A 230,686-nucleotide genomic window follows, 5' to 3' on the forward strand; every position below is an offset into this window, starting at 1 on the left:
AATCTTTTACATCCTGTAATGTAGCATTTTGAAGATCTTCTAAAGATCCTATCACCTGCCAATTGTATGGATGATTTTTTGGAAACATATTTTTATCTATTACATAAGATACGTGTCCGTATGGTCGGTTATCTACACTTTGACGTTTTTCATTTTTTACAACTTGTTTTTCTTTTGCTAAAACAGGATCGGTAACCGTATTTATGAAGAATCCTAGTTTGTCTGCTTCTGCCCAGATCATTTTTTCTAAGGCATCTTTAGGTACAGTCTGAAAATAATTTGTACGATCTCTACTTGTAGAACCATTTGCTCCAGACCCTCCTATACGGGCACTCATTTTATCAAGTCCTCCTTTACCTAGGTTTTCTGACTCAAGGAACAATAAATGCTCGAATAAGTGTGCAAAACCAGTTCTTCCTTCAATTTCTCTAGCAGAACCCACATGAGCAGTTAGCGCAACTGCAACTACAGGATCAGAGCGATCTATATGTAAAATAACTTGTAAACCATTATCTAAGGTAAATTTTTCAAAATCAACTTTGAATTCTTTTGTTTCTGATGATGTCTCCGTATCTGTGATAGTTACAGGAGTATCTTTTTTACAGGATATTAGGCATCCAATAAATAAAAGCGATAGTGCTAAAATTTTGATTGTTTTCATAATTGATGAGTTTACGTTTGTTTGTTATTTTTAGGGTTTGATTCGTTTAAAATTATAAGTTTTTGCCAGATCTTTCTGCTAAGTCCAGTGGTAAGTACTTCGATTTCATTTGCTGCCTGTACCACATTTTCGTCTGGCAAACTCTGAGAGTATAGTGCAGCTACTTTTCCTACTAGTGCCATAGCCTCAGAACAATAATCTAGATATCGCTGGAGTTCGAATCTTGTAAAAGTTCTTTTTGGTGAATTTTCTGTTGCAGATTCTGGTAAATCAGTTAGATTAGGGTCTTTAGTTAGTTGATGCATATCAATTACGTGTGCAATTCCCCTAAGTTCATTAAGAGCTTTTAAGGCTCGTTTTGTTTTTAATCTTGATTCTAAGGTTATCAAGAAGAAAATTGCAGCACCAATAAGTACAATATCATTAAAGATAGCTTCTGATAATGCAACAATATTACTGAGAGTAGTGTTTTTTATTTCTAAATCTACATATGTTATACTATATATTAAACCTCCTAATCCAATAAGAATTACCAAATAAGCAAAGATTCTTAATGATAGATTGGGTTTCGAAATCCAATCTATATTTTGTTTACTATCTAGTGTAATTTGTAGAAAATTATGACATACTTTTTTTAAGCCTGAATTAGGAAATCTATCTTCGATACGTTTTTCTAGTAGAGAAATTGTATCTATTATTTTTTCAGGTTGTAGCTGTACGTTTTTATCCATTTATTTAATTAAGCAGGAAGCCTTTTTATAATAAACTTTATTTGTCCTCGATGATTAGATTCGTGCTCACAAACATGAAACCATTTTGCATAATTATTTGTGGGTTGATTACTAAAAAAGGGTTCAGATTTCATGATCCAAGTATCATCTCTTTTTGCAAATTCTTTTTTAGTTACTTCTCTTACTTCTTCAAGTGTTTTTAGATAATAATCAATTGAATTTCCTTTAATTATTTCTCTTCCTTTTTTACCTAAACCACTCGCAATATTCCATTCTTTTTTAATGTCATCGTCCCATTTACCCCAAGAAATTTCATCAAAAGTATTAAGCTGATAGTATCTTTCTGTGGCTGCTAAATGTAATAACATAGCACCAATAGAATTAGATTGCTCATCAATTTGAAAATCCAATTGTTCTATCGTAAGATCTTTTACTGTTCTGATTACCCAAGCTCTCATCATAGTCATAGTAGATAATAAAGTGCCTATCTGAGGTGAATACCCTTTTTGAGGACCTACCAGATAGATGTTGTCAGCAGTGTTTAGAGAAAGATCCTCATTTGTAAAACTCATCAATGGGGTAGCCGCAATACCAGCCGCCAGTATTGATGATCCTTTAATGAATTTCCTCCTAGTAGTAGTCGATTCTTTTTTCATCTTTGAGTTTTTTGTTTTCTATGTCTGAATATATTGAATCATGCGTCCAGAAATGTTTAGTTCTTTTACTAGCTAAAGTCTAAACTTGTTATTATTAGTAAGGAAAATTGCGTTGACAAAAAACAATTTTCCATTTTCCCAGAAAGATCTAAACAATGGATTGTCTACCATGTATATGATACTTCCACTACCCATTCTCGCTTCACCAAAAACTAAAGAGTTCTTAAGTCCTTTAAAGGCATCTTTTCCGGAAAAACCAGATACACTCGTTGGCTCTTTCATATAAGCAACATTATATCCGTCTTTTAAAAATTGGTAAGAACTGCTACCTAATTTTAAACTAAAATAAGTGTCTTCGTACCCAAAAGCTAAAGGGTGAGAAGTGTCTACTTGAGTTTTGTAAATACTTCCAGTAATGAAATCTTTAACTCGCTCACGTTCGCGTTTATCATAAGGTACTAGATTACCCAAAGAATCTTTTTTTTCTTCTTTACTTTTATTGCTTTTTAAATCAAAACCATCTTTGTTTGCAAATGCATTTACTGCATTGGCAATAGCAATAACTTTTCCTCCACTACGGATCCATCCTTTTAATTTATCTAAAGAACTTTTGTCTAAATATCCTCCATAATATCCATTCGGAAGAATTAAAACATCATATTTGTCTAGGTCTACTCTCTTAAAATAATCGGTATCAATAGATGTAATAGGATATTGAAGCTGTTGTTCAAAGAAATGCCAGATTTCTCCATAGCTTAATGAAGAGGTGTAATTGCCTTTTAAAACAGCAATTTTTTGATTATTGATAAGCTTTACATCAGGAGAACCAAAGTCTACTCCACTTGATGCAAAACTAGAAGCTGTAGTATATAGTTTGCGATTATGTTTGTTAGCGATATCTATTACTTTTTTATCATAATCTATTGTTTTTCTATTATCACTTTTAGTAATAATTAAACTTCCTTTCTTAAATTTCTCACCATTATTTGCAAAATCTTTTTCGCTAAATCGGACTCTGATTTTATTTTTGAGTAAATCAGCTAAGAAACTGGCATCATTTAAACTATTCCATTTTGCAATATATCCTGCTCCAGAAGGATTTGCAGTATTATTGATTTGTTTGTTCTTTTTAGTTCCATTAGCAGGTATTAATGAGGTAGATGCAATTGCCTCTAAACCATATGCGTGCGGAATGCTCCAAGCTGTTATATCATAGGTAAGAGGTTCACTTAGTTTAGCATCAGGTTCGAATAATACTTTTACCATTTTACCTTTTGGTTGATCGGTGCTTACTACCAATGCTCCATTTGCATTAATACTACCTTGTTTATTTTCTCTAAAATTAAAACCAGATATTTTTGTACTATTAGTATATCCATATTTTATTTCATGCTTATCTAAAAGTTTTGTCAGTGCATTAATTTTATCAATCTCTCCATTTAGGATATAACTTTTATATTTTAATCCCGCATTATTAAAGAATTTCTTGAATTCTGTATTTAGTTTTTCTGCATTTTTTGAAGAAATTTCTACTGTAGATAATCCAGTAGTTGTGTGATGTAATGCTCGATCTTTTAGTGTCAAAACATATCCTTCGTCCGTTTGGATACCTAATCCAGCACGTCCATGTCCAGCTTGTTCGTAAGTCATACCAATAGCTCCCATAAAAGTTGGGTAAGTATCTCCATAACTAGGGTATAAAAGGTCAAAACGTTCTTTAGTAAAGAATAACCAACCTTCTGCATCAAAATATCTTGCATGATTTTTACCAATTTGTGTCTGAAAATCTCGTTGCCAAGGTGTTATGATTTCATGAAATGGTTCTGCAGCAGGAGCAAAATAATAAGGTTCGTTAATGCCTTGTTCATGGAAATCTACATGTACATGTGGCATCCATTTGTTATATGCTGTCAGTCGACGATAAGATTCTACCTGCGTAGCCCAAGCCCAATCTCTATTAAGGTCAAAAAGATAATGATTTGGTCTACCACCAGGCCAAGGTTCGTTATGTTCAGTAGCATTCTGATCTGTGTTATAAGGAGTTGCCTTGGTTTGGTTGTACCAGTTTGCATATCGATCTCTACCGTCAGGATTTACGCAAGGATCCATAATAACCACAGTGTTATTTAACCAGTCTTTTTTAGTGGTAATCAATTCATATATGGTTTTCATTGCTGCTTCTGTACTAGAAGCTTCATTACCATGAACGTTATAACTAAGCCAGACGATAGCCATTTTTGGATTACTAGTTCCTGTTACGATTCCAGTATTTTTTAGATGATCTATTCGTATATTTTCAATGTTTTTTTGATTTTCTGAACTTGTTATAATCGCATAAGTAAGAGGTCTTCTTTCGTTGGTTTTTCCATAAGTATGATATGTTACTAATCCTGAGTTAGCAGCTACGTGATTAAAGTAGTTAACTACATCTGCATGTCTTGTAAATTGGCTGCCTATTTCATATCCTAAGAATTCTGCAGGAGTTTGAACATTGTTTTGTGCGAATACCCAGGTTGTAGAAATTATAAATAGGGTTAAGAATAATTTTTTCATTGATGATTTTTTAATTTTGGTAAAATACCGCCTTAAATTTAGGATATTAATTGTATTAACTAAAATTTAGGATTTGGGATAACCCATATTTATAAATTTATGTTATCGATATGTAACTAATGTCAATAATGGAAGTTGATCGACTATTAAAAAAAATATAAAATAATAGATACAAACACAATCTAATGTATATTTATCGATCAAAAAAGACGACCCTATGCCAAGTGACTGTATTCCGTTTAGATCAACAAATTACTTCTCATCTTTTATTTGTGATTATTTAGACGAAAAACCTGAGCTTAAAGAATTTTATCATAGATATCCGAAGCTTGATAATTTTGAAGATCAGATTGTAGAGAAACAGCAGTCTTTTTCATCAGAAAATCGAAAAGTACTTAAAGCTGCATTACTTACTCAATATACCAAAGTAAATATTTCCGAAACTACTCAAAATAATATTGATCTTTTAGATAAGGATATTACCTTTACAGTAACTACAGGTCATCAATTAAACCTTTTTACGGGTCCTTTATATTTTTTGTATAAAATAGTCTCAACAATAAATCTAACTTCTATATTAAAAGAGAAGTATCCAACATATAATTTTGTTCCTATATATTGGATGGCAACGGAAGATCATGATTTTGAGGAAATCAATTATTTTAATTTTAAAGGAAAGAAAATACAGTGGAATCGCAAAGATGGAGGTGCTGTTGGAGTTTTTGATACTAAAGGTTTAGATGCAGTTTTTGAAATATTTTCTTCTGAAATAGGATTCGGAAGAAACGCAGAACGTTTAAAAGCTCTTTTTGAAGAAGCTTATTTACATCATAATAGTCTCACGGATGCTACTAGGTATTTAGCAAATGAATTATTTGCAGAATACGGGCTGGTTATTGTTGATGGAGATGATAAAGATTTAAAACGTCTCTTTATTCCATATGTAGAAAAAGAACTCGAGGGACAGGTTTCGTATAATAATGTAATGCCTAAAGCAGAAAAATTAGCTTCTAAGGGGTATAAAATACAAGTTAATCCCAGAGAAATTAATCTGTTTTATCTTTCAGAAGGTTTAAGAGAACGTATCATAGAAAAGGATGATAGTTATTTTGTAAATGATACAGATATTGTTTGGGAAAAGAATGAGTTGTTACAAGAATTATCTGAGTTCCCGGAGCGATTTAGTCCTAATGTTATGATGAGGCCACTATATCAAGAAGTGATTTTACCTAATCTTTGTTATATAGGAGGCGGCGGTGAGCTTGCTTATTGGTTGGAATTAAAAGACTATTTTGATGCAGTGAAAATTCCATTTCCGATGCTCTTGTTGCGTAATTCTGTATTAATGCAAACAACAAAACAAGAACAGAAAATTAAAAAATTAGAAGTCTCTGATGAAGAGCTATTTTTGAAACAACATGAGTTGATCAATCGTAAAGTCAGACAGATATCTAATATTGATATTAATTTTGATCCACAACGAATACAATTAAAAGAGCAGTTTAAAGGATTGTACGAACTAGCAAATCAAACAGATGTGACTTTTTTAAAAGCAGTAAAGGCTCAAGAAGTTAAGCAGCTTAAAGGGCTAGATATGCTAGAAAAGAGATTGCTCAAAGCACAACGTTTAAAACTTAGTGATCAAGTTAAGCGATTAACGAGTATACAAAATGAGCTATTCCCTAATCAAAGTTTACAAGAGAGAAATACTAATTTTTCTGAAATGTATCTTGAATATGGAGAAAACTTAATTCCGGAGCTTATCAAAAACTTAAATCCTTTGTTAGGCGAGTTTATTATTTTGAAACAGTAGATTTTAAGATAACAATTGTATAATTTTTCCGATGCATCGTATTGAAACCATTTTTATTATATCCCTTAATAAAATTGATTACATAAAATGTGGTAAAACATCTTTACCTAGTTCTTCAATAACGGTTTCGGCTGGTCTGTTACCATACTTTAGATTAATAATTACATGATTTACCCCTACAGATTCTAATGCTTGTAAATGTTTTGTCATATATGCTGTACCTGATTTAAACCCAAGGTGAATTCCATGTGGAGATGCATTCTTGTCTTCTAATAAATCAATATACAATGATTGCAAGTAAGGTTTCCAGGATTGTTCAGCCTTTTCTAAAGCGTTAGACCAATTAGATAATGTTTGCTTTAGAAAATTAAAATCTCTAGGATAATATAACCAACCATCCGCGTGTGTTGCAATCCATTCTAATGATTGTCCAGAATGGCCGGTTACTAACATGGGAGTATGATATTGTGATTTTGGGAGTATATCAATTCTACCATCTGTTTTACCATAATATTTTGATTGATATATAGGAAAGTCTTTTTGCAGTGCTTTAATGTAAAAAAAACTATCTCTAAATAACTCACTTTTATTTTCTAGGTTATAATTAAATGGAGGATATTCAATTGGTCGATCACCAGATGCTGTACCAACGACCATCCTACCTTTTGATAATTGTTGCAAACTTTGTATTGATTTAGCAGTATGAACAGGATGGCGTAACGGTAGAATAATACTTCCTGTTGCTAACGCAATTTCTTTGGTATGATTCATTATATGAGTCATGTAAATCCAAGGGTCATATAATTGTCCGGCATCTCCAAAAGAAGGATCATTAAAAGGTACGTCTCTAAACCAAAGAGCCTTGAAACCACAATCCTCTGCTATTTTGGCTAGTTTTTCTTGGTTTTCCATTTTTGCAATGGAACCGCTGTAAGATTCCAGCGGAAAAACAAGTCCCAAACTTAGCCTATTTTTTTTGGCTATCGTTTTTAGCATAATTTACTTGACTAACATTGAATTAGTAATTGAAATTAACTGATTTATTTTATTTTGATCATACGCATCTCGGTGTGCTTTAGAAAAAAAACCTTTATCATTATCAAAATATTTACCAGAATCATTGGAGTATTTATCAGAAGTGGCTAAGTCAAATAATATATCGACACCTTTTTCTGCTGGAGACCAATGGTTTCCATATGCTTCTTTAACCATTTTAGTATTTAGCAATGAGCCTGGATTTACGGCTATTATGTTTATATAGTTGAATTCTTTTGCTAGTTTAGTATTCCACATGGTTAAAGCTAATTTACTTTGTGCATATGCTTCTTGTTCTGATAGTGAACTTTTTCCTGATAGAGCATCAAGGGAGACAGTGGATTGCGCCGCAGAACTCAAGTTAATTATTCTAGGAGTAGTGCTTTTTTGGAGTAAGGAGATTAATTCTTTTGTTAATAAAAATGGAGCGAGATAGTTTACTACAAACCTAATATCTATTCCGTCTTTATTATGTGTTGCAGGACTTTTAAATATTCCTGCATTATTTATAAGAACATCTATTTTAGAAATATCTTGTTTGATTTTGGACGTCATTTCTCTTACGCTATTCAAATCAGAGAAGTCTCCAACAAAACCTATTATGTTTTCATTATTTGTGGTTTCTTTTATTTCTGTAATAGTACGTAATAGTTTCTCTGAATTTCTTCCGTGTACACAAATAGAATGCCCAAACTTAGCAAGTTTTATAGCAGTTAATTTTCCTATTCCGTCAGTGCTTCCTGTGATAAAAATAGTTTTCATAGCGTTATATTAAAATTCTATGTTTTTATTAGTATGTGATTGTATGTTAATGTTGTTTTGTTTCTTCGATCTTAACATCTCCATTGGTTCTCATATATAGAAGAACTTCTTTATTAGTATTGTTAGAAACTTTATGAATTGTATTATCTATCGAACCAAAATAACTTCCCGTGTCTAAATCTTTTACTTCATCAGTTTGTGGCATAGTGTAGTTTAATAAACCCTTTATTATTACCGCGTGTACAATATTTCCGTTAGTCTTTAGTGCTCCATTAAAACCATTAGGTAATTTTATAAAAAGTCCTTTGTGTTGGTTAATAGATTTGCTTTTCCAAAGAAAACTGATTTCTGCATCACTATTGGGAGTTATCCAATTGGTTTCAGAATTATCCAGCCATATAATATTAGATACATCTATGTTGATTGGTTTCTCACCATTATCAAAAGCTTTGTCTATAGGTTTTACTAGATATGGACCTTTGTCTATTTCTACCAATGCTATGTTTTCTACTCCTTTTGCAGAAGTGATATGCGATTCTCCTGCAGGTTGTGTCCAAAAACTACCAGGTTTCATCCACATATTTTTAGCTTTTGGATCATCGTTATGAATGGAGCCACTAATAACAATAGCTCTGTAAGTAACATTATGGATGTGTGGAGGAGAAGAAAATCCATCTATAAATTTAGCTAAAAATCCAGTTGGGACTTCTTTGTTTCGGTCTCCCCAAATAGTTCCCGCTTGGGGGCTTTGATCACCACGAGCAGGATTTAGTTTTTCCCACTGAATTTGGGAGCTCAGCAAAACTTTATTAGTTGGTTCTTTAATGCTTTCTGAAGTTTTGTTTTCAGAATTATTACAAGAAATTGTTATAGCAGTAGTTAAGAAGATGAAAATTATAATGATCTTTCTCACGATATTTTTTTTGAAATAATTGAAGATTTCTGAATCATAATTATGCAATTTGGTTCATTTCATTTAAGACAAATTCCTCAACAGCCCCATCAGTAGCTTTCATATAAGCTGCTAAGTGATCATTATTCATATGTTCTTGCCATAAGGCTCTACTTTCCCAATTTTCATGAAATAGGAACAAATTTGGGTTTTCATTATCTTGATGTAAATCATAATTAATACATCCTTTTTCTGCTCTAGTAATATCAATAAGTTTTAATAATTCGGATTTTACCAGTTCTCTTTTTTCTTCTTTAGCAAGTATTCTTGCAACTATAGTAAGTTTTGTCATTGTATTAAATTTTTAAATAGTTTCTACAACTTGATTTATGTTTCTTCTAGACTTAGGTCTTTTACTTGGTTGATTATTATCTTCTGGATCTCTATATCCAATGGCAACTGCTACCAGTGTATGATAATTTTCTAATTCTAATATAGTATTGTAATTGTCAGGTTCAATTCCTTCCATTGGTGTTGCGTCAATTCCCATTTCAGCACAAGCGCTTAAGAATACACCTAATGAAAGGTATAATTGATGTCCAAACCAAGATTTAATTTGTTCCTCTGATTGTGGTTTGATAAATTCTTTAAAATAACTAACAGCTCCAGCAGGTAATTCTTCTTCTATTTGTTTTTCGAAAAGTGAAATATTGTCAATTCTACTAAAAACTACAACAGTGTCGCAGTCTATTACTTTACCTGCATTTAACCATGATACTTTAGAGAGTTGCTCTTTAGTTTTTTGATTGGACACAAGTGTAAATTTCCAAGGTTGACTATTAATAGAAGATGGACTTAAGTTTAAAATCTCTTTTAGCTCATTAATTGTTTCCGAGTTTATTTTTTTATTTGGGTTATACTTTTTTGTTGTATAACGATTTTGCATTGAATTTAGGAAGCTCATAGGTTTTAATTTATTACTATAAAAATTATAGTAGCAAAATTAACTATAGTTCAATACCTTTGCAATAACGGTCAAAAAGGATAGTTTAAAATAATGAAGGAGTCAGAGCATAAAATGTTAAAATTTAAAGGGAAAGAATACCCTTGTTGTGCAAGTTTAACCATGGGTATGATTGGTGGCAAATGGAAGACAGTAATTTTATTTCATTTGCTAAAAGAAACACTACGATATAGTGAGTTAAGAAAGGAGATGCCAACGGTTACGGAGAGAACATTAAGTCTACAATTAAAAGCGTTAGAAGAAGATGGGTTAATCAATAGAAAAGTGTATACCTCTAAACCTCCTTTAAAAGTAGAATATTCGTTAACAGATTTTGGAAAAACTTTAACACCATTAATAGAGTCTATTGCAAGTTGGGGAGATTTTGTTCTGGAAAATTACTCGGATTAGAAATGTGTTTATTCATCTATTCTTTTTGAAAAATAAATGCGTCGATGCCCTTCAGGGAAGTTATTAAGTTCTCCTAGGATTTGATATCCATTTTTTACATAAAAATCTTCTGCCTGAAAATCAAATGTATCAAGCATTACTGTTTTAACTCCCTTTTCTTTAGCAATCTTTTCAACGTGTTTAATTAATATAGTCCCAACACCTTGTCTTCTATGTGTTTCTTTTACCCATAAAATTTTAATTTCTAACCCATTCCAATACCCAATACCTCCTAAAAGACCTCCGATTTCTTCCCCATTATGGTCTTTGGCAATAAATTCTAATGGAGTCCATATATCTGCAATTGCTGGCACCTTACTCAGGTTATACGAGTTAATTCCATCTACTATGGTTTTAATATTTTCCTTTTTGCAGGATTCAATAGTAACTTTGGTTGTTATTGTCATTATAATAAATAAACGGGTAAAAGCGATAAATTTTTAGTGAATAAAACAAATTTATAATTTTATTCATTAAAAATTTAGAATAATATCTACGAGAATGTTATTACTGGGGATTTCTAGCTTTTTACGTAATCGATATTGCGCTTTTCTGACTCCTTCTTGCGTAATATTTAAGATGTTTGCAATTTCTTTAGAAGTAAGGTTCATTTTTAGTAGCGCCATTAAACGTAATTCGTTGGTAGTAACATTAGGGTATTTGTTTTTGATATTTGTATAAAAATTTTTGTGAACTTGTTCAAAATGTCTTTTGAAGTTTTCCCAATTTTGATCATCATTTAAATCAAAGTTTATAATCTGTATTATTTTTTGATAGTTATACTGGGTATTTTGATCTTCGGAATATTTTATTAATTCTACCTTTTCTTTTACGTTTTTTAATGTTTTGGTCTTGTTTACGAGATGCAAGGAATTAGTGGTGAGTTCTTTTTTCTTTGTATCCAATTCTCTAGTTAATATTAATTTTTCAAGACAGCTGAGTTTAATTTTTTTTCTAAAAATAGATATGAAAACCATTAGTATGATAATACCAATTATCAATCCAAAAATTAATAAGGTATACTGGTGTTTAACTTGTTTGTTTTGCTTTAGTAATTCATTGATTTTTGATTCTTTCTTACCAGTTTCGAATTTAGCTTGAAGTTCTCTGACTTGTTTGTTTTTTTCGATAACTTCTAAGGAGTCTTTTAACTTGGATAGTTCTTTGTAATACATATACGCAGCAACACTATTCCCTTCTTTTTCTGCAATTAAAGCAAGTGTTTGATTTGCTTCTTTTTCTATAACTAGGTCCAATATTTTTTTTGAAGCTATAAGAGATTTTTCTGCATGAAATTTTGCTGAATCTAATAAATTTAATTTCAAAAATGATTTTGCAATAGCGTTGTTTGTTATAGCTTTTTGGATGTTATTCCCTTTAGGGCTATAATTTTTTAGAGCTTTTTTTTGATAATCTAATCCTTTCGAGAATAACTGCATTTCATAATATGTGGTTCCAATTTCGGATTGTACAGCAGCAATTGTTTTAGGGTTTCCTCTTTCTTTTCTTAATAATAGTGATTTTTGAAAATAATCCAATGCTTGGTTATACTTGTGTAGACCTCTTTTGCTGATTCCTATATTTTGCAAAATAGCACTCAGATATCTTTTATTTCCTTTACTCATTATTATTGGTAATGATCTATCAAGATATTTTAATGCTTCGTAATATTCTCCTTGTTTTATTAGAATATTACTTATATGTATGTATGTTCGACTTATTCCTGGGGTATCATTAAGGTTTTCATATAGTTTGTTTGCAATAATAAAATGCTCTAATGCTATTTTTTTAGATTTCATCAGACTATAAGATACACCTATGTTTTCGATGGATTTTATATATGATATGGAGTCTTGTAAGGATTTAAAAACTTCTCCAGCTTTTTTAAAACTTTCAATAGCTTTAGTGTAATTGTTTAAGTGATTATGTACAGCACCGATTTGATGAAAAGCTGAAGCTTTACCCCAGAGATGATTAATTTTTTGGTTCATTTTTAAAGCTTTTTTGAAGTGCACCAATGCAGAATCATACTCTTTCTGATAATAATAGACAACACCAAGGCAGTTGTTTGCACCTGCAATACCTCTTGGTTTATTTATGTTTTTGGCGATACCAAGTGCATAGCGAATATGTTTTTTAGCTAAAAAAGTATTAGAAGTAGCATATTGAATTCCTAAATCATTATATGCTTTAATCAATGTGGTATCGGCTGTGTTTTTATTTTTTGTTAAACGTAATAAACTATCTACGATTTGTTTGTTTTGAGCTTGTAGATTAGAATTAAATAAAATGATTATATAAAGAATACTGCTTACTTGAAGAGTTTTCATCTTTAAGGGGTATAGGTTAGTTGAGGTGTTAAAAATAATTTTTTGTTTTAAAAATCAAGAACCCTTAACGGATAGTTAATGAAATCTTAAAGTCTACTTATGTATGTCATTATAAGAGATTGATTTTTAGTGTTAAATGACATTGTTTATGGGGAAATAAAAGTTGATCCTTTAGATAATTAGCTTGGATTTAAGAACATATCTTTTGTGGTACGCTCTAGAGCCGGTAATTCTTTGGAAATAAAATTTTTAAGTTGGTTTTTTATTTAGAAATGTAATTGGTTTTTATAGGATTGTATAATTTAAAATAGACCTGAGCGTTATGAAAATAAACTCCAATCGTCATGAAATCACAAATTCTCCTAGTAACTTTATTTTTATCTATAACTTTTAATCTTTCATCACAAGAAAAAGTATTGGTTTTTACTAAAACTAATGGTTTTACACATCCATCAATAGGTGCCGGTGTTACTATGATTCGAAATCTCGGGAATTCCAATGGACTTTGGGAAACTGATGATACTGATAATGCGAATGCATTTACGACATCAAATTTAGCTCAGTATAGTGCGGTTATATGGTGTAATACCAGTGGTAATAATTTATTAAATGCATCGCAACGTGAAGCTTTTGAAGGTTTTATTGCAGCGGGAGGAGGCTTTTTAGGAATTCATGCGGCCACAGATACCTATAGAGACGGGAGTTGGACTTTTTATAATGAACTTGTTGGTGGGATAGTGCAATCTGGCCCTAATCATACGAGTAATAACTTTAATGCAGATATGACAGTGGTTACTTCACATCCTTCCGTAGATTTTTTAGGAAATGTGGGAGCTGTTTGGAACAAGTCAGAAGAATATTATTACTGGCGGAACAATGGAGGACAATTATTTGACGGCAATATAGATTTATTGATGGTAGAGTCGACAGGATCCAATGATTATGATGAAGCTAGACCAATTTCTTGGTTTAAGGAATATGGTGGAGGACGTTCATTTTATACGGCATTAGGACATAATTCTAGCGACTATACTAATAATCCGGATTTTATTAAACACATAGAAGAAGGTATAAAATATGTGATAGGTAATACATTAAGTATTGGAAGTCCAGAAGCAGAAATTCCGTTTCAGATTTCTCCAAATCCAGTAAGTAATATCATTAGATTTTCCACTTCTGATGTGGCTAAAGAAAAATCATTAATGATTTACACTATTAATGGACAGTTAGTATATAAAGGAAAAATACCTTCAGATGTTGCTACTACTAATATTAATGTAGAAAATTTATCTAATGGATTGTATATAGGTAATGTTGTGTCTAATGGATTGCAAAGTAATTTTAAATTTATTAAAAGAAATTAAGGGATTACGTAGTGACCTTTCCAATTAGTGTTTTCTTTTTTGAATACAACTTTAATATGATTTGGTCTTGTTAATCTTAAGTACTCTATTCGTAATGGAATAAGTTTTATTGCAGCAAAATAATGTTTTCCTTCTAGGTAATTTATATCATCAGGATTTTTGATTTCTACTCCTGGAGACAGTTCAGTTGTGTAATCTTTTTTGGATTTTGAAGGGATTTGGTTCCAGATAGTGTCTAAAGTCGTTTGATTACTTATAATTTCTGCTTTTGCCTTTATTGTAATCTGTAACAAACGATTTTGATCGTAAAATAAAAGACTGACTCTATCATTTGCTTGGATATTTGCAATTTTTTTAGATCTTTCATCAGTGTATATGATCATGTTTAAGTTATCATCTATATCTCTTAAAACTACAGTCCGTAGTCTAGGTGTATTATTAAAATCAGAGGTGGCTAAGGTAAAATATCTAAAAGAGTGTTTGTTGTTTGCAATAGCTGTTTTTAAATCAACTACTATAGAAGAGAATATAATGTCGGTCATTAGTTGTTAGGTTTTACGAATGTTTTAAAGTTAATCAATTTGTTAGCATAAGCTGTAAAAACATTCGACTAAAATTTACTTTAATTCATCTAGTTTGCCATACTTCCTTTTCCATCCAAGGAACACTTGTTTTTAGTATTTCTATATATTCACATGCTTTGATATGTGTATTTCCTTCGGCTTCCACGAAAGTAATGTTACATCCCAATGCTTTTGCTTCTGCGATTCGTTTTCTTACTCTTTTGATAGGAAAGAATTTGTCCTTTGTACCTTGTATTACATAAATCGGTATGTTAAGTTTTTCTTTTACTTTACAACTGGACCCCATTAATATCATACCAGAAAAAATAGTTGAGTAATCTTTGGCGTATTCCCATCCAGCTATAGCTCCATTACTATAACCTACCAATATAATTTTGTCAGGGTCAATAGGCCAATTTTCTTTTGCGAGATCAATAAAGTCTAAAATTCTTTTTTCTAAATAATCTAATGTCCAGGTTCGCCATGCACCAGAAGGACTAAAAATAAACCCTCCAGCATCCTGTAACCCAGGAGTTACTAGGCAGCTATTAAATTTAGTGTAATTTTTACTTCCAACACCACCGTGTAAAACAATGAATAACGGAACTTTTTGGTCTTTAGTAAGTGTTGGTATTGTAAGATCATATTTCCACTCCGATTCTTTATCATTTACCTTAAGAACGCTAATTCGATTCCCAGGAGTTAATGGAATTTCTTTAAATGATTCAGTATCAATACTGCTAACATATCTGGTGTTTCCTCTGGTGTCTAATCCACTTTTACAAGAAATAACTAAAATAAAGAAGAGAATATAAAAAAGACAGTATAAAATTGAAGATTTCATAGTTTTTCTATAAATATACTAAGTATGTATCTATTTTTTTTAAGAATTGATAGGGTGTTTATAAAATAACCGTGTAAGTTGAAAATTATCTCAGTTAGGATTTCGGGGGTTGTAATTTAATTTTATTTTTGCCTATGCAAAATAACAAGGTACTTATTTTAGACTTCGGGTCACAAGTAACTCAACTTATAGGACGCCGAGTAAGAGAACTCAATATTTATTCAGAAATACATCCGTATAATAAACCTCCAAAAAATATCAGTGATTATCATGCTGTAATTTTATCGGGTAGCCCACTTTCGGTAAGAGGTGAGGATGTTGCGCATCCAGATTTATCGGAGATACAAGGAAAAAAACCATTATTGGGTATTTGTTATGGTGCTCAATATTTAGCACATTTTGGCGGTGGTCGTGTAGCAGAATCTAATACGAGAGAGTATGGTAGAGCTAATTTATCATATATAGGTAAAAATGAATTGTTTCAAAATATTTCTGAAGGTTCTCAGGTTTGGATGAGTCATAGTGATACTATTAAAGAATTGCCAACTAAAGCAACTCTTCTAGCTAGTACTGAAGATGTAGAAAATGCAGCATTTAAAATTGAAGGAGAAGAAACTTATGCAATTCAATTTCATCCGGAAGTGTACCATTCTAAGGATGGAACCCAACTTTTAGAAAACTTTTTAGTAAACATAGCTGGAATTGCACAGGATTGGACTCCGGATTCTTTTGTAGAAGAGACGGTAAAAAACCTAAAAGAACAATTAGGAAATGATAAGGTTGTTCTTGGGTTGAGTGGTGGAGTAGATTCTACTGTTGCTGCAGTATTGCTTCATAAGGCTATTGGTAGTAATCTTCATTGTATTTTTGTTAATAATGGATTGCTTCGTAAGAACGAATTTACATCTGTACTACAACAATACGAAGGCATGGGGCTCAATGTGAAAGGAGTAGATGCTTCGGCACGCTTTTTGGGTGCTCTAGCAGGAGAAAGTGATCCAGAAGGGAAAAGAAAAATAATTGGTAGAGTATTTATCGAAGTTTTTGATGATGAAGCTAACCAAATAGAAGATGCTAAGTGGTTAGCACAAGGAACAATATATCCAGATGTAATTGAATCTGTTTCTGTAAGTGGAGGCCCATCAGCTACGATTAAATCACATCATAACGTAGGAGGTTTACCTGATTTTATGAAGTTGAAAGTAGTGGAACCTTTAAAAATGTTATTTAAAGATGAGGTGCGAAGAGTTGGAGCTTCTATGGATCTTGATTCAGAATTGCTCGGACGACACCCATTTCCCGGACCTGGATTAGCAATTCGAATTTTAGGAGACATTACTCCAGAAAAAGTTAGTATTTTGCAGGAGGTTGATGCCATCTTTATAAATGGACTAAAGGATAATGGCCTGTATAATAAAGTATGGCAAGCTGGAGCAATTTTGTTACCAGTACAAAGTGTAGGTGTTATGGGAGATGAGAGAACTTATGAAAAATGTGTAGCATTAAGAGCTGTAGAGAGTACAGATGGAATGACTGCTGATTGGGTAAATTTACCGTATGAGTTTTTGCAAAAAACATCAAATGAAATAATAAATAAGGTAAAAGGCGTTAATAGAGTAGTATATGATATTAGTTCAAAACCGCCTGCAACTATAGAGTGGGAGTAATATATTTTATATATTGACACTTTGATTCGTGAAGAATCAGATCCATTAAAATTAAATCGAATGAAAAAAGTATTGTTGTTCTTTTTTGTGCTTTTTATTACCAGTGTTGGTTTTGCTCAGCAGTATAAAAGTCATAAAGTTGTTCAAGGGGAAAATGTATATAGAATTGCAAAACGATATAATACAACTCCTGAAGCAATTTATAAAATCAACCCTAATTCAAAAGAAGGGATTAAGGAAGGTCAAATTCTAGCTATACCTGTCACTAATGATGAAGAATACCAAATCCATGTAGTAGGAGAAGGAGATACTGTATTTAATCTTTCTCAAAAATATAACACTACACAAGAGGCAATTTTGAATTTAAACCCAGATGCGGTAAATGGGATTAATCTCGGACAGATTCTAAGAGTTGCGGTAATCGAAAAACCTAAAGAAGAAAATACACCTACGGAAAATGTAAGCGATCCTGTTTTAGATAGTATTAAACCGTTAGAAGAAATACGTCAGATAGTTCGTTTTAAAACCCATAAGGTTAGAAGGAAAGAGACTTTATATGGAATTGCCAAGAAATATAATATCACGATGGATGATATTAAGAAACATAATAAGAGACTATATTCAGAACAAGTTCGAAAAAGGGATAAAATTAGAATACCTGTATATGCGGAAAAAGCAGTTGTAGAAACAGATGTGCCTAAAGATTCTTTGAGTAGTAGAGTTTCTACCACTACTAAGTATATAGTGAAACCAAAGGATACGAGATATAGAATTGCTAGAAGGCATGGTATTACTGTTGGAGAATTGGGCCAATTAAATCCAGAGATGGATCCTAATTTTCCTATTGGAATGGAGATTTTGGTACCAACAACTATTTTCGTTCCCTTAAAAGAAATTATTGATGCAGACAAGTTTGAATTGTATGAAGTTCAACCAAAAGAAACAGTATATAGTATACTAAAGAGAACTGAAATTTCTTCAGACTCTTTATTTAATATGAATCCGTATTTAAGAGATGGTCTTAAAGCTGGTATGGTGATTACTCTTCCTAAAATGGGTGAAGTAGATTCTCTAGCGATTGATTTTCCAGAAAAGAAAATAGTTCCTTTGGAGAATATGCTTTCAAACTTTAAAATGAAAAAACTTGCTGTAATGTTGCCATTTGGATTAGATACACTAGATCCCAATGAAAGACAAAAAACGGAAGATTTTTTGAAGAGTAGAAAAGCAAGAGGGACAAGAGTAGCTTTAGATTTTTATAAAGGAGTTCAGATTGCGGTGGATTCTGCTAAAAGTAGAGGATTGAGTATTGATTTAACTGTTTTTGATACACAAAAGAATAATAATACAGGTCATATCAAACAGTTAATTGATCAAAATAATTTTGATGAAATGGATGTTGTGATTGGACCTCTATATCAGGCTAATGTAGAGACTGTTGCTTCAGAATTAAAGAAGTATGATACTCCGGTGATTTCTCCAATTTCTAATAGAGAATCAAAATTATATAGTAATTTTTTCCAAACGATACCGACAGACATAATGCTTCAGGATAAGCTGATAAATTATGTAGCTCAAGATTCTACGGATAAGAATATTGTTATTATCGTACAACAAGGAAAAAAGAAGCATGAGGAAGTAAAAAATAAATTGATTGCTAAATTTCCTGAAGCTAAGATAGCAAGAATAGAAGAAGGGAATTATGTATACGAAGTTCATCTTAATAAAGTATTAGCAAAGAATAAACCAAATTGGGTTTTTCTTGAGTCTGATGATGTAGCTATGATAAGTAATGTTACTCCTTTGCTTAATGCAAAGGCAGAGAGTCATCAAATCACTTTATTTACTACGGATAAACATAATGCTTTTGATGATGATAATATTAAAAATGAACATTTGTCTAAGCTACATTTACATTATCCTTCTATCGATAAGGAATTTGATAATTATGATGAAACGAGAATGACTCCTTTTGTAGCGAGATATAAAAAAGAATATGGAACTATTCCTAGTAAATATGCGGTGAGAGGTTTTGATATTACATATGATATTTTAATGCGATTAGGTTCTGCAGATGATTTGTATCATGCAGCAACTTTTGAAGGTACAACAGAGTATGTTGAGAATAAATTTAATTATGCTAAAAAGCTGTTGGGAGGCTATTATAACAAAGCTTCCTATATAATTAAATTTGATGATGAATTGAAGCTTACGGTAATAGAATAAAAATTATTTTGCCAATAATTAATTTAAAAGCTGATTTTAAAATCATTTTTTTTATTTTTAAATTCTGAATTATATTGTTTTACAGATAAAATAGTTTCGGAAAGAGATTTTTTAGTTTAGATTTTTAGGATATTTAAAGTCGTGGTATGGAAATTGATATACTCGTAGTATACAGTTTTTATAAACTACAATAAATTCGAAATTTTGGAAAAATTGTTTCGATTGGGATAGATATAAAATGTATATCTGAAGATAAATAAAATTATTTAAGCAAAAATTGTCAATACTTAGCCCCGTATTGTATATTTTAGATACTTGAATAAAAAAACAACAACTATTAGCCGGGCATAATTATTGCAATTATGGGTAAATTTTTTACTATTCTCTTAGTTTTAGTTTTTGCTAATCATGGATATGTAGAGCGTTTTTCTTATGCAGAAAAAAGTAAGTTAGATTGGTCAGATTTTAGAGGAGAACCTAAAGTCGATAGCAATTTTGATGCTAGTGTCAATACAGGAATAACTTATCAATGGTCTATAAGTAAGGATTATGGGAAAATTGAATTAAAATATGAAGTGGACAGCTTTTGTTATCCATCACTGTCGTGGGTGAAAAAAGGTCAGTCTACTAAATACCTTTTGTTACACGAACAACTCCATTTTGATATATCTGAATTGCATGCTAGGATTATGCGTAAAAAGTTAAAAGAGTATAGGCCTGGTAAAAATGTTCGTAAGGATCTTAATAAGATGTATAAGAGAGTGGAACGTATGAGGATCAATATGCAAGAGCAATATGATTTAGAAACGGATCATTCAAAAAATAAAGTAAATCAGAAGAAGTGGGAAGAAAAAGTAAAGAATTTGATGTGGTATTATAGAGCTTATTCAAAATAAATTTACACTTACTTAGCTTTTAATGGATATTGAACAATCCCAGAAAGACTTTTTAGTTAAACTAGCCAATACCAAAATGCCTTTTGGTAAATATAAAGACCGATATCTTATTGACTTACCCGAGCATTATATTGTTTGGTATCATAATAAGGGTTTTCCCAAAGGTACTCTTGGTATGCAGATGCAAACGGTTTACGAACTTAAGCTAAATGGTCTTGAATACTTGATAAGAAATATCAGAAAACTTTAGAAAATTGTTTATTATAAAACCTCTAATTATAAGTACAGTAAACTATAAAAGATTAGATAAAAAAATGCAGCAAATACATTATACTTGCTGCATTTTTTTATAATATAGAATATGCTATGAAGCAGTTGCTTCAGCCTTATTAAATATATTTACATCTACCTGATTTTTGGTAAGATCTTCAAAAGTTTCGTGTTTACGAATCAAATGTGCTTTGTTATTATGCCAAAGAACTTCTGCTGGGCGGAAACGAGAATTATAGTTACTGGCCATTGAGAAACAATAAGCACCTGCATTTTTAAAAGCAATAATGTCACCTTCTGTAATTTCAGAAATTCGTCTATTGGTAGCAAATGTATCCGTTTCACATATATAGCCTACTATGGAATAAAAACGTTCTCTACCAGTTTGATTTGACACGTTAACAATTTCGTGATGAGAATTGTAAAACATAGGTCTTATTAAATGGTTAAAACCACTATCGATTCCTGCAAAAACAGTAGAAGTAGTTTGTTTTACTACATTAACTTTTGCAAGAAAATATCCAGCTTCACTAACCAAAAATTTTCCTGGTTCAAAACCAAGAGTTAATTCTTTTCCATATTCCTTACAAAAGGTATTAAAGCGCTTTGTTAGTTTTTTTCCAAATTCTTCTATATTAGTTTCAATATCTCCTTCTTTATAAGGAACTTTAAAACCACTACCAAAATCTATAAAATCTAAATTTGTGAAGTTTTTAGCGGTTTCAAAAAGGATTTCACTAGCATATAAGAATACATCAACATCAAGAATATCACTACCAGTATGCATATGGATACCATTGATATTCATACCTGTGTTTTCTACAATTCTTAGAATATGTGGAATTTGATGGATAGATATTCCAAATTTACTATCAATATGACCGACTGAGATTTTGCTATTTCCTCCTGCCATAACATGCGGATTAATTCTAATACAAACAGGTACGTCTGGATGTTTTGTTCCGAATTGCTCCAGTATAGATAAGTTGTCAATATTTATCTGTACACCCATTTCAGAAACTTTCTCAATCTCTTCTAAGGACACACCATTAGGAGTAAATATAATATTGGCTGGTTCTACACCTGCTAATAAACCTAATTTAACCTCTTGTATGGATACAGTGTCTAATCCAGCACCTAATGAATTCATTAGTTTTAAAATCGCAAGATTAGACAATGCCTTGACAGCATAGTTAAGTTTAACGTGTTTCACCTGTTTAAAAGCGTTTGTTAGGCGTTCATATTGTGAAACAATTTTTTCGGAGTCATAAACATATATAGGACTCCCAAACTCTTCTGCGATTGCTAATAAATTTGCGTTTTCCATGGTAATTAAATTAAGCTTACGAAATTACTATTTTTGCTATAAATTTCCTCTAAGCGCCGCGTAATTAGTATAAAATTATGTAATCCTAAAAAAAATAAGCTTCAAATAACGAATTTTTACTTTTTGAACAGATATCATACATATTGTAGTAGTTTATTTAGTATTTTTAAATAAAAAAATGTTAGCACTCTTTCCTTTACAAATGGTTGTATATCCAGGCGAACGATTGCCTCTCCATATCTTTGAAAAGAGATATCAACAGTTGATTGCTGATTGTGAAGAAGAAGGTATCTCTTTTGGAGTGCCAACTTTTATTGATAAAAAGCTTGAATATGGCACAGAAGTTACTCTGCAAAAAGTAGAGAAAAGATATCCTGATGGAGGTAGCGATGTGGTATGTTTAGGTACTAGAGTATTTAAAATTGATAGTTTTCTTCCCAAACTTCCTGGTAAACTATATGCAGGTGGAGAAGTACAATATTTGGAAGATAATGAAAATGGTATAGAGGAGTTACAAGAAGAATTATTAAAAAACATAGCAATTTTATACGTAGAGTTAACTATAGAAAAACCTCCAGTATTCAATATACCATTTATAAGTTACCAAGTAGCACATAAGGTAGGCTTAGCATTACATCAAGAATATCATTTGTTAAAATTGAGAAGTGAATTAGAACGACTTAATTATCTTATTGGACATTTAAAAATTACAATTCCGGTAGTTAGGGAAATGAATAGGGCTAAAGAAGTAATTAAAATGAATGGACATTTTAAGAATTTTGACCCTTTAGATTTTGAAGATTTTAAATTATAAGTTATTCATAATTCGAATTCAACTAAATTTTTATGTTATTTTTTGGGATAATATAAGAGCTCCTATTATATAACTTTTTTTACCAGAAAAGATTGGCACAGTAACTTCACTTTTCCTATTTTTGAAACTCCTATTCAAAAGGCAAAAAATAAGACTATGAACTTACACGAATATCAGGGTAAAGAGATATTAAGTAGCTTTGGTGTGCGCATCCAGCGAGGTATTGTTGCACAGAATGCTAAAGAAGCAGTTGCTGCTGCAAAACAATTAACGGCAGAAACAGGTACTGGGTGGCATGTGATTAAGGCACAAGTACACGCCGGTGGTAGAGGAAAAGGTGGAGGTGTGAAACTTGCTAAAAATCTTCAAGAAGTTGAGGATATAGCAGGGCAGATCATTGGGATGAATTTGATAACTCCTCAAACATCTGCAGAAGGAAAAAAAGTACACCAAGTATTAGTTGCAGAAGATGTATATTATCCTGGAGATAGTGAACCGGACGAATTTTATATTTCTGTATTATTAAATCGTACTACGGGTCGTAATATGGTGATGTATTCTACAGAAGGTGGAATGGATATTGAAACGGTTGCAGAGGAAACTCCACATTTAATATTTACAGAAGAAATTGATCCTGCAGTAGGATTATTACCTTTTCAAGCAAGACGTGTAGCATTTAACTTAGGGTTAAGTGGTGCTGCGTTTAAAGAAATGACCAAGTTTGTAATGGCCTTGTATACTGCATATGTAAAATCTGATTCTTCAATGTTTGAGATCAATCCTGTTTTAAAAACAAGTGATGATAAGATCATGGCAGTGGATGCTAAGGTTACTATTGATGATAATGCATTATATCGTCATAAGAACTATGTGGATATGAGAGATATTAGAGAAGAAAATCCAATCGAAGTTGAAGCGAATGAAGTAGGACTTAACTATGTAGATCTAGATGGTAATGTTGGGTGTATGGTAAATGGTGCTGGTCTTGCAATGGCAACAATGGATTTAATTAAGCAAGCTGGTGGAGAACCTGCAAATTTCCTTGATGTTGGAGGTACAGCAGATGCTAAACGTGTAGAAGAAGCTTTTAGAATTATTCTTAAAGATGAGAACGTGAAAGCAATTTTGATCAATATCTTTGGAGGAATTGTTCGTTGTGACCGAGTAGCACAAGGAGTAGTTGATGCCTATAAAAATATGGGTGATGCTATCAATGTTCCTATTATAGTTCGTTTGCAAGGTACCAACGCAGATATTGCTAAAGAATTAATAGATAATAGTGGATTAGATGTACAGAGTGCAGTACAGTTTCAAGAAGCTGCTGATAAAGTACAAGCAGTACTTGCATAATTTATATAAATAAATTTATACAATATTTTGAAGCGATCCATTATTTGGATCGCTTCTTTTTTTTAGATAAAAACATACTGTTATGAATAAGGAAGTAGGAAAAATAGTTGAAAAATTAGAAATGAAATCACATCCTGAAGGAGGATTTTATAAAGAGACATATAGAAGTGAAGGAGTTATTCCTAAAGATGTTTTAGCAGGAGATTTCTCTGGAGACAGGAACTATTGTACAGGTATTTATTTTTTATTGACATCAGATAATTTTTCTGCCTTTCATAAAATAAAGCAAGATGAGATGTGGCATTACTATGCTGGGAGTTCATTGTATGTTCATGTAATAACTCCAGAAGGAAAATATATTAAGTATGTCGTAGGAATGAATTTAGATCAAGGAGAATCACCACAATTAGTTGTTCCTGCTAACAGTTGGTTTGCCTCTAGTGTAAAAGATAATCAAGGGTATTCTTTTGTCGGATGTACCGTATCACCAGGATTTGATTTTGATGATTTTGTGTTAGCAGAAAGAAACTTTTTAATAAAACAGTATCCGGATCACTCAGAGATAATTTCAAAATATACACGTCAGTAATTTTATTAAGTTAATAAAGTAGTCTTTTTAAGGTTTTGATTGTTAAATAGTCTGATTTTAAATTAGAAGAAAACACTAGCTAAAACTATTGAAAGGAGTATAAATTATGTACTTTTATTTAATAGTCATAAAATTGCTTATAACAAGTTTTTATAGATGTATTAGATAGTTACTTGATATACTTTTTTATAACCATTATTAGAATATTATAAATACAAGAAATAAGAATATGATACCTGAAATAGAGAAATCATTAAATGACCAAGTACAATATGAAGCTACAGCATCTGCTCAATATCTTTCAATGGCTTGTTGGGCTGATGTAAATGGTTACAATGGTATAGCAGATTTTTTTTATACCCAATCAGAAGAAGAACGCGTACATATGACTAAATTAGTCAAATTCATTAATGAAAGAAATGGAGAAGCCGTAATTCCTGCTATCGAAAAACCTAGAAATGATTTTAAATCACTAAGGGAGTTGTTCGAAATCTTCCTAGAAAGTGAAGAGTTTGTAACTGCACAAATTAATAATGTTATTTTTCAATGTTTAGAACATAAGGATTATAATGTACATAATTTTATGCAGTGGTATGTAGCAGAACAATTAGAAGAAGAAGCTGTAGCAAGAACATTATTAGATAAATTAAAGATTATTGGTGATGATAAATCAGGGCATTATTTGTTCGATAGAGATATCAATACTTTTCAGATAAGTAATTCGCAAGAAGAATAGATAACTGTTTGTTAATAAGTCACTAAATAAAAATTAAAGATTCTTTTTTTGAGAGTCTTTTTTTTATATTTTTGCGCTTTATTTAGATTCAATAAAAATTAAATAATAGTGCAAAGTTCCGGTATTCCATCTTTATATTCACCTTGTGCTTCATTAAATTGTGAAGTTAGTTGTGGAGGCAAAAAGAAAAAGTGTTGTAAAAAATACAAGAAGAAAGGTAAATCTAATTGTAAAAGATGTCCAAAACTTTAGATGGACTTTAAAATATATAAATTCTATATAAGCACGCAATAGCGTGCTTTTTTGTTTTAATAAGAAAGAAGATGTTTATCTGTACTTTTTTAATATAGTTTATCTAAATGTTGCTAAATAGAGTTTAGTGAGTTAGTTCTTTTTGAGGATTGAAAAATAAATGAAAATTTATGAACTAAAAGATTGATAGATCCTTGGGGTTTTGCCAATCTTTTTTAGATTTGTATATCTCCCAGATTGTTAGTTTTACCAGCCTACATATAACTAGTTTTTTTATGATAAGATATGTAGTATTATTCTGTGCATTTATTACAAGTGTAGTAACCGCACAAGAAAGTGAGTTTAATAAATTACTTGAGGTGTTTAATGAACAGAATAAAGAAATTCCAGTCGATCTGGCTTTAAAGTATTTTGATTTTAAATCTACAGAAAGAGCAAATGCTTTATTGACAGGAAAAGTAATTGTTAAGACGGATAATTATGTTATCCTGTCAACTATAATGAGCTGTAATGTAGGAGTAAGTTGCGAGCAATCTTCTATTACTTCATTTACTCCTCTTGGTGATAGAGTTAATACTATTTCATTCGAGAGGAAAATAGCTGATTGCTCTTTTGATGATTCAAGAATGTCAGTTTTCGTATCTAATAATTTGTTGGTTTTTAAGGAGGTTAGAGAAAAATTGGATTGTATTGGAGATGGTAAACAAATTGGAATAAAAATGTGGTTAGAATTTCAACCAATAAAAGAAGATGGGACTTTTTCTAAACCTTATACAGATTTAAAAGCAGTAGAGAGGGAGAATTATATATTTTCTCATCGAGTTTTTACTGTAGAGGAGTTAAATGGTAAAACAGAAGAAGAATTAGCAATTATTAAAAATGAGATTTTTGCTTCGCACGGATATATGTTTACTAAAAAGAAGTGGCAGGATTATTTCGAATCTAAATCTTGGTATTTACCGTCAGGTACTGATGCAGCTGATAAGTTAACTGCTATAGAAAGAAAGAATGTGGAATTAATTTTGAGTCTTATACAATGAGATCACTCTTATTAATGATTTTTTTGTTATGTTCTGCGTTATCTTTTGGTAAGGTAAGAACGATTCATGTTTTTGTAGCTCTTTGTGATAACCTTAATCAAGGTATTGTTCCCGTACCAAAAGCAATTGGAAATGGTCAGGACCCTAAAAATAACCTCTATTGGGGAGCTGGGTATGGTGTAAAAACATTTTTTAAACGCAAAACAAAAGATTGGCAACTAGTTAGAGCTATTCCATCTAAGGATCCCCATATTTTAGAAAGGTTATTGTTTAAACATATTAGTAAGGATGTTTATATGTTAGCGGACGCTTATGACGGTGCTAGAATCAAACAGAGTATAGAACACTTTTTGAAATCATCTAATGAACAGATGCTTTTACAAATTGCTGAAAAAAATATGACTTTAGATTTTGGAGGAGGAGCTGATTTATTGGCGTATGTTGGTCATGATGGTTTGATGGATTTTAGCGTGGATGTTAATTATAAAGAATCTGTTGCTAATCCTAAGGATGTTATCATTCTGGCCTGCTATAGCAAAAGTTATTTCTCTCCAGAAATAAGAAAAGCAAAAGCTATTCCCGTATTATGGACCACCCATTTGATGGCACCAGAAGCATATACATTAAAAGCAGCAATAGACGGATGGATTAGGAATGAATCTGGTAAACAGATTGATGAAAGAGCTGCACAATCATATCATAAATATCAAAAATGTGGTATTAGAGGAGCCAGAAATCTATTTACAACAGGTTTTTAGGTTTAAAGTATACCTTTACAGTACTTATACAAGTATACCATAAACCACTAAAAACATTTCCCTTTTTTCAGGGGATTGGTTCTTTTCTATTAGTTATATCTTTGAGTATAATAGGCTAGAAGATGTTTTGTTTTTTAACAAGACTCTTTTTTTGCCTATATTTCTAATATGAATGTAACTACGTTATTTTCATTTTATAACTAAACAACCATGGCTGACAATCAAAAGTATATTAATGATTTGCTTGAAAAAATAGCAATTTTATCTAATAAACAAGAGGTCTTTCGGAGAGAAATTTTGAATCTTAAAAATGAGGTTCTTCGTTTTAAAAATGAAGAAGAACAAAAGAAAACTCAAGTAACCGAAGATACGATAACTGCTCCTGTTATTAAACCAGTGTTAAAAGAGGTAGAAGATAAAGTTGAAATAAAAGAGCCTTTGTCACAAAAACAACCGGAGGTGTCATTTTCTCAGCCTAAGGTTAAGCGAGATGTAAAGCCAAAAGGGAAGTCTAATTTAGAAAAGTTTATTGGAGAGAATCTTATAAGTAAGGTAGGAGTTATTATTCTGATTATAGGAGTTGCTATTGGTGCAAAATATTCTATAGATAATGAACTGATTAGCCCATTGACACGAATTATATTGGGATATCTTACCGGAATCGGTTTGATTGGTGTAGGGATGAAGCTAAAAAAGAAGTATGAGAATTTTAGTGCTGTTTTGGTAAGTGGAGCAATGGCTATATTATATTTTATTACTTTTCTTGCTTATAGCTTATATGGTCTTATCCCGCAAATGTTTACGTTTGGATTAATGGTGATATTTACAATTTTCACTGTATTTGCGGCCATACAATATAATAAACAGGTCATAGCACATATTGGACTAGTTGGTGCTTATGCAGTTCCATTTTTATTAAGTGATGGATCAGGAAAAGTAGCCGTTTTATTTAGTTATATGGCGATTATTAATGTAGGGATCTTAATCATATCTTTTAAAAAATACTGGAAACTTTTATATTATTCTTCCTTCATACTTACGTGGTTAATTTATTTTAGTTGGTATGCAATGGATTATGCAACGGAGGTTCATTTTGGATTAGCTTTTACCTTTTTGTTAGTGTTTTTTATCACATTTTATTTCATGTTCCTTGTATATAAATTAAATAGAAAAGAAAAATTTGGTACAGGAGATGTTATACTTCAGTTGATTAATGCATTTGTTTTTTATGGAATTGGTTTTTCTATGTTGAGTTACCATGAAATTGGATCACAGTTATTAGGCGTATTTACATTAGCAAATGCCATAATACATTTTGTTGTCAGTGTGATAATCTATAGATTAAAATTAGCGGATCGAAATTTATTTTACTTTAGTTCTGGAATGGTATTGGTCTTTATCAGTATTGCATTTCCAGTTCAGTTAGACGGAAATTGGGTAACCTTGCTTTGGGCTGCTGAAGCAGCATTGTTATTTTGGATAGGAAGGACTAAAAAAGTACCTATTTATGAAAAACTAGCATATCCAGTTATTGCCTTAACATTTTTTAGCTTAATTCAGGATTGGTGGATGTATTATGCAGAATATGCCTATATGCCTGGTACTGATGAAATTTCAGTAATTCCGTTTTTTAATATTTCAGTACTTACCTCACTACTGTGTGCGGCCTCTTTTGGATATATTCTCTTTTTACATCGTAGTGAGAATCATCCTTTTCCTTGGTTAAAATATAAGACTTGGTATCAGTTAATCTCCCTTTGGATATCAGCGATGTTTCTGTTTGTCTTGTATATGACTTTTTTCTTAGAGATTATTGATTATTGGGGTAGTTTAGATAGTAATCAAGAAGATTTTATGGGAATTTGGTTAATTAATTACACCTTAGCTTTCTTATCAATTTTATCTTTTGTAAATATTAAAAAGATTAAGAATGTAGTTTTTGGTTATATTAATATTGCGCTCAATATGTTTGCATTATTGATGTTTTTAACCTCTGGATTGTATTTACTGAGTGAATTGCGAGAAAGTTATTTGGATCCTACCTTGTTAGCATCAGGTGAAGCAGGATTGTATCATATAGGTATTCGATATATTTCATTAGTATTTTGTGTTTTATTATTAATAGCTAGTTATAAATATGTTAGACAAGGTTTTCTAAAAGGTGTTTTTACAATAGCTTTTGATGTTATTTTGCAGATTGCTATAATCTGGTTGTTGAGTAGTGAATTAATCCATTGGTTAGATATGGCTGGTTATACCTCTTCAGATAAATTAGGACTAAGTATTCTTTGGGGAATATATTCTTTATTGTTAATCGTTTTAGGATTTTGGAAAAAAATAAAGCATATACGAATAATAGCTTTTATACTTTTTGGAGTCACACTCATAAAATTGTTTTTATATGATATAGCACATTTAAATACGATCTCTAAAACAATTGTATTTGTATCACTTGGTCTATTATTGCTTATTATTTCTTTCTTATACAATAAATACAAACATATTATTACAGATGAGGTTAAAGATTAATATTGTACAGTGGGTATTGTTCTTAATTTGTTTACAAACTTATGCCCAAATTGATAAGTATACCTACAAAAAAGAATTATTGAACGTGTCTGATGATTGGCACACTATTGTATTGCCAGATGAGATTTTTAAAAATGTATCTTCTGATCTTTCAGATATAAGAATTTATGGTATTACTAAGGAAAATGATACTGTAGAGGCGCCATATCTTTTAGAACAAAAGAAGCCTAAAATATCAAGTAAAAATGTCGGATTTAAATATGTTAATAAATCTACTACAGATAAAGGTTCATTTATCACTTTTAAAGTTACGTTAGATGCTATAATTAATCAAGTTCAGTTATCTTTTGAACAAGACAATTTTGATAGGTTAATAAAAGTAGAAGGGAGTCAAAACCTAAAAGATTGGTATACTATTATAGATGATTATCGTGTGTTGTCTGTTAACAATGAATTGACGAAGTATTCATTTACAACCCTAAAGTTCCCTGATTCTAAGTATACATATTATAGAGTTTTTGTTAAAGGTAAAGATGCACCTGATGTAAAAAAGGCTGAGATTACCTTAAAAGAAAAACAAGAAGGTAGTTACAAGAAATTTACTGTTAAGACAACGGAAATTATAGAACAAAATAAAAATACAATAATTACTATTGATTTAGGAATGCCTGTTCCTGTAAGTCATATAAAAATTAAGACTAAGAATACTTTCGATTATTACAGGCCTTTTCGAGTGAAATATCTTAGAGATAGTATCCAGAGAGAAAGCGGATGGAAATATGATTATCAAAATATTACCTCAGGAGTTCTAAATTCTATCGAAGAAAATGAATTTAACTTTTATAGTACAATTACTAATAAGATAAGAATAATTGTCAATAATCAGGATAATGAACCATTAGATATTGATGAGGTTGTAGTTAAAGGATTTGATTATGAGTTGATTACTAGATTTAGTGCCTCTGCTAATTATTTTCTGACTTATGGTAATGAAGATGTGAATAAACCATCCTATGATCTTCAGTACATGAAAGAAAGAGTTCCAGAAAAATTAGTAAAAATTCAATTAGGGCCAGAACAAATAATTCCTAAAAACCAAGAGAGAACCGTGGAACCACTCTTTAAAAATAAAGTTTGGTTGTGGGCTATAATGTTTGTTGTTATTGCGTTGTTGGGAGGGTTTACATTGATGATGATGAAAAAAAAGTAATTTTTTTCAAAAAGGCTGTCCAAATATTCTTAATCACTTCGTCATAGAATCATATAAACCATAAATAAATAATAGTATGAAACAATTTATGTTCCTTTTTAAAGGTGGAGACGACGTTTGGGATGCAAAATCCGAAGAAGAACAAAATGCACACATGGAAAAGTGGATGCAATGGATTGGAAAAATGGCAGAAGAAGAAAAATATGTTGGAGGAGAACGCCTTTATCCGGCTGTAAAAACAATTCATCCTGGAGGCACAAAAGTAACTGACAGGTCTTTTGCTGAGGCTAAAGAATTAGTCGGAGGTTACATTACCGTATTAGCTGAAACATTAGATGAAGCTACAGAAATGGCAAAAGGTTGTCCGGGACTGCAGTGGGAGTCATCTGTAGAAGTTAGAGAAGTTTGGCCAGAAGATGTTTAATTTAAATGATAAAAGATGAAAGAGTTTTTGATGCTAATTAGAGGAGGGCAAGAAAAATATAGTACAGCATCTCCTAATGAAATGCAAAAGCACTTGGAACACTGGCAAGAATGGATGGGTGGATTAACTAAAGAAGAAAGATTGTTAGGAGGGCAGCCTTTAATAAAGGAAGGTAATACATTGTTAGAAAGAGGTAAGAAAGTCATAGATAGACCATTTGCAGAAGGAAAAGAGTTAGTTGGAGGATATCTTCTGATTAAAGCGGATTCTTTAGATCAGGCAACTACGATAGCTAAAGGTTGTCCAAGCTTTGAATATGATTGCAGTGTAGAAATTCGCGAAATCGCTCCATTAGCGCAATAATATATATTGGAGTCAGAAGATCACATAGATAATACGTTAAACCATCTTTTTAGACAAGAATCTGGGAAGATGGTTGCTGTTTTAATCAAAATTTTCGGGACTGAGAATATTGAAATGGCAGAGGATGTAGTGCAAGATGCATTAGTAAGCGCTCTAGAAACTTGGAAATATAGAGGAGTACCTGATAATCCCAAAGCTTGGTTGTATAGGACTGCAAGAAATAAAGCAATTGATATTTTAAGAAAGAAAAAACATAGCAAAACTATAGACTTTTCGGATCCCGAACGTAAGTTGTTGACTTCAGAATATACATTAACAAGTACGATGGATAATTTTTGGAAAGAACAGTATATACAAGACGATTTTTTAGCAATGATGTATGCTTGTTGTCATCCAGAGATCTCTCCAGAAAATCAAATAACCTTTATTTTAAAATCTCTTTGTGGGTTCAGTACTAAGGAAGTTGCAAGATCTTTTCTAACATCAGAAGATACTATTTCTAAAAGATTATATAGAACTAAAGAATACTTTAGAAAACAAAAAATAAGACCCGAAATACCATTGCCTGACGAGATTGCTGATAAGACTAAAACTGTTTTAAGTGCGATATATTTAATGTTTAATGAAGGATATAATGCTACTCACGATGATAATTTGGTCAGAAAAGATGTTATTTCTCAAGCGATGTGGTTATGTAAGTGTTTATTAGATAATGAGCGAACACAATTATCAGAAGTATATGCGTTGATGGCGTTAATGTTATTTCATACTGCTCGTGTGGATAGTCGTATTAGTGATTACGGAGAATTGATCCTTTTATCGGATCAAGATAGAAATTTATGGAATAAAGAATTAATTTCTCAAGGAAATAAGTATTTAAATCAATCAGCCTTTGGAGAATCTTTATCTACCTATCATCTCGAAGCTGCTATTGCTTATCAACATTGTATTTCTGAAAGCTATTCAAAAACCGATTGGAAGGAAATATTAATATATTACGATTTACTTTTAAAAATAGATAACGACCCAATTGTTTTTTTAAATAGATGTTTAGTTGTTTTGGAGCTTTTTGGGGCTGAAGAAGCACTAAAAACCATTAATAAAATAAAAAACGATAAAGTGATAAGTGGTTATTATCTATATTACGCAATTTTGGGTGAAATTCATGAGCGACTAATAAAACCGAATAGGGCTGTGGATTATTATCAAAAAGCAATACAACTTACACAGTCGCAACCGGAACAACATTTGCTTAAACGAAAAATATCAAGGATCCTTAACTAGTAAATGGTATTTTATATTTATCGTATTACTGACAGTTCTTCATAGATTCATAATAAGCGCGATATTCCTCATAACTAATCTTTTTTCTACCTTTCTCTAGTACAATTGTGTTTTGATTAGAGAATTCTGCATAGAGAATGGTTTTTTTAGGAAACCCGTCTATCACTATTTCCATATAACTATTGGCGGTAATTTTGCTAGTGTCAATTTCTATTTTGAATTTGCCATCATAATCAGAAAATGCATATGCACAAGATTCATCTGATAATTGTAGCTTCACAACTGCAATAGGAACAACAGAACCATCGGGTTTTTTTATATTGCCTTCAATAGTTTTAATACCGTTAGTATTAGTTGATGTTTCAGAAATTTGTTGTGTAATATTAGGGTCGACTTCTGTAGTGGTATTGCCAGAAAGATCTTCAATTGTCCAATTATCCAGTTTTTTTCCTTTTTTGTAAGTACCTTTTACAATTACACCTGATGCATCTTGTCTCCAATAATCACCATGCTTCTTTCCGTTTTTATAGTTGATTTTTTCTTTAGAACCACTTTTTGTAACATTCCATAGGCCTACTTTTTCACCTTTTTCGTAATATCCTTCTTCTGTAAAAGTAAAACCATTATCAGAGTTATAGTAGTAACCATTTCTTTCGTTGTCTTCATAGTTTTCTACTGTAGATAAATCTAGAGAACCTTTTTTTCTGAAAATCAAAAAATGCACCCATTCTCCATGTTTTTTCCCTTTTTTATATTCAATTTTATGAATACCTGTAACTTTTTTGTCCTTTAACTCTCTTACGTAGTATTTGCCATCAAGTTCATTTTCTTTATTAACCTCCAACAGTTCGTTATATTCTTCTTTACTGAGTTCTATGTATCCCCCTTCTATAGGAGTTTGCCCCTTGACTATAAATGAAAATAATAATATGAAAGTGAAGACAATGTGTGATTTTTTCATCCTAATTATCGATTGTATTTGTTTAATTTAATTTTCCCAAACTGTACAACTAAAGTTAAGTTATTTTTGTTGTTTTTCAAATAACATATAGTATTCAGAGGTCGTTTGTTATTATAGATCAAAGACAATACCAATTTGTTACCTTGTTTAAATAATTTTAAAAACACAAAATATCTAGTAGTTATCTTATAACAAAGATGCTTTTTTGTAACTAAATTAATAGCTTATAAAGAATCGAAGGTATTACCGTAAATGAGATATGATTATTATTTGTAGCTTTACCAGTAATGAAGACATGCCAATTTGTTATAATTTTATCTGGCATCATCTTTGTAAACCATTAAATAATTAATATAAATTTTTACAATGAACAAAGGAACAGTAAAATTCTTTAATGATGCCAAAGGTTTTGGTTTCATCACTGAAGAAGGTTCGAACAAAGAACATTTTGTACACATTTCAGGATTAGTAGATGAAATTCGTGAAGGTGATGTCGTAGAGTTTGATCTACAAGAAGGAAAAAAGGGGTTAAACGCAGTAAATGTAAAAGTAATTTAATACATACTACATAACTTTTTTAATCAATAAGCCTATCAGTTTTGATAGGCTTATTTGTTTTTAGAAGTTTAAACAATTGGTAAACGTAATCTCTTAATTATTCTAGTTTAACTAGAAAATACTAATAGATCGTTTTTATATCTTCACTTTCTTATCTCCTTATAGCGTATCCACAAGAAGACGGTAAGTCTTTTATAAAATTCATCATAAGCTTAAAATTCAATCTAAAGTGTGTTTGTAAAAATCTCATAGTCTTTTCCCTTTTTATAATATAACGCTCATTAGAAGAAGATACCCTACCACTGTTATATTCTTTTTATATAATATTTTGAATGAAGTATAAAAAAGAATAAAAGCCTATGTTGTACTCTATAAGATGTAAATCACGCTAAAAAAACAAAGTTTTTTAATTAGGTGTAACAATTAATGATCAAGTGCATCAAAGAAGAAATCAAAAAATAAAACTTTATGAAAAATTTGAAAATTACATTTGCTTTCTTCTTGTTAATTAATCTTGCATTTAGTCAAGCTCCAGCAGTTACAATAAACGTATCAGGAAATGGAACCCCAGTTATATTTTTGCCTGGTTTTACTACACCAGGATCAGTTTGGGATGAAACAATAACTCATTTAAAAGGTAATTATCAAAATCATGTAGTATCCTATGCGGGATTTGATGGTAATACACCTATCGCTATGCCTTGGTACGATACTATAAAAAAAGAATTGATTACGTATGTTAAAGAAAATAAGTTGACAGATGTAATTATTATTGGTCATAGTATGGGAGGTAATTTAGCAATTGATATTGCGGCCTCTTTACCTAATTACATAAAAGATTTAATTCTGGTGGATTCAATACCTTGTATGCGCGAATTAATGATGCCTGGAGTATCAGAAACCCAAATCCAATACGATAGTCCTTATAATAAACAAATGTTATCTATGGATGAAGAACAGTTTACTCAAACAGCTCTGATGATGGCACAAAAGATGACTAATAAAAAGGAGAAAGTGAATACCTTGCTAAATTGGATACAAATAGCAGATCGAGAGACATATGTATATGGTTATACAGATTTATTAAAATTAGACCTGAGAAAAGTATTGGGTAAAATAACTGCAAAAACTCTAATTATTGGAGCTGCTTTTCCAACGATCGAAACAGCAAAAGCAAATTACGAGAAACAATACGCAAGCTTATCTAATAAACATATAGAGATGATACCCGACAGTAAGCATTTTATTATGTTTGATCAACCAGAATTGCTTTATGAAGAGATAAATAATTTCTTAACTAATGAGTAAAGAGAAGCTACAACTTTTTGAGACAATATATGATGATTGTTACCCAATGGTATTGCAGATGTGCTTGGGATATATGAAAGGAGACGAGAGTTTAGCTTATGATTTAACCCAAGAAGTATTTATTAATATTTGGAATGCAATGGATAAGTTTAAAGGTAAATCTACTCATAAAACTTGGGTGTATAGAATTACCGTTAATTCTTGTCTTCAACACATTAGAAAAGAAAAAAATAAAAAACAAGTGCCTATTGATTCGGTAGTGCATATGATTGAAGATGATAATCAAGAGGTTAACGTAGGAGAAAATAAGAATTTATATATCGCAATAGGTAAGCTAGAAGAGATAGATCGTTTGCTAATCATGATGGTTTTAGAAGGTCAGGATTATGATGATATTTCTGAAATAATGGGAATAAAACCAACCAATGTAAGAGTTAAGATCCATAGGATAAAGAAGAGACTAAAAAAAATATTAGATCATGAATAATGAATTTGAAGCATTGCAGAGTCAATGGAAAGAAAATAAGAATAGTATTAAACGTAATTCACCGGATTCAGATGAGATGTTTTCTGTGATAAAGAAAAAGAAAAGTTGGAGTACTCGTTTTCATTATGGAAATATTGTTGTACTATCATTGGTTTTGATAGGTATAGCTTCTTTCTTCTATTTTGTAGCTCCAGTTCAAGAACTGTTGAGTAGAATAGGTGTAGGGTGTATGATTGGCGGTTTGTTCTTAAGAATATTGATAGAAATTATAAGTGTATCTAAAGCAAAAAAGATCAAGATGACGGATAATGCTTTACAAACTACTAACGATACGATTGCATTTTATAACTTTAGAAAAAAGATTCACGGACCTATAACTATCGGAATTATAGTGTTATATACAGTTGGTTTCTATGTGATTACTCCAGAGTTTAGTTTGTATTTTAAAACATGGCAGATGATCTTGATTGATGTATCTTATATTGTTGGTGCGATCATACCTTATTTGGCTGTTAGAAAAAATATCAAAAAAGAGATACGTATTTTATTAGAAATTATTGAGTTAAAGAGAACAATAACAACTGAAGTTAAATAATATATTAGAGAAATTAATTTATAATATAGATAAGTCGACCATCCATATGGTCGGCTACTTTCCCGTAGGCGATTAAAGATGCACCTATGGTCCAGCGCTTTGATTTTCCCATGCTATACCAAAAAGAATATCGTTGATATAACCAATTTGGCTGAATGTTTCTAGGGCGAGTTATATAAAATCCAAACTGCTGTAAGAAATAAAAATCTCCTATGGAGAATTGGTGTCCAGCTGTTATTGACGATGAAAATGCAGAATCATTAATGCCTTGTTGTTGTGCAATCTCTAGATCAGAAAAATCATACCATAACTCTATGCCAGCATTTAACCCATTAATTCCAGATATTGGTTGTAGAATTCCTCCCATGATCCCAATTAAAAGATGATTCGAAGCCTCTGCTTCTCTATCAGAAGATCTTAAACTCACAAATGAACCTAAGTAATAATCGATAGATGTTTCATAAGATTTTAAGGATTTTGGTTTTTTCTTTAATTGGGTGTTATTAATGATTTTATCAACACCTATGGAAAAAGTTGGAAAATTCATTCCTTTATTTGGCTGCTTTTGACCTCCATTAGAGATGTGATTATAATTTGCAGATAGATTGATTGCATAATTATCGTTAATATGATAATTGAGATTTAGAGATAATGCTAGGTAAAAACTAAAATGAGTACTAAATAATAGGTTTTCGGGGTTTGTTTCTTGATCAAATATTTGATCAAGATATGTTACCCCAACAGATCCTCTTAGCGAAAATTTTAAAGGTCCTTTATAGGTAAAATAAGGTTCTACAAAGTATATTAGATTGTATGAGTTACCCAGAATATTTGGATTGGCATAGTTAAAATAGGCAAATGAAAAACCACTTCTTCCGTAACAGAAACAGGTTTTCCAGGCTTTATCACTGGTTTTTAACCAACTATATTCTAATTGTAATCCATAAGGATTTGTTTGCGAAATCGGTTTTAATTCTGGCGAATGTGCGATGATAAAACCGTAATGAGATTTTGCCCCAATAAAAGTAGGATTCACTTGGGCTCCTATCGAGGTATAGATCAATGTACTGAATAAGATTAATGTAATCTTTTTCATTGTTAATCAGTGTGTTATTAAATTTACTGAAAATTATTAACGGTTTAAATTCAATTTGATACTTTATTTTAGTCTTCATAAAGAAAACCCTAGTATACTAGAAATATTATTTGCAATTATTTAGTACATTAGTAAAGAACTATAGCATACATAACAACAACTTGAAGCCAATAACGACCATCAATGATGTCATCGATTCTTTAGATGATATTATTAAAACATCACAATCTGATAATAGTCCTTTAGGATATTTTGCTGCGTTATATAAACGTGTAACTATTAAGGTAAAAGAAGGAATTGAAAATGATTTTTTTGATAACGGTCCTAGGATGGAAAAACTTGATATTATTTTTGCTAGTAGATACTTAGATGCCTATTTTTCTTATAGAAATGATAAAGTAGTGACGACTTCTTGGAAAATAGCATTTGACTTGTCAAAAAATTATTGGCCTATAGTATTACAACATTTATTAATAGGAATGAATGCCCATATTAACTTGGATCTAGGAATAGCAGCTGCAGAAGTTTCCAAAGGCACAAATATTGAAAATCTTAAAGAAGATTTTGATAAAATAAATCAAATTCTTTCATCATTAGTAATTGAAATAGAAAATGATCTAGCAAATATTTGGCCGACCCTTAAAAAAATACTCAAATTAACTCGAAACGTTGATGATTTTTTAGTTGATTTTAGTATGGAATTAGCAAGAGATGGAGCATGGGAGTTTGCTAAACAAATTGCAATCACACCAAGTGATCAATTTATAGAAGTAATTAATCAAAGAGACCTTAAAGTAGCTGATAAAGCTTCAATAATTACAAACCCAGGTTTCGTGGCTAATATTATCTTGGGTATTATTAGAATAGGCGAACGAGGATCTGTTTCCAATAAAATTCTATATTTAATATCCTAAAACGCAGTTTTTTTGTTTTTCAAAGTCAATTTTGACTTTTTTAACATAATATGTAAGGAAAATTACTTTTTTATTTAATTTTTTCGCGATAAACATCTTAAATTTTTCTTATGTTTTAATATTTTAGTTAAAAAAATGTGATAAAAACAACGCAAACGTTTGCGTGATTGTAATTTCTGTGATCCCTTGTTAAATCTTCATTTCTAGGGTTTTTATTTTTTATTATTGTTAAATAAATAGTGTTAAAAAAGAATATTCAATATAGTTTACCTTGTTTGTTTAATGATTTGGTAATTCGGTTCTTAATTTAGTAACATAATCATTAACTAAATTTAACACTATGAGAATGTTTGTCAAGTTTTTTGGAATTCTGTTATTAATTTTGTCATCATCTGCCTGCGAAACAGAAGAGTTAATTGTAGAAGATGCCGCTGATATACAAAATACAACAGATATAGATGCAAAGGCAGGACCTTGGGTTCGACAGTTTACTGATAACTTTAATTCTAATGGAAATTTAAATCAATGGGAGAGGACGCATAATAGAGCGGATTATAATTCTAGTGTATGTAATTATAAAAATTGGAATTCAGAAATAGCTAATCTTGATGGCAGTAGTTGTTTACGTCTTCAAGCATATAAAAAGAGCAATAATAATTATGAATCAGGTCATGTAAAATCTTACTTTAATTTTCATCCTGGAAATAACGAGGAATATAGAGTAAGAGCAAGAATTAAATTGTTAGCTAAGAACGGTACAAATAGTTATAAAGGATTTTCGGAAACTTATGGTGCTTGGCCAGCTTTTTGGACGGTTAATGAAACGAATTGGCCTACGCGTGGAGAAAGTGATATTATGGAAGGTTATTCTTTTGGTAATAGCGCAAGATTCGCTAGTAACTTATTTTATGGAGCAAATACCTCTCAAAATCAATTGGGAACTAGTGCTGAAAGAAGATATAATTTAGGAGAAGGATGGCATACTTACGAGCAAAGATGGATCAACAGAAATGGATGGGTTACTATTCAGGTCTATGTTGATGGGAATAGAGTTGCTAGTTATAATAATAATGTGGATAATGATCTAAGACTTCAGAATTTCAAAAACCATAATATTATTTTAAATTTAAATATAGGTTCGGACACAGGTATTTTTAATAATTCTAGCATTAATATTTACTGGAATACTTATATGTATGTGGATTATGTTCGTGTAGATAAACGGACTATTTAGAAATATAGATACTTTATACTAAACCATTACATCTTAATTAAAAATAAAAAGCTGTCTCATATTAACCTAGAGGCAGCTTTTTTAAAAATGATAGTGTTTTGATTTCGTCTCAAAAAAGCCTAAAAAATATACACCACTTAGTTTTAAGTACTTCCACTGTTGTCAGAAATGTATACAATTACATTTATCTAGTTTTTTCTTACTCTCAGTTCTGACTGGCCCATACTTAAATAGAGAGTTTTTGGTTTTTGAATTTTTAGGCTTTTTGTTTTCTATTGAATTTGGCTAACTCAAATAAATTAAGAACTTCAATATTGTTTTCTCAAAAGTACATTATATGACGACTCTAATAAAGAGTTAAAGAACTGGTTTTGATAGGGGTATGTTACCCTTTGTTTTGTGATGATATCATAGATATATATCTTTACTTTGATAATCCTAAAAAAAAATAAAAACTTAGTTCATGAATCATCAATTAATAATAAAAAGCTTGTTAAGAAATCAAAAGGTTTTCGAAGAACTATTAAGCGGTATTACAAAAGAAGAATATTTATGGAAAGACAGGCCAAATCGTTGGTGTTTACTTGAGATAGTTTGTCATTTATATGATGAAGAAATTGAAGATTTTAGAAAAAGAACAAAACATATATTAGGTACTCCAGATAAAAAGTTTAGCCCAATTGATCCCGAAGGTTGGGTGGTTAACAGAGCGTATATAAAACAAGATTATAATGTTGTTTTTAATAATTTTATCAAGGAACGAAAAGTATCGGTTAATTGGTTGAATTCTTTAGAAAATACTAATTGGAATAATGTTTCAATACATCCCGACCTTGGAGAAATGACAGCAAAACAATTTCTTACTAATTGGTTAGCACATGATTATTTGCACTTTAAGCAAATCACAAATCTAAAATTGGATTATATTAAATACACATCTAAAGAAGATTTCTCTTATGCAGAAGGATATTAGATATATAGTCTAAAAAGATTTCGAAAAGTACAGTCCAACACTATCGCCCGTAAATTGCGGTGCGAATGCGATATCGTCTAGATTTTTAAAAGGGTTCCAAGAAATAAGATGTTCATAATGGTATACTAATCGCGTTGTTAAGATTCCTATTCCAGCTCCTACAAGTACATCAGAGAGATAATGTTTGTTGTTCATCATTCTTAAGCTACCAGTGGTAATTGCAAAAATATATCCACTATACGCTAATAAAGGACTACTATCGATGAATTCTTCATATAAAACAGCAGCAGAAACAAAAGCCATAGAAGAATGTCCTGATGGAAATGAGTTTAATTGGGTAGGATCTCCTGGTCGTGCCTTATCAACCTCTTTTTTTAAGACTGTAGTAGCTGCACTGGTTACTAAAGAAGAGATTAAAAGGTTTTTAGTTTGATCGAACCAATTATTTCTTGATGCTACTCCAAAAATATCAGCAGCATACATTTGCACTATAGGGGCGTACCTTGTGTAATCATCAATGTTTAAATAAAAATTATTACCTGTGTAACCTCTAATGTCTTTTTGTAATGATTTTTCAAAATCACTAGTTGATAAAAGAATTCCAGAAGCAATTAAAGTAAAGGGTATTACTCTTTTTGTAAATAGATTTCTTTTTTGTTTTTTACGTTCAGTTTGTTTAGAAGTCTTGAAATCAACTTTAGTAGCTGGTGCTTCTGTAAATTGGGCATTGGTGGTGTTTATATATAGACATACCAATAGTAGTAGGTTAATACTAATCTTCATAGAATATTTTTTTAGGGCTCTTTTTGATTTGGGATCAAAAGCATTGAAATATACTATTTTAATATTAAAAAAATGTTAAATTAGATGAAGCTATTATTAATTTTTGGCAACTAATACTATTAACAGGTTAGTTTGTAATGTCCTTAAAAACAGTGTTTAAAGGTAGTTTCGTGTTTTTTGAAGAGTCATGAGTATTGTTGTAAGGTATTAAATTTCATTTCAAATAAACAAAACCGATATTAGCTATTGACTTTTATAGGATTCCTTTAAAAAAGGCTTATATTTGCACGCAATTAAATCTTAATTGCGATGACAGCACACGAATCCAAAATCGTTGGAGAAGGACTTACATATGATGATGTACTTTTAGTCCCTGCATTTTCCGAAGTACTACCACGAGAAGTAAGTATCCAAACAAAATTTACAAGAAATATAACGATTAACGTTCCTATAGTTTCTGCGGCTATGGATACCGTTACAGAAAGCCGTATGGCAATTGCTATGGCGCAAGAAGGTGGAATTGGTGTATTGCACAAAAATATGACCATTCAGGAACAGGCTATGAAAGTTCGAAAGGTAAAAAGGGCAGAAAGTGGGATGATTATAGACCCTGTTACATTACCATTAGATGCAAAAGTTATTGATGCTAAAAATAATATGCGAGAGCATAGTATTGGAGGAATTCCTATAGTAGATGATAATAATAAGTTGTTAGGAATAGTTACTAATAGAGATTTACGTTTCGAGAAAAATAATGAACGACCTATTTCAGAAGTGATGACTAGCGAAAATCTAGTTACTGTTGGAGAAGGAACATCATTACAGGAAGCAGAAGTTATATTACAAGATAATAAAATTGAAAAATTACCAGTAGTAAATGATGATAATACCTTAGTGGGATTAATAACTTTCAGAGATATTACAAAACTAACGCTAAAACCAAGTGCTAATAAAGATAGTTTAGGACGTCTTCGTGTAGCTGCTGCTATTGGAGTAACGGGTGATGCGGTGGATCGTGCAGAGGCTTTAGTTGGTGCTGGAGTAGATGCGGTGGTAATTGATACAGCTCATGGACATACTAAAGGAGTAGTTTCTGTTCTAAAAGAAGTGAAAAAGAAGTTTCCTGAATTAGATGTAATTGTGGGTAATATTGCAACAGGAGAGGCTGCAAAATATTTGGTAGAAGCTGGAGCTGATGCGGTAAAAGTTGGAATTGGACCAGGCTCTATCTGTACGACTAGAGTTGTTGCTGGAGTAGGTTTTCCACAGTTTTCAGCAGTTTTAGAAGTTGCTTCTGCAATTAAAGGATCAGGTGTTCCTGTAATAGCGGATGGAGGAATTAGATATACTGGAGATATTCCTAAAGCAATTGCAGCTGGGGCAGATACAGTTATGTTAGGCTCTCTATTAGCAGGAACAAAAGAATCTCCTGGGGAAACAATTATTTACGAAGGAAGAAAATTTAAATCCTATCGCGGAATGGGGTCAGTAGAAGCAATGAAAAAAGGATCAAAAGATCGTTATTTTCAGGATGTAGAGGATGATATCAAAAAACTAGTTCCAGAAGGAATTGTTGGTCGTGTAGCGTATAAAGGAGAATTATATGAGAGTATTCATCAATTCGTTGGTGGATTGCGTGCTGGTATGGGATATTGTGGTTCTAAAAATATTAAAACGCTACAGGATACAGGCCGTTTTGTGAAAATAACTGCTAGTGGTATCCATGAGAGTCATCCTCATGATGTTACTATTACTAAAGAAGCTCCTAATTATAGTAGGTAATAAAGTTTTAAATAAAGATATAAAAAAACGCTTCAAAATTATTTGAAGCGTTTTTTTATAATGTATTTTAATAGGTAAGATTACTGTACTGGAATTCCCAGTTTTGTCATTACCGTTTTAGTAAGATCAAATTTTGGATCTACATACGCTAATCCACTGCTTGTAATTGTTAGTACTTGTGTATATCCTTCTGCTTTGGCTACTTCTTCTAGCGCCTTTCCTATTTTAGTATATAATGGTTGTAATAATTTATTTTGCTCTAGTTGTACTAGTTGTGAACCGTTTTGGCGAAATTTAGCAATGTCATTTTCTACAGCAATGATTTCTTCTTGCTTAGTTTTTTTCATAGGTTCAGTCATCGTTGCTTCACCATCCTGATAAGCCTTTACTTTTGCTTGGTAATCATCAACTTTTACTTTTAAGTCAGCTTCTAATTTAGTATTATATGCTTTTAAGTCTTCTTGAACCTTAGTAAGTTCAGGCATTTTAGATAAGATAAAATCACTATCGATTGTTCCTACTTTAGACTGAGCTATTGCTTGTAAACTAATAAATAATACTAGTATTGGAAATAATATATTTTTCATTATAACTTCTTTTCTTTAATTTTTGATTTAGAATTTTTGCAAATATATAAGGTCTAAGGCAATATACGTGCCAAGACAAAAAAAAATAAAAATCTATTCTTGAAACAATTGACCACGGTGTGGTTTTAAGGCGTCTCTAACTTTTTTCATTTCGGAATCTGTTACTACCATATAGGCAATACAGTGAAACTCGTTAACATCTTGATGTCCAGTGTTTTTTATAGACAATCCTTCAGAGGTAATGTATTCATTAAGGTGAATCACATGGTGTTGTGCCGTTTTATTTGCTACAGGACCTCTAAAATCCCAAATAAGCTTTAATTTTCTTTCCAAATTTTATAGTTAAGGTTGTTGTAAAATATATATTTTTAGATTTCGAAAGTGTTTTTTTTCTTTCTTATATATCTCTACTGGTTAAATAATGTGGCAATATATACAGAACACTAAAATTTTAAAAGCTATTTAATACTATATTATGGTAATGATTCGTTAGAACAAAGAGCTTGTAAAACGCTTTAATATTGTTATTTTTGTCCGATTTGGGACTTTATTTAGAGAGAACTATGCACAAAAAATCTATCGTACTGTTTTTAGCAGTCATCTTTTGCACCTTAATATATGGTCAAGAAAAAGACCCTGTATTACTTACCATTAATAATTCGCCAGTATACAGATCAGAGTTTAAGAGAGTATATCTTAAAAATATTGATTTGGTAAAGGATGAATCCCAAAAAGATATTGATGAATATCTAGAGCTATTTATAAATTATAAATTAAAGTTAGAAGAAGCTAAAGAACAAGGTCTAGATAAAAAAGAATCTTACATTAAAGAACTAGAAGGGTATAAGAAACAACTTTCTTCTGGATATCTTACAGATACAGATGCATCTGATGCTTTGGTAAAAGAAGCCTACGATCGTTTACAAGAAAGAGTAAATGCAAGTCATATACTGGTACAGGTTAAACCTAATGCATCTCCAAAAGATACATTGCAAGCTTATCAGAAAATAATAGAGGCAAGGAATAAAATAATTAATGGAGCTGATTTTAAAGAAACCGCTTTTGAGTATAGTGAAGATCCTTCTGCCAAAAAAAATGGGGGTGATTTAGGTTGGTTTTCTGCGTTTAGAATGGTGTATCCGTTCGAACAAGCTGCTTTTACAACTAAGGTAGGGAATGTTTCAGAACCTTTTAAAACTCGTTTTGGGTATCACATCGTAAAAGTTAATAACAAAGAAAAAACTTTAGGAGAGGTTACAGTTGCTCATATTATGGTAGCCTTTAATAAGGACAGAACGGAAAATGAAGCAGAAAAAAGAATCAATGAGATCAAGACGCAATTGCAAGCTGGTACTTCTTTTGAATCACTTGCAAAACAGTATAGTGATGATCGCAATACTGCTGTAAACGGTGGTAAGATTAATCGTTTTGGTAGAGGAGCTCTAAATTCAGAAGATTTCGAGAAAGTAGCTTTTGCTTTAAAATCTGAAGGAGAATTATCAAAGCCTGTAAAAACTAAGTACGGCTGGCATCTCATAAAATTATTAGAAAAGCATTCACCCAAAACTTTTGATGAGCTGAAAGGAGAACTTACTCAGAGAATTAAAAAGGATAGTAGATCTCAACTTATTACAAAATCATTTATAAATTCTTTAAAGGAGAAATATGGTTTAAAAAGAAATGAAGAAGCAATATCTTATTTCAAAAAGAACGTACCATCGACTATTTTTAGTGAAAAATGGGATATCCCAACTGATGATAAGAATTTAACTAATTCTGTTTTTTCTATAGGTAAAGAAAGTTTTACTTATTTAGATTTTGCAAAATTTATACAACAAAAAGGAACTCGTAAAACGAAAACAAAAGATATCTCTTTGTTTATAGAAAATGTGTATTATGATTATGAATCAGCTAAGTTACTCCAGTACTATGAAGAGCATTTAGAAGAAGATAATCAAGATTTTGCAAATGTAGTTTCGGAATATAGAGATGGATTATTACTATTTGACCTTATGGAATCTAAGATTTGGAATGCTGCTAAGGTTGATTCTGTAGGGCTTCAAGAATTTTATGCATCTAGAAAAGAAACCTATATAAAAGAAGAAAGTTATAAAGTGATAAAAGCCTCTTCGTCTAATAAAGAGCTAATAGATAATGTGAAAGCGAAAATTGAAAAAGCCAATAGTATTGAGGAAATTAAAAAGGAGGTGAATATTTCAGACTCCAATACGGTACTTTTTACAGAAGAAGAGTTAACTAAGGATATAGATGAGTTAGCAGATAAATTTTCAGGTAAAAATGGAGAAGTGGTTGTTGTTAATGAGGATGATTATATAACCCTGATTAAAGTAGTAGAAGTACTACCTTCAAGGGTGAAAACCTTTGATGAAACAAAAGGTAAGGTTATTAATGACTTTCAGGAAGACCTAGAAAAGCAATGGCTTAGTGAACTTAGAAAGAAATATTCTATAGAATTAAATAAAAAGACGTTAAAACAAATCAAAAAAGAATTATCTATCTAAATGAGATATATCTCTAACATACTATTGTTTTTTGTTTTAGTTTCTTGCGGAAATATAAATCGAAACGCAAACAGAGAAGTGGTAGCAAGAGTTAATGAGACATATCTCTATAAAGATGCTATAAAAGACCTGGTTCCTAGTGGTACAGCAGCAGAAGACAGTTTAAATATAGTAAATAACTATATTAATATATGGGCAACTAAACAATTGTTTATAGACCAATCAAAAAGGAATCTTACGGAAATAGAACTTCAGGAATTTGATAATTTAGTAGAGGATTATAAAAGTACTTTATATATCAATGCTTATAAAGATGCCGTAATCAATAAATCCATTAATATGGAGGTTACCAAAGATGATATGACGTCTTATTATTCAGAAAATTTAGAAAATTTTATTCTTAATGAAGAGTTGGTAAAGCTACGTTACTTACATTTGCCACCTGATTATAAAAATATTGTTGCAACGCAAACACGTTTTAATCGTTTTAATGAAGAGGATCATGAAGAACTACTTGGTAAAAAAATAGAGTTTGCTACATTTTCCTTTAATGATTCAGTTTGGGTTCAGTTTGATCAGGTATTAAATAAAATCCCTGTTCTTAAGAATCAAGACAGGAACAAGATCTTAAAAGATGGTAAGTATGTTCAGTTGCGAGACTCTTTGGGAGTGTATATGATTAAAATAAAAAAAGTGCTTAAGAAAAAAGAAACAGCACCTTTAGATTATATAAAGCCAACAATACGACAAATCATATTGAATAAAAGAAAGCGAGAGCTGATAAAAAAATTAGAAAAGGATATCACGAAAGATGCAATTAAAAACAAACAATTTGAAATATATAATTAAGAATACTATTTGTATTGCTGTATTGCTATTATGTAGCACTGGTGCTCAGATCTATGCTCAGGAAATTATAGAAGATGTTAAAAAAGAGGTTGAGAAGAAAGAAGATTCTGTAAAATCATTTCAAAAGATTAAAATCGATGGAGTTGCAGCTGTTATAGGAGAATATGTAATATTAGAGAGTGATATTACAATTGCTTATCAGCAATTGATAAGTGAAGGAGTTTCTGCTGCAGATGTTAGTCGTTGCGAATTAGCAGGAAGCTTATTTGAAAACAAATTATATGCTCATCATGCGGTTCAAGATAGTGTTATTGTATCTGATGCTGAGGTGAATTCTATGGTAGATCAGCAGCTGAGTTATATGACTAGAGAATTGGGAACAATAGATAAAGTTTTAAAATTCTATAGAAAAGAAAGTGAAGCAGATTTTAGAAAAGAGCTTTTTGAAATCAATAAAGGAAATAGACTAGCAGAACAAATGCGTTCTAAAATAGTAGAGGATGTAGAAATCACACCGGAAGAAGTTAGAGAATTTTTTGATGAAATTCCTGAGGATGAAAGACCTCTTTTTGGTACAGAGTTAGAACTTGCTCAGATAGTAATAGACCCTAAAATCCCGGATGAAGAAGAACAAAAAGTAGTTGATAGGTTAAAACAATTTAGAACTGATATCGTAGAAAATGGAAGTAGTTTTGCTACTAAGGCAGTTTTATATTCTCAAGATCCCGGGTCAAAATCAAAAGGAGGGAAATACACACTAAATAGACAAACTCCTTTTGCTAAAGAGTTTAAGGACGTTGCCTTTAGTTTACAGGTTGGTGAGGTTAGTGAGCCTTTTAAGACAGATTTTGGTTGGCATATTATACAATTAGATAAAATTAGAGGAGAAGAAATAGATGTTAGACATATTTTATTGATTCCAGATGTTACAAGAGAAAGTGTTGAGGTAGCACAGAAACTTGTGGATTCTGTTCGTACAGCAGTGGTTTCTGGAACTATTGGTTTTAAAGAAGCTGCTAGAAAATTTAGTAATGAAAAAGAGACCAAAGAAGATGGAGGACAATTATTAAATCCTACAACAGGTGATACACGTTTTGAACTTACCAAAATTGATCCTATATTGTACGATCAAGTATCAAAATTAAAAACGAATGAAGTTTCGTTAGTAATACCAGATCAAGATCGTCAAGGTCGTAAAAAATTTAAATTAATCACTGTACTAAATCGTTTTGATGAGCATATAGCGGATTATTCTAAGGATTATTTAAAAATACAAGAACTCGCTCTCAGGAAAAAACAAATAGAAGCAATACGAGCTTGGCAGGAAGAAAAAATTAATGATACTTATATAAAAATTAATGGAGAGTACAGAGACTGTGAGTTTAGCGGTAACTGGTTAAAAAAAGAAAAATAATATGTCTGACGTTGCAGCAGTAGAAAAACTGGTAAGCAAACATACCGAACTCAAAAAAGAAATAGCAAAAATAATCATAGGTCAGGAAGAAGTAATCGATCAGATACTGATTGCTGTGTTTTCTGGAGGTCATGCTTTATTGATAGGTGTTCCAGGATTAGCAAAAACACTAATGGTTAATACCATTTCCAAAGCTTTAGGATTGGATTTTAAAAGAATTCAATTTACTCCAGATTTGATGCCAAGTGATATATTAGGAAGTGAAATCTTAGACGAGTCCAGACATTTTAAATTTATAAAAGGCCCAGTGTTTTCTAATATTATTTTGGCTGATGAGATTAATAGAACTCCACCAAAAACACAGGCAGCCTTATTAGAGGCAATGCAAGAAAGAGCCGTAACAGTAGCTGGTCACCATTATAAACTGGATTTACCATATTTCGTATTAGCTACACAAAATCCTATTGAACAAGAAGGGACTTATCCATTACCAGAGGCTCAATTGGATAGATTTATGTTCGCTATAGAATTAAAATATCCTAGTTTTCAAGAAGAAGTAGAAGTTGTAAAAAGTACTACAGGAGATACTTCTGCAACAATTAATGCCTTGTTTACTGCTCAGGAAATTATCGATTTTCAGCAATTAATTCGTCGTATACCTGTAGCGGATAATGTAGTGGAATATGCAGTATCAATGGTTTCTAAAACCAGGCCTAATGGAGAATCTGCAACAGATTTGGTTAAGAGTTATATAGATTGGGGTGCGGGTCCAAGAGCATCACAAAACCTAATTTTAGCAGCAAAAGCAAATGCAGCGGTAAAAGGTAAGTTTTCTCCAGATATTGAGGATGTGCAAGCTGTGGCTATGGGGATATTACGTCACCGTATGATTAAAAACTATAAAGCCGAAGCAGAAGGAGTAAGTATTGAGGATATTATTCAAAGCTTATTCTAATCATTAAACCAATTTCTTAGTTTAAGAAGAATCAATTTTTATTTAATAAAAAAAGAAAAGCCCATTCAAGTAGGAAATGGGCTTTTTGCAATTATGAACAATTGAATTTTTGGGTAATGAATACTTGGGGAAAATCATCACCAGATATCTTCAATTTCAGTGCGCGAAAATAATAAAATAAGGGGAAATAACCCCGTTTTTTAACATTTCTTTAATCCACTTTTAAGGGTTTGTAAAGAAATCATAAAGCCTGATTTAAAATCTTTTAACCTCAATAGAGTAATTGAGGTTGTTGATTAATGTTTTCATTAACTTATAGAGGTAGAATTCTAAATAACTTTGTTTTTTTTTATCTAAATAATTAAACCTTTTTTATTTCTGCGAGTCTTACTATTGAACGTTCATTAAAATAAAGTTGAATAATTAAGAAAAATAGATAGATGAAAAATAGTATAACCTACATAATAATTATGTTTTTGGGAGCATTTACAATGTTTGCTCAGTCGGAAGATGTAACTGATAGACGTGAGAAACATAAAGAGCGAAGAGAGTTAAGAAAAGAATTTAATGAAAGCCTGTCAGAAGATCAAAAAGCTCAATTAGAGTATCAAAGAGAGTTGCATAAAGAACACAGAAAGGCTTTTAAAGATACTTATACAGAAGAACAATTACAGATTGTAAAGAATGAAGACCTTTCTAGAAAAGGAAAACGTAAAGCCTTAAATCCTACGTTAAGTGATGAGCAAAAAAGCCTTAAAAATAAACAAAAAGAGGAAATGAAAGCTGCTAAAAGCAAGTTTGAATCATCTCTTAATGATGAACAATTAGAGAAATATAAAAAGGTAAAAAAGAAAGGTCACAGAAAAGGGAAGAAAGGACGTAAAGGTCATAACAGAAAAAAAAGCGATAAAGAAGAAAATTAAATTTAGTTTATTTTGTGTAGAAAGAGTGAAGTTGCTAAAACTTCACTCTTTTTTTGTTTTTATGTTAAAATTGATGGTTTTTAAATCAATAACTTAACAATTTACTACAACGTTTTCGTAATTCTTAAAGAAGTCAATTAAAATATTAGATATTTTTTTATGTGATTACCATTTTAATAGTTCTAAAATTGATGATTTAATCAAATAAAAGCGGTATTTTTTTTAAAAATGTAAAAAAGGGTTATTAACGCCATTCATTTAATAAAATCCCTTAAAATTCGTATTTTCGTCGGACTTTTCAATACACATTATATAGCAAAATTGTTCTCAATATCGATATGATAAAAAAAGATGTGAGTCTAAGTTATAGAAACACAAAATACTGTTTCTTAATCAAGAGTATATCTTTACTATTATTTTAGAAAATTATCACGATATTTTTTTTGAGAAACTTGAGATAAATAAGAATATTGAAAAGATGTAAGGACTACCATAATTTCACTACCTAATGTATAGCTTGTCATTATGTAACAATATATAATAGGATTTTTCTATTATTGGCGGGTAGGAGAAATTTATCGTTTTCCAAACATTTGTATTAAACCAGGAAAGAATTCTATTACGTACTATGAACATTTACAATAATTACATTAGGGAAATCGAAGAAAGGAAATCCCTTGGGTTACACCCTAAGCCAATCGATGGAGCAGAGTTATTAAGTGAAATTATTTCACAAATAAAGGATAATGATAATGCACATCGTGATGACTCCCTTAACTTTTTTATCTACAATGTTTTGCCAGGAACCACAAGTGCTGCTGGTGTAAAAGCTCAGTTTTTAAAAGAAATTATTTTAGGTAAAGAAGTCGTTAAAGAAATTACTCCTGCTTTTGCTTTTGAGCAATTATCTCATATGAAAGGTGGACCTTCTGTAGAGGTATTGTTAGATTTAGCTTTAGGTGATGATATTGCTATAGCTAATGAAGCTGCTAAAGTATTAAAAACGCAAGTTTTCTTATATGAGGCAGATACGGAACAATTAGAAAAAGCTTTTAAAGCTGGCAATACTATTGCTAAAGAATTAATAGAGAGCTATGCTCAAGCAGAGTTTTTTACAAAGTTACCAGACGTAGAAGAAGAAATAGAGATTGTAACTTTTGTTGCAGGTATAGGTGATATTTCTACAGATTTATTATCTCCTGGTGCGGATGCACATTCTAGATCAGATCGTGAATTGCACGGTCAGTGTATGTTTGAGCACAATAAAGATATGCAAAATGAATTATTGGCGTTAAAAGAACAACATCCTGATAAACGAGTGATGTTAATTGCTGATAAAGGAACCATGGGAGTAGGTTCTTCTAGAATGTCTGGTGTAAATAATGTTGCGTTATGGACCGGTATATCATCTAGCCCATATGTACCATTTATTAATATTGCTCCAGTAATTGCTGGTACAAATGGTATTGCACCAATATTCTTAACAACTGTGGGAGTAACTGGTGGTATTGGTATTGATTTAAAAAACTGGGTAAAGCAAAAAGATGCTGAAGGAAATACGATTGTAGATGAAGAAGGAGAAGCAATCTTAAAAGAAGAGTATTCTGTAGCTACAGGTACAGTTCTTACCATAAATACAAAAACGAAGAAATTATATAAAGGAGACAAAGAGTTAAAAGATATCTCAACTGCGTTAACACCACCAAAAATGGAGTTTATTAAAGCAGGAGGTTCTTATGCTGTTGTTTTCGGTAAGAAATTACAAACATTTGCTTGTAAAGTTTTAGGAATAGATGTTCCTCAAGTGTATGCAGCTTCCAAAGAAGTTTCTGTGGAAGGACAAGGTTTAACTGCTGTTGAGAAAATTTTCAATAGAAATGCAGTAGGAACCACGCCAGGTAAAACATTACACGCAGGTTCGAATGTTAGAGTTGAAGTTAACATTGTAGGTTCTCAAGATACTACAGGTTTAATGACTTCTCAAGAATTAGAGATGATGGCTGCTACAGTAATTTCTCCAATTGTTGATGCTGGTTACCAATCAGGATGTCATACAGCCTCAGTTTGGGATGACAAGTCCAAAGCTAATATTCCAAGATTAATGAAGTTTATGAATGACTTCGGATTAGTTACTGCACGTCATCCAGAAGGGAAATATCATGCAATGACCGATGTAATTCATAAGGTATTAAATGATATAGCAGTTGATGATTGGGATGTAATCATAGGTGGAGATTCACACACACGTATGGCAAAAGGAGTTGCTTTTGGAGCGGATTCAGGAACAGTTGCCTTAGCGTTAGCTACAGGAGAGGCTACGATGCCAATTCCAGAGTCCGTAAAGGTTACTTTTAAAGGAGAAATGAAATCTTATATGGATTTCCGTGATGTTGTTCACGCGACTCAAGAGCAGATGTTAAATCAGTTTGAAGGTGAAAATGTTTTCCAAGGAAAAATTATAGAAGTACATATTGGTACATTAACTTCTGATCAGGCATTTACATTTACAGATTGGACTGCTGAAATGAAAGCAAAAGCATCTATCTGTATTTCTGAAGATGATACTTTAATCGAGTCCTTAGAAATCTCTAGAGATCGTATTCAAATTATGATTGATAAAGGGATGGATAATCCGAAACAGGATCTTAAAGGGTTAGTTGATAAAGCTAATAATCGTATTACGGAAATTAAGACAGGAACTAAATCAGCATTAAAGCCAGATGCAGATGCTAAGTATTATGCTGAAGTTGTTATTGATCTAGATAAGATTGTAGAACCAATGATAGCTGATCCAGATGTAAATAATGAAGATGTATCTAAGCGTTATACGCACGATAATATTCAACCATTATCCTTTTACGGAGGAACAAAGAAGGTAGATTTAGGTTTCATAGGATCTTGTATGATCCATAAAGGAGATATGAAAATTTTAGCTCAAATGTTAAAGAACATTGAAGCTCAGCAGGGTGAAGTTAAGTTTAATGCACCTTTGGTTGTAGCGCCTCCTACATATAATATAGTAGATGAGCTAAAAGCAGAAGGTGATTGGGATGTTTTAGTTAAATATTCTGGCTTTGAGTTTGATGATAGTGCGCCAAAAGGTTTAGCACGTACTAAGTATGAGAATATGCTATACTTAGAACGTCCTGGATGTAACTTATGTATGGGTAACCAAGAAAAAGCAGAACCAGGAGATACAGTGATGGCTACTTCTACACGTTTATTCCAAGGAAGAGTTGTTAGAGACGCCGATGGCAAAAAAGGAGAATCTTTGTTGTCTTCTACACCAGTAGTGGTTTTATCTACTATTTTAGGTAGAACACCAACTCTGGAAGAATATGAAGCTGCTGTTGAAGGTATTGTATTAACTAAGTTTAAACCATCTCAGAAACAGTTGGTTATGTAATTAAAGATATATAATAGTTTAAAAGCCTTAATACGATTTGTTGTATTAAGGCTTTTTTAGTTTTAGCTAAAGATGTTTTTTGATATATGAGATAAACTTTTTAATGAAAATAGACAGTTTAGGGAATCAAGTTTAAAATTGATTGTTTGCAATCGATATTATGTGCAGGTTATTCTTAGTTTGTATAATACTTGTTTTTAGTGCAATAGAATATTTTTTATAATCATTCTATATTCTTGATACTCTTTTCGTAGTCATTCGATATTTCGTATCTTGGAATACTTAAAAAAGAATAACGAAAACACATAAAACACAACTATATGGCATTCGATATCGATATGATAAAAAAGGTGTATGCTCAAGTTGCCGAAAGAGTAGATGCTGCTCGCGAAGTAACAGGAAAACCTTTAACATTAGCAGAGAAAATTTTGTACTCACATCTTTGGGATGGTAAAAGTAAAACAGCATTTACTAGAGGTAAGGATTATGTTGATTTTGCTCCAGACCGTATTGCTTGTCAAGATGCAACTGCTCAGATGGCTTTATTGCAATTTATGCAAGCTGGAAAAAAGAAAGTTGCAGTTCCAACGACGGTACATTGTGATCATTTAATTCAGGCTAAAGTTGGTGCTGATAAAGATTTACAATCAGCGATGAATACTAGTAGTGAAGTATTTAATTTCTTAGAATCGGTATCTGATAAGTATGGTATTGGTTTTTGGAAACCTGGAGCTGGAATTATACATCAAGTAGTTTTAGAGAATTATGCATTCCCTGGAGGTATGATGATTGGTACGGATTCTCATACGGTAAATGCAGGAGGATTAGGAATGGTAGCAATTGGTGTAGGTGGAGCTGATGCTGTAGATGTAATGGCAGGAATGCCCTGGGAATTAAAATTTCCTAAATTAATTGGTGTTAAACTGACCGGTAAATTATCTGGTTGGACAGCACCAAAAGATGTGATTCTAAAAGTAGCCGAAATTCTTACTGTAAAAGGTGGAACTGATGCTATTGTAGAATATTTTGGTCCAGGAGCAACTTCAATGTCATGTACAGGAAAAGGAACTATTTGTAATATGGGAGCCGAAATTGGTGCTACAACATCTACATTTGGGTATGATGAATCAATGGAGCGTTATTTACGAGCTACAGAAAGAGCTGAAGTAGCAGATGCCGCTAATAAAGTAAAAGAACATTTAACTGCAGATCCAGAAGTATATGCAAATCCTGAGCAATATTTTGATCAGGTTATAGAAATTAATCTGTCAGAATTAGGACCATTATTAAATGGGCCATTTACACCAGATTTATCAACTGAGGTTGGTACGAGTATGACAGAGAAAGCAAAAGCGAGTGATTGGCCATTACAGGTTGAATGGGGGTTAATAGGTTCTTGTACAAATTCATCATATGAAGATTTATCACGTGCTTCTTCTATTGCGCAACAAGCATTGGATAAAGGTCTAAAAATGAAGTCAGAATTAGGAATCAATCCAGGTTCTGAACAAGTACGGTATACGGCAGAGAGAGATGGCATTCTTGGAATATTCGAAAAACTGGATGCTAAGATATTTACCAATGCTTGTGGACCTTGTATCGGGCAGTGGGCAAGATATAGTGATCCTAAAAATGCTCCGAAGAATAGTATCGTTCATTCTTTTAATAGAAACTTTGCGAAACGTGCAGATGGAAATCCGAATACACATGCTTTTGTAGCATCTCCAGAATTAACCGCTGCCATTGCAGTTTCTGGGCGACTAGATTTTAATCCACTTACGGATAAATTGATTAATGAAGATGGGCAAGAGGTAATGTTTGATGAGCCAACTGGATGGGAATTGCCTCCTAAAGGTTTCGAAGTAGAAGATGCAGGATATTTAGCACCTGTAGAAGATGGTAGTGGAGTACAAGTTAATGTGAGCCCGACATCAGAAAGGCTTCAGTTATTAACTCCTTTTGAGCCAATTGGTGATGAAATAAAAGGAGCAAAGCTATTAATCAAAGCGTTCGGAAAATGTACTACAGATCATATTTCTATGGCAGGGCCTTGGTTACGTTACAGAGGGCACTTAGATAATATATCCAATAATTGTTTAATAGGAGCAGTGAATGCCTTTGGGAAAAAGACAAACTTTGTTAAAAATCAATTAGATGGAGAGTTTGGTGGTGTGCCAGATACTGCAAGAGCTTATAAAGCTGCTGGTGTTCCTACAATAGTAGTAGGAGATCACAATTACGGAGAAGGTTCTTCTAGAGAACACGCGGCAATGGAGCCAAGACATTTGGGTGTTGTTGCGGTAATTGTAAAATCCTTTGCTCGTATCCATGAAACTAACCTTAAAAAACAAGGTATGTTAGGATTAACGTTTGCGAATGAAGCGGATTATGATAAAATTCAAGAAGATGATACTATCAATTTCCTGGATTTAAACGCCTTTGCACCTGGAAAAACATTGAATATCGAATTTGTTCATGCTGATGGTTCTAAAGATGTGATCGAAGTAAATCATACGTATAACGATTCTCAGATCGAGTGGTTTAAAGAAGGCTCTGCTTTGAATCTAATTAAAAAGCAAAACGCTTAATCTTAGACTATATATATTATAAAACTCTCGAAGACGATTCTTCGGGAGTTTTTGTTTTATAAAGATTGGTAATTTTGTAATTTTGCGTATATGATACGCCAAAATATTAAAGTAGCGGTAGATGCGGTAGTCTTTGGATATAAAGATAAAACACTGCATGTGCTTTTAATCAAAAGAGATATAGAACCTTTTAAGGATTCGTGGGCCTTACCTGGAGGTTTGGTGCTAGAAAATGAAAGTTTGGAAGATGCTGTAGAACGAGAACTTAAAGAAGAGACTAATGTTACCGTTGATTACCTAGAACAATTATATTCTTTTGGAAAACCAGGAAGAGATCCAAGAAATAGAGTGGTAAGTATTACTTATTTTGGTTTAGTAAAACCAGAGCATCATAGTATAAAAGCAGATACCGATGCTAATGATGTAGCTTGGTTTGATATTAATGAACTTCCAGAGTTGGCATTTGATCACGCTACAATTCTTGATTCAGCCAAAAAACGTTTACGAAATAAATTGACTTATGAACCTATAGGTTTTGATTTGTTGGCAGATAAGTTTCTTTTTTCTGATCTAGAGAAATTATATATGACGATTCTTGATAAACAGATCGATCGAAGAAACTTTAGAAAGAAAATATTAAGTTTTGGTATTTTGGAAGAATTAAAAGAAAAAATTTCTGAAGGAAGAGGAAGACCGGCAAATCTTTTCAAATTCAATCAAAAACAATACTTCAAGCTTAAAGAAGAAGGTTTCCTTTTCGATATTAAATAAAGACTCTGTAGTACTTAGAGCGCAGTCGAGAAGTAGTAGAACTCATTTTTCATTATTCTAAGATATCATATTGATCCCTCCTGAAGGATGAGAGCATCCACGGTTTGAGTGCAAAGTGGAATCCAAATTATAGTTATTAATACCCGTAAAACATCTTTTATTGTATTTTTTACGCAAAATATTTTGTCAATATATTGATCTGTTTTATATTTGCGTAAAAATAACACAATTATGCAGTATTTACATTTAGATCAGTCATTTACTCCATTCGATAAATCAATTGAGTTTACTTCGTTTGTTTTTAATGGTGGTGAGCCACATATCAAAATCTCTGAAAAATCCATAGGTAATGAAGTAACAATTACACATAGATTGAATTCATTTAATGATGTTGGTTTATTGTTAGTAGCCACAGATGCGTTGCGTAGAATGGGTGTGAAATTAATTAATGTTTTGATTCCGTATTTTCCTGCTGCAAGACAGGATAGAGTTATGGTTAGTGGAGAATCACTAAGTGTAAAAGTATATGCGGATATTATAAATACTCAAAACTATAACCAGGTGATGGTTTTTGACCCGCATTCTGAAGTAACTCCGGCGTTGTTGAATAATGTAAAAGTGATTGAGAACTATGAGTATGTAAAACAATGTTTGAATGAAATTAAGGAGGATGTGGTATTGATATCTCCAGATGGAGGAGCATTAAAAAAGATTTATAAAGTATCTGAGTATTTAGGAGGAATAGAAGTTGTAGAATGTTCTAAGAAAAGAGATGTAAAAACAGGGAAGCTATCTGGATTTAGAGTATACGAAGATGATCTTAAAGGAAAACACTGTGTAATTGTTGATGATATCTGTGATGGAGGAGGAACATTTTTAGGGTTGGCAACTGCATTAAAAGAAAAAAATGCAAGAAAGTTAAGTCTTATAGTAAGTCATGGAATTTTCAGTAAGGGATTTGAGGAATTAAACAAGTCATTTGATACTGTTTTTACTACCAATTCTTTTAGAGATATAGAAGAGGAGAACGTTGTACAATTTTCGGTCATAAAATAAAATTAATTAAAATGAGGATAATTTTATCAGCAATATCAGATGATTTAATAGAGGCTTGGAAACTTTATTTTTTAGAGGAAAAGGATGTCATTATTAAAAAAGAAGATATAACTAAATTAAAATGTGATGCGGTAATTAGCCCTGCTAATTCATTTGGATTTATGGATGGAGGATTGGATTATGCTTTGTCTGAGAGATTTGGTTGGGATTTAGAAAAGAAGCTCCAAAAAAGAATAAAAGAATTACCTGAAGGAGAATTGTTAGTTGGGAAATCTTTGCTTTTGGAGACTGATGATGATGATATTCCATTTTTGATTTCTGCACCAACAATGAGAGTGCCAACGAATTTTAATATTGATACCTCGATCAATGCATATTTAGCAATGAAAGCGATATTAATTTTAGCTAAAAGCGAAGTTAAAATAAAATCTGTAGCTATTCCTGGTTTGTGCACTGGAGTTGGTAAAATGAAACCGAAAATATGCGCAAAGCAAATGTTTATAGCATATCAAGAAATAATTTTAGGAAAGAAAATGGATTTTAAGGAGTTTGGTGATGCTCAGCGATACCATTGGGATATTAATCAAAAGGGTATGATATGGACAAATTAGTAGGTGTTTAAAACGTCCTACTGAAATTTCAACGTGAAAAATGAAGTGAACGAAACGTAAAATTAAATTTGTGAACAGTAGAAAGGATTGTCTCAAGTAGTATTTTTCTTTGAAAACAAATACTTCAACAATACAAAGGCGTTTTAATTTAATTTAGAGAAGTGAACGATATTTTTAGTTGAAATATCATAAGACTAGACTTTTTTGTTTCTTTTTTCGGCAATGGAAAAAAGAAACGCAATAACACTAGATAATCATGAAAGTAATAACAGCACCAACAAAAATAGAACTAGATAAAAATCTAAGTGTTTTTCTAGCAGGTAGTATCGAAGTAGGTGTTGCAGAAAGATGGCAGGATATAGTTATAAATGAGTTATTAGAATACAATGTAACCTTGTTAAATCCCAGAAGAGCAAGTTGGGATGCTAGTTGGAAACAAACAATAGACAATCCTATTTTTAAGGAACAAGTAAACTGGGAACTACAAGCCTTAGAACAGTCTGATATAATAATGATGTACTTTGATAAAAATACTAAGTCTCCAATTACATTATTAGAATTAGGGTTATTTGCTAGAAGCGGAAAACTAATCGTTTGTTGTCCAGATGAATTTTGGAGAAAAGGAAATGTAGCTATTGTTTGTGAGAGATATGAAGTAAAACAAGTAGATAGTTTAGAAGAATTGATTAATGAAGTAAAGAAGAGAGTGAAATGAAATACACATTACAAAACATACAAGAGCAGTTTAATAAAGGAAAGAGTTTGAAATATCTGTTCTTCTGGGGGCATACGCCTAATAAAGATGGAAGTATTGGTAAAAGTTGTTTTAGTCAATGGTGGAATCAGTCTTTCGAAGTAGAAGGAGTTGTCTATAAAACTGCAGAACATTGGATGATGGCTGAAAAAGCCAGATTGTTTGAAGACATTGAAATTTTAAAAGAGATTATTGATTGCAATCAACCAATGGAAGCAAAACAACTAGGTAGAAAAGTAAAGAATTTTGATCCTAAAGTATGGGATGCTCATAAGTACGAAATTGTAAAACAAGGAAACTATCATAAGTTTTCACAGCACCAAGAGTTGAAGGAGTTTTTATTGAATACCAAGAAAAGAATTATTGTAGAAGCAAGTCCAAGAGATCGCATATGGGGAATCGGAATGGGACAAGCTAACGAAAAAGCACAGAATCCAAATTTATGGAGAGGACAAAATCTATTAGGTTTTGCCTTGATGGAAGTGAGGGATGAATTAGATCCATAGGATCTTTAAAAATTAAGAAAATGAAAAAGACATTAAGAAAAATAACAGCAAAGGAAACGCTTGACATAACTGAACAAGGTTTCTATATTAATACTAAACAAGAAAAAATAGTTATTTCTGAAATTCAGAAGAACGCAATTTATGGAACAAAATTTTATGATACTAAAGAATTAGATGAGTTACTTATAGAGTCAGATACAATTGATAATTATAAAACATCTTTTGAAGTTGTAGAAGAAACAACGATAGGTAGTATACAAAGATTAGTTTCTTTAGGATTCTCCAACCCGATGTGCTTAAACTTTGCTTCTGCTAAAAATCCTGGAGGAGGTTTTTTTAATGGAGCACAAGCTCAGGAAGAAAGTATTGCGAGATCTTCAGGTTTATATCCATGTCAACTATCTGCTATAGAATTTTATGAAACGCATAGAGGAATGAAATCTTGTATGTATACAGATGGAATGATTTATAGTCCTAAAGTTCCGGTTCTACGAAACGATAAAGGAGAGTTATTCGATACTCCAATAGTAAGTTCGATAATTACAGCAGCGGCTGTTAATGCGGGAGTAGTTAAAAGGTTTGAGGCTGATAAGGTATCCAAGATTGAAGATATAATGAGAGTAAGGATTGATAAGTTATTAGCACTTTCGATAGCCAACAATCATAACGCTTTGATTTTAGGAGCTTGGGGATGTGGAGTATTTCAGAATGATCCTAAAATGATAGCGAAACTGTTTTCGGAATTATTAAAAGAAAAATATAAAGGAGTATTCGAAAAAGTGGTATTTGCTATTTATTCAAAAAACAAAAAGTTTATCGAAGCTTTTCAGAATGAATTTGAGAAATGAAATTAGAGTTAACGAATTATAAAGAACAAGAAGAAAACTGGCCGGAGCAAGGATATCATATTATGGCACAATATGATGATCAAAAAATAGTAGTATATCAATCGTATAGACCAGCTATTGGAAACTTTGCGGTGGAAAATCAATTTTTTGGTGGTCCATTTAGTTTAGAAAGAATGACTTGGATTAAGCCTAATTTTCTTTGGATGATGTATCGTAATGGATGGGGAACGAAAGAAGGACAAGAAGTTGTGTTAGCTATACATCTAAAGCGAGAGGCTTTCGAAAGTTACTTAAGTAACGCTGTGTACTCTTCATTTAAACCTGAATTATATTCATCTTATGAAGCTTGGCAAGAGGATGTTACTAATTCTGATGTTAGACTACAATGGGATCCTGATCACGATAAGTATGGGGTTAAATTAGAAAGAAGAGCAATTCAGATTGGATTAAGAAAAGAGTTTATAAAGTCGTATGCATCCGAAGATATTTTAGAGATAGAGGATATTTCACAATTTGTAAAAGAACAATATGAACTAGTACAATCTAATAATTTGGAAGAATTAACAACTCCTCTGGAAAAACCATTGATTTTTGAAAATGAGAAGTTGAATACATATTTGAAGTTAAAAGAATAGTAAAAAGATAAAAATGATTCAAGAAATACGAGCAGATTATGATAGAGATACGATTACGGTATATCAGGCCTATGGTAAATCTATTGCAGTGTCTGCTATCAAGAATAATAAGTTCGAATCACCTTTTTCTTTTAACCGAATGACTTGGATTAAACCTTCCTATTTGTGGTTAATGGAACGGAGTAATTGGGGAACAAAATCGAATCAGGAATATATCCTTGGAATAAAAATAAAGAGAGCTAGTTGGGAAAAAGCGCTGTCAATAGGAGTGTTAACAGATCCTGATAAAACTATTTATAAAAGTGGTGCTTTATGGGATAAGGAATTCCGAAATGCAAAAGTTCATATACAATGGGATCCAGAAAGAACATTAAAAGGAGCGAAGATGCAAGTAAGGTCTATTCAGGTGGGTATTGGTAGAGATTTAATAAAAGAATATAATGAAGAATGGATACAGGAAATAAACGATTTAACTCCGTTAACCAGGAAAATTCGATTATTACTAAAAGATGGCAAGTATAAGGAAGCTAAAAGATTAGTGCCCGGAGAAAAAACATATGAAGTTCCTGATGATACAAAACGAAGAATAGGAATTAGGTGAGCTAAGTAAAAAAGTGATGTATGAAACTAAAAGTACTCCAATCTGATATTACTACAATAAAAGTAGATGCTATTGTTAATGCCGCGAATACCTCTTTATTAGGTGGAGGAGGAGTTGATGGCGCGATTCATCGAAAAGGTGGTTCTGAAATTTTAGAAGCTTGTAGAAAGATTAGAGCTACCCAAGGTAAATGTAATCCAGGTGAAGCGGTGATTACTATTGCAGGAAATCTTTCTGCTAAATATGTAATTCACACCGTTGGACCTGTATGGAATACTGGAGGAAAAATAAAAGAAGAGCTATTGAGAAGTTGTTATGTCAATTCATTGCAATTAGCGGTGGATAATGGAGCGAGAAGAATTGCTTTTCCCAACATCAGTACAGGGATTTATAAGTTCCCTAAAGAGCTAGCAGCCAAAATTGCTATTGAAACAGTGAAGGATTTTAAATCAGATGAAATAGAAGAGGTGATTTTTGTTTGCTTTGATGAAGAGAATTATAAGTTATATGATAAATTGTTAAGGATATGAAAGAGATAAAATATGCAACATTATTCGGAGGATCTGGTAAGAATCGAGAAAGTAAAGAATATAAAGAGACCTTATTAATAGGTTCCTTATTAGCCGGAAAAGGATATGTAGTTAAAAATGGAGGATATGGTGGAATGATGGAAGCAGTTTCTAAAGGGATTACCGATGCAGGAGGAAAAGCAGTAGGAGTTACTTGTAAACAAGTAGGCTCAGTAAAAGGGAATGATTTTCTAACGGAAACTGTTGTAACCGAAACGTTATATCAAAGACTTGAAATACTAATTGATAAAACAGATCTTTTTATTGTTCAAAAAGGAGGCATAGGAACACTATCAGAAGTATTTTTGGCATTAGATATTATTCGAAAAGATTCATCCGAGAATAGGCCTAAATTATTCTTTATAGGTGATTTTTGGAATGAAATCATTGAATCCTTAAAAATAAATATCATACCAGAATATGAACATGATTTATTTATAGTGCTTTCGGATTATGAAGAACTAAAAATAATAATAAATAAAACTCTATAATAGAGTTAAAATGTCATGTTGAGTCTGTCGAAGGGCTCAGACTGACATAGAAGAAATATAAAATGAAAACAAATACGAAACAAATAAGTAAATTTTTAAGCCTTATTCTAAGGCACAATCCAGGTAAAATAGGATTAAAATTAGATGAAAACGGTTGGGCAGATGTAAGTGAATTAATAAACAAGGCAAATAAACAGCGTAATCAATTAAATATGGAAACGCTAAAAGAAGTTGTTGCTACGAATGATAAAAAGCGTTTTGCATTTAATGAAGATGAAACCAAAATCAGAGCGAATCAAGGGCATTCTATACAAGTGGATTTGGAGTATACACCCGTACAGCCTCCAGAGTTTTTGTATCACGGAACGGTAGGGAAATTTAGAGAAGATATACGAAGAAAGGGTTTGCTAAAAATGAGTAGACATCATGTACATCTTAGCGAAGAACTAGAAACAGCAATGAAGGTAGGTTCCAGAAGAGGAGTACCGATTATACTAACGGTTCGATCGGGAGATATGCATCTTAACGGTATTGAATTTTATCAATCCGATAATGGAGTCTGGTTAACCGATACAGTTGCTCCAGAGTATATCGAGTTTAAAAAGTAAAAGTAATGACCAAGAAAGTACTACATCCAGAAATTTTTTTATTAGAAAATTTTCTTTCAAAAGAAATGTGTGATCATTTCATAGAGAAAGGAGAACAGGTTTCATTTGAAGAGGCTAAAGTTTCTATTGATGGTAGACAAGTGATGGTAAAGGGCGTTCGTAATAATCAATGGATTATGTTTAAAGATCAATTGCTAGCAGACAAGATATGGAAGCAATTAGAACCTCACGTGGTACAGAATTTTGGGATTTATAAGGCGAATGGCCTTAATGAAATGTTTCGCATTTATAAGTATGAAGACGGGCAACGTTTTAAAATGCATCGAGATGGTAGTTATAAACGGAATGAGAAGGAATGTAGTTTCTTCTCATTTCTTATATATTTAAATAATGACTTTGAAGGAGGAGAGACCTATTTTGAGAATGGAATTACTGTAATTCCAGAAATAGGAGAAGCATTATTATTTCATCATCCATTGCGTCACGAAGGAAAACCTATCTTATCAGGAACGAAATATGTATTAAGAACAGATATAATGTATAAACTGGTAGAATGAGAACACTAGTAATTGGAGATATTCACGGAGGTTACAAGGCATTACTACAGGTGCTAGAAAGAGCTAAAGTAATACCATCAGATACATTAATCTTTTTAGGGGATTATGTAGACGGATGGAGCGAATCTGCAGAAACGATACAGAAATTAATAGATCTTTCGGTATCCAATGAATGTGTTTTTATTAGAGGAAATCACGATTTGTGGTGTGGCTTATGGCTGGATAAAGGAGCTACTAATCCTGTTTGGTTAGCTCATGGAGGAAAAGAAACAATAAATAGTTATATCCAATCAGGTTTATTAGCCAATAATTCGCATAAACAATTTTTCAATAATTTACAGAATTACTATATCGATTCACAAAACAGATTATTCATTCACGCAGGGTTTACTTCGATGCATGGAGTTGGAAGAGAAGAGTATGATTCCAACTATTATTGGGATAGAACATTGTGGGAAGCAGCTTTACTTGCCGATAAGGTAGAAGAAAAAACTTTAGAAGATATGCTTACTTCTCCTAAAAGATTTAATCATTATAAAGAAATTTATATAGGACATACACCTACGACAGATTATAAAATTAATGTACCAATAAAAGCATATAATCTATGGAACATAGATACAGGAGCAGCTTTTAAAGGAAAACTAACTATACTAGATATTGATACCAAAGAATTTTGGCAAAGCGATTCATTACCTTCCTTATATCCTAATGAAAAAGGACGAAACTAAGTCTTTCCTATTTTAGCTGAAAACGGGGTAGTTTCTACATGAAATTCTACCGATTTTTGTCATTCAAAATATTTATAATGATGATTATCAAATTTTCACTAGAACATACAATCAATTATAAGATCAAAATGACTTTTCTTTTGGTATTCAGTATGCTTTTATCCAACATTATTAATTCTCAAAATATGGAAAATACTATTGAGCACAATTCCTTTTTAATTGTAGAAAAACCCCAGAAAACATATATAGGAATTTATAAAAATGGTATCCCCTTTAATGGATATTTCCCCAAAGGAGATCAAGATTTCCCTAGAGTAGATTATTATGAAAATGGAGAGGCTAAGTTTCAATATTCATTAGATGTTTTTCAAATGGCTATGGGAGCCGAAATGGTAGAAACAGATGAAGAACTGTTTAAGGGAGAACAAGATGAAACGAGTGAAGAATACCAAATGAGTGAAGAAGAATACAAGGAATATGAGCGAAATTTATACAAGGCAAAACTCAATATAAAATCGGTATATAAAGATGGTCAAATTGTTCAGGGATATGAATATATCGAAGCACCTTCTGCTTTGTTTTCCAAAAAGATAATGGATGGTAAGGTTGTAGCATTGTATTTTGACATATTTGCTATGCACTACTATCAGAGAACTTCTATGATTCTAAAGAGTGATTCTATAGTTATAGAGTCTCCTACATTGGCTGTTGAAGGAGATAAATTTCAGACAAACTTATTAAAGAAAGATGAGTATTGGGAAATAAAATATGTCATGAATAATGAAAATGTAGGTTCTAAATATTTTGTAATAGGAGAAACTAATAATTTGCCCAAGAACAGTATCCTTTTTATGTATGATAAGAATGATAGTACTTATAGCTATGGTACGAGAGGTTTTCAAGATTATTTACCCACTCTTGATCTAATAAATATTTCAAATATCTTTTTTGATAAACCAGAAATTTTTAAGTCTACAGATATGAATACTTTTTTTAGTGATTTAATAGAAGCTACTATAGTAGAAACTAAGAGAGAAGAAGGGACGTACCCAAAAGAACCTGAAAAATATAGAGGGTATTTAGAAACTGGAGATAATGGGAATATCGTAACTGGAATACGATTTTTTAATAAAGGAGTAGACTCCTATTATGAAGAGTATATAGAAGGAAATAGTGCCAAAAAAGAAAAGATCGATATTGTTAATTTTCAAAAAGAGTTTAAAAACTACTTAAATAAGGTTAGAAACAAGTAGAATATAAAGTCGTTTTAGAAGAAATGTCTTTAAAAATTTTATTAATTTTAAAATAAAAACTATATTTGCGTATAATTAACGCAAAATAATTGATATATGAATCCACTATTATTAACAGACGGTTACAAATTAGGTCATAAAGAACAATATCCAGATGGAACTACTTTAGTGTATTCTAACTGGACTCCTAGAAAAAGTAGAATAGAAGGAATTGATCATGTTGTCTTTTTTGGATTACAGTATTTTATCAAAGAGTATTTAATCAAGAGATTTAATGAAGACTTTTTTAATCAACCAAAAGAAGAAGTTGTTGCAGATTATAAAAAATATGTAGATAATTATTTAGGTGTAGATTATGATACCGAACATATTGCAGCATTACATGATTTAGGATACTTACCAATTGAGATTAAAGCATTAGCAGAAGGGACAGAAGTTCCTATAAGAGTACCGATGTTTACCTTAGTAAATACAAAATCAGAATTCTTTTGGTTAACAAACTATTTAGAAACTCTGCTTTCTAGCATTATCTGGCAGCCTTGTACTTCTGCTACAATTGCTAAGCAATATCAGAAGATTCTTAGTAAGTATGCTATCGAAACGGACAAAGAAAATCTAGAGTTTATTACTTGGCAAGGGCATGATTTTTCGATGAGAGGAATGTCTGGTACAGAATCGGCTATTCTTAGTGGAATGGGACATGCACTATCTTTTTCTGGTAGTGATACTTTACCAGTAGCGAAAGCCTATGAAATGTATTACAATGCTGATGTTACAAAAGAATTGGTAATAGGTAGTGTAAATGCAACCGAACATAGTGTTATGTGTGCTGGTAGTAAAGATGATGAGATTGGAACTTTTAAAAGATTGTTGGAAACATATCCAGCAGGAATTTTATCTGTAGTATCAGATACTTGGGATCTATGGAAAGTATTAACAGAATATCTTCCAAAATTAAAAGAAGAAATTTTAAAGCGAGACGGAAAATTGGTTATTAGACCAGATTCTGGAGATCCTGTTGATATTATTTGCGGTTGTACTAATGAAGATCCTATAGTAGCTAAAGGTGTTATCGAATTGCTTTGGGATGAATTTGGAGGAACGATTAATGAGCAAGGATATAAGGTGTTAAATCCTAAAATTGGAGCTATTTATGGAGATAGTATTACTATAGACAGAGCAACTCAAATTTGTGAACGACTTAAAGAAAAAGGATTTGCATCTACTAACGTGGTACTAGGAATAGGTAGTTTTACATATCAATATAATACCAGAGATACTTTTGGATTTGCTATGAAAGCTACATACGTTGAGGTAAATGGAGAAGGAAGAGAGATTTTTAAAGATCCAATTACAGATGATGGAACTAAAAAATCAGCAAAAGGATTAATGCAATTAAATAAGTCTAATGGAGAAATCATCTTAAAAGATCAGTGTACAAAAGAAGAAGAAACCAAAGGATTGTTTGAGACTGTTTTTAAAGATGGTAGATTGATTCTTGATGAAAGTCTATCTGAGATAAGAAAACGGATGTTAGCATAAGATAAACACATATTGATTAAAACTCCCAAAGAGCCCTCTTTGGGAGTTTTTTTGTTTTTAAGACTATTATAGGGTTTATTATGAATAGCTTGTTGTTATATAGTACGATCCTATTTTGATTAACAGAAAAATAATTTGGTTGTTTTTTGTAAGGATCATTTTAAGATTACGACCTTCATTAAGGTACCAATCACTTGGTAACTAACTAACTTATAAAACACAAACATCATGAGTGCAATTTGGTTTTTTGAGGATGCCAATCTCTTCAAGGTATTATGTCCTCATAAATTTAGAAATTACAAAAAAGATCACGACTTCGACGCTTATAAAAAGAGCGATTACATTTATTTCGAAGAAGATTCAGCTAATAAAGTATACCTAATTGAAAAAGGAAAGGTGAAAATTGGCTATTATTCTGAAAATGGTAATGAAGTTGTAAAAGCAATCTTAACTCGAGGAGAGCTTTTTGGAGAAAAAGCAATTTTGGGAGAAGATCGAAGAACAGAGTTTGCTCAATCTGTTGACAATGCGACGTCCATTTGTCCTATTGGAGTGCAAACTATGCATGATCTTATGAGGGATAATCAAACATTTAGTCTAAAGGTTTATAAATTTATCGGTCTTCGTTTTAAACGTTTAGAAAGAAGGTTACAATTACTTTTATTTAAAGACACCAAAACTAGATTACTTGAGTTTTTGGATGAACTTAAAGAGGACTTTGGATATTGCTGTCCTAATACTGGGGATACAGTGATACAGCATCCATATACCCAAAGAGATATTGCTAATCTTATAGGTACATCACGTCCAACATTAAATATTATTATGAACGAATTAAAGGAATCTAATAGAATTGATTTCAATAGGAGAGAGATTCGTTTAAAAATTGTTGCCTAGTGTTAGCTACCTAACATTTTAAAAAGTTTTATGAAATTATTTTTACAGTAATAATAATCATAAAACAAAAGGCAATGTTTAAAAAATTAATAATAGGAATGCTTGCGGTAGGATTGATCGCAGTTTCCTGTAATGACGATGATGATACTGTACTTGTCGCTAATGCTGGTGAAATAGCTGGTGGTCCCTTCGAATTTGATGTGGATGGCGAAGCTGATATGGTATCAGGAATTACCTTAGATGACACCAATGCATTTGGTACAAGTAGTACATGGATAGTAACCGATGATCAAGGGAATATTCTTGGATTGCCACCTACATTAACTGCTGTAGAAGGAGTTAATTTTGATGAGGCTGGTGCAGGAACTTGTTTGATCTGGTATGCTAGATATAATGGTACTATTACCGGTTTAGAAATGGGTATGAATGCCAATGATGTGACAGGTGATTTTGATCTTTCCAATTCTATTACTGTTATAAGAAATCAAGTAGCTAACGCAGGAGTCATAGCTGGAGGACCATTTGAATTTGATGTAGATGGAGAAGCAGATATGGTTTCAGGCATTACATTAGATGATACTAATGTATTTGGTTCTGGTAGTACTTGGATAGTTACTGATGATCTTGGAAATATTTTGGGATTGCCACCAACAATAACTGCTTTAGAAGGGGTTAATTTTGATGGTGCAGGTGCAGGAACCTGTTTGATTTGGTATGCTCGTTACGAAGGAACAATTTCAGGTTTAGAAATGGGTATGAATGCCAATGATGTAACAGGTGATTTTGACCTTTCTAATTCAATTACAGTAGTTCGTAATCAAGTTGTAAATGCAGGAACTATTTCTGGAGGACCATTTGAGTTTGATGTAGATGGTGATGCTGATATGGTATCTGGAATCACATTAGATGATGCAAATGCTTTTGGGACCAATAGTACTTGGATTATTACAGATGATCTAGGAAATATTTTAGGGTTGCCACCAACATTAACAGCTGTAGAAGGAGTTAATTTTGACGACGCTGGAGTAGGTACTTGTTTAATATGGTACGCAAGATATGATGGAACTGTAACTGGTTTAGAAATGGGAATGAATGCTAATGATGTAACAGGTGATTTTGATCTTTCTAATTCTATAACTGTTATTCGTAATCAAGTGGCTAATGCAGGAGTAATTTCTGGTGGACCGTTTGAGTTTGATGTAGATGGAACTGCTGATATGGTATCAGGAATTACATTAGATGATACTAATGTGTTTGGTGATAGTAGTACTTGGGTTATTACGGATGATCAAGGTAATATTTTAGGATTACCACCAACATTGATGGCTGTAGAAGGTGTTGATTTTGACGCTGCAGGTCCAGGTGTATGTTTAATATGGTATGCAAGATACACAGGAACTGTAACAGGATTAGAAATGGGAATGAATGCGAATGATGTAACAGGTGATTTTGATCTTTCTAATGCTATCACAGTGACTAGAAACTGTAATACAAGCCCAGGAGTAATATCTGGAGGTCCTTATACTTTTACAGTAGATGGAACGCCAGATATGGTAAGTGGATTATCAATTGATAATACAAATGCCGCAGGGCCAAACAGTACTTGGATTATTACAGATGATCAAGGTGAAATTTTAGGATTACCAGGAACTTTATTTGATGTACAAGGTGTTGATTTTGATGCCGCAGGCCCTGGAGTATGTTTAATCTGGTATCTAAGATATGAGGACGGATTAGAAGGATTAGCAATGGGTATGAACGCCAACGATCTTAAAGGATGTTTCAGCCTATCGAACTCTATACAAGTAACAAGAAACTAAAAGAGATATTGAAAAAGAAATAAAAATCATTAAAGATAATGATAATGTGAACTTAACGTAGTAGCTTCTCTTCTCTTAGGAAGCATATCACAATAGTTCATTGTTGTTTTTTTGTTAGTTTTAAAGCGCAACCCCAAGTTGCGCTTTATTAATTTATATACTTTTGTAAGGAAACCTGTTTATACAGACAAATTTTAAAAGTAATACTATACTAGATCACTTATGAAATTCAATAAAAAAAACATATCTAATTTAATTTTTGTTATTTTTTTGTTGCTCTTTTTTATTCCCAGTACTAGGGGGATGATGCAAATTTTCTTAACACGAGTATTTTCTTTTAGCCCTAGTTTAGTGGATGTAGAAGAAAGAGCACAAGTAGCTTCATATGATTGGAAATTACATGGAGTGAACACAGAATCAATGAATTTCAATGTTGCAGAAGGTAAAGTGGTTTTATTGAATTATTGGGCAACTTGGTGTCCTCCTTGTATAGCAGAAATGCCATCTTTGCAAAAGTTGTATAATGATTATCAGGACAAAGTAGTGTTTGTTTTTCTCACCGAAGACGATGATCCTGAATTAAATAAGTTTATGAGTGATAAAAGTTATAATTACCCTATTTATCGTTCACTATCAAAACAGCATCCTAAACCTTTCGTTCATAAACCTATTCCAGGTACTTATCTTATTGATAAGAAAGGAAATATAGTAATTCATAAAGTTGGTGCTGCAGATTGGAATACAGAGAAGGTAAGGGCTACAATTGATCAATTAATTTCGGAATAGCCTTAACTCTTAAAGTACTTGAAAGGAACAAATAGCATTCCGAAACATTCTCCTTTATTTTTACCCAAATGTTTATGATGTATTTTATGAGCTCTTCGTACACCTTTGGCATACCAATGATTTGCATTTCTAAATAATTTAAAACGTTGATGAATAAAAATATCATGAACAAGAAAGTAGGCAATACCATATGCTAAAATTCCAAAACCAATAGATTCTCCAAACCAAAAAGTAACAGGATCATGAAGCATAATACACGACATACTTATTACAGCGTAGAAAACAAAAAATAAATCATTACGCTCCCACCAACTGCTATGATCTTTATGGTGATGATCTTTATGTAAAGACCATAAAAATCCATGCATGACGTATTTGTGAGTAAACCATGCCATAAATTCCATAAAACAAAATGTAGCTATAAAAATTGATATCCAAACAAGAGTATTCATTTTAGATAATTTTTTTAATATACTATTAGATTAAGTTCAATCTATAATCAAAATATGATTTAGCTAATAGACCAAATTTTTGATAATTAGGAACACGTATTCTGGTATTCTTTATTTCAACAGAAGGAGTCGACTTTAGTTTGTTCAATAACTTTTTGTAATAAATGTAAGCCGTATAAACTCCAAATTTAGCTTCTGCTGGTAGTTTCATAATACCTTCGAAACCTTTGTCAAAATCTTCTTGAATTTCTTCTATAATTCTTAATTTAGACATTTCATCGAGTTGTGTAAGATCAGTATCAGGAAAATAAGTACGACTTAATTCTTCGAAATCAGCTTTTAGATCTCTTAAGAAATTTACTTTCTGAAAAGCTGAACCTAAATGCATAGCACTTTCTTTAAGTTCGTTATATTTCTTATCATCTCCTTTCACAAATACTTTAAGACACATTAGCCCAACCACATCAGCAGAACCATATATATATTCTTTATACTCGGCATTAGTTAAGTAATCTGTTTTATGAAGATCTAATCGCATACTCTTCATAAATGCTTCATATAATTCTGGTTCAATGTTGTAATCGTGAACCGTTTGCTGAAAAGAGTTTAAAATTGGATTTAAGCTTATTTTTTGCTCAATCGCTTTATACATTTCAGTTTCAAAGTCATTAAACAATGTTTCTTTATCGTAATCGTGAAAACTATCAACTATTTCATCTGCAAACCTTACAAATCCATAAATATTATAAATATCCTGTCTAATAGAATCAGATAACATTTTAGACGCTAGAGAAAAAGAAGTACTATACGAATTAGTAACAAGTTTACTACAACTATAAGAAACGGAATCAAATAAAGCTTTCATGGATATGGTTTTAGTTAGGTTTAAGTCTCGATGTGTTGTGAGAATTAATAATTAGATCTTTAATAATAGTGTTGAATAATCAATTGTGTTTTACATAAATTAAACAGTTTGAAGTTTCGGTTTTCTTGATACATTTAACTGTGATTCTATTAATCCTGCTACTAATTTACCAGATATTAAAGAAGGTGGAACTCCAGGTCCAGGGACAGTTAATTGACCGGTGAAAAATAAATGCTTTACTTTTTTACTTTTCAACTTAGGTCTTAGGAATGCTGTTTGCAACAGTGTATTAGCCATTCCGTATGCATTTCCTTTATATGAATTATACTCTTTTACAAAGTCCTTAACACAAAAGGATTCTTTAAAGATAATATTATTTTGAACAGTTTGCTCAGTTAAATCTTCAAAACGCGTTATAATTTTATCAAAATAAGTTTCTCTTAAATCCGGAGTATCTTCTATTCCAGGTGCTAAAGGAATCAAGAAAAAGCCATTTTCTTTTCCTTCAGGAGCTGAACCAGAATCCGTAACAGACGTAAAATTAGCATAAAAAAGAGGTTCTTCTGGCCATTTTGGGTCATCGTAAATGTCCTTTGCATGTATATCAAAATCTGTATCAAAAAATAAATTATGATGATGAATGTTTTTTAGTTTTTTGTCAAAACCTACATAAAACAATAATGAAGAGGGAGCAAATGTTTTGCGTTCCCAATATTTTTCTGAATACTGTCGATATTTAGGTTCTAATAACGTTTCACTATGATGGTAATCAGCACCGGATAATACTATATCTGCATTTATTTTAACGCCATTAACGACAATACCATTTGCAACTCCATTGTCCACTTCAATTTTTTCTACAGGAGAATTAGTAAAAAAATCAACACCTAACGATTCTGCTAACTTTTTCATTCCTAGTATTACCTGATACATTCCTCCTTTTGGGTGCCAGGTCCCTAATCCAAAATCTGCATAGTTCATAAAACTATAAAAAGCAGGAGTGTCACTTGGTTTTGCTCCTAAAAATAGTACCGGGAATTCAAGGATTTGAATCAGTTTATCGTTTTTAAATTCTTTTCTAACTTCTTTTGAGATAGTACTAAAAAATTGTCCAATTTTTTTGATGGTTTCTTTAGTAACCAATTCTATAGGCGAAACACCTGGGCGATATACTAGTTCATTAATCGCAATATCATAGTTGTTTTTGGCAGCATCAATAAATTTTTTAAGTTTTATGGAACTTCCTTTCTCCTCTTTTTCAAAAGCAGTATATATCTTTTCTAAAGTATCTTCAATTGTAATGCTTTCTTTGTTTTCAAAAAAGACTTTGTATGCTGGGTTTAATTTATCTAATGTGTAAAAATCAGAAGGGGAAGTGCCAAAATCATTAAAAAATTTTTCAAATACGTCTGGCATCCAATACCAAGAAGGTCCGATATCAAATGTAAATCCATCTTTTTTAAGTTGTCTCGCTCGACCACCAACGGTATCATTTTTTTCGTAGATAGATACATCATATCCTGATTGCGCCAAATAACACGAGGCAGAAAGAGACGAAAAGCCAGAACCAATGATTACTACTTTCTTTGACATAGTGGTTTGTTTATAAATAATATGTTATAATTCTTTAATTAGATCTGTGATAGATGAGAAATAACGGTGGTTGGGAGCGCTATTTTCAGATATATGCATGGTTTGCTTTCCTAGCATCCAAAACTCACTTTCACGTTTCGTACATATTATATCATTAAATTTTGCAACATAGTCTTTTATTTTGTCTTTTTCAGGTCTAACAGTGAAATAAGATAAAAATGTAGTGTTTTCATGAAAAGTAAGCATATTGGGTAAACTATCTAGTGGAATACTAGGACCTAAATAGATAGCTTTATATCCTTGTAGTAATATTTCATAGTTAATATATAATAAACCTAATTCATGAATCTCATTTTCTGGAAGGAAGAGTATAAAAGCCCTATCGGTTTTTGTAGATTTAGAATACTGTAGTTTCTCAATATTAATAAGTAGTTTTTGCTTAATTAAGTTAGTTATAAAATGTTCGTGAGATGGACTTATAGTATTTGTTTGCCATAACAAACCAATCTCCGTTAACAAAGGGATGAAAACATCAGTAAATATTTGTCTAAAGGTTCTTTTCTCAGCTAATTGCTCATAAGTTCCTAAAAACAATTGAAGATCATAATTAAGCATGGATATTTTAAGAGAATTGATTGCTTGATTTTTTGTGCTATTGTCAGAAACAATTCTTCTCACATACTCATCTATTTCTTCATTATTAAGTTTTGAAACTCTAGATATTTTATATCCGCTATTTACTAAATAAGTTACATTAAGTAATTTCTGAAGACTTTTTAAACTGTAAGTTCTTATATTGGTTTCTGTACGATCTGGTGACAATAAATTATATCTTTTTTCCCATATCCTGATCGTATGCGCTTTAACTCCGCATAAATTCTCCAGATCTTTAATACTAAAATTTTGTTTTATATTGTTCACCTTTTGTATAAAATAGTTAAACAAATTTAAACAAAAAGTAGATAATCTATAGATAGTTCTTGTTAAATTATTAACGATAACTGTTAAAAAGATATTTAGAAACTGAATTTGAAATTTAAAAGGCTTATGTATTTTACAGTAAAAAGCTACTTCTATAGAAATACTTAAAAGAAAAAACCAGAGACATTTGTTTTTAAAAACCGCAATGCTTTCGTGATATGAACTTCTACAGTTTTTGTAGAAATACCTAGAATTTCAGCAATTTCCTTATGCTTTTTCTGTTCCAATCTGCTTAATTTAAAAACCTCTTGGCATTTTTTTGGAAGCTTTTCGATTGCGTTTTCTATTTTTAACCAATCTGCTTCTTGTTGCGTTTTTTCATTTTCTTGGTATAATCTAAAAAGCGCTTCCCATTTTAATTCATCTAATAAATCGATCTCTTTTTTTTGTTTACGCAAATGCATCAGGTATTCGTTATGACAAGATCGAAAAAGATAATTTCTAAGTGAAGAGGTAATGTGCAACGTAGATTTTTTTTCCCAAAGCCTTAAAAAGACATTTTGTACAAGATCTTCTGATAATGTACTATCCTTAGATAACTTATGGACATAATTACATAACCAGTCATAATATTGATCAAATAAAATTTTATAACTTTTTTGATTACCCTCTATTAGCCCGTTAATAAGTGATTTTTCTATGTTATTGTGTTGATTCTTCATGATAACAATCACTTGCTAAATTATAAAAATTAAAATAAAGTAGGGGATTGATGTGATTTTTGCATCATGTATGTAGAAATGTAGAAGAATGGATAATTATTTAACAATAATTGAGAAGTATTTAGAAGGAAGTATTTCTTCTTTGGAGAAAGAAACTTTGAAACAATGGTTACAACAAAAACAGGAGCATCGAGATATTTTTGAGAAAAAAATTGCTCAGTGGCATGCTTCCAGTAAAGATATTTCTGTAAACTCTGATAAAGCTTTTAACCGTTTTTTAGATTCGATAAAAGAAAAGAAATTAAAAGAGAGTAAAGTGATTACCTTAAAGACTTTAAAAAGAGTATTTCAATATGCAGCTATATTTATAGGGGTTCTGGTATTAGGGTATTACTTAACTAGATTAAACCCGTCTAATGTAGAAAATGTGGAAAATTTAGTATCTACTGAAGCGGTAAAAGATGATAAGATCAAAATTGTACAAGAAGATGGAACTATTACTTATATAGATGTAAACAGTCTATCGGATGTCATAACTGCTAATGGTAGTATGATTGGTAAAAAAGATAGAGATAAGTTGGTTATTGCCGATAATGTTGAAAATTCGGAGGAAGTAGAGTATTTGGAGATTTCTATTCCTAAAGGTGAAATTTTTCAATTGAGTTTGTCTGATGGAACGAAGGTTTGGATGAATGCTGATAGTAAACTAAAATTTCCTAAAAATTTTATAGCTAAAGAAGCAAATAGATTGGTATATCTGGAAGGAGAAGCGTTTTTTGATGTTACTACGAATAAAACACAACCATTTATAGTAAAAACTAAAGAGATGGATGTAAAAGTTTTAGGGACACAGTTTAATGTATCCTCTTATGCCGAGGATTCAACTATTAAAACAACGTTGGTTGAAGGTGAGGTTGCTATAAATGCTAATGATAAATTAAAGGAATTGAAGCTGAAACCAAATGATCAAGCGGTATATTCTAAGGATGACAAAGTAATAGCAAAAAAGAAAGTGAATACAATGCTATTTACATCTTGGATGCAGAAAAAGATGATAATACATAATGAACCTTTTGCTGAGGTAATTAAGAGGTTAGAGAGGACTTACAATGTAGAAATTATAAGCACAAATCAAAGATTAAATAATACTAGATTTACTGGAGAATTTGATACGGAAAATGTAAAACAGATTCTTAATGTATTTTCCAAGACTATAAAATTTAATTATGAAATAGAAAATAAAAGAATTGTCATCGCCCCGTAACTAAGAGGCAATAATCATTCGGGACTTATCAAAAGATTTATTAATACAGAGAATTTGATAAGTTCTGTATGATGTAAGAAGATTAAAATCAATCCATAAAAAAAAGGAAGTGCTGCAACACTTCCCTTATGGTCTGATTATTATTTAACTGAGTACTAACAACCAAACTTTTCAAAATTATGAAAAAAAAGGGTAACCGTACGCTATTTTCACACCTAGCGCACAAATCAATCGTTTTAAGAATGAGGCTTACATTAGTTTTATTTTGTTTTTCCATCTTTCAGCTGATGGCAACTTCCGGCTTTTCGCAGGGCGAAATAGAACTTAATTTAGAGCAAACAAGTATTGCTAATGTAATAGAAGAGATTAAAAGTCAGACTTCGTATAAATTCTTCTATATTAATGATGAAGTCAATCTAAATCAAAAAACTTCTATTAAAGTAAAAAAGGGGACTATAGAAGAAGTATTATCTATACTTTTTGAAAATACAGATATCTCTTATTCTATTATAGAGGAACAAATTGTATTGAAGAAAGTTTCAGATGTAAAAGAAAAACTTAAAATTATTAGAGAGATAAAAGGTAACGTAAAAGATTCTAATGGGAGTCCGCTTCCTGGGGCTAATGTATTAGTAAAAGGGACTACCATAGGAGCGCAGACAGATTTTGAAGGGAATTTTATAATCAATATACCAGATGATAATAGTATACTGGTCATTTCTTATATAGGTTTTGAAACTGTGGAAGTTGATGTTACAGGAAAAGATTTTATTTCAGTGGCTTTAAAAGATGCTTCGGCTCAATTAGATGATGTTGTGATTGTAGGATCTAGAAATCCTAGTCGTACTGCTACAGAAACAGCAGTGCCTATTGATGTAATTGATATTACACAAATAGCAACACAAGGACCTCAAACATCGGTAAATGAAATATTAAATTATGTAGCACCATCTTTTACTTCCCAAACACAAACAGTATCTGACGGAACAGATCATATTGATCCTGCATCTTTACGTGGTTTAGGGCCTGATCAGGTATTGGTTTTAGTAAATGGAAAAAGAAGACATAACACCGCATTGGTAAATGTAAATGGAACTGTAGGAGCAGGTAGTGTAGGGACCGATTTAAATGCAATTCCTACAGCAGCTATTCAGCGTATCGAAGTATTACGAGATGGTGCAGCCGCTCAATATGGTTCTGACGCAATTGCCGGAGTAATAAACATTGTATTAAAAAAAGGAACTAATAAATTGGATGTTACATTGACTACTGGAGCAAATTTTAGTAAGAATTCCAACCAATTCGATGGAGGTAGTGATGGAGAAAAAGTAAAGCTTGATGTTAATTATGGACTGCCAATAGGAGATAATGGAGGGTTTATTAATTTTACAGGTTCATTGTCAACAAGAGAACCGGCGTTACGTAACAAAGATTATCAAGGAGATATTTTTAGAGGCTTCCACGGAGCAGAACGTATTTTTGCTGCTAGCGGAGGAAATGTTGCAGAAATGACATTAGTTGATTATCAAGCAGCTTCACAGGATATTTCGTACTTAGATCAGGTAACGAAGGATCAGATCGCGGCATTGGATGTTAGTGATCCAGCTGATATCGATACATTTAGGACGCTATTAGATTTTGATGCCGATGAGGATGAATTATCAGCCAGAGGATTAACACGTACTGATTTTAGATTTAAAGTAGGAACAGCTAAATTACGAGAAGGGAAGTTCTTTGCTAATATGTCTATTCCCCTTGGAGAAGATTCAGAATTCTACAGTTTCGGAGGGATCAGCTATCGAGAGGGTCTAGCATCTGGATTTTATAGAAGACCAGCGCAAGCAGATGGTAGAGCAAATACTCCAGCGTTTCCGAATGGATTCTTGCCAACTATCGGAACTGATATCGTAGATAAATCAATAGCAGTTGGTATCAAAGGAAAAGTAAATGAATGGAATGTGGATTTTTCCAATACTTATGGGATTAACAATTTCGATATTACTGTTGGAAACTCAAGTAATGGAACTTTAGGAGTGGCTACGCCGCGGAGTTTTGATGCAGGAGCCTTGAGTTTTATGCAGAATACTACAAATCTTGATATTGGTAGATTCTATGATGATATTTTTAAAGGATTAAATATAGCGATGGGAGCAGAGTATAAGGTAGAGAATTATACCATTAGTGCTGGAGAAGAAGCGTCTTATACAAGTTATGATATTAATGGTAATATTGTAACAAGTACTACTCCAGAAACAGATTTGGTGCGTAATAATTTTACAGGAGCGGTTCTTGGAGGAGGTTCGCAAGTATTTAGAGGTTATGATCCTAATAATGAAACTGATGAATATAGAAATAGTATCGCTGGTTATATTGATTTGGAAGCAGATTTTACAGAACAATGGTTGGTAAGTCTTGCAGGTAGATATGAGAATTTTTCAGATTTTGGAGATACATTTAATTACAAATTAGCAACTCGTTATAAAATAACTGAAAACTTCTCAGTTCGAGGTGCAAATAGTACAGGATTTAGAGCACCATCTTTACATCAACAATTTTTTAGTCGTACTAGCACGGTTTTCGTAGATAATCAGCCATTTGAACAAGGAACTTTTACTAATAATAGTAGGGCAGCTTCATTGATAGGGATAGCACAATTGAAAGAAGAAACATCCAGTAGTTTTAGTCTTGGGCTCACTGCTAAAGTTCAAAATTTCACTATTACGGCAGATGCATATTTAATTAATATAGACGATAGGATTGTGTATAGCGGTAGTTTTGGAAATGGAGGAGATCCTGAATTAACGCAGATTTTTGAAGATGCAGGAGCAACTAGTGCTCGATTCTTTGTTAATGCAATAGATACAAAATCACAAGGAATAGATGTGGTGGTGGCACATAAAATGAATATTGGAGAGAATATGATACTTAAAAATGATCTTTCCGCCACATTTGCTAAGACTGAAGTAGAAGATATAAGAGTTCCGGAAAGAATTGCTGCGGCAGGAGAAAGTGGAAGTTTTTTCGATGGGCAAGAAGAAGCTTTTTTAACATTAGCGCAACCAAGAACCAAGCTGAGTCTAACCAATGCTCTATCTTTTGGGCGGTATGATATTTTACTTAGAAACGTATTCTTTGGAGAAGTTACAGATCCAGATGATTTTAATGGAGATCCAAGAGTAGATGGAACTGTAGTTAGTGATGATGCGGTGTATGGAGGAAAAGTGGTTACAGATCTTTCATTTTCTGCAAAAGTTTTAGAAAATCTAAATATTACGATTGGAGCTAATAATTTGTTAGATGTGTATCCTGATGAAAATAGAGCAGGAGGAACAGCGGGTGACCAATTTGTGTACTCCAGAAGAACTTCTCAGTTTGGATATTCAGGTAGGTTTTTATTTGCAAGAATTAATTTTAGTCTTTAGATAAGAATATTTTAGAAAAGTATAGGCAAGGATATTCTAATCCTTGCCTATTTTTTTATTTTAAGTAATCCATTGGATCCATGTTTTTTCCATTAAGTTTTACCTCATAATGAAGATGAGGACCAGTAGAAAGGCCTGTGTTTCCGCTTTTTCCAATAACTTGCCCTTTGCTTACTTTTTGATTTTCTGTTACTCCGAAACTGTCTAAGTGAGCGTACCAAGTTTCATAACCGTTAGCATGGGTAATAACAATTAAATTTCCCCAATTTCCTTTATCCTTTGCTACAGAAACTGTTCCATCTTCAGTAGCTAATACTGAAGTTCCAATTTTAGCTCGGATATCTATTCCTTTATGAATTACTTTCTTTTTTAAAAGAGGGTGTTTACGGGTTTTTCCATAAACCGCAGTGATGTTATCTTTTGAGCCATTTTCGATTGGAAATATCGAAGGCGGAATTTCGACCTTGATTTCTTCCTCTATAATATCATCCACAATATTCTTGTCATCAAATTTAGGTTTTATAAATGCTGTTAAGAGTATTATGAAAATTGGTAATAGTAAGATGTATCTAAAAATACTTTTTTGATTAGAATGGGTTTTTGTGATCATGTCTATTCGTTTTTTGATTAATGAATGATTAAAATAACTATGTAATTTTTTTGTTTGTTTGGTTTGTAACGTATTGATAAGGAGTTCTAAATAATAGGATTTTTTTATTTGAGTATTTAGAACAAAGCTATCTGCTTGGAATTCGTGAACAGATCGTATTGATTTTCTGAAAAAATAAGAGAATGGATTAAACCAAAATATAACAATATATATTTCCGTAAGTATTAAATCTGCAGTATGCCATAGCTTAATATGTGCTTTTTCGTGTTCTATAACAGCTGAGGCAATTTCATTTGTTTTATTATTTGGAATAAAAATCCAGCCGAAACTTGAGAATATATGAGGAGTATCTGTTGTAACAAAACGATATCCATCTTTCGAAAATATAGTGGACTTTTTCTTTATTCTATAAAGCTGTATTACAGATAGAGATAATCGAAATATTGCTATAAAGAAGCCCAAGATATATATTGATGAAAGAAGATTAGTTAGATAATTCTTTTCTTCGGAGTGTGGCTTTTTTGGTAAAACAACTTCTGTTGCTGGTTGATCTATTGGCAAAAGTTCCTTAAAAAGAGGGATTGTAATAGTTTCGGGGGTTACAGTAAATTCTATTTGATTTAGTAGTGGAATACCTAAAGAGCAAGGTATCAATAAGAGTAATACTACTCTATTAATCTTATGAAAAGTTAATCTTCTAAAGAATAAATAATAAGAACAGTATAATATGGCTAAACAAAGACTAGCTTGAAACAGGTATGTTAAAATATTACTCATTTTCTTTTTTCAATTTTTCAATTTTTTCTTCTATAAATTGTTTCATGTTCTCTAGTTCTTTAACATTCAAATCTTCATCATTTGTAAAAAACATGGCAAATTTGCTTATAGAACCGCTAAAGAAATTTTTCACAACACCTTTAAAATGATTTTTGAAATAAACTTCTTTAGATATGAGTGGGTAATATTCTTTTATTCTTCCATAGGTATTAAAACTTATGAATTTTTTGGTAACTAAGGTTCTAATTACTGTAGAGATGGTAGTATATGCAGGACGAGGTTCTGGAAATTGCTCTACGATATCTTTTAGAAACGCTTTTTCAAGCTTCCACAAGTATCGCATAATCTGTTCCTCTGCTTTCGTTAAGTCTTTCATATCGCTAATGTAACTATAATTTTAGTAATATTACTATAAATATAGTAAATAAACTATTTTTATAGTAATTAATGCTTTTTATTGTTTTCTTGTTTGTTATGAATAATCAATAATAAAGCTTTGAGGCTATAATGAATTTTAACAGCTAATTATTTGTATTTAGTCTAAATAAATTTTTTTTATTGATTCTTGTGTATATATTTGCTTTCTATTTAAATTTAGTCTAAATAATATTAAGTAATGAAAAACTCACTAACTAAACTATTTTTATCAACGACAATTTTAGCAAGTATGTTTTCTTGTTCTAGCGATGATGATGGAGGGACAACAGTAGTTCAAGTAACAAAAGCAGCGGTAATCGAAAACTATAGTAGCGTAGTATATCAATCCTATTTGGATAGTTATAATGGAGCAGTAACAATGCAAACTGCTATCAATGCATTTATAGACACACCTTCAGAAGTAAATTTTGAGGCAGCAAAAACGGCTTGGTTAAATGTTCGAGAAGCATATGGACAGACAGAAGCATATAGAGAATCTAATGGACCCATTGATACCGATGAAACGACAGCTACACCTTGGGGTATTGGTAATGAAGGACAGTTAAACGCATGGCCTATTGATGAAGGTTATGTAGATTACATTGAGGCTGGAACAGAGCCTTATGCGGGTGATTATACAAGTATTATTAGTAATACAACTATAACTATTGATGAAGCTACTCTTGTTTCTTTAAATGAAGAAGATAGTGATAAGTCTATTAGTACAGGTTGGCATGCTATAGAATTTTTATTATGGGGACAGGATAATACAATCCCTAGCGAAAATCAGGCTGGTTTAAGAATGTTTACAGATTACACTACAGCGGATAATGCTGATAGAAGAGGAGAGTATCTTTCGGCAGTAACAAGTTTATTGGTAAAAGATCTTAAAAAATTAGTAGATACTTGGAATACAGGAGGAACTTACAATACAGTTTTCTTAGCATTAGATGAAGATACTGCTTTAAAGCAATTAATAAACGGAGCATTCTTTATTGCAGGAGATGAGTTAAGCTCAGAAAGAATTATTGCTCCTTTGGATAGTACTGACGGTATCGACAACTCTGGTCAGGAGGATGAACATTCGTGTTTTTCGGATAATACCGACAGAGATATTTTTGCCAATGCTCAAGGAGTTTACAATGTGGTTTTTGGTCAGTATGGTACTGTTTCTGGAGCTTCATTTTACGATTTAGTAAAACAAGTTGATGAAAATCAGGCACAAATATTAAAAGAAGCATCAGATAATGCTATGGAAAAAGTAAATGCTGTAGCTAATAATGCGCAACCATTCGATTTTTTAATCACACAAGAAAACACTACTGATGCAACACCTGGTGTTGTACTGCAGAGTGTTATAGCTTTACAAGAATGGGCTGATGTAATAAGTGAATCTGCATCAATTATTGGGATTAGTCTTTAATTTTATAGAGAAATAACTATAACTAATAAGTCCTAAATGTAATATTTAGGACTTGTTGGTTTTTATATTTTAAGAATGAAAAAGTTTTTTTTGCTGTTAAGTGTTTTGTTGACTGTAAGCTGTTCTAGTGATGATGATTATGTTGATATTGTAGATATCTTGTATGAGGAAGGAGAAGAGTTTTTAACCGGATCACTTGGAGTAAATTCTACGAGTAGTAATGCTTTCGGTTTTGAAATTGAAGGGTTGTCTTTTCAAGATCAAGCTAGATTTGCAACAGGGAATTCACTTTTTAATCAATCTTGGGTTTCTTCTCCAGCATCAACAACAGCACGAGATGGATTAGGACCTACATTTAATGCTCGTGCTTGCGCTACATGTCATTTTAAAGATGGTAGAGGTCATCCAATAGAAAATGGAGCTACTTCCAGAGGGTTTTTAATGCGTGTTAGTCTGCCAGGACAGGATGCTTTTGGTTTTGCAAATCCGGTTCCAGAATATGGAACTCAAATTCAAGATAGAGCAAACAATGGTATTCCTTTTGAAGCAAAAATTACAGTTAGTTATGAAATAATCACAGGAAATTACGCTGATGGTACTTCATATGAACTGCAGAAACCAATATACACGATTGTAGAAGAACAATTTGGAGTGTTGAATAATGTATCAATGTCTCCTAGAGTAGCTCAACAGACTATTGGTTTAGGGTTTATAAGTGCATTACCGGATACTGAGATTACTAAGTTTGCTGACGAATTTGATGCTAATAATGATGGGATATCGGGTAAGGCTAATTATGTCTGGGATTTTGATGCCAATAGCCTGCAACTGGGAAAATATGGTTGGAAAGCAAATTCTCCAACATTAAAACAGCAGATAACTTCTGCTTTTCATGGCGATATGGGATTGACTACATCAATGTTTCCAGAAAATAATTGCCCATCTCCACAATTAGATTGTATAGAGGCTCCAAATGGTGGTGTGCCTGAGGTAACGGATACTCAATTAGAACGCGTACAATTCTACCAAGCAAATCTAGCTGTACCTAATAGAAGAAATTTTAAAGATGAATCGGTGCTTAAAGGAAAAAAAATCTTTGAAGAGTTAAATTGTGTAGGGTGTCATGCGATTAATCAAAAAACTGCAAATTTTCCTTTTAGCCCATTATTAGGAGGCATAACAATCAAGCCTTATTCTGACTTCTTGTTACACGATATGGGAGAAGCGTTAGCTGATAATAGATCAGATTTTATGGCTAATGGACAAGAATGGCGAACTCAACCACTTTGGGGAATTGGTTTAATTAGTACAGTCAATGATCATACATTTTTATTACACGATGGAAGGGCCAGAAATATAGAAGAAGCTATACTTTGGCATGGAGGAGAAGGGGAAGAGAGTAAACAAGGTTTTACAAACCTGGAAGAAGAAGAAAGAGCGCAGTTAATTGACTTTATAAATTCATTGTAATCAGATTAAGATAATTATTATGAAATTAAAAAAACTAAAAATTACAATTTTACTATTTGTTATAAGTGTAGTTTCTTGTAATGAAGATGAATCTTCGGAAAACACCAATAATTTCGATGTTAGAGCTCTTTTAGAAGAGGTTACTATAAATAATGTTATTGTTTCAGTTAATGAATTTCAAGACCAATCAGAGTCTCTTAGCGATGCTGTTGAAGCATATCTGGGGGAAATGAATGAAGATAATTTGTTAGATGTCAGAAATCAATGGAAATCTACAGCATTAACTTATGCTTCTATTTATGCATTTAATATTGGAGATGTAAGAGATCAATTCTTTCACCAATCACTTTATAATTGGCCAACTTTGCCTAATACAATAGAAAGTTTTATTGCTAATAATGATGAGATTAATGAAAGTTTTATAATGTCCATTAGCCCTCAAGCAAAAACACTTTCAGGGCTAGAGTATTTAATTTATAAAGACTCTTTGAGTACTACGAATCAAGAGTTTTTGGTTTCTGTAAATAGACAGAATTATTTAAGATTAATTGCTTTAGAGTTAAAAACTCAGGCAAATCGATTGCTAAATGTATGGCAAGAATCTGGAGACAATTATGCGAATGTATTTGCAAATAGTCAGGCAACTGGTATAGAAGGCTCCTTTAACAAACTTTATAATGGTTTGTTTAATGTTATCGATACCGGAAAGGTTACAAAAATTGGAAAACCCGCGGGCTTAGAGAATTCAGAAAACACAAATCCAGAATTAACACAAGCGTATTTTAGTAATTCTTCTCTAGATATATTAAAAGCTAATATATTAAGTATAGAAGAAATTTATTTTAATCCGAATGGGATAGGTATTTCCGATTATGTTTTTTCTGTAATTAGAAATGATGAGCTTAATAATGCAATTAAAAATAAGATAGATGAAGTTTATAATTCAATTAATGCTATTCCAGGGCCGTTGTTTCAGTCGATAACAGAGAATCCAAATGAAGTTGCAGATCTACATAAAAAACTAGAAGAACTAGGGATTTTATTTAGTGTTGATGTAAGAAGTGTTCTATCTATAATCATTACTTCTACAGATAATGATGGAGATTAGTTTTTGTAAGCTTACCGGAATCTAATACGATAAAGAAGAAAAAGTGCCCAGAGCGGGAGTCGAACCCGCACGCCCTAATGGACACATGGCCCTCAACCATGCCTGTCTACCAATTCCAGCACCTGGGCAATACAATTTATTTTACAATATAGCGTAAAACTAAAAAAGTATCACAGGGGAATTGCGATACTTTTTAGTGACCGGGCTGGGGCTCGAACCCAGGACCCTCTCCTTAAAAGGGAGATGCTCTACCAACTGAGCTACCCGGTCATTGATAAATTAAATTATCATATATTTTAAAGAACTGCAGAATAAATAATCAATAATACTTCAAAATTATTCAGTATTTGTGACCGGGCTGGGGCTCGAACCCAGGACCCTCTCCTTAAAAGGGAGATGCTCTACCAACTGAGCTACCCGGTCATACATTCTTTTTTCCTTGAATGCGGGTGCAAATATACTATCAATAATTTATTTTTCAAGAAGAATTTAATATAAATTTACGTTTTATTTTAAATGCCCTTTTTTTTAGGCATAAATTACCTAATTTTTACTTTATGAATATTATTTTATTAGGATATATGGGTTGCGGTAAGTCCTCTATTGGCAGGGATTTAGCTTCTGAATTAAAAATGGAATGCATCGATCTTGATGATTTTATAGAAAATCAAGAAAAAAAATCAATAGGTCAAATTTTTGAGGATAACGGTGAAATATATTTTAGAAAAAAAGAAAATGAGTACCTAAAACAAGTCTTAAAAACGAAAAATAATCATATTATTTCTTTAGGAGGAGGAACTCCTTGTTTTGCGGGAAACCTTGAGATCATTAAAGGAGATGAAAACGCTAAAAGTGTGTACCTGAAAACTTCTTTAGAAGAATTAGTGGATAGATTATATCTAGAGAAAGAAAAACGTCCTTTAATAGCTCATATATCATCTAGGGATGATCTTAAAGACTTTGTTCGTAAACATCTCTTCGAGCGTTCTTTTTATTATAATCAAGCGGAGTATGTTATTTCTACTGATAACAAGACTATTCAAGAAGTTGTCAAGGAAATGCAAAATGTTTTATTCTAGTATAGCTAGATCATTTTCTCCAAAAGTTACATTCACATGCTCATGTAGTGATGTAGAAAGTGAAATTCCTTTGAAATCTGCTTTTATCGGGTATTTTTTATGATTTCGGTTAACAAGAACAGCTGTCTTAAACCGTATTAATGGCACGTCTAAAAAATGTTTTACACCATATACCAAAGCAGTACCAGAATTAAGTACATCATCTGCAAGGACAAGTGATTTGTTTTTATAATCTGAAGCAGAAATGGAGGTTTTAACAGTGTCTTGCGGAGAAGATTTATCCATAGTTACTTCACATAATGTAATATTAATATCAGAAACCTCTTCTAATATTGCTTTTAGGCGTTGAGCAAAAATATAACCATTACTTGCAATACCAGCAATAACAATTTCTTTTTCATTTACATTAGTTTCATAGATTTGATACGCTATACGCTTAATCTTATGTTGTATTTGTTCGTGAGTAAGGATGATATTGTCTTCGGTTTGCATTCGTAACTGTAGTTATATTTTTTCAATTGACCTCAAAGATAAAAAAGAGTTCGTTATCCTTGCGTGGTAGAATGGAATTATAACACTTTTCTAATGTGTTAATTCTGAAATATTGTGAAAATAACTCCAAATACTGATTTTTAGTACCTCCAAATGGAGGGCCGGATTTTTCAAATTCGATATTGAAGAAAAGACCAACTAATTTTCCATTTGGTTTTAAAATTGATTTCATCTTAGCAAGATATTGCTTTCTTTGGTCTGGATGAATTGCGCAGAAGAATGTTTGTTCTACGACAATATCGAATTGATCTTCTAGTTCAAAAAAATCTTTATATAGTATTTGCGATACAGGAAAATCCGGAAATTTTATTTTAAAATTATCAAGAGTATCTTTTACAAAATCTAATATGTAGATGTTTTTAAAACCATTTCGAAATAAATAAATAGCCTCATATGCATTTCCACATCCAGGAATTAATATTTTTAAGCTTTTATCTTCTAACTGATCAAAGTATGAAATAATTGGAGGAGATGCATATCCTATGTCCCATCCGGTTTGATTTGAACTATATTTGTTATTCCAAAATTTTGAATCTAATTTCATTCCTCACTATCGTTATTAGAAGGTTCTTCAAACCAATCATCAATATCTCTTCGATCTTTCTTGGTAGGTCTACCAGCACCTTTTTTTCTGTAATATTCTTTAGAATATTTTAAAAGATCTAGTTTTTGCAACGTTTCTGTAGGAGTAACGTCTTTACGATATATGTCGACTAGCTTAGCGCCAAGTCGACTTTTTGGTGTGTCCAGAACAACAAGTTCATAGTTAACCTGGTTTTTTCGAACTGTAATTTTATCAGTTGGGTAGATTTCTCGTGATGGTTTTATAATATCGCCATTCACTCTTACTTTACCTTCTTTACAAGCTTTGGTAGCAATGCTACGCGTCTTGAAATATCTGATACACCATAAATATTTATCAACTCGCATAAAAAATGATTAAAAAATGCGTTTTATCTATAATAATAGTTGAGCAAAAGTACAAGAAAATTGTATCTTGCGCCTTCAAAAAAGCAATCAGATGAATGTAAGAAGATATATTTTTGCCGCAGGTGTTGTTGTGGCAGCCTTATATGCCTGTAATAACGATGACGATGATGGTATTATTAGTGTTCCGCCAAGAGATGAAGCAGAACAACAGGCTGATGAAGATCCAATAATACAAGATTATCTAAAAACGCATTTTTTTACGTTGGTAGATAATGATGCAAACCCTGATTTCCAAACTGTACAATTTGATACTATAGCAGGAGTTAATAGTGGCCAAACTTCTATTTGGGATTCTGGACTTTTGGAAACTAAGACAGTTACCAATATGGATACAGAGGTTTCGTATACATTATACATGCTTAAATATAATAATGGAGTAGCTACTGAACGCCAAACGCAGTTCGCGGATTCTACATTTGTAACTTATACAGGAGAGGTTTTTTATGATTATGAAGATGATGATGGAGATGGTATTCCTAATGATGGTGATGTAGACGCAGATGGAGATGGAGAACCTGATACGGTAGATGATTCTGTTACTAAAACAGATAGTGACGGTGATGGTATTGCTGATGATAGTGATATTGATAATAATCCAACTTCTTCAGATTCTGATGGTGATGGTGTTATAGATGAAAATGATCCTGTAGATAATAATAACCCTAGGAGAAGAGTGTTTGATAGCGCAGTAACTCCAGTATGGTTTGATTTAGTAAACGTTGTAGAAGGTTTTAGAGAAGCAGTAGTAGATTTCAAAGGGGCATCAGGTTTTATAGAGAATGGCGATGGTACTGTTAGTTACAATATGGATTTTGGTAATTTTACAGTTTTTATGCCATCTGGTTTAGGGTATTTTGCAGAACCGCAAAATGGAATCCCGCAATATGCACCTTTAATATTTAGTGTTCAATTGTATGGAAGTGTAGAAGCAGATCACGACAATGATGGAGTTCCTTCATATTTAGAAGATATTGATGGAGATAGGTTGGTTTTTGATACAGATGATGATACAGATGGTAATGGTTTTCCTGATTATTTAGATCCAGATGATGATGGTGATGGAACATTAACAATAGATGAAGATTTAGAGCCAGATACAGATTTAACTGTAGATAGAGATGGAGATGGAGATCCAACAAATGACATTGGAGATGGAGATCCAACAAATGATGATACTGATGGAGATGGAATTCCAAACTATCTCGATACAGATGATACAGCATCTAGAGATGATTAATTTATAAAAAAACTCCGGTAATTTTACCGGAGTTTTTTTATACTTTTTTTAATAAAATTATAAGTCCAATGCTAAACTTAGAATAAATTGATTAGGTCTAGAATCAACTCTAATTGTTTGTCCTGTATTTGCATCAATAGTTTGAGCCTGGTTTTCGGTAATTCCTCTTTCATATCTAAGATCTATATTCAGTCGTCTTATCTGTAATCCAACTCCAAATTGAACTCCTACAGTGAATTCATTTTTAACTTCACTTAGTCGAACATCTTCTAGATCATTATCTACAATATATTGTAAAGAAGGTCCTCCAAATACGTGTAAAGGGCCTAATAAATAGATCCCTGCTAAAATAGGTAGATCTAGTTTCTTTACATTGTAATTTAATTTTCGATTATCAAATGAATAAGAACTACTGTTTTGTGTATACTGTAATTCTGGTTTAAGATAAAAGTTGTCAGTGATATCTCCTCTTAAAAATACTCCGATATGATATCCTACACGATCATCAGCATTCTCAGAAAGTAAATTGTCACCAGCATTGGTTACATCACTAAACTCTATTTTGCCATTGTCCCCATAATTCAGACCAGCTTTTACACCAAAGTTTATTCCTTTTTCTTGTGATATGATTGCACAAGAGCTAAAAAGAATTAAAAACACTACTACGTTTTTCATTTTAAATGAGTTTTAAAAGATGAATAAATAATTAATTGTAATTTTTGGTTGTGGTCAGTGTTTCTTTTATAACGAAAATAGGGTGGGATTATTCTAATAGTTAATAAAAAAGTCCTCTGTAAAAACAGAAGACTTTTAAAATATACTTTGATAAATAATATAATACTGATGTTATTTTCTTTTGATAACTTTTTCCGCCGCATTTATGATAGCATCAGCATTTAATCCATATTTTTCCATAAGTTGATCAGGAGTTCCACTTTCTCCAAATGTGTCATTAGTAGCAATGAATTCTTGTGGTACAGGGTGATTTTGAGTTAATACTCTAGATACACTTTCTCCCAAACCTCCTAAGAAGTTATGCTCTTCTGCCGTAACAATACAACCAGTCTTTTTAACGGAGTTTAAGATAGCTTCATTATCAAGTGGTTTTATGGTATGTATATTAATCACTTCTGCACTAATTCCTTTTTCTTGTAATGCTGCAGTAGCTTGTAATGCTTCCCATACTAGGTGACCTGTAGCTACAATAGTAACATCAGTACCATCCTGTAAGTGAAGAGCTTTTCCTATTTCGAATTTTTGATCTTCTGGAGTAAAGTTTGCAACCTTTGGTCTTCCAAAACGCAAGTAAACTGGACCTTCATAATCAGCAATTGCAATTGTAGCAGCTTTGGTTTGATTATAATCACAAGGGTTAATTACTACCATACCTGGTAACATTTTCATTAACCCAATATCTTCTAAAATTTGATGTGTTGCACCATCTTCTCCAAGTGTCAAACCTGCATGAGAAGCACAGATTTTTACATTTTTACCACTGTAGGCAATGGATTGACGAATTTGATCATAAACTCGACCAGTAGAAAAATTAGCAAAAGTTCCAGTAAAAGGTATTTTACCACCAATAGTTAACCCAGCTGCGATTCCCATCATATTAGCTTCGGCAATTCCTATTTGAAAAAAACGATCTGGATTGTTCGCAATAAATGCATCCATTTTTAGAGAACCGATAAGATCAGCACAAAGTGCTACAACATTCTCATTTGTTTTTCCAAGTACTTCAAGACCTGCTCCAAAACCAGAACGAGTATCTTTTTTTCCTGTATCTATATATTTTTTCATGAATATTTTTTTTAAGTCATTTCTGTTTTCACAGAAACCTCTTTTATGTATGCCTTAATAGTCTCCTAAAGTCTCAGGATTTTGTGCTAAACCTATTTCTAATTGCTCATCATTTGGAGCTTTACCGTGCCAAGCATGAGTGTGCATCATAAAATCTACTCCATTACCCATTATAGTATGCATTAATACACAAACTGGTTTACCTTTTCCAGTTCTGCTTTTAGCTTCCTGTAATCCTTCTATTACAGCTGTAATATTATTTCCTTCTTTGATTTCCATAACATCCCAACCAAAAGCTTCGAATTTAGCTCTAAGACTACCTAATGATAATACATCATCAGTGGATCCATCGATTTGTTGACCATTAAGATCTATTGTAGAAATAAGATTATCTACTTTTTTTCCGGATGCATACATAGCTGCTTCCCAAATCTGACCTTCTTGTAATTCTCCGTCTCCATGAAGACTGTATACAATATGGTTATCATTATTCAGTTTTTTTGCTTGCGCAGCACCAATAGCTACAGACATTCCTTGACCAAGAGATCCAGAAGCAATTCTAATACCAGGAAGACCTTCGTGAGTCGTTGGGTGTCCTTGAAGTCTACTGTTAATTAGTCTAAATGTATTTAATTCTTCTACAGGAAAATATCCGCTTCTTGCTAATACACTGTAAAAAACCGGAGAAATATGTCCGTTAGATAAGAAGAAAAGGTCTTCTTCTTTTCCGTCCATATCGAAACCATCTTTTCTTTCCAAAATTTCTTGATAAAGAGCTACAAAAAATTCCGTGCACCCTAGAGAACCACCTGGATGCCCTGAGTTTACTTTGTGAACCTGTCGTAGAATATCTCTACGAACTTGAGTTACAAAATCTTCTAATTGTTGTGTTTTTGGCATTGCTATGCTAATTGGCTTAATGATTAAGGCGCAAAAATACAGGTTTTGATTACCGTGGCAAAATGTCTTTACACCTTTTAATTAAGATACCATTGTTAATAACGAAAAGTTTTCGGAAACTAGACTTTATTAAAGTAGTTTTAGTTAGTTATCTTTGCGCTCTACGAAATAAAAATTATGCAATTCGACCTATTATCTACGGACCCTCAGAGTAAGGCCAGAGCCGGAAAAGTAACAACTGATCATGGAGTTATTGAAACTCCAATTTTTATGCCTGTTGGTACTGTAGCAACTGTAAAAGGTGTACATCAAAGAGAGTTGAAAAATGATATTAATCCTGATATTATATTAGGAAACACTTATCATTTATATCTAAGACCGCAAACACCAATTTTAGAAAAAGCAGGTGGGTTACATAAATTTATGAATTGGGATAGAAATATTCTTACAGATAGTGGAGGTTATCAAGTATATTCTCTATCCGCAAATCGTAAGATTAAGGAAGAAGGTGTGAAGTTTAAGTCTCATATTGATGGATCATATCACGTGTTTACACCAGAAAATGTAATGGAGATTCAACGTACAATTGGTGCAGATATCATCATGGCTTTTGATGAATGTACTCCATACCCTTGTGATTACGGATATGCAAAGAGAAGTATGCATATGACTCACAGGTGGTTAGATAGATGTATGCAACATCTCGAAAAAGTTCCAGTTAAATATGGATATGATCAGACTTTTTTTCCAATAGTACAAGGAAGTACTTATAAAGATCTAAGAAGACAGTCTGCAGAATATATTGCTAATGCGGGAGCAGAAGGAAATGCAATCGGAGGTTTGTCAGTAGGAGAACCAGCAGAAGAGATGTATGCAATGACTGAAGTAGTGACAGAAATATTGCCAGAGGATAAACCTAGATATTTGATGGGTGTGGGTACACCAATTAATATTTTAGAAAATATTGCATTAGGTATTGATATGTTTGATTGTGTAATGCCAACTAGAAATGGAAGAAATGGAATGTTATTTACAGCACATGGAACTATAAATATTAAGAATAAAAAATGGGAAGATGACTTTTCTCCTATTGATGAAATGGCTATTACTTATGTGGATACAGAATATTCTAAAGCATATCTAAAGCACCTTTTTTCGGTAAATGAAATGCTAGGAAGACAGATAGCGACGATCCATAATTTAGGTTTTTATTTATGGTTGGTTCGTGAAGCGAGAAAACATATCTTAGCCGGAGATTTTTATTCTTGGAAAAATATGATGGTAAAACAAATGGATAAAAGATTGTAATTTGAAAATATTAGACTGGTATATACTTAAACGTTATTTAGGAACTTTTTTCGCAATGATTCTCATGTTTATTCCAATAGGAATTATCGTTGATCTTTCTGAGAAAATAGATAATATATTAGAGCATGAAGCGCCCTTTGGAGCCGTTGTTTCTTATTATTTGGATTTTACCATCTACTTTGCAAATTTACTATTTCCATTATTTGTATTTCTTTCTGTGATTTGGTTTACTTCTAAATTAGCTAATAAGACAGAAATTATAGCCTTTTTAAGCTCAGGTGTTTCATTTTGGAGATTTCTTAGACCGTATATGATTGGAGCGATTTTAATTTGTGTAGGAGCTCTTGCAATGGGGTTATTTTTAGCACCTAAAGCAAGTCAGGGATTTAATGAGTTTAAATATACCTACTTAAAAAAGGGGAAGAAAGTTCAAGAAACCAGAAATGTATACCGTCAATTAAATGATAGTATCTTTTTATATGCGAGTGATTTTAAACCACTTAAGAAAAAGGCGACAAATTTCACATTGGAATATTTCGATGGAAATAAATTAGTTACAAAAATTTCAGCTAGAACGATAACCTTTATAGAGAAAGATAGTATTTATGAATTAAGAGACTTTGTGAAACGTACAGTTTTAGAAGACAGAGATATCATAGAGAAAGCAAGGAAAAAAGACACGATTTTACCTTTTGATATAGATGAGTTTACTCCTGTGACTTATGTAGCAGAGACACTAAATTATATGGAATTAAGTAAGTTTATAGAAAAGGAAAGTAAAAGAGGTTCTTCAGATATAAACAGATATAAAGTGGTAGCTTATAAGAGATGGAGTATTCCTGTTTCAGCATTTATACTTACCGTTATAGGTGTAGCAGTTTCTTCTATGAAAAGAAGAGGAGGAATGGGTATAAATCTAGCTGTCGGTATCTCTTTAGCCTTCGTTTTTATCTTTTTTGATAAAGTTTTAGGTACGTTGGCCAATCAATCTGATTTTCCACCTTTAGTGGCAGTGTGGTTTCCTAATTTTTCTTTTGGGATATTAGCAATTTATCTTCTTTACAATGCCAAACGTTAAACTCCAGAATTATCTTCATTTTCATTTTATAGTATTTATATGGGGGTTTACTGCAATACTTGGAGAGCTAATCTCTATTGAAGCACTACCTTTAGTATGGTATAGGATGTTGATGGCTTCAGGATTTATTTACCTTTATATTCTCGTTAGAAAAATTTCTTTAAAGGTATCTAAGAAGCTTTTGTTTACATTATGTATTGCTGGTGGGATTATTGCATTACATTGGATTACTTTTTTTGCGGCAATAAAAGTTTCTAACGTTTCTATAACGCTTGCTATTTTGTCTACAGGTGCATTTTTCACTTCGATTTTAGAACCTATTTTTTATAAGCGAAAACTTATTTGGTATGAGGTTGTATTTGGTTTGATGGTAATTGTAGGTCTTTATATTATTTTTAATGTAGAAGGTGATTATTTTTTAGGAATTGTATATGCACTATGTTCAGCTTTTTTATCATCTGTTTTTTCATTAATTAATGGTAAGATCGCTCAACAATATTCTCCTTCAATGATTTCTTTTTATGAATTATTAACTGGAGTGGGTTTTGTGACAATTTACTTGATAGGAATGTCTTTTTTAGGAGCAGAAAATGAAGGTTTTACAATTGGTTTCTTTCAGTTATCAACCTCGGATTGGATATTTTTAATAATACTTGCTTCATTTTGCACGGCTTATGCTTTTATAGGTTCAGTTCAGGTTATGAAATACTTAAGTCCTTATACAGTAATGTTAACGATAAATTTAGAGCCTGTTTATGGAATTGTATTAGCATTTTTAATTTTTGGAGATTCAGAAAAAATGAACCCAGGATTTTATTACGGAGCCCTTATTATACTTAGCACAGTAGTGTTGAATGGTATATTTAAAAATATTAAAAAAATAAAAAGACAAAGGTCTTAATACTAGTTTAACAAGTATTGTTTTATATTTGTCTGCTAACCCTAGTTAAAAAAACAAAATATATTCTTGATATGGAATATTTAGAATTTGAACTCCCCATAAAAGAACTCGAAGAACAATTTGAAAAAGCTTGCGCTATAGGAGCAGAAAGTGATGTTGATGTCACGGATACCTGTAAGCAAATTGAAAAAAAGTTAAATGAGACTAAAAAGGAGATTTATAAGAACTTGACTGCTTGGCAGCGAGTACAATTATCTAGACATCCATCTAGGCCATATACATTAGATTATATAAATGCTATATGTGGAGATTCTTTCTTAGAATTACATGGAGATCGTAATGTTAAAGATGACAAAGCGATGATTGGAGGTTTAGGTAAAATTGGTGATCAAAGTTTTATGTTCATTGGTCAACAAAAAGGATACAATACAAAGACAAGACAATATAGAAATTTTGGGATGGCTAATCCTGAGGGATATAGAAAAGCGCTTCGTTTGATGAAAAGCGCTGAGAAATTCAATATTCCTGTAGTTTGTTTTGTTGATACTCCAGGAGCATATCCCGGTTTAGAAGCTGAGGAAAGAGGACAAGGAGAAGCTATTGCTAGAAATATCCTAGAAATGACACGCCTTAAAGTTCCTATTACTGTTATAATTATCGGTGAAGGTGCAAGTGGAGGTGCATTAGGAATAGGAGTAGGAGATAAAGTATTGATGCTAGAAAATTCTTGGTACTCCGTAATTTCTCCTGAGAACTGTTCTTCTATATTATGGAGAAGTTGGGAGCAAAAGGAAATTGCTGCCGAAGCATTGAAATTAACTGCAAAAGATAGTGCTAAACTTAAAGTTGTGGATGAAATCGTAAGAGAACCACTTGGTGGGGCTCATAGTGATCGTGAAAAAACATTTAAAGCTGTTCGAGACAAAATTTTGTCATCTTTTGAAGAGATGAAAAACTTATCACCAGAAGAATTGGTAGAAAAGCGTATGGATAAATATGCAAATATGGGGGTCTTCAAAGGCTAACCCCTAATAAATCACTTGACACAAAAATCTGAAGTTTTTGACTTCGGATTTTTTTATGCTTATTAACAATATAATTAAGTTATCAACAGTTCATTTGTTGAAGACTGGTGGACATTGATTACCTTTGTATAAGGTCCATCTCTTTACAATTTTTTTACATTCGTGGTTATGGAAAAAGTACAGCAAGCTCAGCAATCTAATTATGGTCGGGGGAACGTAATTTCGCTGGAAAAAGGAAAAATACCTCCTCAAGCAACTGATTTAGAAGAAGTTGTGCTTGGAGCGATGATGATAGATAAAAAAGGAGTCGATGAAATTATCGATATCCTTAATCCCGATGTTTTCTACAAAGAATCTCATAAATATATTTTTGACGCTATATATAAGTTGTTCGAAAACTCAGAGCCGATTGACTTATTAACGGTTTCGAGTCAACTTAAGAAAGATGCAAAACTAGAATTAGCAGGTGGGGAATTTTATCTAATTCAACTTACCCAAAAGGTAGCATCTTCAGCACATATCGAGTTTCATGCTCGTATAATTTTGCAGAAATATATACAACGTAGTCTGATAAAAATATCGAATGAGATTATAGAAGAATCATACGATGAGACCGCAGATGTCTTTGATCTTTTGGACATGGCAGAATCTAGATTATATGAGGTAACTCAAGGAAATATAAAAAGATCCACAGAGACGGCTCAAAGTTTAGTAATTCAAGCAAAGAAAAAAATTCAGGAAATATCGAATAAAGAAGGAATGAGTGGAGTTCCTTCTGGTTTTGATAAATTAGATAAGCTGACCTCTGGTTGGCAACCAAGTGACTTGATTATTGTTGCAGCACGTCCTGGTATGGGTAAAACTGCTTTGACATTATCTATGGCTAGAAATATGGCAGTTGGAGCTAATATTCCTGTTGCATTCTTCTCATTAGAGATGTCATCAGTACAGCTGATTACACGTTTAATATCTTCAGAAACGGGTCTTTCTTCGGAGAAATTACGTACTGGTAAGTTAGAAAAACACGAATGGGAACAACTTAATGTAAAAGTAAAAGACTTAGAGAAAGCTCCTCTTTTTATAGATGATACTCCTTCTCTTTCCATTTTTGATTTACGAGCAAAAGCAAGACGTCTTTCTTCTCAGCATGGTATAAGAATGATTGTTATAGATTATTTACAATTAATGACAGCAGGTGGTAGTGGTAAGAATGGAAACCGTGAACAAGAGATTTCGACAATTTCTCGTAACCTTAAGGCATTAGCAAAAGAATTGAATATTCCTGTTATTGCATTATCACAGTTATCACGTGCTGTAGAAACTCGTGGAGGTAGTAAGAGACCACTATTGAGTGATTTGAGGGAATCTGGAGCGATTGAGCAGGATGCCGATATTGTAGCATTTATATTTAGACCAGAATATTATAAGATAGATGAGTGGGATGATGAAGAAAGATCACCTACTCAGGGACAAGGAGAGTTTATTGTTGCCAAACACCGTAATGGTGGTTTAGAAAATATTAGGTTAAAATTTATTGGTCACTTAGGTAAATTTGATAACTTAGATGACTTTAGTACTCCTTTTGAGTTTCATTCTAAGATGAATGATGGTAAAGAAGAAGATGATCCTTTTAGTACAAGTCATCTTCCTAGTGCCGATGAAGCCTTTGGGAGTAGCATAAATGACTCTAATGATGATGATGACGTTCCTTTCTAAAATGAAGTGTAAATTTTTAATTTATGCATTATTATTTTTCTTTACTTTTCAATCATACGCTTCGTATGTGTTAATTCCTATGGATGCCGAAGGTCAGCAAAACCATTTAAAAGCCTATGGAATTACGTATTGGACACTTAGCAAAGATTTAAAAGTTAAATGGCTACTTAATTATAGAGGTGGTTCTTTTTTATTACCTGATACGGATGATATTAAAAAGGAATGTACGATTCGTGGGGTTTCTTATGAAGTTCTGAGCAATGCTAAAACAGAAGAAATTTTAGAGGATATAAGTAGTCCTTCTAAAAATATGGAAGCTGTTATTTTAGAAAAAGCACCTAAAATAGCGGTATATTCTCCGAAAGGAAATCAACCTTGGGATGATGCGGTAACGATGGTTTTAACGTTTGCCGAAATTCCGTACGAGACTGTATATGATAAAGAAGTTTTAGAAGATAATCTAATTTTATACGATTGGTTGCACTTACATCACGAAGATTTTACTGGGCAATATGGTAAGTTTTATGCATCTTATCGAGCTGCACCTTGGTATATACAAGAAAAGGCGAATGCAGAGAAATTAGCATTTGAATTAGGGTATGAAAAGGTTTCTCAAGAAAAACTTGGCGTAGCACTTAAAATAAGAGATTATGTAGTAGGAGGAGGATTTATGTTCGCTATGTGCAGTGCTACGGATAGTTTCGAAATAGCGCTGGCTGCAGAAGGAGTGGATATTTGTGAACCAATGTTTGATGGAGATCCAAGTGAGCCTGGTTATCAGTCTAAAATTGATTATAATAAAACATTTGCGTTTAAAGATTTTACGCTCGAACGTAGTCCAAATGTATATGAGTTTTCTTCTATAGATATGACTAGAAAACGTCGTATTTCTAAAACTACAGATTACTTTACGCTAATGGATTTTTCTGCGAAATGGGATCCGATTCCAACAATGCTTTGTCAAAACCATACCGCATTGGTAAAAGGATTTATGGGGCAGACCACGGCATATGACCCTACTGAAATTAAATCTAATGTATTAGTTCTTGGAGAAAATAGAACTAATAACGAAGCTAGATATATTCATGGAATTAAAGGAAAAGGTTTCTTTACCTTTTATGGAGGTCATGATCCAGAAGATTATCAGCATAGAGTAGGAGATCCAAAAACTGAGCTAGAATTGCATCCTAACTCTCCTGGATATCGTTTGATTCTTAACAATGTTCTCTTTCCTGCTGCCAAAAAGAAAAAACAGAAAACTTGATTGTTTTGATTTTGTTTCTATGAGTTAAATCACTGTTTATAGGGTGATTTGAGTATTGAACATTTTGTAGTTTTGATCCTATGGTAAAAAAAATCATAATGATAGTTGTTATTTTATTTATATCAATAGGTGCCTTGTGTATTTATGGATTGTATCGTTTTTTTAACCCTTTTGGAAAAGAAGTAAATAAAGAGTTATCCGATTCTTATTATTATACAAGAGATAAAGAAGGCATTATTTATAGTCCAATGGGTAATTGGTTTGAATTAGGAAAAGATGAAATGGAAGTTGATATGCAAACATTTCAGGTGCTAGCAAGGGATTATGCTAAAGATAAAGATCAAGCTTATTTTAAATCAAGAGCAATTAATAATGAAATAGATCTTGCATCATTCGAAGTGCTGTTAGGGTATACACCTATAGATAAAAATCACGTATATGAATTAAACGATAATTATTATCATATAGGTACAAAAGATATAAAAGCACTAAAAATTCTAGAAGGAGCAGATGCAAAAACTTTTACTCAGATAAGTTTCGATTTTGCTAAAGACAAGAATTTTGTATATCAAAATTATAAAAGAAATGATTCCCTAGATGTTGCATCTTTTGATGAGATCAATAGTCACTTTTGTAAAGATCAAAAAGGAGTGTATTATTATTCTTATGGAAACCCTCCGCGTAAGATTGAAGAAGCTAATATCGCTGAAATTGTTTCTTTAACGAACTACTATATTCGTGATAATACGAATGTATATTTTTATGTAGGATATAAAAATTCGGAAAGATTTGATAAAGTAGTAGCAATACCTTTCAAAAATAGTAATGAAATCGGTTTTTTTGAAGATAAGGGTCTTATTAAAATAGATGACCAGATATATTATCAAAGTAGCATCATAGAAAATGTAGATATAGCAACTTTTAAAGAAATAGAGGCTGGATATACCAAGGATAAGAATGCTGTTTATTTTCTTGGTAAGGTGATTGAAGGCGCAGATACCAATACCTTTAAATATAATACGAGTTCCTATACTTTTTCTGATAAGAATCATAGATATGAAATAGGAAAAATTGTAAAAAGCAAAAAGTAATTTTTGATTTTTGTAAGGTTGTTATAAAAAGACGACTATTGAATTCTTAAATAATAACCTTACACTCAAAAAATGAAAAAAATAACTCTATTCACACTAATACTTAGTGTTTTATTTTCTTGTAAAGAAGCACCTAAGGAAGAAAAAGAAGAAAAAGAAGTTGTAGTCGAAGAAAAAGTAGAAGAAGTTATTCCTGATAGATCAGAAAACTTTCCAAAAGATATTGCAGCAGTTTTTAAAGCTCATGGCGGTATCCAAGCGTTTGATACCCAGAATACATTGATTTTTGAACTTTCGAAACCAGAAGGTAATGAGAAGCACACTACAGATCTTAAAACTAGACATGCACGTATAGAAACGGATAAGTTTCGATTAGGTTTTGATGGAGAAGAGGCATGGATTGAACAAGATTCGACTTATTTTAAAGGGAATCCACGTTTTTATCATAACTTGATGTTCTATTTTTATGCAATGCCTTTCGTATTAGGAGATGATGGTATTTCTTATGAAAAAGTAGAAGATTTGAAAGTAGGAGAGGCTTCGTATCCTGGTTATAAAATATCTTATGGAGAAGCTATAGGTGATTCACCGAAGGATAATTACTTTGTGTATTATGATTCAGAATCATATCAAATGAAATTCTTAGGATATACAGTTACATTTTTTAGTAAAGAAAGTAGTCAGAAAATTAGTCTTATTGAATACTCAGATTGGAATGATATTGATGGTTTATTGTTGCCAAAAACCTTAAAATGGAGATCTTATGAAGATGGAATTGTGGGAGAAGTTAAAAGTGAAAGAAACTTTGTAAATGCCTCTGCAAGTAAAGAAAAAATGGATGCTTCTATATTTAGTAAGCCGAAAGAGGTAGAATAGATCTACTTGTAAATTATAGTATATTAAAAATAGCTCTGTTAGTTGGAAACTAACAGAGCTATTTGTTTTTTGAGAAAGCGAATTTTTTTTTGATAAAAATACAAGCATAATTTTTAATATTTGATAATCTCATAAGAGAATACTTTTTGTTTATTGCGAAAAATCACAAGTAGTACACTTTTTAATAAGAATACCTTAAAGTCTATTGAAGTGCATTTTTAGAATTAATTAATTTTATATCCTTTATCTAATTCTATTTACGAAAACGATATAGTAACACACAAAATTAATTTTATGTATAAAGAATTAACAACGAGTAATAGGGTTTTGATGGGACCAGGACCATCAGATGCGCATCCTAGAGTACTTAAAGCAATGTCCACACCATTAATTGGACATTTAGATCCAGAATTTGTAACCATTATGGATGAGGTTAAAACGATGGTACAAGATACTTTTATGACTAAAAATCATATGACTTTTGTAGTTTCTGCTCCCGGTAGTGCTGGTATGGAAACTTGTTTGGTTAATTTATTAGAACCTGGAGATGAAGCCATTATTTGTATCAATGGAGTTTTTGGTGGCAGAATGGCAGATATTGCCGAAAGATGTGGTGCCAAAGTTCATAAAGTAGCGGTAGCTTGGGGAACAGTGATCACTCCAGAAGATATAAAAAAGGCCTTGGGTGTTTGCAAAAAACCAAAATTAGTGGCACTTGTACATGCAGAAACTTCTACTGGAGCGTTACAACCTTTAAAAGAAATTAGTGACCTGGTTCATAACGCTGGTGGATTATTGATGGTAGATGCTGTAACTTCTTATTGTGGCATGGAACTAAAAGTGGATGATTGGAATATAGATGCAATATATACTGGTACGCAAAAGAATTTAAGTGCTCCTCCAGGTTTATCACCTGTAAGTTTTTCTGATAATGCACTAAAAGCACTAGAGAATAGAAAAACAAAGGTGCAAAGTTGGTTTTTAGATTTAAGTTTGGTTAAAAACTACTGGGGTGGAGCTAAACGTGCATATCATCACACTGCTCCAGTCTCTTCGGTGTATGCTTTAAGAGAATCCCTAAGAATCGTATTAGAGGAAGGTTTAGAAAATAGATGGAAAAGACATCAACAAGTACACGAGGTTTTAAAAACAAAACTGGAATCCTTAGGGTTTAGTTATTTAGTCGAAGAGCAATATCGATTACCTAATCTAAATGCCGTTTTTTTACCAGAAGGAAATGATGAGGCAATATTACGTAAAAAGTTATTGACTAAATATAATATCGAAGTAGGGGGAGGATTAGGTGATTTTGCAGGAAAGATATGGAGAATAGGTATTATGGGAGAGAGTTGTACACTCAATCATGTAAATATGTTGATTAGTGCATTAGAGGATATTGAAGAATTTAAAAGTTAATATACTAGAATATAAGGCATTGAATTTCACTGAAAACAGGGTTTGATTTAAGATTGAAATTTTTGACTTTTGTGTAAATAAATTAATCAACAAGTTTTTTAATCTCTTAAAACCTTATTCAATGAGTGATATTAGCAATGACCAAATGGTCGTGGAAATCTTAAACTTTTTTTATCCTAGAAATACAATCTCAGAACACAATGTTACAGATCAATTAGGAGATTTGGCGGCGGAAATGTACGCGGAAGCATTAGAGGCCTCTGCGGCAATGCATTTAGTTCCAAGACCTACGTATACTCCATCAATGTCTTGGTTAGTAAAAGAAGGTGTAAAAGCGTTCTGGAGATCAAGAGGAGAGGACGAAATATATGAATCTGTCAGGGTTACAGTCGCACTTAAATATAAAAGTAAACATCAAATGAGTAAATTAGGAATTTAAAAAAAAGAGGCACTTTAAAAAGTGCCTCTTTTTTTACAAAGAAATAAATAAGTTTTATTTCTCATATTTACTACTATATCGTTTCCATAGTTTTGTTTGGTGACTTTCTAGGCTGATATCTCTTCCTTGGATAAAGGCTTTTTCTAACTGATTGGTTCGCATATCTAAAGCATCTCCAATACTTATAAATAAAGTAGCATCTTTACCGACTTCTAAGGTGCCTACCATATCATCAATGCCTAAAATTTTAGCACTATTACCTGTAATTAGCTGTACAGCCTTTTCTTTATCTAGACCATGAGCAGCAACTGTTCCCGCTTGGAAAGGCAGGTTACGGGCATTAGCTCGTTCCATTTGACCACTGTTTTGTAACCCAACCAATATCCCAGCATCTATCAACAACTTTGCATTTTTATATGGCAAATCATAATCATCATCTTCATAATTTGGTGTAGAGTGTGTTCTTGTAAGAAGTACAGGAATGTTTTGTTGTTTAAGCTGTTCGGCTACTTTGTAAGCTTCATCAGCTCCTACTAATACTACTTTTTTAAGTTGTTGTTCTTTAGCAAAACGCAATACATCCAAAATAGCTTTTTCTGCTCCTACATGAACAAATAGGGTCTGCGTACCATCAAAAACTTTTTGCATTGCTAAATGAGGTAAATTTTCTCTACTGGTGTTCGATTGCGCAGTAGCTTTAGCTTGATTCATATAATCTGCTAGAGCAGTTATTTGTTCTTGGTATTTTTTATTAGGCTTAAATCCGGGATCTTCTCCTAACCACCATCTACCTCTGGTAAAAGGGTTAGGCCAATTTAGATGAATTCCATCATCAGTTTTGATGGCTGCATCTTCCCAATTCCAAGCGTCTAATTGTACAATTGAAGAAGTCCCAGAAATCCATCCGCCACGAGGTGTAGTTTGAGCAATCAAGACACCATTAGGGCGCATACTTTCTACAATCTTACTCTCTGCGTTGTATGCTATAATACTTCGGATGTGTGGATTAAAACCTCCAATCTCACTATCATCATCAGTAGCTCTTACTGCACCTATTTCTACCAATCCTAAGGTAGAATTTGGTGCTATAAATCCTGGGTATACATGTTTTCCAGTGGCATCAATTACTTTTCCTTTGCTAGCAACACTGCCTTTGGTTCCTACATTAGTGATCTTTCCATTTTCAAAAATGATAATACTATTAGGAATCACTTCTCCATTACCTATATGTGCGATTGCTCCTGTAATAGTAATCGCTTCCGTTTGGGGTTTTGCTGGGGTTTGTTGTGCTGTTGCATTTCCAAATGCAATTATTAGCAACAACATTATATATGATAAATTTTTCATTTTTTAATTAGTGTTTAGTGAATGTGTTCTACAGTATCGCAGTGAAAATGTTGTTTTTCCTTTTTCTTAGGTGGTTGCGTTTTTAAACCACTGTTTTTAGCCTTTAGTAGCATTGTAGACAATTCATTACGCTCATCGGCAATTGATTTTCGCATAGCTTTGTCTTTTTCTAAATCAAAATAAGTAGCTCCATCAATCAATGTTTTTTCTGCTTTAGCGTAGATAGAAAGAGGGTGATCTGTCCATAAAACAACATCTGCATCTTTTCCTATTTTAATACTCCCTACGCGATCATCAATGTGTAACATTTTTGCTGGGTTTAGAGTAACAAATTTCCAAGCTTCTTCTTCACTAACTCCTCCATATTTTACAGACTTTGCAGCCTCTTGATTTAATCTTCTAGACATCTCACCATCATCACTATTAATAGCAACAAGTACTCCTTGATTATACATAATGGTAGCGTTATAAGGAATGGCATCATTTACTTCATATTTATAAGCCCACCAGTCTGAAAAAGTAGATCCAGCTACGCCATGTTTAGCCATTTTATCTGCAACCTTATATCCTTCAAGAATGTGAGTAAAGGTGTTGATTCTAAAATTGAATTTTTCTGCCACTTTCATTAACATGTTAATTTCACTTTGTACATAGGAGTGACAACTTATAAAACGCTTACCATTAAGAATCTCGACTAATGTTTCCATTTCTATATCCTTTCGATATGATTTCCCACTATTTTTTAGCTTTTCATATCGCTTAGCACGTGTAAAATAATCCACATATAATTGTTCTACACCCATACGGGTCTGAGGAAAACGTATTCTTTCTGCATCCCCCCAATTACTTTGTTTTACATTTTCACCCAAGGCAAATTTGATAAACTTAGGAGCGTTTTTGTAAATAAGGTTTTCTGCACTTTCTCCCCATTTTAATTTTAGGATTGCTGATCTACCACCAATAGGGTTAGCCGATCCGTGTAATATTTGGATAGAAGTTACTCCACCAGCAAGATTTCTATACATATTAATGTCATCCGGTGAAACCACATCTTCTATCGTTACTTCTGCGGTTGAATTATGACCAGCTTCATTAATTGCTGCTGCTGCTATATGAGAATGTTCATCAATAATACCACTGGTTAAATGTTTTCCGGTAGCGTCTACAATTTTAGCATTTCCTGCATTTAGATTTTTTCCGATCCCGGCAATTTTTCCATTTTTAATTAAGACATCGGTTTCGGTCAGAATTCCATCAACTTCATTTGTCCATACAGTAGCATTTTTGAACAATATGTTTTCAGATTTAGGAAGTGTACTATTTCCGTAGGCGATATTTGGATAGGTTACAGGCAGTACCTTTGGGGTCTCCTTTTTGTCTTCAGATTTTTTTCCATCTTTTTTAGCAGCATTTTTTGACTTTTGTTTTGCCGTAAAAGTTGTCTCTGATCCGTTTGGCAAAATCGCCTTTCCGCTCCAAAATTTAGGATTTTTATTAATTGCAGTTACTATTCTAGTATATTGAGTTTTTGTAGTATCAGCGTCTGTAAAAGTAAGGGATACCCAATCATTAGTGTATGTGATTTTACTTCCTAATTTAGTTTCTCCAAGTTTCACTTCTGCCTTTGGTTTAGCAGGTTTTCCTGAAATGGATACATCATACGTTTTTCCGGCAAGTGTTAGTTCATATGCACCGTTGATATCTGTGGTATTCATATCATTAACAATGTTCTTATGTCCCTGTACCCAATTTTCATAGATAATATTATCCTTGGAAAATAACTCTTGACTAGTAATTAAAAAATTAGCATATGCCCCTTTTTTAAGAGTTCCTAGTACATCACTTTTTCCTAAGATCTGAGCAGGAACTGTGGTCAATGCTTCTAATGCCGTTTCTTTATCTAGTCCATGCTTGATTGCTTTTTCAATTCTTGTATTGAGATCCGAAATCTTTTTTAATTTATGAGTGGTTAGTGAAAATCTCACTCCATTTTTAGCTAAAACAGATGGGTTGGTAGGTGCTTGGTTCCAATGACGCATATCACCAAGACTTACTAGGTTAGCCATATATGGATCCGAAACATCATAAGCTTCAGGAAAATCAAGCGGGATAATATATTGGGCATTAGTAGCTTTTACCTTATCAATTCTAGCATATTCATCTCCACCGCCAACAATGATGTATTGAATATTAAATTCGTCACCTACTTTATCAGCTCTAAAACCATTAATTCTACTTCCTGCTTCAAAAATTTGAGGTAAGCTTTTGTTTTTATTTAAAGCTTCAATAGATAGATCCTTATAATCAGTATTATTAGTTGTATACCACTTAGCATCTAGATATACCTGTCTCAAGAGCGCCATGGATCCCATTAATGATGTTGGATACATTTGTTTGCTTTTATTACTTTTAGAAAAAGAAAGCAATTGAGAAGATGCATCACTTAATAATCGATCACCCTTGGTGCCATCGTTATTAAGAGCCACTAGTAAACCAGTTCCCCTTATAATTCCATCAGGCATATGGGTGTTTAAAGTTCCAAATCCTGCCTTTATAAATTCATCAGCTTTTTTCTTGTCATAAGTAAAATCGTCTAAAGAGTTTGTTTCTGGGCGGATATGATCATTCCAATAATATCCTTCTCTAGATGCATCATATTGAGGATTACTTCTAAAAGAACCTCCTTGTCTTTTAGGTTTTTTAATTCCAAAGCTAGTAAAAGGATCAATGAAGGAAGCATATACGTGTTTCCCTTGCAGATCAATTACAATACTATTTTTGGGAATTGATAATCCAGTACCTACTTGTTGAATTTTACCTTTTTGTATAATTAATGTGCCATTATTAATTTCTGTTCCTGGAGATGTGTGAATGACAGCATTCGTAAAAACTGTATAATTAGAATTAGACGTCTTAACACCGTCATTTTTTGGGAAATATTCTTGAGCATAAAAATTAAATCCCATAAATATCACAGCAAGTGATAAAAATAGTTTTTTCATAAGAGTTAGTGTAAAAAATGAATTGGTTTTAAAGATAACTTTTGCTACAGAAAGACCTTACAAATTAGTAATTTTTTAACAGGGGACAAGAAATTTAGAATTACAGGATTACAGATAGATTATAACTTATCCTTATAATAGTTTACTAGTAAAGCAACTACGTAGCTATACGTCTCCATACCTTTTGGTTGATTGTTAGCCTTAAGATACGTATCATATGTACTTTTAAAAATGGGTTCTAGTGGATTTTGATAACTCATCCAAAAGTCATTCACTTCTTTATAGTTTTTTAGTATTCCAGGTCTTAGTTTTTCGATCAAGCAAAATGCTTTTTGCTCATCTCTAAGGTAGAGGTCATTAAGACAGAATTTAAGAGCAAAAGTGGTTCCACTATAGTTGAAATAGGGATCATCAAAATTCATAGTGGTTAAAGCCGCAATAAAATTAGCTTCATTTTCTTTTGCAAATCCTAATTGGTGTGCTTCTTCATGGCAACTAGTGGTCGGAGCTTTATAATTAAGAATTAATCCATTTACCTGGGCTTCATTGGTAATAGGATTTAAATATCCACTAAACCCCATATATGTTAAGGGGATACTTAGTAAAGATTTTTTAATACTTTTTGGAGAATATCGAAGGTTAGGAATTACTTCATTAATTTGCTCGTAGGCGGGAATTGTTTTTTCGAATATTTCCTCTTTGTCATAAGGCATCACTATTGATAGAGAGTCATCGGGTTCTAAACTTTTATGTATAGAATTAGCACGTTTAATAAGTTTTTCAGAGACCATTAAAAGTTCAGCTTCACTGTATTGATCTTCAATTTCTAATATTTCGTGCATTGGCAATCTATAATAGTTCATTCCCCATAACAAATGAAAAGCGGCATATACTATAGATATGGTAGCACCTACATCTAACAATATTTTTTTCCATTGAACTTTTTTTCGGAATACTTCCCTAAATAAAAAACGAATCAAAAGAATAATTAAAATACTATACCCTATATCACCAAAAGAAAAAGGAATCCAACCAAATACATATCGCAGGGCTTTAGAGGTGTAAACAAAAACTCCATTACTATAAAAACGATCTATAAATTCTGGAAAGAAAGAAAGAATTTTGATAATTATAAACTGAACTGGTAAAAGAAAAGTAAGGTATAGTTTTGTTTTAGATTGCATGTAATGAAATATATCAGATTGTAAATCTACAACATTTAATATATGATTTGAATTAAGATTATCATAATGTACATTTGTCAAAAACACAATACATATATGAATTCAGAAATAAGAAACCTAGAGCCTAAGGAACTTTGGAATAAATTTGCGGATTTGAACGCAGTACCAAGGCCTTCTAAAAAAGAAGAGCGAGTAATTGCTTTTATGAAAGATTTTGGTACGTCTCTTGGGTTACCGGTAGAAGTAGATGAAGTAGGGAACGTTTTGATAAGAAAACCTGCTACTTCTGGTATGGAGAATAGAAAGACTGTAGTGATGCAATCTCATCTAGATATGGTACATCAAAAAAATGCTGATACGGTTTTTGATTTTGATACACAAGGAATAGAAATGTATGTAGATGGTGATTGGGTACGTGCTAAAGGAACTACTTTAGGAGCTGATAATGGATTAGGTGTAGCTACTATTATGGCTATTCTAGAATCTAGTGAATTATCACATCCTGCAATCGAAGCATTGTTTACCATTGATGAAGAAACTGGAATGACCGGAGCAATGGGATTGAAACCAAATTGGTTACAAGGAGATATTCTACTTAACTTAGATACAGAAGAAGATGATGAAATTGGAGTTGGATGTGCAGGTGGTGTAGATGTAACTGCAGAGAGGACTTATAATCAAGAAGATATGCCAGAAGGTAAAACAGCATATCAAATTTCTGTGACTGGTCTTAATGGAGGACATTCTGGAATGGATATTCATAAAGGTTTAGGTAATGCTAATAAAATAATGAATAGATTGTTATTTGATGGTTTTGAGAATTTTGGACTTAGAATTCATGAGATTAAAGGTGGGAGTTTACGAAATGCTATTCCTAGAGAGAGTTTTGCAACAGTTGTTGTTGATATGATACAATCTGAAGCTTTTGAATTTGAAACTTCGGAATTGATCTCTACAGTAAAAAAAGAACTTTCTTTGGTAGATCCAAGCCTATCAATAGAATTGAAGCAGGTTGAACTACCGAATAAAGTAATGGAATTGGGTGTTCAAGAGGGTGTTTTAAAATCTTTATATGCCGCTCACAATGGTGTATACGTTATGAGTTTATCGATCTCTGATTTAGTGGAAACATCTAATAATATAGCAAAAGTAACGATTGGCAACGGAAATATTAAGATTGAATGCTTAACTAGAAGTAGTGTAGATTCTACCAAATTAGATTTAGTTAATAAGTTACGAGCTACTTTTGAATTGATAGGATGCGAAGTAACAACGGATGGCGATTATCCAGGTTGGGCACCAAATATGGATTCTGCAATATTAAAAGTGTTAGATAGTTTGTATCAAAAAATAAATGGAGAAAAAGCTCATATTGCCGCTTGCCACGCCGGTTTAGAATGCGGTATTCTGGGACAGAATTATCCAGATATGGATATGATATCTTTTGGTCCTACGATTTTAGGAGCGCATTCTCCAGATGAGAGAGCTAGTATTTCTTCTGCTCAGAAGTATTGGGGATTTGTCAAAGAAATATTAGAAAATATTCCTAATAAATAGTTTTTTAATTTATACTAAAAGAAAAGGCATCTCAAATAAAACTTGAGATGCCTTTTTTATATTATTAATAGATAGGTTTATTGTTTTCCTAAGATCCCAACTAATTCTAGTTCGAAAACCATTTCTGTATTTGGTGGAATTGGAGCTCTACCTCTTTCTCCATACCCTAAATGAGGAGGGACAAAGATAATCGCTTTATCTCCTACTTTCATTTGTTGAACTCCTTCTTTAAAACCAGGAATCATTTTAGCTTCTGGAGAATAAGGAATTTCTAAAGGAACATATCCTTTTGGATGGTCAGCACGACGCTGATCAAAAAGTCCCATTTCTCTTGCTTTTTCTACAAGGTTTGTGTCAAACATTTTTCCATCAGTAAAGGATCCTTGATAGTTTACTTGTACCATATCACTTTGCTTAGGTTGTTCTCCATTTCCTTGTTCTAAAAATAGAATCTCTAACCCACTTTCTAACTTAGTCGCCTTTTTTCTTAATTCAGCGAATTCTGCAGCAATAGCAGGAAACTTTTTAGCTATCTCAGCTTGTCTTTCCTTTTCAATACGTTCCTTCTCTAATTTCTCTTCTTCTAGCGCTTTTAGTTTATCTTCAAAAGCCGCTTTAGAATCAAATGCTTTAGCATCTTTTCCTTTACGAATGATATTAACTTGTTCCATTCTTATTTCAGATACAGGTTTGTCTCCAGGTCTAGTTTCAGCGACACCAATACTATCCACGATATCTTGACCAGAAACGATTTCTCCAAAAACAGTATGTTTACCGTTTAACCAAGGAGTTTCTTTCAGTGTAATAAAGAATTGACTTCCGTTGGTAGCTGGACCAGAGTTAGCCATAGATAAAATACCTTTAGACTTATGCGTTAATGAGTCTACGATTTCATCCGGAAATTTGTAACCAGGGTCACCTGTTCCTGTTCCTAGAGGATCACCAGTTTGGATCATAAAATCTTTGATAACTCTATGGAAAATAATTCCGTTGTAATACTTCTTTCCTTTATATAAACTATCTACCATAGTGTTCGTTCCTTCTGCTAGAGAAACAAAATTTGCCACTGTCATTGGAGTTTCTTTGTAATGTAATTCAGCTATAGCAGTTCCTTTGTTGGTAATGATTTCTGCATAGATTCCATCTCCAAGTTCTGGGTACTTTTCCTCGCAATTAGTAAATGTAAGGGTGATAAGTGCTAAAAATAAAAGACTTAATTTTTTCATTTTTTTAGTTAAGATTTAATTTTCTTTTGTTGATTGTTTTGTGATTTTATTGAGTTTTACTCTAGATATTAACGGAATATTTGTTCCAATCTTATGATTGTCTCCATAATATCCGTATGCTTGATAGGAAGGAAATAGAAATGTTACTATTTCTCCTTCTTTCATTATTTTTAATCCTTCTCTTAAACCAAAAAATAGATCTTCTTGGTCAATAGCGTAGTTTACAGTGTCTAACTCTTTTTCGCTATATATAGTATCTCCGTTAAGATCTTTGATATCATAATTGAAATTAACAATATCACCAAATTTAGCAGTACCAGAAGTTAAAGTGTCTTTTTTTTCATAAAAATACCAAAACCCACCTTCAGAAGTGATGTAATTATTAGAAGAATCTTGCTGTATTATTTTTTGTATCCTAGCCTCTTCCCGTGCGCTAAGTTCTTTATTTCGATTAATAGATTCATTAATAAATGATCCAGACGAAATACTTACGGGTTTTCTTGCTTCTGGTGCTTTACAAGAGAAAAATAGCATTAGGAAACTTATTGATAGGAGAAAATATCTCATGAATTCAGGGCATTTTTATAAGACGGTAAGATACTAATAAATTTCTCAACAGTTTCGCCTAGAGAAAGATTACTTTTTCCTCCAGCAGCATTATGATGTCCTCCTCCTTCAAAGTGGTTTCTAGAAAATTCATTCACCGAAAATTCACCTTTAGAGCGTAGTGATATTTTTATAATATTTTCGCCTTTGTTTTCTATAAAAATAAGTGCAAAAATAATTCCTTCTACAGATAATCCCATATTAACAAATCCTTCGGTATCACCTTTTTTGAAATTATGATCATCCAATTCTTTTTGAGACAATGTGATGTAAGCAGTATTGTATTCTGGAAGTACTTTTAAGTTTTTAAGTGCTACACCTTGTAATTGTAATCTAGAATAGGTGTTGTTGTCATAAATATTTTCGTGAATAGCAGTGTTGTTAGCTCCACGTTCAATTAGGTCAGCGATCACTTTATGCGTAATATTTGTCGTGGATCGAAATCTAAACGAACCTGTATCTGTCATAATACCAACATATATACAAGTAGCTATATCTGCTGTGATTTTATCCAAATCATCTAGATTTTCAATAAAATGATAAATCATCTGACAAGTTGAACTCATGCCGACATCACTATAGGTATAGGTAGCATAATTATCAGGTTGTTGATGATGATCAATCATAATGAAAGTGGTGTTTGTATGCTCTAACACGCTTTCCATATTTCCAGTTCTGGAAAAATGATTAAAATCTAATGTGAAAATTATATCTGCTTCTCTAATTTTTTTAACTGCTAATTCGGTATCACTATCATATTTAATGATAGAAGATTCACCTGGAATCCATTTTAGAAAACTTGGATAATCATTAGGCGTTATAACTGTAGATGTATGTCCTAAACTTGATAAATAATGATGTAGGGCTAGAGTAGATCCTATAGCATCACCATCCGGATTTTTATGAGGAATAATTACAATGTTTTTTGGAGTGCTTAAAAGCACTTTTATTTCTTTAAACTCACTTGTATTCATAGGTCAGCGAAGATACTATTAATTAATAATATGGTAATACTGGAATGATTACTTTTACCAATATCTAATTGTTTCGAAAAATGAAAACCCCAGTATCTATTTCCTTTTTTATACTATGTATCTTAAATTTTGTCTCTGCTCAAGAAATTTCTCAAAAAGGAAATACTGATTTTACAATAGCTTTTGGAAGTTGTAATAAACAAAATAGTCCTCAACCATTTTGGAAAGAAATTCTAAAGAACGAACCGGATGTTTTTATTTGGGGAGGAGATAATATTTATGGTGATTCTGATGATATGTCTAAAATTGCTGATGATTATAAAATTCAGAATAATAATTTGGGATATCAAAAATTAAAAAGTAAAGTTCTCGTAATGGCCACTTGGGATGATCACGATTATGGCAAAAATGATGTAGGAGCAGAATGGCATAAGAAAAAAGAAAGTCAACAATTATTTCTTGATTTTATGGGCGTTGATAAAGATGATCAAAGAAGACAGCAGGAAGGAATATATGCATCTCATTTTTTTGACACTTCTAAAGGTAGCATTAAGGTGATGATATTAGATACTCGATATTTTAGAGATTCACTTCGTAAAGATATTACAGGAAAAAAACGTTATGTACCTAATGATGACCTGAAGAGAACAATACTGGGTAAAAAACAATGGATATGGTTAGAGAAAGAATTAAAATCTAGTCAAGCAGATTTTAATGTCCTTGTTAGTAGTATTCAGTTTTTATCCGGAGAACACGGATGGGAAAGTTGGGCTAATTTTCCGAATGAAGTATTAAAATTAGAACAATTAATATCAAAAACAGAGGCTAAGAATTGCGTGATCTTAAGTGGTGATCGTCATATTTCAGAATTTTCAAAAAAGAATATATCTACTATTCCTTACCCTTTAATTGATTTTACTTCTAGCGGGTTAACGCATGCATATACTAAATATAGTGGAGAACCTAATCAATATAGAACTGGAAAAGTAATTGCTATTCCAAGTTTTGGTATCTTAAAATTTGATTTTGACAGGAAATTAGTAACCATGCAAATGCGAGGAACTAATAACGTCTTACTACAAGAAATAAAACAAGAGTATTTAAAAAAATAGAATAATTAAATTCGATTTTATAAAAGACAGTACTTTCTTAGGATTTTTATTGTTTTTGATGCTTTTATATATACTTTTGCACAAAATTTTGCATTTGACATTAATAGTCAAAAAGATAATTAAAAATCAATTTCCTTAACTAGGAGATAGGATAAAAACCAAACTTTAAAAATGGCAACAAATAGAACTTTTACAATGCTTAAGCCGGATGCGGTAAGAAAAGGATACATCGGTGCAATCCTTGAACAGATAACTGCTTCAGGTTTTAGAATTGTAGCAATGAAATTAACACAGTTAACTACTGATGATGCTAAAGCTTTTTATGCGGTGCATAGTGAGCGTCCTTTTTATGGAGAATTAGTAGAGTATATGACTAGTGGTCCAATAGTAGCAGCAATTCTTGAAAAAGAGAATGCTGTTGAAGATTTTAGAACTTTAATTGGAGCTACTAATCCAGAAGAAGCTGCTGAAGGAACTATCCGTAAGAAATTTGCTACTTCTATTAGCGAAAATGCTGTGCACGGAAGTGATAGTGATGATAATGCTGCTATTGAAGGAGCTTTCCATTTTTCAGGAAGAGAGCAATTCTAAGAAAATTACATTATATAATGTTTAAAAAAGAGGTGTTGAATTCAACACCTCTTTTTTTGTGAAATAAACTTATTTATATTCTTTTTTCAGGAATAAGAGGTTACCAAAAAATCCTAAAACTAATATTAGGAGTAATGCCCAATGCTATAATATCAGAGTTTATAAATCGGTTGTCTAAAGAATTAGTTGTTCTAAATTCTCGATTTAGAAGGTTTTCTCTATCATATAGATTTAATACAGAAAGTCCTAATCGATATTTAGTATTAGGATTAGCACCAATTTTAAAATCATATATTGCAGAAAAATCAAGACGATGGTATATTGGCAAGTTATTTCCATTGATTTCTCCAAAATCCAGTACTACTAAGTTTCCATTTTCGTCTACACCATCTACGTTAGTAAACGCTTTACCGGTATGCCATAACCAGCCTAATGAAAATTGAAAGTTATTAATTTTATAAAAATGAGACCATTTAACAGTATGTTCTATGTTCCAATTACCAGGAAAAGATTGATTGTTATTGATGTTTTCAAATTTGTTTTTAGTGTTAATATATGAATAACTTACCCAGGTTTTATAATTGTTAAATCGTTTCTTTAGAAAAAGATCAATTCCATAAACTCTACTTTCACCGGTGTGATAGGTATTATCAATTGGGTTTATAAATCCTGCGGTTAGCGAAGTAATATCATCTATCTGCTTGTAATAAGTATCTATGTCAAAATACCATTTGTGTTTTTTAAAGCTGCTACCTAAAGTAAATTGGTAGCTGGTTATTACAGGAAATTGCTCTTTGTTGGATAAGGTCCAAACCTGATTCTCTAGAGATAGATCACTTACCACGGATTCTCTTATTTGGCTAACAGCTTGACTTCTGTATTCTCCTGTGGCATTAATTTCCCAAGATTTAGAGAGGTTTTTTTGTATAAAGATTCTAGGCTCTATAAATGATTGATTTAATTCTGCATAATTATTAAATCTTACCCCCATAGAAAGGTATAAGTTTTTTGGTATTTCATATTTATACTCACCGTATATAGAGTGTGTATTAAGAAGGCGATTGTCTTGATCCAGAATCAATTCATATGTTGGTGTTGTTGTAACAAATGCATATTTAATAGTGTTATTAGAGAATTGATACCCGCCTAAAATTGTATGATATTGAGATAGAGAATATTTAACATCAAGAGCAGCTCCTAAGTCTTTGACACTATTCTTCTTACTTTCTGTTTCTATAATGTTTCCAGATTCACCTGTAATAAATTGATAATTTAATAGATACCTCGTATAATATCCACTGGTTTTAAGGTTAAAGCCATTATTCGATTGATGTTTCCAGCTAAGGTTATATCCTTCATTCTCCGTAATTAAATTATCATTAAAAGACATTAGGTCATCACTTCGTTTAAAATCAAGATCATTTTTACTATAAAGTGCATTGGCCTCTATTTTATCAACATCAGAAATTTTAGCGATTAAGTTTGCATTATAGTCTTCATAGAAAAAATCATTTTTTGCATCATTAAGTTCAATAGTTTCTGCAATTGTAGTATTCTGAAAAACTCGATCAGCAAACTGTTTATATGTAAAGGTTTCCAGTATATCAGTGTATGATCTTCTACCAGATATTTGTAATGAAACCTTGTCTTTGATAATTGGAGTATGAATAACAGCGTCTGCATTAATCATATTAAAACCAGCTCCTCCAGAAAACCGGTCAGCAATTTTATCTTCAGTTTTGATATCGATTATTCCAGAAATTCGATCTCCATACTGAGCGCTTACACCACTTTTAGAAAAATCTACTTCTTTTACAACATAAGGGTTAAACGCTGATATCATGCCAAAAAGATGTCCCTGATGATATGTTTTAATACCATTCCAGAGCACTAAGTTTTGATTAGGAGCACTACCTCGAACATACAATCCTGATGCTGTTTCGAAGGGACTATTGACACCAGGAGTTAATTGAATACTTTGCAAAATATCAGGTTCTGTAAGACCAGGAAGTATTTCGATATTTTTTAGATTTATATTAACTATGCGCTTATTTTGAGTGATTCCCTTGGTAAGATATTCTTGTATAACAACTTCATCAAGGGTTTCAATAGAATTAATTAAGTATATATTGGCGCATTTGGTATTGGTAAATTCAGATGAGTTTAAAACTTTTTGTCTAAATCCTGGCGCACTTATTAGGATAGGAGTGTTAAAGGGAACTTCTTGGTTTTCAAAAAAACCTTGATCATTAGTAGTAGTATTTGTTCTAGACCCTTTAAAGAATACTCCTATGCTCTCTATAGGTTCATTACTTTCGTTATAAATAAAACCGCAAATTGAAATAGTATCTGTTTTAGAATATTTTCTAATGGTGATGAAATTTTTTCCAGTAATTTCAAATTTTAGTTGTGTTTGTTTTTGTAATAAATCAATTACTTCTTCTAAAGTAGTTTTTACATTTGTTTGTAGAGAAATTGGTTTATTTATAATCGTAGCATCTATGTAAGAAAATTTGATTTTAAATTGTTTTTCGATAGAAGGAATTATTTGAGATAGCGCTTCATTTTTGGCACTGATAAGAGTTGTTTCTTCTTGCGAAAAAACAGACATTCCCCAGAAAAGTATGCAAACACATAAAAATCTTGTCATTCCCTTATTTTTCTAATACCACTGTTTTTTGGTCTTGCAATAATTTGTATTGTAAACCTAAGGTACTAAAAACTGTTTTAAGAGCAACTTCTATATCGTTATTAGGAAAAGTTCCCGTATAGATTGTTTTGGTATCAATTCCATTTGTATCAATAGAGATGTTATACTGATCTTCTAATTCTATAAATACATATTTTAAAGGTACACTTTTAAAAGAACTGGTATTACTAATCCAAGAAGGTTCTAAAGCTTCGAACACCCAATTCTCAGAAGCGATTTTAGAAATTTTTCTATAACCTTTTCCTGCCGTAAGTATGGTGTTTTCTTTTCCTCGAGTAACATTAACTTTACCTTCATAGCATACTGCTTCGAAATATGAAGGCAGAGATTGTACGTTAAATTCTGTGCCAAGTACGGTAACATCCCCATTCGTGGTTGTAACCGTAAATTTACTTCCTTTTTTTACTTTAAAATACGCTTCTCCTTCTAAGGATATTACTCTATTGTTTTCCCAATCATTTTTGTTAAAACTAGCTTCTGATTTTGCATTCAATATCATTTCTGAACCATCTGGTAATGTAACCGCTAATTGTTCTCCATATGAGGTGGTAAAAGAGTTATTTGATTTAAAAAAGAAAAAACCAAATAGTATAGCAATCGAGGCCGCAACGGCTATAGCTGGCCATAGTTTAATAACAGGTTTCTTATGCTGATTTAAAGAAGTTTGCTTGTTAGATTTGATATTATTTAATGCAGTATCTACATCATACGGTACTAATTCCAGAGTGTCCGCACCAGCCATAATCTTAGCGTAATGATTATATTCTGGATGGGATTGGAACTCACGGAGTTCCTCTGGAGAAAGCTCTCCATTAATCCATCTGGATAGGAATATATCATCTTTTTTATCGTCTAACATAACTCTTCTGTATATAATAGAAACGTTTTATTATCTAATAACCCTACCCCTATATTTATTTTTTTTATTTTCATAATGATCTAATCGTTTACAATTAGAAAATAATTACAATTAAATATTTCCAATTTTTTTTCTTAATGTTACCAATGCCTTATGCATTAATTTTTCAATTGCCTTTACCGATACGTTAGATAACTCAGCAATTTCTTTATATGTTTTTTTGTCGATTCGACTAAGCAAGAAAACTTCCCGTTGTCTATCCGGTAAATCGGCTATGGCACTTTTTAATTTCTCCATATATTCTTTTTCAAGCATAACAAATTCTGGAGACTCATTAGTCACATCACTTTTTCTTTGTGTAATATAATTTTGATGTTTAAACTTTACCTGTTGATGTCTGGCATTACTAATTCCCAAATTAGTAGCGATCGTATAGACATAACTTTTTGCTTTGTCTAAAGAAACCTTTGCACAATTATTCCATAGTTTAATAAAAGAATCTTGTACGATATCTTCAGCTTGATCAAGATCTCCAAACTTATAGTATAGATAATTCCTCAAAAGTTTAGCATGACTTTTGAAAAATTCATTAAAGACTTGCTCGTCACAAGTAGTGTTTTTACTATCAGACATTTGGGGGATTTATTTAGTGCCAAAACTAGATTTTTTTCTGATACCAAAAAAAATAAATCATAAAAAAAATAAAAGCTGGGGTGGGGTAGGATGATTGATTAGCGTTTTACTAGTGTTATAACACACAAAATATCTCAATTGAGTTTTACTTAATCTTTAATTAAAAAATTAAAATGAAAAATCTTAAAATTCTTGGCCTACTTATGTTCGGGCTCATGCTAATATTTACTTCTTGTGAAGAAAATGATGATGGTGATTCAAGCACCGACTGTCCTGAATTATCTTTTGAAAGAGATGGTGGGAAATTAATTGCAAATTTTGAAGAAATAAACAGTTTAGATGTTTACGAATGGTTTGTAAACGATGAATTGGTAGAAACTGAAAGCTTAGAAAATCAACGTGATAATATATTAGATATTTCAGAATATAATACTGGAACTTATACTGTTTGTATAAAGGCAGAGACTCCGGATTGTCCTAATGGTGTAGAATTTTGTAAAGAGATAGTTGTGGGAGAAGACATGGAAGGTTGTCCAGAACTAAAATTCACCAGAGATGGAGATTATCTATTTGCTGATTTTGAAGGTATCGATACATTAGAGTTTTATGCTTGGCAAGTTACCGGTGAGATACTTGGTAATGAAACCATTATAGAAAATGAAGGAACCAATAATCAAGGAGATAATAAATTTTCTCTTGCTAATTTAGAAGAAGGTACATATAGTATTTGTTTAATTTCAGAAAGTCCTACTTGTACTAGCACAGAATATTGCGAAGAAATAACTATAGATGGTGATGGACAGGATTCTTGCCCAGATCTTTCGGTTAGTTCAGAAGGAGGTATCGTTGTTGCCACTATTAGTGGTACTGATGATATCGATTTGTTTAAATGGTATGTAAACAACCAACTTATTGGAGCAGATGAGTTACAAATTCAAGGTGGAATTGTAACATTAGATCTTAGTGATTATAACCCAGGTTCTTATGAAGTTTGTGTAAAATTTAGTTCTAACGATTGTTCTCAAGGAATCGAAGCTTGCGTATCTGCCCAGGTAACAGATGATAATAATGGTGGTGATGACTGTCCAAATTTATCATTTATTGAAGAGGGAACATTAATGTTTGCTAATTTTTCTGGAATAGACCAATTAGATGTTTATGAATGGTTCGTTGATGGTGTATTGGTAGAAACAGAAAATTTACAGAGTCAGGATAGAGATAATAAACTTGATTTATCATCTTATAATCCAGGAACTTATACTGTTTGTGTTAAAGCAGAAACTAACGAATGTCCTAATGGTACAGAATTTTGTAGAGATATAGTAATTCCAGAACCACAGCCAGTAGATTGTTCAGTATTTAAATTGGAATATATAGCAACAAATGGTGCTGAATTTGTAAATGCTAATGGAGTTATTCTATTTGGATTAGAAGATAATTCTGTAGTATGGGAAATTGATGGAACTCAAATTAACCCTACAACGACAACAGGACATTTTATCATATTAAAAAACCACTTAAGTCAAGCAGGAAAGTATGAGATTTGCTATAAGGCAGAGTCAACTGAATGTGGAGCGCTACAAGAGTGTATAGAGGTTGATTTTCAAGGATTGTAATAAGAAGAATAAAGGTTCTTAATAGACTATAGTTCTTAATTTTAAAGGATGAGGTTGTATATCAATACGACCTCATTTTTTATTTTAAAAATGATTTTAACATTTTTTTTGAAGGAAGGGGTAGGGTATTCTTTTTTAGCTGCGTTTCATAATTGTAGGGCTGATAAAAAAGGCTTTAAACAATTAATTATTGACAACCCCTAAAAATTATAACGATGAAAAAACTTAGTATTTGGTATGTAATGATTTTTGCATTACTGTTAGGAATTATTTCTTGTGAAGAAATTGAAGAATTAGAAAATTGCCCAGATGTAACTATTAACGTAGATAATGTTTCTGGAAGTGCAGTGTATCGATTCGCTGCTCAATTTGATGGTATCGAAGATGTAAGACTTACCTGGTCTATTGATAGTGAAGAAATAGATACTGGTAACTTAAGTGATATAGCAAATCAGATTTTTGAATATCAGTTTGAAGAAGGAACATATACTGTTTGTGTAAAAGTAGCAAGCGATACTTGTCCTATAGAAGTGTGTAAAGAAATTGAAGTAGATGTTGATGAAACTGATCCTTGTCCAGATTTGTTTTTTGAAGCAAGACAATATGAAAGACCAAATAAGTATAAGTTTATTGCAGATTTCCCAGGAATTGAAGATGTTCGTTATGAGTGGTTTATTAATGGAGAAGTGGTAGATAGCGATAATCAGAATGATAACAACTATTTATTTTGGGAATTTAATGAGCCTGGTAGTTATGAAGTATGTATTAAAACAGAAACTCCAGATTGTCCTAACGGTACTTCTTATTGCAAGACTATCGAAATAGAAGAGACAGACATAGATGAAGAATGTCCTGAGTTATTTTTTATTGCAGAACAAGATGGAGATAATCCAGCATATTATTTTCAGGTAGAGTTTGAAGGAGCTGATCAAGTAGAATGGTTAGGATGGTATATTGATGGAGAGTTTGTAGAAGATTCAAATAGTGGTGATAACAATAGATTTTATTATCAATTTGCTCCAGGAAGATATGAAGTATGTTTAAAAACAGAAACTCCAGAATGTCCAGAAGGAACTTCTTATTGCAAAATTATTGAAATTGAAGGTGATGTCAGTGTTTGTCCAGAATTATTCTTTGAGGCAGAACAAGATGGAGATAATCCAGCGTATTACTTTTACCCAAACGCTTTTGATGGTATCGATGATGTAACACTAGAATGGTCTGTCAATGGAGATTATGTAGGAACAAGTTCTGGTCATGACGATCCTTTTTATTATCAATTTGGGACAGGTAGTTTTGAGGTGTGTCTTTCTGTAGAAACTCCAGAATGTCCAGAAGGAGTAACATTTTGTAAAGTAATTGAAATCGAAGGATCCGAAAATGATTGTCCTGATTTATTTTTTACCATTGAACAAGAAGGAAATACTCCAGGATATAATTTTTGGGCAGAATTCGAAGGAATGAGCAATGTTAGCTACGAATGGTTGATCAATGGTGATGTCGTAGATACCGAAACAATGAACAGTAATGATAGAGATAATTATTTATACTATCAATTTGGAACGGGAACATATGAGATCTGTATTATAACAGAAACACCGGATTGTCCAAATGGTGTAACATTTTGTAAAACATTAGTCATAGAATAGTACAGTTAGTTAGGTTAGATTAATTAGGTTGATTCCCTGGAAGCATTGTCATTCTTTCAGGGAATTTTGTTTATACGCATAAGATATGTTAGATTGTAACCTAAAATAAAACGAATAATTTATTTTAATTAAGGGTAGGGTAGACTGATTTTCAGACGTTTTACTTATATAAATGCAAATTATTTTGAAGAATTTCAATACTTATATACGATTATATACATTACTAATACTGATTTCATTCTTTAGTAGTTGTGTAAGTGATGATTCGTTTTTTCCAGAAGAAAACACAGGTAATGTAGTATCAAGTGCCGCTTTGGTGACGGTTCTTAATAATTTTGATGGTGCTGCTAATTTCCCTGCAGAAAATGAACAGTGCTTTAGGTTTGTATATCCTATTACGCTTGGTTATAATACAGATTCTACTATTAGAGTAGAGAGTTATGATGGGTTGGTAGATGTAATTTCCAGTCAAGGTACTAATTTTAATGTTACAGGATTAGAATTTCCGGTTAATATTATTTTTAAGAATACGGATATCACCATACCTATTATTAATGAAATAGCTTTATTAAATGTTTTAAGTGAATGTGAGTTCGACACAATCAGAGATGATTTTGATCAGTTTTTTGATGGATGCTTTACGTTTGATTTTCCAGTCACTCTGTTTAATATAACTGGAGAGGAAATTGAGATTACAACGGATGATGCGTTTCAGACTTTTTATCAAGAACAAGGAATAGCTTATCAGCCTAATTTTAAATTTCCATTAAATGTATTAGTGTCACCAAATTTTGAAAGTACTGAAATAGAGACGTATTTTGGGTTTTATAGACTAATAGAATCTTGTGTGAGTAGATGTCCAAGCCTTAGTTTTACTTCGGAATCAATGGGCCAATTTAATTTTGGGTATCAATTTACTGCTGATTTCCCTGATATAGATGTAATAGGAACTTATGATTGGTTTGTAGATGGTCAATTTATTGAGAGTGATGGTCCAAATAATCAAGGAGATAATTTATTGGTACGTAATTTTGGATCACCAGGGATATATGAAGTTTGTATTAAAGCAGAAACACCTAACTGCCCAGAAGGGATAGAATTTTGTAAGCAGATCGAAGTTGTTGAATTTTGTCCAGAACTGTTTTTTGATTTTGAACAAGAACAAGGAACGTTAACGTATATTTTTACCTCTAGTTTTTCTGGCATAGAAGAGTTGGATTATCAATGGTACATAGATAATGAACTCATAGAAGAAGATGGAGGTGCTAATGGGGATAATATATTATCATCTAATTTATCACCTGGAGTGCACGAGGTATGTATAAGTACAGAAACCCCTTCTTGTCCTAATGGAGCAGAGTTTTGTAAGGAAATAACGGTAGAACCAATTTGTCCTAATTTGTTTTTTAATTTTGAACAAGAAGGAAATACAACAAGTTATAATTTTACTGCAGATTTCGAAAATATTGAAGTAATAGCGTATCAATGGGAAATAGATGGAGAGGTTATAGAGCAGGATGGTGGACAAGGTGGCGATAATGTATTCTTTTTTCAATTTGATCCTGGTTCATATGAAATTTGCATTAGAGCAATAACAGATACTTGTCCGGATGGAACAGAGTTCTGCGAGCAACTAGTTATTGAGTAAATCACATTTTTTAAAATTTTAAAAGTGCGTAAGTAATAATATTTTATATTCAATTTTTCTAATTTAATAGTAATTCTTTAATGAATTTTTGAATTAGATAATTCTTACTCCAGAAACACTAAATTCTTAGAAAACATCCAGTGTTTCAGTAACTTTGTAAGAAAGTAAAGGAATATGAGATACCACACTAGGAAGATTGTAAAACCAGGAGATTTAAATCCTAATGAAACATTATTTGGAGGAAGATTGTTGGAATGGATTGATGAAGAAGCAGCACTATATGCGGTTATTCAGTTAGAAAGTAAGAAAGTTGTTACCAAGTTTATGTCCGAAATTAATTTTGTAAGCTCTGCAGTACAAGGTGATATTGTAGAGATAGGAATGGATGTGGTAAAATTTGGAAGATCATCATTAGTATTAACCTGCGAGGTACGGAATAAATTAACTCGTAAGACAATTATTAAAGTTGATAAAATTACTATGGTTAATCTTAACGAGAGTGGTAAACCTACACCACATGGTAAGACTAAAATAGAATTTGTAAGAGATAGGCTAGCTCAAAACTAATACTTTTTAGTATTTGGATGTAATTTGACTAAACAGATGTTACCTTTCTTAGGTAACTTCTGTTTTTTTTTAGTTGTTTAATTAGCCGCCATTATAAGCTTCACATTCGGAAGACATATCATAAAACCAAGTTTCTGGTTTATCGCAGTTTTCATAATTAATACCTCCACTAATCACTTTTTTTTGATCTTTTTTTAGGAATGTGATTCCTTCTGCACTTAGCATGTCTTTTAACATAATGAAATGATTTATACTAAGTGTTAGTAACATTAAAGAATGATATGTTACTAGGTAAAAGAGGGAAGAAATAGTAATTTAACAAAAGGTTAGTAATAGGGAGTATTTATTATCTAAGAACGATCTTTTTAATGAGTGAGCGCCCTAAAGCTTCATTTAGATTCGTGATAATTTTTTCTTTACCATAGCTTAATTCTTCTCTAAGAACAGAGGAGGTAAGTTCTATATATAAGGTTTCACGATCAAGTTTAATATTTCTCGTATATTTATTTATGGCTGGTCCCATGATTTGTTCCCAAACATCACGTACTTCTACTTTATCCAAACCTTTCTGGAGTTTGTTTTCATTTACGAATTCTTTGAGCACATCACCAATACTTAGGTTGTCATTTTGCCTTTTAGCCATTTATAATTCAATCTTTTTATAAGGTTTGTAAAAGTATAGATTTCCAACTTCATTCTTGATAATTAATTGGTTTTCTTTTGCAGATACAAGCGTTTCTTTCCATTCTGATAATGGAGTTGTATAATATATTCTTAGACTATCATTTTCTATAGCCAATGTAAAAAATTCTTTGTCTTTTGTAGTTATAAAATTACCACTTAATTGAGGTTGTACCTTTTTACGAATCCCTTTTTTATCTTTCACTTCGAAATAATCAATACTTTGATTAAAATTATATTGTTTTTCGATGCCGTCAGACGTAATTACCTTTTCTATTTCCCAATAACCTGAAATATGTTTTATAAACGTTTCAGGATTAGGTTTAGAACAGGAAGTTATTATAAGAATAAGTATAAATAGACCATTTTTTAACATAAAGATCGTTTTTTAATTAATTAGGAATCTAGTTTAATAATCTTATAGGATTGTGATATCTTTTTCACAACACTTTCTGTTCGATCAGCGTGCGTATCACTAATAAAAAGTTGTCCAAAGTTTTGATCATCTACTAGTTGTATAATATGTTCTACACGTTTTTCATCTAACTTATCAAAAATATCATCTAATAGTAATAAAGGGTTTACTTTACTTTGTTTTTTTATAAAATCAAATTGTGCCAGTTTTAAAGCAATTAAAAATGACTTTTGCTGTCCCTGACTTCCAAATTTTTTTATAGGATATCCTTCAATTTCAAAAGATAAGTCATCTTTATGCACACCAACACTAGTATATTGTAACATCCTATCTTTAGAGAGGTTTTGTTCCAATAATGTTAATAGACTATTCTCAGACAATTTACTTTGATATCGCAATGACACAGATTCTTTACCTGAGCTAATAGCCTCATAACGTTCTATGAATATTGGGATGAATGTTTCAAGAAAAGCAGTTCTTTTTTGAAATATGGTATTACCAAGTTCATTTAATTGTTGATTGTATATTTCTAAAGTAGTAGGATCAAAGGTATTATTAGCGGCAAAATACTTCAAAAGCGAGTTACGTTGGGAAACTACTTTGGAATATTTTAATAATGTGGATAGATATGTTGTATCGCTTTGAGAAATTACACCATCTATGAACTTACGACGAGTATCGCTTCCATCAGTAATAAGATCTCTATCCGCAGGAGAAATAATGACTAGAGGAAGAAAACCAATGTGCTCACTAAAAGTATCATATGCCTTACCGTTTCTTTTAATTACTTTCTTTTGTCCTCGTTTAGCACTTACAATTACTTTTTCTTCTCTATCAGATTTTTCATAGCGTCCTTCTACCACGAAAAAATCAGTGCCATGTTTAATATTTTGACCAGTAATAGGATTAAAATAACTTTTTCCGAAAGATAAATGATAGATAGCATCCAGAATATTAGTTTTTCCCACTCCATTGTGTCCAACAAGGCAATTAATCTTAACATCAAAATCGAAATTCTCCGATTCAAAATTTTTGTAATTGATTAAAGAAAGTGATTTTAGAATCATAAATTACTGATCGTCAGCAAGTAGCGACTTTTTAGAAATTCTCAAATAAGAAGTGCAAAATATTGAAAAATAACAAATATTTTCGCTTTTAATTATGAATAAAAATTTTATTTTTGCCGTTCATTAAATATAATTTATGGCAACTTATAAGAAACGAGGATACAAACCAAAAAATAAAGCAGAAGAGGTAGAGCAATTAGAAGACAATTCTACAACTGCTGAAGTATTTAATACTTTGGATGAAGGTGCTTCCCGAACTGAAGAATGGGTTGCTGCTAATCAAAAATATATATTTATCATTGTTGGTGCTATTGCTGCCGTAGTGTTAGGATATCTTGGGTATCAAAAATATATTCAAGAGCCTAAAGAATTAGAGGCTTCTAATGAAATGTTCAAAGCACAACAATATTTTGATAATGCAGTAAATGGAAACACTACTGTTAGTGATTCTTTATATACGTTAGCTCTTAATGGAGGAGAAGGGAAATATGGATTCTTAGAGATCATCGAAAATTATGGTGGTACTAAGGCAGCCAATCTAGCGAATTACTATGCAGGATTCTCTTACCTGAATATGAAAAAGTATCAGGAAGCTATTGATCATCTAGATAAGTTTAAGAGTGATGACGAAATGTTAGGTCCACTAGCATTAGGAGGAATAGGTGATGCTTTTGCTCAATTAGATCAGATGGGAGAAGCGTTATCGTATTATGAAAGAGCAGCAAAAGCTAAGAATAATGAGTTTACTACTCCTAAGTTTTTATTAAAAGCTGCTGTAACTGCAATATCTTTAGGGAAACCAGAATTAGCAGTTACTTATTTAGAAAGAATTAAAGAAGAGTTTTCTAAAAGTGTAGAGGCTAATCAGGCGGATGTACATTTAGGAAGAGCTCAAGGAATGCTTAAGTAGTTCATAGTCTTTGGTTCATAGGTTTTGCAGTAGTATTAGATTACGGTAAAAACTATCAACTTTTCAATAATAAACCATTAACTAAAAATGGCTACAGAAAATAAAAATTTATCTCAGTACGATAAAACAACAATCCCAAACTCGAAAAATTTTCGGTTTGGGATTGTTGTTTCTGAATGGAATGAAACCATTACCGAAGGTCTTTTTCAAGGTGCGTTTGACGCATTGATAGATTGTGGAGCTATCAAGGATAATATTGTACGATGGAATGTTCCTGGTAGTTTTGAGCTTATCTATGGGTGTAAGAAAATGCAGGAATCATATGATATGTTAGATGCCGTAATTGCAATTGGGAGTGTAATTCAGGGAGAAACTAAGCACTTTGATTTTGTATGTGATGGTGTTACTCAAGGGATTAAAGACTTAAATATCCAAAATGATATTCCTGTTATATTTTGTGTACTTACAGATAATAATATGCAACAATCTATTGATAGGTCTGGAGGTAAACACGGAAATAAAGGAACAGAAGCGGCTATTGCTGCTATAAAAATGGCTCAATTGCGTAAAGATGCAAAGTTTTAATTGATCTTAAGTGTACCTGCTTATATCATTATATCCTTTTCTTAATTTAAAAACGGCATCATACTTGCTGTTCATATTTTCAATGTTATTGTAATGCTAAAAGCTTTAGATTACTATGCATTTTAAGTATATTTGAATAATATAAAAAGAAAGGAGCATCACGTGAAATTAAGTATCCCTAAAAGAAAAACGAATCGCAGATATAATTATACTCCCCGATATTATAAGGGAAAGAGTGATGGTAATATCTATGATTTCGAAAATAGAATTACTAAATATCGTGATACCAGAAATGCAATTGACTTTGGATCTCAATGGAGTGAAGATCGAAAAGCTAGTAGAAACAGAGGCAATAGAGAGATAAATAAAAGAGTCATTTATATCGCATTTGTGTTAATCTTCATTTTTTTATATTTAATTGATTTCGATTTATCCATATTTACTGCCCGACAATAAATGTCAGATATCATACAACTATTACCGGATCACGTAGCCAATCAAATAGCTGCCGGAGAGGTAGTGCAGAGGCCCGCTTCTGTAGTAAAAGAACTATTAGAAAATGCCATTGATGCTAAGGCTGCGCATATCAAATTAATTATTAAAGAGGCTGGTAAAACACTTATTCAGGTAATTGATGATGGAGTTGGCATGAGTGTGACAGATGCACGACTTAGTTTTGAGCGTCATGCTACTTCAAAAATTAAATCAGCAGAAGACCTTTTTCAATTAAATACAAAAGGATTTAGAGGAGAAGCACTTGCTTCAATTGCAGCTATAGCTCATGTTGAGTTAAAGACTAAACAGGAAAATGATGAGGTTGGAACTGAAATAAAGATAGAAGGGAGTGAAGTAACCTCGCAGGAGGTTTGTGTTACTTCTAAAGGAACTTCTATATGTGTTAAGAACTTGTTTTATAATATTCCGGCAAGACGCAATTTTTTAAAATCAAATACAGTAGAACTTCGGCACATAATTGATGAATTTCATCGAGTAGCTATGGTACATCCAGATATTAAGTTTGATATGTATCATAATGGTAGTGAGGTTTTTAGTTTGCCAGCAGCAAATCATCGCCAGAGAATAGTACACATTTTTGGAGGAAAAACGAATGAGAAATTGGTTCCAATCGATGAAGAAACCGATTTAGTAAGCATTACCGGGTTTGTTTGTAAACCTGAATATGCCAAAAGAACTAGAGGCGAACAATTCTTTTTCGTCAATAATAGGTTTATAAAAAGTGCATACCTTAATCATGGAGTAAATTCAGCTTTCGAAGGATTGTTAAAAGAAAAAACACATCCTAGTTATTTTATTTATCTCACAGTGGATCCAACATCTATAGATATTAATATTCATCCAACAAAAACTGAAATTAAGTTTGATGATGAGCATGCGTTATATGCAATGCTACGTTCTACAATTAAACACAGTTTAGGGCAATTTAATGTAGCTCCTGTTTTGGATTTTAATAGAGATTCTTCTATGGATACTCCATATGAGTATAAAAGCAAAATGGCCCAAACACCGACTATAGAAGTAGACAGAAGTTTTAACCCGTTTAAGGAAGATAAAAAAGAGGATTCATCTTTTTCATCTACAAAGAATTATAATAATTTTAAAAAGGAATCAGCTGGTAGTTGGGAAAATTTATATGCTGGTTTGGATACGACAGAAATACCATCTAAACAGACAGAGAGTGAGTTTTCCTCTATTCAATTTGAGAGCTCCGAAGTAACAGGTTCGTTATTTGATGAAGCTCAGGAGACAGAATTAGAGCACAATACTACATACCAGTTAAGAAGGAAGTATATTATTACTACTATTAAAAGTGGAATGGTAATAATTCACCAAAATAGAGCGCATCAGCGGGTACTTTATGAAGAGGTACTGCGTAACATTACTATGGCGAGTGCCGTTAGTCAGCAATTGCTATTTCCATTAAAATTGTCTTTTTCTAAGCAAGAAATACAATTATTAAAAGAGGTTCAAGAACAGTTAGAAAACACAGGGTTTGTTTTTGGAGAAATTACAGATGGAGAGGTTTCAATATCTGGTATCCCTACAGTTACTACAGAAAGTGAAGTTTCGGTGCTGTTAGAAAAATTAATCAGTGATATAGAGCAAGAAGTTCCAGATAGTGGATTCTCATTAACCGATCTTCTAGCAAGATCTATTTCGGGAAGTATTGCAGTAAGAACTGGTGTTAATTTAGGAAAAGAGCAATTACAACATATAGTAAACAGTCTTTTTGCTTGTACAGAACCAACAATAACACCAGATAATAAGCCAACATTCATCACGTTAACAGTAGATGATATAGATAAAAAATTTTAAGAGTACATGGGGAGAATTACAGATACAGTAAAAACTTTATTAATAATTAATGTTATCTTTTTTATAGGTGCATTAACTCTCGGAGATGCAGCTTTTAGGTTATTTGCATTGTGGTTTCCGAAAAATGATAACTTCCAGATATGGCAGATTATTACGCATATGTTTATGCATAGCCAGTCGACATTTACACATATTCTTTTTAATATGTTTATGTTATATATGTTTGGAAGTCACTTAGAAAATTCGGTCGGACAGAAAAAGTTTTTGTTTTTATATTTTTCATCCGGACTAGGTGCAGCAGGTTTACAAATTTTGTTTACATATATTCAGTTTTTACCTGGTTATCAAGCGTATCAGGAAGCAGGATTTACAGTTTTAGAGATAAAAGAATTTTTGAATAACACATTGGCAACAGGGAAGTATACGGTATATCCAAATATTCCTCAAGAAGTAACTGAACAAATGATTGGTTCATACTTAACTCCTATGGTTGGTGCTTCTGGAGCTATTTCAGGAGTTATAGTTGCTTTTGCTGTATTATACCCTAATTTGCCATTATATCTTATGTTTATTCCAGTGCCGATAAAGGCTAAGTATATGGTTGCAGGATACTTTGCTTTAGACTTATTTGGAGGAATAACCGGTCAAAGTATTTATGGGGCAACGAATGTTGCTCATTGGGCGCATATTGGTGGAGCAGTTATAGGGTTTATTACAATGTGGTACTGGAAAAAGAATTCGTTTAATCAAAATCGTTGGAATTGATGTCACAGATAGACGATTTAAAATTGAAGTTTAGGAGTTTTTCGATTATTGAAAAATTGATAACGATTAATGTTGTTGTATTTGTATCGTTTTATCTTATAAATACATTTGCTTACTTATTTAATTCTTCAAGTGGATTTATAACGGATTGGTTTACCTTTCCTAAAGAACTAGGAGAATTTTTAACGAAACCTTGGTCGATTGTTACGTATGCTTTTTTACATAGTGGATTTTGGCATATAGCATCGAATATGATCATCTTATACTTTTCTGGAAAATATTTCGTTTCCTATCTTACGGGAAAACGTGTGTTGACTGTTTATTTTTTAGGTGCAATTATGGGAGCTATATTTTATATGATTTCATATAATTTATTTCCTGTATTTTCTGAAGTAGGTAGTTCTGTGTTACTTGGAGCTTCTGCATCAGTAATGGCTATTCTAATAGCTACAGCGGCTTATATACCGCATATGTCCGTTAGGTTAATGTTTATTGGTAGTGTTAAGTTTTGGTGGATTGCAGCGTTTTTTGTGCTATTAGATATTATTCAAATACCTTCTGGGAATGCAGGTGGACATATAGCGCATTTGGGTGGAGCTTTATTTGGTTATTTGTACGCTGTGCAACTTAAAAAAGGAAATGATATAGGAAGTGGTTTTGAGAAGTTTATGGATGCTATGGTAAGTATGTTTAAACCTAAAAAGAAGAGTCCTTTAAAAACTGTTCATAAAGCTAAGAAATCTAAAAATACTGTTTCTAAAAAGCCTGGTGCACCCAAAATTAAGAACCCCAATCAAGCCGAAATAGACGCGATATTGGATAAAATAAGTAAAAGTGGTTACGATAGCCTAACCAAACAGGAAAAAGACTTTTTGTTTAAGGCGGGCAAAGATTAGGTATGAGAAAGCTGATAAATAAGATAGTATTCTTTATCAATTCATTGGTAGCTTTTGCCTTATTGATGTCTTATTTATTACCCTATGTTTCTCCTCAAACATTTCCTTTATTATCTGTATTAAGTCTTGCAGTTCCTATATTAATTGTTGTTAATGCATTATTTCTGCTATATTGGGCTGTCCTTCTTAAGCGTAAAATGTTATTGTCATTGATCGTATTGGTTTTAGGAATATCTCATGTAACATCTTTATATAAGTTAAGTGGGAAATCATCAGATAATACAGATAAAACACTTTCCTTACTTAGTTATAATGTACACGCATTTAATCGATTTAAATGGATTGATTCGGATCAAATACCAAAAGAGATTTCAGAATTAGTAAAAACCGAAAATCCTGATATTTTCTGTGCGCAGGAATTTTATAATAATCCTGATATAGATTTTACACAATATGATTATAAATATGATTATTTTCATCATCGCAGTAAAGAACTAGCATTAGTTATATTTTCTAAATTCCCTTTTATAAACAAAGGTTCATTAAGTTTTGAAAAAACCGCTAATAATGTCATTTTCGCTGACATTGTTGCAGATGAAGATACAGTGAGAGTTTATAATGTTCATTTGCAATCTCACGGTATTAGTACTAAAACAGATGATCTGGCTAAAGCAGATTCTCAAAAGTTATTAAAACGTATCCAGACTTCTTTTAAAAAACAACAAAGTCAAGCAGAGCAACTTATTGATCATATGAAGTCATCACCATATAGAAATATTGTAATGGGTGATTTTAACAATACGGCATATTCTTATATCTATGATAAAATAAAGTCAGAAGATTTGCAAGATACTTTTAAAGAAGCGGGTAAAGGTTTTGGGAAAACCTTTAATTTTGAGTTATTTCCAGCTAGAATTGATTTTATTTTAGTTTCAGATGAGACAGAAGTAATTGGTTTTAAGAGCTATGATGTGGAGCTCTCGGATCATTATCCAATATCTTCTAGAATCAAGCTTTGATCTATTGATTTTCTAATCTTATAGCGTTATTAGCCATCTTTTTTTCCCAATCGTCTGCAAAAACAGCATGACCATTTTCAATCATTGATTTCATTATTGTTTTAACAGCTTCTTGTATTTGTGGCGGGAAATTATAGAACTTTTTATTTATTTTGGTAGTTCTCCCATCAGGAATTTCGCTATTCTGGTGTTTGATAGTCACTCTGCTTTTTTTATTATAAGCAATGATTCTTACCCTGCCATCTTCGTATTTACTCGGAGTAATTGTGCCGTAAACGATTATAGGATCTATTACACCATCTCCATCAAAATCTGATAGTCGCGAATATTGATTCCAGAAACCAACTGATGCCTCCCAATCTTTATCTATTTCGCCTTTGATAGTTGATCTTTTTTTGAATTGATTTTTTTCTACTCGTAAGTTTACTCCATATATATTATCATATAAAGTATCTTTTTCTTCGTTTATTATTTTTTTATGATCCGTAAGTAGTAGGTAATATTCACCAGAATCATCTTTATAATTATATGCTTGATATAATGGATAGGAAAGACCTAATTGAATCTGTCTTCTGTTAGAGAAAACGGCGTTCATTTCTTTTTTGGTAAGTTTTTTAGCTAAAGCAGTGTCTACAGGTATTGTAGCGTGTTTTTCTATTGGTAATGCGTTATTTTTTTTTGTTTGCGCATTAGAATCTTCTTTGGGATCTTTGGTTTGTTTACCACAAGAAAAAAATGTAAGAATAACGATAGAAAGTAGAAGTTTATTCATAGATATATGGTTTATAAATAACGTTAGGGGGCTTATTTATGTACTAAATTTAAAAAATATTTTCTAAATAGAAGATCTATATCATTAAACAATCAATAGAGTCAGTAAGAATGTGCCAAAGCAATGCCATTCCAATAATTCTTGTTTTTTTAGGAATTAGTGTTAAAAAGTACAAAGTAATTGCGGGTAAACTATGTAAGAAATGAAACCCAATACTACACCTGTTTGGATCGAAAATAGGATTTGCTATTAAATGATCTAAATCAATTAACATTGCTCCTAAAAAAATAAGATATACTTTTTTCCATTGTTTAGGGAATAGTATAAAAGCAATACCAAGTGGTATAAGAAAATGAAATCCGTAATGTACTAATGTGCGAAACATTAAAAAATTTGTTGTTCTTCTAAGTAAGTAAGAGCATTCGTTCCCTCATTGAATAAGAGATCTAAAATAGAAAGGTTAGGAATGAAACCGTACTTATCAGAAAACACCTGGATATAAGACGATAGCTCGTATTGTTTCTCTTTTTTGGCATTTATCAATGTTCTTAGATCAATTACAGTTTCGACTTCTTTTTGATAAGTTAATGTTTTCGTATAAGAAACATCTAGTTGTAGGCAATCCTGAATAACCTCCATACATTCATAATTAAAGTCCAACAAGAAATCTTTTCTTTTTTCAAAAAGATGTATCATCTCATCTTCATAATACTCAAAAAACGGAGAAGTTCGGTACGCAGATTCAATAGATTTCCAGTGGAGTAACTGCCACTTAAATTCGTTTTCTATTTTGACATCTTTATATAGTTGCTTGTTATTACTTTTGTCACCAGAATGTTTTATCGGAATGGTTAACAATAGCTTTCCATTTGCACCATAAATATAGTTTCTACTGCGATACGTTTGTTTTTGATAGTTGTCCTCATTTTCAAAAATAATCGAATCAGATTGCGCTATTACTGCATACTGAGAAATAGACCCAAAATACATAGGGTGGAGTAGGACGTTTTTCAATCTAAAATTGTATTACTTGTTTTATTACGATAATAAGCTTGATGGATATACGGACAAATATATAGTATTACGCAGCTTTCTTTTTCTTACGGTATTTACTGAAAACTATCCACCCTGCTAATGCAATTAAGAAATAATAGAAATATGATACAGGTTCTCCATTACCACCAACTGTGGTAAACAGACGCTCCCATCTTATTTTGTTAAATAAACCTTTAGCATTAGTATCCCAGCTCATCCAGATAAAAACTGGCTTACCTACAATATGATTTGCTGGCACATATCCCCAGGCACGGCTATCCTCACTATTATGACGATTATCACCCATCATCCAATAATAGTCTTGTTTGAAAGTGTAGCTATCAATTGGATTTCCATTTAATAAAACTTTAGTCCCATTTACAGATAATTTATTATCTATTCCCATTTCTGAACCTTCATAAACTTCTATGATTCTTCTGTACAAAGAAAAACTCTTTAGATCCATTTTAACCGTTTTACCAGCTTCAGGAATATAAATTGCACCGAAATTATCAATATTCCAGTTAACCTTTCCGTTGTTAGGAAAAATACCAGAACCTTTTACTCCTTTTGGAGTAATGCTTCTTTGAATGCTGGCTACATTAGGATGATTTTTGAATTTATTAGCAGCTTCATTTGTTAGACCTCCTGATTGGAAGAATTCATTGTTGTAACCAAATTCGTTTGGTTTAATTTTATATCGATTGTATAGGTTCTGCATATTAAACCCTTTTCCCTTAGTGCTTCCTGTATAAGAAAATTGTAATTGTGCTCTATCTGGTAATTCGTTTTGTTTTCCATTAATATGCACATACCCGTCAACAATAGATAAAGAGTCACCGGGAATACCGACGCATCTTTTTACATAATTGGATTTTTTATCAATTGGTTTGTAAACATGAATTCCAGAAGGATCTCTAAAAAATCGAACTGTATCTACAGGCCAGCTAAATACTACAATATCATTACGCTTTATTTTTTGAAAACCTGGTAGTCTAAAGTATGGATATTGTATATCGCTATTGTATGATTTAGTCTTTACTAAAGGAATAGTATCATGAACCATAGGAAAAGAAACTGATGTCATTGGTGTTCTCGCCCCATAATGAAATTTGCTTACAAATAAGAAATCACCAACCAAAAGTGTTCTTTCTAAAGATCCCGTTGGTATCGTATATGGTTGCATAAAGTATGTGTGAACTAATGTAGCAGCAACTACCGCAAAAAGAATAGAGCTAACCCATTCTCCGGTACCTGTTTTTGGTTTTAGATCCCTGTCTTCTATGTGTTTCACATCTAACATATAGTTTACGTAATAGATGTAGAAACCTAATGTTACAATTACTAGTATGGTATCAGTTGTTGTATTTTTTCCAAAACTTCTAATAGTTTCGACCCATACAACCGGAAGCATAATCACATTGATCACCGGAATAAATAGTAATATAACCCACCACCAAGGACGATTAATTATTTTCATTAAAACAACTGCATTGTATACAGGTACTGCTGCTTCCCAAGCTTTTCTTCCTGCTTTAACGTATAGTTTCCATGTTCCCAAGAAATGTATTACTTGTACTGCCAGGAAAAAAATAAACCATTCTGATAGTGTCATTCTGTGTATGTTTTTAATATAAGTGTAAGTAACATCAAAAGTGTTACACTTTTTATTTTTTAGTTATAAACCTAAAACGTCTTTCATTCCATAAACACCTGTTTTGCCAGATAACCATTCTGCGGCCACAACAGCACCTAATGCAAACCCTTGTCGGTTATGTGCAGTATGTTTAATTTCTATATCATCTACAGCAGAAGTATATGTAACAGTATGAGTTCCAGGAATATTTTCAATTCTTTTGGCAACAATAGGTATTGTTGTCTCATTTCCTTGATCTAAAAGCCATCTATCTTTATTACTATTTTCAATAACCCCTTCGGCTAAGGTAATAGCGGTTCCACTCGGAGCATCTAATTTTTGTGTATGATGAATTTCTTCCATTTTGATGTCATACCCTTCGATAGGATGCATCATTTTTGCTAATTTTTTATTTAGTTCAAAGAACAAGTTAACGCCTAAGCTATAGTTAGAAGCATAAATAAAACCTCCTTTTTTTTCCTGACACAAAGATATGATCTGATCATAGTGGTCCAGCCAACCTGTTGTTCCAGAAACAATAGGAACTCCAGCATTGAAACAGTTGGTAATATTGTTTACTGCAGCAAAAGGAATGCTAAAATCTATAGCTACATCAGCTACAGATATATCATAATCTTTATCGTCCTTATCAACTATAAGTGCAATAGAATGACCTCTCTCTGTTGCAATTTTCTCTATGGTTTTACCCATTCTGCCATATCCTAAAAGAGCAATGTTCATATTTTTTTGGTGGTTGTTGGTTATAAAATCTAAAAACTATAATTTAATGACATAACATAACTAGGTCTGGCATCAAATTCGTTGAATTTTATTTTAGGTTTAAAAGATAAATCTTTTGAGACATTAAACTGCTGTAAATGTGCGGTAACATTAGCATCGATAATATTAAGGACATATAAACCTGCGGTAATTAATAAAGATAATTCTTGATCTCTTCTAAATCTTCGTTGTAGATCAATTAACTGTTCATCGCTAAAATCTGGGAAATCAAGATCACTTGGATCAATCCCAGCTAATCTTCCTTTATAGGCATCTCGAAGTTCATTGTAAACTCGATTATTTTCCAAATAGAAGTATACCCCAGCGCCTAACGCTCCATAAACAATAGGTATTTTCCAGTATTTTCCAGTATAAGCTTGACCTAAACCTGGTAGTATAGCAGAATAAAAAGCAGCACGAGCTGGCGCCAAAGGCTCATAGGGTCTAATTTTTTTATTTCTTTTCTTCTTTTTCTTTTTAACTGCTACTTTTTCTGTAACTACTTTTAATTCATCATTCTCTTTATTCTCATTTTCTTCTTGAGAAAAAGCATTATGAACAAAAAAGCATAAAAATAAAATAATATAAAATGACTTAGTTTTCACTATCAATAAGTTTCTTTAGGCGTTTAAAATCTTCTTCAGAAGAAAACGGGATTATTAATTTCCCTCGTCCATTACTGGAAACTTTAACATCAATCTTAGCTCCAAAATATTCTGAGAAATCTTTAATTCCTTTCAAAATATATTGAGGAGCCTTATTTTCCGTTTTTTCAGTATCGGTTTTTTCTTCTTTATTGTTTAAAGACCTAACTAATTTTTCAGTGTTACGGACAGATAAAGAATCTCCTATAATTTTTTCATAAATATCGAGTTGCTGTTGTTGATCGTCGATATTTATCAATGCTCTTCCATGCCCCATAGAGATAAAACCATCTCTAATACCTGTTTGTACAATAGGGTCTAATTTTAATAGTCTTAGATAATTCGCAATAGTAGATCTTTTTTTACCAACACGATCACTTAATTGTTCTTGAGTTAACTTAATCTCATCGATCAATCGCTGGTATGATAGAGAAATCTCTATTGGATCTAAATCTTGACGTTGGATATTTTCTACCAAAGCCATAGTTAACGATTCTTGATCATCGGCAATACGGATGTATGCAGGAATCGTTTTTAAGCCAACTAATTTAGATGCACGAAAACGTCTTTCTCCACTAACTAATTGATATTTATCAAAATCTAACTTACGAACAGTTATAGGTTGTATCACACCTATTTCTTTTATTGAAGTAGCAAGCTCTTGAAGTGTTTCGTCATTAAAACTGGTCCTTGGTTGAAAAGGATTAACCTCAATACTATTAAGATCTAATTCTATAATATTACCAACTACCTTATCAGCATTTTTATCATCAGCTGATTTTATATCATTTTCCGGGTCTTTCAGCAAAGCTGATAAACCTCTACCTAATGCTTGTTTTTTGGTTGCCTTCGCCATGAATCCTTAACTATTTTTCTTTATAATCTCGTGTGCCAAACTTAAGTAATTGCTGGCACCTTTACTAGAAGCATCATAATTAATTATGCTCTCACCATAACTAGGAGCTTCACTTAAACGTATATTTCTCTGAATGATTGTTTTAAAAACCATTTCATTAAAATGTTTTTGCACTTCTTCTACCACTTGATTCGATAATCGTAATCTAGAATCATACATGGTAAGTAATAATCCTTCTATATCCAATTGTTGATTATGGATTTTCTGAACACTTTTGATAGTGTTAAGTAATTTCCCCAACCCTTCTAAAGCAAAATATTCACATTGGATAGGTATAATAACAGAATCAGATGCGGTTAATGCATTTAACGTTAATAAACCTAATGAAGGTGCGCAATCAATCAGTATGTAATCATACGCTGATCTAAGATCATCGATTGCTTTTTTTAGCATATACTCGCGTTCGTCTTTATCTACTAATTCGATTTCGATAGCAACAAGATCGATATGTGCTGGTATAATATCTACATTAGGAGAAGTAGTTTCTAATATTGCTTCTTTAGGATTGATGGTGTGTTCTAGAATCTGATACGTTCCTTTTTCGACACTTTCTACATCTAATCCTAATCCAGAAGTCGCGTTGGCTTGTGGATCAGCATCTATTAATAATACTTTTTTCTCTAATACTCCTAGAGAAGCAGCTAAATTTACAGAGGTGGTTGTTTTACCAACACCACCCTTTTGATTGGCAATCGCTATTATTTTACCCATAGGGGGAGATTTGGATTTTAAGCGATAAAAATACAATTAATTATACATTATAAAAATGAAAAATATTAACAGTGCTTAATAAAAAAGAGACCATCAGTGTTGACGGTCTCTGAGAAGATGTTATTATTATATAAAAGTTATAAATTAAAACTATAACCTAATTTTAGAGTGAATGTATTACTTGCATATGTAGCTCCTACAAAATCTAAAAAATCTCCTATTCTTTCATACCCTACCTTAGCTATTATGTCATTATTTTTATAAACATTGTAATTAAAACCTAGCTCTATCGCAAATCCCGAAGAAGACTTTAATATTGGAACATTAAAATCTTCATAAAAATATTCTTCATTTCCATCAGTATCAATCCTTAGATATGTTTTATCTGAATTAAGTAACCGACTATTTATATAAAATATCCCTAAGTTGCTATTTAATTTTTTCTTTGATTGACTAAAGTTATAATAAATACCAAACCTAAGATTTAAAGTTTTAGGATTTACTTTGGTTGTGACATAATCTCCTATTAAAACAGGGACGTTTCTAAAGTAGTCTGTTTCTGAGTTTATCTCATTATAGGAAGCTCCAATCGAAAGTGAAGTTTTAGAGTTGAATAGAGTAGGAGTATATATATAATGGATTTCTATTGATGGCGTTAAAGAGTTTTCAAACCCCATTCCTCTTATTCCGTCTCCTTTTTCTTTAATTTTTGTAGAATATAAACCTGCTAGTATTACAAGGTCATGTATATCTTCTCTTTTTAATCGTTCGGAACTAAAAGAGGTACTTCCTGAACAATTGTTATATTCTAAAAAGGCTTTAGATAAACTGGTTAGTGTTAGTTTAATATTATTTGCTCGGATTTTTAAGTTTTCACAATCATTAAATTCAAGATTTAAAATTCCAACATATCGTTTTAACTTGAATTGTCCTTTACTCAAGTCCCCTTTGTTTTTTGTAATAATATCCAGTTCTTTCAAACCTGATTTTTTGGATTTCAGAAAATATCTTTTGTCACCATTTTTATCATTGTATAAAAGGAGACTTGCTTTTCCTTCAATAATTACTTCAAGAAAAACAGGAGAGAGGTTGATTAACTCGGTAATTACTTTTTTATCAACATTATCAAAAGCATAATAATCAATTTGATTAGTTGTAAACGTTTTTACCTCACTCTCTTCTAGTTTTTTAAATAGAATTGATTTGTAATTTTTTTTATTAAAAAATTGAATCAATCCCTCTTGTTTTGATCCGTCTTTTAAATGGATAGTTCCTGGTTCAAATTTATTTTGAGCAGAAGTTATTGTGCTTATTAATAATGCGATTAGTAAAATAATTGTATTCTTCATTTTTGCTATTTATTTATACATTATAGTGTCATTAAATGAATAAATGTTACTGTATAGAATGGGATATTTTTTTAATTTTATTTAGGTTTATAAATAAAAAAGGCCGTCTACTGAAACAGACGGCCTTCGAAGTGAATATTATGTTTTATTTATTCTTTTTCTGGCATTAATACACCTAAAATATAACCAGTATCTACATATTTTTGAGCTATTTTTTGAATATCTTGTTTAGATAATTTTTGAATAGTTTCTGCATATGTATCTCCGATTTCTAATTTGATCTGATTATAATCTGCATTCTGAAGATTGCCTAACCAGAATGAATTTTGCTTACTTTGTTCTTTATAACTTAATAATCTGGATTCTTTTATTTTAGCCAGATCCTTATCAGTTGGTCCTTGGGTTATTATTGTTTTTACCTCTGCAATAGCGGCATCAGTAAGTTTTTTTACATTTTCTGGTCCACAAGGGAAAGAGATTGAAAAACGATATCCACTATAACCTCCAGATGGACCTATTTTGTACATATTACCTCTCGCTCCAACACCATATACACCACCTTCTTCTTCTCTAAGTTTCTCTATAAGTTTGATACTTAGAATTTCTCCTAATGCTTCGATCGCTAATTTTTCGGATCTATCATAGGTTGTCTCTCCTCTCCAGATAATGTTTACCGAACTTTTTGGATCCTTACCTCTATAGACTGTTTTTTCATGAGCACCAGATAATGGTCTGAAATCTGAAACTTTATAAATCTCATCTTTACCGATATCTGGTAAGCTAGCAATATATGTTTCTGCATATTGTTTTAGTTTAGACTCGTCAATGTTACCAACAAAATAGAAATTAAAACCTCCAGCTCCTGCAAATCTTTCTTTATATTTTTCATAGGCTAAATCGTAGTTAACCGCATCTAATTTCTCAGGTGTAGGAAAACCAGTATACCTTGGATCTTTTTGAAATTGAAACTTATTAAACTCCTCTCTAAAGTAACTTTGAGGATTAGATAAATAGTTCGCTAAAAAACCTTTTGTTTTTTCCTGATCGGATCTAAACGCTTTTTCATCTTTATTGACACTAGTAAAGTAAAGGTGTATTTGTTGAAATAGCACTTCTAAATCTTTGGGAGTAGCAGACCCATTAAATCCTTCGGATAAATTATTTATATACGGACGAACTCTAGCAATTTTCCCAGCCATTACTTTATTCATGTCGTTAAGAGATAATCCTCCGAGTCCGGTTTGAGCAATACTCCCCAATCCAAAACTTACTTGCTTGTAATCTTCTAATGAAAATAAAGAGCTTCCTCCATAGCTATACGCAGAAAATAAGATTTCATCATTTTTAAAATCAGTTTTCTTATATGTGATTTTGGCTCCGTTACTTAATTCTAAAATAGTAACATCAAGTTTTTCGTCTTTTTTAGATGATACCACTGTACCAGGACTTGGCATTTTTTCAATTAAATTTTCACGAACTTTCTCATCTTTGTAATCCTCAATATCTGCTGTTTCTATTTCTTTTAGTAATGCAAGGATTTCTTCTTTTGTTACTTGTTTTAAACCATCTTTTTCTGGTCCAGTCATAACTACAGCTCGATTGTCATCGTGTAAAAAACCTTTAATCAGTCCATTAACCTCTTCAAGAGTAATGGTTGGTAGTTGTGACATTGTGTATTGATATTCCCATTCGATCCCTGGAATTGGTTCTTGTTCTAGATAGTTGTTAATATACTCACCGATAATACGAGCAGATTCTCTTTTGTCTTTATCTTTAAATTGCTTTTCCCAATTAGCAGAAATTTGCTTCTTTGCACGCTCTAATTCACTAGCTTTAAATCCATGTTTTTGAACTCTTTTGTTTTCTTGAAGTATTGTTTTTAAAGCGATTAACTGACCTGTTTCTGAGGTTAAGGCAAAGGATTGATATGCTTCCCTATTACGGGCAAAAGTTCCACTATGACTACTTCCTGCGAATACAAATGGTGGATTAGGTTTATTACGTAATTCGTTTAAACGGCTATTCATCATTTGGGTAAATACTCTTTCTACAATGGCCTTCCTGTAATCTCCTACTGTAGTCATTGGTTCTGAAACCTCTCTGTCTTTATACATAAGTCTAACAACAGAGTTTGAGGCTTCTTTATCCGATACAACAGCAATAAGCGTTTCTTTATGATTAGGGGTGTCGTAAGTTTCTCTTTTCTTAGGGTTTAACGGCATTTGTAAGCCACTAAAGTGATCTTTAATTTTTTGTTCCAAGGTAGCTACATCAAGATCACCTACTGCTACTACGGACATTAAATCTGGACGATACCAGTCTTTGTAAAAACTCCTTACATCTTCATATTTGAAGTTTTCTAATATTTTTTTAGTCCCTATAGGTAAACGTTCCGAATATCTAGAATTATAGGCTATAATAGGTAAATACTCTTGTAGCATACGCTCATTAGCACCTTTACCTAAACGGTATTCTTCTAGTACGACACCTCTTTCTCCATCGATAGCTTCTTCGGTTAATTCTGCGTTATGCGCCCAATCTTCAATGATTTGAAATCCTTTTTCTAGCTTTTCTGGATCATCACTAGGAATAGGTAAAATATAAACTGTTTGATCAAAACTAGTATATGCGTTAAGGTCCGCTCCAAATTTAACTCCAATGGTTTGTAGGTAATCTACAAGATCATTCTTTTTAAAGTTCTTAGTTCCATTAAAGTTCATATGTTCCATAAAATGAGCCAAACCTAATTGGTTTTCGTCCTCTAAAATAGAACCTGCGTTTACAACTAATCTTAATTCGACCTTGTCTTCAGGTTTTCCATTATTACGTATATAATAGGTGAGACCATTTTTTAATTTCCCAATCTTTACATTAGGATCTACGGGTATTTTATCTTCATTTTTTACATTAGATGCTGCGTTTAACTCTTTAGTATCGCTAGATTGAGCTATTCCGGAAAATGGGATACTACATAAAAAAGCTCCAATAAATGTATTAAAAATTGTTTTTTTAATCATCGATGACATATTATGGTTAGTGTGAATTTGTTCCTTGATTATTTTTTAAAAGTAGTTAAACTTTTTATTATTGAACTATTTTTTTAGTTGAATATTTGATTTTGATGAGTTTTCTGTTGTATAGAAGTTCTATAGCTGGTAATCTTTTATAATTTTTTAATTAGCTATTCTATATATATATAAGTGTCGTAAAGAATAGATTTGTTACCTAGTTACTTTATAAAAAAACGAAGACACTTTATCTACAACTGTAAAATGACCTGTGAAGTATATTGCATTTCTAGTTTAGTGGGGGAAGCTTGGGTATTAGTTTTTAGGAAAGAAATGAAGGATTTCATTTTTTAATCAAACAAAATGTTTATGGACAAAATTACAAAGAAAAATATACTGGGAAGTTTTGCTTCCCAGTACTATTATAACCTATTTTTATTCCTTTTGATAGGTGTAAAAATGTTTGACTATAATAATTTAAAATGGATTAAAGGCACAATGTCCATCAATACATATGTAGTCAGTTGCGCTACCAGTTTGACCTGTTGCCATCCAACACTCTCTAGCGGACTTACATTCGCCACCGAATTTACCTCCAAAGACTTTCTTTTGTTCTATTTTGTTTAAAGGCTTTCCTATGTTTAAAATTTGATTTTTCATAATAGATATTTAAAAATTATTTTACAGGGAATATTTATAGACACTCACCATTTATGTCTATTCTTTTATAGTTTTTAAACTAATTAGATAGAGGATCACTACCATCAGTACATTTGTCATTGCAGTCTACATAAACAGGATAAAATCCTCCAAATTTTTGTATTAAGCAGAAACATCTGGAAGAATCTCCTGAACCTCCTCCATTTCCTCCACCTCCAGGAAAACCAGCAATAGGATCTGTACCTCCTTTAATGAGTTTCTGATCCAATTTAGTTAAAGCTTTTCCTAGTTTTAAAATTGATTTTTTCATAATAAATATTTAAAAATTATTTTGCAGTGAACATTTTAAGACACTCACTGTATGTGCCTATTCTTTGCGAGAGAATTTATTTAAAGAGACGTTTGCTAATAATCTAAACGCTTTTTAAAGATTTTTTTGCTTGATAAATACATAAAAGAAGTAGATTCTACTTCTTTTATGTATTTTAAATAATCTGATGTTAACAAGAATGTCCACTACAGGTACAATGAGAAAAATCTGCACCATATAACTCCATTTGAAGTGCTATATGATATTGTCTATCTTCTTCCCTAATTCTACATAAATCTGAACAGTCAAAAAATGCGCGGCCTCCGTTAATTTCTTTTTGCGCTGATTTGTTTAAAGTTTTCCCCAGTTCTAAAATTGATTTTTTCATAATAAATATTTAAAAATTATTTTTGTAGTGAACATTTTAAGACACTCACTTTATATGTCTATTCTTCGCGAGAGAATATGTTTATGCAAAACCCCAGTTTGGGGTTTTGCTATTGATGCTATGCTAGTAGGTGAGTACTGATTCAGTATTGTAGCTTTCTTCTAAGTCTTCTATAAAAAATAGTAGATCTTTTCTTTCATATTCTTTTGGATAAGCCTTTCCGTTTATTAGTATTTCTGGGGTAAAATTTATACCATTATTAGTACACCATTCTTTTTCAGTATTCAAAACAGATAAACTAGCTTTTAAGTTATTAGTAACACCCCAAGTTTGGATCCATTTTTCAACGTTCTCTCCTATATAAATAGCGCTCATTGCTTGTCGGCATATTTCTGGGCCTTGTGTATTATATAGCTCTACTAATCTACTTGTTACTTTTATTTGATTTGATTCTAAATGGTCCACATTAGTGTTAAAACGAACTATTATTCTAACATTATTCCCGTGTTGTTTTAAAATATCTTCAATAATTGTGTGTACTGGTTTACAATGTCCACAAAAGGGATTCGTAACAATTAGTAGTTCTAATTTGGAAGAAGCGTTTCCAAAAATTATTTCTTGCAAATTGTCTATGTTAGTATCTAATGTTGCAGACCTTTGGAGTAAACTGTCAAATAAAGTGTAATTTCTTTTAAATTTTAGATACGCTATTTTGTTTTTTTGTAGATCTTTTTGCTGTATAAAAATGGGTTTTAAATAATTCCAGATGGTGTATACGATAGTATAACTTAAAATGAATATGGCAATACTGTATACTGTAATTAAATTAGATGATTCAATATTGGAATAGCTAATGACAGATTGTACCCATAAAATGCCAACTATTGTTAAACATAGTAAACACCATTTTTTGATAATAGCATATTGGTAGTATATAGAGTATAATGTAATAATAGAAGCTAAAATGCTAATGAGATGAATCGTGTAAAAATTTGCGGTGAGTAATAAAGAAGTAAGAGTTAAGCCCGAAAAATACAGTAAACTTAGATCGCTTAGTTTATGACCTTTAAAAAGATTTGCTCCTTTAGAAGTTAAAACAGCATCACAATCTTTTTTTTCTGTATTTCCTGAGCAAAATGCATTTCCAATACTCGTTTTTTCTCCATTTTCTTGTTTTAGTATCACTAAACTAATTATAATCCCGAGTATAGATAATACGGTATGAACAAGATTAATTAATAGAGGTCGTTGATAAAATAACGCTATAAAAAACGAGACTGTAAGTACACCAAATAATAAGATTTCTTTTGTATTAGACGTTTTTACGGTTTTACTTTCACTTTTTTCATTTTCTACAGCTACTATAATTCCCGTAAATTTTTGTAAGAATTGTTCTTGAGAGACAGTTTCCTTTTCGTTATCCTTTGAAAGGATATTATAATCTTTTGTTTTTTTGTCTTTTTCAACAAATACTAGGTCTTTACCATTATTATCAAGATAGATCTGGGCTAAAAAATTATTAGGTAATTGTGCTAGTGTTTCTGAGTTTACGGGAACATCGGCTGCAATGTTCTCTATGTTAAAATGATCTAATACTCCAGTTATTGCATGTAAGCTTGGGTATGATGGATGACTTTGGATCTGAAAACTAAACTCTTTTTTATCAAAAGAAATTTTATTCTTTTTTAATAACCTTTGTGTAATATATATTAAACTGTCTTTCAAAATTTAGAATATTTACGAGACTGTTCAATAATGATTGAAATGTTACCCTTTTTTTTTTATAAAAAATAAAAATAAAACTAGAAGTAGTAAAAATGCGATTAGGTAATAAGCGTGAAAGCTACTATTGAAGGTTGGTTCAGTATCGCCTACTAGAATAAATGAGGCCCAGTAATAAGGTGATTTTTCTGATAAGCTGTTTTCTGATAAGTATTTTCTCTTCGCATTGTTTAATGCTGAGACTTTTGACTGTTTGTCTTTTAAGTTAGAATAAAAATCTTGCATGATTGAGGAGCTTGTACCATCATTAATTTTCCAAATGGATGAAATAACCGAATTTGCACCAGAATAAAAGAAACCTCGGGTGAGGTTAAGTACTCCTTCTCCTTTTTTAACTTCCCCAAGATTTGTTTCGCAGGCACTTAAAACAACTAAATCAGCATTGTTTTTGTATGTATAGAGTTCGTGAAGTTCTAATGAATCTTTTGCGAAATAAATTACAGGTTTTTTGCTAGCATCAGCGTGTGTTGCTAAATGAATAATTTTAGAATTAATGCTACTGCTTAAGAAGTTATTTTTAGATGCATTAACGTGCATATAACTTTGGCTTGAAGTAAACATCTCATGAATCTGATTAATTTCATTTTCTGAATATGTTAAGGAGGGGAGTTTGGATCGATTAAAATGTACAGGCGCAAAAGAGGATAGTTCTTTAGTATACTTTCTTTGAATGTCTTTATTGAAATTTAGGAACGACAAGGAATACGCATAACTTAAGTCATGATCTTCTATAAGATACTTTAGTTTATTGTTAGTTGTCGTAAAAGCTTCGAAAGGTGTGTTTTGTAATTCATCATCAAGAATAACAATAAGATGTTTTTTATGAATACCTTTTTTGATCCTATCGGTTGGCATAAGATTATTATATAAAAGGTACGATGTCTTATAAAACTGGTGAAACTCCTTTTTGGTTCTTAATGGTTTCGAAATTACTTTTTTATACTTTTTTAACTGCTTTAAGGTTTCCTCTGAGTCTTCAACTTTAAAAGGAATAGTGGCGGTTTTAGAGATAAATAAACCTAAAATGGTTTTTTGGTTTATTTCATTCGTGTTGTCTAATATGCTATACGAAATAACAACACTTCGGTTGTCTAATTGTGCAATTGCATCTTCTAACGAAATCAATTGTACTTTATTTTTATTTTCGAAGTAATTGGGATACTTCTCTTGAAGAGAATCTTTAAAATTCTGATAGACAATCTTGAGGTTAAACAGAGAATCTTTTTTTTGAGATAGATTGCTATTTTTACTTTTGCTCTCTAATTCAAGGATTCTTTTTCTAAATTGTATTTGTTTGTTAATAATATGTTGAGGAAGGTTTACATTTTTAATATTAGCATTAATATCCTGAGTTAGAAGAAATGCTTTGTCTTCTTCTATAAACTGAAACATTAATTCTGAGTCCTTTAATAAATAGGCAATATAAACACCTAAATTAAAGATTTCAGAAACTTCTTCTCGCCATAGATATTTAGTTGCCGTTTCAGTGCTATAATTTACAAGTAGTGTAATTAATTTGTTGGCAAAATGAACTGTTTTAATACCTTCTAGTAAATGTTCTTTATTGTGCTCTTTTTCGTAAAGGCTTAATAATATTTTTGTTTTAGCTTTTAGGGCACTAATGATTGATCTTTGATCTTTAAGATCTAACAATTTTTTTATAGAAATTAAATCAAGATTAACCGATGACGTAATCCTCAAATTATGAGTTATAGATGTTTCTACTTGCGATAACGCTTTATTGTATTCTAGTTTAGAGGTATAATAATCGGCTAAGTTTCTATAAGTTTCATAAGTGTCTGTTTTTTTTATAGAGTCATATTGTAAACTTTTTTTAAAAAAATAAAGACAACTGTCATTTTTTCTTTTTAAATATAATTCTCCAATATTTAAATATGTATTAGCTATTGTTAAACTATCATCTTCGGATAAAGAACTATGAAGGTTTTGGTTATAATAGTCCTTCGCTTTATTAAAATTGTACCTATGCGGCAATGCATATAGATTTGCGAAACCCGTGTTTAAACCATGAATGTAACGGTTAAACCTATTAGTTTCTGAAGAGTTTTTGATAATACTATCTCCTTTTTTTAAATAATGGATTCCAAGATCAGTACTTTCTTTAGAATTCATTTTATTACAATTTTTAGAAAGCTGATTGTATTTTAAAACAAGACTTACTTCTGATCCGTGTTTCTCTAGAAGAGGTAAGCCTTTATTATAATAATTTATGGATTTATAATAATCTCCTTTTTCAAAATAACAATCCGCAATTTCACAATACGATTGGGCAACTTTTTTAGGGAATTTATTGGATTTAATCGCTTTGTTGTAGTATTCTATAGCCTTATCGTATTTTTCTTTTAAAAAAAAGAATTTGCCTAAATTATATAAACCATTAGTGTAATTACTATCATTGATGTTTAAGCTATCTAAAGTTGTTATCTCAATTCGACCATATTTTATGGCTAAATCATAATTTTTTTGATTCTTTTTAAAGAAAAAGGATAAACTGTGTGCTGTTTTAGCATAGAGCGTATCCCTTTTTAATATCGAATTAAGTATATGGTCTGCTTTTTTTTCTGTAATATCTTCAGTTAAGCTTAAGGATTTAATCTCTTGGTAGCTATATTGAGCATTTAGTTTTTGTACTAAAAGAACTGAAAAGAGTAAAAAAAAAGTAAGTATATAAAACTTAAATTTTAAATACATTCTAAAAAATAATCAGATTATCACAGTTGATTATTTCAGTAGCATCTAAAAGACCACAATCACTAGCGGCTTCTGATAGTTGATCAACAGAAATGACAATAGGATTGAATTCTAAGTATAATGGTGGTGGTTTTTGTTCGTCTTCATCATCATTTTCTGGATCACCATTAGTAAGATTTAAGACTGCATTTGGAAATCTTAATATTTCTCTATTTGGGTTAGTGTTGCATTGCGTCACACTTTCAATGGTTACGTCAAAGTAGGCTGCAAAACATGCTCTGCTACTTTTCTTTTTGATTTCTGAATACCCATTAACATGCGTAATAAGAACTTCTGCATATGGTATGTCAGTAGCGGATTTATTTTCGAATAATGATTCTGTTTTAGAGTTATCATTGTTGACAAGAAGTTCCTTTTGTTCACAACTGATTATACTGAAAAGAGCAAGTACTCCTAATAAAAATTGATTTTTCATTTTTTACTTTTTTTTTGATTTACTCCTCTGTTCAGAAAAATATATAATGTTACCCATGCGAAAGTATAAAATTTTACTTTTGCTTTACAAAAAAATAATAATGGGGAAGAATGTCTTGGACGCACTTATAGATGGAGATTCTAAAATTATCAATAAAGTTTACACAACAAATTTTCCTTTAGTAAAGAAATTTGTTTTACAAAACAATGGTAATGAGGAGGATGCAAAAGATGTTTTTCAAAAGGCATTACTACAAATTGCAGTGCGGCATAGAAAAGAAGGTATTACTATCGAGACTAGTTTTGGTGGATATTTGTTTAAAGTTTGTAAAAATTTATGGAGGAGAGAGTTAAATAGTTACAAAAAGAGGGTAACAAATAAGGGTATTATTGAACTGACAAGTGAGTATAGAGATTATTCATTAGCGGTTATGGAACAAAAACGACAGGAATTGTTAGTTGAAAAATTAAATAAAATTTCAGGCAATTGTAAAAATATATTGACACTTTTTTTTGCTAAAACACCTTATAAAGAAATAGTAGCAACTACTGAATATAATTCTGAATCTGCCGTTAGACAACGTGTTTTTAAATGTAAAAAGAAGCTAATAGAGTTAATTGAAAACGATGAAAGATATAAATCATTGATCGAAATATGAGTTTAGAAGAAGATATATTAATAGAACAGTTTTTAAGAGATGAACTCTCTGAAGAGGATAGAATTGATTTTTTAAACAGAGTAGAAACGGATGATGAATTTAAAAAATCATACCTCTTGGAAAAACAGCTTTTTGAAGGCCTTAATGATAAAAATTGGAGTTATTACACTAAAAAGCAGACCAAAGAAATAGAAGAATATGATACGTTGTTTAGTGATTCGAAGACTCAGGAAATAAAGGAAAATATAGAAAAAGCATCATTCCAATATCAAAATCGAACGAATAGAAACATTTTTACCCTTTCATCTATAGCGGCAGTTGTAGTGGTAATAATTACATTTAGTATTTTCTTTTTTAATTCTTCTGTTACTACTGAAGAGCTTTATACAGAGTATATTATGAAAGAGAAATTGCCATCTCTTGTAAATAGGGGAGCGAATGTAGAGGAAAACAATTTAGTAGAAGCCGAAAGTGATTTTAAGAGCAAGAAATACGAAAGAGCGATCATATATTTAGATAAGGCCTTAGAAGAAGATAAAAAGAATAGTTTACTGTATTTGTATAAGGCAATATCTCATACTGAATTAAAAGAATATAACAAGGCTCAGGAAATATTAAATACTTTAATTGATAGCGATTTAGTTGACGGGGAAAAGGGGTATTGGTTTAAATCATTGGTGTTTTTGAAATCTGATAGAATGGATGAAGCAATTAAAAATTTAGAAACTATAGTACAGGATTCTCTTTACAATCAGAGTAAAGCAAAAGAATTATTGAATAAGTTAAATAAGAAATAAAAACATCTTCTTTTTTTAAGAAGAAAACAAGTCTTAACAAAAAACTGAATATCAGAAAATCTGATATTCAGTTGGAATAATATTTTAAATAAGACTCTTTATTTATTCTTTTTAGCTCTAATAGCAGCTTCTAGCATGTCCCACATTTGTTCCGGAACTTGATCAAGTAAATTAAATTGCCCAGCTCCTTTTAACCACTCTCCACCATCTAACGTGATTACTTCTCCATTGACATATGCAGAAAAATCGGATACAAGATATGCTGCCAGATTAGCTAGTTCTTGATGATCACCGACACGCTTAAGAGGTACTTTTTTAGCAAGATCAAACTTTTCTTTCATATCACCCGGTAAAAGTCTATCCCAAGCTCCTTTAGTAGGAAAAGGTCCAGGAGCAATGGCATTAAAACGCATCCCGTATTTAGCCCATTCTACAGCAAGAGATCTAGTCATAGCCAGCACACCAGCTTTTGCAGTTGCACTTGGCACTACATAAGCAGAACCGGTCCAAGCATATGTAGTTACTATATTTAGAACATTAGTGTTTTGATATTTTGTATCTATCCAATGTTTACCAAATGCTAGTGTACAATTTTTTGTTCCTTTTAATACAATGTCAATGATAGTATCAAAGGCATTAGCGGATAAACGTTCTGTAGGAGAAATAAAGTTTCCAGCGGCATTATTTAATAGTATGTCTACGGTTCCAAATGCCTCTAAAACCTGATCTTTCATAGCTTCTACTTGATCATAATGTCTTACATCGCATTGAAGTGGGAGGCAAGTACCTCCAGTTTCTGATTCTAACTCTTTAGCCGTACCTTGTAATTTTTCAAGATTACGTGAAGTTATTGCTACTTTTGCTCCAAGCTCCATAAAATACTTGGTCATAGACTTTCCAAGTCCGCTACCTCCTCCGGTAACTACAATGTTTTTTCCTTCAAGCGCTCCATCTCGAAGCATTTTATCAGTATAGCTCATATGTTATGTATTATAATGTCTTTATTTTTGTGAAAGTTACAATTTATATTTAAAATACTATGCACGCATAGTATTTTAAATATTCTAATATCCTAATTTAAATACAGTTTAAACAAATATATTATAAATAAAGAAGTAAACCTTTGCTTTTTTACAATCGGGGAGTATTTATGTCAAATATATTAGAATTTTTTTTAAGCTTTTTGGTGCTGGTGTTATTGTATCATTTGGTTCACCATTACTCTTCTTTTTCCAGATGCTAAGAGGGGAATCTCAGAAACATATTCCACTTTTATGACCGCATCATTACCTAAATACTTTTTAAAATCTGCGATAAGTTCATTTTCTCTTTCAAAATATTGTAGTGCATTTAGCTTTAATGTGTAGTGCTTGTGGTTTGTTTGAATTAATTGACATTGTGCTAATTGTAAATACTTGTTTACAATGAGTACAATATTAAATGTGATGATTTTGCCATTTGTATTGGTAATTGCATCAATTTTTCTTCCGGTTATCTGGGTAAGTACTTTTTTGTTGTTAATTTCTTCTATCATTCCTAAGTCTCCAGTGTCATAACGAATCATTGGATTATATTGGTTAAAAAGATCTGTAATTATAATTCTTCCAAGTACTCCCTTTTGTTGTTGCTCGTCATTTTCCATATTTAGGATTTCGATATAATAACTAGCTTCATTAATTACAAAATAATCTTTACCCTTGGGTTGTTGTGCGATAATCCCATTTTCGATATTAGAATATCTGGAAACTGGTATTATGTGGAAATATTTCTGTATGGATTCTTTTGTGTATTCGTTGAGTTTTTCCGAAATCGTAATGGTAGATTTTACAGCATTAGAACGAAAGTTTGGATTTGTTCTATCTAAATGTTTGCATATTTTTTCAAAAGCAGATACATATCCTAACAAGCATATATTACCTTTTCCTTTTTGTATTTTTTTTAAAAGATTGTCTATAAAGGAAGGTGTAAGATCAAAAACATCAATAGGTACAATGTTTTGAGCAAAGTTGATAAAGGATTTTTTCTTTTCGAAAGCATTCCATAACCTGAAAAAAAACAATTTGTCTCCTATTTTGTAACCCGCTTTTTCCCAAAAATATAGATTATCCGAAGTATTACGAATGATTTTTGATATGTCCTGATGAACAGTAAATGGAGTTCCAGTAGAACCACTGGTAGAAACGGTTCTTTTTTTCTCATTTTGGAAAGATTCTGATTGGAAGTCTTTGAAATTCTCTCTAAAGATATTTTTATTTATTACAGGAAATGCTGTGATTAGTGGTTGCGTGTTTTTGTAAAAGGGTACAGTATTGATGGCATGTTGTAAAATAGAGTCTAGATATTCCTTTTTTCTTTTAATGGATTTTTTAGAATTAACGTTTTCTAGTAAAGATTGTATATCCTTAAAGTTTGACTTTTTTTTACCTCTAGTTAGGGTGTCGATTGTCCAGAATAGGGTGTTGCGTAGGTTGTTTAACATAGTAATATTGGGTAATTAGAATAGGAGAGAGGATCTTTTATGGGAATAATCTTAGGCTTCTTCTAGAATTTCTTTAAATATTGGATTTTTTAAATATCCTCCATAGATAATATCTGGTGTTATTAAAGAATTATTGTCGTTTCCTTCTACTAATATTGGTCCTTTTTTTCCTATTGCAATATCCCAACCAACAATACGATCAGGGATGAGCGTAATTGTTCTTAAAACTAATTCTTTCGACTCTTCAAAATAGGGAATTTGAAAATCATTGAATATAATATTAGAGTCAGGGTGTTTTGTTAATTGTTTTCCTCCATGTTTCATCAGTTGGTGGCTTTTTCCTTTTAGTTTTCCTTCTTTTAAATCTACCAAAACACATATACCACCTGCGCTACTGTTATCTATAAAACTGCCTCCACTTCCAAATCTCATAAAAGCAGATAATATATGTTTTTCTCCATTTTTATCGATATAAGTCGTGAAACGAATAGTATTAATACTATGTTGGTATATCATATTGATTTTTGGATGCTGCACGATTATTTTTTGATGAATTAAGTCATTATTAACTATTTCCTCATAGTATTTTTTTACTTGATTACGAATGCTGTTTCTATTGATAAGAAAGCATCCTTTTCCTCCCATTCCTGTGGTAGATTTTAGAAATAATCCGTTGATCTCATTTTGGTTGAATTGAAACTCAAAAAATTGGAGTAGCCTCTCTTCGGAATCAATTATAGTTAGTTGTGATTTAAAATAAAACTGATTCTTATGATTATAGCTAACTAACTGAGGAGTAGGGAAATTATTTTCCTCCATAAATAAGGCAAAAGAAAGTTTGTTTCGTAACAATTTGGAGAATTGAATCTGATGAAGTTTTTTGGATAATGTTATTTTATCGACTTCTTTACTACTTAGATAATCTTTATAGTTTGAAACATCTCTTCGGTATAAGAATTTTCCAAAATAGAAATAAGGAATTTCTTTCTTAATAACCCAGAAATGTAATGACTCTTTTAGGATGCGGTAAATATTCTTCCTATTTTCATCATTAATAACAACAGATGCTCGTCTTGTGAAAAGGTTAAGCTTTTTTTTCATCTTATTAATAAAATGGGGAATAATTCTATAAACTTTGTTTGTAGAACGAACTTTGAACTATTTTATTTAGTAAATAAATAATTATTTTTAAAATAGTTTTTAATCCTATTTTACTTCATAAAACTTCGTGTTAGTATAGGATACTATGCCATATTTATAATTACAATAGCCTGCGTTTTATTTTTTTAATAAAACTATTCGAAAGTAGAAATTAAAATATCAAGTATTGTAATTGCAGCATCACTAATTTTGGTGCCAGGGCCAAATATAGCAACTGCACCTTCTTGGAATAGAAAGTCATAGTCATCTGGAGGGATAACTCCTCCGACAATTACCATAATATCTTCTCTTCCGTGTTTTTTTAACTCTGCAATAATCTGGGGCACAAGTGTTTTGTGTCCACCTGCTAACGAAGAGACTCCAACGATGTGTACATCATTTTCTACAGCTTGTTTAGCGGCTTCTATTGGGGTTTGAAATAACGGGCCTATATCTACATCAAAACCTACATCGGCATAACTAGTAGCTACTACTTTTGCACCTCGATCGTGGCCATCTTGTCCCATTTTTGCAATCATTATTCTTGGTCTTCGGCCTTCTAAATCAGCGAATTGATTTGCAAGTTCTCGAGCCTTATTAAAAGACTCATCATTCTTTATTTCTTTAGCATACACTCCAGTAAATGATTTAATTTCTGCTTTATATCTTCCAAATTCTTTCTCAAGGGCATCACTAATTTCTCCTAAGGTAGCTCTTAATCGAGCAGCATTTACTGCTAAAGCTAATAAATTTTGTTTATCATCTTTGGCTGCTTCTGATAAATTATCAAGTGCTTCCCCTACAGCATTATCATCTCTTGATTTTTTGACATTTGTTAAACCTTCAATTTGTTGATTTCTAACAGCGTCATTATCCACTTTTAGAGTAGCAATATGTTCTTCTTCTTCTAGTTGAAATTTATTTACACCAATGATAACATCTTGTTCACTATCTATTCTAGCTTGTTTTCTGGCTGCAGCTTCTTCTATCCGCATTTTAGGAATTCCAGCCTCAATGGCTTTAGTCATTCCTCCTAATTCTTCTACCTCTTCGAGTAATTTCCAAGCTTTTTCTGCAATATCATTGGTTAATGATTCTACATAATAACTTCCTGCCCAAGGATCAACCGTTCTATTTATTTGTGTTTCTTCTTGAAGGTATATTTGTGTATTTCGAGCTATTCTAGCAGAGAAATCTGTTGGCAGAGCAATTGCTTCATCCAATGCATTTGTATGTAAACTTTGCGTTCCTCCAAAAGCTGCCGCGCTCGCTTCGATACAAGTTCTGGCTACATTGTTAAAAGGATCCTGGGCTGTTAGGCTCCATCCACTAGTTTGACAATGCGTTCTTAGCATCAGAGATTTCGGGTTTTTGGGGTTAAATTGTTTAATTAATTTAGCCCAAAGCATACGAGCAGCGCGCATTTTAGCAATCTCCATAAAGTGATTCATTCCAATAGCCCAAAAGAATGATAGGCGAGGAGCGAAAGAATCTACATCCAGTCCTGCTTCGATACCTTTTCTGATATATTCTAATCCATCGGCTAGCGTATAAGCTAATTCTATATCACAGGTAGCACCCGCTTCTTGCATATGATAGCCAGAAATACTTATTGGATTAAACTTAGGCATGTTTTTAGAACAATATTTAAAAATATCGCTAATGATTCGCATAGATGGAGTAGGAGGATAAATATAAGTGTTACGAACCATGAACTCTTTAAGAATATCATTTTGGATAGTGCCAGAAAGTAATTTTTGATCTACTCCTTGCTCTTCTGCAGCAACAATGTAAAAAGCCATTATAGGTAACACTGCTCCATTCATAGTCATAGAAACAGACATTTTATCTAGTGGTATCTGATCGAAGAGGACTTTCATATCCTCAACAGTATCGATAGCTACTCCTGCCATTCCTACGTCTCCAAATACTCTTTCATGATCGCTATCGTACCCTCGGTGAGTAGCAAGGTCAAAAGCAACTGATAATCCTTTTTGACCCGCTGCTAAATTTCTACGGTAAAAAGCATTACTTTCTTCTGCTGTAGAAAAACCGGCATATTGTCTTATAGTCCAAGGTCTCCTTACATACATTGTAGAATACGGACCTCTTAAATAAGGAGGGATTCCTGCGGCAAAATTAAGATGCTCAAGATCTTTTATTTCTTTACCCGTATATTCCTCTTTTATTTCAATTCCTTCAGAAGTAATAAAGGTTTTGTTTTCCGAAGTAACTTTAGTTGCACTGGTTTCTTTTTGCAGTGTAATATGTTGAATATTCTTTCTGGTCATTTTAAAATTTCATTTTTTCAATCCAATTCTAAGTTTCTTGTATTCGTGAATTACAAGTGACTAGTATCAATAAGGTACAAATTAGAAGATTATATCTTATTTTCATTGAAGAAAATCATTGCTAAAAATGTAAAATTACGGTTTTATTAATGATCTATTTTAGAAAATATAAAATATGTTAACTGTTTATGAAAGAATATTGCAATAATGTCTAGCCAAAAGCTTTTTCAATAACCATTAGAATTGAATAATATATATCAAAAGCTATAAATTTCTTTATTTCGGCAGCTTTAATTTTTTTGTCAGGGATGTAATAAATTCTTTGAGCAATTAAAGAAGTACTAACGTTTCCATCTTGTTCTAGTGTGCTAATTATATTTTGAAAATCATCACTATCACTATTGTTCTTAAGACATTGAATTAATCCACCTCTATAATTAAATATCAATATTTCTTCTTCTCCTTTTTTGGAAGGGTTTGTGTAGGGAGATGCTTTTTTTGTTGCTTCTTGATTTTCGTAATCACTTAGTTTTACCCAAATTGAGTTAGGGTCACTAGATTTTTTTTTAAAGGTTCTCGCTAATTGGATAGAATTGTTAGATGGTAATTTTCTTAAATCCAGCGATAGACTTGCAACTTCTGCTAGAAAAGTTCGATAAGTTTTTATAGAATCATTTCCGAATTTGTAGTGTGCAAATAAGTCTTTTTCGAATGAATTAAAGGCTTTGGAATAAAGTCCACTGCTGTCTACACTTAGACAATTGATACCACTTTGAGAGTGGCCAAATACCGTAATAAGTAAAAATGCTATTAAAGCGATTCTAGATCTAATCATTTGGGGCATCGATTAAGATTTAGTTTTGTTAATTATTTGTTAGTTAAATGTTAATTTCAACGAAAGTTAACAATAAATTATCAATTATTTGCGTTATATATAGTTTTTCTCTGTTTTTTCGCACAATCTTCTAGTGATAATTGGGTTTATTAACGTTTTTCTTATATTTTTTTCTTTAAATAAAGACTTTTGTAATGGTGGAATTACTTCTTCAGGATTTTTATAGGTATTAGCACCTGTTAAAATAATTTCCTCCTTATCAAAAAGTTCTTGCTCTTTATCTGCGCTTTCTTTTATTTTTTTCTGAATTGTTCCAGCTTTTAATTGCTTTAAATAACCACCACTTTCTTCAATGTTCTTAAATAATAATAACGCCTTTTCTGCTAATTGATTCGTTAAGCTTTCAATATAATATGATCCAGATGATGGATTGTTTACAATATCGAAATAACTTTCATTTTTTAAGATCAACAATTGATTGATAGCTATTCTTGTTCCAAAATCATTTTCAAGATTATAAATATCATCATATCTTACATTATGAATAATATCTGCCCCGCCTAAAATAGCACTCATACACTCTGTTGTGGTACGAAGCATATTTACATTATAATCTAAAATTGTTTTATTTCTGTGTGAAGGATGTGCGAATATATAACATTTTTTTAACATATTATATTCTTCTGATAAAGAATTCCACAATATTCTTAATGCTCTTAATTTTGCTATTTCAAAAAAATAATTTCCCCCAATTGCTACTTTAAAAATAATGGGTGTTTTGATAAAAGGGTTATCTTTTTTACTTTCAAAATAATTGAGGTACTCGTTTACATGAGCTATACCATATGCTAATTGCTGAATCATTGTAGCTCCCGAATTTTGCAGTATACTAAGGTCTACAGTGATACTGCTTTTTAAATTGGGATTTTGTGAGACAATACTTTCTAATTTATCGTGATCATCTTTTAGGCTATTGTACCAGTTTCCTGTTTTTGCTAAGTTTCCAATGATATCAGTTAATAGATGGATAGAAAGTTTAGATTTAAGAACATGGTTGTTTAACTTGTTTGCATAATCCGTTGATAGGAATAAGGTTTCAATAAAGACAAATACATTAGGGGAAATATTGGATAGTAATGTCGCAGGGTTAATATTTTCATTGGTAATAATAAAATATAAACTCTCTGCTCCTTTTTTGATTGCAGTTAACGCAGCATTATTTCCTGTAGTTGCATCTTTAACTTCTATCTTTTGAGAGTTTTTCCAGATAGATGGGTGATTTACGTTCTTCTGATTTGGAGTAATATCTTCTTCATTATAGAATGGTTTGACATCTATACCTTCATAAGATTTATATATTAGTGCTTCATTATAGTCAGCACCTTTTAAATCAAATTGAATTTTTTGTTTCCATTCTTTCGCAGAAACTTTATCGAAATCATTAAATAAAGTTTTAGTCATCGTTCTTTTTTTTAGGGATACTGTCTTCGTATTCGATAATGTAAATTTCTTCATTATCTCGTTTCATAAAATATTCTTCTCTTGCAAACTTTTCTAGTTCACCGCTATCTTTTAGAATTTTTATGTCCTTTTGATCTTTAACAATTTCCTTTTTGTAATATTCTTTATTATCCTTTAGTTCTTTAATTTCTTGATCTAATTCTCTATGAATAAGCCAAGAATTAGTATCTAAAAATAGAATCCACACTACGAATACTAAAATGATAAGCACATACTTATTGAAAAATATGGCAAAAACCGGAATCAATGCAGGAGTGTTCCTAAGCTTTTCGAAATAGCGTTGTAGCTTCAATTTAGATTAAAATATTTATTAGTTTATAAAGGTACAAAAGTTAATTCAAGCGTTCTTTCACTATAGTACGAACTATATCAATTGCCACATTGTTATAATTATTGTTTGGAATAATAAGATCCGCAAACTCTTTTGTAGGATCAATGAATTGTTGGTGCATTGGTTTTAGTGTATTTTGATATCTATCTAAAACTTCTTCCATATCACGACCTCTCTCTGCAATATCACGTTTTAAACGACGGATTAGACGTTCATCACTATCAGTTTGTACGTATATTTTGATATCGAACATTTCCCGAATTTTGGGATTTGTTAGGATTAAAATACCTTCTACAATAATTACTTTACTCGGTTTAGTTAATATAGTTTCTTTAGTTCGGTTATGTTCAACAAACGAGTAAACAGGTTGTTCGATAGTTTCTCCTTTCCTTAAAGCGCTAAGGTGTTCTCCTAGTAGTTCAAAATCAATAGACTGAGGGTGATCAAAATTAATTTTTGTTCGTTCTTCATATCTAAGATGACTGGTGTCTTTATAATAAGAATCTTGAGAGATGACACATACTTCATTCTCAGGTAATTCATTAACAATTTGATTTACTACAGTTGTTTTTCCGCAACCAGTTCCTCCAGCGATACCAATAATAAGCATTCCCAATATTTTTTTGACAAATTTAGAAATACTTATTGAGTTATTGAGTTTTTGAGTAGGAGAGTTTTTTTATAAGTGATTAGTTAAGTGAAAATATTATCGCGGATAGTAGATAATTCCGGAGGAAGAATCTTTTCTAGCACCTGTAACTGATTGTAAACAGTTTATTTCGTTTAACTCTCTTAAAACTCCCATAAAAGCAAAAATTAATGCTTCTTTATAATCAATAACGTTTTCATCTGGTATAATCACAGTTGCGTGATTTTGCAATTTTTGTTGTAAAATTTCAATTAGAAAATCATTTTTAGCACCTCCACCAGTTACTAAAAGAGATGATTTTTCTTTTCCTGTACTTTTTATTGCTTTAGTGATTTGTTCCGTTATATGATAAACAGATGTGTATAGTAGATTTTCAATAGGTTCATTAAATCTTTTGATAATCGGTACAATTTTATCTACAAACCATTCATATCCAAGTGATTTAGGATAAGGATCTCTATAGTAGGATAAATCGTTTAGATTGTTGTATAATTCTTCGATTAGCTCTCCTGTTCTTGCTATTTTACCTCTATCATCATATTCAAGGTCTATAGAATTGCAAATAAGATTCAGTAGCATATTGGCCGGAGAGATATCGTAGGCTATTCTTTTTTCATTAAAATCAAACGAAATGTTGCTAATGCCTCCCAAATTAAGGCAAAAATCATATTCATTAAATAACAGTTGGTCTCCTATAGGGACTAAGGGTGCACCTTGTCCGCCAAGAGCTACATCATTAGTCCTGAAATCACAAATGACTTTTAAATTAGTGGTGTTAGCAATATGTTGACCAGATCCAATCTGATAGGTCAATCCAATTTCTGGTTGATGAAAAACAGTGTGACCATGACTAGAAATGAAATCGGCCGTTATTGAATTCTTATTGATAAAGTTTGTCACTTGTTTTCCTAGCCAGGTTCCATAGATGTTATGAAATGCTAATAGATCTATACTGGAAAGATCTACAGTGTTTTTTAATTTATTCTTAAAATCTTCTGAGTACGCAACATTTTCTGTATTAACAATAGAAAATGTCCAAGAGTCCTCGTGTTTTTTTATGTGACAATAGGCGATATCCAAACCATCTAGTGAGGTTCCGGACATTAATCCAATTACTTTATATGTTTTAGGAAAAGCTGACATATAGGGATGCAAACTACCAAAATATTTTGAACAAAATCACTTTGACTAGTTATATTTATTTATGTATTGGAGGTCAAGTTTTTCTGTATCGATTTCTAAGATTGCTTTGTTGTAGTAAAAATCTATAATTTCATTTTCTAGATAATTCTTAATCTCATCTACGGTTTTTTTTCCATAAAGAGAAAATATATATGCTGCTTCAGCTTTTTTAAATTCTGTTATAAGATCATCGGGATTTTCTACAATATTAATGCCTTTGTAGCCGTCAAATTTATTCTTCATCCATCGATGACTTGCTAATCTAACCAAACTTTTTTGTCGTTCTTCACTTAAATACTGTATTTCTTTTGTGTTTGTAGAATCCTCTTTCTTGATTCGATCTACTGCCGTTTTTGCTTTTATGTATTGTCTTTCGAGCTTAAAATCGATACGTTTCATATCTCTCTTTAGTTTTTCAACTACTTCATATAGAGCACCATTATACATGATTACGAATTTTTCATAATTATATAAGGCATCCAGAAACAAAATTGCTTTCTTTTTATATACTCTTGGAAAAGCTTGCTTTTTAGCATCAATAAAAAGTTCATTAAGCCCAACTTGAATCTCTTCGGGTATTCCAGAGAATTTAGGACTGTTTTTTATGGTTCTAAGTTGTGCTGTAATTTGTAACCTAGATCCTTTATATAGGATAGATTTATATTTAAACCGATATCTATTAGGAGAAATGTCGTCTATTTCTTGACTATAGGCAGAACAACCTATGAGAAGTATAACAAAAAACAAGAAGGATTTCATAAATATTGATTTCTACACCTATGTTTTTAAAGTGCATATTTCTGATCTACAACAGTAGTAACGTAAATTATGTAAATATTGTTATGTAAAAAAAAGAGAGAGGATTGTTTTAGGTTATTAATTAGTTGTCTACACATCTAATATATGAATATTACTTTTTAATGCTTATAACTTCCTCTATAGTAACCATTTTTTGTTGTTTGTTGCCCCAACTGTTCATAATGTAATTCATAACATCAGCAACCTCTTCGTCTTCTAATCCTAATGAGGTCATTGCACTATTATATGATTCCCCATTAACTTTAATTGGTCCATTTAATCCATATTTAATAGAGTGAATACTTTCTTTACGCTTGTTAATGAGCCAATCGGAACCTGCTAATGGAGGAAAAACTTTAGGAGTTCCTTTTCCATTAGGTAAATGACATTGCATGCAAAAATCCATATACACTTCTTTGCCGCGGGTGATACTTTTAGATAATTCTGTATCCTGATAATTAAAATTATTTACCGAAATATATGTTTTTGAAGGGCTTTCTTGTTTTGCTATAATCGAAATACAAAATATTATAGAAAGTACTTCGAGAAATAAGATATGCTTGAATCGTTTTTTCATTTTATTTAATAAAATTATGATTTCGGAATTATTTTTACAATTCCCTTATTTTCTACAGCAATATAAATATAACCATCAGGACCTTGACGAACATTACGAACTCTCCCAATATCTTCTACTATTTTTTTTCTTCCAATTACTTTGTTACCATCTAATTCTACTAATTCTAAATATTGAAATTTTAGAGATCCTACTAAAAGATCATTTTTCCAATCAGGGTATTTGTCACTTGTAACAAAATCCATTCCGCTAGGAGCGATAGAAGGAACCCAATAATAAACAGGTTGTTCCATTCCTTCTTTGGTAGTTATATCTGTAATAGTAGTACCACTATAGTTAATACCATAAGTAATAATTGGCCATCCATAATTCGTTCCTTTATTGATGATGTTGATTTCATCGCCTCCTCTTGGACCATGTTCGTGTACCCATATTTTGCCATCAGTTGGGTGAATAGCCATTCCTTGGGGATTTCTATGCCCATATGAGAAAACAGCTTTTTTGCTATTATTCTTTTTTACAAAAGGATTATCTTTAGGAATACTTCCATCAGCATGAAGACGATAAATTTTTCCACCATCCTTGGTGATATCTTGCGGGTTTTCATCTCTATTTCCTCTATCTCCGATACTAAAATAAAGATAACCTTCTTTGTCAAACTCTATTCTTGATCCAAAATGATGGCCTCTTGTGGTATTCGGAGTGCCTTTATACAGATTCTCTATAGAAGTAAGTTTGTTGTTTTCTAATTTAGCTCTAATAAGTGCAGTATTACCTCCTTTTTCTGCTCCTTCTCTCGAGGAGTAAGTAAGATATAACCAGCCATTTTTATCGTATTCTGGATGTATTTCGATATCTAATAACCCTCCTTGATTGCGATTATATACTTCTGGAACATTTTCGATAATAGTTTTTGTTCCATTTTTATAATGGATTAATTCACCACTTTTTTCAGTAATGAGCATACTTCCATCAGGAAGCCAAGCCATTCCCCAAGGAATTTGTAAATCAGGAATGACAATTTCAGTAGTATAATTTTTTGGATCAGGATCAATTGATATATCATTTTTCTTTTCTTGAGCACAAGAGAAGAGGGTAGATAGCACTGCTGATATACAAAATAAAAGGTTGTTCATTGTTTTATTGTGATTTGCACTTGAAAATTACAAATAAAAATTATTTATATTCTATATTTTATGTTAATCCCTCCATACATATTGAAAGGCAATCCTGGATAAAAATATCTAGGTTGACTCCCTCCAAATCCCGTCGCATTGATCTGTAGTTGGGATGCATATCGTTTGTCTAAAATATTATTCATTCCGAGAAATAAATCAAAAGAAATATGCTTATTAATTAAATTTGCATACCCTATTTTTCCGTTTAGTAATTCATACTGATCGCTAAAAATTGTATTGCTATCGTTTGCTGGGATGCTACCAACAATCTGAAAATTTAGATTCCCATAAATTCCTTTTTTAGTCATATAATCCATTCCAAAATTAATAACATGTGATGGAGTTCCGGTAAGTTTATTACCAGAAAAATCATCATCGAGGTCTACAAAATCGTCAAATTTATAATTGTTTAGTGTTCCACTTACTTGTAGGTTTAGTTGTTTTTTTGATGATTTAATAAGTTGATAATTAATTGTTCCTTCAACTCCAGTATGAGTTGTTTTTCCTGCGTTGATAGCAAAGAAATTATCTTCTTCAGTTCTCCTTGTTACTAGTAGATCTTTTACTTTTAAGGTGTATAAAGAAAAAGAACCATAAAGTCTGTTTTTCATCAGGTTATATCTAGTTCCAATTTCATAGTTCCATCCAATTTCTGGTTGTATTTCTGGATTGAACTCTCCATCAGGCAATAAAGTTTCAGAAGTAGTAGGAGTGGAAAATCCGTGGGCAACGTTTCCAAAAAAGATAACATTAGTATTCAATGCATAATTGACACCGATCTTAGGAGATAGTATTGGTTCAAATTCAAATTTTCCAGAGCTATCATCACCATCTTCTAAAAAATTATCTTCGACATTAAAAAATGTTTGATTGAGGTGTATTCCCATATTAATTTTCAGTTTATCTGTTATAGATAAATTAGATGCTGCAAAAAGGTTATAATAGTTTCTTCTTTCATCTAGATCAGAAAGCTGATCTCCTCTAATACTACCAGTTCCTATTGGGAAATCTTGATATAAGTTGTCGAATGTTTTACCTGTATAGAAATCAAAAAAGAGTTCTCCACCAGCAGTCCAATCCCATTTTTTATCAAATAGCCTTGAGTTATGTACCAGTCTACTTCTGATACCAACGGAATTAGATTTTTCTTCTAAAATATTAAAAGGTCTTGGTTCATAATTTTTTCTGAGTGAAGTAAATAGACTTGTATATTGTGAAAAAGATGCATTGTATTGATGTTTCCAAGAAAATCCAAATATTCCATACGTAACATCTTCAAATGCCTGAGATTGCCCCCAAGTGAATGCTGCTTGTCTTGGATTATTTTCAAAATCATCTTGGCCTAACGAACTAGGAATACCCGCTTTTAGATCAACATAACTAGCAATTATCGAAAAATCATTTTTTTCTCCGAGGTATAAAGAAGAAGTTATAGTAGCTGTATTTCTGGTATATTGATTATTATCTCGATATCCATCAGAATGGTTGTTACTATATAAAACATTTATACTTGATCTTTTGCCTCCAATAGCTATTTTAGCAACATTTCTCACGAGTCCATAACTTCCTAAGGATGTTGATAGCGAAGTTTCTATACCTTTATTTGTAATAAGTTCAGGTCTTAATAGAATAGTACCACCTAAGCCAACACCATAACTACTAGATGATGGTCCTTTATGGATATCAATCCTAGAGATGGATCCTAACTCTAGATCTTCAATAGATGATTCTCCATTACCATCAGTTAAAGGAATATCTCCAAAATAAGTTCTGATATTGGCAGTACCGAATAAATTTCTCGCACCGATACCTCGGATAGTTATTCTATTTGTATTTAGAGTACCATTTTGCATAAGAACTCCAGGGACTTTATTAAGAATTGGATGTAGCTCAATCGTATTACCTCTATTAATGTCTTGTGCATTAAGAATAGTTATGGCATCTGTAGCATATTTTTTTTGTAAAGGAATTGATTGCGTGTTAATGAAAACTTCTTGTAATTCATTTACTTTAGTTTCGATAGGTATAATTAAATACTGTTTCTCTAGGGTTGTAATTATTTTACTTTGGTAACCTGTAAACGAAATTTCAATATTTCCGGAACTAATCATTTCGAATTTACCTAGTTCATTGGATAGTACTTTTTGACCTGTTTTTATATCTAATATGCTGGCATTACTAATCGGTATTAATGTTATTTTATCTATAATCAATCCAGAAATTTCTACTTGGGCTTGAATACTATAGGTAATGAAAAGGAAAAGAAATAATATTGTTTTTCTCAAAAGGTGCAATTTTGATCAAATATCGGAAACTAATTATGTATTGATTCTTAAAAATAACTTATAATTGTCGCTAAATCAAAAAATGAAATCAATTAAATATGTTATTAAATGATTAGAAAAATAGTTTGTATTGCTTTTATAGCATTCAGTTCGGTTTCTATTGCTCAAAGAATTAAAATAGATAAGAAAAAACTAAACTTTTTAAAAAACGAAACTAAGGTAGGTGTCAAGCTTACATTTCCGGAAGATATTACTTTTTTGAGTGATAATATGTCTGAAGAAGAGTTTATCGTATATATGAAGGATAGGAGGAATAAAAAAGATCCAACTAAAGGTGATATGTGGTTAGCAGAGTATAATAAAGCAAAACAGACAACTTGGAGGAGTGATTTTTTAGACGGAATTAATAACGCATTAGGAGAATACAGTGATTTAAGATTTGTGAAATCCGAAGACAAAACGAATTATTTATTAATTATAGAAGGGGATTGGATATACCCCGGTTATGGAGGTGGTGCAAGTGTTGGTAGAGAAGAAGCTAAGTTGGAAGTAACTTTGAAATTTGTTGATCTGTTAGACCCTCAAAATATATTGTATATTACACAAACACCAAAAATTATTGGAAACTATGCATATGGAGAATTCGGAACAATTCTAAGAATTGGAGAATGTTATAAGAAATTAGGATATTTATTAAATCTTCAGCTCAAAAGAATTTTAAAATAATAGTAGGTTTTAATAAAAGAGTTTACTTATATTTGCACCCGCAAAAAGGATAACCTTTTCGGGGTGTAGCGTAGCCCGGTTATCGCGCCGCGTTTGGGACGCGGAGGTCGCAGGTTCGAATCCTGCCACCCCGACAAAAAACCAATCACAGAAGTGATTGGTTTTTTCTTTTTTTAATCACAATCATTATATACTTACTATAGGAATCATGAATTTTTAGTGTGATTTACTCTAGTAATCAACCTTACTTTACAGATGCCTTTTTGATCAAGAAAAAGCTTTAAGATTAATTTTTAGAAACTCATCAACTTTATGTAGTACTGATAAAAGAGGAACTGTTAAGATTAGACAATAATATAATCATTACTTATAAATTTCAACCATTTTTTGAAGGGAACAAATTACCTTTAAAGAGTTTATATTAATTAATGTAAATTTCACTACTATTAATAATCTTCTTCTCTTTTTCCATAAGTAATCATATGTAAATTAAAAGATGTAAAAATATGTTTACTTGATTGTGCGTGTATAGGGATACTTCATGATATATATTCAAAAAGAAACGTATTAAAAACTAATTTTTAAGAAATGAAGGGTAAAAAATGATTTTTTTATTAATTTCAAATATTAGAAAAAGGGATTTTTCCCTTATATTTTATTTTTTTTAATAATTATTACTTGTAAAAAAAGTGTTTTTTTGTACTACAAAAATGATTTTTTCTTATTAAAAAATGTTAAATAAAGTGTTAAATACGTAAAAAAAGGATGAAATACTCCATTTTTTAACATAACGTAAAATTATTGTGGTTTTACCGCAGATAATTAAATTATGATTAATTTACCTTTACAATGCACTGGTAATCAGAGTTCAATGTTAGTGTAAATGATATGATTTTTAGGAGACTCCAAAAGAAATATGAATTATTTTATGGAAAAAAATAACTTTTAAAAAGTATAACAAAAAATGTTCTAAGATACTTTATAAAGCTATCTATAGTAGGTATTTAAAGTATATCCAAACCTAAATTACAATGATTAAAAAGACCGGAATTATTATTCCAGTCTATAACGAGTGTTATAGATTGGTAAAGGAAGAGTTTTGCATTTTTTTAAGTAAGCAAAACTTCTATGATGTATGTTTTGCAATATCTCGTGATGACGATGATGTTTCTGAATTATCATATCAATTGAATGGAATAAATCAAAAAAAATGTTTATAGATGAAGTAACTATTTTATTTAAAACTAATAACCAAAGCAGATTAAGGAGCTAAATTAATGAGACACACCTATAATAATGTCAAGTAACTAATTGGAGGTGGCATATTGTTGAAGTTTGATAGAACATTATGTGTAGATGCTTGATGAGAAAATTCAATATTTTTATGAAAAAAACTATACTATTTATATTTTTATTTATCACGATAAAGTTTGCATATGGTCAACTCCCTTTTGATTGCAATGAAGCTAAGTTTTATCAAGTGATTTCAGGATCTTTAAGATCTTATGATCCGGTTACAGGTTCTTATTCAGAGCCATTACATACTACGCCAAGCTATAATGCTGGAGGTTACAATAATGTAGATGATTTTTTATACGCTATTAGAAGTAGTGATAGACATTTATTAAGAATCGGGATGGATCAAGTTGTAGATCTCGGAGCTGTTGCCACTAATAGAGGTGTTGATTTTGGTGGAGGTTATGCAGCGGATGTCGATAGCGAAGGGAATTTATGGGTCTTCCAAAATTCACAAGGAAGACAATCTTTTCATAAAATTATTAACCTTCAGAGTTATGATGGTACCACTTCACCAACTTTTGAGATAGTAGTAGCAGATCAAGCTTCTCCAAATACGTGTGCAGATATCGTTTTTATAGATGGAAATCTTTATGGAGGTAGTAAAGGAGAAGTCTATAAATGGGACTTATCGTCATCAACACCAGTTTTTAGTTCTAAAACAGTAACAGATTTACCTAATGATACTTTTGGAGCTTGTTATACAGACACTAGTAATAGGTTGTATGTGTCCAGTAATAAAGGAGGTTTACATTTGGTAAATGATTATGAAGGTGTCTCACCTTATGCTACATTATTGAATAATACAGATGTAACCAATCAGAACGATGGTTTTAAATGTGCAGCAGGTGTTTCTCCAATTGATGCCGATGGAGATGAGGTATTAGATCCTTTTGACAAGGATACTGACGGAGATGGAATCCCGGATATTGTAGAAGGAGGAGGAATAGATCCTTATGGAGATGATGATAACGATGGGATTTTTAATTATTTAGATCCTGATTTTGGCAACACGTGTAATAGTGGAGTTTCTTTAGTTTTTGATATTGATAGAGATGGTATTCCTAATGTACTAGATTTAGATAGTGATAATGATGGGATTTATGATATTGTAGAGGCTGGTCTTGGAAGTTACGACACGAATGGTGATGGTTTATTTAATAGTGAAGATGCTGGATTTCTGGATTCTGATTTAGATGGTATTGCAGATGTCGTGGATGTTGACCAAACAGGTGTTGCGTTTTTTCCGGATGATACTGATGGAGATTTAATTTATGATCCTTATGATATTGATGCAGATCAAGATGGGATTATAGATCTTATTGAAGGACAAAATAGTGCAACCTTCGTTTCTTTATCGGGATTGGATCAGGATAGAGATGGAGTTGATGATGCGTTTGATCCTGACCAAGGAGGTACTCCTCAAGGATATCAAAATACAGATAATACAGATACACCGGATTTTCTCGATACAGATTCAAACAATGATGGAGTTTTAGATACTGTAGATGCTTATGATACTAATAATGATGGTATCGCTGATACCACTTTAGCTAATAACGATTTTGATCAAGATGGACTTGATGATGGTTTTGATATTAAAGAAACTGTTTTTGATTCAGAAAATGGAGATCAAACACCAAGCAGTTTTCCTGTGGCTAGTACAGGAGAACGATATCAATATTTAGGTACATTTGATGTTGATGGTGTACCAGATTATTTGGTAGCAGATATTACTATAGATTCTGGCCTTTTGACCAAAATTGATGCAGCATTACCAGAGGGAGATTCTGTAGTAGATTTAAACCCTAATTATATTTATGGCGGTTATGATACTGATATTATAATAGAACAATCTACGAATGTCGCAATCACTTTTATCAATGAAAATACATCTTATGAAAACATTCTCGGATATTATACATACGATATTAATTCACCATTGGTAAAGACGCCGGAACCAGAGGATATTACTGTGATTTTGCCTAATTCATCCGCTTCAGGAAGTGGAGGAGGTTTAACTGCAGGGAATACCGTGGATTTAGGAAGTTTTCCGGCAAATACAGGAATAGGATGGGTTTTGTTGGTTGATGCGTGGGATGGTAGCGGTTTGGATGAAGGAATTTGGCAATTGTATTCGCAGACAGAATTTAATCCGGAATGTGACGAAACATTACGTCCTCATAATATATTATTTAAAGATGATTCTAATGAAGTCATTGTATTAGGTTTCGAAGATGAAAGAAGGGATTATCCAGGAGTAGATAATGATTTTAATGATTTATTGTTTTACATTACCGCAGATCAATATTCTTCTATAAAGACGAGTAATATAATTGATTTAGAAGAAGAAGGTGAAGTAACTTCTGGTAATGATGGTGGGTTAGAAAGTAATGGAGATTTAGCTACTTTAATAGCGAAAAGAAATTTTACTAGATCAAAAACCAATGAAGTATACAATAAGAAAAAATTACAAAAAGAATTTAAACCAGGTAGTAAGTCCTATAAAACTAGGAATAATGATGATTTAAGCATTTATTTTCCTCAAACTGGAGCTACTGGAACTGAAACTTCTTATGTTTCTACACCAGAGGATTTAATAGATATTACGAATGCATCCTCGGTATTTTCTGTTGATTATTATAATAACGAAAATAGAGTAGGAGTTGGTTTAGCAACTGTAACTAGCGGAAAAATATACGATCATTCTAAAACGATTTGTGATCGATTGAATGGTTCTGTTTTAGAAGACATAAGAACACTAAGTGTTCGGGATTATACTCTAGTGAATACCAAGATTCGGAGACCTTCAGGAGAATTAGAGCAAACTTTGCATTTTTCAGTAAGATTAGATGAGTTTCAAAATGAGTTATATAGTCTTTGGAATATTGATCAATATCCAGAAGGAGACTATTTGAACTTTCAAATTTGGGGAGGCTCTATTCCACAGGTAGTAAATATAGCGAATACCATTATCGATAAACTTTTAGAAGATAAAGGTTTAGGTAAGATGTTTATCCCATCTAATATTCCAGAGGTATTTGTGCAAAAAGGAAATTATAAGGATGGAAAGTTGATTCTTGATATCGTGAATAAAAATCAAGTTGATCAATTTGATTTTAGAGGGAATAAAAGAGTTACAGAATTATCTGACGAAGAATTAATGCTCTCATCAATTTCATTGTCTGGGTCGTATCAAGAGAGTATTATTATAGATACTGGATATTTATTTGATATTGGATTTGAGGTTACCGTTAATGATAAAACGGATGCATTATATCTAGCTGATGGACCTTGGGGTCTTGATTATAACCCAGAAGGAGCAGATGTAACCAATTTCGAAATTATAAAGGAAGAAATTACAGAAAATGATGCTGATGATTATTTGATAGAAAGAGACGTAATTGTACAAGGTTCTGTAAAAGAAACACTAAATATATTTAGAAGTGTTTTGGGTGGAGATTTAACATTGAATGTATCCGAATACAATGAATTAAAATTTGAATTGCAAGCAAACAGAGAAGTAGAAGTTATTCTTGTAAATAAAGAATTAACCGATTGGGAAAATAGGTTAAGGTATACTATTTCTGGAGATGGCAATATGCAAACATTTAACATATCTTTTTCGGAGTTCACAAATCCTAGTGGAGATAATGGAACACAATTACAGGATATTAGAAGCATCGTGTTTTCTGTACAAGGAAATTATCAGACCTTCGAATCATTTGATATAAATATTACTGATATAGCCTTTACCAATGCAGAAGTATTAAGCGTAGAAGATCATGAAAACTTGGAAGAGGAAGTTAATTCTGTTATGAATTATCCAAATCCATTTCGCACAGCAACTGCAATAAAAGTACCTGAAACGATTAGGGGTAATGTTAAAATATCCGTTATCGATGTATTAGGTAAAGTAGTACAAGAAGAACAAGAAATTCCGATAAATGCAGCTAGGACAATTACTTTTATTCCTAAAAACCTAAGCCCAGGAGTATATAGATATATTGTTGTTGGGGATCAATCAACCAGATATGTAGGTAGTTTTATGATTTATTAAATGTATTGAATTACTGATTAATCTTTGTTAGTTAAAAAATAAAAAGATCACTTACTCTAAAGTAATAATAATTAGAGTAAGTGATCTTTTGCAGCTGTATTGAATTTAGTTATTTTTGAGTCTAAACTTAGACTAATAATGAAAAACATTCTCGCAATAGCAGGTTCCAATAGTAGTACTTCGATCAATCAAAAACTTGTGGAATATGTAGCTAAAGAAATAGTAGATCATAAAATTAAAGTATTAAAATTGGCAAATTACTCGATGCCAATTTATAGTGAAGATGAAGAAAAAGAAAATGGGTTTCCGGGAATGACTTTAGGTCTAAAACAAGAGATATCCGAAGCTGATGCTTTGATTATTTCTGTAAATGAGCATAATGGAAGCTGGAGCGCTTTTTTTAAAAACATTATTGATTGGTTATCTCGATTGGATCGTAATTTTTTAGAAGGAAAAAAAATACTTTTAATGAGTACATCACCTGGTCAAAGAGGAGGTTTAAGTTCTTTGGAATTTGCGAAGAATGTACTTCCTAGATTTGGAGGTGAGATTATAGAAAGTTTCAGTTTTCCTTCATTTCATGCGAATTTTTCTATAGAAAATAATGAAGTTACTGATGAAACACTTTTGTTGGGATTAAAGGAAGTTCTAAGTACTTTTGCGCATCAGATTAAATAACTTGTGCGTAGTACCAAAATATATATTTTAGAAAATTCTTCAGACTTTAAAATCAAATTATTGCAATGGGCGCAGCAATTTGATGAAATAGTATGGCTAGATTCTAATACGTATTCCCAGCAATATTCGAGTTATGATGCGGTTTTAGCGGTCGATGCTTTTACTGCTATACAAACAGATCATTATACCGGTTTTGATAAACTAAAAGAGTATCAGGAACAAACAGCTGATTGGATTTTTGGGTATCTATCTTATGATTTAAAAAATGATACAGAGCAATTAACTTCCAAGAATTTAGATAGTTTAAATTTCCCGGATTTATACTTTTTTCAACCTAAGAAGTTATTTTTTTTAAAGGATGATAGATTAGAAATTCAATATCTAAATATGGTGGATGATGAGATAGAGGAAGATTTTCTTGATATTCAGAGATTTCCATCCGCTATAAAGGTTCCTAATGATGATACGTCTTGTGGTAAAGTTAAAATTAGTTTGCGTATTTCTAAAGATGTCTATAAGCAAAAGATCCAACAAATGCTTGCTCATATTGCTCGTGGAGATATTTATGAGGCAAACTTTTGTCAAGAGTATTTTGCCGAAAATAGTTGTATAGCTCCACTAGAAACCTATTATCATCTTAATCAAATCTCTAAGCCACCTTTTGCAACTTTTTTTAGAAGAAGTCATCAATATTTGCTTTCTGCCTCTCCAGAAAGGTATTTAAGAAAAGAAGGAAATAAAATTATTTCTCAACCTATAAAAGGAACTGCTAAGCGTTCACAGAGAGAAGAAGAAGACAAACGACTTATTCAGGATTTAAAAAATGATCCAAAAGAACGCTCAGAAAATGTAATGATTGTAGATTTAGTAAGAAATGATCTTTCTAGAACAGCAGTTAAAGGTGCTGTGCAAGTAGAAGAATTATGTAAGGTCTATACATTTCCGCAAGTACATCAAATGATATCTACAGTGGTATCCGAGATTCATTCAGAAACGTCTCCAGTTGATGTGATTAGAACAACATTTCCTATGGGCAGCATGACAGGAGCGCCAAAGATTTCTGCAATGGAGATAATAGAAAAATTAGAAACATCTAAAAGGGGTTTGTATAGTGGTGCAGTAGGATATTTTACTCCAGAAGGTGATTTTGATTTTAATGTGGTGATAAGAAGTATATTATATAATGAAGACAAGCAATACATATCTTATACTGTTGGAGGTGCTATTACTGCCAAATCCGATCCAGATAAAGAATATGAGGAGTGTTTGATAAAAGCAAAAGCAATGCGAGAAGTGCTGGAAGGTATTTAACAACCAAGGTTAGCTTATTTGCTTAAATAAGGTTTTTTCTAAAGCTTTTTCTGACATCAATAATTGTTTCTTTAACTTCTTGTGCTGTAATGTTTTTTATTCTAGCAATTTCTTCAAAATTTAATTTTCCAAAAACAAATAGATCAATAATTTTAGAAGTTTCTAACGGTAACCAACTATAGAACTTACCTAATAATTGTTGTTTCTTGTTTTCTGTAGATTCCTCGGAGTCAATCAATTTAAGGATAGCAGAATCAGAGTCATCATAAATAAACAATTGTTTGTTTTCTGAGTTTTGATGGTACGAAATATCATTGAGATCTTCATTCATGATCAACTTGTTATCGGATTCTAGGGTGTAGTTTTCTTCTAGTTTATCAAGTTCATCTCTTAAAAAGTAATTTGTACTTATACATTGTTGATGCCAACCTTCTCTTTTGTAAAGTTCATCGATCAAATGATCAGCTATTCTAAAAAGTTTCAATTCTAAGGATAATTTATCGATACCAATATCTAAATGCTCTTCATTATAAAGATTTACGATAGCATCATCTATAATACCATTAGAACAATACATATTTCTGGGAAGAACTCTAGTGCTTTCTGCAATATATAATCGATGTTTAACATATGGATGGAGATGAGGTACTACAGATAATAGTTTTTTGCTAAACTCTTTTTTATGATCATTTTCATAATATTTTGGCATTTCATCTATCCTATTCATAATATCAAAATTTTAAGAGTTGTTTAAAAATAACAAAAAGGATTGAGTTTTTGTGTTAAAAACCTGAAATTCAGATGTTAAACAAGCTTAAAAGAAAGGTTTGTTTACTTTTACAAAATCGTATATTTGATATCAGTCTAAAGATAAATTTTCAGGAATATTGAAGCAGCAGTTTAAAATCCATATAGAAGATCATTTACCGTTTCTAAAAGGAAGTAAATTACTAATTGCTTGTAGTGGAGGTTTGGATAGTATTGTGCTAGCACATATATGTCATTTGCTTGATTTTGAAATTGGTATTGCACATTGTAATTTTAATTTAAGAGGTTCGGAAAGTGATGGAGATGAACAATTTGTGTCTCAATTCTCTGATGCAATTAAAGCTCCTTTTTTTGTAACTCATTTTAATACGGAAACCTATGCTAATAGTAACAAACTTTCTATACAAATGGCCGCAAGAGAGCTTAGGTATGATTGGTTTAATATGTTGGTTCAAGAATATAACTATGACTACCTGTTAACAGCGCATCATCTAGATGATAATTTAGAAACCTTTCTAATAAACCTTTCTAGAGGAACAGGAATCGATGGACTTACTGGGATTCCTGAAATTAATGATCACTATGTAAGACCATTATTACCTTTTTCTAGAGAACAAATTTTAGAATTTGCAACCAAAAATAATCTTACCTGGCGAGAAGATAGTAGCAATAAGAGTACAAAGTATGTCAGAAATAAATTAAGACATAATGTTATCCCCGAACTTTTGACAGTTAACACGAAGTTTTTAAATAATTTCGAAAATACATTGGATAATTTAAAACAGACTCAAAACTTTGTCAGGGATCAAGTAGAGATTGTTAGAAAAGAAGTGTTTGAATATGCTGAGTTAGATACGATCAAAATATCGATTTATAAACTACAACAATATAAAGACCCAAAAACATATTTATATTTTTTATTAAAAAAATATGGTTTTACTGCTTGGGATGATATTGCACAAATTCTAACTGCCCAATCTGGTAAACAAGTTTTTTCGCCTACGCATAGATTAGTAAAAAATCGATTGCACGTATTGCTCTGTCCAATTATAGAAGATGTTTCAGATCGCGTATATACCATTCCTGAAGAAGAGAATATGATTATGATTCCTTCTGGAATGATTCAACTTAAAGAGGTTTCTGAGTTATCTGATATGGATCTAAAAACGATTTATGTAGATAAAGAAAAGTTAAAGTATCCCTTAATTGTAAGAAAATGGAAAGAAGGCGACTATTTTTATCCCCTAGGGATGAGAGGCAAGAAAAAGTTGAGTAAGTATTTTAAAGATGAAAAACTATCTTTGCTCGCTAAAGAAAGAGTCTGGTTGCTATGTTCTAATAATGAGATTATATGGATTATAAATTATAGAGCAGATAACAGATTTAAAATAAACCCCAAAACGAAACAATTACTAAAAGTAACAATAACCTAATGAGGAATATTCTACTATTATTGACAACATTGTTGTTTTCTACCACGTTATTTTCGCAAATATTTGAACCTATTAAATGGGAAAGTAGCGTTAAAGAAGAATCAGAAAATGTTTATATATTATCTTTTGCAGCTACTTTAGAAAAAGGGTGGCATATATATTCACAGAAAGAAGTAGATACAGACGACATAGCTCCGACAGCAACAGAATTCACATTTTATAATGAGGAAAAAGCATACGAACTAGTTGGAGAGACTATAGAACCAGAAGGTATACAGAAGTTTGATAAGGTATTTGAAATGGATATCAAATATTTTGAGGATAGTGTTGTGTTTACCCAAAAAATAAAACGATTAGAACCATCTCTTAAAACGGTGAAGGCCGAAGTGTTTTTTGGAGTATGTGATGATGAAAAATGTCTAGCTCCTGATATAGTAGAGTTTAATCTTAATTTGTCAGGAAAAAATATAGATGAAACAAAAAATCCAGATGTTTCTAAATCTTCTTCAGAGGATACAGATAGAGAATCTACGTCTTCTAGTAAGGATAGTAATAATGATGAAAAAGGTAGTCAAAAAGGTTTATGGAGTACCTTTATCTTAGCTTTCTTATCCGGATTTGCCGCATTATTGACACCATGTGTGTTTCCTATGATTCCAATGACAGTAAGCTTTTTTACTAAGCAAAGTAAAAATAGAGCCTCGGGTATAAAGAACGCAATCTTTTATGGTATTTTTATTATCGTAATCTATGTTGGATTAGGTTCTGTGGTTACAGCTATTTTTGGAGCAGATGCATTAAATGCTTTGTCTACTAATGTCTGGTTTAATTTGTTGTTTTTTGCCTTACTTATCGTTTTTGGACTTTCCTTTCTAGGAGCTTTCGAAATTATGTTGCCAAATTCTTGGGCGAACAAAGTAGATCGACAAGCTGATAAAGGTGGGATGATAGGTATATTTTTTATGGCATTAGCACTTGCTATTGTATCATTTAGTTGTACTGGTCCTATAGTTGGAACTATATTGGTAGAAGCAGCTTCTAAGGGAGGAATTGCTCCTATAATTGGGATGCTTGGTTTCTCACTAGCAATTGCATTGCCATTTGCGCTTTTTGCTATGTTTCCAGGTTGGTTAAATTCTTTGCCCAAAAGTGGTGGTTGGCTAAATACGGTTAAAGTTTTTCTAGGTTTTTTAGAATTGGCATTTGCATTTAAATTTCTATCTAATGCGGATTTAGTGCTACAATTAGGGTTATTACAAAGAGAGGTATTTCTTGCAATATGGATTGCTGTTTTTGGAACGCTTGGATTGTATTTGTTGGGTAAAGTGAAACTTCCTCATGATTCGCCAATAGAAAATATTTCAGTAGGAAGACTATCGATAGCTCTACTGACATTAGCATTTACTATTTATTTAATTCCAGGTTTATGGGGAGCACCATTAAAATTGATAAGTGGTTTCCCACCACCACAAACATATAGCGAATCGCCTAGAGGTTTTGGAGGTTCTAGTAGTAACAGTTTACCAGGCTCAGAGCTTCCAGAAGGAGCCAAGTATGGAGAACATGATATAATATCTTTTACAGATTATCAAACAGGTCTAGATTATGCTAAAAAAGTGAACAAGCCTGTTTTAATTGATTTTACAGGATATGCTTGTGTCAATTGTCGCAAAATGGAAGAATATGTATGGTCTGAACCAGCAGTTTTGAAAACGTTGAAAAACGATGTGGTTTTAATCTCCTTATATGTAGATTATAAAAAAGAACTACCTGAATTAGAACAGTATGTCTCAAAAACTACTGGCAAAAAAATAAAAACAATAGGTAATAAATGGAGTGATTTTCAGATTACTAGATATAAAGCAAATGCGCAGCCTTATTATGTTTTAGTAGACCATAATGAAGAAAACCTGAGCAAACCAGTTGGATATACTCCTAACGAGAATGAGTATTTAGGTTGGTTAAAAAAGGGGATCGATAATTTCTCGGTTAAATAAAAAGATTGAGTGTAGTATATTGGAATTATATACAGATAAATAGATGAGCCTGTAGTGAACACTACAGGCTCATCTATTTGTTAATATTTCTGATGATTGTTAAAATCTCCTTAAAATAGAGTTTGTCAGCATTCCATTTTTTTATCTTCAGCATTCAACTAAACTCGAGCATATGCTATCAACTAGAATACTACTATTATCTTTTCTGAGTCTTTTTATTTTTGTAACATCTTGTAATAAAAAAACGGATACTATTAGTACTGCAGAAACTAAAGAAGAAGTTACAATTAATGAAGAAAAAGAAACGTATGAGGTAAAAGAATTTTACTCTAAAAAAGAAGTAGATATTGTAATGAGGGATGGAACCAAATTACATACTACAATATACTCACCAAAGGATACTAGCAAAAAGTATCCTATATTAATGCAACGAACGCCTTATAGTTCAAGACCTTATGGAGAAGATCAGTTTCGTTCTAAAATAGGTCCGAATGAATTTTTGATGAAAGAAGGTAATATTGTTGTATATCAAGATGTTCGAGGTAGATGGATGAGTGAAGGAGTATATGACAATATGAGAGCATACATTCCTAATAAAAAAGATAAACAATTTGATGAAGCAAGTGATACGTACGATACTATTGAATGGTTAGTAAATAATGTTGAAAATAATAATGGTAATGTAGGTGTTTGGGGAATTTCGTACCCTGGTTTTTATGCAACATATTCCTTATTAGACTCTCATCCAGCGTTAAAGGCTGTGTCTCCTCAGGCATGTATTGGTGATTTCTTTTTTGATGATTTCCACCATAATGGAGCGTATTTATTAAGTTATTGGAGAGCAACGGCAGTATTTGGTTATGAAAAAACAGAGCCGGTAAAAGAAAGTTGGTATACATTTCCAGAGCTAAAGGCCAAGGATCAATATCAGTTTTTTCTAGATGCTGGACCACTAAGTACTTTAGATCAATATTATAAAGAAGATAATGTCTTCTGGACCCAACTCAAAGAACACCCTAATTATGATGAGTTTTGGCAAAAAAGAGGAATTATTCAACATCTTAAGGATATCAAACCTGCAGTAATGGTTGTTGGTGGTTTGTTTGATGCAGAAGATTTATACGGTCCGTTTGAGACGTATGAAAAAATAGAAAAAAACAGTGATAACTATAATATCATGGTTTTTGGCCCTTGGAGTCATGGAGATTGGGCAAGAAATAAAAAGCGTCAGGCAATAGGAAATGTGTATTTTGGAGATGATATTTCTCTTAATTTTCAACAAAATATAGAAACAAAATTCTTTAATCATTTTCTTAAAGGAGAAGGAGATAATGAAAGTGGATTAACAGAAATTCAAATTTTCGATACAGGAAAAAAGGAATGGAATACATTTGATAGTTGGCCTCCAAAAAATGTAGAAAAGAAAACAATGTATCTATCTGGTGATGATTTAACAGAAACTTTTGGCAATGGATTTTCAGAATTTGTTAGTGATCCAAAAAAACCTGTACCGTACACAGAAGATATAAAAATGGTATTCACACCTAGAAAATATATGACAGATGATCAGCGTTTTGCAGCGAGACGACCGGATGTACTGGTATATGAAACTCCTGTGCTTACAGAAGATATGACACTTTCGGGAGAGATTTTGGCAAAGTTAAAAGTGGCAACTACAGGAACTGCTGCTGATTGGGTAGTTAAATTAATAGACGTGTACCCAGCTGATGCAGAAGATACAGAAGAAACACAGAAGTATCTTAAAATGTCTAACTATCATATGATGGTTCGAAGTGAAGTGCTTAGAGGAAGATTTAGAAATAGTTTTAGTAAGCCAGAGCCGTTTACACCAAATCAAAAAACAGATGTTAATATAAAGCTTCAAGATGTACATCATACATTTCTAAAAGGTCATAAAATTCAGATTCAGGTACAGAGTACTTGGTTTCCTTTTATAGACCTAAATCCACAGACTTTTGTACCTAATATTTTCAAAGCAAAAGCATCAGATTTTAAGAAACAAACGCATAAAGTTTTTGAGGATTCGTCAGTCGAGTTCTCCGTGTTAAAATAGACTAAACTAACTAAATTTAATACCCCTTTAGAAATGATTAAAGCAAAATTTACTTTGTTATCTTTTTGCTTCTTACTATTTATTTCTGCCTGTAAGAATACTAGTGAGGAGATTAAACCTTTAGTGTCTGCTGAAGAACAAATCGAGATACACTCTAAAAAACTTAATGATTGGTTTGAGACTCAGTTTCAAGAAGAAGTAGCTGAATCTCCTATGATGCAAACGTATTTAGGTGTAAAAACAGAAGATTATGGTAAATGGGATGATGTTTCTTCTAAAAAAGAAGTAAAAGACCTAGATAAAGCTAAAAGAAGATTGAGGTATTTAAATGATTCAATTGATATTACTAAACTAAACAAAGCGACTGCTTTGAGTTATCGATTGATGAAAGAAGATTTAAGAAATGAAATAGATGATTTTCAATATCGTTTTTATGATTACCCTATAAATCAAATGCATGGAATGCAAGCAGAAATCCCAGCTTTTTTGATCAATATGCATAAAATAGAAAATAAGAATGATGCAGATGCTTATATTTCAAGACTGGAAGGAATGGATGAGCTATTTGCGCAGCAATCAGAAAATATTAAGATCAGGGAAAAGAATGGAATTGTTCCTCCTAAGTTCGTTTTTGCTAAGGTTCTTAATGATTGCCGTAATCTAGTAACAGGTAAACCATTTGATGATTCGAACAACGAAAGCACATTATTATCTGATTTCAAATCTAAAATAGAGAAATTAGAGATTTCAGAAGAAGCAAAGGATAGTTTGGTTTTTAAAGCTGAGTTGGCTTTAAAAGGAGATGTAAAAACCGCCTATGATCAATTAATTACTTTCTTAGAAGATCAGCAACAAAGAGCTACTACAGAAGATGGAGCTTGGAAATTTCCAAAGGGTAATGCGTTTTATAATAATGCTTTAAGACGAACTACTACTACCAATATGACTGCAGAAGAAATTCATCAACTTGGATTAGATGAGGTGGCTAGGATTCATAAGGAGATGAAAGATATTATGACCGAGCTTAAGTATGAAGGAACGTTGCAAGACTTTTTTAAATTCATGAAAGAAGATGAAAGATTTTATTACAGTAATGACGAAGCTGGCAGAGAAGAATACCTTAAAAGAGCAGTGGGGTTAATAGATAATATGAAATCTAGAATGGATGAACTATTTATCACTAAACCCAAAGCGGATATTATTGTGAAAGCAGTAGAACCTTTTAGAGAAAAAAGTGCTGGAAAAGCATTTTATCAAAGAGGAACTCCTGATGGATCAAGACCAGGAACTTATTATGCAAACCTTTATGATATGGAAGCAATGCCGAAATATCAGATGGAGGCTCTTGCATACCACGAAGGAATACCAGGACATCATATGCAAATTTCTATCGCGCAAGAATTAGAAAATATTCCAAAATTCAGAAAGTTTGGTGGATATACTGCGTATGTAGAAGGATGGGGGTTATACAATGAGTTCTTACCAAAGGAAATAGGACTTTATAATGATCCATATTCTAATTTTGGAAGGTTAGCAATGGAGCTGTGGAGAGCTTGTAGACTAGTAGTAGATACTGGGATACATACTAAGAAATGGACGAGAGAGGATGGAATTAAATATTATACAGATAATACTCCAAATGCCGAGAGTGATGCCATAAAAATGGTAGAAAGACATATCGTAATGCCAGGTCAAGCCACCGCTTATAAAATAGGAATGAATAAAATTCTAGAACTAAGAGAAGCTGCTAGATCTAAACTAGGGAATGAATTATTTGATATACGAGAGTTTCATGATGTGGTTTTGACAAATGGTGCAGTACCACTTACGATACTTGAAGAATTAGTGAATGAATGGATAGCATCTAAGAGTGAAACATTAGAAACTAAAAAAACAAGTTGAGATTCAGTTTCATACTAATCTTTTATTTATAAGTCAATAGCCTTTCATTCGCTGAAAGGCTATTTTTTTGATCTAAATGGATCTAAATTATGGTTAATCTGTAAATTTAAGTAAGAATAATACTACAATATAACATGTTTTAAGATATTTTTGTGTACTTTGCTGGTGTAATTGGTATTTAATCTGATTCTAGCCCCAAAATAGATCATATGAATAAAGCAATTTTAACCTTTGTGATTTTCTGCGCAATGAACCTACTTGGTTTTTCGCAAAGTCAATTTTCAGCCGTTGATTTTTCTAAAATAGAAAACGTAAAAGACTCTTTGTTATTTAATAGTGCGGTAAATGATTTACAGCATTATGTCAATGAAGATCAATTAGACCGAGCAGATGATATCGCTAACAAGCTTATTGAGCTTGGCCATGATATTAAGTATTTTAAAGGATTAGGTTTAGTATACAGGCTGAAAGGCGTTATTAATAACGAATTGAATAAGAGCATCGATTCCAATGAAAGTTTTGAAAAAGCCGTACTCAATTTTCAGAAAATTGATGACAAAAACGGCTTAGCAATGGTAAGTAATGATAGATACAATATCGAAAGAAATAAAGGTAATATAGAGCAAGCTGCTAACTACTTATTAGACGCCAAACTACATCGAGAACAATTAAATGATAGTGTAGGTCTTTCTGCCGTATACAATAATTTAGCAATCATTTATAAGGAGCTTAATGATGTCCCAAATGCAGAAAAATATTACTTGAAGTCAATGAATTTGGGTAAGAAATTGAAGACCGATGGTGTAGGGTTGGTTATCAATAATTTAGCTTTATTATATACAGAAGGAGGAAAGCTTAAAGAGGCGCAGAAGCTTTTAGAAGAAGCATTAGTAATTAATAAAGCAGAAGATGATCTAAGGCATATGGCTCAATCATATAGTATTATGGCTAAAGTAGCAATGTATGGAAAGGAATATGAAAAAGCTAAAAAATTCTATGACACAACACAGTGTGTTGGTACCCAAGCCAATTTCAAAATAATAGTGATAAATGCAAAACAACAATTAGGGATTATAGCACTTGAACAACAAGAATATGATAAAGCAGAGAAATATTTAGAAATAGCAAGAGAGGATTTGGTTAAATCAAATGTTACATCACTAATTTTGAAGAACTATAAACATTCATTTAAACTAGATTCGGCTCGAGGTAATTTATTAAACGCTATAGCTTGGCAAAAAAAATATCAGGAACTTTCTGATAAGAGAATGAACGATATTACCACAAAAAAGGTAGAAAACACAAAATCTAGATACGAAGCCGAGTTAGAACAACTTAAATTGATAGATGAAAAAGAGAAGCGAGAACAAAAAACAAAAGAAGAATTGTTCAGATATAGGTTATTAGCATTTATTAGTTTAGCAGTCATTGCAGTAATCTTAGTCTTTATGGTGCTTATTATCAAAACAAGGAAAGAAAGAAAAAGATATATTAAAGAACTCAATGAATCTAATCAGGTAAAAAACAAACTATTCTCTATTATATCCCATGATCTTAAAAACGAAATACATGGTTTAGAAAGTAGCCTTAATTTAATGAAAGAAGATGTTATATCCACTGATGAATTTAAAGAAATAGTGCCATTATTAGCAAATAGAACACATCAAACATCTATTTTACTTAATAACTTATTGAATTGGTCAAAATCACAGATGAAAGAGCTTAACGCGCAACCTACTACTTTTGATATTACTGAAGTTATTAGCAATAAGTTTACATTTTTTAAACCAAAAGCCGAGAAGAAGGATATTAAACTAATTAATAAACTAGATCCTACATTAATCTTTGCTGATAAAGATATGTTCGGAATTGTAGCCCAAAACCTGATAGCTAATGCAATTAAATTTTGTAACCCAGGTGATTCAATAGCCTTAATATCTAGGGAAAAAGAAGATTATTACGAAATTTGTTTTGAAGATACAGGTATTGGTATCGACCCAAGTAATCTTAATAAATTATTTGCCGAAGATACATTTACTACTACAGGTACAGAAAATGAAACAGGAACTGGTCTTGGTCTTAGGATATGCAAAGAATTAATAGAACTTAATCAAGGTAAGATACAAGTCGAAAGTACACCTGGAAAAGGAAGTGTTTTCTCAGTTTCATTACCAAAAGCGGCTTGAGCTTAGGTTATTTATCCATTATGCTTCTAAACTGATAAAAGAACCGTTCTATAAGTCTTAAATCTTCTGTTATTATTTCTACAGAACCACGCATTTCTTGTTGAAAAGGTATTTCTTTGTTATAGGTAGTTATGAGTTTTTTAGGAAGTTTTACATCAATAAGATATAAACCATCTTTATCTGGTAACATGGATATATAATCTACTGTTCCTTGTAACATCCCGAACTCATCATCCGGAAAATTTTCTAATTTAATATTCGCTTTTTGTCCTAATTTTATTTTTCCAGAATTCTGAGTAGGAGCTTTTATTTTAGCCACATAAGAAGAAGATTCTTGAATTGGGATTACAATAAAAACAATATCTCCAGCGGTAACATTTTCGTTCTCGAAACGATAGTTTGAAAATGAAACTCTTCCTTCTATGTCAGACTGCAGTAAGTATCTTAATTCCCAATCTTTAATACTTTTTTTCAATTGATCAAACGATTGTATTACCTTATTACGTAGGCTAATTTCCTCTCGTTGTTGATTAAATTCAGCTCCTTTTGAAGTTTTTTGTGCATTACTTATACCTTCTTTGATTTGAGAAAGTTGGGAGTCATAATTTTTATAATTATTCTCAAACTGCAGATACTCAATTTTAGATGCTTCATATTCTTGCTGAGAAATACTTCCTTTATCATATAACTCTTGCTGCCTGTCAAAAGCTTTTTTCTTAAAACTTAAGGCACTTTTTTCCACCTTTTTTTGACTTAAGATGCCTTCTTGTCTTCTATACAATTCTGATAAAGATATCTGATTAGCTAAATTTTCATCCGAATAAGGTTGCAAATCCTTATTTAAACTATACTCAATATAACTGTTTTCAAAAGTTGCATAGCTTGTTTGTATATCTCCTAATTCAAGTATTGGAGGCATTTGGGCGAATGGGAACTCTATTTTTCTATTATTAATCGTAATAGTGTCAATAACTCTTTTGAGACTAAAAACATCTAAATAGTTTGCTGTATTCCTTAAAATGGCCAATGGAGTTCCTTCGGGAACCGTATCTCCTTCTTTTACTAGTATTGCTTCTATTTTTTCACTGACATTTGCTTGTTCTTTTTGTAGTGGAAAATTTGTTGTTATTATTGCTTGTGCAGGAATAGTATCGGGATATTTAAGCATCCATGACAGAAATAACAATAATAGAATTAATACTAATATTAATAGATTCCCCCATCGAATCATCCAATGCGGTACTCGAGTTAAAATCTCTTGAACTTCTTCACTTCTTAATTGTATGTCGTCTAAATTATCTGGCATGTTACTTTCCTAATTCTAATTGATTTTTAACCAAATTATAATAGCTTCCTTTTTCTTTGATCAATGATTCATGATTTCCTACTTCTATAATTTCTCCCTTATCAAGCACTACAATCTGATCTGCATTTTTAACAGTACTTAATCTGTGTGCTATTACCATAACTGTTTTATCTTTGAAAAAAGTATCTAATTTTTCCATGATAACCTTCTCATTATTGGCATCTAGAGCAGAAGTTGCTTCGTCAAAGAATAAAAATTTAGGGTTTTTGTATACAGCTCTAGCAATAAATAATCTTTGTTTTTGACCAGTACTTAATCCCACACCTTCCATTCCTATTTTGGTGTTATAAGATAATGGTAAAGATTCTACAAATTCCTTGATATTAGCTACATCTACAGCATGAGCTAATTTTTTCTTGTCTACATAATCTTCTCCAACCGCAATGTTATTAGCAATTGTATCATTAAATATATAACCTTCTTGCATCACAACCCCAAATTGATCTCTCCAAGATTTCTGAGATACGTGTTGTAAATCATGAGAGCCGATAAATATTTGTCCTTCATCAGGTTCGTAAAACTTTAGTAGAATTTTCATAAGGGTAGTTTTTCCGCTACCACTTACACCTACTACTGCTGTTATTTTATTAGCAGGAATAGAGAGTTTTAAATTTTGTAAGACAGGTTTGTCCGAACCAACATATCTAAAACTAAGATTTTTAATTTCAAAACCAGAATTATCTGGAATTTCCCGAATCTTTTCTTCTCCGGATTTTTCTTCGTCTTCCTTATTATGAATTTCTCCAAGACGTTCTAATGAAATCTGAGCGTCTTGCAATTCTCTTAAGAAATTAATCAATTGAGTAATTGGAGCATTTAATTGTCCTACGATAGATGTAATTGCCAGCATCATACCCAAAGTAATTTCTCCGTCAATCACCAATAAAGCAGAAAGAACAGTAATTAGTATGTTTTTTAGCTCGTTTATAAAAGCAGAACCAACACTTTGATATTGTTCTAAAGCTAGGTTTTCTATAGATATTTTGAAAAGCTTAGCTTGTACAAATTCCCAATTCCACCTTTTTCTTTTTTCGGCATTGTGGAGTTTAATTTCCTGCATACCATTTACCAACTCAATTACCTTGCTCTGTTCTTCACTGATTTGGGAAAAACGTTTATAATCTAATTTTTTACGTTTTTTGAAAAATATTAATATCCAAGCAAAGTAAAAAGCACTACCAATTGCAAAAACTGAAAAAATGGAGAAACTGTAATAAATAAGAACAATACTAAAAACGATTAAGTTCACCATCGAAAATAATACGTTTAATGAGGACATAGTAAGGATCTGTTCTATCCTTTTATGGTCATTAATCCGCTGTAATAAATCTCCAGTCATTTTTACATCAAAATAGGAGATGGGTAGATTCATTAACTTAATAAAGAAATCTGATATTAGAGAAATATTTATTCTAGTACTTAAATGTAATAAAATCCAACTTCGTAGAACATCTATTAAAGTTCTTCCAATAAAGAGCGATAATTGTGCGATTAACACTAGATATACAAAATTAATATCTTCGTTTTCGATACCTACATCAACGATACTCTGAGTAAGAAAAGGAGTAATTAATTGTAATAAACTCCCTGCAGTTAATCCAAGAATAAGTTGAAAAATGAATTTTTTGTATTGGAAAACATATTTAGAAATAAATTTGAAACCAAACTCTTCATCTTTCTCATCTAAATTATCATTGTAGAATTTTGGTGTTGGTTCAACTAATAATGCAACACCTTCTTCACTAGTTTGATCAGCATTATTACCAATCCAAGCTTTAATGAATTCTTCTTTGGTGTATGTAATTAAACCATGGGCAGGGTCTGACACATAAATTGTCATACCTCCTTTTTTGGTAGTTTTGACTTTATAAACTACTACATAATGTACTTTGTTCCAGTGTACTATACAAGGCAAAGGAACTTCTAATAATTGATCTAAGGATAGTTTTACTCCTAATGATCTAAATCCAATACTTTCTACAGCTTCGCTTAAACCGAGTAAAGAACTTCCTTCTCTTGTTGTCTCACTTAGAGATCTAAGTTTCTGAGTGTTTAGTACTTTTCCGTAATGTTTAGCTATGATTTTAATACAAGTAGGTCCACAATCTTTTGATTCGGCTTGTTTGTAAAAAGGAAATTTAGGCATTAAAAGTTTTAATTTTGAGTGATGAGTTGTTCTACAAAGAAAAGTAATTCTTTTTGATTATACTATCAAACTTGATTAGATACTAAATTGTTTATATGAATTAGTTTAACTAATAAGCAATTTGTTACCCAAGAAAGATGAATTATTTTTAAATATTATTTTTTAAGTTGATAGCGAAACGCTAACATGTTCTGGTTGTAGGATTTCTAATAATAACGTTTTTTCTAGTACAAAAGAAATCATCCTAGTTTTAAAACTTGTAATGTCTTGTCCAAACTGTTTTAAGAAATCTTCATCTTTTGATAATTCATCATATAGTTCTTTTATGGAAACAGGTTCCATAAAATATAGTAAAATACTATGCCAACCAACAAGATCTTTTTTATCTACTTTTCTATTATATGGAATTGTAAATTCTATAGTGATTGGCTCTGCATTAAAATCGATAATACATTCTTTTTTTAAAACAAACTTGGTTGTTAGCAATTCTTCAATAGTTACGTTTTCTACAAAATCATAAAAATCAAATATATTCTGTAATCTAGAAGGCTTAATTTCTTGATCAAAACCTTGATAAGGAAAAAGTTTATGGAGTTTAGTTTTTATATTCTTATAATATTCCGGGAAATGATATTGAAGTCTGGCTTCAATTTGTTCGCAAGCAAAAATTGATTTTTTAGCAAATCCAATACAATGAATGAATTTAGAAATAAGGGGTACTGTACTTAAATCAATGATTTCTGCAAAATTTGGTTGTACGTTATCAAATAAATATTGAACTTTTAAATCGTTTTTATCCGTAATAGCAAATCCCAGTTGTTGTTCGAAAATAGTATTGAATATTCCAATATCTATATAAGGGAAATGACGTTGGTTTTTTTCTATTAAGTTTTTAGCTGTAGCATACAATTCTTTAAAATAATTATTGTTTTTCCCGCCAATAAAGCCGGCATTATGAGCTTGAATTTTACCGTTTTTGTAATAGTTATTTATGAGTTCATTAGGTATAGAATCAAAATTTGCGAGCATATACTTAAATGTTTTAGCATACCCAGGAAAGTTTGTTTCAATGTTTTGAGCAATGATGTCATACTGATCGATATCGTAAGGGATTTTGTCCCAAATAAAAATATCATTATCTAAGTGAATAAAAGGTTCACTTTGTTCAGCACATGTAACGAGCTTCCCAAAAGCCCATAGTTTGGGATGATAATTATTGATTTTCTCCAGATTAGTATGAATGTTAGAATAGGGTAATTCTAGTAAATCATCAAATAGTTCTTTTCCTCTATTGTCAGTAAATAGTTCATTTGATTTGTAAAACCTATTTATGGTTAGAGCGCTTAAGGCAAAACTATAAAATGCATATTTTTGATTTGGCCATCCACCATTAAACCTAGCATTTGCATCATCCGAGTTGTGATATGTAGGTTTAGTCCAAAAACTTTGAATTATTTTCATGATACTGTGTGTTTAAAAAGAGGATGTTTAAAAAACACCCTCTATAAATTAAGATGAATAGATCTTAGTAATTAGGCTTACACCAAGTATGCAATTCAGTGTCATAATATAAATATTGACCGTTAATCCAAGACCCATGAGGAGGATACATTTTACCAGATGGGCAATTAGGGTAAGACCCATATTCGTAGCCACCAGTAATTTGCTTAGCTTCTTTTCTGTCTAAGATTTCACCTTTGATTTTCTTTAAAATTTCTGATTTTTTCATTTTTACATGATTTTAAATTAATAATGATTTGATAGTATACTATTACTATATAATACGATGAAAAGGAGAAATGTTACTAGGGAGAAATTCACTTAAACGTTGTAGTGTTGATAAGTTGTTAGAATTGTATGTTTTTTAACATAATCCTGACATAAGTATTGGTTAAAATGTTATTTTTTTATCAAAATGTGGCCCTATGCAATGTGAACTGTGGAGAAGTGGTAATTTCCTTTTGAAAGAAAATTTTAGAAGAGATATAATTATTAATGACGAACATTCTTGAGATATATAAAATAAAAAGGAGTGTTTTTATATAAAACACTCCTTTTTAAGGATACAATCAAGCTTGGCTTTTAGCGTAAACTTAACTTGGTGGAGGCTATTCCTTTTTCATTTTGGATTTGTACTAAGTACAATCCGCGGGCTAATTCTCCTATTTCAAAATTAGTTCCCGGTTCAAAATTACCTTCAAATTTCTTGGCTAATGAACCAGTGATATTATAAACAAATACTTTCTGTACAGATTCATCAATACTAAATGTAGTTTTAGCAGGGTTAGGGTATGCGTTAAAACTATTCCCTTTAATAAAATCCTGAGTACTTAAACTACGTTGTTGATTCGCATATATTTTAAATTCACCAGGTTGTAATGAAATAACGGCGTTTACATCAGTCACTTCTATAGAAGATCCTGCTTCATCTAATAAATCATACCAAGTTCCAGTTTCTTGAAAAGTAGGATTGATAGAAATGGTACTAACTCCAAAATTTCCAATAATGGTTACATATTCTATTTCATCTCCTGTCGCAGAAGCATCCGTAAGTTGAATTTTCTTTGATGTGGTTGATGATAATGATAGTGCGAAGTCATTAGTTGCAAATATCTTCTCATTTAACTTCAGATCAATTAACTTAGTATATACATCATATACATCCGTTCTATCAGTAACGTTTAAATAATCCCAACGGATAGGTTTTGGATTTGTTCTACATCCATCATCTATACTACCATCTTCACAACGATTAATGCTAAAACCATATCCTAATTCGCCAAATTGCCAAATCATTTTTGGTCCTGGAATAGTAAAGTAAAATGCACCGGCAAGTTCTACTCGATCCAACGCAGTAGATAGTTCGGTTATATCGTAGGTTGGAGAATTGGTGTCATTTCCGAATTGAATGTTTTTATACATCAAACGTTCTTCATCATGGCTCTCCATATAACTAATATTTGATGGAGTAGTCCAACCACGAGATAAATAAGAAACGGATTGAAAATTAGAATCTCCATACCCCATTGTAGCTTGATTATAGTTGAAATTACTATTCCCCCAAACAAGCATACCTTCATTAATTAAGATGGTTTCTTCAGAATTTGGGGCGAAATGTTCAAGAATAACATATGCATCAGCATCAACAGCTTGAATCGCTGTATTCATTCTGGTAAGTATATCAATTCGGCTTTGATCAAATGATCCTCCATCGCCAATAGTGTTAGTAAATCCCTTGGTGAAGTCAAATCTAAAACCATCAATATTGTATTCTGTTAACCAATATTCGTTTAATCGATCAATATAATCTTCTGTAGCTTGTGATTCATGATCTATATCATTAAAGAATGAAAAAGTCGGATTAGAATCAGTTTCCCTAAATATTGGGTTCTCTGCAGTCGCCTGACCATTATAGCAACCATTACAATCATTCCACATTCTATAATAAGGGTTTTGACCAGTAGCATGATTGTAAACAACATCTAATATAACCGCAATCCCTCTAGCATGACATTCATCTATAAATTGTTTAAATGCAGTAGGAGTTCCATAATACTTATCCAATGCCATGTGAAATGAAGGGTTGTATCCCCAACTAATGTTTCCATCAAATTCTGATACAGGCATTAATTCGATTGCATTTACACCTAAATCTTCTAAATAATCTAGTCTTGCTTTAACGGCATCAAAAGAATGTAAATTATCAAAATCACGAATCAGCAACTCATAAATAACTAAATCGGTAACCTCCGGTCTTTGAAAACCGGTAGTTTGCCAAATGTATGGCGCTTCTCCAGTTTTAAACCAGGATACAGCATCATTAGTTTTTCCAGTTGGATAACTTGGTAAATCAGGAAAAGTTACATTGTCTATAAATGAATCATTAAATTCAGATAATATTAGGGTAGAGTAGGGGTCAGCAACTGATATAGAAGCATCCACTACATATTGATATAGAATATTTGCATTATTAGTTAGGTTATCTAAAGTAATCCAAAACCTGTCTTGTGCACTATCTTTATTTAATAGATATGTGTTGTCAAGAGTCCAGTCATTGTTATTGAAATTCCCTTTTAAATGCACATAGTTTTTTCCGGGAGCGTATAATACGAATGTCGCAGACGTTCCATCTAGATTCAATCCATCCTTCATGCCAGCAGGCACAGGAACTTCAGTAACTACAGGAGTAGTAATGGCTGAAAAAGTTTCTGATAAAGAGTTTGTTGTTCCAGTTTCTGTGGCCACTAGCTCAAAGTCAACTCCTTCTGTAATAGTATAATTAGTAGTGTAATTTGTAATATTTGCTTGCGTATCAACGGATGCACCGTTAGCAAAAAGTTCAAAATCTGCATTTACGGTAGAAGTAGCAGTAATAGTAAGATCATTTCCATTATCAATGATACTTACGGATTCGGTAGGAGCATCCAAAGTAAGTTGAAAGATACCTACGTTGACCACATTGTCTTGAGTTTTATTATCACCAGTACCATCCTGAGCTTTCGCTAACATACCTATACGATCAATCCCAGTAGTACCATAAAAAGTAGTTGGCGTTAATGTAATAGAATATGTTCCATTTCCATTATCAGTAAAAACTTGAGGTTGAGCACTATTTGATGAATCTGTCCAATCACCATTATTTGGAGAGTTGATGGCAGCTGTTGCAGTTGGGCTATCAAAATACCATGCCCATAAGTATAAGTCTGTTGTCCCCCATGCACTAAGATCTACTCCAGATACAGTAATTGTGATTTCATCATCTTCGTTAAAAGCTGAAGGAGTAATTGTAAAAGTTGCATTTTGTTGTTGGGCATTAGACATAATGAGTCCTAGAAAGAACATAAATAATAAAGTAAACTTTTTCATGACGCTATATGTTTAAAGCAAAAAGGCTGTTAATTTAATAACAGCCTTTTCTATGTTTATATTTAACTATTGAGGTGTTAAAGTATATGTGTAATTATTAGGGTTACTTAGGTCTAAAGTAACTAAGTATGTTCCAGCAGTATCAACACTAAGGTTTCCACCATTAAATCCTAATTGACCATCTTCTGCTCCAGTACCTAAATTATCCTGTGGATCATCCCAGTTGTCATTAGCTCTAAATTTAAACTCATCAACAGTTAAGTCAACTACGATACTCCAAGTTTGAGCAGCGGCATCATACGTTAAATCTGTATCACTATCCCAACCTGTTGGTGTAGCAGCTCCAATAATACCCCATACTTGCTTTCTTGATGTCCAAGTGATGTTTTCTGGATCAGTAAAATCGGCATCTATTTTATAGTACCCTGCTTCAGAAACTCTCATGTTAGATTCTCCTTCTTGCACTAAAACCCCTGAAGATCCACTTCCGTCAGCATCTCCATAATCTCCTTCAAAACTAGTATTGGTAGGTAATACTTTAAACTCTGGACTAGCATTGTTTAAGAAAATATATCCTTGAAAAGCAGTTGCTCCGAACTCAGCAGCTTCAATAGTTGGTAAAGTATCTGCAGGTGTCCAATCGTCACCATATCCACCAGCGCTTAAGAAGTTTCCAATAATAAAAAACTTAGGTGCTTCCGTAGTAAATGGAGTTATAACAACAATTCTTGATTCAGAATATTGAGGTTCTCCAGCTCCAACATTTGCAGCAATTCTAACTTCTACGTTAGAAGGCTCTCCTGGAGCTAAACCTAATGCCAAAGCTGCATTATTAAAAGAATCTACAGATACAGGAATTTGTAATGAACTACCACTTCCTAGTTCTTGAGCAGAAGCGAATTCATTTCCTTCAGTGTCAACTTGAATAATATAGTTTGTAGCAGAATCAAAATTGAAATCTGCATCTGTAAATGTAAACCTCTCTGCAAGTAGATCTTTAGTTTCAAAAGTAAATACATAAGAAGTTCCAGCTTCTGGAGCAGTTAATACAGGAGCTTCGGCTAATTCAAAAATTGGTCTATCTTCTATGTTGTCATCACTTGTACATCCAATAAATAATGTACTTAGTATAGCTAATGTTAAAAATATTTTTTTCATTTTATATAATTTTTTAATAACCTGAGTTTTGATTAATGTTTGGATTTGCTACTAATTCAGTAGACGGGATTGGGAAAAGGCTTATGTGAGGAGGTAGTGGAGAACCATTGGTTGCTCCATTTTTAAATGGCCATAAATAGGTTCCTCCAGTAAATTGTTCGAATCTTATTAGATCCGTTCTTCGCTGGCCTTCCCAGTATAATTCTCTTCCTCTTTCATCAAGTAAGAAGTCTAATGTAAGATCTCCAGCATTTATATTTCCGCTAGAGTCACCATAAGCACGTTCTCTTAGTTGATTAACATATCCTACAGCATCATTAGGAGTACCTCCTGTACCACCTCTTACTACAGCTTCGGCATAGTTTAAGAAAACTTCTCCAAGTCTAAACATGTGAAAATCAGCATCTACATGTGTCCCTGTTCCATCTGATCCTGGTGCTAAATCTACTCCAACGTTTCTCCATTTTTGTATTGCATATCCATCAGAATAATTTGAAAGTGTTGCAATCTCAAGAGTTTGACCGTTTGAATAGAATTTTCCTCTTGAGTCATTCCAAAGTGGTTGAGAAGCAATCGAAACTGCCATAGTTGGTGCTGGTACTTCAGCACCGTTGTTTGTGATAACACCGGTTAAAAAGTTATAGTTATAAACTTCGTTTGAGTCAAAAGCAGGATTAATGTTATTTTCATCAGTCCCTAGATATTCAAAATCACCATCCGCATCAAATGCTTTTAATGTACCTGCGTCTTCAGCTAATAATCTTAAATCATTATCATATTCATAGATTTCAAAGGATCCACTACTATTTCCAAATAACTCAACAAAAGATTCTGTAGTTCGTACTCCAAACCATCCACCATCTATACCAAAGGCTCTAGGTCGAATATTTCCACCAATTGGAGCATGTGTTAAGAAAGTCGTTCCTCCAAAAGATTGTGTGTTAATTCCATCAAAAGCAACGCTGAAGATACTCTCGCTTTGAGAACCATTAAAATTATTGTCTGCTAAGAAAAGTTTTTGATAATCATCTACTAAATCAAAACCTACGTTCAATATTTTATTAGTGTATTCTAAACTTTCTGTATACATTTCTACACCAGTATATACTTCTGCATTTAAGTAAAGTTTTGATAATAGCATCCATACCGCAGCTTGGTCAGCTCTTGGATATGAATTTGTTCGTGGTGCTGGCATTTCATCTTCGATAGCTAATAACTCAGATACCACAAAATCAAATGCTTCTTTTCTAGAAACTTGTGGAGGAATAAATCCAACTACTGGATCATTTTCTGTGAAGAAAGCAATATTCCCAAACATATCGATCAAATGAAAATGACTTAATGCTCTTAAGAAACGAGCCTCAGCTCTAAATCCTTGAATTTCTGTTCTTAAAGCTGCAGATACTCCTCTCGAATCTAATTTGCCATCCGTCGTTTGTCTCAAATATTCGTTTACCGATGAAACCTGAAAATTAGCTCTATCATAGAACGCTCTTACAAAAGCATTACTAGAAGTCCATTGTCCAAAATTTAATACAGGTAGATCAGGATCTCCCCAAGCAATTACAGCTTCATCTGTTGGTAATTCTTGTAGTTGCCAAAATCCTCTTAAGTATTGGCCGAAACCTGCGTCAATACCTGAAATGTCACTATCACCCGGACCTAACTGACCACTTACCGCTAGTCCAGAGTATAGCTTACCAAGTGCTTGCAAATATGCTTGATCAGAACTAAAGAATTCATCCGTAGTTTGATTCTGATCATCATTAACTTCTACATCTAAATCATCAGTACAAGACCCTACAGATAATAGGAACGTGCATATACCAATGTTTATTAAGTTTTTAAATTTTATCTTCATTGCATTAATTTTTAAAAGTCTAAATTAACTCCAAATTGGTACGTTCTTGGTCTTGGATAAATCGTACTATCAAAACCACTACTGATTTCAGGATCTATACCAGTATAATCAGTAATAATTAAAACATTATTCACCGTTCCGTACAATTTCATATCAATATTCTTATAGTTCAAGAAATTCTTAAAAGTGTATCCTAAAGAGATGTTATCTAATTTTAGGAATGAAGCATCTTGGATATAATAATCTGAAGAAAACCTATCAACTCCACCATCAAAAAAGTTAGACTGTAATAAGTCTGTAGTAGTGTTAGAAAGTGTATTCTGGAAATTCAAAATTCTTCTTCCATTACTTCCCGCATCTACAAAATTATAGTTATAATTCCCTACACTACCTCTCCAGAACATACTAAAGTTCCAATTCTTATAATCTAAGATGGTATTAAAACCGTAAAAGAAATCTGCTGCGGGTTTTCTATAAATATATTTATCTTTCTCATTTATGATGTTATCGTTATTTCTATCAACATAGGCTCCTTCTACAGGTGTTCCGTTAGCATCATATATTTGTTCAAATACCCAATAAGAATTAGGAGCGAAACCTACCGTTTGAATATTAATATTACTACCAACAAAACCGGTATTAAAGAACCCTTCGAAATTTGGATTATCTACTGCAAATAATTCTGTAACTTCTCCTTTTTGAAAAGTTATATTACCTCCAATTTGCCATCTTAAGTTTTCTGTTTGGATGGGAGTAACATTTAAAGAAAGTTCAAGCCCTTCATTAGTTAAGTTCCCTAAATTCACATCATCTTCGTTTGATAAACTACCACTAGGAAGAGCAGCTAAAAAGAGAAGATCTTCGGTTTCTTTTCTATATACATCTATGGAACCGGATACTCTACCATCAAAAAGCCCATAATCTAAACCTACGTTATACTGAGTTGTAGTTTCCCAAGTTAAATCTGGATTATAAGGAAGTGCTAGACCTGTAGAGATAAAGATTGGAGTTCCATCTGGTTCCTGACCAATCTGATATTGAGATTGTGGATCACTAGTCAATATTCTAGCAAGAGATGGCGTAGCATCACCGATACTTTGTTGTGGTGTAACACCATAACTTACTCTAAACTTTAATTGAGAAATTAAATTAGAATCTTTTAAGAAATTCTCGTTGTGTGCATTCCAAGAAAATGCTCCAGATGGACTATTTGTCCATTGATTTTCGAGACCAGAAAATCTTGAAGTCGCATCTCTTCTAAAACTTCCTGTAAAAATGTATTTATCAGCAATAGAGATAGTAGCCCTTCCAAAAAATCCTAATAAGACTTCTCTTGGATTATTAAATGGGTTATCTATTTCTACAAGATCGAATCCTCTACTAAAATTACTACCACTATCCAGAAATTTCTGATAAGAATATCCCGCTGTAACATCAAAAGTGGTATTTAGATCTTCAACATCTTTTCTGTAATTTAGATAGAAATCAAAAAGTAAATTTTCTCTTTTTTGTTGAGATCTGCTAAAACTGTCATTTCCAGTTCGAGCAGCGTTGGCTACCGAATTTGCAGACGTAACATTTTCAGTTTTTGCACTTGCTATTTCATACCCTATATTTAAGTTCGCTCTTAACTCTGGTAGGAAATGAAATTTATAATCTACTTCTAAATTACCTAGACTTCTAAAGATTAGACCACGACTATCATTCTGTTCTAAAGCAGCTACAGGGTTTTGTCCTGCAAGAGCAATGGCATTACCACTACCATCTAACCATTGAAAGTAATTTCCAAAATTATTATCTTGAAATACTGGTTGTGTGGGGTCAAAACCAAGAGCAGCACCAATATTTGTAGTTGCGTAGGTGTAATCTTCAATAGCAGTTTTGATATTAGTATTAATTCTCAAGTGATTATCAAAAAATTTTGTTCTTATATTAGCGGATAAAGAGGTTCTGTCTAGCTGATCAGTCTTTATAAGTCCTTCTTCACTTAGTAAACCAAGTGATACTCTATAATTAATCCAATCCCAACCACTGGAAAGGCTAATGTTATGATTTGTAGATACAGCATTTTGAAGAATCTCGTCTTGCCAATCTGTATTTTCTGTTCCTAATAAATCAATTTGTGCTTGAGATCCATTAGCAGTAACATATTCTCTAAACTGATTCCCATCAAGAGCTTCAATTTTGTCAACTATTTCGGAAAATGTAACATTTCCGTTATAATTAAATTTTAACTTACCATCAGTATTTAATCCTTTTTTTGTTGTTATAATAATTACTCCATTAGAAGCTCTAAAACCATAGATTGCCGTTGCAGATGCATCTTTAAGTACGGTAAAGGATTCAATATCGTTTGGATTAATTGAATTTAGATTATTTCTTGTTCCTCCAGGTCCTGGATCTAATGGAACACCATCTACAATTATTAATGGATTGTTAGAAGCATTAAGAGAAGATCCTCCCCTAATTCTTATCGTTGACCCCTCACCAGGAGCACCTCCATTATCAATTACTGTAACACCGGCTGTACGTCCTTTGATCAATTGATCAGGAGAAGCATTTACACCTTGATTAAAGTCATCTGCAGTAACGGTAGTTACAGAACCAGTTAAGTCTTTCTTTCTAACTGATCCATATCCAATAACCACTACTTGTTCTAGTTCCGCAGCATCTTCTTGTAATGCAACATCAATTCTACTTGTTCCAGAGTATGGAAATTCTTGTGCAATAAAGCCAACATAAGAGAACTCAATTATATCCCCATTGTTAACCCCATTTAATACATAATTCCCATCAAAATCTGATGAAGTTCCATTTGTTGTTCCCTTTATGATGATGTTCACACCGGGGATCGGTTGACCATTTCCAGCATCGGTAACAGTACCACTGACCGACGACTGTGCAAAAAAGCTCATTGGTATCAACCACAATAAAAACAATGCGCTTTTAGTAAATGTTTTCATAAAAATTTAAATTAGTTTTTAATTGTTTTTAGCCTTATATTTTCACTTTCTGGAGTCCAAAGTATGTAAAATCTATGTTAAATTTGAGCTACGGTGTAGCCGTAACCTTACTCAAACGTTTGCGTGTGGATAACTTTTAAAATTCTGTTAAAATTTTAAGGGTAATTGTGATCATATCGCATATTTTCGCATTAAAATTTAACTTTTAATAAAAAATTCAAGGGAAATGAAGCAAAAAGTTACGTTAAAACAAATAGCTAAAGAACTAGATGTATCTATTTCAACAGTGTCAAAAGCTTTAAAAGATAGTGTAGAGATTAGTTTAGATACTCGACAAAAGGTAAAAGCTTTCGCTAAGTTGTATAACTATAAACCTAACAACATTGCACTTAGCCTAAAAAACAGGAAAACAAAAACAATTGGTGTTATTATTCCGGAGATAGTTCATCACTTTTTTACCACTGTAATTGGTGGTGTAGAAAAGGTAGCCAATGAAAAAGGATACAACGTAATTATATGTTCTTCTAACAATTCTTTTGATAAAGAAGTAATAAATCTAGAAATGTTGGCTAGTGGTAGTGCAGATGGTTTTATCTTATCAGTAGCGAAAGAAACACAGCAAAAAAAAGATTATCATCATATAGAAGAAACGATGAGTCAGGGAATGCCGGTGGTTCTTTTTGATAGAATTATTGATGAATTAGTATGTGATAAAGTTATTATTGATGATGGGAAAGGAGCACAGACTGCTACGAATCATCTATTATCGTTAGGATGTAAAAAGATTGCAATTCTTACTACGGTTGATTATATAAGTGTAGGGAAGTTGAGAACCAATGGCTATCTTAGAGCATTAAGAGCTTATGATATTACAGCTAGAGAAGATTATATTTTAAAGATTGAAGATATTGATAATTGCGAAGTAGAAATATCAGAATTTCTTCAAAATAAAGACGTGGATGCAATATTTGCCGTAAATGAACTTTTTGCAGTTACTGCTGCTAGAGTTTTAAATGATCAAGGGAAAAAAGTACCAGACGATGTCTCAATTGTTGGTTTTACAGATGGTATATTATCCAAACATTTTATCCCTAGTTTAACAACAATAAGTCAACACGGAGAAGAGATGGGGATAAGGGCTGCCAAGCTACTTATAGATAAGCTTGAGGGAGAAGAAGATGTTCCTGAAGAATATAAAACAGTAATTATAGACACGAGCTTGATCCAACGACAGTCTACAAAAAAATAACATACTAAAATTATTTTATTTAAAATATTATAATATATTTGAAGCCTATCAGAACTTATATTTTCACTTTCTACTAACATAAGTTTTGATAAGTGTACGCGCTTATCATAGTAATTATTAAAGATTTACTTAATGAACAAGCGTAAGCTAAGTTTCTGGGAAATTTGGAACATGAGTTTCGGTTTTCTAGGAATACAATTCGGTTTTGCATTGCAAGGCGGATTTATGTCTAGAATTTTTCAGACGTTAGGAGCAGAAATCCATGATATTCCTATCATGTGGATTGCAGCACCATTAACAGGTCTATTGGTACAACCTATTATTGGATATTTAAGTGATAGAACTTGGAATCCTAGATGGGGAAGAAGAAGACCTTATTTTTTAATTGGAGCTATTTTTAGTTCTATAGCATTATTTTTTGTACCACATTCTCCAGCTTTATGGGTGGCTGCCGGTTTTTTATGGATTTTAGATGCTTCCATTAATATTTCTATGGAACCTTTTAGAGCTTTAGTAGCGGATAAGTTACCTGAGTCACAAAGATCGTACGGATTTGTAATTCAAACATTAATTATTGGTATAGGAACTTGGATAGCGAGTAATCTTCCTTGGATGGTTTCTCAATTAGGTGTTAGTGATTCTGCTGCTAATGGAGTGGTTCCCATGTCAGTTAAGGTTGCTTTTGCGATTGGAGCTTTTGTCTTTCTTATAAGTATTTTATATACAGTTTTTACAACGACAGAGTATCCTCCAGAGGATATGGAAGAGTTTAAAAGAGAAAAAGAAAAGAAAAATCAGTTTATTCCGGATATTTTGAATAACATCGGGAGTATGCCGTTGACAATGAAAAAGTTAGGTGTAGTGCAGTTTTTTAGTTGGTTTGCTTTTTTTACTATGTGGAGTCTTACGAACCCTGCTTTAACTGAGCATATTTTTGAAACTCCTGCACCAGTAGAAGCAAATTACAATATGGATTCTGAAGAATCTGTAAATGAGTTTCAAATAGCTAATACAGCATTCCAAAAATCATCAAATGAGGTAGGTAAATACATGGGTGTTTATGGATTATCATCTATGGCTTTTGCTTTAATATTAGCTTTTTATACTTCTAAAAGAAGAATTAACAGAAAACTAGTACACCTTTTTTCATTAATATTGGGAGGAGTAGGTTTTATATCTATGTATTTTATACCATCTCCTTCTTGGTTAATACTTTCTTTTACATTAATAGGTTTTTCTTGGGGTAGTATTTTGTCTATGCCATATGCAATGTTATCCAGTTCTGTTGATCCTAAAAAGATGGGAGTCATTATGGGAATTTTTAATATGTTTATTGTTATACCACAGGTGATAGCCGCTTTGGGAGGAATAAATTATACGTATAAACTTATAGGAGAAGAAACAATTAACGCAATGATAGTAGCAGGAATTAGTCTAATTATAGCTGGTTTTTGTAACTTGTTGATTACTAATAAAGATGCTATCACATATAACCCAAAATAAATTTAGAATGACAAAAAAAGCATTCATATTTGATCTTGATGGTGTCATAGTAGACACTGCAAAATATCATTTTTTAGCATGGCAGAATTTAGCCAATAGTCTTGATATTTCTTTTTCTGAAGAACAAAATGAACAACTAAAAGGAGTTAGCCGAGTGCGATCTTTAGAAAAAATTTTAGAATGGGGAAATAAAACCATTTCAGAACAAGAATTTACTGCCTTGATGGCTAAAAAGAATGAAGAGTATCTGAATTATATCGAAACTATGGATACTTCAGAAGTTCTTCCAGATGTGCCAAGAGTTTTAGATTATCTTTTAACCAAAGATCAAGCTGTTGCTCTGGGATCCGCTAGTAAAAATGCCAGAATTATTCTAGATAAGGTATTGCTTAAAGAAAAGTTTCAGGCTATTGTAGATGGGACAAATGTTTCTAAAGCAAAACCAGATCCAGAAGTGTTTTTAATTGGAGCGCAAAAATTAGGAATAGAACCTGAAAATTGTGTTGTTTTTGAAGATTCTGTTGCAGGTATTCAAGCTGCTAATACTGCAAATATGGTCAGTATTGGTATTGGAGATCCAAAAGTGCTGCATGAAGCAGATTATATATTTAAAGATTTTACAGAAATAAAAGAAGAATTCATTAACCAATTAGTTACAACCAGTAAAAAATAAGAATAATTTGAAATGCTTATCGAAGAATTCAATTGAATATTTAATAGGTGTTTCGATCAACTAAAAATAAAAAAAAGAGAACCGATGAATCAGGATTATATTAAACCAGATAACTGGTCTATAATTGAAGAAGGATTTGATGTAGAACGAGTTAAATCCTCAGAGAGTCTTTTTAGTATAGGTAACGGAGCCATGGGGCAACGTGCGAATTTTGAAGAGACGTATACAGGACCTACTTTTCAGGGAAGTTATATTGCAGGAGTATATTATCCTGATAAAACCAGAGTAGGTTGGTGGAAGAATGGATATCCAGAATATTTTGCAAAGGTATTGAATGCGCCAAACTGGATTGGAATTGATGTAGAAATTAATGGAGAAAAATTAAATCTTCATAAATGTAAGACAGTATCAGATTTTCGTAGAGAACTTAATATGAAAGAAGGTTGGTACCAACGTTCTTTTAAAGCAGTTTTAAGAAACAACACGGAGATATTAGTAAGATCTACAAGGTTCTTAAGTTTAGATTTAGACGAAGTTGGAGCTATTAAATATGAAGTTACTTCTCTAAATAAAGAAGCTATAGTCCATTTTACACCTTATTTGGATGCTGGAATTACTAATGAGGATACAAACTGGGATGACAAATTTTGGGATACATATGAAGTATCACATAAAGGGAACGCGGCTTACATATCTTCAAAAACAATGAAAACAGAGTTCCATGTATGTACAGGAATGCTTAATCAATTGTTTTTAGATGGTAAAAAACAAGATGTTTATCCTACTGTTGAAACTAACAAAACCTATGCAAGTCTTAAGTATGAGGTGAAAGTAGAAAAAGGTCAAACTACTGAATTACATAAATTTGGGGGTTACACGGTTTCACTAAATCATAAGCAAGACGATATAGCATCCGCTAGTGCAGCGGTTTTAAAACAAGCTTCTGAATCTGGATTCGAAGCTTTGTTAGATTTACAAAAGAAAGCCTGGTCCAAGATTTGGGAAATGGCAGATATTGTTATTGACGGAGATGTAAAAGCACAGCAAGGAATTCGTTTTAATATTTTTCAATTGAATCAAACCTATTTAGGTAAAGATGCACGATTAAATATTGGACCTAAGGGTTTTACTGGAGAAAAATATGGAGGAAGTACCTATTGGGATACTGAAGCATACTGCATACCTTTTTATATGGCTACTAAAAATCAGAATGTAGCTAGGAGTTTATTACAGTATCGTTATAATCATTTAGATAAGGCGATTGAAAATGCTGAAAAACTTGGATTTACGAATGGAGCAGCATTATACCCAATGGTGACCATGAACGGAGAAGAATGTCATAATGAATGGGAGATTACATTCGAAGAGATTCATCGAAACGGCGCTATGACATTTGCTATTTATAACTATCTACGATATACTGGAGATTATAGTTACATTCCAGAAATGGGATTAGAGGTAATGATAGCAATTGCTCGTTTTTGGCATCAGAGAGCTACTTTTTCTACGGATAAAGAAAAATATGTGATTCTAGGCGTTACTGGACCTAATGAGTATGAGAATAATATCAACAATAACTGGTATACTAATTATTTGGCGAAATGGTGTATTGAATATTGTATAGAAAATATTGAAAAAGTTAAATCAGAATATAAAATTGATCACGATAGAATCATAGAAAAGACCAAACTTGGTCAAGAAGAAATAAATGCAATGCTAGAGGTAGCTGAAAAAATGTATTTTCCGTATTCTGAAAAACACCAAGTATACTTGCAACAAGATGGCTTCTTAGATAAGGAACTTATTACTGTTGACAATCTGGACAAATCGCAAAGACCTATCAATCAAAAGTGGAGTTGGGATAGAATTCTAAGATCTCCTTACATAAAGCAAGCAGATACCTTGCAAGGTTTCTATATGTTCGAAGATCAATTCACAAAAGAAGAATTGAAACGCCATTTTGATTTTTATGAGCCATTTACAGTACATGAATCTTCACTTTCACCCTGTGTACATAGTATACAAGCCGCAACTCTGGATAGAATGGATCAGGCGTATACGTTTTATTTAAGAACTTCTAGATTAGATTTAGATGACTATAATAAAGAAGTTGAAGAAGGATTGCATATTACAAGTATGGCAGGAACTTGGATGAGTATTGTAGAAGGTTTTGGAGGGTTAAGAGTAAAGAATGATAGATTGTCATTTACACCTAAAATACCTAAAGAATGGAAAGGTTATGCATTCAATGTAAACTTTAGAAACAGTATATTAAAGGTAAATGTTTCTCAAGAAGGAACTACTTTTAATTTAGAAGGAGAACATGAATTATTGATATATGTAGATGGAAAAGAATTTACAATATCTCCAAATAGTTTGATGAGCGTTTAAATTATTTTTATAAGTAAAATGTAAATACCCCAAAAACCAAAGTTTTTGGGGTATTTAATTCAATTCTAGTTTAGAGCTAAACAAAATATACAAATCAAAATTAAATCAATGAAGAATATATTAACCGTGCTTTTTGGGTTAATCGTTTCATTAACCTTTGGGCAGATAGAAAAAATAGAACCTCCGTTTTGGTGGAGTGGTATGCATTCTAACCAATTACAACTAATGTGTTATGGTAAGGAAATATCTAAATATGATATAGAAATAGAAGGCATAACAATTAACGATATCACTAAAACAGAAAACTCCAACTATGTCTTTGTGACTATAGATACTAAGGATGTTCCAGTTGGTGAGATAATCATTAATTTTAAAGAGAACAATAAAATTGCATTTTCAGAATCTTATGAATTTAAGACTCGAAGAAAAGGTTCTGCAGAGCGAAAAGGATTTGATAGCAGCGATGTAATGTATTTAATTATGCCCGATCGTTTTGCTAATGGTAATCCGGATAATGATTCTCATACAGATACTGTAGAAAAAGCAGATCGTTCGAATCCTGGAGGACGTCATGGTGGAGATATACAAGGAGTGATAGATCATTTAGATTATTTAAATGATTTAGGAGCAACTGCACTTTGGAGCACTCCTTTATTAGAAGATAATGAACCTGTTTATTCTTACCATACGTATGCCCAGAGTGATCTTTATAAAATAGATCCAAGATATGGTTCTAACGATGATTATAAAAGATTAGCTCATGAGATGCATAAGTTGGACATGAAGTTAATTATGGATTATGTAACAAATCATTGGGGATCTAAACATTGGATGATTCAAGATTTGCCAACGAAAGATTGGATTCATCAGTGGCCTGAGGGTTTCAGAAGAAGTAATTACAGAATGACAACTCAGTTTGATACCAATGCTTCTACAGTTGATGCAAAAGGATGTATGGATGGATGGTTTGATACCACAATGCCTGATATGAATCAAAGCAATCCATTACTTCTTAATTATATAACTCAAAATGCAATTTGGTGGATAGAATATGCCGATTTGGATGGTTTTAGAGTGGATACATATTCTTATAATGATAAAGAAGGAATTGCAAAATGGACCAAAGCAATCATGGATGAGTATCCTAAATTTAATATTGTAGGAGAGGTTTGGATGCATGATCAAGCACAGATGGCGTATTGGCAAAAAGACAGTAAAATTGGAGCAATTGATAACTACAATTCATATTTACCTTCGGTTATGGATTTTACGCTTCACGATGCAGTTACGGTTATGTTTGATGAAGATGGTAACTCTTGGGATAAAGGAATGATTAGAGCTTATGAAAATTTCACTAATGATTTTTTATACCCTGATATTGATAATATTTTATTGTTTGTCGGTAACCACGATACTAATAGAATCAATGAGATATACCAAAGTGATATTAATAAGTATAAGATGGCTATGACACTAATTTTTACAACAAGAGGTATTCCCCAGATTTATTATGGAGATGAGATTGGGATGTTGGGTAATAGAGATAAAAAAGGTGATGGAGATATTCGAAGAGATTTTCCTGGTGGATGGCCTGATGATAAAAGAAGCGCATTTGTTTCAGAAAATACTAATAGTAAAATAAAAGGAAGAACGCAAGATGAAGAAGCATTTCATTCATTCACAAAAAAAGTATTAAACTGGAGAAAAACAAACAATGCTATTCACAATGGAAAATTATTACAATACATACCCTTTAATAATGTATATGTCTATTTCAGGTATACCGAAAAAGAAAGGGTAATGGTAATTATTAATAATAATTCTGAGAATCAAGAGCTTGATATGAATCGCTTTAAAGATGGATTGAAAAGCTTTAAAACTGGGAAAGATATCATTACCGATAATACAATAGATGTTAGCGAAAACATAGTGATCCCTGCCAAAATATCAATGATCATAACATTAAAATAAACTTAAAAAATAAATTATAAAATAATGAAAAAAGTAACTTTCTGTCTTGTCTTAGCGGGTATGATAATTTCCTGTGGAAAGCAAAAAAAAGAAGAAACAGTTGCAAAAGCAGAAACTGTTGTAGAAGAAGTAAGTAAAGGATTAGCTCCTGTTAGCGGAGCAATGATGGAAAATGCGGTGATATATGAGGCAAATATTCGTCAATATTCTGAAGAAGGATCTTTTAAAGCGTTTACAAAGGATATTCCAACTTTAAAAAACCTTGGTGTAAAAATACTTTGGGTTATGCCTATTTATCCTATATCTACTACCAAAAGTAAGGGGTCACTAGGTAGTTATTATGCGATTTCTGATTATACTAAAGTAAATCCAGAATTTGGAACCTTAGAAGATTTTAGAGAACTGGTAAAAACAGCACATGATAATGGGATTTATGTTGTGTTAGATTGGGTAGCTAATCATACCGGTTGGAATCACGTTTGGTTAAAAGAACACCCTGAGTTCTATACTAAAAACGATAAAGGAGAAATAACGCATACCGTAGGTACGGATTGGACCGATGTTGCAGATCTTGACTATGATAATAAAGAGATGAGAAAAGGAATGCTAGATGCAATGAAGTATTGGGTAGCGCAAGAAGGAGTTGATGGTTTCCGTTGTGACGTAGCTGGGATGGTACCAGTTGATTTTTGGAATAACACAGTTGCAGAACTTAAGAAAATTAAACCAGTATTTATGTTAGCAGAAGGCTGGGAACCAGAATTAATGGAAAAAGCATTCGATATGGGGTATGGATGGTATACTCATCACGTAATGAATCATATCGCTAAAGGAGAAAATACTGTTGAAGCTTGGGATAAAAGAATGATACAAGTAGATTCTATGTATGCTAAAGAGGATATCTTAATGAACTTTACTTCCAATCATGATGAGAATTCTTGGAATGGAACTGTACAAGAAAGAATGGGAGATTCTAAAGAATTATTCGCTGCATTATCATATATAGCTCCTGGAATGCCGTTAATTTATTCTGGACAAGAATATGATATGGATAAACGTTTATTATTTTTTGAAAAAGATACTATAATCAAAAAGAAAGGTGTATTCTATCCATTATATGAAAAATTAGGAAAACTTAAGAATGAAAATTCGGCATTACATGGAGGTAAAAATGCAGCTTCATATAATAGAATTAAAACTTCAGCAGATACTAAAGTACTGGCTTTTAAAAGGGAAAAAAATGGAAATAAAGTTGTTTTTGTTGCAAACATGACAAAAGAACCGGTAAAGTTTACAGCAGAATATGAGGGTAAATTTAAAGATTATCTTTCTGGAGAATATGTAGATAGTGTTAAGGGAAAAGAGTATGAGTTAAGTCCTTGGCAGTATTTGATTCTGATTAAACAAGAATAATCAAAGTATAGAAACAAAAATAAAGAAGCCACTTATCAAAGTGGCTTCTTTATTTTTGTTTCTATAATGAATGTAAGGCTAAAACTTAATAACTCGCTTTGTGGTTTGTTGTTCTTTGGTTTCTATATTAAATATATAAATACCAGATTCTAAACCTGACATATCAATTGTGTTTTTCGTTGTTTCTAATACCTTTTTACCACTATAATCGAAAACTGTTACCCGATCTATAGGAATACTTATATATATATTACCTTTAGTTGGGTTTGGATATATACTAAATTCATCTTGGTCAAATTCGTCTGTATTAAGTAATGCATCATAGGTAATACTAAATTCTAAAGCTGGTAGATTTCCATCGCCAGAAACACTATTGGCTATATTTGCATCAATATTTAATGTGATAATTCCGGTTGTAGTAGGGATAACCTGAACATTATATGTTGCGTCAGTACCAGAAAAATTGGTAAGCGATCCATTAGTAACAGTGATGTCGTTGATGTCAAAATTTAATACACTCTCAGAAAATGTGATGCTAATAGGAATAGGATTAGTTGCCGTTGGAGAATTTTCGGTAGATGTAATGATTACTGTTGGTTCATCATTGGCAGTAGTAACCGTAATCATAAATGTTTGATCTGAAGAAGTATCAATTCCTCCGTTTGCAGTTCCTCCATCATCTGAAAGATTTATATTAACCAATGCTGTTCCAATTGCATTTGCAGCTGGAGTATAAGTTAGATTTCCAGTTACATCTATTGCTGGTTGACTGCTAAATAAGGCATTATTATCATTAGTTACATTAAAAGTAAGTGTTTGTGTATTTCCGTCACCATCATCAATAGCAGAAGCAAATCCATTTACAGTTTGCGTACCAGAATCCTCTAGAACTGTTTGATCAGGGCTAGCAAGTAAAGAAAAACTAGGAGCATCATTTACCAGATTAATAGTAATCATAAATGTTTGATCCGCAGAAGTATCAATTCCACCATTTGCAGTTCCCCCATCATCAGATAGGTTTACGGTAACCGTTGTACTTCCAGAAACATTTGCAGCTGGAGTATAAGTTAGATTTCCAGTTACATCTATTACTGGTTGACTACTGAACAATGCATTGTTATCATTAGTTACATTAAAAGTAAGTGTTTGTGTATTTCCGTCACCATCATCAATAGCAGAAGCAAATCCATTTACAGTTTGCACACCAGAATCCTCTAGAACTGTTTGATCAGGGCTAGCAAGTAAAGAAAAGCTAGGAGCATCATTTACCGGATTAATAGTAATCATAAATGTTTGATCCGCAGAAGTATCAATTCCACCATTTGCAGTTCCCCCATCATCAGATAGGTTTACGGTAACCGTTGTACTTCCAGAAACATTTGCAGCTGGAGTATAAGTTAGATTTCCAGTTACATCTATTACTGGTTGACTACTGAACAATGCATTGTTATCATTAGTTACATTAAAAGTAAGTGTTTGTGTATTTCCGTCACCATCATCAATAGCAGAAGCAAATCCATTTACAGTTTGCGCACCAGAATCCTCTAGAACTGTTTGATCAGGGCTAGCAAGTAAAGAAAAGCTAGGAGCATCATTTACCGGATTAATAGTAATCATAAATGTTTGATCCGCAGAAGTATCGATTCCTCCGTTTGCAGTTCCCCCATCATCAGATAGGTTTACGGTAACCGTTGTACTTCCAGAAACATTTGCAGCTGGAGTATAAGTTAGATTTCCAGTTACATCTATTACTGGTTGACTACTGAACAATACATTGTTATCATTAGTTACATTAAAAGTAAGTGTTTGTGTATTTCCGTCACCATCATCAATAGCAGAAGCAAATCCATTTACAGTTTGCGCACCAGAATCCTCTAGAACTGTTTGATCAGGGCTAGCAAGTAAAGAAAAGCTAGGAGCATCATTTACCGGATTAATAGTAATCATAAATGTTTGATCCGCAGAAGTATCGATTCCTCCGTTTGCAGTTCCCCCATCATCAGATAGGTTTACGGTAACCGTTGTACTTCCAGAAACATTTGCAGCTGGAGTATAAGTTAGATTTCCAGTTACATCTATTACTGGTTGACTACTGAACAATACATTGTTATCATTAGTTACATTAAAAGTAAGTGTTTGTGTATTTCCATCTCCATCGTCAATAGCAGAAGCAAATCCATTTACCGTTTGCACACCAGAATCCTCTAGAACTGTTTGATCTGGACTAGTAGGGAGTGAAAAACTTGGAGCCGAATTAGAAGGAATAGTGTTTATAGTATAGTTGTCTGAGTTTGCAGCAACTCCTGTATTTCCCGCCGCATCTGTGTATCCCGTTCCTACACTAATAATATTTGTGGCATCTTGTATGTTTGGTGTAGGGGTAAATAATCCAGTATATATAGCTGAGTTTGCTGTTACCATAAATCCTGATAAAGCACCATTTTGAACTGTAACATCAGCTGATGTAAATCCAATTGGAACTTCACTAAAGGTAAAGGTAATAGTAGAAGTTTCTCCCATTGTGAGAGCAACGTCTGAAAGGGAAATACTAACAGTTGGAGGTGTTAAATCTCCTAAAAAAGCACTTCCTGTAAAATTACCAATCACATCATCTGGATGTGTATAGTTTCCAAAACTCCAATTATTTACAGAATCATATATTTGAATTAAGCAATCGCCTATTGTGCTGTTACAAGTAGTGGGGCCAGTGTAAATACCTTGATCAGAAATTAATAAAATTTGAGCGCTAGATAAGCCTGTGTTCGTTGTAACAAAAGGGAAACCATTATCACCATCTATAGCGGATAGAAAAACACCCGGAGTTGTTCTTGTTCCTGTTACGGCTACAATATCTTCTGCTGCTGCCAAATCAAATCCGGCATTAATTTCATCAACAATACCTATAGAAGCCATTTCGGTATTTCCATCCGCATCTGTAATATTGATAACTGTTCCAGCATCAATAGTGCTACCGGTATTATTAGTCCAGATTAAATCTCCTTCATTTGTGGGAGTCGAAAATTGAGTTCCATCCCATTCTTCATCTATAAATGTTATAGTAGTTCCGTCGATAGCATCATCTAATAAAATAAAAGAAAATCCATCTTCTTGATCTGCACCTCCATTATCTGTATGAAAAGCTACGAAAGCAATATCACCTGGAGCGTCTATTAAATTGTTTTGGTTTTGAGAGAAAGCTTTGAATGAAATAAGTATTACTATTGACAAAGCTAGTATAAGTGGCTTTTTTTCCATGTCAAAATGAAATTAATTTGGGTGAATTATGACTTTTTGTGCCTGTAAAGATACTAAATATGAATGAGGCGAGTATGTTTATTGTACCATTGTGTAGTTAGAAGATAGTGTATATAAGTTTTATGAATACCAAAATCAGGGATAAATTATTTTGTCATAATACTTTTTTCTTAACTTATTTCATGAAAATGTGTTAAAACCATACATTTTTTGTCGGTAATTACTGAATTTATTAACCGAAAACGTTTTAGATTTTTGGTAAATTAGGTTATTGTGGTCAATAACAATAGATTTGACTTCAATGACAAAGAAAGTAAAAAATATCGCTGTACTTACTTCTGGAGGAGATGCTCCAGGAATGAATGCTGCCATAAGAGCGGTAGTTCGTGCGTGTAGTTATTATAAGGTAGATTGTTTCGGCGTTTATAAGGGGTATGAAGGTCTTATTCACAATGAAATGGAAAAACTGAACGCACGTTCGGTAAGGAATATAATAAATAAGGGAGGAACTTTTCTTAAATCAGCTCGTTCTAAAGATTTCCGTACAGAAGAAGGAAGGAAGAAAGCCTATGATAATTTAGTAAAGAATAATATCGATGCTCTTATCGTAATTGGAGGGGATGGTAGTTTTACAGGTGCGTTAAAGCTTTCTGAAGAATTTAGTTTTCCGGTAGTGGGAATTCCTGGTACTATTGATAATGATATTAACGGTACTGATTATACTATTGGTTATGATACTGCTTTAAATACTGTGGTAGAAGCTATAGATAAAATAAGGGATACTGCAAGTTCACATAATAGACTATTCTTGATTGAGGTAATGGGTAGAGATGCTGGAGATATTGCACTTAATGCTGGAATTGGAGCAGGAGCAGAAGAGATATTGATTCCAGAAGAAGATATGGGAGTTGATAGACTTATAGAATCTTTGAAGAAAAGTAAAAAAACAGGTAAAACTTCTAGTATTATAGTTGTAGCAGAAGGTGACAAATCAGGAAAGAATATTTTTGAGTTAGGAGAATATGTAGAGGAAAACCTAGCAGATTATGAAGTTAGAGTTTCTGTATTAGGTCATATACAGAGAGGTGGATCACCAAGTTGTTATGATCGGGTTCTGGCAAGTAAGTTAGGAGTGGGGGCTGTAGAGACTTTATTAGAAGGGAAAAGTGAGGTAATGATAGGAATCGTTCATAAAAAAGTACAAATAGTTCCGTTAACAACCGCTTTAGGAAAAAGAACACACAAACACGATAGATTAATTAAAGTTGCTGATATTACTTCAGTATAAATATAACCACGTTTTAAATCAAAAACAACTAAATTATTAAGTATGAGTACGTTAAAAATTGGAATTAACGGTTTCGGTAGAATTGGAAGAATCGCATTTAGAATTGCTTCTAAACGCGAGAATGTAGAAATAGTAGCTATTAACGATTTGTTAGATGTAAATCATTTAGCTTATTTATTGGAGTACGATTCTGTACACGGAAAATATGATGGTACTATTGCTGTAGAAAATGGAAACCTTGTAGTAAATGGTAAAGCTATCCGTGTTACTGCAGAAAGAAATCCTGAAGAATTAAAATGGGATGCAGCTGGAGTTGATGTGGTGATGGATTGTACAGGTATCTTTACAACATTGGATAAAGCCGGTGCTCATTTAAAGGCAGGTGCTAAAAAAGTTGTTATTTCTGCACCTTCTGCAGATGCACCAATGTTTGTTATGGGGGTAAACCATACAGAAGCTAAAGCAACAGATACAATTGTTTCTAACGCTTCTTGTACTACAAATTGTTTAGCTCCTTTAGCTAAAGTGATTAATGATAATTTTGGAATAGAAGAAGGTTTAATGACCACAGTACATGCTGCAACTGCTACACAAGCAGTGGTTGATGCTCCTTCTAAAAAGAATTTTAGACTAGGACGTTCTTCATTGAATAACATTATACCATCTTCTACAGGTGCTGCGAAGGCAGTTGGTAAAGTTATACCTGAATTAAATGGTAAACTTACGGGTATGGCATTTAGAGTTCCAACTGCAGATGTTTCTGTTGTAGATCTTACGGTAAAAACTAAGAAATCGGTATCTTATGAAGACTTAAAAGCTGTTGTGAAAAAAGCATCAGAAAATGAATTAAAAGGTGTTTTAGCATATACAGATGAGGATGTGGTATCTCAAGATTTTGTTGGAGAACACCATACGTCTACTTTTGATGCTGGAGCTGGAATTGCTTTAAATGACAATTTCTTTAAGTTAGTATCTTGGTACGATAATGAATATGGGTATTCTTCCAAATTGGTAGACCTTTCATCCTATGTAGGTAATCTATAGGGAGTAATATAGTATATTGCCCCGATTTTAGACATAATCGGGGTTTTTAGCTGACTGCAACACACACAACAAACATATTTTTAAAATGATTTTATTAGCTGACGGTGGTTCCACTAAATGTGATTGGATTCTTCTTGATGAAGAAGGAGAAATTGTGTTTAAAACTCGCACAGAAGGTTTAAACCCTGCTGTATTTAGTAAATCTTTATTAGAAGAGAGACTTAAGGATAATGAAGAACTTGCCTCTTATCGAAATAAGATAGATCGAGTACATTTTTATGGCGCTGGCTGTGGGACTAATAAGCCAACTCAAATGTTGGCGAAGATTTTTGAAGATTACTTTTCTAATGCAAATGATATTCTCGTTAAAGAAGATATGGTTGCAGCTGTTTATGCTGCTACTACAGAACCTGGGATTGTTTGTATTTTAGGTACCGGATCTAATAGTTGTTACTTTGATGGTGATGAAATAAAGATGACGGTAGATTCTTTGGGGTATATTTTAATGGATGAAGCCAGTGGAAATTACTTTGGGAAACGATTAATAAGAGACTATTATTATAAAAGAATGCCGCCAGAAGTTGCTGGAGAGTTCGAAAAACGTTTTAATCTTTCTTCTGATAGTATAAAAGAAAACTTGTATAAGAAGGAAAATCCAAATACGTATTTAGCTTCTTTCGCGGAATTCATTTTTACCAGTGAGCGTAATGGGTACTTTTATAAAATCATTACAGAAGGAATCCAAGAATTTGTAGAAACAAGGGTGTTGTGTTTTCCGGAAGCGCAAAATGTTCCAGTACACTTTATAGGGTCTATAGCACACTTTAGTGAAGACATTATTAGAGCGGCTGTTTGGCCATACCATTTAACAGTAGGAAATATTGTGAGAAGACCTATAGATGGTATTATTGATTATTACAGAAATGATGTAATAAAAAAGAAACCAAAAAACGTATAAATAATAAATGCTAATAAGGAGAAATTAATGATAATGTTCTAATATTATCAGGTTTTCTCCTTTTTCCATTTTCCATAAACTGGCAACAAAAAAGTATCCATCTTTAAAATCTTCGTAGTCACAACCTACAAAATAATCATCATCGTCTTTGATAATCTTTTCGCAGATATGATGTTCCATTTTGTCTTCCCAGAAATTTTGATTTTCTTTTTTTTCAATCCAATTAATGAGATCTCTTTCTGAGATAATACCTAGTTGAGTATTTTGATCTTTAATCAGTTCATAAACCTCTTTCTCCTTAAGATATTTAATGAACTCTTTACTAATGATTTCTTCTTTCCAAATTTTTTTGGAATCCCAATTCATTAGATATTTTGTGTTTTCCTTACTTACTTTCACTCTTTTTGTTTGGGGGATAAATACATAGTAAAAGTATATAATTTTATTTATTAAAATTGTAATTTAGACTAATTCTTGTTCCTTTTCCTGGCGCAGAACTTATAAAGATTCTTCCATCTATATAATTCATCCTTTCCTTCATAAAAAACAGTCCCATTCCACCTTCAGCATTATTCTTTGGCTTGCTAGGAATTTTGGTTAAATCAAATCCTTTTCCGTTATCGTCTATAGTAATACTTAATATGGATTCGGAGCTGTTAATAGATATTAGGATATAGTCTGATTTAGCGTATTTGATAGCGTTGTTAACAGCTTCTTGTGTAACTCGATATAGATTAGTTTCAACCAAAGAATCAAAACGAAGTTCAGTATTTGATTTATCTTCTAAAATGATATTTTTACTCGTTAGTTTTGTGAGTTCTTTTGCCATTTTTTGTAAGGCAATACTAATCCCATAGTCTTTTAATTCAGGAGGAGTAAGGTTAAATGTTGCTGTTCTGATTCCAAGAATTAAATCTTTAGATAGTTGTTTGAGGCCTTCTATTTTTTGATTCGTTTTTTCAATATTATTTGTGTTTATTGATTCGATATTAAATTTTAAAGCAGTAAGCATTTGTCCAATACTATCATGTATTTCTTTCGCAATTCTCTTTCTCTCTTCTTCTTGGGCCTCTACAATCAAACTAGCATTAGATTTTTGTAATTCCTCCTTTTGTTGATATTCTAGATCATTTAATCTTTCTATTTCTAGTTGTGCTTCTTTTCTTTTAGAGATATCGGAACAAAGAACTAGTCTTTCTGCAGTTCCAGATTCTTTAAAAACATTGAGGATCGAAACATCTAACCACATTTTTTTATTATCACTAGAAATAAATTCAAATTCTTCATTAAAAACACCTCCTTTATTCTGTGATATGAGTCGAAGTAGTCTATTGGACTGCAGTTCACTTAATTTCATAAGTTCTGCAAGGTTTTTTTGATAAATTTTTTGATCTATATTTAAAACTTTAGCAAAACGTTCCCCCAGATTTTTTACAATTCCTTGTTCATTAACTCTTGCATATAATAGCGTTTGATCTAATGCTTTAGTAAGCGAGATAAGTTCTTGGACATTTTCATTTTGAATTTTTCTTAACTTCTCGGCATTAGCGGCCATGTTAGTAGCATCTTTTTGCGAGATTAATAGATTAGAAATTGTTTTTTTAATACTTAATGCTACCGGTCTAAATAATAAGAAAAATTCAAAAATTAAAACTAAAATGATGAGGCCAAAAATGATATATTCTATTTTTTTAAGGCTTGATATTTTTTCCTGGGCATCTCTTTCGTATCTATAAACAATAGCATCCATTTGTTTAAGAAAAAGAGGTTCGTTAAAAGTTACATTGTCCAGATATGGTTTTAATATTTGTTGGTTGACAGAATCATTTTTAACCAAACTAAGTATTTCTGCACTATTCTCATATATGGTTTCAAAATAAGGCTGTAAAACCAAAAACATTCTTTTTATTTCCGTACTATCATTTTTTCCTTTAGGTATAGAATCATTATATCTTCTTAATCTCTCGTGAGATGTTTTCCAAAGTTGTATGGTAGCTTCTAATTCTTCAATATACCTTTTTTTGGATATGCTATCTGTCGTATAGCTAAGTAATAGAATTTCTTTAGTCAGTTTCTGACTAAGCATCCGCTGTCTACCAGAAATATTAATAATTTTAGAATCGTCTATTTGAGAGTTAAGATATCGTTGGATAAAAAACTGCCCGCCAATAGTAAATAGAGCAATCGCTCCTAATGCAATAATGTAAATTTTACTTAGGCGATTAAATGTTTGATGATCTAATGATTCCAGTTTGTTCAATATGATAAAATTATGCGATGGCTTGCTTAATCAAATCTAATCCTTTTTCTGAATATGATATTTTTAGTGCCGCTTGATGCCCTTTTTCAGACATTTTTTTCCAGGTCTTTTGTAAAATGTCTATGACTTTTTCTGAAGCGTGTTTTTCATAAAAATCAGAGTAATAAAACTTTAGAAAGACAAGGCATATTACATCTTCTAATATTTGAGTATCCTCGTCTTTTTTCAGTTTCTTTTTTTGAATTAAAAATGAAACTCGATCTATGACCTCTTGATTATAACCTACTTTTTCAAGTATTTCTGAAGCTTTTTTTGCATGAAATTTTTTAAGTTCTTCACGCCATTTTAAATATCCCACACGATCCATCGGATAGCTATTTCTAGGGATTTCCCATCTACAGATATGTTGAGCCCTAGCTGCTAATTGAAGCGCTTCTGATGCTTCTGGAGTAAAATTATCCAGTGTTTGACTCATTCGTTGTCCATAGACTAATTCTTTTGCAATAGATGCTCCATTAACTATTTCTTTATTAGGATCATTTGCATTTGATGCATCAATGATAGAGAATGCTTCGGTTATTTGAGAGGTTGGCATAAAAGTAATATTATTAGAATACTTGCTAAAGTAATGTTTTTTAGCAATAAAATTCTTTATTCTTCGAAGCCAATAAAAACGTTGTCATTTTCTACTTTTATTGGATAGATTGCAATGGGAGGTAAATCACCATTTAGATTTTCCCCAGTTTCTAAAGAAAAAGTTTTTTTATGAAGAGGACAAGCAACTTTAGGTATGCCGTTATGGTCTCCAATCATTCCCCTGCCTAAAACCATCTCGTTTTTTTCGGGTGATAAGTTTTGGCAAGCATACCAGGTGTTTAATCTCTCAAAATTGAATACTGCAATTTGTAAATCTTTATATTTAACACAAGCTCCTCCATCTTTTGGGAAAGCGTCAATTGAAGCAGCTTTAAACCAAACTTTTACATCTTCTAATTTGATGGTTCTGTATTTGTTTAGAATTTCTTCCATTTAATTTTAATTATAAGCTGTTTATTATTTCCAAGGTTCAGGCATTTTTTGTTCTCTTAAGGGAACAAAAACAACATTATCGTCTTCTTCTTTGCTATTTACAAAGTGATTAAAGCGTTTCATTATTTCAGGGTCATTGACAGCTTGAGTCCACTCACATTTATACTTGTTGACCAAGGTTTTCATTTCGTTTTCTAAATCTTCAGCAATACCGAGTTTATCATCAATAATAACTTCTTTTAAATAATCTAATCCTCCTTCTAGACGTTCCTGCCATGCAGCGGTTCTTTGTAATGGTTTTGCTGTACGCATGTAAAACATTAAGTATCTATCTAGATATTTTATTACGGTTTCATTATCAATTTGTTCGGCAAATAATTCAGCATGTCTTGGTGTAGCTCCACCGTTTCCACCTACATATAAATTCCAGCCACCTTCTACTGCAATTAATCCGAAGTCTTTTCCACGTGCTTCCGCACATTCACGAATACATCCAGAAACTCCACCTTTAATTTTGTGCGGAGCTCTAATTCCTCTGTAACGATTCTCTAGTTCAATACCAAAACTTACACTTTCGTCCATTCCATAACGGCACCAGGTTGAACCAACACAAGTTTTTACTGTTCTTAATGACTTCCCGTAGGCGTGACCACTTTCAAAACCATGGTCAATTAGATCTTTCCATATTAAAGGCAATTGGTTTACAGTAGCACCGAATAAGTCGATACGCACCCCACCAGTTACCTTAGTGTATAAATCATATTTTTTAGCTATTTCTCCAAGTGCTATAAGTTTTTCTGGAGTAATTTCTCCTCCGGGTACTCTTGGAACTACAGAATATGTTCCATTTCGCTGTATATTGGCTAAGAAGCGATCATTAGAATCTTGAATAGCGTATTCTTCATTCGCGGTATCAGCATGAATAGTAGCCATTAATGATGCGACAAGAGGTTTACATAATTCACAACCGTGACCACCATTTCCATGATTATCTAATACTTCATTAAATTTAGTGTATCCTTTTACTTGGATTATTTTATATAAATCTTGTCTGCTTAGATCAAAATGTTCACAAACACCTTCTTTAACTTCTATACCTAAAGATTTTAAGGTAGCATTGGTTAAGTCAGTTACCATAGGTTTGCAACCACCACAACCAGTTCCTGCTTTAGTACAACTAATTACTCCTGCAACATCTGTAGCTTCTCCGTTTTCTATAGCGCTACAAATCTGTTCTTTAGTAACACTTTCGCAAGAACAAATTTGAGCTCCATCAGGTAAATCCATTACATCACCTAATAAGCCTCCTTCATCACCTCCACGACTACCTAATATTAGATCTTCTGGTTCTTCAGGAAGTTTCATTCCATTGATATAAATTTGGAATAAAGAATTATAATCAGAGGAATCACCTATTAAAATTCCACCTAAAAGCCTTTTTCCATCTTTAGAAATGTTTATTTTTTTATAAATACCATTTCGTTTATTTTCATATATAATTTCATCAATATCTTCTTTAGACAGATTAAGAGCATCTCCAAAACTTGCAACCTCAGTACCAATTAATTTTAATTGGGTAGACATATCAATGGATTCTGGCATTTCTGCATCACCACCGGTAATCTGTTGTACAACAACTTCTGCCATATCATATCCAGGAGCTACTAAACCATAAATCATACTATTTAGTAAAGCACACTCCCCAATAGCAAATATATTTTTGTCAGAAGTTTCCATTTTTTGGTTGACAACAATTCCTCCACGAGTTCCAACTTCAAGACCACATTCTCTAGCAACTTCATCTCGTGGTCGTATACCTGCAGAAACAACAAGCATGTCAACTTTTAGTTCTGTATCGTCAACATATTGTAAACCTTCGATTGCTTTTTTACCCTGAAGAAATTGTGTTTGTTTCGAGAGGTGTACTTTTAATCCCATGCTTTCAATTTTAGACTGAAGCATATCACTAGCTCCTTTGTCAAGTTGTCTTGGCATGAGACGAGGAGCAAACTCCACTACATGAGCATTAAGTCCTAAATTTTTAACCGCATTTGCAGCTTCAAGTCCTAATAAACCTCCACCAAGAACAGCGGCTTCAGTTTTCCCTTGGGCTTTTAATTTTTTAGCATATGCTTCTGTAGCTTCGAGATCTTCTATAGTTCTATAAACAAAAACCCCTTCTTTATCAATTCCTTCAATTGGCGGAACGAAAGCAGAGGAACCTGTTGCTAGCACTAAATAATCATAGGAATAAATATCTCCTCTATGATTAGCAATCGTTTTATCCTCTCTATTGATTTCTGTAATCATTTCTGAAATATGAAGATCAATATTATTATCCTCATACCAATTAGCAGGAGACATACTTAAATCTTCTGAAGTTTTACCATCGTAAAATTCGCTAAGATGGACTCTGTCATACGCTCGCCTTGGTTCTTCACCAAAAACTATAAGTTTGTAATCTGTAAATTTTTCTGATGCTGCAAACTTCTCACAGAACTTATAACTTACCATTCCGTTACCTATTACTACTACCTTCTTCATTAGTTACGTATTTATATATCAAAATTAAGTATTAATACGTATTTAAGTAATAAGAATTACGTAATTATCAGTATTGTAAATTAAGAATTTCAAAATAATACATTAAAAAACCTGCGAAACTGATTTCGCAGGTTTTGAATTATGGTATTGTTATTATATGCTATTGTTTTGGTTTTGGACTCCATTTTAAGAAGTTCGGTTTTACGACTAACATTGCCCATCCCCAGTTTTGTAATCCGCTAGGATCAGCAACTCCTTTTAGAATTTCCATACTATCTCCAGCAAACATCTGAGAGTATCCTATTTTTAAGGTAGCATATGGTAGTATTTTTTGAGTAAAAACTAAATCTAGTTCTGTACCTAAGTATGTATCATCAGTTCCAGCAATATCTTCTGCAGCAGAGAAATAGTGAAGTTTTGCCAATAAACTACTGCTTTTACCAGTTTTGATCACAGCTTTAGCATAGATATCTTGTAGTCCTACACTATTGGCATGATTCCCCACATAAAAGTAATCCATATATCCATTAAATTTATGATTCGTTCCAAAGATTGGGAAGAAGGATGTAATCTCTCCATCTGTTCCTCCATTATCATCACCACTAAGCAGTTCTCCACCTATTCCGAATAAAGTTTTTCCTGGTTTATAGGTAACCTCTAGACCGGCGTTATATGCTGATAAATCAACTGTTTCTGTGAATTTTCCAGTTTGTGCATATAAGTTTAAAGCTATTTTTAATCCTTTAGCAGGTTTAGCAACTAGATGTGTACCAAAGGTTTGTCTATTTACAGTTCCATCAATTGGAGTTTGACCATCGGTATCTAAATTCTGATAAGAATTATTTACAAAAAGAAAACTCCCAGAGAATTTAGCCCAGTCTTTATGTAACCAAGCATAAGCCATTCCTTTGTAATCAAATACAGCTCTTGCATTACCATCATTATTAGGATCAAATAAAGTATTGATTCTGCTTACTCCATTTTGATTAAAAGAAAAACCAAGATCTAGTTTTAAACCATTCTCATTTTTATACTTGATTAATGCAGCATCATGAAACCTTCCTTGCATTGCCCAATCCAATCCACCAAGTATTCTCTGATCGTCATAAGAAAGTGCTTGTCTTCCTATTTTAGTAGACCATCCACTGCCAAACTTAAAATTAATCCAAGCTTGGGCTAGTGAGAAACTATTATTGTTATCAGCCGCAGCTATCTGGGGTGTATCTCCCCAAACACTTACATCCTGTACACTAAGATATGTAGAAAACTTGTCTGCAGTATATCCAAATTTTAATCGAGAACGTTGTTGTACAAATATAGCTGCATCTACTCCAGCTGGAGTTAAATTACCAAAACCGTGTAAATACTCTAATCGTGGTCTTATATCTGCATCAATACTTAATTCCTGTGCATTCCCCTTAAATACCAGTACTAGTAATAGTATGGTAAAGTATAACTTATTTTTCATTTCTTAAATTTGTTTGGTGTGAGTATAAGTATTTCTCACAGTTGCTATGTTCTTTTCAATTAATCCTATTAGCTGATGTATCAATTGAGTAACAAATCTAAGTATTAATACTTATTTTTAATGTTTTTATTAGATAAAAATACGTAGTTTTTCTTTGTGGATTATTAATTTATTGATTGTATTTTTGAATTATTCTTATCTTTGGATAGTAAGTAGTTTTTTTATAAAGAGTACGTAATTAAGTATTAGAAAGTATGGTAAGTATTGTATTGGTAGATGATCATTTTTTAGTTAGAGATGGAATTCGTTCACTTCTGGAGGATGAAAAGCAATATGAGGTTATTGGAGAGGCTTCTGATGGGAGAGAAGCTATTGAATTAGTGCAGTCGTTGTGCCCAGATATCGTAATATGTGATATAAGAATGCCAGAAATGTCCGGAATAGATACTGTAAAAGAACTTACGGCGCTATCTGTTTCTTCTAAAACAATCATGTTATCAATGCATGATTCTGATGAGTATATTTTACAATCAATTAATGCGGGGGCAGATGGATATCTGCTTAAGGATGCGGGTAAAGAGGAATTTTTGAAAGCACTGTCTACCGTAAGCAAAGGGAATAAATATTTTAGTGGAGATGTTTCTTCTATATTGGTCAAAAATTTACTTAAAAATAGTGATGAAAAGGTAGAAGAAAAAGCCTTAAAACCAACTATTGAAGGTAAGAAAGAGAAGAGTAACCCTTTTGACCTAACGAAAAGAGAAAATCAAATACTTAAGTTGGCAGTGTCTGGGATGACTAATAAAGATATTGCGGCTGAACTTGATATTAGTAAAAGAACTACAGAAGTTCATCGCTTTAACTTAATGAAAAAGATGGCGGTTAAAAATGTATTAGAATTAAGTAAAAAAGCCAGAGAATATGAGATGATTCCCTGACTTTTAGTTTTTTTAATTATTAGCTACATCTTCGTATAAATTAGTAATTTTATTAAAAGATTTTGTTAGCTGGTTTGTAGTAGCAAACATTTCTTGCAAAGTAAAGTCACCATTTAATAAACCGTTTTTATTGGTTTGAAATTTTTCCCAATACGACATAACAACGCCTAGTTCTTCTTCTATATCAGTGCTGTTGTAACTACTTATTAATAATTCTCCAATTGTGTTGTCAAATTTTTCATAAGTTTCATTTAATATTTTTTTATATTCAGGACTATCTCCTTTAAACATAGTAGTTGCAGTGTAGTATAGACATAGTCGCTGTGATAGCATTCGCTGTCTTCCTGATATATTTATTGTTTTTGCTAAATCTTTGTTTTTATTCTGAAAAAATTGATTGTTGTAGTTATAACTGTTTTCTATACTAATAACTACATCGTTACAGGTTTTTAATAAATTGGTGTTAGCTTTTACAATCCTTAAGGAATTTTGAGCGTCTGGAGTACTTGCAATGATAGCTTTAAAATCGTCCCATAATGTTCTAACTTTTTTTAAGGATAATTTTGTAGAGCTGCTAGAGGCATTTTTAGTAAGTATTTGTAACTGTTTTTCAAATATAAACTTACTAGAGTTTAATTCCTTTTTTATCGATTGATCATTAATTCCTTTAGCAGTTAATAAATATGCTTTAGAAATCTTCTGTGATAGCATTCGTTGTTTTCCTGAGATATTTATAGCCTTCGCGTAACTAATAGTTCCGTATTTGTTCGATTGAGCTGTTAAATAAGTATTTGATATAAGCGTAATAAGGATTGTCAATAAAATTGTAGTGCTCTTCTTTTTCATAAGTAAGTTTTTACATTGTTATTAAATTATCATTGGGGTTAACCATTTTATAGGGGTTTATGGCGGTTTGGTTTGTAAAAAAAGTATTTACGCTGTAGAGATATATTTGCCAAAATACTTATTTTTTTTCGAGAAAACCAAATATTTAATACGTAGTCCTAGAGAATGCGTTTTGTTGCATTGCTTAGGTTATGGGATAGCCATATTTATGATATTGTAAAACAGTTAAGTATTTGTTTAGCAGGTGTTTGTGTTTTTTGATGCTACGTTAATGATATCGTTTTAGATTTTTGATAGCCAAAACTGTTGATTCTATAATTATTAGGTTCTGAAATTAATAAATACGTAATTCTACAGTTAAATACTTAATAATTTAGCTTAAGTGTTGTTTTTGATAAGTATTAGTACTTAGTTTACTTCGTATTTTATAACATATAGAATTTAAACTTTAAAAACACATTAATATGGATGCCTTAGGGAAATCTACTACGCTAAATCTTTTGAACTTCAAGAATCTCTCAATTAGAACTTTTTGGATAACTTCAATTGCCTTTTTCTTATGCTTTTTTTCTTGGTTTGGTATTGTTCCCTTTATGCCTGATGTTGTTAGGGATTTGGGATTAACTCCTGATCAAAAATGGAATTCAATTATTGTTGCAGTCACAGGAACTGTATTTGCAAGACTTTTTATAGGTAAAATGTGTGATAAATATGGTCCTCGAATTTGTTACACTTGGTTATTGATGTTAGGTGCGATTCCTGTAATAATATTAGGATTGGTGCAAACTCCTATGCAGTTTATAATTTGTAGACTTTTTATTGGTTTTATAGGAGCTTCTTTTGTGATAACGCAGTTTCATACTTCGATTATGTTTGCTCCTAATATAGTAGGTACAGCGAATGCAACTTCTGCTGGATGGGGTAATCTAGGTGGCGGTGCAAATCGTCTAGGGATGCCATTGATAGCTGCAGCAGTAGTAAGTTTTGGTATTGCAGAAACAGAAGCTTGGAGGTATTGTATGGTAATAGCGGGAGTTGTTTGTTTTTTAATGGGGATTGTGTATTACTTTTTTACGCAAGATACACCTAATGGAAATTATAAAGAACTAAAAGTTAAGGGAGAGTTACCACAATCAAAGAAAGATGAGGTGAGTTTTTTGTCAGCTATTAAGGATTATCGCGTATGGATACTTTTTGTAATATATGCAGCTTGTTTCGGAATGGAACTTACGGTATATGGAACAATGGATGATTATCTTCAAAATACATTTCAGTTAGAACGGGTTACAGCTGGAAACCTAGTATTGTCTTTTGCATTGATGAATATTTTTGCTAGAACGTTAGGAGGTTTTTTTGGAGATCGTTTTGGTAGGTTAAAAGGGTTGCGAGGTCGTGTGTTGTTTCTTGCGGTAATACTTGCGATTGAGGGAGTAATGCTGTCTTTGTTTTCTGGAATGAATGGATTGACTTTTGGAGTTGTTTTTTTGGTAGGCTTTAGTCTTTCGGTTCAGATGGCAGAAGGAGCAACCTTTTCTGTAGTTCCATTTATAAATAAAAAAGCAATTGGTTCTATCTCAGGAATTGTAGGAGCTGGTGGTAATGTAGGTGCCTTTGTTGCTGCTATGGTATTGAAATCAAAATCGGCAATTGCCGAGAAGACTGCAATTTTGGATAGTCAAGGTATGGGAGAAGAAGCTGTAAGTGCTGCGCAAGCAGCTGCGTCTTCACAAGCGGTATCAGAGGGTTATTTTTTAATTGGTGTTTTTGTAGTGATAACTGCAGTTATTTCATTAGCTATAAAATTTTCTACAGAAGATGAAAAAGCCGTTCAGAAAGAAATGAAAGCTATTCCTGTGCCGAACTAACTTATCTTAAATAATAATCAAGAAAGGCTTTTATCTGGTTAGAATACTACTTAGTTAAAAGCCTTTTCTAGTTATAGGTAAACAATTGCTACATTATTTTTTGGTTAGTTGTTTGTTATAGCTTGTTGATTTTAAGTGTTTTGATAGGTTGTCTTTTGTTAGTATTACGATTCTGTTAAAAATATGCCGTTAATTTTTTATATAAAATAATATTCCCCTTGTAATTTTTGTAAAATAAAAATACTTAGTTAAATACGTAATTTTAACATTCGTAGTTAAGTATTTATACGTAGTTTTGATGTGTTCTATTAGCTGAATAACAAAAAAATACAAATTATGACAAAACTTAATTTTAAAATAGGGATTTTCTTAACCGCAATGACTCTTTTGTCTTGTGGTGGTGAAAAGAAGAAAGAAATAGCGTCTAGTACCACGGAATCTAAAGAGGAGGTGTCTAAACTAACTATAGAAAAACCTCAGTTGACTTTTGGTTTTATAAAGTTAACGGATATGGCTCCTTTAGCTATAGCTAAGGAAAAAGGTTTTTTCGAAGATGAAGGATTGTTTGTTTCTGTAGAAGCACAATCAAATTGGAAAAATGTATTGGACCGTGTAATAGATGGTCAATTAGATGGTTCTCATATGTTGGCAGGTCAACCTATTGCTGCAGGAGCTGGTTTTGGTAGACAAGCAGAATTGGTAACACCATTTTCTATGGATTTAAATGGTAATGGTATTACAGTTTCTAATGATGTTTGGTCTAAAATGAAACCTAATGTCCCAAAAGGAGAGGATGGAAAACCAATTCATCCAATTACCGCAGAATCTCTTAAGCCAGTAATAGACTCTTATAAGAATGAAGGGAAGGCTTTTAAAATGGGGATGGTGTTTCCGGTTTCTACTCATAATTACGAAATACGATATTGGTTAGCTGCTGCAGGGATTAATCCTGGAATGTATTCTAAGGATAATATTCAGGGGCAGATAGATGCAGATGTATTGCTATCTGTAACTCCGCCACCACAAATGCCTGCTACTCTTGAAGCTGGAACAATATATGGATACTGTGTAGGAGAACCTTGGAATCAACAAGCTGTTTTTAAAGGAATAGGTGTTCCGGTTACTACAAATTATGATATCTGGAAAAATAATCCAGAGAAGGTATTTGTGATGACAAAGAAATTTGTGGAGCAATATCCAAATACCGCTACAGCTGTTACTAAAGCATTGATTAGAGCAGGGAAGTGGTTAGATACTCCAGGAAATCGGCCAGAAGCTGTAAAGATATTATCAATGCCAGAATATGTTGGCGCTGATGAAGTAGTTCTAGCAAATTCTATGACAGGAACTTTTGAGTTTGAAAAAGGAGATAAAAGAGAAATGCCTGACTTTAATGTGTTTTACAGATACGATGCTACATATCCTTTTTATTCAGATGGTATATGGTTTTTAACTCAAATGAGAAGATGGGGGCAGATTCCAGAAAGTAAATCAGCAGAGTGGTATGATACTACCATTAAAGATATTTACCGTCCTGATATTTGGACTAAAGCGGCTAAACTATTGGTAGAAGAAGGTCATTTAGAAGCTTCAGAATTACCAAAGACAGATGGTTACAAGCCAGCAACTACTGATTTTATTGATGGTAATAAATATGATGCCAAAGATCCAATAGGATACATTAATAGTTTTGGTATTGGGAATAAAGAAAATGTGGAAGGTGTTTCAAGCATTGAGAAATAAAAAGAGGTTTTCTCTTTTTATTTCTCTTTCCATAACAAAATTAAATAATCTCTAATGACTTACTAGGTATTGTGTTATGGTGGTTAAAGAGAAATAAGTTTTAAAAGAAATAAAATGAAAGATAGGTCAATACATATTCTGAACTTTGTTGGGTTAGGTTTTTTTGAGCCGGCTATACGATTAGCTACAGGAGAAGAAACAAAGAAGAATTTAATCGCATTACTTAAAAAGGTATTATTACCAATATTGTCAGTGGGGTTGTTTTTGTTGTTATGGCATTCTGGTGCTACGTATCTTTATAATGTTGAAAAAGATGCTAGAATAGAAAAAGCGTTAGCGGATCAAGGAGAGGCTGCAGCATTAGAAATGCGAACTTGTATAGAATCTGGAGATATTAGTTGTCAGCCAAATACATTACCGTCACCTGCTCAAGTTTGGACTGCTTATAAATCACTATTAGCAGATCATGCAGCAATATCTGAGAAAAAAAGTTCTTTTGCTGATAAAGTTGCAGCAACCAATGCTA

Annotated in this window: 198 protein-coding genes and 4 tRNA genes (2 of these 202 running past the window's edge); 108 read left to right on the forward strand and 94 right to left on the reverse strand. The window is 32.0% G+C overall.

Annotation, left to right across the window (positions count from 1 at the left end; genetic code table 11):
* The 4 genes from NMK29_RS03820 to NMK29_RS03835 all read right to left on the reverse strand — a co-directional run.
* On the reverse strand, positions 1-661 hold the 5' portion of the coding sequence (locus NMK29_RS03820; protein WP_108801653.1) for a pitrilysin family protein. Its footprint begins 2,210 nt before the window's first position; 661 of the gene's 2,871 nt are visible here — the first part of the coding sequence; its start codon is at positions 659-661; its stop codon lies beyond the left edge, outside the window.
* 11 nt (positions 662-672) lie between these two features.
* Positions 673-1,392 (reverse strand): hypothetical protein, encoded by a 720-nt coding sequence (locus tag NMK29_RS03825; protein WP_108801654.1) that lies wholly within the window; start codon positions 1,390-1,392, stop codon positions 673-675.
* 8 nt (positions 1,393-1,400) lie between these two features.
* Positions 1,401-2,048 carry a DinB family protein gene (locus tag NMK29_RS03830; RefSeq protein ID WP_108801655.1) on the reverse strand — a complete coding sequence of 216 codons (648 nt, stop codon included), beginning with the start codon at positions 2,046-2,048 and terminating at the stop codon, positions 1,401-1,403.
* Between the two features lie 72 nt (positions 2,049-2,120).
* Positions 2,121-4,601: a M14 family metallopeptidase gene (locus NMK29_RS03835; protein ID WP_108801656.1), complete on the reverse strand. Its 2,481-nt coding sequence runs from the start codon at positions 4,599-4,601 to the stop codon at positions 2,121-2,123.
* 217 nt (positions 4,602-4,818) lie between these two features.
* On the opposite strand from NMK29_RS03835, the gene bshC reads away from it, so the two are divergent.
* Positions 4,819-6,414, forward strand: coding sequence for a bacillithiol biosynthesis cysteine-adding enzyme BshC (gene bshC, locus NMK29_RS03840; RefSeq protein ID WP_108801657.1), 1,596 nt, complete (start codon positions 4,819-4,821; stop codon positions 6,412-6,414).
* Positions 6,415-6,492: 78 nt separating this feature from the next.
* Here the strand turns inward: bshC and NMK29_RS03845 are convergent, their stop codons facing one another.
* Genes NMK29_RS03845 through NMK29_RS03865 form a run of 5 tightly spaced genes read right to left on the reverse strand, consistent with a single transcriptional unit; the run spans position 6,493 to position 10,067 of the window.
* Positions 6,493-7,410, reverse strand: coding sequence for an LLM class oxidoreductase (locus NMK29_RS03845; protein ID WP_108801658.1), 918 nt, complete (start codon positions 7,408-7,410; stop codon positions 6,493-6,495).
* A gap of 3 nt (positions 7,411-7,413) precedes the next feature.
* Positions 7,414-8,211, reverse strand: coding sequence for an SDR family NAD(P)-dependent oxidoreductase (locus NMK29_RS03850; protein ID WP_108801659.1), 798 nt, complete (start codon positions 8,209-8,211; stop codon positions 7,414-7,416).
* A gap of 46 nt (positions 8,212-8,257) precedes the next feature.
* Positions 8,258-9,124, reverse strand: a complete 867-nt coding sequence (locus tag NMK29_RS03855; protein WP_199915016.1) for a DUF4437 domain-containing protein — start codon at positions 9,122-9,124, stop codon at positions 8,258-8,260.
* Between the two features lie 40 nt (positions 9,125-9,164).
* On the reverse strand, positions 9,165-9,455 hold the full coding sequence (locus tag NMK29_RS03860) for a putative quinol monooxygenase (protein WP_108801660.1): 291 nt from the start codon (positions 9,453-9,455) through the stop codon (positions 9,165-9,167).
* Positions 9,456-9,467: 12 nt separating this feature from the next.
* Positions 9,468-10,067 (reverse strand): NAD(P)H-dependent oxidoreductase, encoded by a 600-nt coding sequence (locus NMK29_RS03865; RefSeq protein ID WP_199915017.1) that lies wholly within the window; start codon positions 10,065-10,067, stop codon positions 9,468-9,470.
* Between the two features lie 114 nt (positions 10,068-10,181).
* Between NMK29_RS03865 and NMK29_RS03870 the strand changes: the two genes are divergently transcribed.
* Positions 10,182-10,517, forward strand: a complete 336-nt coding sequence (locus tag NMK29_RS03870; RefSeq protein WP_108801807.1) for a helix-turn-helix domain-containing protein — start codon at positions 10,182-10,184, stop codon at positions 10,515-10,517.
* A gap of 8 nt (positions 10,518-10,525) precedes the next feature.
* Here the strand turns inward: NMK29_RS03870 and NMK29_RS03875 are convergent, their stop codons facing one another.
* The gene (locus NMK29_RS03875; RefSeq protein WP_108801661.1) at positions 10,526-10,963 is read right to left on the reverse strand and encodes a GNAT family N-acetyltransferase; all 438 of its coding nucleotides are present in this window, start codon (positions 10,961-10,963) and stop codon (positions 10,526-10,528) included.
* A 66-nt stretch (positions 10,964-11,029) separates the two neighbouring features.
* Complete coding sequence (locus NMK29_RS03880; RefSeq protein WP_108801662.1) at positions 11,030-12,886, reverse strand: tetratricopeptide repeat protein; 1,857 nt, start codon at positions 12,884-12,886, stop codon at positions 11,030-11,032.
* Between the two features lie 344 nt (positions 12,887-13,230).
* On the opposite strand from NMK29_RS03880, the gene NMK29_RS03885 reads away from it, so the two are divergent.
* Positions 13,231-14,250, forward strand: coding sequence for a ThuA domain-containing protein (locus NMK29_RS03885; RefSeq protein WP_108801663.1), 1,020 nt, complete (start codon positions 13,231-13,233; stop codon positions 14,248-14,250).
* On the opposite strand, the gene NMK29_RS03890 is transcribed toward NMK29_RS03885, so the two are convergent.
* Positions 14,247-14,792 (reverse strand): pyridoxamine 5'-phosphate oxidase family protein, encoded by a 546-nt coding sequence (locus NMK29_RS03890; RefSeq protein WP_108801664.1) that lies wholly within the window; start codon positions 14,790-14,792, stop codon positions 14,247-14,249. The genes NMK29_RS03885 and NMK29_RS03890 overlap by 4 nt on opposite strands.
* An 85-nt stretch (positions 14,793-14,877) precedes the next feature.
* The gene (locus tag NMK29_RS03895) at positions 14,878-15,657 is read right to left on the reverse strand and encodes a dienelactone hydrolase family protein (protein ID WP_108801665.1); all 780 of its coding nucleotides are present in this window, start codon (positions 15,655-15,657) and stop codon (positions 14,878-14,880) included.
* Positions 15,658-15,791: 134 nt separating this feature from the next.
* Here NMK29_RS03895 and guaA point away from each other — a divergent pair, with 134 nt between their 5' ends.
* The 4 genes from guaA (at position 15,792) to NMK29_RS03915 (ending at position 20,696) form a co-directional block, all read left to right on the forward strand.
* Complete coding sequence (gene guaA / locus NMK29_RS03900; RefSeq protein WP_108801666.1) at positions 15,792-17,324, forward strand: glutamine-hydrolyzing GMP synthase; 1,533 nt, start codon at positions 15,792-15,794, stop codon at positions 17,322-17,324.
* A 60-nt stretch (positions 17,325-17,384) separates the two neighbouring features.
* Complete coding sequence (locus NMK29_RS03905; RefSeq protein ID WP_159092069.1) at positions 17,385-19,550, forward strand: LysM peptidoglycan-binding domain-containing protein; 2,166 nt, start codon at positions 17,385-17,387, stop codon at positions 19,548-19,550.
* A 362-nt stretch (positions 19,551-19,912) separates the two neighbouring features.
* Positions 19,913-20,446, forward strand: coding sequence for a DUF922 domain-containing protein (locus tag NMK29_RS03910; protein WP_108801668.1), 534 nt, complete (start codon positions 19,913-19,915; stop codon positions 20,444-20,446).
* A gap of 22 nt (positions 20,447-20,468) precedes the next feature.
* Positions 20,469-20,696, forward strand: coding sequence for a DUF3820 family protein (locus NMK29_RS03915; protein ID WP_108801669.1), 228 nt, complete (start codon positions 20,469-20,471; stop codon positions 20,694-20,696).
* Positions 20,697-20,810: 114 nt separating this feature from the next.
* On the opposite strand, the gene lysA is transcribed toward NMK29_RS03915, so the two are convergent.
* On the reverse strand, positions 20,811-22,043 hold the full coding sequence (gene lysA / locus NMK29_RS03920; protein ID WP_108801670.1) for a diaminopimelate decarboxylase: 1,233 nt from the start codon (positions 22,041-22,043) through the stop codon (positions 20,811-20,813).
* A 178-nt stretch (positions 22,044-22,221) separates the two neighbouring features.
* On the opposite strand from lysA, the gene NMK29_RS03925 reads away from it, so the two are divergent.
* The 11 genes from NMK29_RS03925 (at position 22,222) to NMK29_RS03975 (ending at position 33,392) form a co-directional block, all read left to right on the forward strand.
* Positions 22,222-22,857: an LON peptidase substrate-binding domain-containing protein gene (locus tag NMK29_RS03925; protein ID WP_108801671.1), complete on the forward strand. Its 636-nt coding sequence runs from the start codon at positions 22,222-22,224 to the stop codon at positions 22,855-22,857.
* A 156-nt stretch (positions 22,858-23,013) separates the two neighbouring features.
* The gene (gene sucC, locus NMK29_RS03930; RefSeq protein WP_108801672.1) at positions 23,014-24,207 is read left to right on the forward strand and encodes an ADP-forming succinate--CoA ligase subunit beta; all 1,194 of its coding nucleotides are present in this window, start codon (positions 23,014-23,016) and stop codon (positions 24,205-24,207) included.
* 82 nt (positions 24,208-24,289) lie between these two features.
* Positions 24,290-24,796 (forward strand): cupin domain-containing protein, encoded by a 507-nt coding sequence (locus NMK29_RS03935; protein WP_108801673.1) that lies wholly within the window; start codon positions 24,290-24,292, stop codon positions 24,794-24,796.
* A gap of 229 nt (positions 24,797-25,025) precedes the next feature.
* Positions 25,026-25,532, forward strand: coding sequence for a ferritin (locus NMK29_RS03940; protein WP_027395554.1), 507 nt, complete (start codon positions 25,026-25,028; stop codon positions 25,530-25,532).
* 527 nt (positions 25,533-26,059) lie between these two features.
* Positions 26,060-26,824: a YARHG domain-containing protein gene (locus NMK29_RS03945; protein ID WP_108801674.1), complete on the forward strand. Its 765-nt coding sequence runs from the start codon at positions 26,060-26,062 to the stop codon at positions 26,822-26,824.
* On the forward strand, positions 26,821-27,582 hold the full coding sequence (locus tag NMK29_RS03950) for a hypothetical protein (protein WP_108801675.1): 762 nt from the start codon (positions 26,821-26,823) through the stop codon (positions 27,580-27,582). The genes NMK29_RS03945 and NMK29_RS03950 overlap by 4 nt, the downstream gene beginning before the upstream one ends.
* 210 nt (positions 27,583-27,792) lie before the next feature.
* Positions 27,793-30,111: a DUF2339 domain-containing protein gene (locus tag NMK29_RS03955; RefSeq protein ID WP_108801676.1), complete on the forward strand. Its 2,319-nt coding sequence runs from the start codon at positions 27,793-27,795 to the stop codon at positions 30,109-30,111.
* A complete protein-coding gene (locus NMK29_RS03960; RefSeq protein WP_108801677.1) occupies positions 30,095-31,321 on the forward strand; it encodes a DUF3999 family protein in 1,227 nt (408 codons plus the stop codon). The genes NMK29_RS03955 and NMK29_RS03960 overlap by 17 nt, the downstream gene beginning before the upstream one ends.
* Positions 31,322-31,397: 76 nt before the next feature.
* Positions 31,398-31,745 (forward strand): YciI family protein, encoded by a 348-nt coding sequence (locus NMK29_RS03965; protein ID WP_108801678.1) that lies wholly within the window; start codon positions 31,398-31,400, stop codon positions 31,743-31,745.
* Positions 31,746-31,760: 15 nt separating this feature from the next.
* Complete coding sequence (locus NMK29_RS03970) at positions 31,761-32,108, forward strand: YciI family protein (RefSeq protein ID WP_108801679.1); 348 nt, start codon at positions 31,761-31,763, stop codon at positions 32,106-32,108.
* A gap of 6 nt (positions 32,109-32,114) precedes the next feature.
* Entirely contained in the window at positions 32,115-33,392 is a 1,278-nt protein-coding gene (locus tag NMK29_RS03975) for an RNA polymerase sigma factor (RefSeq protein ID WP_108801680.1), read from the forward strand.
* A gap of 25 nt (positions 33,393-33,417) precedes the next feature.
* Here the strand turns inward: NMK29_RS03975 and NMK29_RS03980 are convergent, their stop codons facing one another.
* Positions 33,418-34,353, reverse strand: coding sequence for a hypothetical protein (locus tag NMK29_RS03980; RefSeq protein ID WP_108801681.1), 936 nt, complete (start codon positions 34,351-34,353; stop codon positions 33,418-33,420).
* A gap of 366 nt (positions 34,354-34,719) precedes the next feature.
* Here NMK29_RS03980 and NMK29_RS03985 point away from each other — a divergent pair, with 366 nt between their 5' ends.
* The 4 genes from NMK29_RS03985 to NMK29_RS04000 all read left to right on the forward strand — a co-directional run bounded on the left by NMK29_RS03985 (position 34,720) and on the right by NMK29_RS04000 (position 37,301).
* Positions 34,720-34,911, forward strand: coding sequence for a cold-shock protein (locus NMK29_RS03985; protein ID WP_027395563.1), 192 nt, complete (start codon positions 34,720-34,722; stop codon positions 34,909-34,911).
* A 468-nt stretch (positions 34,912-35,379) separates the two neighbouring features.
* Complete coding sequence (locus NMK29_RS03990) at positions 35,380-36,219, forward strand: alpha/beta fold hydrolase (RefSeq protein WP_108801682.1); 840 nt, start codon at positions 35,380-35,382, stop codon at positions 36,217-36,219.
* Positions 36,212-36,706: an RNA polymerase sigma factor gene (locus NMK29_RS03995; RefSeq protein ID WP_108801683.1), complete on the forward strand. Its 495-nt coding sequence runs from the start codon at positions 36,212-36,214 to the stop codon at positions 36,704-36,706. Before NMK29_RS03990 ends, NMK29_RS03995 begins: the two co-directional genes overlap by 8 nt.
* Positions 36,699-37,301: a hypothetical protein gene (locus tag NMK29_RS04000; protein ID WP_108801684.1), complete on the forward strand. Its 603-nt coding sequence runs from the start codon at positions 36,699-36,701 to the stop codon at positions 37,299-37,301. Before NMK29_RS03995 ends, NMK29_RS04000 begins: the two co-directional genes overlap by 8 nt.
* A gap of 13 nt (positions 37,302-37,314) precedes the next feature.
* Here the strand turns inward: NMK29_RS04000 and NMK29_RS04005 are convergent, their stop codons facing one another.
* Positions 37,315-38,397 (reverse strand): acyloxyacyl hydrolase, encoded by a 1,083-nt coding sequence (locus tag NMK29_RS04005; RefSeq protein WP_108801685.1) that lies wholly within the window; start codon positions 38,395-38,397, stop codon positions 37,315-37,317.
* A gap of 161 nt (positions 38,398-38,558) precedes the next feature.
* On the opposite strand from NMK29_RS04005, the gene NMK29_RS04010 reads away from it, so the two are divergent.
* From NMK29_RS04010 to NMK29_RS04020, 3 genes are all read left to right on the forward strand, one after another.
* Complete coding sequence (locus tag NMK29_RS04010) at positions 38,559-39,311, forward strand: DUF5995 family protein (RefSeq protein WP_108801686.1); 753 nt, start codon at positions 38,559-38,561, stop codon at positions 39,309-39,311.
* A 346-nt stretch (positions 39,312-39,657) separates the two neighbouring features.
* Positions 39,658-40,545: a glycoside hydrolase gene (locus tag NMK29_RS04015; RefSeq protein WP_254097160.1), complete on the forward strand. Its 888-nt coding sequence runs from the start codon at positions 39,658-39,660 to the stop codon at positions 40,543-40,545.
* 463 nt (positions 40,546-41,008) lie between these two features.
* Positions 41,009-41,518, forward strand: coding sequence for a DinB family protein (locus NMK29_RS04020; RefSeq protein WP_108801688.1), 510 nt, complete (start codon positions 41,009-41,011; stop codon positions 41,516-41,518).
* A 9-nt stretch (positions 41,519-41,527) separates the two neighbouring features.
* Here the strand turns inward: NMK29_RS04020 and NMK29_RS04025 are convergent, their stop codons facing one another.
* Positions 41,528-42,301, reverse strand: coding sequence for a phosphatase PAP2 family protein (locus NMK29_RS04025; protein WP_108801689.1), 774 nt, complete (start codon positions 42,299-42,301; stop codon positions 41,528-41,530).
* A 309-nt stretch (positions 42,302-42,610) separates the two neighbouring features.
* On the opposite strand from NMK29_RS04025, the gene guaB reads away from it, so the two are divergent.
* Positions 42,611-44,083: an IMP dehydrogenase gene (gene guaB, locus NMK29_RS04030; protein ID WP_027395569.1), complete on the forward strand. Its 1,473-nt coding sequence runs from the start codon at positions 42,611-42,613 to the stop codon at positions 44,081-44,083.
* Between the two features lie 80 nt (positions 44,084-44,163).
* Here the strand turns inward: guaB and NMK29_RS04035 are convergent, their stop codons facing one another.
* Both NMK29_RS04035 and NMK29_RS04040 read right to left on the reverse strand, forming a co-directional pair.
* A complete protein-coding gene (locus NMK29_RS04035) occupies positions 44,164-44,670 on the reverse strand; it encodes an OmpH family outer membrane protein (protein ID WP_108801690.1) in 507 nt (168 codons plus the stop codon).
* A 93-nt stretch (positions 44,671-44,763) separates the two neighbouring features.
* A complete protein-coding gene (locus NMK29_RS04040) occupies positions 44,764-45,003 on the reverse strand; it encodes a hypothetical protein (protein ID WP_108801691.1) in 240 nt (79 codons plus the stop codon).
* A gap of 230 nt (positions 45,004-45,233) precedes the next feature.
* Here NMK29_RS04040 and NMK29_RS04045 point away from each other — a divergent pair, with 230 nt between their 5' ends.
* The 25 genes from NMK29_RS04045 (at position 45,234) to NMK29_RS04165 (ending at position 72,363) form a co-directional block, all read left to right on the forward strand.
* Positions 45,234-47,192, forward strand: coding sequence for a peptidylprolyl isomerase (locus tag NMK29_RS04045; protein WP_108801692.1), 1,959 nt, complete (start codon positions 45,234-45,236; stop codon positions 47,190-47,192).
* Complete coding sequence (locus NMK29_RS04050) at positions 47,193-48,041, forward strand: peptidylprolyl isomerase (RefSeq protein WP_108801693.1); 849 nt, start codon at positions 47,193-47,195, stop codon at positions 48,039-48,041.
* On the forward strand, positions 48,025-49,455 hold the full coding sequence (locus NMK29_RS04055) for a peptidylprolyl isomerase (protein ID WP_342667702.1): 1,431 nt from the start codon (positions 48,025-48,027) through the stop codon (positions 49,453-49,455). The genes NMK29_RS04050 and NMK29_RS04055 overlap by 17 nt, the downstream gene beginning before the upstream one ends.
* Position 49,456: 1 nt before the next feature.
* A complete protein-coding gene (locus tag NMK29_RS04060; protein ID WP_027395575.1) occupies positions 49,457-50,410 on the forward strand; it encodes a MoxR family ATPase in 954 nt (317 codons plus the stop codon).
* 440 nt (positions 50,411-50,850) lie between these two features.
* Positions 50,851-51,333 (forward strand): hypothetical protein, encoded by a 483-nt coding sequence (locus NMK29_RS04065; protein ID WP_108801694.1) that lies wholly within the window; start codon positions 50,851-50,853, stop codon positions 51,331-51,333.
* A 628-nt stretch (positions 51,334-51,961) separates the two neighbouring features.
* The gene (locus NMK29_RS04070) at positions 51,962-54,739 is read left to right on the forward strand and encodes a bifunctional aconitate hydratase 2/2-methylisocitrate dehydratase (protein WP_108801695.1); all 2,778 of its coding nucleotides are present in this window, start codon (positions 51,962-51,964) and stop codon (positions 54,737-54,739) included.
* A gap of 320 nt (positions 54,740-55,059) precedes the next feature.
* Positions 55,060-57,327, forward strand: a complete 2,268-nt coding sequence (locus NMK29_RS04075; RefSeq protein ID WP_108801696.1) for an aconitate hydratase — start codon at positions 55,060-55,062, stop codon at positions 57,325-57,327.
* Positions 57,328-57,417: 90 nt separating this feature from the next.
* Positions 57,418-58,098 carry an NUDIX domain-containing protein gene (locus NMK29_RS04080; RefSeq protein WP_108801697.1) on the forward strand — a complete coding sequence of 227 codons (681 nt, stop codon included), beginning with the start codon at positions 57,418-57,420 and terminating at the stop codon, positions 58,096-58,098.
* Between the two features lie 231 nt (positions 58,099-58,329).
* Positions 58,330-59,154 carry a ribose-phosphate diphosphokinase gene (prs, locus tag NMK29_RS04085; RefSeq protein WP_108801698.1) on the forward strand — a complete coding sequence of 275 codons (825 nt, stop codon included), beginning with the start codon at positions 58,330-58,332 and terminating at the stop codon, positions 59,152-59,154.
* A gap of 11 nt (positions 59,155-59,165) precedes the next feature.
* A complete protein-coding gene (locus tag NMK29_RS04090; RefSeq protein WP_108801699.1) occupies positions 59,166-59,765 on the forward strand; it encodes a macro domain-containing protein in 600 nt (199 codons plus the stop codon).
* A gap of 256 nt (positions 59,766-60,021) precedes the next feature.
* Positions 60,022-60,480, forward strand: coding sequence for a nucleoside 2-deoxyribosyltransferase domain-containing protein (locus NMK29_RS04095; RefSeq protein WP_108801700.1), 459 nt, complete (start codon positions 60,022-60,024; stop codon positions 60,478-60,480).
* Positions 60,477-61,025, forward strand: coding sequence for an NADAR family protein (locus NMK29_RS04100; protein WP_108801701.1), 549 nt, complete (start codon positions 60,477-60,479; stop codon positions 61,023-61,025). Before NMK29_RS04095 ends, NMK29_RS04100 begins: the two co-directional genes overlap by 4 nt.
* Positions 61,026-61,045: 20 nt before the next feature.
* Entirely contained in the window at positions 61,046-61,873 is an 828-nt protein-coding gene (locus NMK29_RS04105; protein ID WP_108801702.1) for a TIGR02452 family protein, read from the forward strand.
* Entirely contained in the window at positions 61,870-62,508 is a 639-nt protein-coding gene (locus tag NMK29_RS04110; RefSeq protein ID WP_108801703.1) for a DUF4291 domain-containing protein, read from the forward strand. Before NMK29_RS04105 ends, NMK29_RS04110 begins: the two co-directional genes overlap by 4 nt.
* Positions 62,509-62,521: 13 nt before the next feature.
* Positions 62,522-63,109: a DUF4291 domain-containing protein gene (locus NMK29_RS04115; RefSeq protein ID WP_108801704.1), complete on the forward strand. Its 588-nt coding sequence runs from the start codon at positions 62,522-62,524 to the stop codon at positions 63,107-63,109.
* Between the two features lie 20 nt (positions 63,110-63,129).
* Positions 63,130-63,639 (forward strand): O-acetyl-ADP-ribose deacetylase, encoded by a 510-nt coding sequence (locus NMK29_RS04120; RefSeq protein WP_108801705.1) that lies wholly within the window; start codon positions 63,130-63,132, stop codon positions 63,637-63,639.
* Positions 63,636-64,169 (forward strand): LOG family protein, encoded by a 534-nt coding sequence (locus NMK29_RS04125; RefSeq protein ID WP_108801706.1) that lies wholly within the window; start codon positions 63,636-63,638, stop codon positions 64,167-64,169. The genes NMK29_RS04120 and NMK29_RS04125 overlap by 4 nt, the downstream gene beginning before the upstream one ends.
* A gap of 62 nt (positions 64,170-64,231) precedes the next feature.
* Positions 64,232-64,777, forward strand: coding sequence for an RNA 2'-phosphotransferase (locus NMK29_RS04130; RefSeq protein ID WP_108801707.1), 546 nt, complete (start codon positions 64,232-64,234; stop codon positions 64,775-64,777).
* Between the two features lie 5 nt (positions 64,778-64,782).
* Positions 64,783-65,334 (forward strand): 2OG-Fe(II) oxygenase, encoded by a 552-nt coding sequence (locus NMK29_RS04135; RefSeq protein WP_108801708.1) that lies wholly within the window; start codon positions 64,783-64,785, stop codon positions 65,332-65,334.
* Positions 65,331-66,065 carry a metallophosphoesterase family protein gene (locus NMK29_RS04140; RefSeq protein WP_108801709.1) on the forward strand — a complete coding sequence of 245 codons (735 nt, stop codon included), beginning with the start codon at positions 65,331-65,333 and terminating at the stop codon, positions 66,063-66,065. Before NMK29_RS04135 ends, NMK29_RS04140 begins: the two co-directional genes overlap by 4 nt.
* A 77-nt stretch (positions 66,066-66,142) precedes the next feature.
* On the forward strand, positions 66,143-67,318 hold the full coding sequence (locus tag NMK29_RS04145; RefSeq protein WP_254097162.1) for a hypothetical protein: 1,176 nt from the start codon (positions 66,143-66,145) through the stop codon (positions 67,316-67,318).
* 96 nt (positions 67,319-67,414) lie between these two features.
* Positions 67,415-68,860, forward strand: coding sequence for a nicotinate phosphoribosyltransferase (locus NMK29_RS04150; RefSeq protein WP_108801711.1), 1,446 nt, complete (start codon positions 67,415-67,417; stop codon positions 68,858-68,860).
* Positions 68,861-69,088: 228 nt separating this feature from the next.
* Positions 69,089-69,757 (forward strand): Crp/Fnr family transcriptional regulator, encoded by a 669-nt coding sequence (locus NMK29_RS04155; protein ID WP_108801712.1) that lies wholly within the window; start codon positions 69,089-69,091, stop codon positions 69,755-69,757.
* A gap of 74 nt (positions 69,758-69,831) precedes the next feature.
* Positions 69,832-71,577 carry a hypothetical protein gene (locus NMK29_RS04160; RefSeq protein WP_234424197.1) on the forward strand — a complete coding sequence of 582 codons (1,746 nt, stop codon included), beginning with the start codon at positions 69,832-69,834 and terminating at the stop codon, positions 71,575-71,577.
* A 306-nt stretch (positions 71,578-71,883) separates the two neighbouring features.
* Positions 71,884-72,363: a TlpA disulfide reductase family protein gene (locus NMK29_RS04165; protein WP_234424198.1), complete on the forward strand. Its 480-nt coding sequence runs from the start codon at positions 71,884-71,886 to the stop codon at positions 72,361-72,363.
* Between the two features lie 2 nt (positions 72,364-72,365).
* Here the strand turns inward: NMK29_RS04165 and NMK29_RS04170 are convergent, their stop codons facing one another.
* The 5 genes from NMK29_RS04170 to NMK29_RS04190 form a co-directional block, all read right to left on the reverse strand.
* Positions 72,366-72,815 (reverse strand): beta-carotene hydroxylase, encoded by a 450-nt coding sequence (locus NMK29_RS04170; RefSeq protein ID WP_108801714.1) that lies wholly within the window; start codon positions 72,813-72,815, stop codon positions 72,366-72,368.
* A 25-nt stretch (positions 72,816-72,840) separates the two neighbouring features.
* Positions 72,841-73,680, reverse strand: a complete 840-nt coding sequence (locus NMK29_RS04175; RefSeq protein WP_027395598.1) for a phytoene/squalene synthase family protein — start codon at positions 73,678-73,680, stop codon at positions 72,841-72,843.
* A gap of 99 nt (positions 73,681-73,779) precedes the next feature.
* Positions 73,780-75,273: an NAD(P)/FAD-dependent oxidoreductase gene (locus tag NMK29_RS04180; RefSeq protein WP_108801715.1), complete on the reverse strand. Its 1,494-nt coding sequence runs from the start codon at positions 75,271-75,273 to the stop codon at positions 73,780-73,782.
* Positions 75,274-75,297: 24 nt separating this feature from the next.
* On the reverse strand, positions 75,298-76,194 hold the full coding sequence (locus NMK29_RS04185) for a MerR family transcriptional regulator (RefSeq protein ID WP_108801716.1): 897 nt from the start codon (positions 76,192-76,194) through the stop codon (positions 75,298-75,300).
* Positions 76,195-76,358: 164 nt separating this feature from the next.
* A complete protein-coding gene (locus NMK29_RS04190; RefSeq protein WP_108801717.1) occupies positions 76,359-76,916 on the reverse strand; it encodes an RNA polymerase sigma factor in 558 nt (185 codons plus the stop codon).
* A gap of 88 nt (positions 76,917-77,004) precedes the next feature.
* Between NMK29_RS04190 and NMK29_RS04195 the strand changes: the two genes are divergently transcribed.
* A complete protein-coding gene (locus NMK29_RS04195) occupies positions 77,005-78,180 on the forward strand; it encodes a FecR family protein (RefSeq protein ID WP_108801718.1) in 1,176 nt (391 codons plus the stop codon).
* A 287-nt stretch (positions 78,181-78,467) separates the two neighbouring features.
* Positions 78,468-81,602, forward strand: a complete 3,135-nt coding sequence (locus NMK29_RS04200; RefSeq protein WP_159092071.1) for a TonB-dependent receptor — start codon at positions 78,468-78,470, stop codon at positions 81,600-81,602.
* Positions 81,603-81,657: 55 nt separating this feature from the next.
* Here NMK29_RS04200 and NMK29_RS04205 read toward each other — a convergent pair whose 3' ends face one another.
* Positions 81,658-82,989, reverse strand: a complete 1,332-nt coding sequence (locus NMK29_RS04205; protein WP_108801720.1) for a M23/M56 family metallopeptidase — start codon at positions 82,987-82,989, stop codon at positions 81,658-81,660.
* On the reverse strand, positions 82,982-83,365 hold the full coding sequence (locus NMK29_RS04210; protein WP_027395604.1) for a BlaI/MecI/CopY family transcriptional regulator: 384 nt from the start codon (positions 83,363-83,365) through the stop codon (positions 82,982-82,984). Before NMK29_RS04210 ends, NMK29_RS04205 begins: the two co-directional genes overlap by 8 nt.
* Positions 83,366-83,605: 240 nt before the next feature.
* Here NMK29_RS04210 and NMK29_RS04215 point away from each other — a divergent pair, with 240 nt between their 5' ends.
* The 3 genes from NMK29_RS04215 to NMK29_RS04225 all read left to right on the forward strand — a co-directional run bounded on the left by NMK29_RS04215 (position 83,606) and on the right by NMK29_RS04225 (position 87,407).
* On the forward strand, positions 83,606-84,829 hold the full coding sequence (locus tag NMK29_RS04215) for an imelysin family protein (RefSeq protein ID WP_108801721.1): 1,224 nt from the start codon (positions 83,606-83,608) through the stop codon (positions 84,827-84,829).
* A 75-nt stretch (positions 84,830-84,904) separates the two neighbouring features.
* Positions 84,905-86,299, forward strand: coding sequence for a di-heme oxidoredictase family protein (locus NMK29_RS04220; RefSeq protein WP_108801722.1), 1,395 nt, complete (start codon positions 84,905-84,907; stop codon positions 86,297-86,299).
* Positions 86,300-86,318: 19 nt separating this feature from the next.
* Complete coding sequence (locus NMK29_RS04225; protein ID WP_108801723.1) at positions 86,319-87,407, forward strand: imelysin family protein; 1,089 nt, start codon at positions 86,319-86,321, stop codon at positions 87,405-87,407.
* A gap of 44 nt (positions 87,408-87,451) precedes the next feature.
* Here NMK29_RS04225 and NMK29_RS04230 read toward each other — a convergent pair.
* The 3 genes from NMK29_RS04230 to NMK29_RS04240 form a co-directional block, all read right to left on the reverse strand.
* Positions 87,452-87,535: transfer RNA gene (locus NMK29_RS04230), tRNA-Leu, on the reverse strand.
* Between the two features lie 69 nt (positions 87,536-87,604).
* Positions 87,605-87,677, reverse strand: a tRNA-Lys gene (locus tag NMK29_RS04235).
* A gap of 80 nt (positions 87,678-87,757) precedes the next feature.
* Positions 87,758-87,830, reverse strand: a tRNA-Lys gene (locus NMK29_RS04240).
* Between the two features lie 134 nt (positions 87,831-87,964).
* Here NMK29_RS04240 and NMK29_RS04245 point away from each other — a divergent pair.
* Positions 87,965-88,486 (forward strand): shikimate kinase, encoded by a 522-nt coding sequence (locus NMK29_RS04245; protein ID WP_108801724.1) that lies wholly within the window; start codon positions 87,965-87,967, stop codon positions 88,484-88,486.
* Here the strand turns inward: NMK29_RS04245 and NMK29_RS04250 are convergent.
* From NMK29_RS04250 to NMK29_RS04260, 3 genes are read right to left on the reverse strand one after another with little or no spacing between them, the layout of a single operon-like run.
* Complete coding sequence (locus NMK29_RS04250) at positions 88,478-88,978, reverse strand: phosphoribosyltransferase family protein (RefSeq protein ID WP_108801725.1); 501 nt, start codon at positions 88,976-88,978, stop codon at positions 88,478-88,480. The two genes, NMK29_RS04245 and NMK29_RS04250, sit on opposite strands and share 9 nt — an antisense overlap.
* A gap of 22 nt (positions 88,979-89,000) precedes the next feature.
* Positions 89,001-89,582, reverse strand: coding sequence for a methyltransferase domain-containing protein (locus NMK29_RS04255; RefSeq protein ID WP_108801726.1), 582 nt, complete (start codon positions 89,580-89,582; stop codon positions 89,001-89,003).
* Positions 89,579-89,968, reverse strand: coding sequence for an RNA-binding S4 domain-containing protein (locus NMK29_RS04260; RefSeq protein WP_108801727.1), 390 nt, complete (start codon positions 89,966-89,968; stop codon positions 89,579-89,581). The genes NMK29_RS04255 and NMK29_RS04260 overlap by 4 nt, the downstream gene beginning before the upstream one ends.
* A 91-nt stretch (positions 89,969-90,059) precedes the next feature.
* Here NMK29_RS04260 and NMK29_RS04265 point away from each other — a divergent pair, with 91 nt between their 5' ends.
* Positions 90,060-91,265 (forward strand): FKBP-type peptidyl-prolyl cis-trans isomerase, encoded by a 1,206-nt coding sequence (locus NMK29_RS04265; RefSeq protein WP_108801728.1) that lies wholly within the window; start codon positions 90,060-90,062, stop codon positions 91,263-91,265.
* A gap of 57 nt (positions 91,266-91,322) precedes the next feature.
* Here the strand turns inward: NMK29_RS04265 and NMK29_RS04270 are convergent, their stop codons facing one another.
* The 3 genes from NMK29_RS04270 to NMK29_RS04280 form a co-directional block, all read right to left on the reverse strand.
* Positions 91,323-91,940, reverse strand: coding sequence for a porin family protein (locus tag NMK29_RS04270; RefSeq protein WP_027395609.1), 618 nt, complete (start codon positions 91,938-91,940; stop codon positions 91,323-91,325).
* Between the two features lie 171 nt (positions 91,941-92,111).
* Positions 92,112-93,065 carry a transketolase family protein gene (locus NMK29_RS04275; RefSeq protein ID WP_108801729.1) on the reverse strand — a complete coding sequence of 318 codons (954 nt, stop codon included), beginning with the start codon at positions 93,063-93,065 and terminating at the stop codon, positions 92,112-92,114.
* 54 nt (positions 93,066-93,119) lie between these two features.
* Positions 93,120-93,965, reverse strand: coding sequence for a transketolase (locus NMK29_RS04280; protein ID WP_108801730.1), 846 nt, complete (start codon positions 93,963-93,965; stop codon positions 93,120-93,122).
* 177 nt (positions 93,966-94,142) lie between these two features.
* Here NMK29_RS04280 and tgt point away from each other — a divergent pair, with 177 nt between their 5' ends.
* The 10 genes from tgt to NMK29_RS04330 all read left to right on the forward strand — a co-directional run bounded on the left by tgt (position 94,143) and on the right by NMK29_RS04330 (position 105,079).
* Positions 94,143-95,273, forward strand: coding sequence for a tRNA guanosine(34) transglycosylase Tgt (tgt, locus tag NMK29_RS04285; RefSeq protein WP_108801731.1), 1,131 nt, complete (start codon positions 94,143-94,145; stop codon positions 95,271-95,273).
* A gap of 1 nt (position 95,274) precedes the next feature.
* The gene (locus NMK29_RS04290) at positions 95,275-96,351 is read left to right on the forward strand and encodes an LptF/LptG family permease (RefSeq protein ID WP_027395613.1); all 1,077 of its coding nucleotides are present in this window, start codon (positions 95,275-95,277) and stop codon (positions 96,349-96,351) included.
* Complete coding sequence (locus NMK29_RS04295; protein WP_108801732.1) at positions 96,338-97,252, forward strand: DMT family transporter; 915 nt, start codon at positions 96,338-96,340, stop codon at positions 97,250-97,252. Before NMK29_RS04290 ends, NMK29_RS04295 begins: the two co-directional genes overlap by 14 nt.
* A 71-nt stretch (positions 97,253-97,323) precedes the next feature.
* A complete protein-coding gene (locus NMK29_RS04300) occupies positions 97,324-98,277 on the forward strand; it encodes an acetyl-CoA carboxylase carboxyltransferase subunit alpha (RefSeq protein WP_027395615.1) in 954 nt (317 codons plus the stop codon).
* A 168-nt stretch (positions 98,278-98,445) separates the two neighbouring features.
* Positions 98,446-99,993, forward strand: coding sequence for a replicative DNA helicase (gene dnaB / locus NMK29_RS04305; RefSeq protein WP_027395616.1), 1,548 nt, complete (start codon positions 98,446-98,448; stop codon positions 99,991-99,993).
* A 1-nt stretch (position 99,994) separates the two neighbouring features.
* Entirely contained in the window at positions 99,995-101,257 is a 1,263-nt protein-coding gene (locus tag NMK29_RS04310) for an asparagine synthetase B (protein ID WP_199915018.1), read from the forward strand.
* 98 nt (positions 101,258-101,355) lie between these two features.
* A complete protein-coding gene (locus tag NMK29_RS04315) occupies positions 101,356-102,348 on the forward strand; it encodes a DKNYY domain-containing protein (RefSeq protein WP_159092072.1) in 993 nt (330 codons plus the stop codon).
* 72 nt (positions 102,349-102,420) lie between these two features.
* On the forward strand, positions 102,421-103,224 hold the full coding sequence (locus NMK29_RS04320) for a DUF6503 family protein (RefSeq protein WP_108801734.1): 804 nt from the start codon (positions 102,421-102,423) through the stop codon (positions 103,222-103,224).
* 294 nt (positions 103,225-103,518) lie between these two features.
* Positions 103,519-104,640, forward strand: a complete 1,122-nt coding sequence (locus NMK29_RS04325; RefSeq protein WP_108801735.1) for an alanine--glyoxylate aminotransferase family protein — start codon at positions 103,519-103,521, stop codon at positions 104,638-104,640.
* Between the two features lie 121 nt (positions 104,641-104,761).
* Positions 104,762-105,079, forward strand: coding sequence for a hypothetical protein (locus NMK29_RS04330; RefSeq protein ID WP_108801736.1), 318 nt, complete (start codon positions 104,762-104,764; stop codon positions 105,077-105,079).
* Positions 105,080-105,133: 54 nt separating this feature from the next.
* Here the strand turns inward: NMK29_RS04330 and NMK29_RS04335 are convergent, their stop codons facing one another.
* The 3 genes from NMK29_RS04335 to NMK29_RS04345 form a co-directional block, all read right to left on the reverse strand.
* Positions 105,134-106,426 carry an amidohydrolase family protein gene (locus tag NMK29_RS04335; protein ID WP_108801737.1) on the reverse strand — a complete coding sequence of 431 codons (1,293 nt, stop codon included), beginning with the start codon at positions 106,424-106,426 and terminating at the stop codon, positions 105,134-105,136.
* 14 nt (positions 106,427-106,440) lie between these two features.
* Entirely contained in the window at positions 106,441-109,428 is a 2,988-nt protein-coding gene (locus tag NMK29_RS04340; protein WP_108801738.1) for an amidohydrolase family protein, read from the reverse strand.
* Between the two features lie 119 nt (positions 109,429-109,547).
* The gene (locus tag NMK29_RS04345; RefSeq protein WP_108801739.1) at positions 109,548-110,612 is read right to left on the reverse strand and encodes a DUF3810 domain-containing protein; all 1,065 of its coding nucleotides are present in this window, start codon (positions 110,610-110,612) and stop codon (positions 109,548-109,550) included.
* A 96-nt stretch (positions 110,613-110,708) separates the two neighbouring features.
* Between NMK29_RS04345 and NMK29_RS04350 the strand changes: the two genes are divergently transcribed.
* Positions 110,709-112,169, forward strand: coding sequence for an aminoacyl-histidine dipeptidase (locus NMK29_RS04350; protein WP_108801740.1), 1,461 nt, complete (start codon positions 110,709-110,711; stop codon positions 112,167-112,169).
* Between the two features lie 77 nt (positions 112,170-112,246).
* Here NMK29_RS04350 and NMK29_RS04355 read toward each other — a convergent pair whose 3' ends face one another.
* Genes NMK29_RS04355 through NMK29_RS04365 form a run of 3 tightly spaced genes read right to left on the reverse strand, consistent with a single transcriptional unit; the run spans position 112,247 to position 114,975 of the window.
* Positions 112,247-113,395 (reverse strand): peptidylprolyl isomerase, encoded by a 1,149-nt coding sequence (locus NMK29_RS04355; protein ID WP_108801741.1) that lies wholly within the window; start codon positions 113,393-113,395, stop codon positions 112,247-112,249.
* 15 nt (positions 113,396-113,410) lie between these two features.
* Positions 113,411-113,929 carry a gliding motility-associated peptidyl-prolyl isomerase GldI gene (gene gldI / locus NMK29_RS04360; protein WP_254097164.1) on the reverse strand — a complete coding sequence of 173 codons (519 nt, stop codon included), beginning with the start codon at positions 113,927-113,929 and terminating at the stop codon, positions 113,411-113,413.
* A 29-nt stretch (positions 113,930-113,958) separates the two neighbouring features.
* Complete coding sequence (locus NMK29_RS04365) at positions 113,959-114,975, reverse strand: bifunctional oligoribonuclease/PAP phosphatase NrnA (protein ID WP_108801743.1); 1,017 nt, start codon at positions 114,973-114,975, stop codon at positions 113,959-113,961.
* 80 nt (positions 114,976-115,055) lie between these two features.
* Here NMK29_RS04365 and NMK29_RS04370 point away from each other — a divergent pair, with 80 nt between their 5' ends.
* Together NMK29_RS04370 and NMK29_RS04375 are read left to right on the forward strand one after the other, a co-directional pair.
* Positions 115,056-116,087 (forward strand): alkaline phosphatase D family protein, encoded by a 1,032-nt coding sequence (locus NMK29_RS04370; RefSeq protein ID WP_108801744.1) that lies wholly within the window; start codon positions 115,056-115,058, stop codon positions 116,085-116,087.
* 171 nt (positions 116,088-116,258) lie between these two features.
* The gene (locus tag NMK29_RS04375; protein WP_027395629.1) at positions 116,259-116,678 is read left to right on the forward strand and encodes a nucleoside-diphosphate kinase; all 420 of its coding nucleotides are present in this window, start codon (positions 116,259-116,261) and stop codon (positions 116,676-116,678) included.
* A gap of 100 nt (positions 116,679-116,778) precedes the next feature.
* Here the strand turns inward: NMK29_RS04375 and NMK29_RS04380 are convergent, their stop codons facing one another.
* From NMK29_RS04380 to NMK29_RS04390, 3 genes are all read right to left on the reverse strand, one after another.
* Positions 116,779-119,328 carry a TonB-dependent receptor domain-containing protein gene (locus NMK29_RS04380; RefSeq protein WP_108801745.1) on the reverse strand — a complete coding sequence of 850 codons (2,550 nt, stop codon included), beginning with the start codon at positions 119,326-119,328 and terminating at the stop codon, positions 116,779-116,781.
* A 4-nt stretch (positions 119,329-119,332) separates the two neighbouring features.
* Positions 119,333-120,247: a FecR family protein gene (locus tag NMK29_RS04385; RefSeq protein ID WP_108801746.1), complete on the reverse strand. Its 915-nt coding sequence runs from the start codon at positions 120,245-120,247 to the stop codon at positions 119,333-119,335.
* A 111-nt stretch (positions 120,248-120,358) separates the two neighbouring features.
* Positions 120,359-120,880: an RNA polymerase sigma factor gene (locus NMK29_RS04390; RefSeq protein ID WP_108801747.1), complete on the reverse strand. Its 522-nt coding sequence runs from the start codon at positions 120,878-120,880 to the stop codon at positions 120,359-120,361.
* A 173-nt stretch (positions 120,881-121,053) separates the two neighbouring features.
* On the opposite strand from NMK29_RS04390, the gene NMK29_RS04395 reads away from it, so the two are divergent.
* The 4 genes from NMK29_RS04395 (at position 121,054) to NMK29_RS04410 (ending at position 126,360) form a co-directional block, all read left to right on the forward strand.
* Positions 121,054-122,496 (forward strand): hypothetical protein, encoded by a 1,443-nt coding sequence (locus NMK29_RS04395; RefSeq protein WP_108801748.1) that lies wholly within the window; start codon positions 121,054-121,056, stop codon positions 122,494-122,496.
* Positions 122,497-122,711: 215 nt separating this feature from the next.
* Positions 122,712-124,145 carry a hypothetical protein gene (locus NMK29_RS04400; RefSeq protein ID WP_108801749.1) on the forward strand — a complete coding sequence of 478 codons (1,434 nt, stop codon included), beginning with the start codon at positions 122,712-122,714 and terminating at the stop codon, positions 124,143-124,145.
* A gap of 184 nt (positions 124,146-124,329) precedes the next feature.
* Positions 124,330-125,793, forward strand: a complete 1,464-nt coding sequence (locus tag NMK29_RS04405; RefSeq protein ID WP_159092073.1) for a hypothetical protein — start codon at positions 124,330-124,332, stop codon at positions 125,791-125,793.
* Positions 125,794-125,967: 174 nt separating this feature from the next.
* Positions 125,968-126,360, forward strand: coding sequence for an acyl-CoA thioesterase (locus NMK29_RS04410; protein WP_108801751.1), 393 nt, complete (start codon positions 125,968-125,970; stop codon positions 126,358-126,360).
* An 81-nt stretch (positions 126,361-126,441) separates the two neighbouring features.
* Here the strand turns inward: NMK29_RS04410 and NMK29_RS04415 are convergent, their stop codons facing one another.
* The 4 genes from NMK29_RS04415 to NMK29_RS04430 form a co-directional block, all read right to left on the reverse strand.
* A complete protein-coding gene (locus tag NMK29_RS04415) occupies positions 126,442-126,597 on the reverse strand; it encodes a hypothetical protein (RefSeq protein WP_159092074.1) in 156 nt (51 codons plus the stop codon).
* A 109-nt stretch (positions 126,598-126,706) separates the two neighbouring features.
* Positions 126,707-127,003, reverse strand: coding sequence for a DUF721 domain-containing protein (locus NMK29_RS04420; RefSeq protein WP_108801752.1), 297 nt, complete (start codon positions 127,001-127,003; stop codon positions 126,707-126,709).
* Entirely contained in the window at positions 127,004-127,417 is a 414-nt protein-coding gene (locus NMK29_RS04425) for a lipocalin family protein (protein ID WP_108801753.1), read from the reverse strand.
* Between the two features lie 20 nt (positions 127,418-127,437).
* The gene (locus NMK29_RS04430) at positions 127,438-128,523 is read right to left on the reverse strand and encodes a DNA replication/repair protein RecF (protein ID WP_108801754.1); all 1,086 of its coding nucleotides are present in this window, start codon (positions 128,521-128,523) and stop codon (positions 127,438-127,440) included.
* 136 nt (positions 128,524-128,659) lie between these two features.
* Here NMK29_RS04430 and NMK29_RS04435 point away from each other — a divergent pair, with 136 nt between their 5' ends.
* From NMK29_RS04435 to NMK29_RS04465, 7 genes are all read left to right on the forward strand, one after another.
* On the forward strand, positions 128,660-129,433 hold the full coding sequence (locus tag NMK29_RS04435; protein ID WP_108801755.1) for a tol-pal system YbgF family protein: 774 nt from the start codon (positions 128,660-128,662) through the stop codon (positions 129,431-129,433).
* A gap of 87 nt (positions 129,434-129,520) precedes the next feature.
* Positions 129,521-130,018, forward strand: coding sequence for a 6,7-dimethyl-8-ribityllumazine synthase (gene ribH / locus NMK29_RS04440; protein ID WP_108801756.1), 498 nt, complete (start codon positions 129,521-129,523; stop codon positions 130,016-130,018).
* A gap of 162 nt (positions 130,019-130,180) precedes the next feature.
* On the forward strand, positions 130,181-130,474 hold the full coding sequence (locus tag NMK29_RS04445) for a hypothetical protein (protein WP_108801810.1): 294 nt from the start codon (positions 130,181-130,183) through the stop codon (positions 130,472-130,474).
* Positions 130,475-132,352, forward strand: coding sequence for a DNA mismatch repair endonuclease MutL (gene mutL / locus NMK29_RS04450; RefSeq protein WP_108801757.1), 1,878 nt, complete (start codon positions 130,475-130,477; stop codon positions 132,350-132,352).
* Positions 132,353-132,358: 6 nt separating this feature from the next.
* Positions 132,359-133,117, forward strand: coding sequence for a rhomboid family intramembrane serine protease (locus NMK29_RS04455; protein ID WP_108801758.1), 759 nt, complete (start codon positions 132,359-132,361; stop codon positions 133,115-133,117).
* Positions 133,117-134,013, forward strand: coding sequence for a rhomboid family intramembrane serine protease (locus NMK29_RS04460; protein ID WP_108801759.1), 897 nt, complete (start codon positions 133,117-133,119; stop codon positions 134,011-134,013). The genes NMK29_RS04455 and NMK29_RS04460 overlap by 1 nt, the downstream gene beginning before the upstream one ends.
* A 2-nt stretch (positions 134,014-134,015) precedes the next feature.
* Positions 134,016-135,032, forward strand: a complete 1,017-nt coding sequence (locus tag NMK29_RS04465) for an endonuclease/exonuclease/phosphatase family protein (RefSeq protein ID WP_108801760.1) — start codon at positions 134,016-134,018, stop codon at positions 135,030-135,032.
* A gap of 1 nt (position 135,033) precedes the next feature.
* Here NMK29_RS04465 and NMK29_RS04470 read toward each other — a convergent pair whose 3' ends face one another.
* The 16 genes from NMK29_RS04470 to NMK29_RS04545 form a co-directional block, all read right to left on the reverse strand.
* Positions 135,034-135,804: a M949_RS01915 family surface polysaccharide biosynthesis protein gene (locus NMK29_RS04470; RefSeq protein WP_108801761.1), complete on the reverse strand. Its 771-nt coding sequence runs from the start codon at positions 135,802-135,804 to the stop codon at positions 135,034-135,036.
* 76 nt (positions 135,805-135,880) lie between these two features.
* Positions 135,881-136,189 carry a DUF6122 family protein gene (locus NMK29_RS04475; RefSeq protein ID WP_108801762.1) on the reverse strand — a complete coding sequence of 103 codons (309 nt, stop codon included), beginning with the start codon at positions 136,187-136,189 and terminating at the stop codon, positions 135,881-135,883.
* Positions 136,189-136,818, reverse strand: a complete 630-nt coding sequence (locus tag NMK29_RS04480) for a WbqC family protein (RefSeq protein WP_108801763.1) — start codon at positions 136,816-136,818, stop codon at positions 136,189-136,191. Before NMK29_RS04480 ends, NMK29_RS04475 begins: the two co-directional genes overlap by 1 nt.
* A 67-nt stretch (positions 136,819-136,885) precedes the next feature.
* The gene (gene lepB / locus NMK29_RS04485; protein WP_108801764.1) at positions 136,886-138,454 is read right to left on the reverse strand and encodes a signal peptidase I; all 1,569 of its coding nucleotides are present in this window, start codon (positions 138,452-138,454) and stop codon (positions 136,886-136,888) included.
* A gap of 63 nt (positions 138,455-138,517) precedes the next feature.
* Complete coding sequence (gene dapB, locus NMK29_RS04490; protein ID WP_108801765.1) at positions 138,518-139,216, reverse strand: 4-hydroxy-tetrahydrodipicolinate reductase; 699 nt, start codon at positions 139,214-139,216, stop codon at positions 138,518-138,520.
* Positions 139,217-139,245: 29 nt separating this feature from the next.
* Positions 139,246-139,860: a DUF5683 domain-containing protein gene (locus NMK29_RS04495; RefSeq protein ID WP_108801766.1), complete on the reverse strand. Its 615-nt coding sequence runs from the start codon at positions 139,858-139,860 to the stop codon at positions 139,246-139,248.
* Positions 139,850-140,755, reverse strand: coding sequence for a ParB/RepB/Spo0J family partition protein (locus NMK29_RS04500; protein ID WP_027395652.1), 906 nt, complete (start codon positions 140,753-140,755; stop codon positions 139,850-139,852). Before NMK29_RS04500 ends, NMK29_RS04495 begins: the two co-directional genes overlap by 11 nt.
* Positions 140,756-140,761: 6 nt before the next feature.
* On the reverse strand, positions 140,762-141,526 hold the full coding sequence (locus tag NMK29_RS04505; protein ID WP_027395653.1) for a ParA family protein: 765 nt from the start codon (positions 141,524-141,526) through the stop codon (positions 140,762-140,764).
* Between the two features lie 137 nt (positions 141,527-141,663).
* Positions 141,664-142,875, reverse strand: coding sequence for a hypothetical protein (locus tag NMK29_RS04510; protein ID WP_108801767.1), 1,212 nt, complete (start codon positions 142,873-142,875; stop codon positions 141,664-141,666).
* A 149-nt stretch (positions 142,876-143,024) separates the two neighbouring features.
* Positions 143,025-145,892, reverse strand: coding sequence for a pitrilysin family protein (locus NMK29_RS04515; RefSeq protein WP_234424199.1), 2,868 nt, complete (start codon positions 145,890-145,892; stop codon positions 143,025-143,027).
* Positions 145,893-146,360: 468 nt separating this feature from the next.
* Positions 146,361-146,543 (reverse strand): hypothetical protein, encoded by a 183-nt coding sequence (locus tag NMK29_RS04520; RefSeq protein WP_027395656.1) that lies wholly within the window; start codon positions 146,541-146,543, stop codon positions 146,361-146,363.
* A gap of 79 nt (positions 146,544-146,622) precedes the next feature.
* Positions 146,623-146,853 (reverse strand): hypothetical protein, encoded by a 231-nt coding sequence (locus NMK29_RS04525; protein ID WP_027395657.1) that lies wholly within the window; start codon positions 146,851-146,853, stop codon positions 146,623-146,625.
* Between the two features lie 190 nt (positions 146,854-147,043).
* Positions 147,044-147,241 (reverse strand): hypothetical protein, encoded by a 198-nt coding sequence (locus NMK29_RS04530; RefSeq protein ID WP_027395658.1) that lies wholly within the window; start codon positions 147,239-147,241, stop codon positions 147,044-147,046.
* Between the two features lie 123 nt (positions 147,242-147,364).
* A complete protein-coding gene (locus NMK29_RS04535) occupies positions 147,365-148,966 on the reverse strand; it encodes a vitamin K epoxide reductase family protein (RefSeq protein ID WP_108801769.1) in 1,602 nt (533 codons plus the stop codon).
* 42 nt (positions 148,967-149,008) lie between these two features.
* Positions 149,009-151,735 carry a CHAT domain-containing tetratricopeptide repeat protein gene (locus NMK29_RS04540; RefSeq protein WP_108801770.1) on the reverse strand — a complete coding sequence of 909 codons (2,727 nt, stop codon included), beginning with the start codon at positions 151,733-151,735 and terminating at the stop codon, positions 149,009-149,011.
* Position 151,736: 1 nt separating this feature from the next.
* A complete protein-coding gene (locus NMK29_RS04545; RefSeq protein WP_108801771.1) occupies positions 151,737-152,210 on the reverse strand; it encodes a hypothetical protein in 474 nt (157 codons plus the stop codon).
* A gap of 79 nt (positions 152,211-152,289) precedes the next feature.
* On the opposite strand from NMK29_RS04545, the gene NMK29_RS04550 reads away from it, so the two are divergent.
* Together NMK29_RS04550 and NMK29_RS04555 are read left to right on the forward strand one after the other, a co-directional pair.
* The gene (locus NMK29_RS04550) at positions 152,290-152,868 is read left to right on the forward strand and encodes an RNA polymerase sigma factor (RefSeq protein WP_254097166.1); all 579 of its coding nucleotides are present in this window, start codon (positions 152,290-152,292) and stop codon (positions 152,866-152,868) included.
* Positions 152,865-153,665: a M48 family metallopeptidase gene (locus tag NMK29_RS04555; RefSeq protein ID WP_108801772.1), complete on the forward strand. Its 801-nt coding sequence runs from the start codon at positions 152,865-152,867 to the stop codon at positions 153,663-153,665. The genes NMK29_RS04550 and NMK29_RS04555 overlap by 4 nt, the downstream gene beginning before the upstream one ends.
* 98 nt (positions 153,666-153,763) lie before the next feature.
* Here the strand turns inward: NMK29_RS04555 and NMK29_RS04560 are convergent, their stop codons facing one another.
* The 13 genes from NMK29_RS04560 to NMK29_RS04620 all read right to left on the reverse strand — a co-directional run bounded on the left by NMK29_RS04560 (position 153,764) and on the right by NMK29_RS04620 (position 168,931).
* A complete protein-coding gene (locus NMK29_RS04560) occupies positions 153,764-154,645 on the reverse strand; it encodes an SDR family oxidoreductase (RefSeq protein ID WP_027395664.1) in 882 nt (293 codons plus the stop codon).
* 215 nt (positions 154,646-154,860) lie between these two features.
* A complete protein-coding gene (locus NMK29_RS04565; RefSeq protein ID WP_108801773.1) occupies positions 154,861-156,144 on the reverse strand; it encodes a CoF synthetase in 1,284 nt (427 codons plus the stop codon).
* A 51-nt stretch (positions 156,145-156,195) separates the two neighbouring features.
* Positions 156,196-157,245, reverse strand: coding sequence for a sugar-transfer associated ATP-grasp domain-containing protein (locus NMK29_RS04570; protein ID WP_108801774.1), 1,050 nt, complete (start codon positions 157,243-157,245; stop codon positions 156,196-156,198).
* 194 nt (positions 157,246-157,439) lie between these two features.
* The gene (scpA, locus tag NMK29_RS04575; RefSeq protein ID WP_108801775.1) at positions 157,440-159,575 is read right to left on the reverse strand and encodes a methylmalonyl-CoA mutase; all 2,136 of its coding nucleotides are present in this window, start codon (positions 159,573-159,575) and stop codon (positions 157,440-157,442) included.
* A 211-nt stretch (positions 159,576-159,786) separates the two neighbouring features.
* A complete protein-coding gene (locus tag NMK29_RS04580; RefSeq protein WP_159092075.1) occupies positions 159,787-160,410 on the reverse strand; it encodes a hypothetical protein in 624 nt (207 codons plus the stop codon).
* A 93-nt stretch (positions 160,411-160,503) separates the two neighbouring features.
* The gene (locus tag NMK29_RS04585; RefSeq protein WP_108801777.1) at positions 160,504-161,871 is read right to left on the reverse strand and encodes a methylmalonyl-CoA mutase subunit beta; all 1,368 of its coding nucleotides are present in this window, start codon (positions 161,869-161,871) and stop codon (positions 160,504-160,506) included.
* Positions 161,864-162,223, reverse strand: coding sequence for a septum formation initiator family protein (locus NMK29_RS04590; RefSeq protein ID WP_369862757.1), 360 nt, complete (start codon positions 162,221-162,223; stop codon positions 161,864-161,866). The genes NMK29_RS04585 and NMK29_RS04590 overlap by 8 nt, the downstream gene beginning before the upstream one ends.
* A 40-nt stretch (positions 162,224-162,263) precedes the next feature.
* Entirely contained in the window at positions 162,264-162,872 is a 609-nt protein-coding gene (gene udk / locus NMK29_RS04595; protein WP_091410889.1) for a uridine kinase, read from the reverse strand.
* Between the two features lie 96 nt (positions 162,873-162,968).
* Complete coding sequence (locus NMK29_RS04600; RefSeq protein ID WP_108801778.1) at positions 162,969-164,054, reverse strand: anhydro-N-acetylmuramic acid kinase; 1,086 nt, start codon at positions 164,052-164,054, stop codon at positions 162,969-162,971.
* 45 nt (positions 164,055-164,099) lie between these two features.
* Positions 164,100-164,852, reverse strand: a complete 753-nt coding sequence (locus tag NMK29_RS04605; protein ID WP_108801779.1) for a hypothetical protein — start codon at positions 164,850-164,852, stop codon at positions 164,100-164,102.
* A 151-nt stretch (positions 164,853-165,003) separates the two neighbouring features.
* Positions 165,004-165,468: a cytochrome c gene (locus NMK29_RS04610; protein ID WP_108801780.1), complete on the reverse strand. Its 465-nt coding sequence runs from the start codon at positions 165,466-165,468 to the stop codon at positions 165,004-165,006.
* Between the two features lie 14 nt (positions 165,469-165,482).
* Positions 165,483-166,604 (reverse strand): PQQ-dependent sugar dehydrogenase, encoded by a 1,122-nt coding sequence (locus NMK29_RS04615; protein WP_108801781.1) that lies wholly within the window; start codon positions 166,602-166,604, stop codon positions 165,483-165,485.
* 44 nt (positions 166,605-166,648) lie between these two features.
* Positions 166,649-168,931 carry a TonB-dependent receptor gene (locus NMK29_RS04620; protein WP_108801782.1) on the reverse strand — a complete coding sequence of 761 codons (2,283 nt, stop codon included), beginning with the start codon at positions 168,929-168,931 and terminating at the stop codon, positions 166,649-166,651.
* Between the two features lie 108 nt (positions 168,932-169,039).
* On the opposite strand from NMK29_RS04620, the gene NMK29_RS04625 reads away from it, so the two are divergent.
* The 6 genes from NMK29_RS04625 to pabB all read left to right on the forward strand — a co-directional run bounded on the left by NMK29_RS04625 (position 169,040) and on the right by pabB (position 177,002).
* Entirely contained in the window at positions 169,040-169,657 is a 618-nt protein-coding gene (locus NMK29_RS04625) for a hypothetical protein (protein ID WP_108801783.1), read from the forward strand.
* 59 nt (positions 169,658-169,716) lie between these two features.
* Positions 169,717-169,791: transfer RNA gene (locus NMK29_RS04630), tRNA-Pro, on the forward strand.
* A gap of 897 nt (positions 169,792-170,688) precedes the next feature.
* Complete coding sequence (locus NMK29_RS04635) at positions 170,689-170,877, forward strand: hypothetical protein (protein ID WP_108801784.1); 189 nt, start codon at positions 170,689-170,691, stop codon at positions 170,875-170,877.
* 164 nt (positions 170,878-171,041) lie between these two features.
* A complete protein-coding gene (locus NMK29_RS04640) occupies positions 171,042-175,013 on the forward strand; it encodes a DUF4114 domain-containing protein (RefSeq protein ID WP_108801812.1) in 3,972 nt (1,323 codons plus the stop codon).
* Between the two features lie 138 nt (positions 175,014-175,151).
* Positions 175,152-175,691, forward strand: coding sequence for an NADPH-dependent FMN reductase (locus NMK29_RS04645; protein WP_108801785.1), 540 nt, complete (start codon positions 175,152-175,154; stop codon positions 175,689-175,691).
* 3 nt (positions 175,692-175,694) lie between these two features.
* Positions 175,695-177,002 (forward strand): aminodeoxychorismate synthase component I, encoded by a 1,308-nt coding sequence (gene pabB, locus NMK29_RS04650; protein WP_108801786.1) that lies wholly within the window; start codon positions 175,695-175,697, stop codon positions 177,000-177,002.
* Between the two features lie 22 nt (positions 177,003-177,024).
* Here pabB and NMK29_RS04655 read toward each other — a convergent pair whose 3' ends face one another.
* Positions 177,025-177,729, reverse strand: a complete 705-nt coding sequence (locus NMK29_RS04655) for a hypothetical protein (protein WP_108801787.1) — start codon at positions 177,727-177,729, stop codon at positions 177,025-177,027.
* A gap of 160 nt (positions 177,730-177,889) precedes the next feature.
* On the opposite strand from NMK29_RS04655, the gene tilS reads away from it, so the two are divergent.
* From tilS to NMK29_RS04680, 5 genes are all read left to right on the forward strand, one after another.
* On the forward strand, positions 177,890-179,203 hold the full coding sequence (gene tilS / locus NMK29_RS04660; protein ID WP_108801788.1) for a tRNA lysidine(34) synthetase TilS: 1,314 nt from the start codon (positions 177,890-177,892) through the stop codon (positions 179,201-179,203).
* On the forward strand, positions 179,203-181,200 hold the full coding sequence (locus NMK29_RS04665) for a thioredoxin family protein (protein WP_108801789.1): 1,998 nt from the start codon (positions 179,203-179,205) through the stop codon (positions 181,198-181,200). The genes tilS and NMK29_RS04665 overlap by 1 nt, the downstream gene beginning before the upstream one ends.
* Positions 181,201-181,372: 172 nt before the next feature.
* Positions 181,373-183,274, forward strand: a complete 1,902-nt coding sequence (locus NMK29_RS04670) for a CocE/NonD family hydrolase (RefSeq protein WP_108801790.1) — start codon at positions 181,373-181,375, stop codon at positions 183,272-183,274.
* A 33-nt stretch (positions 183,275-183,307) separates the two neighbouring features.
* Positions 183,308-185,176, forward strand: a complete 1,869-nt coding sequence (locus NMK29_RS04675) for a DUF885 family protein (RefSeq protein WP_108801791.1) — start codon at positions 183,308-183,310, stop codon at positions 185,174-185,176.
* Between the two features lie 209 nt (positions 185,177-185,385).
* Positions 185,386-187,362: an ATP-binding protein gene (locus NMK29_RS04680; RefSeq protein ID WP_108801792.1), complete on the forward strand. Its 1,977-nt coding sequence runs from the start codon at positions 185,386-185,388 to the stop codon at positions 187,360-187,362.
* 7 nt (positions 187,363-187,369) lie between these two features.
* On the opposite strand, the gene NMK29_RS04685 is transcribed toward NMK29_RS04680, so the two are convergent.
* The 8 genes from NMK29_RS04685 to NMK29_RS04720 all read right to left on the reverse strand — a co-directional run bounded on the left by NMK29_RS04685 (position 187,370) and on the right by NMK29_RS04720 (position 201,722).
* Positions 187,370-188,668 (reverse strand): HlyD family secretion protein, encoded by a 1,299-nt coding sequence (locus NMK29_RS04685; RefSeq protein ID WP_108801793.1) that lies wholly within the window; start codon positions 188,666-188,668, stop codon positions 187,370-187,372.
* Position 188,669: 1 nt separating this feature from the next.
* Positions 188,670-190,874, reverse strand: a complete 2,205-nt coding sequence (locus NMK29_RS04690; RefSeq protein WP_108801794.1) for a peptidase domain-containing ABC transporter — start codon at positions 190,872-190,874, stop codon at positions 188,670-188,672.
* A gap of 162 nt (positions 190,875-191,036) precedes the next feature.
* Positions 191,037-192,335 (reverse strand): DUF6734 family protein, encoded by a 1,299-nt coding sequence (locus tag NMK29_RS04695; RefSeq protein WP_108801795.1) that lies wholly within the window; start codon positions 192,333-192,335, stop codon positions 191,037-191,039.
* Positions 192,336-192,399: 64 nt separating this feature from the next.
* Positions 192,400-192,603: a hypothetical protein gene (locus tag NMK29_RS04700; RefSeq protein WP_027394054.1), complete on the reverse strand. Its 204-nt coding sequence runs from the start codon at positions 192,601-192,603 to the stop codon at positions 192,400-192,402.
* A 353-nt stretch (positions 192,604-192,956) separates the two neighbouring features.
* A complete protein-coding gene (locus tag NMK29_RS04705) occupies positions 192,957-195,740 on the reverse strand; it encodes an alpha-amylase family glycosyl hydrolase (RefSeq protein ID WP_234424200.1) in 2,784 nt (927 codons plus the stop codon).
* A gap of 66 nt (positions 195,741-195,806) precedes the next feature.
* Positions 195,807-196,898: a SusE domain-containing protein gene (locus tag NMK29_RS04710; RefSeq protein WP_108801796.1), complete on the reverse strand. Its 1,092-nt coding sequence runs from the start codon at positions 196,896-196,898 to the stop codon at positions 195,807-195,809.
* Positions 196,899-196,911: 13 nt separating this feature from the next.
* Positions 196,912-198,759, reverse strand: coding sequence for a RagB/SusD family nutrient uptake outer membrane protein (locus NMK29_RS04715; protein ID WP_108801797.1), 1,848 nt, complete (start codon positions 198,757-198,759; stop codon positions 196,912-196,914).
* A gap of 11 nt (positions 198,760-198,770) precedes the next feature.
* Positions 198,771-201,722 carry a SusC/RagA family TonB-linked outer membrane protein gene (locus tag NMK29_RS04720; protein ID WP_108801798.1) on the reverse strand — a complete coding sequence of 984 codons (2,952 nt, stop codon included), beginning with the start codon at positions 201,720-201,722 and terminating at the stop codon, positions 198,771-198,773.
* Positions 201,723-201,948: 226 nt separating this feature from the next.
* Between NMK29_RS04720 and NMK29_RS04725 the strand changes: the two genes are divergently transcribed.
* The 6 genes from NMK29_RS04725 (at position 201,949) to NMK29_RS04750 (ending at position 210,922) form a co-directional block, all read left to right on the forward strand.
* Positions 201,949-202,971 carry a LacI family DNA-binding transcriptional regulator gene (locus NMK29_RS04725; RefSeq protein ID WP_091410937.1) on the forward strand — a complete coding sequence of 341 codons (1,023 nt, stop codon included), beginning with the start codon at positions 201,949-201,951 and terminating at the stop codon, positions 202,969-202,971.
* 132 nt (positions 202,972-203,103) lie between these two features.
* Entirely contained in the window at positions 203,104-204,474 is a 1,371-nt protein-coding gene (locus NMK29_RS04730; protein ID WP_091410938.1) for an MFS transporter, read from the forward strand.
* Between the two features lie 7 nt (positions 204,475-204,481).
* Positions 204,482-205,147: a beta-phosphoglucomutase gene (pgmB, locus tag NMK29_RS04735; protein WP_108801813.1), complete on the forward strand. Its 666-nt coding sequence runs from the start codon at positions 204,482-204,484 to the stop codon at positions 205,145-205,147.
* Positions 205,148-205,231: 84 nt separating this feature from the next.
* Positions 205,232-207,538 carry a glycoside hydrolase family 65 protein gene (locus NMK29_RS04740; RefSeq protein WP_108801799.1) on the forward strand — a complete coding sequence of 769 codons (2,307 nt, stop codon included), beginning with the start codon at positions 205,232-205,234 and terminating at the stop codon, positions 207,536-207,538.
* A 108-nt stretch (positions 207,539-207,646) separates the two neighbouring features.
* The gene (locus tag NMK29_RS04745) at positions 207,647-209,509 is read left to right on the forward strand and encodes a glycoside hydrolase family 13 protein (protein WP_108801800.1); all 1,863 of its coding nucleotides are present in this window, start codon (positions 207,647-207,649) and stop codon (positions 209,507-209,509) included.
* 24 nt (positions 209,510-209,533) lie between these two features.
* Positions 209,534-210,922 (forward strand): alpha-amylase family glycosyl hydrolase, encoded by a 1,389-nt coding sequence (locus tag NMK29_RS04750; RefSeq protein WP_108801801.1) that lies wholly within the window; start codon positions 209,534-209,536, stop codon positions 210,920-210,922.
* A 78-nt stretch (positions 210,923-211,000) separates the two neighbouring features.
* On the opposite strand, the gene NMK29_RS04755 is transcribed toward NMK29_RS04750, so the two are convergent.
* Entirely contained in the window at positions 211,001-214,177 is a 3,177-nt protein-coding gene (locus tag NMK29_RS04755; RefSeq protein ID WP_254097168.1) for an Ig-like domain-containing protein, read from the reverse strand.
* A 301-nt stretch (positions 214,178-214,478) separates the two neighbouring features.
* Here NMK29_RS04755 and pfkA point away from each other — a divergent pair, with 301 nt between their 5' ends.
* The 3 genes from pfkA (at position 214,479) to NMK29_RS04770 (ending at position 217,467) form a co-directional block, all read left to right on the forward strand.
* Positions 214,479-215,465: a 6-phosphofructokinase gene (gene pfkA, locus NMK29_RS04760; protein WP_108805688.1), complete on the forward strand. Its 987-nt coding sequence runs from the start codon at positions 214,479-214,481 to the stop codon at positions 215,463-215,465.
* Positions 215,466-215,507: 42 nt separating this feature from the next.
* The gene (gene gap / locus NMK29_RS04765) at positions 215,508-216,509 is read left to right on the forward strand and encodes a type I glyceraldehyde-3-phosphate dehydrogenase (RefSeq protein ID WP_108805687.1); all 1,002 of its coding nucleotides are present in this window, start codon (positions 215,508-215,510) and stop codon (positions 216,507-216,509) included.
* An 85-nt stretch (positions 216,510-216,594) separates the two neighbouring features.
* Positions 216,595-217,467, forward strand: coding sequence for a BadF/BadG/BcrA/BcrD ATPase family protein (locus tag NMK29_RS04770; protein ID WP_108805686.1), 873 nt, complete (start codon positions 216,595-216,597; stop codon positions 217,465-217,467).
* 24 nt (positions 217,468-217,491) lie between these two features.
* Here NMK29_RS04770 and NMK29_RS04775 read toward each other — a convergent pair whose 3' ends face one another.
* The 6 genes from NMK29_RS04775 to NMK29_RS04800 form a co-directional block, all read right to left on the reverse strand.
* Positions 217,492-217,866, reverse strand: a complete 375-nt coding sequence (locus NMK29_RS04775) for a hypothetical protein (protein WP_108805685.1) — start codon at positions 217,864-217,866, stop codon at positions 217,492-217,494.
* A gap of 43 nt (positions 217,867-217,909) precedes the next feature.
* Positions 217,910-219,727, reverse strand: coding sequence for an ATP-binding protein (locus tag NMK29_RS04780; protein ID WP_108805684.1), 1,818 nt, complete (start codon positions 219,725-219,727; stop codon positions 217,910-217,912).
* 10 nt (positions 219,728-219,737) lie between these two features.
* Positions 219,738-220,322, reverse strand: a complete 585-nt coding sequence (locus NMK29_RS04785; RefSeq protein WP_108805683.1) for a DUF4202 domain-containing protein — start codon at positions 220,320-220,322, stop codon at positions 219,738-219,740.
* A 56-nt stretch (positions 220,323-220,378) separates the two neighbouring features.
* Entirely contained in the window at positions 220,379-220,756 is a 378-nt protein-coding gene (nirD, locus tag NMK29_RS04790; protein ID WP_108805682.1) for a nitrite reductase small subunit NirD, read from the reverse strand.
* A 24-nt stretch (positions 220,757-220,780) separates the two neighbouring features.
* Positions 220,781-223,300, reverse strand: coding sequence for a nitrite reductase large subunit NirB (gene nirB, locus NMK29_RS04795; RefSeq protein WP_108805681.1), 2,520 nt, complete (start codon positions 223,298-223,300; stop codon positions 220,781-220,783).
* Positions 223,301-223,460: 160 nt separating this feature from the next.
* Entirely contained in the window at positions 223,461-224,768 is a 1,308-nt protein-coding gene (locus NMK29_RS04800; RefSeq protein WP_254097170.1) for an alginate export family protein, read from the reverse strand.
* Positions 224,769-225,022: 254 nt separating this feature from the next.
* Here NMK29_RS04800 and NMK29_RS04805 point away from each other — a divergent pair, with 254 nt between their 5' ends.
* The gene (locus tag NMK29_RS04805; RefSeq protein ID WP_027394075.1) at positions 225,023-225,706 is read left to right on the forward strand and encodes a response regulator transcription factor; all 684 of its coding nucleotides are present in this window, start codon (positions 225,023-225,025) and stop codon (positions 225,704-225,706) included.
* Positions 225,707-225,718: 12 nt separating this feature from the next.
* Here the strand turns inward: NMK29_RS04805 and NMK29_RS04810 are convergent, their stop codons facing one another.
* Positions 225,719-226,552, reverse strand: coding sequence for a type IV pili methyl-accepting chemotaxis transducer N-terminal domain-containing protein (locus NMK29_RS04810; protein WP_108802467.1), 834 nt, complete (start codon positions 226,550-226,552; stop codon positions 225,719-225,721).
* A gap of 464 nt (positions 226,553-227,016) precedes the next feature.
* On the opposite strand from NMK29_RS04810, the gene NMK29_RS04815 reads away from it, so the two are divergent.
* The 3 genes from NMK29_RS04815 to NMK29_RS04825 form a co-directional block, all read left to right on the forward strand.
* A complete protein-coding gene (locus tag NMK29_RS04815; protein ID WP_108802468.1) occupies positions 227,017-228,417 on the forward strand; it encodes an MFS transporter in 1,401 nt (466 codons plus the stop codon).
* A 336-nt stretch (positions 228,418-228,753) separates the two neighbouring features.
* A complete protein-coding gene (locus tag NMK29_RS04820) occupies positions 228,754-230,160 on the forward strand; it encodes a CmpA/NrtA family ABC transporter substrate-binding protein (protein WP_108802469.1) in 1,407 nt (468 codons plus the stop codon).
* Positions 230,161-230,274: 114 nt separating this feature from the next.
* Positions 230,275-230,686, forward strand: partial view of an ABC transporter permease gene (locus tag NMK29_RS04825; protein WP_108802470.1) — the start only. It continues 686 nt past the right edge of the window; only the first 412 of its 1,098 coding nucleotides appear in the window; its start codon is at positions 230,275-230,277; the stop codon falls past the right edge of the window.

This window comes from Aquimarina sp. Aq107 (assembly GCF_943733665.1).
GTDB lineage: Bacteria > Bacteroidota > Bacteroidia > Flavobacteriales > Flavobacteriaceae > Aquimarina.

What these genes read in the sequence shown, in the direction of transcription:
- NMK29_RS03825 (WP_108801654.1), bottom strand. Translation starts at nt 1,392, where the DNA reads ATGGATAAAAACGTACAGCTACAACCTGAAAAAATAATAGATACAATT.
- NMK29_RS03830 (WP_108801655.1), bottom strand. Translation starts at nt 2,048, where the DNA reads ATGAAAAAAGAATCGACTACTACTAGGAGGAAATTCATTAAAGGATCA.
- NMK29_RS03835 (WP_108801656.1), bottom strand. Translation starts at nt 4,601, where the DNA reads ATGAAAAAATTATTCTTAACCCTATTTATAATTTCTACAACCTGGGTA.
- bshC (WP_108801657.1), top strand. Translation starts at nt 4,819, where the DNA reads ATGCCAAGTGACTGTATTCCGTTTAGATCAACAAATTACTTCTCATCT.
- NMK29_RS03845 (WP_108801658.1), bottom strand. Translation starts at nt 7,410, where the DNA reads ATGCTAAAAACGATAGCCAAAAAAAATAGGCTAAGTTTGGGACTTGTT.
- NMK29_RS03850 (WP_108801659.1), bottom strand. Translation starts at nt 8,211, where the DNA reads ATGAAAACTATTTTTATCACAGGAAGCACTGACGGAATAGGAAAATTA.
- NMK29_RS03860 (WP_108801660.1), bottom strand. Translation starts at nt 9,455, where the DNA reads ATGACAAAACTTACTATAGTTGCAAGAATACTTGCTAAAGAAGAAAAA.
- NMK29_RS03865 (WP_199915017.1), bottom strand. Translation starts at nt 10,067, where the DNA reads ATGAGCTTCCTAAATTCAATGCAAAATCGTTATACAACAAAAAAGTAT.
- NMK29_RS03870 (WP_108801807.1), top strand. Translation starts at nt 10,182, where the DNA reads ATGTTAAAATTTAAAGGGAAAGAATACCCTTGTTGTGCAAGTTTAACC.
- NMK29_RS03875 (WP_108801661.1), bottom strand. Translation starts at nt 10,963, where the DNA reads ATGACAATAACAACCAAAGTTACTATTGAATCCTGCAAAAAGGAAAAT.
- NMK29_RS03880 (WP_108801662.1), bottom strand. Translation starts at nt 12,886, where the DNA reads ATGAAAACTCTTCAAGTAAGCAGTATTCTTTATATAATCATTTTATTT.
- NMK29_RS03885 (WP_108801663.1), top strand. Translation starts at nt 13,231, where the DNA reads ATGAAATCACAAATTCTCCTAGTAACTTTATTTTTATCTATAACTTTT.
- NMK29_RS03890 (WP_108801664.1), bottom strand. Translation starts at nt 14,792, where the DNA reads ATGACCGACATTATATTCTCTTCTATAGTAGTTGATTTAAAAACAGCT.
- NMK29_RS03895 (WP_108801665.1), bottom strand. Translation starts at nt 15,657, where the DNA reads ATGAAATCTTCAATTTTATACTGTCTTTTTTATATTCTCTTCTTTATT.
- guaA (WP_108801666.1), top strand. Translation starts at nt 15,792, where the DNA reads ATGCAAAATAACAAGGTACTTATTTTAGACTTCGGGTCACAAGTAACT.
- NMK29_RS03905 (WP_159092069.1), top strand. Translation starts at nt 17,385, where the DNA reads ATGAAAAAAGTATTGTTGTTCTTTTTTGTGCTTTTTATTACCAGTGTT.
- NMK29_RS03910 (WP_108801668.1), top strand. Translation starts at nt 19,913, where the DNA reads ATGGGTAAATTTTTTACTATTCTCTTAGTTTTAGTTTTTGCTAATCAT.
- NMK29_RS03915 (WP_108801669.1), top strand. Translation starts at nt 20,469, where the DNA reads ATGGATATTGAACAATCCCAGAAAGACTTTTTAGTTAAACTAGCCAAT.
- lysA (WP_108801670.1), bottom strand. Translation starts at nt 22,043, where the DNA reads ATGGAAAACGCAAATTTATTAGCAATCGCAGAAGAGTTTGGGAGTCCT.
- NMK29_RS03925 (WP_108801671.1), top strand. Translation starts at nt 22,222, where the DNA reads ATGTTAGCACTCTTTCCTTTACAAATGGTTGTATATCCAGGCGAACGA.
- sucC (WP_108801672.1), top strand. Translation starts at nt 23,014, where the DNA reads ATGAACTTACACGAATATCAGGGTAAAGAGATATTAAGTAGCTTTGGT.
- NMK29_RS03935 (WP_108801673.1), top strand. Translation starts at nt 24,290, where the DNA reads ATGAATAAGGAAGTAGGAAAAATAGTTGAAAAATTAGAAATGAAATCA.
- NMK29_RS03940 (WP_027395554.1), top strand. Translation starts at nt 25,026, where the DNA reads ATGATACCTGAAATAGAGAAATCATTAAATGACCAAGTACAATATGAA.
- NMK29_RS03945 (WP_108801674.1), top strand. Translation starts at nt 26,060, where the DNA reads ATGATAAGATATGTAGTATTATTCTGTGCATTTATTACAAGTGTAGTA.
- NMK29_RS03950 (WP_108801675.1), top strand. Translation starts at nt 26,821, where the DNA reads ATGAGATCACTCTTATTAATGATTTTTTTGTTATGTTCTGCGTTATCT.
- NMK29_RS03955 (WP_108801676.1), top strand. Translation starts at nt 27,793, where the DNA reads ATGGCTGACAATCAAAAGTATATTAATGATTTGCTTGAAAAAATAGCA.
- NMK29_RS03960 (WP_108801677.1), top strand. Translation starts at nt 30,095, where the DNA reads ATGAGGTTAAAGATTAATATTGTACAGTGGGTATTGTTCTTAATTTGT.
- NMK29_RS03965 (WP_108801678.1), top strand. Translation starts at nt 31,398, where the DNA reads ATGAAACAATTTATGTTCCTTTTTAAAGGTGGAGACGACGTTTGGGAT.
- NMK29_RS03970 (WP_108801679.1), top strand. Translation starts at nt 31,761, where the DNA reads ATGAAAGAGTTTTTGATGCTAATTAGAGGAGGGCAAGAAAAATATAGT.
- NMK29_RS03980 (WP_108801681.1), bottom strand. Translation starts at nt 34,353, where the DNA reads ATGAAAAAATCACACATTGTCTTCACTTTCATATTATTATTTTCATTT.
- NMK29_RS03985 (WP_027395563.1), top strand. Translation starts at nt 34,720, where the DNA reads ATGAACAAAGGAACAGTAAAATTCTTTAATGATGCCAAAGGTTTTGGT.
- NMK29_RS03990 (WP_108801682.1), top strand. Translation starts at nt 35,380, where the DNA reads ATGAAAAATTTGAAAATTACATTTGCTTTCTTCTTGTTAATTAATCTT.
- NMK29_RS03995 (WP_108801683.1), top strand. Translation starts at nt 36,212, where the DNA reads ATGAGTAAAGAGAAGCTACAACTTTTTGAGACAATATATGATGATTGT.
- NMK29_RS04000 (WP_108801684.1), top strand. Translation starts at nt 36,699, where the DNA reads ATGAATAATGAATTTGAAGCATTGCAGAGTCAATGGAAAGAAAATAAG.
- NMK29_RS04005 (WP_108801685.1), bottom strand. Translation starts at nt 38,397, where the DNA reads ATGAAAAAGATTACATTAATCTTATTCAGTACATTGATCTATACCTCG.
- NMK29_RS04015 (WP_254097160.1), top strand. Translation starts at nt 39,658, where the DNA reads ATGTTTGTCAAGTTTTTTGGAATTCTGTTATTAATTTTGTCATCATCT.
- NMK29_RS04020 (WP_108801688.1), top strand. Translation starts at nt 41,009, where the DNA reads ATGAATCATCAATTAATAATAAAAAGCTTGTTAAGAAATCAAAAGGTT.
- NMK29_RS04025 (WP_108801689.1), bottom strand. Translation starts at nt 42,301, where the DNA reads ATGAAGATTAGTATTAACCTACTACTATTGGTATGTCTATATATAAAC.
- guaB (WP_027395569.1), top strand. Translation starts at nt 42,611, where the DNA reads ATGACAGCACACGAATCCAAAATCGTTGGAGAAGGACTTACATATGAT.
- NMK29_RS04035 (WP_108801690.1), bottom strand. Translation starts at nt 44,670, where the DNA reads ATGAAAAATATATTATTTCCAATACTAGTATTATTTATTAGTTTACAA.
- NMK29_RS04045 (WP_108801692.1), top strand. Translation starts at nt 45,234, where the DNA reads ATGCACAAAAAATCTATCGTACTGTTTTTAGCAGTCATCTTTTGCACC.
- NMK29_RS04050 (WP_108801693.1), top strand. Translation starts at nt 47,193, where the DNA reads ATGAGATATATCTCTAACATACTATTGTTTTTTGTTTTAGTTTCTTGC.
- NMK29_RS04060 (WP_027395575.1), top strand. Translation starts at nt 49,457, where the DNA reads ATGTCTGACGTTGCAGCAGTAGAAAAACTGGTAAGCAAACATACCGAA.
- NMK29_RS04065 (WP_108801694.1), top strand. Translation starts at nt 50,851, where the DNA reads ATGAAAAATAGTATAACCTACATAATAATTATGTTTTTGGGAGCATTT.
- NMK29_RS04070 (WP_108801695.1), top strand. Translation starts at nt 51,962, where the DNA reads ATGAACATTTACAATAATTACATTAGGGAAATCGAAGAAAGGAAATCC.
- NMK29_RS04075 (WP_108801696.1), top strand. Translation starts at nt 55,060, where the DNA reads ATGGCATTCGATATCGATATGATAAAAAAGGTGTATGCTCAAGTTGCC.
- NMK29_RS04080 (WP_108801697.1), top strand. Translation starts at nt 57,418, where the DNA reads ATGATACGCCAAAATATTAAAGTAGCGGTAGATGCGGTAGTCTTTGGA.
- prs (WP_108801698.1), top strand. Translation starts at nt 58,330, where the DNA reads ATGCAGTATTTACATTTAGATCAGTCATTTACTCCATTCGATAAATCA.
- NMK29_RS04090 (WP_108801699.1), top strand. Translation starts at nt 59,166, where the DNA reads ATGAGGATAATTTTATCAGCAATATCAGATGATTTAATAGAGGCTTGG.
- NMK29_RS04095 (WP_108801700.1), top strand. Translation starts at nt 60,022, where the DNA reads ATGAAAGTAATAACAGCACCAACAAAAATAGAACTAGATAAAAATCTA.
- NMK29_RS04100 (WP_108801701.1), top strand. Translation starts at nt 60,477, where the DNA reads ATGAAATACACATTACAAAACATACAAGAGCAGTTTAATAAAGGAAAG.
- NMK29_RS04105 (WP_108801702.1), top strand. Translation starts at nt 61,046, where the DNA reads ATGAAAAAGACATTAAGAAAAATAACAGCAAAGGAAACGCTTGACATA.
- NMK29_RS04110 (WP_108801703.1), top strand. Translation starts at nt 61,870, where the DNA reads ATGAAATTAGAGTTAACGAATTATAAAGAACAAGAAGAAAACTGGCCG.
- NMK29_RS04115 (WP_108801704.1), top strand. Translation starts at nt 62,522, where the DNA reads ATGATTCAAGAAATACGAGCAGATTATGATAGAGATACGATTACGGTA.
- NMK29_RS04120 (WP_108801705.1), top strand. Translation starts at nt 63,130, where the DNA reads ATGAAACTAAAAGTACTCCAATCTGATATTACTACAATAAAAGTAGAT.
- NMK29_RS04125 (WP_108801706.1), top strand. Translation starts at nt 63,636, where the DNA reads ATGAAAGAGATAAAATATGCAACATTATTCGGAGGATCTGGTAAGAAT.
- NMK29_RS04130 (WP_108801707.1), top strand. Translation starts at nt 64,232, where the DNA reads ATGAAAACAAATACGAAACAAATAAGTAAATTTTTAAGCCTTATTCTA.
- NMK29_RS04135 (WP_108801708.1), top strand. Translation starts at nt 64,783, where the DNA reads ATGACCAAGAAAGTACTACATCCAGAAATTTTTTTATTAGAAAATTTT.
- NMK29_RS04140 (WP_108801709.1), top strand. Translation starts at nt 65,331, where the DNA reads ATGAGAACACTAGTAATTGGAGATATTCACGGAGGTTACAAGGCATTA.
- NMK29_RS04145 (WP_254097162.1), top strand. Translation starts at nt 66,143, where the DNA reads ATGATGATTATCAAATTTTCACTAGAACATACAATCAATTATAAGATC.
- NMK29_RS04150 (WP_108801711.1), top strand. Translation starts at nt 67,415, where the DNA reads ATGAATCCACTATTATTAACAGACGGTTACAAATTAGGTCATAAAGAA.
- NMK29_RS04155 (WP_108801712.1), top strand. Translation starts at nt 69,089, where the DNA reads ATGAGTGCAATTTGGTTTTTTGAGGATGCCAATCTCTTCAAGGTATTA.
- NMK29_RS04160 (WP_234424197.1), top strand. Translation starts at nt 69,832, where the DNA reads ATGTTTAAAAAATTAATAATAGGAATGCTTGCGGTAGGATTGATCGCA.
- NMK29_RS04165 (WP_234424198.1), top strand. Translation starts at nt 71,884, where the DNA reads ATGCAAATTTTCTTAACACGAGTATTTTCTTTTAGCCCTAGTTTAGTG.
- NMK29_RS04170 (WP_108801714.1), bottom strand. Translation starts at nt 72,815, where the DNA reads ATGAATACTCTTGTTTGGATATCAATTTTTATAGCTACATTTTGTTTT.
- NMK29_RS04175 (WP_027395598.1), bottom strand. Translation starts at nt 73,680, where the DNA reads ATGAAAGCTTTATTTGATTCCGTTTCTTATAGTTGTAGTAAACTTGTT.
- NMK29_RS04180 (WP_108801715.1), bottom strand. Translation starts at nt 75,273, where the DNA reads ATGTCAAAGAAAGTAGTAATCATTGGTTCTGGCTTTTCGTCTCTTTCT.
- NMK29_RS04190 (WP_108801717.1), bottom strand. Translation starts at nt 76,916, where the DNA reads ATGAAGAATCAACACAATAACATAGAAAAATCACTTATTAACGGGCTA.
- NMK29_RS04195 (WP_108801718.1), top strand. Translation starts at nt 77,005, where the DNA reads ATGGATAATTATTTAACAATAATTGAGAAGTATTTAGAAGGAAGTATT.
- NMK29_RS04200 (WP_159092071.1), top strand. Translation starts at nt 78,468, where the DNA reads ATGGCAACTTCCGGCTTTTCGCAGGGCGAAATAGAACTTAATTTAGAG.
- NMK29_RS04205 (WP_108801720.1), bottom strand. Translation starts at nt 82,989, where the DNA reads ATGAGTAATATTTTAACATACCTGTTTCAAGCTAGTCTTTGTTTAGCC.
- NMK29_RS04210 (WP_027395604.1), bottom strand. Translation starts at nt 83,365, where the DNA reads ATGAAAGACTTAACGAAAGCAGAGGAACAGATTATGCGATACTTGTGG.
- NMK29_RS04215 (WP_108801721.1), top strand. Translation starts at nt 83,606, where the DNA reads ATGAAAAACTCACTAACTAAACTATTTTTATCAACGACAATTTTAGCA.
- NMK29_RS04220 (WP_108801722.1), top strand. Translation starts at nt 84,905, where the DNA reads ATGAAAAAGTTTTTTTTGCTGTTAAGTGTTTTGTTGACTGTAAGCTGT.
- NMK29_RS04225 (WP_108801723.1), top strand. Translation starts at nt 86,319, where the DNA reads ATGAAATTAAAAAAACTAAAAATTACAATTTTACTATTTGTTATAAGT.
- NMK29_RS04245 (WP_108801724.1), top strand. Translation starts at nt 87,965, where the DNA reads ATGAATATTATTTTATTAGGATATATGGGTTGCGGTAAGTCCTCTATT.
- NMK29_RS04250 (WP_108801725.1), bottom strand. Translation starts at nt 88,978, where the DNA reads ATGCAAACCGAAGACAATATCATCCTTACTCACGAACAAATACAACAT.
- NMK29_RS04255 (WP_108801726.1), bottom strand. Translation starts at nt 89,582, where the DNA reads ATGAAATTAGATTCAAAATTTTGGAATAACAAATATAGTTCAAATCAA.
- NMK29_RS04260 (WP_108801727.1), bottom strand. Translation starts at nt 89,968, where the DNA reads ATGCGAGTTGATAAATATTTATGGTGTATCAGATATTTCAAGACGCGT.
- NMK29_RS04265 (WP_108801728.1), top strand. Translation starts at nt 90,060, where the DNA reads ATGAATGTAAGAAGATATATTTTTGCCGCAGGTGTTGTTGTGGCAGCC.
- NMK29_RS04270 (WP_027395609.1), bottom strand. Translation starts at nt 91,940, where the DNA reads ATGAAAAACGTAGTAGTGTTTTTAATTCTTTTTAGCTCTTGTGCAATC.
- NMK29_RS04275 (WP_108801729.1), bottom strand. Translation starts at nt 93,065, where the DNA reads ATGAAAAAATATATAGATACAGGAAAAAAAGATACTCGTTCTGGTTTT.
- NMK29_RS04280 (WP_108801730.1), bottom strand. Translation starts at nt 93,965, where the DNA reads ATGCCAAAAACACAACAATTAGAAGATTTTGTAACTCAAGTTCGTAGA.
- tgt (WP_108801731.1), top strand. Translation starts at nt 94,143, where the DNA reads ATGCAATTCGACCTATTATCTACGGACCCTCAGAGTAAGGCCAGAGCC.
- NMK29_RS04295 (WP_108801732.1), top strand. Translation starts at nt 96,338, where the DNA reads ATGCCAAACGTTAAACTCCAGAATTATCTTCATTTTCATTTTATAGTA.
- NMK29_RS04300 (WP_027395615.1), top strand. Translation starts at nt 97,324, where the DNA reads ATGGAATATTTAGAATTTGAACTCCCCATAAAAGAACTCGAAGAACAA.
- dnaB (WP_027395616.1), top strand. Translation starts at nt 98,446, where the DNA reads ATGGAAAAAGTACAGCAAGCTCAGCAATCTAATTATGGTCGGGGGAAC.
- NMK29_RS04310 (WP_199915018.1), top strand. Translation starts at nt 99,995, where the DNA reads ATGAAGTGTAAATTTTTAATTTATGCATTATTATTTTTCTTTACTTTT.
- NMK29_RS04315 (WP_159092072.1), top strand. Translation starts at nt 101,356, where the DNA reads ATGATAGTTGTTATTTTATTTATATCAATAGGTGCCTTGTGTATTTAT.
- NMK29_RS04320 (WP_108801734.1), top strand. Translation starts at nt 102,421, where the DNA reads ATGAAAAAAATAACTCTATTCACACTAATACTTAGTGTTTTATTTTCT.
- NMK29_RS04325 (WP_108801735.1), top strand. Translation starts at nt 103,519, where the DNA reads ATGTATAAAGAATTAACAACGAGTAATAGGGTTTTGATGGGACCAGGA.
- NMK29_RS04330 (WP_108801736.1), top strand. Translation starts at nt 104,762, where the DNA reads ATGAGTGATATTAGCAATGACCAAATGGTCGTGGAAATCTTAAACTTT.
- NMK29_RS04335 (WP_108801737.1), bottom strand. Translation starts at nt 106,426, where the DNA reads ATGAAAAATTTATCATATATAATGTTGTTGCTAATAATTGCATTTGGA.
- NMK29_RS04340 (WP_108801738.1), bottom strand. Translation starts at nt 109,428, where the DNA reads ATGAAAAAACTATTTTTATCACTTGCTGTGATATTTATGGGATTTAAT.
- NMK29_RS04345 (WP_108801739.1), bottom strand. Translation starts at nt 110,612, where the DNA reads ATGCAATCTAAAACAAAACTATACCTTACTTTTCTTTTACCAGTTCAG.
- NMK29_RS04350 (WP_108801740.1), top strand. Translation starts at nt 110,709, where the DNA reads ATGAATTCAGAAATAAGAAACCTAGAGCCTAAGGAACTTTGGAATAAA.
- NMK29_RS04355 (WP_108801741.1), bottom strand. Translation starts at nt 113,395, where the DNA reads ATGAAAAAATTAAGTCTTTTATTTTTAGCACTTATCACCCTTACATTT.
- gldI (WP_254097164.1), bottom strand. Translation starts at nt 113,929, where the DNA reads ATGCTATTTTTCTCTTGTAAAGCACCAGAAGCAAGAAAACCCGTAAGT.
- NMK29_RS04365 (WP_108801743.1), bottom strand. Translation starts at nt 114,975, where the DNA reads ATGAATACAAGTGAGTTTAAAGAAATAAAAGTGCTTTTAAGCACTCCA.
- NMK29_RS04370 (WP_108801744.1), top strand. Translation starts at nt 115,056, where the DNA reads ATGAAAACCCCAGTATCTATTTCCTTTTTTATACTATGTATCTTAAAT.
- NMK29_RS04375 (WP_027395629.1), top strand. Translation starts at nt 116,259, where the DNA reads ATGGCAACAAATAGAACTTTTACAATGCTTAAGCCGGATGCGGTAAGA.
- NMK29_RS04380 (WP_108801745.1), bottom strand. Translation starts at nt 119,328, where the DNA reads ATGACAAGATTTTTATGTGTTTGCATACTTTTCTGGGGAATGTCTGTT.
- NMK29_RS04385 (WP_108801746.1), bottom strand. Translation starts at nt 120,247, where the DNA reads ATGTTAGACGATAAAAAAGATGATATATTCCTATCCAGATGGATTAAT.
- NMK29_RS04390 (WP_108801747.1), bottom strand. Translation starts at nt 120,880, where the DNA reads ATGTCTGATAGTAAAAACACTACTTGTGACGAGCAAGTCTTTAATGAA.
- NMK29_RS04395 (WP_108801748.1), top strand. Translation starts at nt 121,054, where the DNA reads ATGAAAAATCTTAAAATTCTTGGCCTACTTATGTTCGGGCTCATGCTA.
- NMK29_RS04400 (WP_108801749.1), top strand. Translation starts at nt 122,712, where the DNA reads ATGAAAAAACTTAGTATTTGGTATGTAATGATTTTTGCATTACTGTTA.
- NMK29_RS04410 (WP_108801751.1), top strand. Translation starts at nt 125,968, where the DNA reads ATGAGATACCACACTAGGAAGATTGTAAAACCAGGAGATTTAAATCCT.
- NMK29_RS04415 (WP_159092074.1), bottom strand. Translation starts at nt 126,597, where the DNA reads ATGTTAAAAGACATGCTAAGTGCAGAAGGAATCACATTCCTAAAAAAA.
- NMK29_RS04420 (WP_108801752.1), bottom strand. Translation starts at nt 127,003, where the DNA reads ATGGCTAAAAGGCAAAATGACAACCTAAGTATTGGTGATGTGCTCAAA.
- NMK29_RS04425 (WP_108801753.1), bottom strand. Translation starts at nt 127,417, where the DNA reads ATGTTAAAAAATGGTCTATTTATACTTATTCTTATAATAACTTCCTGT.
- NMK29_RS04430 (WP_108801754.1), bottom strand. Translation starts at nt 128,523, where the DNA reads ATGATTCTAAAATCACTTTCTTTAATCAATTACAAAAATTTTGAATCG.
- NMK29_RS04435 (WP_108801755.1), top strand. Translation starts at nt 128,660, where the DNA reads ATGGCAACTTATAAGAAACGAGGATACAAACCAAAAAATAAAGCAGAA.
- ribH (WP_108801756.1), top strand. Translation starts at nt 129,521, where the DNA reads ATGGCTACAGAAAATAAAAATTTATCTCAGTACGATAAAACAACAATC.
- mutL (WP_108801757.1), top strand. Translation starts at nt 130,475, where the DNA reads ATGTCAGATATCATACAACTATTACCGGATCACGTAGCCAATCAAATA.
- NMK29_RS04455 (WP_108801758.1), top strand. Translation starts at nt 132,359, where the DNA reads ATGGGGAGAATTACAGATACAGTAAAAACTTTATTAATAATTAATGTT.
- NMK29_RS04460 (WP_108801759.1), top strand. Translation starts at nt 133,117, where the DNA reads ATGTCACAGATAGACGATTTAAAATTGAAGTTTAGGAGTTTTTCGATT.
- NMK29_RS04465 (WP_108801760.1), top strand. Translation starts at nt 134,016, where the DNA reads ATGAGAAAGCTGATAAATAAGATAGTATTCTTTATCAATTCATTGGTA.
- NMK29_RS04470 (WP_108801761.1), bottom strand. Translation starts at nt 135,804, where the DNA reads ATGAATAAACTTCTACTTTCTATCGTTATTCTTACATTTTTTTCTTGT.
- NMK29_RS04475 (WP_108801762.1), bottom strand. Translation starts at nt 136,189, where the DNA reads ATGTTTCGCACATTAGTACATTACGGATTTCATTTTCTTATACCACTT.
- lepB (WP_108801764.1), bottom strand. Translation starts at nt 138,454, where the DNA reads ATGACACTATCAGAATGGTTTATTTTTTTCCTGGCAGTACAAGTAATA.
- dapB (WP_108801765.1), bottom strand. Translation starts at nt 139,216, where the DNA reads ATGAACATTGCTCTTTTAGGATATGGCAGAATGGGTAAAACCATAGAG.
- NMK29_RS04500 (WP_027395652.1), bottom strand. Translation starts at nt 140,755, where the DNA reads ATGGCGAAGGCAACCAAAAAACAAGCATTAGGTAGAGGTTTATCAGCT.
- NMK29_RS04505 (WP_027395653.1), bottom strand. Translation starts at nt 141,526, where the DNA reads ATGGGTAAAATAATAGCGATTGCCAATCAAAAGGGTGGTGTTGGTAAA.
- NMK29_RS04510 (WP_108801767.1), bottom strand. Translation starts at nt 142,875, where the DNA reads ATGAAGAATACAATTATTTTACTAATCGCATTATTAATAAGCACAATA.
- NMK29_RS04515 (WP_234424199.1), bottom strand. Translation starts at nt 145,892, where the DNA reads ATGATTAAAAAAACAATTTTTAATACATTTATTGGAGCTTTTTTATGT.
- NMK29_RS04520 (WP_027395656.1), bottom strand. Translation starts at nt 146,543, where the DNA reads ATGAAAAATCAAATTTTAAACATAGGAAAGCCTTTAAACAAAATAGAA.
- NMK29_RS04525 (WP_027395657.1), bottom strand. Translation starts at nt 146,853, where the DNA reads ATGAAAAAATCAATTTTAAAACTAGGAAAAGCTTTAACTAAATTGGAT.
- NMK29_RS04530 (WP_027395658.1), bottom strand. Translation starts at nt 147,241, where the DNA reads ATGAAAAAATCAATTTTAGAACTGGGGAAAACTTTAAACAAATCAGCG.
- NMK29_RS04540 (WP_108801770.1), bottom strand. Translation starts at nt 151,735, where the DNA reads ATGTATTTAAAATTTAAGTTTTATATACTTACTTTTTTTTTACTCTTT.
- NMK29_RS04545 (WP_108801771.1), bottom strand. Translation starts at nt 152,210, where the DNA reads ATGAAAAATCAATTTTTATTAGGAGTACTTGCTCTTTTCAGTATAATC.
- NMK29_RS04555 (WP_108801772.1), top strand. Translation starts at nt 152,865, where the DNA reads ATGAGTTTAGAAGAAGATATATTAATAGAACAGTTTTTAAGAGATGAA.
- NMK29_RS04560 (WP_027395664.1), bottom strand. Translation starts at nt 154,645, where the DNA reads ATGAGCTATACTGATAAAATGCTTCGAGATGGAGCGCTTGAAGGAAAA.
- NMK29_RS04565 (WP_108801773.1), bottom strand. Translation starts at nt 156,144, where the DNA reads ATGTTAAACAACCTACGCAACACCCTATTCTGGACAATCGACACCCTA.
- NMK29_RS04570 (WP_108801774.1), bottom strand. Translation starts at nt 157,245, where the DNA reads ATGAAAAAAAAGCTTAACCTTTTCACAAGACGAGCATCTGTTGTTATT.
- scpA (WP_108801775.1), bottom strand. Translation starts at nt 159,575, where the DNA reads ATGACCAGAAAGAATATTCAACATATTACACTGCAAAAAGAAACCAGT.
- NMK29_RS04580 (WP_159092075.1), bottom strand. Translation starts at nt 160,410, where the DNA reads ATGATTAGATCTAGAATCGCTTTAATAGCATTTTTACTTATTACGGTA.
- NMK29_RS04585 (WP_108801777.1), bottom strand. Translation starts at nt 161,871, where the DNA reads ATGACTAAAACTTTATTTAATGATTTCGATAAAGTTTCTGCGAAAGAA.
- udk (WP_091410889.1), bottom strand. Translation starts at nt 162,872, where the DNA reads ATGCTTATTATTGGTATCGCTGGAGGAACTGGTTGCGGAAAAACAACT.
- NMK29_RS04600 (WP_108801778.1), bottom strand. Translation starts at nt 164,054, where the DNA reads ATGTCAGCTTTTCCTAAAACATATAAAGTAATTGGATTAATGTCCGGA.
- NMK29_RS04605 (WP_108801779.1), bottom strand. Translation starts at nt 164,852, where the DNA reads ATGAAATCCTTCTTGTTTTTTGTTATACTTCTCATAGGTTGTTCTGCC.
- NMK29_RS04610 (WP_108801780.1), bottom strand. Translation starts at nt 165,468, where the DNA reads ATGAAAAAACGATTCAAGCATATCTTATTTCTCGAAGTACTTTCTATA.
- NMK29_RS04615 (WP_108801781.1), bottom strand. Translation starts at nt 166,604, where the DNA reads ATGAACAACCTTTTATTTTGTATATCAGCAGTGCTATCTACCCTCTTC.
- NMK29_RS04625 (WP_108801783.1), top strand. Translation starts at nt 169,040, where the DNA reads ATGATTAGAAAAATAGTTTGTATTGCTTTTATAGCATTCAGTTCGGTT.
- NMK29_RS04635 (WP_108801784.1), top strand. Translation starts at nt 170,689, where the DNA reads ATGATTAAAAAGACCGGAATTATTATTCCAGTCTATAACGAGTGTTAT.
- NMK29_RS04640 (WP_108801812.1), top strand. Translation starts at nt 171,042, where the DNA reads ATGAAAAAAACTATACTATTTATATTTTTATTTATCACGATAAAGTTT.
- NMK29_RS04645 (WP_108801785.1), top strand. Translation starts at nt 175,152, where the DNA reads ATGAAAAACATTCTCGCAATAGCAGGTTCCAATAGTAGTACTTCGATC.
- NMK29_RS04655 (WP_108801787.1), bottom strand. Translation starts at nt 177,729, where the DNA reads ATGAATAGGATAGATGAAATGCCAAAATATTATGAAAATGATCATAAA.
- NMK29_RS04665 (WP_108801789.1), top strand. Translation starts at nt 179,203, where the DNA reads ATGAGGAATATTCTACTATTATTGACAACATTGTTGTTTTCTACCACG.
- NMK29_RS04670 (WP_108801790.1), top strand. Translation starts at nt 181,373, where the DNA reads ATGCTATCAACTAGAATACTACTATTATCTTTTCTGAGTCTTTTTATT.
- NMK29_RS04675 (WP_108801791.1), top strand. Translation starts at nt 183,308, where the DNA reads ATGATTAAAGCAAAATTTACTTTGTTATCTTTTTGCTTCTTACTATTT.
- NMK29_RS04680 (WP_108801792.1), top strand. Translation starts at nt 185,386, where the DNA reads ATGAATAAAGCAATTTTAACCTTTGTGATTTTCTGCGCAATGAACCTA.
- NMK29_RS04685 (WP_108801793.1), bottom strand. Translation starts at nt 188,668, where the DNA reads ATGCCAGATAATTTAGACGACATACAATTAAGAAGTGAAGAAGTTCAA.
- NMK29_RS04690 (WP_108801794.1), bottom strand. Translation starts at nt 190,874, where the DNA reads ATGCCTAAATTTCCTTTTTACAAACAAGCCGAATCAAAAGATTGTGGA.
- NMK29_RS04695 (WP_108801795.1), bottom strand. Translation starts at nt 192,335, where the DNA reads ATGAAAATAATTCAAAGTTTTTGGACTAAACCTACATATCACAACTCG.
- NMK29_RS04700 (WP_027394054.1), bottom strand. Translation starts at nt 192,603, where the DNA reads ATGAAAAAATCAGAAATTTTAAAGAAAATCAAAGGTGAAATCTTAGAC.
- NMK29_RS04705 (WP_234424200.1), bottom strand. Translation starts at nt 195,740, where the DNA reads ATGAAAAAGTTTACTTTATTATTTATGTTCTTTCTAGGACTCATTATG.
- NMK29_RS04710 (WP_108801796.1), bottom strand. Translation starts at nt 196,898, where the DNA reads ATGAAAAAAATATTTTTAACATTAGCTATACTAAGTACATTATTTATT.
- NMK29_RS04715 (WP_108801797.1), bottom strand. Translation starts at nt 198,759, where the DNA reads ATGAAGATAAAATTTAAAAACTTAATAAACATTGGTATATGCACGTTC.
- NMK29_RS04720 (WP_108801798.1), bottom strand. Translation starts at nt 201,722, where the DNA reads ATGAAAACATTTACTAAAAGCGCATTGTTTTTATTGTGGTTGATACCA.
- NMK29_RS04725 (WP_091410937.1), top strand. Translation starts at nt 201,949, where the DNA reads ATGAAGCAAAAAGTTACGTTAAAACAAATAGCTAAAGAACTAGATGTA.
- NMK29_RS04730 (WP_091410938.1), top strand. Translation starts at nt 203,104, where the DNA reads ATGAACAAGCGTAAGCTAAGTTTCTGGGAAATTTGGAACATGAGTTTC.
- pgmB (WP_108801813.1), top strand. Translation starts at nt 204,482, where the DNA reads ATGACAAAAAAAGCATTCATATTTGATCTTGATGGTGTCATAGTAGAC.
- NMK29_RS04740 (WP_108801799.1), top strand. Translation starts at nt 205,232, where the DNA reads ATGAATCAGGATTATATTAAACCAGATAACTGGTCTATAATTGAAGAA.
- NMK29_RS04745 (WP_108801800.1), top strand. Translation starts at nt 207,647, where the DNA reads ATGAAGAATATATTAACCGTGCTTTTTGGGTTAATCGTTTCATTAACC.
- NMK29_RS04750 (WP_108801801.1), top strand. Translation starts at nt 209,534, where the DNA reads ATGAAAAAAGTAACTTTCTGTCTTGTCTTAGCGGGTATGATAATTTCC.
- NMK29_RS04755 (WP_254097168.1), bottom strand. Translation starts at nt 214,177, where the DNA reads ATGGAAAAAAAGCCACTTATACTAGCTTTGTCAATAGTAATACTTATT.
- pfkA (WP_108805688.1), top strand. Translation starts at nt 214,479, where the DNA reads ATGACAAAGAAAGTAAAAAATATCGCTGTACTTACTTCTGGAGGAGAT.
- gap (WP_108805687.1), top strand. Translation starts at nt 215,508, where the DNA reads ATGAGTACGTTAAAAATTGGAATTAACGGTTTCGGTAGAATTGGAAGA.
- NMK29_RS04770 (WP_108805686.1), top strand. Translation starts at nt 216,595, where the DNA reads ATGATTTTATTAGCTGACGGTGGTTCCACTAAATGTGATTGGATTCTT.
- NMK29_RS04785 (WP_108805683.1), bottom strand. Translation starts at nt 220,322, where the DNA reads ATGCCAACCTCTCAAATAACCGAAGCATTCTCTATCATTGATGCATCA.
- nirD (WP_108805682.1), bottom strand. Translation starts at nt 220,756, where the DNA reads ATGGAAGAAATTCTAAACAAATACAGAACCATCAAATTAGAAGATGTA.
- nirB (WP_108805681.1), bottom strand. Translation starts at nt 223,300, where the DNA reads ATGAAGAAGGTAGTAGTAATAGGTAACGGAATGGTAAGTTATAAGTTC.
- NMK29_RS04800 (WP_254097170.1), bottom strand. Translation starts at nt 224,768, where the DNA reads ATGAAAAATAAGTTATACTTTACCATACTATTACTAGTACTGGTATTT.
- NMK29_RS04805 (WP_027394075.1), top strand. Translation starts at nt 225,023, where the DNA reads ATGGTAAGTATTGTATTGGTAGATGATCATTTTTTAGTTAGAGATGGA.
- NMK29_RS04810 (WP_108802467.1), bottom strand. Translation starts at nt 226,552, where the DNA reads ATGAAAAAGAAGAGCACTACAATTTTATTGACAATCCTTATTACGCTT.
- NMK29_RS04815 (WP_108802468.1), top strand. Translation starts at nt 227,017, where the DNA reads ATGGATGCCTTAGGGAAATCTACTACGCTAAATCTTTTGAACTTCAAG.
- NMK29_RS04820 (WP_108802469.1), top strand. Translation starts at nt 228,754, where the DNA reads ATGACAAAACTTAATTTTAAAATAGGGATTTTCTTAACCGCAATGACT.